The sequence below is a fragment of the Marinomonas rhizomae genome, assembly GCF_024397855.1.
GTDB classification, from domain to species: domain Bacteria; phylum Pseudomonadota; class Gammaproteobacteria; order Pseudomonadales; family Marinomonadaceae; genus Marinomonas; species Marinomonas rhizomae_A.
This window is the reverse complement of the sequence record NZ_CP073343.1, coordinates 1,326,446-1,557,131: the sequence shown is the minus strand read 5'-3', so window position 1 is coordinate 1,557,131 and position 230,686 is coordinate 1,326,446. Positions and strand designations below refer to the sequence as shown.

217 protein-coding genes and 1 pseudogene (2 of these 218 cut by a window edge) are annotated in these 230,686 nt (G+C 42.8%); 95 read left to right on the top strand and 123 right to left on the bottom strand.

Features of this window, described 5'->3' with window-relative positions; translation table 11 throughout:
- Positions 1–307, bottom strand: partial view of a type I secretion system permease/ATPase gene (locus KDW99_RS07235; RefSeq protein WP_255828628.1) — the beginning only. It extends 1,982 nt beyond the left edge of the window; the window shows 307 of its 2,289 coding nt (coding positions 1–307); its start codon is at positions 305–307; its stop codon lies beyond the left edge, outside the window.
- A 145-nt stretch (positions 308–452) separates the two neighbouring features.
- On the opposite strand from KDW99_RS07235, the gene KDW99_RS07230 reads away from it, so the two are divergent.
- Complete coding sequence (locus KDW99_RS07230) at positions 453–824, top strand: hypothetical protein (protein ID WP_255828627.1); 372 nt, start codon at positions 453–455, stop codon at positions 822–824.
- Positions 825–865: 41 nt separating this feature from the next.
- Here the strand turns inward: KDW99_RS07230 and KDW99_RS07225 are convergent, their stop codons facing one another.
- The 5 genes from KDW99_RS07225 to KDW99_RS07205 form a co-directional block, all read right to left on the bottom strand.
- Positions 866–2,815, bottom strand: a complete 1,950-nt coding sequence (locus KDW99_RS07225; protein WP_255828626.1) for a bifunctional diguanylate cyclase/phosphodiesterase — start codon at positions 2,813–2,815, stop codon at positions 866–868.
- A gap of 10 nt (positions 2,816–2,825) precedes the next feature.
- On the bottom strand, positions 2,826–3,407 hold the full coding sequence (locus KDW99_RS07220) for a transglutaminase-like cysteine peptidase (protein WP_255828625.1): 582 nt from the start codon (positions 3,405–3,407) through the stop codon (positions 2,826–2,828).
- Positions 3,408–3,522: 115 nt separating this feature from the next.
- A complete protein-coding gene (locus KDW99_RS07215; RefSeq protein WP_255828624.1) occupies positions 3,523–3,816 on the bottom strand; it encodes a DUF1244 domain-containing protein in 294 nt (97 codons plus the stop codon).
- A gap of 41 nt (positions 3,817–3,857) precedes the next feature.
- Positions 3,858–4,457, bottom strand: a complete 600-nt coding sequence (locus tag KDW99_RS07210; protein ID WP_255828623.1) for a tRNA-uridine aminocarboxypropyltransferase — start codon at positions 4,455–4,457, stop codon at positions 3,858–3,860.
- A gap of 30 nt (positions 4,458–4,487) precedes the next feature.
- Positions 4,488–5,213, bottom strand: a complete 726-nt coding sequence (locus KDW99_RS07205; protein WP_255828622.1) for a pyridoxine 5'-phosphate synthase — start codon at positions 5,211–5,213, stop codon at positions 4,488–4,490.
- 474 nt (positions 5,214–5,687) lie between these two features.
- Between KDW99_RS07205 and KDW99_RS07200 the strand changes: the two genes are divergently transcribed.
- From KDW99_RS07200 to KDW99_RS07190, 3 genes are all read left to right on the top strand, one after another.
- Entirely contained in the window at positions 5,688–6,362 is a 675-nt protein-coding gene (locus KDW99_RS07200; protein ID WP_255828621.1) for a DNA-3-methyladenine glycosylase I, read from the top strand.
- Positions 6,363–6,395: 33 nt separating this feature from the next.
- Positions 6,396–7,037 (top strand): DsbA family oxidoreductase, encoded by a 642-nt coding sequence (locus KDW99_RS07195; RefSeq protein ID WP_255828620.1) that lies wholly within the window; start codon positions 6,396–6,398, stop codon positions 7,035–7,037.
- 176 nt (positions 7,038–7,213) lie between these two features.
- Positions 7,214–7,408: a (2Fe-2S)-binding protein gene (locus KDW99_RS07190; protein WP_255828619.1), complete on the top strand. Its 195-nt coding sequence runs from the start codon at positions 7,214–7,216 to the stop codon at positions 7,406–7,408.
- 13 nt (positions 7,409–7,421) lie between these two features.
- Here KDW99_RS07190 and bfr (KDW99_RS07185) read toward each other — a convergent pair whose 3' ends face one another.
- The 3 genes from bfr (KDW99_RS07185) to parC all read right to left on the bottom strand — a co-directional run bounded on the left by bfr (KDW99_RS07185) (position 7,422) and on the right by parC (position 10,789).
- Positions 7,422–7,886, bottom strand: coding sequence for a bacterioferritin (gene bfr / locus KDW99_RS07185; protein ID WP_255828618.1), 465 nt, complete (start codon positions 7,884–7,886; stop codon positions 7,422–7,424).
- An 11-nt stretch (positions 7,887–7,897) separates the two neighbouring features.
- Positions 7,898–8,371, bottom strand: coding sequence for a bacterioferritin (gene bfr / locus KDW99_RS07180; protein WP_255828617.1), 474 nt, complete (start codon positions 8,369–8,371; stop codon positions 7,898–7,900).
- A gap of 120 nt (positions 8,372–8,491) precedes the next feature.
- Positions 8,492–10,789 carry a DNA topoisomerase IV subunit A gene (gene parC / locus KDW99_RS07175; protein WP_255828616.1) on the bottom strand — a complete coding sequence of 766 codons (2,298 nt, stop codon included), beginning with the start codon at positions 10,787–10,789 and terminating at the stop codon, positions 8,492–8,494.
- A 181-nt stretch (positions 10,790–10,970) separates the two neighbouring features.
- Between parC and KDW99_RS07170 the strand changes: the two genes are divergently transcribed.
- Positions 10,971–11,702, top strand: a complete 732-nt coding sequence (locus KDW99_RS07170) for a hypothetical protein (protein ID WP_255828615.1) — start codon at positions 10,971–10,973, stop codon at positions 11,700–11,702.
- Between the two features lie 7 nt (positions 11,703–11,709).
- On the opposite strand, the gene KDW99_RS07165 is transcribed toward KDW99_RS07170, so the two are convergent.
- The 15 genes from KDW99_RS07165 to KDW99_RS07095 all read right to left on the bottom strand — a co-directional run bounded on the left by KDW99_RS07165 (position 11,710) and on the right by KDW99_RS07095 (position 26,856).
- On the bottom strand, positions 11,710–12,597 hold the full coding sequence (locus KDW99_RS07165) for a GNAT family N-acetyltransferase (RefSeq protein WP_255828614.1): 888 nt from the start codon (positions 12,595–12,597) through the stop codon (positions 11,710–11,712).
- A 359-nt stretch (positions 12,598–12,956) separates the two neighbouring features.
- Positions 12,957–13,835: an N-carbamoylputrescine amidase gene (gene aguB, locus KDW99_RS07160; protein ID WP_255828613.1), complete on the bottom strand. Its 879-nt coding sequence runs from the start codon at positions 13,833–13,835 to the stop codon at positions 12,957–12,959.
- A gap of 47 nt (positions 13,836–13,882) precedes the next feature.
- Positions 13,883–15,787 (bottom strand): biosynthetic arginine decarboxylase, encoded by a 1,905-nt coding sequence (gene speA / locus KDW99_RS07155; protein WP_255828612.1) that lies wholly within the window; start codon positions 15,785–15,787, stop codon positions 13,883–13,885.
- Between the two features lie 154 nt (positions 15,788–15,941).
- On the bottom strand, positions 15,942–16,901 hold the full coding sequence (gene lipA, locus KDW99_RS07150) for a lipoyl synthase (RefSeq protein ID WP_255828611.1): 960 nt from the start codon (positions 16,899–16,901) through the stop codon (positions 15,942–15,944).
- Position 16,902: 1 nt separating this feature from the next.
- On the bottom strand, positions 16,903–17,547 hold the full coding sequence (gene lipB, locus KDW99_RS07145) for a lipoyl(octanoyl) transferase LipB (protein ID WP_255828610.1): 645 nt from the start codon (positions 17,545–17,547) through the stop codon (positions 16,903–16,905).
- On the bottom strand, positions 17,548–17,853 hold the full coding sequence (locus KDW99_RS07140) for a YbeD family protein (RefSeq protein ID WP_255828609.1): 306 nt from the start codon (positions 17,851–17,853) through the stop codon (positions 17,548–17,550). It lies immediately after the preceding gene.
- Positions 17,854–17,882: 29 nt separating this feature from the next.
- A complete protein-coding gene (locus tag KDW99_RS07135) occupies positions 17,883–19,031 on the bottom strand; it encodes a D-alanyl-D-alanine carboxypeptidase family protein (RefSeq protein ID WP_255828608.1) in 1,149 nt (382 codons plus the stop codon).
- Between the two features lie 82 nt (positions 19,032–19,113).
- A complete protein-coding gene (locus tag KDW99_RS07130) occupies positions 19,114–20,049 on the bottom strand; it encodes a septal ring lytic transglycosylase RlpA family protein (protein WP_255828607.1) in 936 nt (311 codons plus the stop codon).
- A complete protein-coding gene (gene mltB, locus KDW99_RS07125) occupies positions 20,036–21,094 on the bottom strand; it encodes a lytic murein transglycosylase B (RefSeq protein ID WP_255828606.1) in 1,059 nt (352 codons plus the stop codon). The genes KDW99_RS07130 and mltB overlap by 14 nt, the downstream gene beginning before the upstream one ends.
- A complete protein-coding gene (gene rodA, locus KDW99_RS07120; protein WP_255828605.1) occupies positions 21,091–22,212 on the bottom strand; it encodes a rod shape-determining protein RodA in 1,122 nt (373 codons plus the stop codon). Before rodA ends, mltB begins: the two co-directional genes overlap by 4 nt.
- Positions 22,205–24,085: a penicillin-binding protein 2 gene (gene mrdA, locus KDW99_RS07115; protein WP_255828604.1), complete on the bottom strand. Its 1,881-nt coding sequence runs from the start codon at positions 24,083–24,085 to the stop codon at positions 22,205–22,207. The genes rodA and mrdA overlap by 8 nt, the downstream gene beginning before the upstream one ends.
- 9 nt (positions 24,086–24,094) lie before the next feature.
- Positions 24,095–24,562 carry a 23S rRNA (pseudouridine(1915)-N(3))-methyltransferase RlmH gene (rlmH, locus tag KDW99_RS07110; protein ID WP_012070537.1) on the bottom strand — a complete coding sequence of 156 codons (468 nt, stop codon included), beginning with the start codon at positions 24,560–24,562 and terminating at the stop codon, positions 24,095–24,097.
- An 11-nt stretch (positions 24,563–24,573) separates the two neighbouring features.
- Positions 24,574–24,927 (bottom strand): ribosome silencing factor, encoded by a 354-nt coding sequence (rsfS, locus tag KDW99_RS07105; RefSeq protein WP_113915820.1) that lies wholly within the window; start codon positions 24,925–24,927, stop codon positions 24,574–24,576.
- A 14-nt stretch (positions 24,928–24,941) separates the two neighbouring features.
- A complete protein-coding gene (gene nadD, locus KDW99_RS07100; protein WP_255828603.1) occupies positions 24,942–25,607 on the bottom strand; it encodes a nicotinate-nucleotide adenylyltransferase in 666 nt (221 codons plus the stop codon).
- Positions 25,597–26,856, bottom strand: coding sequence for a glutamate-5-semialdehyde dehydrogenase (locus KDW99_RS07095; protein WP_255828602.1), 1,260 nt, complete (start codon positions 26,854–26,856; stop codon positions 25,597–25,599). Before KDW99_RS07095 ends, nadD begins: the two co-directional genes overlap by 11 nt.
- A gap of 133 nt (positions 26,857–26,989) precedes the next feature.
- On the opposite strand from KDW99_RS07095, the gene tsaA reads away from it, so the two are divergent.
- A complete protein-coding gene (tsaA, locus tag KDW99_RS07090; protein WP_255828600.1) occupies positions 26,990–27,709 on the top strand; it encodes a tRNA (N6-threonylcarbamoyladenosine(37)-N6)-methyltransferase TrmO in 720 nt (239 codons plus the stop codon).
- Positions 27,710–27,720: 11 nt separating this feature from the next.
- Positions 27,721–27,969, top strand: a complete 249-nt coding sequence (locus tag KDW99_RS07085) for a hypothetical protein (protein WP_255828598.1) — start codon at positions 27,721–27,723, stop codon at positions 27,967–27,969.
- 134 nt (positions 27,970–28,103) lie between these two features.
- On the opposite strand, the gene rpsA is transcribed toward KDW99_RS07085, so the two are convergent.
- The 6 genes from rpsA to gyrA form a co-directional block, all read right to left on the bottom strand.
- Positions 28,104–29,786, bottom strand: a complete 1,683-nt coding sequence (gene rpsA, locus KDW99_RS07080; protein WP_113915815.1) for a 30S ribosomal protein S1 — start codon at positions 29,784–29,786, stop codon at positions 28,104–28,106.
- Between the two features lie 181 nt (positions 29,787–29,967).
- Complete coding sequence (gene cmk, locus KDW99_RS07075; protein WP_255828595.1) at positions 29,968–30,651, bottom strand: (d)CMP kinase; 684 nt, start codon at positions 30,649–30,651, stop codon at positions 29,968–29,970.
- Between the two features lie 19 nt (positions 30,652–30,670).
- Positions 30,671–32,917, bottom strand: coding sequence for a bifunctional prephenate dehydrogenase/3-phosphoshikimate 1-carboxyvinyltransferase (locus KDW99_RS07070; protein WP_255828594.1), 2,247 nt, complete (start codon positions 32,915–32,917; stop codon positions 30,671–30,673).
- Positions 32,918–32,939: 22 nt separating this feature from the next.
- Complete coding sequence (gene pheA, locus KDW99_RS07065) at positions 32,940–34,061, bottom strand: prephenate dehydratase (RefSeq protein ID WP_255828592.1); 1,122 nt, start codon at positions 34,059–34,061, stop codon at positions 32,940–32,942.
- 40 nt (positions 34,062–34,101) lie between these two features.
- Entirely contained in the window at positions 34,102–35,181 is a 1,080-nt protein-coding gene (gene serC / locus KDW99_RS07060) for a 3-phosphoserine/phosphohydroxythreonine transaminase (protein WP_255828591.1), read from the bottom strand.
- Positions 35,182–35,271: 90 nt separating this feature from the next.
- Complete coding sequence (gene gyrA / locus KDW99_RS07055) at positions 35,272–37,959, bottom strand: DNA gyrase subunit A (protein WP_255828590.1); 2,688 nt, start codon at positions 37,957–37,959, stop codon at positions 35,272–35,274.
- A 320-nt stretch (positions 37,960–38,279) separates the two neighbouring features.
- Between gyrA and ubiG the strand changes: the two genes are divergently transcribed.
- The 3 genes from ubiG (at position 38,280) to KDW99_RS07040 (ending at position 42,864) form a co-directional block, all read left to right on the top strand.
- A complete protein-coding gene (gene ubiG, locus KDW99_RS07050; protein ID WP_255828589.1) occupies positions 38,280–39,002 on the top strand; it encodes a bifunctional 2-polyprenyl-6-hydroxyphenol methylase/3-demethylubiquinol 3-O-methyltransferase UbiG in 723 nt (240 codons plus the stop codon).
- Positions 39,003–39,022: 20 nt separating this feature from the next.
- Positions 39,023–39,766 carry a YciK family oxidoreductase gene (locus KDW99_RS07045; RefSeq protein WP_255828588.1) on the top strand — a complete coding sequence of 248 codons (744 nt, stop codon included), beginning with the start codon at positions 39,023–39,025 and terminating at the stop codon, positions 39,764–39,766.
- 77 nt (positions 39,767–39,843) lie between these two features.
- A complete protein-coding gene (locus tag KDW99_RS07040; RefSeq protein ID WP_255828587.1) occupies positions 39,844–42,864 on the top strand; it encodes an insulinase family protein in 3,021 nt (1,006 codons plus the stop codon).
- A gap of 23 nt (positions 42,865–42,887) precedes the next feature.
- Here the strand turns inward: KDW99_RS07040 and KDW99_RS07035 are convergent, their stop codons facing one another.
- Positions 42,888–43,427 (bottom strand): hypothetical protein, encoded by a 540-nt coding sequence (locus KDW99_RS07035; protein ID WP_255828586.1) that lies wholly within the window; start codon positions 43,425–43,427, stop codon positions 42,888–42,890.
- A 103-nt stretch (positions 43,428–43,530) separates the two neighbouring features.
- Positions 43,531–44,733: an enoyl-ACP reductase FabV gene (gene fabV, locus KDW99_RS07030; RefSeq protein WP_255828585.1), complete on the bottom strand. Its 1,203-nt coding sequence runs from the start codon at positions 44,731–44,733 to the stop codon at positions 43,531–43,533.
- Between the two features lie 164 nt (positions 44,734–44,897).
- Here fabV and KDW99_RS07025 point away from each other — a divergent pair, with 164 nt between their 5' ends.
- Positions 44,898–46,130: a glycosyltransferase family 4 protein gene (locus KDW99_RS07025; RefSeq protein ID WP_255828584.1), complete on the top strand. Its 1,233-nt coding sequence runs from the start codon at positions 44,898–44,900 to the stop codon at positions 46,128–46,130.
- A 23-nt stretch (positions 46,131–46,153) separates the two neighbouring features.
- On the opposite strand, the gene KDW99_RS07020 is transcribed toward KDW99_RS07025, so the two are convergent.
- The 4 genes from KDW99_RS07020 to KDW99_RS07005 all read right to left on the bottom strand — a co-directional run bounded on the left by KDW99_RS07020 (position 46,154) and on the right by KDW99_RS07005 (position 49,485).
- Positions 46,154–46,348: a DUF1289 domain-containing protein gene (locus KDW99_RS07020; protein ID WP_114412798.1), complete on the bottom strand. Its 195-nt coding sequence runs from the start codon at positions 46,346–46,348 to the stop codon at positions 46,154–46,156.
- Positions 46,349–46,410: 62 nt separating this feature from the next.
- Positions 46,411–47,124, bottom strand: a complete 714-nt coding sequence (locus KDW99_RS07015; RefSeq protein ID WP_255828583.1) for a YebC/PmpR family DNA-binding transcriptional regulator — start codon at positions 47,122–47,124, stop codon at positions 46,411–46,413.
- Positions 47,125–47,303: 179 nt separating this feature from the next.
- Positions 47,304–48,470, bottom strand: a complete 1,167-nt coding sequence (locus KDW99_RS07010) for an aminotransferase-like domain-containing protein (protein ID WP_255828582.1) — start codon at positions 48,468–48,470, stop codon at positions 47,304–47,306.
- Between the two features lie 109 nt (positions 48,471–48,579).
- Entirely contained in the window at positions 48,580–49,485 is a 906-nt protein-coding gene (locus KDW99_RS07005; protein WP_255828581.1) for an acyltransferase, read from the bottom strand.
- Between the two features lie 240 nt (positions 49,486–49,725).
- Here KDW99_RS07005 and KDW99_RS07000 point away from each other — a divergent pair, with 240 nt between their 5' ends.
- Both KDW99_RS07000 and KDW99_RS06995 read left to right on the top strand, forming a co-directional pair.
- The gene (locus KDW99_RS07000) at positions 49,726–51,141 is read left to right on the top strand and encodes an ATP-binding protein (protein ID WP_255828580.1); all 1,416 of its coding nucleotides are present in this window, start codon (positions 49,726–49,728) and stop codon (positions 51,139–51,141) included.
- A 22-nt stretch (positions 51,142–51,163) separates the two neighbouring features.
- Positions 51,164–51,844: a response regulator gene (locus tag KDW99_RS06995; protein ID WP_255828579.1), complete on the top strand. Its 681-nt coding sequence runs from the start codon at positions 51,164–51,166 to the stop codon at positions 51,842–51,844.
- Between the two features lie 9 nt (positions 51,845–51,853).
- On the opposite strand, the gene KDW99_RS06990 is transcribed toward KDW99_RS06995, so the two are convergent.
- Positions 51,854–52,036 carry a hypothetical protein gene (locus KDW99_RS06990; RefSeq protein ID WP_255828578.1) on the bottom strand — a complete coding sequence of 61 codons (183 nt, stop codon included), beginning with the start codon at positions 52,034–52,036 and terminating at the stop codon, positions 51,854–51,856.
- On the opposite strand from KDW99_RS06990, the gene KDW99_RS06985 reads away from it, so the two are divergent.
- The 7 genes from KDW99_RS06985 (at position 51,957) to KDW99_RS06955 (ending at position 60,586) form a co-directional block, all read left to right on the top strand.
- Positions 51,957–52,817 (top strand): AEC family transporter, encoded by an 861-nt coding sequence (locus KDW99_RS06985; protein WP_370646896.1) that lies wholly within the window; start codon positions 51,957–51,959, stop codon positions 52,815–52,817. The two genes, KDW99_RS06990 and KDW99_RS06985, sit on opposite strands and share 80 nt — an antisense overlap.
- A gap of 46 nt (positions 52,818–52,863) precedes the next feature.
- A complete protein-coding gene (locus KDW99_RS06980; protein WP_255828575.1) occupies positions 52,864–54,945 on the top strand; it encodes a PAS domain-containing sensor histidine kinase in 2,082 nt (693 codons plus the stop codon).
- Position 54,946: 1 nt separating this feature from the next.
- Positions 54,947–56,320: a sigma-54-dependent transcriptional regulator gene (locus tag KDW99_RS06975; RefSeq protein WP_255828574.1), complete on the top strand. Its 1,374-nt coding sequence runs from the start codon at positions 54,947–54,949 to the stop codon at positions 56,318–56,320.
- A 133-nt stretch (positions 56,321–56,453) separates the two neighbouring features.
- Positions 56,454–57,341, top strand: a complete 888-nt coding sequence (locus KDW99_RS06970; protein ID WP_255828573.1) for an AraC family transcriptional regulator — start codon at positions 56,454–56,456, stop codon at positions 57,339–57,341.
- Positions 57,342–57,364: 23 nt separating this feature from the next.
- Entirely contained in the window at positions 57,365–57,901 is a 537-nt protein-coding gene (locus KDW99_RS06965) for a flavodoxin (protein ID WP_255828572.1), read from the top strand.
- A gap of 257 nt (positions 57,902–58,158) precedes the next feature.
- The gene (locus KDW99_RS06960; RefSeq protein ID WP_255828571.1) at positions 58,159–58,473 is read left to right on the top strand and encodes a DUF3301 domain-containing protein; all 315 of its coding nucleotides are present in this window, start codon (positions 58,159–58,161) and stop codon (positions 58,471–58,473) included.
- 226 nt (positions 58,474–58,699) lie between these two features.
- Positions 58,700–60,586 (top strand): methyl-accepting chemotaxis protein, encoded by a 1,887-nt coding sequence (locus KDW99_RS06955; protein WP_255828570.1) that lies wholly within the window; start codon positions 58,700–58,702, stop codon positions 60,584–60,586.
- Between the two features lie 104 nt (positions 60,587–60,690).
- Here KDW99_RS06955 and gltX read toward each other — a convergent pair whose 3' ends face one another.
- Positions 60,691–62,172: a glutamate--tRNA ligase gene (gene gltX / locus KDW99_RS06950; RefSeq protein WP_255828569.1), complete on the bottom strand. Its 1,482-nt coding sequence runs from the start codon at positions 62,170–62,172 to the stop codon at positions 60,691–60,693.
- Between the two features lie 102 nt (positions 62,173–62,274).
- Positions 62,275–63,066: a flap endonuclease Xni gene (xni, locus tag KDW99_RS06945; RefSeq protein WP_255828568.1), complete on the bottom strand. Its 792-nt coding sequence runs from the start codon at positions 63,064–63,066 to the stop codon at positions 62,275–62,277.
- A 116-nt stretch (positions 63,067–63,182) separates the two neighbouring features.
- Between xni and KDW99_RS06940 the strand changes: the two genes are divergently transcribed.
- Both KDW99_RS06940 and KDW99_RS06935 read left to right on the top strand, forming a co-directional pair.
- On the top strand, positions 63,183–64,439 hold the full coding sequence (locus tag KDW99_RS06940) for a hypothetical protein (protein WP_255828567.1): 1,257 nt from the start codon (positions 63,183–63,185) through the stop codon (positions 64,437–64,439).
- Between the two features lie 196 nt (positions 64,440–64,635).
- On the top strand, positions 64,636–65,964 hold the full coding sequence (locus tag KDW99_RS06935) for a TolC family outer membrane protein (RefSeq protein ID WP_255828566.1): 1,329 nt from the start codon (positions 64,636–64,638) through the stop codon (positions 65,962–65,964).
- 82 nt (positions 65,965–66,046) lie between these two features.
- On the opposite strand, the gene KDW99_RS06930 is transcribed toward KDW99_RS06935, so the two are convergent.
- Positions 66,047–67,345 carry a M18 family aminopeptidase gene (locus KDW99_RS06930; RefSeq protein ID WP_255828565.1) on the bottom strand — a complete coding sequence of 433 codons (1,299 nt, stop codon included), beginning with the start codon at positions 67,343–67,345 and terminating at the stop codon, positions 66,047–66,049.
- A gap of 123 nt (positions 67,346–67,468) precedes the next feature.
- On the opposite strand from KDW99_RS06930, the gene KDW99_RS06925 reads away from it, so the two are divergent.
- From KDW99_RS06925 to KDW99_RS06905, 5 genes are all read left to right on the top strand, one after another.
- Positions 67,469–69,517 (top strand): carboxy terminal-processing peptidase, encoded by a 2,049-nt coding sequence (locus tag KDW99_RS06925; RefSeq protein WP_255828564.1) that lies wholly within the window; start codon positions 67,469–67,471, stop codon positions 69,515–69,517.
- Positions 69,518–69,618: 101 nt separating this feature from the next.
- Positions 69,619–69,909, top strand: coding sequence for a LexA regulated protein (ybfE, locus tag KDW99_RS06920; protein WP_255828563.1), 291 nt, complete (start codon positions 69,619–69,621; stop codon positions 69,907–69,909).
- A gap of 70 nt (positions 69,910–69,979) precedes the next feature.
- Entirely contained in the window at positions 69,980–70,558 is a 579-nt protein-coding gene (locus tag KDW99_RS06915) for a thymidine kinase (RefSeq protein WP_255828562.1), read from the top strand.
- Positions 70,559–70,560: 2 nt separating this feature from the next.
- Positions 70,561–71,457: a recombination-associated protein RdgC gene (locus tag KDW99_RS06910; protein WP_255828561.1), complete on the top strand. Its 897-nt coding sequence runs from the start codon at positions 70,561–70,563 to the stop codon at positions 71,455–71,457.
- A gap of 353 nt (positions 71,458–71,810) precedes the next feature.
- Complete coding sequence (locus KDW99_RS06905; RefSeq protein ID WP_255828560.1) at positions 71,811–72,977, top strand: cation diffusion facilitator family transporter; 1,167 nt, start codon at positions 71,811–71,813, stop codon at positions 72,975–72,977.
- Between the two features lie 10 nt (positions 72,978–72,987).
- Here the strand turns inward: KDW99_RS06905 and KDW99_RS06900 are convergent, their stop codons facing one another.
- Positions 72,988–74,301 (bottom strand): DNA recombination protein RmuC, encoded by a 1,314-nt coding sequence (locus tag KDW99_RS06900; protein ID WP_255828559.1) that lies wholly within the window; start codon positions 74,299–74,301, stop codon positions 72,988–72,990.
- A gap of 195 nt (positions 74,302–74,496) precedes the next feature.
- Between KDW99_RS06900 and KDW99_RS06895 the strand changes: the two genes are divergently transcribed.
- From KDW99_RS06895 to KDW99_RS06885, 3 genes are read left to right on the top strand one after another with little or no spacing between them, the layout of a single operon-like run.
- Positions 74,497–75,114 (top strand): YigZ family protein, encoded by a 618-nt coding sequence (locus KDW99_RS06895; RefSeq protein WP_255828558.1) that lies wholly within the window; start codon positions 74,497–74,499, stop codon positions 75,112–75,114.
- A gap of 2 nt (positions 75,115–75,116) precedes the next feature.
- Positions 75,117–77,945 (top strand): RNA polymerase-associated protein RapA, encoded by a 2,829-nt coding sequence (gene rapA / locus KDW99_RS06890; protein WP_255828557.1) that lies wholly within the window; start codon positions 75,117–75,119, stop codon positions 77,943–77,945.
- Positions 77,946–77,951: 6 nt separating this feature from the next.
- The gene (locus tag KDW99_RS06885; RefSeq protein WP_255828556.1) at positions 77,952–78,602 is read left to right on the top strand and encodes an RluA family pseudouridine synthase; all 651 of its coding nucleotides are present in this window, start codon (positions 77,952–77,954) and stop codon (positions 78,600–78,602) included.
- 465 nt (positions 78,603–79,067) lie between these two features.
- Here KDW99_RS06885 and KDW99_RS06880 read toward each other — a convergent pair whose 3' ends face one another.
- Both KDW99_RS06880 and KDW99_RS06875 read right to left on the bottom strand, forming a co-directional pair.
- On the bottom strand, positions 79,068–79,370 hold the full coding sequence (locus KDW99_RS06880; RefSeq protein ID WP_255828555.1) for a HigA family addiction module antitoxin: 303 nt from the start codon (positions 79,368–79,370) through the stop codon (positions 79,068–79,070).
- 11 nt (positions 79,371–79,381) lie between these two features.
- The gene (locus KDW99_RS06875; protein ID WP_255828554.1) at positions 79,382–79,669 is read right to left on the bottom strand and encodes a type II toxin-antitoxin system RelE/ParE family toxin; all 288 of its coding nucleotides are present in this window, start codon (positions 79,667–79,669) and stop codon (positions 79,382–79,384) included.
- Between the two features lie 188 nt (positions 79,670–79,857).
- On the opposite strand from KDW99_RS06875, the gene KDW99_RS06870 reads away from it, so the two are divergent.
- On the top strand, positions 79,858–80,433 hold the full coding sequence (locus KDW99_RS06870) for a DUF6151 family protein (RefSeq protein ID WP_255828553.1): 576 nt from the start codon (positions 79,858–79,860) through the stop codon (positions 80,431–80,433).
- Positions 80,434–80,450: 17 nt separating this feature from the next.
- On the opposite strand, the gene KDW99_RS06865 is transcribed toward KDW99_RS06870, so the two are convergent.
- Together KDW99_RS06865 and KDW99_RS06860 are read right to left on the bottom strand one after the other, a co-directional pair.
- Positions 80,451–81,377 (bottom strand): histone deacetylase family protein, encoded by a 927-nt coding sequence (locus KDW99_RS06865; RefSeq protein ID WP_255828552.1) that lies wholly within the window; start codon positions 81,375–81,377, stop codon positions 80,451–80,453.
- A gap of 74 nt (positions 81,378–81,451) precedes the next feature.
- Positions 81,452–82,546, bottom strand: a complete 1,095-nt coding sequence (locus tag KDW99_RS06860) for an HD domain-containing phosphohydrolase (protein ID WP_255828551.1) — start codon at positions 82,544–82,546, stop codon at positions 81,452–81,454.
- 154 nt (positions 82,547–82,700) lie between these two features.
- On the opposite strand from KDW99_RS06860, the gene KDW99_RS06855 reads away from it, so the two are divergent.
- Positions 82,701–83,159: an EVE domain-containing protein gene (locus KDW99_RS06855; protein ID WP_255828550.1), complete on the top strand. Its 459-nt coding sequence runs from the start codon at positions 82,701–82,703 to the stop codon at positions 83,157–83,159.
- Between the two features lie 276 nt (positions 83,160–83,435).
- On the opposite strand, the gene KDW99_RS06850 is transcribed toward KDW99_RS06855, so the two are convergent.
- The gene (locus tag KDW99_RS06850) at positions 83,436–84,164 is read right to left on the bottom strand and encodes a hypothetical protein (protein ID WP_255828549.1); all 729 of its coding nucleotides are present in this window, start codon (positions 84,162–84,164) and stop codon (positions 83,436–83,438) included.
- A 193-nt stretch (positions 84,165–84,357) separates the two neighbouring features.
- Here KDW99_RS06850 and miaB point away from each other — a divergent pair, with 193 nt between their 5' ends.
- From miaB to lnt, 5 genes are read left to right on the top strand one after another with little or no spacing between them, the layout of a single operon-like run.
- On the top strand, positions 84,358–85,713 hold the full coding sequence (gene miaB, locus KDW99_RS06845) for a tRNA (N6-isopentenyl adenosine(37)-C2)-methylthiotransferase MiaB (RefSeq protein ID WP_255828548.1): 1,356 nt from the start codon (positions 84,358–84,360) through the stop codon (positions 85,711–85,713).
- Between the two features lie 29 nt (positions 85,714–85,742).
- Entirely contained in the window at positions 85,743–86,789 is a 1,047-nt protein-coding gene (locus tag KDW99_RS06840) for a PhoH family protein (protein ID WP_255828547.1), read from the top strand.
- Entirely contained in the window at positions 86,789–87,253 is a 465-nt protein-coding gene (gene ybeY / locus KDW99_RS06835) for an rRNA maturation RNase YbeY (protein WP_255828546.1), read from the top strand. The genes KDW99_RS06840 and ybeY overlap by 1 nt, the downstream gene beginning before the upstream one ends.
- A 12-nt stretch (positions 87,254–87,265) precedes the next feature.
- A complete protein-coding gene (locus tag KDW99_RS06830; protein WP_255828545.1) occupies positions 87,266–88,132 on the top strand; it encodes an HlyC/CorC family transporter in 867 nt (288 codons plus the stop codon).
- Positions 88,133–88,190: 58 nt separating this feature from the next.
- The gene (gene lnt, locus KDW99_RS06825; protein ID WP_255828544.1) at positions 88,191–89,705 is read left to right on the top strand and encodes an apolipoprotein N-acyltransferase; all 1,515 of its coding nucleotides are present in this window, start codon (positions 88,191–88,193) and stop codon (positions 89,703–89,705) included.
- Between the two features lie 202 nt (positions 89,706–89,907).
- On the opposite strand, the gene KDW99_RS06820 is transcribed toward lnt, so the two are convergent.
- Complete coding sequence (locus KDW99_RS06820) at positions 89,908–90,354, bottom strand: hypothetical protein (RefSeq protein ID WP_255828543.1); 447 nt, start codon at positions 90,352–90,354, stop codon at positions 89,908–89,910.
- A 176-nt stretch (positions 90,355–90,530) separates the two neighbouring features.
- Between KDW99_RS06820 and leuS the strand changes: the two genes are divergently transcribed.
- The 6 genes from leuS (at position 90,531) to KDW99_RS06790 (ending at position 98,933) form a co-directional block, all read left to right on the top strand.
- Positions 90,531–92,978 (top strand): leucine--tRNA ligase, encoded by a 2,448-nt coding sequence (gene leuS / locus KDW99_RS06815; protein ID WP_255828542.1) that lies wholly within the window; start codon positions 90,531–90,533, stop codon positions 92,976–92,978.
- Positions 92,979–93,042: 64 nt separating this feature from the next.
- Positions 93,043–93,558, top strand: a complete 516-nt coding sequence (locus tag KDW99_RS06810; protein WP_255828541.1) for an LPS-assembly lipoprotein LptE — start codon at positions 93,043–93,045, stop codon at positions 93,556–93,558.
- Between the two features lie 168 nt (positions 93,559–93,726).
- Positions 93,727–94,758 carry a DNA polymerase III subunit delta gene (gene holA, locus KDW99_RS06805; protein WP_255828540.1) on the top strand — a complete coding sequence of 344 codons (1,032 nt, stop codon included), beginning with the start codon at positions 93,727–93,729 and terminating at the stop codon, positions 94,756–94,758.
- A gap of 39 nt (positions 94,759–94,797) precedes the next feature.
- Positions 94,798–95,454, top strand: a complete 657-nt coding sequence (locus KDW99_RS06800) for a TIGR02466 family protein (RefSeq protein WP_255828539.1) — start codon at positions 94,798–94,800, stop codon at positions 95,452–95,454.
- 228 nt (positions 95,455–95,682) lie between these two features.
- Positions 95,683–96,291, top strand: a complete 609-nt coding sequence (locus KDW99_RS06795) for a flavin reductase family protein (protein ID WP_255828538.1) — start codon at positions 95,683–95,685, stop codon at positions 96,289–96,291.
- 26 nt (positions 96,292–96,317) lie between these two features.
- On the top strand, positions 96,318–98,933 hold the full coding sequence (locus tag KDW99_RS06790) for a cyclic nucleotide-binding domain-containing protein (RefSeq protein WP_255828537.1): 2,616 nt from the start codon (positions 96,318–96,320) through the stop codon (positions 98,931–98,933).
- Between the two features lie 384 nt (positions 98,934–99,317).
- On the opposite strand, the gene KDW99_RS06785 is transcribed toward KDW99_RS06790, so the two are convergent.
- The 3 genes from KDW99_RS06785 to KDW99_RS06775 are packed head-to-tail and all read right to left on the bottom strand — an operon-like array spanning position 99,318 to position 101,706.
- On the bottom strand, positions 99,318–99,821 hold the full coding sequence (locus KDW99_RS06785; protein ID WP_255828536.1) for a GNAT family N-acetyltransferase: 504 nt from the start codon (positions 99,819–99,821) through the stop codon (positions 99,318–99,320).
- Positions 99,822–99,828: 7 nt separating this feature from the next.
- Positions 99,829–100,845 carry a DUF2333 family protein gene (locus KDW99_RS06780; RefSeq protein WP_255828535.1) on the bottom strand — a complete coding sequence of 339 codons (1,017 nt, stop codon included), beginning with the start codon at positions 100,843–100,845 and terminating at the stop codon, positions 99,829–99,831.
- Between the two features lie 12 nt (positions 100,846–100,857).
- Positions 100,858–101,706, bottom strand: coding sequence for a hypothetical protein (locus tag KDW99_RS06775; protein ID WP_255828534.1), 849 nt, complete (start codon positions 101,704–101,706; stop codon positions 100,858–100,860).
- A 110-nt stretch (positions 101,707–101,816) separates the two neighbouring features.
- Here KDW99_RS06775 and dsbD point away from each other — a divergent pair, with 110 nt between their 5' ends.
- The 9 genes from dsbD to purD all read left to right on the top strand — a co-directional run bounded on the left by dsbD (position 101,817) and on the right by purD (position 112,733).
- The gene (dsbD, locus tag KDW99_RS06770; RefSeq protein ID WP_255828533.1) at positions 101,817–103,637 is read left to right on the top strand and encodes a protein-disulfide reductase DsbD; all 1,821 of its coding nucleotides are present in this window, start codon (positions 101,817–101,819) and stop codon (positions 103,635–103,637) included.
- A 270-nt stretch (positions 103,638–103,907) separates the two neighbouring features.
- Entirely contained in the window at positions 103,908–104,354 is a 447-nt protein-coding gene (accB, locus tag KDW99_RS06765; RefSeq protein ID WP_255828532.1) for an acetyl-CoA carboxylase biotin carboxyl carrier protein, read from the top strand.
- A 20-nt stretch (positions 104,355–104,374) separates the two neighbouring features.
- Positions 104,375–105,715, top strand: coding sequence for an acetyl-CoA carboxylase biotin carboxylase subunit (accC, locus tag KDW99_RS06760; RefSeq protein WP_255828531.1), 1,341 nt, complete (start codon positions 104,375–104,377; stop codon positions 105,713–105,715).
- Between the two features lie 120 nt (positions 105,716–105,835).
- Positions 105,836–106,726 (top strand): 50S ribosomal protein L11 methyltransferase, encoded by an 891-nt coding sequence (gene prmA / locus KDW99_RS06755; protein WP_255828530.1) that lies wholly within the window; start codon positions 105,836–105,838, stop codon positions 106,724–106,726.
- Between the two features lie 84 nt (positions 106,727–106,810).
- Positions 106,811–108,145, top strand: a complete 1,335-nt coding sequence (locus tag KDW99_RS06750; RefSeq protein WP_255828529.1) for a DUF3426 domain-containing protein — start codon at positions 106,811–106,813, stop codon at positions 108,143–108,145.
- 156 nt (positions 108,146–108,301) lie between these two features.
- On the top strand, positions 108,302–109,270 hold the full coding sequence (gene dusB, locus KDW99_RS06745; protein ID WP_255828528.1) for a tRNA dihydrouridine synthase DusB: 969 nt from the start codon (positions 108,302–108,304) through the stop codon (positions 109,268–109,270).
- Positions 109,271–109,387: 117 nt separating this feature from the next.
- Positions 109,388–109,666, top strand: a complete 279-nt coding sequence (fis, locus tag KDW99_RS06740) for a DNA-binding transcriptional regulator Fis (protein ID WP_012070668.1) — start codon at positions 109,388–109,390, stop codon at positions 109,664–109,666.
- 87 nt (positions 109,667–109,753) lie between these two features.
- The gene (purH, locus tag KDW99_RS06735; protein WP_255828527.1) at positions 109,754–111,331 is read left to right on the top strand and encodes a bifunctional phosphoribosylaminoimidazolecarboxamide formyltransferase/IMP cyclohydrolase; all 1,578 of its coding nucleotides are present in this window, start codon (positions 109,754–109,756) and stop codon (positions 111,329–111,331) included.
- Between the two features lie 115 nt (positions 111,332–111,446).
- Positions 111,447–112,733, top strand: coding sequence for a phosphoribosylamine--glycine ligase (gene purD / locus KDW99_RS06730; protein ID WP_255828526.1), 1,287 nt, complete (start codon positions 111,447–111,449; stop codon positions 112,731–112,733).
- A gap of 91 nt (positions 112,734–112,824) precedes the next feature.
- On the opposite strand, the gene KDW99_RS06725 is transcribed toward purD, so the two are convergent.
- The gene (locus KDW99_RS06725) at positions 112,825–113,076 is read right to left on the bottom strand and encodes a hypothetical protein (RefSeq protein ID WP_255828525.1); all 252 of its coding nucleotides are present in this window, start codon (positions 113,074–113,076) and stop codon (positions 112,825–112,827) included.
- 58 nt (positions 113,077–113,134) lie between these two features.
- Here KDW99_RS06725 and KDW99_RS06720 point away from each other — a divergent pair, with 58 nt between their 5' ends.
- The 7 genes from KDW99_RS06720 (at position 113,135) to KDW99_RS06690 (ending at position 121,597) form a co-directional block, all read left to right on the top strand.
- Positions 113,135–115,432, top strand: a complete 2,298-nt coding sequence (locus KDW99_RS06720; protein ID WP_255828524.1) for a 7TMR-DISM family protein — start codon at positions 113,135–113,137, stop codon at positions 115,430–115,432.
- Positions 115,433–115,476: 44 nt separating this feature from the next.
- On the top strand, positions 115,477–115,818 hold the full coding sequence (locus KDW99_RS06715) for a histidine triad nucleotide-binding protein (protein WP_255828523.1): 342 nt from the start codon (positions 115,477–115,479) through the stop codon (positions 115,816–115,818).
- A 14-nt stretch (positions 115,819–115,832) separates the two neighbouring features.
- Entirely contained in the window at positions 115,833–116,465 is a 633-nt protein-coding gene (coq7, locus tag KDW99_RS06710) for a 2-polyprenyl-3-methyl-6-methoxy-1,4-benzoquinone monooxygenase (protein ID WP_255828522.1), read from the top strand.
- A 2-nt stretch (positions 116,466–116,467) separates the two neighbouring features.
- Positions 116,468–117,109 carry a pyridoxamine 5'-phosphate oxidase gene (gene pdxH / locus KDW99_RS06705; RefSeq protein ID WP_255828521.1) on the top strand — a complete coding sequence of 214 codons (642 nt, stop codon included), beginning with the start codon at positions 116,468–116,470 and terminating at the stop codon, positions 117,107–117,109.
- A 367-nt stretch (positions 117,110–117,476) separates the two neighbouring features.
- A complete protein-coding gene (locus KDW99_RS06700; protein WP_255828520.1) occupies positions 117,477–119,639 on the top strand; it encodes a TonB-dependent siderophore receptor in 2,163 nt (720 codons plus the stop codon).
- Positions 119,640–119,967: 328 nt separating this feature from the next.
- The gene (gene trhP / locus KDW99_RS06695; protein WP_255828519.1) at positions 119,968–121,329 is read left to right on the top strand and encodes a prephenate-dependent tRNA uridine(34) hydroxylase TrhP; all 1,362 of its coding nucleotides are present in this window, start codon (positions 119,968–119,970) and stop codon (positions 121,327–121,329) included.
- Positions 121,330–121,339: 10 nt separating this feature from the next.
- Entirely contained in the window at positions 121,340–121,597 is a 258-nt protein-coding gene (locus KDW99_RS06690; RefSeq protein WP_255828518.1) for a YfhL family 4Fe-4S dicluster ferredoxin, read from the top strand.
- Between the two features lie 24 nt (positions 121,598–121,621).
- Here the strand turns inward: KDW99_RS06690 and trxC are convergent, their stop codons facing one another.
- From trxC to KDW99_RS06660, 6 genes are all read right to left on the bottom strand, one after another.
- Positions 121,622–122,068: a thioredoxin TrxC gene (gene trxC / locus KDW99_RS06685; RefSeq protein ID WP_255828517.1), complete on the bottom strand. Its 447-nt coding sequence runs from the start codon at positions 122,066–122,068 to the stop codon at positions 121,622–121,624.
- Positions 122,069–122,219: 151 nt separating this feature from the next.
- The gene (locus tag KDW99_RS06680) at positions 122,220–122,909 is read right to left on the bottom strand and encodes a hypothetical protein (RefSeq protein ID WP_255828516.1); all 690 of its coding nucleotides are present in this window, start codon (positions 122,907–122,909) and stop codon (positions 122,220–122,222) included.
- 401 nt (positions 122,910–123,310) lie between these two features.
- Positions 123,311–123,715 (bottom strand): GFA family protein, encoded by a 405-nt coding sequence (locus tag KDW99_RS06675; RefSeq protein WP_255828515.1) that lies wholly within the window; start codon positions 123,713–123,715, stop codon positions 123,311–123,313.
- Between the two features lie 128 nt (positions 123,716–123,843).
- Positions 123,844–124,179: an AzlD domain-containing protein gene (locus KDW99_RS06670; RefSeq protein WP_255828514.1), complete on the bottom strand. Its 336-nt coding sequence runs from the start codon at positions 124,177–124,179 to the stop codon at positions 123,844–123,846.
- A gap of 2 nt (positions 124,180–124,181) precedes the next feature.
- Positions 124,182–124,904 (bottom strand): AzlC family ABC transporter permease, encoded by a 723-nt coding sequence (locus KDW99_RS06665; RefSeq protein WP_255828513.1) that lies wholly within the window; start codon positions 124,902–124,904, stop codon positions 124,182–124,184.
- Entirely contained in the window at positions 124,901–125,461 is a 561-nt protein-coding gene (locus tag KDW99_RS06660) for a helix-turn-helix domain-containing protein (protein WP_255828512.1), read from the bottom strand. Before KDW99_RS06660 ends, KDW99_RS06665 begins: the two co-directional genes overlap by 4 nt.
- A gap of 283 nt (positions 125,462–125,744) precedes the next feature.
- Here KDW99_RS06660 and KDW99_RS06655 point away from each other — a divergent pair, with 283 nt between their 5' ends.
- Positions 125,745–126,305: a hypothetical protein gene (locus KDW99_RS06655; RefSeq protein ID WP_255828511.1), complete on the top strand. Its 561-nt coding sequence runs from the start codon at positions 125,745–125,747 to the stop codon at positions 126,303–126,305.
- Positions 126,306–126,549: 244 nt separating this feature from the next.
- On the opposite strand, the gene KDW99_RS06650 is transcribed toward KDW99_RS06655, so the two are convergent.
- The 26 genes from KDW99_RS06650 to arfB all read right to left on the bottom strand — a co-directional run bounded on the left by KDW99_RS06650 (position 126,550) and on the right by arfB (position 150,348).
- Positions 126,550–126,870 carry a hypothetical protein gene (locus KDW99_RS06650; RefSeq protein ID WP_255828510.1) on the bottom strand — a complete coding sequence of 107 codons (321 nt, stop codon included), beginning with the start codon at positions 126,868–126,870 and terminating at the stop codon, positions 126,550–126,552.
- An 871-nt stretch (positions 126,871–127,741) separates the two neighbouring features.
- On the bottom strand, positions 127,742–128,422 hold the full coding sequence (locus KDW99_RS06645; RefSeq protein ID WP_255828509.1) for a hypothetical protein: 681 nt from the start codon (positions 128,420–128,422) through the stop codon (positions 127,742–127,744).
- 114 nt (positions 128,423–128,536) lie between these two features.
- The gene (locus KDW99_RS06640; protein WP_255828508.1) at positions 128,537–129,301 is read right to left on the bottom strand and encodes a hypothetical protein; all 765 of its coding nucleotides are present in this window, start codon (positions 129,299–129,301) and stop codon (positions 128,537–128,539) included.
- Positions 129,302–129,797: 496 nt separating this feature from the next.
- Positions 129,798–130,301, bottom strand: a complete 504-nt coding sequence (locus KDW99_RS06635) for a GNAT family N-acetyltransferase (RefSeq protein WP_255828506.1) — start codon at positions 130,299–130,301, stop codon at positions 129,798–129,800.
- Positions 130,302–130,399: 98 nt separating this feature from the next.
- Entirely contained in the window at positions 130,400–130,870 is a 471-nt protein-coding gene (gene dfrA / locus KDW99_RS06630) for a trimethoprim-resistant dihydrofolate reductase DfrA (RefSeq protein ID WP_255828505.1), read from the bottom strand.
- A gap of 86 nt (positions 130,871–130,956) precedes the next feature.
- Complete coding sequence (locus KDW99_RS06625) at positions 130,957–131,790, bottom strand: hypothetical protein (RefSeq protein ID WP_255828504.1); 834 nt, start codon at positions 131,788–131,790, stop codon at positions 130,957–130,959.
- Positions 131,791–131,868: 78 nt separating this feature from the next.
- Positions 131,869–132,291: a hypothetical protein gene (locus KDW99_RS06620; RefSeq protein WP_255828503.1), complete on the bottom strand. Its 423-nt coding sequence runs from the start codon at positions 132,289–132,291 to the stop codon at positions 131,869–131,871.
- A 124-nt stretch (positions 132,292–132,415) separates the two neighbouring features.
- The gene (locus tag KDW99_RS06615) at positions 132,416–132,841 is read right to left on the bottom strand and encodes a hypothetical protein (RefSeq protein WP_255828502.1); all 426 of its coding nucleotides are present in this window, start codon (positions 132,839–132,841) and stop codon (positions 132,416–132,418) included.
- A protein-coding gene (locus KDW99_RS06610) for an IS3 family transposase (protein ID WP_370646783.1) occupies positions 132,826–133,982 on the bottom strand; the annotation gives its coding sequence in 2 pieces (ribosomal slippage) (positions 132,826–133,734 and positions 133,737–133,982; 1,155 coding nt in all). Before KDW99_RS06610 ends, KDW99_RS06615 begins: the two co-directional genes overlap by 16 nt.
- Positions 133,983–134,024: 42 nt before the next feature.
- A complete protein-coding gene (locus KDW99_RS06605) occupies positions 134,025–134,567 on the bottom strand; it encodes a hypothetical protein (RefSeq protein WP_255828501.1) in 543 nt (180 codons plus the stop codon).
- A gap of 815 nt (positions 134,568–135,382) precedes the next feature.
- A complete protein-coding gene (locus KDW99_RS06600) occupies positions 135,383–135,892 on the bottom strand; it encodes a GNAT family N-acetyltransferase (RefSeq protein WP_255828500.1) in 510 nt (169 codons plus the stop codon).
- 693 nt (positions 135,893–136,585) lie between these two features.
- Entirely contained in the window at positions 136,586–138,253 is a 1,668-nt protein-coding gene (locus tag KDW99_RS06595) for an amino acid ABC transporter ATP-binding/permease protein (protein ID WP_255828499.1), read from the bottom strand.
- A complete protein-coding gene (cydD, locus tag KDW99_RS06590) occupies positions 138,213–139,988 on the bottom strand; it encodes a thiol reductant ABC exporter subunit CydD (protein WP_255828498.1) in 1,776 nt (591 codons plus the stop codon). The genes KDW99_RS06595 and cydD overlap by 41 nt, the downstream gene beginning before the upstream one ends.
- Before the next feature lie 5 nt (positions 139,989–139,993).
- Entirely contained in the window at positions 139,994–140,104 is a 111-nt protein-coding gene (gene cydX / locus KDW99_RS06585; RefSeq protein ID WP_110573853.1) for a cytochrome bd-I oxidase subunit CydX, read from the bottom strand.
- A 61-nt stretch (positions 140,105–140,165) separates the two neighbouring features.
- Positions 140,166–141,302, bottom strand: coding sequence for a cytochrome d ubiquinol oxidase subunit II (gene cydB / locus KDW99_RS06580; protein WP_255828497.1), 1,137 nt, complete (start codon positions 141,300–141,302; stop codon positions 140,166–140,168).
- 1 nt (position 141,303) lies between these two features.
- Positions 141,304–142,878 (bottom strand): cytochrome ubiquinol oxidase subunit I, encoded by a 1,575-nt coding sequence (locus KDW99_RS06575; RefSeq protein ID WP_255828496.1) that lies wholly within the window; start codon positions 142,876–142,878, stop codon positions 141,304–141,306.
- A 313-nt stretch (positions 142,879–143,191) separates the two neighbouring features.
- Positions 143,192–144,979 carry a lysophospholipid acyltransferase family protein gene (locus KDW99_RS06570; protein WP_255828495.1) on the bottom strand — a complete coding sequence of 596 codons (1,788 nt, stop codon included), beginning with the start codon at positions 144,977–144,979 and terminating at the stop codon, positions 143,192–143,194.
- Positions 144,980–144,981: 2 nt separating this feature from the next.
- Positions 144,982–145,434 (bottom strand): hypothetical protein, encoded by a 453-nt coding sequence (locus tag KDW99_RS06565; RefSeq protein WP_255828494.1) that lies wholly within the window; start codon positions 145,432–145,434, stop codon positions 144,982–144,984.
- Between the two features lie 23 nt (positions 145,435–145,457).
- Positions 145,458–145,901, bottom strand: a complete 444-nt coding sequence (locus KDW99_RS06560; protein ID WP_255828493.1) for a YHS domain-containing (seleno)protein — start codon at positions 145,899–145,901, stop codon at positions 145,458–145,460.
- A 19-nt stretch (positions 145,902–145,920) separates the two neighbouring features.
- The gene (locus KDW99_RS06555) at positions 145,921–146,706 is read right to left on the bottom strand and encodes an NRDE family protein (RefSeq protein WP_255828492.1); all 786 of its coding nucleotides are present in this window, start codon (positions 146,704–146,706) and stop codon (positions 145,921–145,923) included.
- A complete protein-coding gene (locus KDW99_RS06550; protein WP_255828491.1) occupies positions 146,706–147,263 on the bottom strand; it encodes a hypothetical protein in 558 nt (185 codons plus the stop codon). The genes KDW99_RS06555 and KDW99_RS06550 overlap by 1 nt, the downstream gene beginning before the upstream one ends.
- A 29-nt stretch (positions 147,264–147,292) precedes the next feature.
- Positions 147,293–148,426, bottom strand: a complete 1,134-nt coding sequence (locus KDW99_RS06545; RefSeq protein WP_255828490.1) for a D-alanine--D-alanine ligase — start codon at positions 148,424–148,426, stop codon at positions 147,293–147,295.
- The gene (locus KDW99_RS06540) at positions 148,423–149,004 is read right to left on the bottom strand and encodes a DedA family protein (protein WP_255828489.1); all 582 of its coding nucleotides are present in this window, start codon (positions 149,002–149,004) and stop codon (positions 148,423–148,425) included. The genes KDW99_RS06545 and KDW99_RS06540 overlap by 4 nt, the downstream gene beginning before the upstream one ends.
- Positions 149,005–149,194: 190 nt before the next feature.
- Positions 149,195–149,398, bottom strand: a complete 204-nt coding sequence (locus KDW99_RS06535) for a DUF1289 domain-containing protein (protein ID WP_255828488.1) — start codon at positions 149,396–149,398, stop codon at positions 149,195–149,197.
- A 19-nt stretch (positions 149,399–149,417) separates the two neighbouring features.
- Positions 149,418–149,891, bottom strand: coding sequence for a GNAT family N-acetyltransferase (locus KDW99_RS06530; RefSeq protein ID WP_255828487.1), 474 nt, complete (start codon positions 149,889–149,891; stop codon positions 149,418–149,420).
- Positions 149,892–149,934: 43 nt separating this feature from the next.
- Positions 149,935–150,348 (bottom strand): alternative ribosome rescue aminoacyl-tRNA hydrolase ArfB, encoded by a 414-nt coding sequence (arfB, locus tag KDW99_RS06525; RefSeq protein ID WP_255828486.1) that lies wholly within the window; start codon positions 150,346–150,348, stop codon positions 149,935–149,937.
- A gap of 141 nt (positions 150,349–150,489) precedes the next feature.
- On the opposite strand from arfB, the gene hisA reads away from it, so the two are divergent.
- The gene (gene hisA / locus KDW99_RS06520) at positions 150,490–151,251 is read left to right on the top strand and encodes a phosphoribosylformimino-5-aminoimidazole carboxamide ribotide isomerase (RefSeq protein ID WP_255828485.1); all 762 of its coding nucleotides are present in this window, start codon (positions 150,490–150,492) and stop codon (positions 151,249–151,251) included.
- A 193-nt stretch (positions 151,252–151,444) separates the two neighbouring features.
- Positions 151,445–152,245 carry a hypothetical protein gene (locus KDW99_RS06515; RefSeq protein ID WP_255828484.1) on the top strand — a complete coding sequence of 267 codons (801 nt, stop codon included), beginning with the start codon at positions 151,445–151,447 and terminating at the stop codon, positions 152,243–152,245.
- A gap of 65 nt (positions 152,246–152,310) precedes the next feature.
- On the opposite strand, the gene KDW99_RS06510 is transcribed toward KDW99_RS06515, so the two are convergent.
- Positions 152,311–152,778: a hypothetical protein gene (locus tag KDW99_RS06510; RefSeq protein WP_255828483.1), complete on the bottom strand. Its 468-nt coding sequence runs from the start codon at positions 152,776–152,778 to the stop codon at positions 152,311–152,313.
- 163 nt (positions 152,779–152,941) lie between these two features.
- On the opposite strand from KDW99_RS06510, the gene KDW99_RS06505 reads away from it, so the two are divergent.
- Positions 152,942–154,294 (top strand): sigma-54 interaction domain-containing protein, encoded by a 1,353-nt coding sequence (locus KDW99_RS06505; protein WP_255828482.1) that lies wholly within the window; start codon positions 152,942–152,944, stop codon positions 154,292–154,294.
- Positions 154,295–154,362: 68 nt separating this feature from the next.
- Here the strand turns inward: KDW99_RS06505 and KDW99_RS06500 are convergent, their stop codons facing one another.
- Positions 154,363–154,635: a hypothetical protein gene (locus KDW99_RS06500; protein ID WP_114411813.1), complete on the bottom strand. Its 273-nt coding sequence runs from the start codon at positions 154,633–154,635 to the stop codon at positions 154,363–154,365.
- 441 nt (positions 154,636–155,076) lie between these two features.
- On the opposite strand from KDW99_RS06500, the gene aguA reads away from it, so the two are divergent.
- From aguA to KDW99_RS06480, 4 genes are all read left to right on the top strand, one after another.
- A complete protein-coding gene (aguA, locus tag KDW99_RS06495; protein WP_255828481.1) occupies positions 155,077–156,177 on the top strand; it encodes an agmatine deiminase in 1,101 nt (366 codons plus the stop codon).
- Between the two features lie 304 nt (positions 156,178–156,481).
- A complete protein-coding gene (gene rsgA / locus KDW99_RS06490; RefSeq protein WP_255828480.1) occupies positions 156,482–157,459 on the top strand; it encodes a GTPase RsgA in 978 nt (325 codons plus the stop codon).
- Positions 157,460–157,649: 190 nt separating this feature from the next.
- Entirely contained in the window at positions 157,650–158,177 is a 528-nt protein-coding gene (gene hemG / locus KDW99_RS06485; protein WP_255828479.1) for a menaquinone-dependent protoporphyrinogen IX dehydrogenase, read from the top strand.
- Between the two features lie 96 nt (positions 158,178–158,273).
- Positions 158,274–160,139, top strand: a complete 1,866-nt coding sequence (locus tag KDW99_RS06480; protein ID WP_255828478.1) for a cation:proton antiporter domain-containing protein — start codon at positions 158,274–158,276, stop codon at positions 160,137–160,139.
- Here KDW99_RS06480 and KDW99_RS06475 read toward each other — a convergent pair.
- Positions 160,136–160,612 carry a Fis family transcriptional regulator gene (locus KDW99_RS06475; RefSeq protein WP_255828476.1) on the bottom strand — a complete coding sequence of 159 codons (477 nt, stop codon included), beginning with the start codon at positions 160,610–160,612 and terminating at the stop codon, positions 160,136–160,138. The two genes, KDW99_RS06480 and KDW99_RS06475, sit on opposite strands and share 4 nt — an antisense overlap.
- 150 nt (positions 160,613–160,762) lie before the next feature.
- Between KDW99_RS06475 and argC the strand changes: the two genes are divergently transcribed.
- Together argC and KDW99_RS06465 are read left to right on the top strand one after the other, a co-directional pair.
- The gene (argC, locus tag KDW99_RS06470) at positions 160,763–161,701 is read left to right on the top strand and encodes an N-acetyl-gamma-glutamyl-phosphate reductase (RefSeq protein WP_255828475.1); all 939 of its coding nucleotides are present in this window, start codon (positions 160,763–160,765) and stop codon (positions 161,699–161,701) included.
- Positions 161,702–161,759: 58 nt separating this feature from the next.
- Positions 161,760–163,196 carry an SLC13 family permease gene (locus tag KDW99_RS06465; RefSeq protein ID WP_255828474.1) on the top strand — a complete coding sequence of 479 codons (1,437 nt, stop codon included), beginning with the start codon at positions 161,760–161,762 and terminating at the stop codon, positions 163,194–163,196.
- On the opposite strand, the gene KDW99_RS06460 is transcribed toward KDW99_RS06465, so the two are convergent.
- A complete protein-coding gene (locus tag KDW99_RS06460; RefSeq protein ID WP_255828473.1) occupies positions 163,197–164,012 on the bottom strand; it encodes a TauD/TfdA dioxygenase family protein in 816 nt (271 codons plus the stop codon).
- 170 nt (positions 164,013–164,182) lie between these two features.
- Here KDW99_RS06460 and KDW99_RS06455 point away from each other — a divergent pair, with 170 nt between their 5' ends.
- Positions 164,183–165,796, top strand: coding sequence for an NAD(P)/FAD-dependent oxidoreductase (locus tag KDW99_RS06455; RefSeq protein WP_255828472.1), 1,614 nt, complete (start codon positions 164,183–164,185; stop codon positions 165,794–165,796).
- A 70-nt stretch (positions 165,797–165,866) separates the two neighbouring features.
- Here the strand turns inward: KDW99_RS06455 and KDW99_RS06450 are convergent, their stop codons facing one another.
- Positions 165,867–167,255: an MATE family efflux transporter gene (locus KDW99_RS06450; RefSeq protein ID WP_255828471.1), complete on the bottom strand. Its 1,389-nt coding sequence runs from the start codon at positions 167,253–167,255 to the stop codon at positions 165,867–165,869.
- A 215-nt stretch (positions 167,256–167,470) separates the two neighbouring features.
- On the opposite strand from KDW99_RS06450, the gene KDW99_RS06445 reads away from it, so the two are divergent.
- The gene (locus tag KDW99_RS06445; RefSeq protein ID WP_255828470.1) at positions 167,471–168,268 is read left to right on the top strand and encodes a transglutaminase family protein; all 798 of its coding nucleotides are present in this window, start codon (positions 167,471–167,473) and stop codon (positions 168,266–168,268) included.
- Between the two features lie 36 nt (positions 168,269–168,304).
- On the opposite strand, the gene KDW99_RS06440 is transcribed toward KDW99_RS06445, so the two are convergent.
- Positions 168,305–168,988, bottom strand: coding sequence for a hypothetical protein (locus tag KDW99_RS06440; RefSeq protein ID WP_255828469.1), 684 nt, complete (start codon positions 168,986–168,988; stop codon positions 168,305–168,307).
- Between the two features lie 187 nt (positions 168,989–169,175).
- Here KDW99_RS06440 and KDW99_RS06435 point away from each other — a divergent pair, with 187 nt between their 5' ends.
- Complete coding sequence (locus tag KDW99_RS06435; protein ID WP_255828468.1) at positions 169,176–170,528, top strand: YdgA family protein; 1,353 nt, start codon at positions 169,176–169,178, stop codon at positions 170,526–170,528.
- A 101-nt stretch (positions 170,529–170,629) separates the two neighbouring features.
- Here the strand turns inward: KDW99_RS06435 and KDW99_RS06430 are convergent, their stop codons facing one another.
- Complete coding sequence (locus KDW99_RS06430) at positions 170,630–171,361, bottom strand: SPOR domain-containing protein (RefSeq protein ID WP_255828467.1); 732 nt, start codon at positions 171,359–171,361, stop codon at positions 170,630–170,632.
- A gap of 67 nt (positions 171,362–171,428) precedes the next feature.
- Positions 171,429–171,863 (bottom strand): YqaA family protein, encoded by a 435-nt coding sequence (locus KDW99_RS06425; protein WP_255828466.1) that lies wholly within the window; start codon positions 171,861–171,863, stop codon positions 171,429–171,431.
- A 215-nt stretch (positions 171,864–172,078) separates the two neighbouring features.
- Here KDW99_RS06425 and KDW99_RS06420 point away from each other — a divergent pair, with 215 nt between their 5' ends.
- The 4 genes from KDW99_RS06420 (at position 172,079) to glgX (ending at position 181,480) form a co-directional block, all read left to right on the top strand.
- Positions 172,079–173,695 carry a methyl-accepting chemotaxis protein gene (locus KDW99_RS06420; protein WP_255828465.1) on the top strand — a complete coding sequence of 539 codons (1,617 nt, stop codon included), beginning with the start codon at positions 172,079–172,081 and terminating at the stop codon, positions 173,693–173,695.
- A 329-nt stretch (positions 173,696–174,024) separates the two neighbouring features.
- Positions 174,025–177,150: a glycoside hydrolase family 15 protein gene (locus KDW99_RS06415; RefSeq protein ID WP_255828464.1), complete on the top strand. Its 3,126-nt coding sequence runs from the start codon at positions 174,025–174,027 to the stop codon at positions 177,148–177,150.
- A 26-nt stretch (positions 177,151–177,176) separates the two neighbouring features.
- Positions 177,177–179,372 (top strand): 1,4-alpha-glucan branching protein GlgB, encoded by a 2,196-nt coding sequence (gene glgB, locus KDW99_RS06410; protein ID WP_255828463.1) that lies wholly within the window; start codon positions 177,177–177,179, stop codon positions 179,370–179,372.
- A 68-nt stretch (positions 179,373–179,440) separates the two neighbouring features.
- Positions 179,441–181,480: a glycogen debranching protein GlgX gene (gene glgX / locus KDW99_RS06405; RefSeq protein WP_255828462.1), complete on the top strand. Its 2,040-nt coding sequence runs from the start codon at positions 179,441–179,443 to the stop codon at positions 181,478–181,480.
- On the opposite strand, the gene KDW99_RS06400 is transcribed toward glgX, so the two are convergent.
- Complete coding sequence (locus tag KDW99_RS06400; protein WP_255828461.1) at positions 181,477–183,264, bottom strand: ABC transporter transmembrane domain-containing protein; 1,788 nt, start codon at positions 183,262–183,264, stop codon at positions 181,477–181,479. The two genes, glgX and KDW99_RS06400, sit on opposite strands and share 4 nt — an antisense overlap.
- A 107-nt stretch (positions 183,265–183,371) precedes the next feature.
- Complete coding sequence (locus tag KDW99_RS06395) at positions 183,372–184,928, bottom strand: methyl-accepting chemotaxis protein (RefSeq protein ID WP_255828460.1); 1,557 nt, start codon at positions 184,926–184,928, stop codon at positions 183,372–183,374.
- 349 nt (positions 184,929–185,277) lie between these two features.
- Here KDW99_RS06395 and KDW99_RS06390 point away from each other — a divergent pair, with 349 nt between their 5' ends.
- The 5 genes from KDW99_RS06390 to KDW99_RS06370 all read left to right on the top strand — a co-directional run bounded on the left by KDW99_RS06390 (position 185,278) and on the right by KDW99_RS06370 (position 192,299).
- Entirely contained in the window at positions 185,278–185,928 is a 651-nt protein-coding gene (locus KDW99_RS06390; RefSeq protein ID WP_255828459.1) for a 2OG-Fe dioxygenase family protein, read from the top strand.
- 411 nt (positions 185,929–186,339) lie between these two features.
- On the top strand, positions 186,340–187,608 hold the full coding sequence (locus KDW99_RS06385) for a response regulator (RefSeq protein WP_255828458.1): 1,269 nt from the start codon (positions 186,340–186,342) through the stop codon (positions 187,606–187,608).
- Positions 187,609–187,954: 346 nt separating this feature from the next.
- Positions 187,955–189,220, top strand: a complete 1,266-nt coding sequence (locus tag KDW99_RS06380) for a response regulator (RefSeq protein ID WP_255828457.1) — start codon at positions 187,955–187,957, stop codon at positions 189,218–189,220.
- Between the two features lie 92 nt (positions 189,221–189,312).
- Positions 189,313–190,320, top strand: coding sequence for a serine/threonine protein kinase (locus KDW99_RS06375; RefSeq protein ID WP_255828456.1), 1,008 nt, complete (start codon positions 189,313–189,315; stop codon positions 190,318–190,320).
- Entirely contained in the window at positions 190,317–192,299 is a 1,983-nt protein-coding gene (locus tag KDW99_RS06370; protein WP_255828455.1) for a RecQ family ATP-dependent DNA helicase, read from the top strand. Before KDW99_RS06375 ends, KDW99_RS06370 begins: the two co-directional genes overlap by 4 nt.
- On the opposite strand, the gene KDW99_RS06365 is transcribed toward KDW99_RS06370, so the two are convergent.
- From KDW99_RS06365 to KDW99_RS06350, 4 genes are all read right to left on the bottom strand, one after another.
- Positions 192,274–192,675, bottom strand: coding sequence for a VOC family protein (locus KDW99_RS06365; protein WP_255828454.1), 402 nt, complete (start codon positions 192,673–192,675; stop codon positions 192,274–192,276). The two genes, KDW99_RS06370 and KDW99_RS06365, sit on opposite strands and share 26 nt — an antisense overlap.
- A 108-nt stretch (positions 192,676–192,783) precedes the next feature.
- A complete protein-coding gene (locus KDW99_RS06360) occupies positions 192,784–193,098 on the bottom strand; it encodes a GIY-YIG nuclease family protein (RefSeq protein WP_255828453.1) in 315 nt (104 codons plus the stop codon).
- A gap of 22 nt (positions 193,099–193,120) precedes the next feature.
- Positions 193,121–193,729 (bottom strand): LysE family translocator, encoded by a 609-nt coding sequence (locus tag KDW99_RS06355; RefSeq protein ID WP_255828452.1) that lies wholly within the window; start codon positions 193,727–193,729, stop codon positions 193,121–193,123.
- On the bottom strand, positions 193,726–193,932 hold the full coding sequence (locus KDW99_RS06350) for a hypothetical protein (RefSeq protein WP_255828451.1): 207 nt from the start codon (positions 193,930–193,932) through the stop codon (positions 193,726–193,728). Before KDW99_RS06350 ends, KDW99_RS06355 begins: the two co-directional genes overlap by 4 nt.
- A 236-nt stretch (positions 193,933–194,168) precedes the next feature.
- Between KDW99_RS06350 and KDW99_RS06345 the strand changes: the two genes are divergently transcribed.
- The 4 genes from KDW99_RS06345 to KDW99_RS06330 all read left to right on the top strand — a co-directional run bounded on the left by KDW99_RS06345 (position 194,169) and on the right by KDW99_RS06330 (position 201,517).
- The gene (locus tag KDW99_RS06345; RefSeq protein ID WP_255828450.1) at positions 194,169–195,578 is read left to right on the top strand and encodes an aminotransferase-like domain-containing protein; all 1,410 of its coding nucleotides are present in this window, start codon (positions 194,169–194,171) and stop codon (positions 195,576–195,578) included.
- A gap of 199 nt (positions 195,579–195,777) precedes the next feature.
- Positions 195,778–197,157, top strand: a complete 1,380-nt coding sequence (locus tag KDW99_RS06340) for a TolC family protein (protein ID WP_255828449.1) — start codon at positions 195,778–195,780, stop codon at positions 197,155–197,157.
- The gene (locus KDW99_RS06335; RefSeq protein ID WP_255828448.1) at positions 197,154–198,320 is read left to right on the top strand and encodes an efflux RND transporter periplasmic adaptor subunit; all 1,167 of its coding nucleotides are present in this window, start codon (positions 197,154–197,156) and stop codon (positions 198,318–198,320) included. The genes KDW99_RS06340 and KDW99_RS06335 overlap by 4 nt, the downstream gene beginning before the upstream one ends.
- Entirely contained in the window at positions 198,320–201,517 is a 3,198-nt protein-coding gene (locus KDW99_RS06330) for an efflux RND transporter permease subunit (RefSeq protein ID WP_255828447.1), read from the top strand. Before KDW99_RS06335 ends, KDW99_RS06330 begins: the two co-directional genes overlap by 1 nt.
- Before the next feature lie 63 nt (positions 201,518–201,580).
- On the opposite strand, the gene zigA is transcribed toward KDW99_RS06330, so the two are convergent.
- Positions 201,581–202,792 (bottom strand): zinc metallochaperone GTPase ZigA, encoded by a 1,212-nt coding sequence (zigA, locus tag KDW99_RS06325; RefSeq protein WP_255828446.1) that lies wholly within the window; start codon positions 202,790–202,792, stop codon positions 201,581–201,583.
- A 184-nt stretch (positions 202,793–202,976) separates the two neighbouring features.
- On the bottom strand, positions 202,977–203,837 hold the full coding sequence (locus tag KDW99_RS06320) for a delta-class carbonic anhydrase (protein ID WP_255828445.1): 861 nt from the start codon (positions 203,835–203,837) through the stop codon (positions 202,977–202,979).
- A gap of 285 nt (positions 203,838–204,122) precedes the next feature.
- Between KDW99_RS06320 and KDW99_RS06315 the strand changes: the two genes are divergently transcribed.
- Positions 204,123–204,593, top strand: a complete 471-nt coding sequence (locus tag KDW99_RS06315) for an Lrp/AsnC family transcriptional regulator (protein ID WP_255828444.1) — start codon at positions 204,123–204,125, stop codon at positions 204,591–204,593.
- Positions 204,554–206,329, top strand: coding sequence for an aminotransferase class V-fold PLP-dependent enzyme (locus KDW99_RS06310; protein WP_255828443.1), 1,776 nt, complete (start codon positions 204,554–204,556; stop codon positions 206,327–206,329). Before KDW99_RS06315 ends, KDW99_RS06310 begins: the two co-directional genes overlap by 40 nt.
- A gap of 59 nt (positions 206,330–206,388) precedes the next feature.
- On the opposite strand, the gene KDW99_RS06305 is transcribed toward KDW99_RS06310, so the two are convergent.
- The 3 genes and pseudogenes from KDW99_RS06305 to KDW99_RS06295 form a co-directional block, all read right to left on the bottom strand.
- Positions 206,389–206,856 carry an MOSC domain-containing protein gene (locus KDW99_RS06305; protein WP_255828442.1) on the bottom strand — a complete coding sequence of 156 codons (468 nt, stop codon included), beginning with the start codon at positions 206,854–206,856 and terminating at the stop codon, positions 206,389–206,391.
- 124 nt (positions 206,857–206,980) lie between these two features.
- Positions 206,981–207,433: a VOC family protein gene (locus tag KDW99_RS06300; RefSeq protein WP_255829264.1), complete on the bottom strand. Its 453-nt coding sequence runs from the start codon at positions 207,431–207,433 to the stop codon at positions 206,981–206,983.
- Positions 207,434–207,439: 6 nt separating this feature from the next.
- Positions 207,440–207,631, bottom strand: a pseudogene (locus KDW99_RS06295) (DUF6500 family protein); the annotation flags it as partial.
- A 155-nt stretch (positions 207,632–207,786) separates the two neighbouring features.
- Between KDW99_RS06295 and KDW99_RS06290 the strand changes: the two are divergent.
- The 4 genes from KDW99_RS06290 to bluB all read left to right on the top strand — a co-directional run bounded on the left by KDW99_RS06290 (position 207,787) and on the right by bluB (position 211,194).
- Entirely contained in the window at positions 207,787–208,047 is a 261-nt protein-coding gene (locus tag KDW99_RS06290) for a DUF4212 domain-containing protein (RefSeq protein WP_114411667.1), read from the top strand.
- Between the two features lie 5 nt (positions 208,048–208,052).
- Positions 208,053–209,819: a sodium:solute symporter family protein gene (locus KDW99_RS06285; RefSeq protein WP_114411666.1), complete on the top strand. Its 1,767-nt coding sequence runs from the start codon at positions 208,053–208,055 to the stop codon at positions 209,817–209,819.
- Positions 209,820–209,919: 100 nt separating this feature from the next.
- On the top strand, positions 209,920–210,447 hold the full coding sequence (locus KDW99_RS06280; RefSeq protein ID WP_114411665.1) for a hypothetical protein: 528 nt from the start codon (positions 209,920–209,922) through the stop codon (positions 210,445–210,447).
- Between the two features lie 90 nt (positions 210,448–210,537).
- Complete coding sequence (gene bluB, locus KDW99_RS06275; RefSeq protein ID WP_114411664.1) at positions 210,538–211,194, top strand: 5,6-dimethylbenzimidazole synthase; 657 nt, start codon at positions 210,538–210,540, stop codon at positions 211,192–211,194.
- Positions 211,195–211,256: 62 nt separating this feature from the next.
- Here the strand turns inward: bluB and KDW99_RS06270 are convergent, their stop codons facing one another.
- Positions 211,257–212,492, bottom strand: coding sequence for an aminotransferase class V-fold PLP-dependent enzyme (locus KDW99_RS06270; protein WP_255828441.1), 1,236 nt, complete (start codon positions 212,490–212,492; stop codon positions 211,257–211,259).
- 203 nt (positions 212,493–212,695) lie between these two features.
- Between KDW99_RS06270 and KDW99_RS06265 the strand changes: the two genes are divergently transcribed.
- Both KDW99_RS06265 and KDW99_RS06260 read left to right on the top strand, forming a co-directional pair.
- Positions 212,696–213,169 (top strand): Lrp/AsnC family transcriptional regulator, encoded by a 474-nt coding sequence (locus tag KDW99_RS06265; RefSeq protein ID WP_255828440.1) that lies wholly within the window; start codon positions 212,696–212,698, stop codon positions 213,167–213,169.
- Between the two features lie 173 nt (positions 213,170–213,342).
- Positions 213,343–213,546, top strand: a complete 204-nt coding sequence (locus KDW99_RS06260; protein ID WP_255828439.1) for an RSP_7527 family protein — start codon at positions 213,343–213,345, stop codon at positions 213,544–213,546.
- A 268-nt stretch (positions 213,547–213,814) separates the two neighbouring features.
- On the opposite strand, the gene KDW99_RS06255 is transcribed toward KDW99_RS06260, so the two are convergent.
- Positions 213,815–214,657, bottom strand: coding sequence for a DUF6279 family lipoprotein (locus tag KDW99_RS06255; RefSeq protein ID WP_255828438.1), 843 nt, complete (start codon positions 214,655–214,657; stop codon positions 213,815–213,817).
- A 189-nt stretch (positions 214,658–214,846) separates the two neighbouring features.
- Here KDW99_RS06255 and KDW99_RS06250 point away from each other — a divergent pair, with 189 nt between their 5' ends.
- Positions 214,847–215,314 carry a GNAT family N-acetyltransferase gene (locus KDW99_RS06250; protein WP_255828437.1) on the top strand — a complete coding sequence of 156 codons (468 nt, stop codon included), beginning with the start codon at positions 214,847–214,849 and terminating at the stop codon, positions 215,312–215,314.
- On the opposite strand, the gene KDW99_RS06245 is transcribed toward KDW99_RS06250, so the two are convergent.
- The 5 genes from KDW99_RS06245 to KDW99_RS06225 form a co-directional block, all read right to left on the bottom strand.
- Positions 215,289–215,909, bottom strand: coding sequence for a uracil-DNA glycosylase family protein (locus tag KDW99_RS06245; protein WP_255828436.1), 621 nt, complete (start codon positions 215,907–215,909; stop codon positions 215,289–215,291). The genes KDW99_RS06250 and KDW99_RS06245 overlap by 26 nt on opposite strands.
- Positions 215,910–215,971: 62 nt before the next feature.
- Positions 215,972–216,760: a hypothetical protein gene (locus KDW99_RS06240; protein ID WP_255828435.1), complete on the bottom strand. Its 789-nt coding sequence runs from the start codon at positions 216,758–216,760 to the stop codon at positions 215,972–215,974.
- A gap of 223 nt (positions 216,761–216,983) precedes the next feature.
- A complete protein-coding gene (locus tag KDW99_RS06235; protein ID WP_255828434.1) occupies positions 216,984–217,466 on the bottom strand; it encodes an FKBP-type peptidyl-prolyl cis-trans isomerase in 483 nt (160 codons plus the stop codon).
- 263 nt (positions 217,467–217,729) lie between these two features.
- On the bottom strand, positions 217,730–218,170 hold the full coding sequence (locus KDW99_RS06230; protein WP_255828433.1) for a GNAT family N-acetyltransferase: 441 nt from the start codon (positions 218,168–218,170) through the stop codon (positions 217,730–217,732).
- 44 nt (positions 218,171–218,214) lie between these two features.
- Complete coding sequence (locus tag KDW99_RS06225) at positions 218,215–218,577, bottom strand: DOPA 4,5-dioxygenase family protein (RefSeq protein ID WP_255828432.1); 363 nt, start codon at positions 218,575–218,577, stop codon at positions 218,215–218,217.
- Positions 218,578–218,833: 256 nt separating this feature from the next.
- On the opposite strand from KDW99_RS06225, the gene KDW99_RS06220 reads away from it, so the two are divergent.
- On the top strand, positions 218,834–222,292 hold the full coding sequence (locus KDW99_RS06220; protein ID WP_255828431.1) for a hybrid sensor histidine kinase/response regulator: 3,459 nt from the start codon (positions 218,834–218,836) through the stop codon (positions 222,290–222,292).
- 13 nt (positions 222,293–222,305) lie between these two features.
- Here KDW99_RS06220 and KDW99_RS06215 read toward each other — a convergent pair whose 3' ends face one another.
- The 14 genes from KDW99_RS06215 to cobT all read right to left on the bottom strand — a co-directional run.
- Complete coding sequence (locus KDW99_RS06215) at positions 222,306–222,935, bottom strand: TetR/AcrR family transcriptional regulator (RefSeq protein ID WP_255828430.1); 630 nt, start codon at positions 222,933–222,935, stop codon at positions 222,306–222,308.
- Positions 222,936–223,078: 143 nt separating this feature from the next.
- A complete protein-coding gene (locus KDW99_RS06210; RefSeq protein WP_255828429.1) occupies positions 223,079–223,447 on the bottom strand; it encodes a DUF2750 domain-containing protein in 369 nt (122 codons plus the stop codon).
- Positions 223,448–223,471: 24 nt separating this feature from the next.
- Positions 223,472–224,161: a pseudouridine synthase gene (locus KDW99_RS06205; RefSeq protein WP_255828428.1), complete on the bottom strand. Its 690-nt coding sequence runs from the start codon at positions 224,159–224,161 to the stop codon at positions 223,472–223,474.
- Positions 224,162–224,191: 30 nt separating this feature from the next.
- Complete coding sequence (locus KDW99_RS06200) at positions 224,192–224,722, bottom strand: GNAT family N-acetyltransferase (protein ID WP_255828427.1); 531 nt, start codon at positions 224,720–224,722, stop codon at positions 224,192–224,194.
- Between the two features lie 137 nt (positions 224,723–224,859).
- Complete coding sequence (locus tag KDW99_RS06195; RefSeq protein ID WP_255828426.1) at positions 224,860–225,480, bottom strand: YitT family protein; 621 nt, start codon at positions 225,478–225,480, stop codon at positions 224,860–224,862.
- 135 nt (positions 225,481–225,615) lie between these two features.
- On the bottom strand, positions 225,616–225,900 hold the full coding sequence (locus KDW99_RS06190) for a S24/S26 family peptidase (RefSeq protein WP_255828425.1): 285 nt from the start codon (positions 225,898–225,900) through the stop codon (positions 225,616–225,618).
- Between the two features lie 21 nt (positions 225,901–225,921).
- Positions 225,922–226,059: a hypothetical protein gene (locus KDW99_RS06185; RefSeq protein ID WP_255828424.1), complete on the bottom strand. Its 138-nt coding sequence runs from the start codon at positions 226,057–226,059 to the stop codon at positions 225,922–225,924.
- Positions 226,049–226,270 (bottom strand): hypothetical protein, encoded by a 222-nt coding sequence (locus KDW99_RS06180; RefSeq protein ID WP_255828423.1) that lies wholly within the window; start codon positions 226,268–226,270, stop codon positions 226,049–226,051. Before KDW99_RS06180 ends, KDW99_RS06185 begins: the two co-directional genes overlap by 11 nt.
- A gap of 29 nt (positions 226,271–226,299) precedes the next feature.
- The gene (locus tag KDW99_RS06175; protein WP_255828422.1) at positions 226,300–226,743 is read right to left on the bottom strand and encodes a tetratricopeptide repeat protein; all 444 of its coding nucleotides are present in this window, start codon (positions 226,741–226,743) and stop codon (positions 226,300–226,302) included.
- A 180-nt stretch (positions 226,744–226,923) separates the two neighbouring features.
- On the bottom strand, positions 226,924–227,562 hold the full coding sequence (cobO, locus tag KDW99_RS06170; RefSeq protein ID WP_255828421.1) for a cob(I)yrinic acid a,c-diamide adenosyltransferase: 639 nt from the start codon (positions 227,560–227,562) through the stop codon (positions 226,924–226,926).
- Between the two features lie 18 nt (positions 227,563–227,580).
- Positions 227,581–228,192, bottom strand: coding sequence for a trimeric intracellular cation channel family protein (locus KDW99_RS06165; RefSeq protein ID WP_255828420.1), 612 nt, complete (start codon positions 228,190–228,192; stop codon positions 227,581–227,583).
- 68 nt (positions 228,193–228,260) lie between these two features.
- A complete protein-coding gene (locus tag KDW99_RS06160) occupies positions 228,261–228,854 on the bottom strand; it encodes a histidine phosphatase family protein (protein ID WP_255828419.1) in 594 nt (197 codons plus the stop codon).
- Positions 228,851–229,636, bottom strand: a complete 786-nt coding sequence (locus tag KDW99_RS06155; RefSeq protein WP_255828418.1) for an adenosylcobinamide-GDP ribazoletransferase — start codon at positions 229,634–229,636, stop codon at positions 228,851–228,853. The genes KDW99_RS06160 and KDW99_RS06155 overlap by 4 nt, the downstream gene beginning before the upstream one ends.
- A gap of 37 nt (positions 229,637–229,673) precedes the next feature.
- Positions 229,674–230,686, bottom strand: the 3' portion of a protein-coding gene (gene cobT / locus KDW99_RS06150; protein WP_255828417.1) for a nicotinate-nucleotide--dimethylbenzimidazole phosphoribosyltransferase. 49 nt of this gene lie beyond the right edge of the window; 1,013 of the gene's 1,062 nt are visible here — the last part of the coding sequence; its start codon lies beyond the right edge, outside the window; its stop codon occupies positions 229,674–229,676.

Sequence of the window (230,686 nt, the reverse complement as noted above, 5' to 3'; positions counted from 1 at the left end):
TAGCGGCTCGTTGGAAAAGTTCTGGCGTCATCGCATTGTCGGTAATAGGTAAACCAGCCGCAATACCATCAGCAGTATAAGGATTATGAAAGTATTTACTTAGCAAGACTAAGCTGTCCAACAGCGGATTTGGGTACTCTAAAGACGCGCCTTGTGTATTCCACTGATCTACATTCTCTTTAGAACTCTCTTTATTTTTTACGTCCGCCTCTCCTTCGTCTGATTCATTAGTGATTTCATTCTCTTCATACGAATCATTTTCTAAAGGTTGCGAAGAGTTCTGTTCTGAACGACCAGAGTCAGACATACTCTATATTCTCCTAAAACTACCGAAAATCTGTTTTTTTATAAACAAATAGGCTATTAATTATGGTCTAGAATAGTGTTTATTAAGTAATATGTGAAGCGAACTTATCGCCTTAGTACAAATTGAAACACAGAAGGAAATCAACATGCTATACGCAAAAGTCAATGACAATGGTGTAATTATTGATGTAGCCACATCTCAATCAGATGAGTACAAACTACTGGTTGCACCAAATGATCCGACAGTTGCTAGCATATTAGAAAAAAAATTCACAACAGCAAGTGCCAGTACACAAGAAATACTTTCTAGTTCTGATGGTGAAATGATGCGGATATTAGAAGACCTAGTCGATCTTCTAACCGAAAAGCGCCTGATACAATTTACCGAACTGCCTCTAGCGGCGCAGAAAAAATTGCTTGGCAGAAAATGGGTGCGTGGCGTACATAGCAACCATGACGAAGGCTTGATGACAGACAATGATCTTGTCGAAGGAGACGGCGAAGACACTTTAATATAATAACACCGTTGTTTTTCAAACAAGATAAGTATCAATAACGCCTACATATCTTGTGCACGTCCAATTAGGAAGCCTTGACCACCCAACACATCAAAACGCTTAAGCGCAATCAATTGTTTCTCGCTCTCCACACCTGTCGCAATGACTTCAATGTTTAAGCTATTAAACATCTTACATAAGGTGTGCATAAAGAATGACTCAGACTCCTTGCCCGCCGCCATTCGCGTATAAGAGGAATCTACTTTTACGTAGTCAGGCATTAGCGTTTGTAAGTATTGAAAGGCTGAAAATTGCTTGCCTACATTATCAATCCCAAATAAAACATTCTGCGTTTTCAACATCTGCGCCAATTCATTAGCCTGAGCCTCTTCCATCAAAACACTTTGCTCTGAGATCTCAAACATCAGTTTTCTTTTAACATCGGCGCTAAGAAGGCTTAAGGCTTTATTCAGCCAGTCTACAAAGGCTGGCTTAGCGTATGAAGAAGCCGAAAGGTTTACCGTTAATGGAACCGTAAGCTGTCTCGATTTTATATGCTCGATTACTCGGCTAATGATAACTTGGTCAATTTGACTGCCTAAATCGAACTGCTCAGCCAAACCGATAAAATACCCAGCATGATACTCTTTACCTGCATGCTCCAAGCCCATAAAGACCTCTTCATGAAGCACAACTGAAGGTTCATCCAAAGTGGTAATTCTTTGCTTCTTGAGCTTAAACGATTTGCGCAAGATGGCGGACTCTAATATGTCTTTCCAAGCCGTTCGGCTAATAGCCATATTTCGACCCATGTTAAGATCAAACACCTTGCTGACATTGACACCTTCTCGTTTTGCCTCACGCAGAGCGGCATCCGCTTGAGACATTGCATTTGAACGCTCTGCCGATCCATCAATGGTCACCCCACCAATATTTGCGACCCCAGCAGAGTAACTTATGCTAGCCGTATTCAAATCCATCAGCTCAACCATGATATCGTCAACCACTTTGCTTAGCTGCCTATGATCAAAATTAGGAATAAGTAAAACAAAGTCCGCACCAGATAAGCGCGCTAAGGTAGAAAAAGAGGAAAGCGTAGACACTTTTTGGGTTAAAATGTCAGCAGCAGACTGAATAAACATATCCGCAGATTCATAACCACGTTCATTATTTAATTTCCCAAGGTCGGCCAAACTGATCAACACCAAACCATCGATGCCGCGCTCTTGCTCTGCAAAGTGGGATTTCATCTGACTATCAAAAAAGTGTCGGTTACCTAACCCACTGACAGGATCTTTAAAAGCTTTAGCTTGCAACCACTGGGCTGTCTCAACTTCCGAAGCGAACTCTTTTTCTAATTTCTCTGCCATGCGGTTCATAGATAAAACAACCGACTTAAGCTCTCGTGTCTTAGGCACGGCAATAGTTTTAATAAAACGACGCTGTTGAATCGCTTCAGCTTGTTTTTCAAGCTCAGCCAAAGGACGGAATAAATAGCGCAAAGCAAAACTACCAACAACAAGTGTTATCGCACCAATCACGAAAAAGGAGATCAGCAAATCACGCGAAGCCAACCAAAGTTGGTTATAGCCATAGCCAGCACTGCCGGTTATGTAGACTTGCCCAAGCTCACTCCAACCATTTGAAATAATCGCTTTGGCGACTGGAACTTTAAAGTCGATCAGATCAATAAACCAGGTTGGTACACCATCTATTTTTGTCTCATTGGAGCGACTGATGTCTTTGTCTGTATCGTATACATGAATACGTACCTCAGAAAAATAGCCACTATCAAACACCGCGTTAATGCTACTTTCCACTGATGCATAGTCCTCCAGCGCCATAAAATCAGACACAGACATACTCAATGAGGTGGCTGAGTCTTGAGTCGTCGATTCCAGCTGTCCGACTAAATACCCTTTTGTCGTATCAAAATTGATCCCCATTACCACGGCGAGCATCAATGAGAATATGGCAATAATCGTCATCATTAATTGGCGGAACAGTGTCATCCAATTTCTCCTAATTTGTCATCGTATTAAAACGATCATTTAAATCTGTCCACAAGCTCAATCTTGATGAGCCACCTACCAATACACCGCGCCCTTTTTCTTTTGAAAGCCACAAATTCTCTGCGTTGAATGAATAAATAGGCAAAAGATCATTGCGCTTTGACGCGGGTTTTAATTCTTTATCAAGATTATCAAGCAAGACAGGGATGGAAGTTGGTTTATGATAATACGCCAATACCATATGATGCTGGTTAAGCTTTAAGGCTTTTACATACACAAGTCGTAGCTTTTCATCCGGTACACCAAGTTCTCGAAGCGTGAAATATTTGGCAATAGTAAAATCTTCACAATCTCCGGCTTGCATACCTAAAAATTCAATAGGTGTTGCCCAATAGTCTTCCTTCCCCCACAAAGTCATGTCATCGACAAACTCCATCTGGTTAAAAAAGCTATTTACTTGAGTGAGTTGATCAACAATAGGTAAAGATCGGGAGTCATCGATCAGTTTTCGCCATGCTAAAATACGTTTTTCTGCACTTGCCCCATAAACTGAGCCCGCTTGCTTCGCTAGTCTTCTATATTTATCAGACACATCAGCGTACAGCCAAAAGTGTGGCAAAAAGCACATAATCAGAAGCACACAAGCAAGGCGCTTGGTGCTTCTTAAGTGTGAAAGAAACGAACTGAATCGTTTTTTCACTATAACGTTACTTGTCAGATTTAGGCTTTGCATTAAAAGCAGCTAACTGCTCTGCAGTGGCTTCTGGCTGATACTTGGCTTTCCAAGTGTCATAAGGTTCGCCATATACATACTCACGTGCTTCATCGTAATCCACTTTTACGCCCTGCTGCTCTGCCTCTGCCATATACCATTTACTTAAACAGTTACGACAAAAACCAGCCAAGTTCATCAGGTCAATATTTTGCACCGACTTATTATCATCAAGATGCTTTAAAAGACGACGCAATACCGCTGCTTCAATTTCAGTTTGTTTGCTCATAATAATTTCTAGTCTCTCTTTTTCTCATAACGGAATAACTATTAATCAAGGTGTCGGTGACTCAAAGGCTGCCTGCGCCACTGCCATTCTTGAGCAGCCACCATAAACTCTCGTAGTGGCTGCATATTTTCACCAGTAACTTGCTCTATCGCATAAGCACAAGCTTCCAGAGTCGATAAGGATTCTGCACTGGGTGACTTGCGAATACGATATTGCCCTTCTGGCGGCTGCGAAAAGCACACGGCACCAAAAGCATGCAATAAGGGCTCTGTAAAATATAGCTTCTTGGCTTTACGCCAAGTAGCATCAAGTAAAATCAACCCCTCAATTTCAGAAGCCGTGTCAGCGCATATAGATTCAATAGACTCAGCAGAATCCGATGGAAACACTAAACGCCATTTGGCCGGATCTATTTGGCTAAAAACCTGTATCATCGCATCATGATTGGCTGTCGAAATACATTCCACCGAAGACAAGCCTAAAGACAACAATGATACAGTGTTCTTTGCATGTTGCGCTTCTTTCGGATCTTGTAGAACCAAGATTTTTAATCGTGTAGAAAGCGCTGGTATCCACTGACAAATACACAGATCAGCCAAAAAGAGACAATCATCACAGCGTGTTCTTTTTGAACTTTGCATAATCAAGTTTCTTACTTAGCCGCTAACTTCTCAAGCCAATTTTTCAAGATACGCTTTGACCACGTTGTTCCAGCCTAGATCCAATGCTTCAACCGTCAATGCATGGCCGATTGATACTTCCATGATTCGACCTTGCTCACATAAAGCCTTAACATTGTTTAAATCTAAATCGTGGCCAGCATTCACTTCTAAACCCACATCTAATGCGGCTTGTGCGGCTTGCTGATAGGTTTCCAGTACCTCATCAAATCCTTCTTTACCAAACGCATTGGCATAGGCTTCTGTATAAAGTTCTACACGATCAGCACCTACCTCTTTCGCTAACGCCATGTTTTCAGGATCTGGGTCCATAAACAAAACAACACGTATACCTTTTGCTTTGAGTTTAGCAATAACGGGACGCAATGCATCTTGGTCACGGGCGATGTTCCAGCCATGGTCGGACGTTAGTTGATTTGGGTCATCAGGCACTAACGTGCATTGATCCGGCTCCACTTCTAAAACTACGTCTAAGAACTGCCCATCAGGAAAACCTTCAACATTTAACTCAGCACCAGGAAAACGCTTTAATAGTGCCTTCAAATCATGGGCATCTTGATAAGTTGCATGACGCTGATCAGGTCTTGGGTGAATGGTAATACCAAACGCACCCAGCTCAAGCGTACGCTCCGCCATATCAATCAAATTTGGGTAATCTCTTCCACGAGAATTTCGAAGTAAACCAATTTTATTCAGATTAACGCTTAAGTGTGTCATTCAACTTCTCTCGACAGGGTCATTTATTGGCATTATAGGACAAACACATAGCGTCCATCACTAAAATACCAAACAAGTTATCTGCTCAGCCATTATCTAGGGAAGGTGCGAACAAGTCCTCTTGTCTCAGCATGTGGATAAAAGCCTGTTATTCGAGGCGAGTAGCGAATGTGAATAGTGGTTCTATTTTCGAGGTGCTCAACAAAGAATACAGGCTTTTAGGACATGCCCTCGGCAATTGCTCCTGCATTGCCCTTATTACCTACATCCATGTAGGCATGCGGGTCTTTCAGAGTTTACTATTAAAAGTAACAGACCACATATCGTTGCGACTCTTTGAAAGGTACCTACATTCCTTCAGAGTCGCGCCTTATTTGACGATTTCTCTGAAAGACTGAGGCTTAGTAGACTTATTCGCACCTTCCCTAGAGCAAGGCTTATGATAAACTGGGCGCCACAAAATAGGAGTCCAATATGAATTACGAACTCTTTCAATCCATTTATGAACGCGCAGCCCTTCGCCATGGTGGAAAAAAACACCTAGACGCTATGCTCTCTGTTCCACTTAGTGCGGCGCAACTAAGCAAACACAGTGACGATAGATGGCTTGCAGCCTTCTCTCAGAAAGTCTTTCAATCTGGCATCAATTGGCAAGTAGTTCGCAACAAATGGCCCGGTTTCGAAACGGTCTTTTTCGGCTTCGACATTGAAAAAATGCTACTTATCCATGACGAAATGTGGGAAGAAAAAGCCAAAGACGTACGTATTATTCGTAATTTCGGCAAAGTAATGACGATTCGAGAAAATGCATTAATGATCAGTGAGTGTCAGGCAACTCATGGCTCATTCGCTAACTTTGTTGCCAACTGGCCAAATGACGACATCATTGGTTTATGGGCTTATTTAAAAAAACATGGCGCTCGTCTTGGTGGTAACACTGGCCCTTACACGTTAAGAGCAATGGGCAAAGACACCTTCATGCTCACAAGAGATGTAGAGGGCTATTTACGCCAACATGAGATCATTACTACAGGACGAGATACTCAGTCCGCGTGGAAAGCCGCGCAAGCAGCATTTAATCACTGGCAAAAAGAAAGCGGACGTTCTTATACCGAAATCAGCCAATGCATTGCGCTAAGCGTCAATTAAACACTTTAACTTTATTATTCTTTAGGAGAACACATGGCCGACCTGCGTATCGACATTATTTCAGATGTCGTTTGCCCTTGGTGCTATTTGGGCTACTCACGCCTCAAACAAGCAATTGAACAATTGGGAGATGATTACCGCATCGATATTCGCTGGCAGCCCTTTGAGCTGCATCCCGATATGCCGTTAGAAGGTGCTGATAGAGAAACGTATCTAGGTGAGCGCTTTGGCAGCCCAGAAAAACTAAATGAAGCCACACATGCCATTCAACAAGTCGGTATTGAAGCGGGTATTCAATTCAATTTTTCGGAAAAAGATCGCATCCCTAACTCCAAGCTTGCCCACCAATATGTGCTTGCTGCGAGTAAATCAGGATTAGCTACACCATTTGTCTTAGCGGCTTTCCACGCTTATTTCACAGACGGGAAAGACATAGGATCAAATAGTATTCTTGAAGAAGTAGCGGTTAACATTGGCATGAAAAAAGCTGATATAGAATACGCACTCAGCGCTGAAGCGAAAACTCTTACTGAGAAGAAGCTACAACACCTACGCAGCTTGGATATCCATTCTGTGCCTACTTATGTCATCAATGATAAATACATGGTTCATGGCGCTCACGACCCTGAATCTTTCCTCAAAGTGCTGACCGACATCGCTGAAAAAGAGCTATAATCCAATAGTGCTGATAAGGTTAAACCCGCTATTTAGCCTTATCAGCACGGCCAATCTACAAACCTCTAATAAAAACTATCAAACCGCACAAATAGATAAATTTTTACCTATTGATAATCATTCACATTAAAAATAGAATCTCATAATTAGAATATTAGTGAGAGTGATTTTCATTTATGTACGTTTGTATTTGTAACCGAGTATCAGACAAAGAAATCAAAGCGTCCATTCAAGATGGTGCGACGACAATGCGCGAGCTATATAAAGAGCACAGCATTGGTAGTCAGTGCGGAAAATGCTGTCAGTGCGCAAAAAAACTACTGAACAGTGAGTTAATCAAAATTGCTGAAACCCAAGTTCAAGTAGCTTAATTGCGGCATTGAATTACATTTGAGATTGCAGGTAATTTTCAATGCCAGAACTGGCAATTAGGTGTTGCTGAGTTTCAAGCCAATCAATTTGCTCTTCTTGCTCTTCTAATATTTTTTCCAGCGTATCACGACTCATAAAGTCTTTTTTCTGCTCACACAAGTCAATTGCTGCCTTAAGTGCTGGCAAAGTATCCAATTCAAACTCTAAGTTAGCCGAAATCATTTCTTCGCTATTTTCACCAATGCGCAGGCGACCAAGGTCTTGCAGGTTCGGCAAACCTTCTAAAAACAAAACGCGCTCAATCAAACGATCTGCATTCTTCATTTTTTGAATGGAAGTTTTGTAATCTGCTTTATCAAGCGCGCTAAAACCAAAATCTTTAAACATGCGAGCATGAAGAAAATATTGGTTAATACCAACCAATTCATTGGCCAATACTTTATTAAGGTTGGTAACTACGTCACGATCCCCTTTCATAGCACTTCTCCTTAGTTACCCATCTGCGATTGGTAATAGTTCTGCATGCCAATTTTTTCCATCAGACCAAGCTGTTTTTCCAACCAATAAACATGATCTTCTTCAGTGTCGAACAACAATTTTTCAAGGGTCTCACGTGTTTGATAATCGCCTTCAGATTCACACACAGCAATCGCTTCGCGAACACAAGTAACCACTTCTAGCTCTAGAGTTAAATCATTGCTCATCATAGAGTGCACATCAGAGCCAATTAATAAGTCACGACGTTTTGTCATGCATGGCACGCCTTCCAAAAACAAAATTCGCTTAATAAGCCAATCTGAGTGCTGTGTTTCCTCTTCCATTTCATGATTAAGACGCTCATAAAGCTTGCTCAAGCCCCAATCTTCATACATACGTGAATGAATGAAATACTGATCGATTGCTGCCAACTCATTCGCTAACAAAGTATTCAAACTATCAATTACTTTTTTACTACCTTTCATATTCTTCTCCTCTTATTTCAAGTAAGTCCATTTCACATGACAAATGCAGTACAGAAAACTTGATTCATAAAAAAACGAAAGTCTAGGGCATAACCCTAGACTCTAGCATTAGTTTAGTTTTTAAAACAAATCTTGGCTTGGTGGATCATCCGCTTTAGCCACCTTACCTTCACCTACTTTGACTTCAAGACTATCTATACGCTGAAGCCCTCTCGGTAGCTTCAAGCCTCGACGACCACGTTCACCTAGATATTCTTCAAGATCTTTTTCCGTAAAGGAAATAAAGCGTTTTCCAGCATACGCCGTCAAGAGATCATTTGGCTGAACACACGCCAACGCAATAACTAACTCTTCTCTATCAGCAGCACGAGCACTTGGAATACTCAGCATTTTATTACCTTTACCTTTCGCCATCTGCGGTAGCGAAACAACATCAAACGCTAACATACGACCTTCATTAGAGATAGCAACAACACGACCTAATGTCGGATCTTGAACCAAAACCGGCGCCATTACTTGAGCACCTTTTGGTAATGACAAGGTCGCTTTACCCGCTTTATTTTTAGCGTATAGATCTTTTAGCTGTGCAACAAAACCATAACCCGCATCACTTGCTATCAGGTAATGAGCCTCTTCGCTATCCAACACAGCAGAGACAATAGTGGCGTCTTTTTCCAATGAAATACGACCAGTAATTGGCTCACCTTGTCCACGAGCAGAAGGTAAGGTATGCGCTTTAATCGAATAGGTTCGTCCATTAGATGCAAGCAAAACAAGTGTCTGGTTCGAACGCCCTTTGGTACTAACCAAGAACTCGTCGCCAGATTTGTAGCTCAAACCATTCACATCAATATCATGGCCTTTAGCAGCACGGATCCAGCCTTGCTTAGATATAACTACCGTAATGGGATCATTAGACAGCAAATCTTCTTCACTAAAAGCTTGAGCCTCTTTGCGAGCCACAATGGGTGTACGACGATCATCACCAAAATCATCAATCGCTTCTTGAATCTCTTCAGTAATGAGTTTTTTCAACTTACGATCAGAAGACAATAGCGCTTCTAATTGCTTACGCTCTTTTTCCAACTCGTCTTGCTCGCCCTTGATACGCATTTCTTCAAGCTTGGCAAGATGACGTAATTTTAACTCTAAGATAGATTCGGCTTGCGTGTCACTCAAACCAAATCGAGCTATCAGCTCTACTTTGGGTTTTTCTTCCGTACGAATGATTTCAATGACTTCATCGATATTTAAGTAGGCAATTAACAAACCTTCTAAAATATGCAAACGGTTATTCACTTTATCAAGGCGGAACTGCAAACGACGACGAACCACATCGATACGAAAGCGCAACCATTCAGATAAAAAGTTCTTTAGGGGCTTAACTTGAGGCAAACCGTCCAAGCCAATCACGTTCATATTAACGCGATAGGACTTTTCAAGATCGGTCGTTGCAAAAAGATGCGTCATAACCGAGTCAATATCGACACGATTTGATTTCGGAACAATCACTAATCGAGTCGGATTTTCATGGTCTGATTCATCTCGTAAATCCACCACCATAGGCAATTTTTTCGCCTGCATCTGCGCAGCAATTTGCTCTAGTATCTTGCTACCGGATACCTGGTGAGGCAATTCGTTAACGACAATTTCGCCTTCTTCTATTGTAAAACGTGCTCGCGCTTTAATCTGCCCTTTGCCGGTTTCATACAATTTAACTATGTCACTTTTTGGCGTTATTATTTCACCACCCGTTGGAAAGTCAGGGCCCTGAACATAATTAAGCAGATCATCTAATTCTGCGTTTGGATTATTAAGCAGGTGAATACAAGCACCGCCAATTTCACGCAAATTATGTGGCGGAATATCCGTTGCCATACCAACGGCAATACCCGTCGTACCATTCAACAATAAGTTAGGCAGACGAGATGGCAAAACAGATGGCTCTTGCAATGTACCGTCAAAATTAGGTGTCCAATCCACCGTGCCTTGGCTAACTTCTCTTAACAAGACATCGGCGTATTTTGACAAACGAGATTCGGTGTAACGCATAGCCGCGAAAGATTTAGGGTCATCTGGCGCACCCCAGTTACCTTGACCATCAACAAGCGGATAACGGTATGAGAAAGGCTGAGCCATCAACACCATAGCTTCATAACACGCACTGTCACCATGAGGATGGAATTTACCTAGCACATCACCCACAGTACGAGCCGATTTTTTATATTTGGCGGTGGCCTTCAACCCCAACTCGCTCATCGCGTAGATAATACGACGCTGAACTGGCTTCAAACCGTCACCGATATGCGGCAAGGCTCGATCCAAAATAACGTACATGGAGTAATTCAAGTACGCTTTTTCTGTGTAGTCTTTTAATGAAAGGGTTTCATTCGACTCGAAATTTGACAACTCACTCAAGGAATTTTTCCTTCTATAATCGTTTGCATGGACAAATTATCAGCGCATGCGGATTTCATAAACTAATATGGGCTCAACTATAAAGAAACATCCCAACTTACTGCAACACTCATCGTAAGATTATCATGGAAAGGTCGCTATTCTCGTGTTTCAATACGTTCGATAATTAAAAAGGTACGTGATGGTGAACTTATCTGATCAAAATACACTCGACCCAATAAACTATAGCCTTGGGGAGTCCAGTAAACGTTTAATCATTCATCAACAAGATGATCTTTTTATTGCGCATGAACACCTGTTTCAGAACGACACACCAACCCGTTTCTATCACCATCAGGCTGATACCTTCCTCTTTCTAATTAGAGGAGAATTATACTTACAACAAAGCGCGCAGCAAAATTGTGAACAAGAAACAGTCCTCAAGCAACATCAGGGAGTTTGGCTAGCTGCGCAAACGGTAAACAGCGTCACCTTGCTTACCCCAACAGTCGAGCTGTGTTTAATTAGACTCATAAACAAAGGTCAAACAGAGTTAAGCGACTCGCTTAAAAAAATATCTTCGGGCACAGTAGATTCAACATTAGGAAGAAGCCAAATTAAAACATGGCCACTTTGGGATGGGGAAGCAGGACAAATTGCGTTAGAACTCTATCCACCTCAATTCAAAGAAACACTTTATTATCAAAAATCAGCCACTCAATATCTGCTACCATTAAATGGCAAGGCATTTATTTCTAATAACAAAAGAGAATCTAAAGCCTGCCCTATTTACGGTAAAGTCATTGCCTCAAAAGAGCCTAGAGCAATTTTAAATCCAAGCGCCGAAAGCATAACTATATTGTCTGTTATGACAACCCAAAATACCAAAGGGCGAATATTACTGCTTACAAAGCCCAACTCTGAAGCTCTCTAAAACACTTTCAACGCAGTACTAATGCTGTCAATATATGGTCTTCCCATTGACCATTAATTTTCAAATAATCCCTTGCAACACCTTCTTTATCAAAGCCTAGCTTCTTCAACACAGCTGCACTTCGGGCATTTCTTGGCATATAACTCGCCTGAATACGATCAATATGTTGCTCCTTATGAAGGTAATCTATTCCAGCTTGCAAAACTTCCAGCATAATCCCCTTACCTTGCTCGCTTTCTCGCAAACTATAGCCAAGGTTGCATGCCTGAAAGACGCCACGAATAATGTTTGAGTAATTTGTATAGGCGAGCATTCTATCTTCGTTAGGTGATAGAAAACAAAGGACAACCCCTCTATCTTCTAAAAAGTCTCGGCGCATTTCTCGAACACGCAATTGACACGTTTCAAGGGAATAATAACCATCGTTTCTAAGAGGCTCCCATGGGGCAAGAAAGGCTTTTTCTTGATTGATATAATCATGCAAAAGTGAGGCTTGTGATTCGTCTAATATTTTCAATACGCCCCTTTCGGTAACAATCCGAGGGAAACGTGAAGCATGTATACCTTGATCAGAGTACTTAAATGACATGTCCTTCATCACTTCGAACAATTTTAAGGAATATTCTTCGTACCAAAAACTTTCACCAATGGATAAAGTTCTACGCTGCATATCATGGTTCAACCAATCCTCGGCCGCTTGCTGCGTTTGCCAATAAGTCATCAGCAGATCCATTTCTCCCGAACCGTATTCAGCACCAAGGTAGCCAGGTTGGCCTTGCGCTAATTCGAGCATTTTTTCAGCCATAATGCGGTAGGTTAAGTCATTCAACATTAGTTTACTAGACAACATGATCGCAAAATAAGGTAATTTTGTAGGGGAACTAAATACGTTCATCGACTCTCTAAAATAAATAGGTGGATCTTTTAACTAGCCGCAGAAGCATAATATGCTCGCATCTATTTAAAGTTCAGGCCAGAGTTAAAATCTCATACTATAGTTAATACCTAAGTTCTGGACAGATCTATACTGACGAGGATGTGCTTCTACTTAGCCTTGTAATCAAAGCACTTAATTCGCTTTACATTGCCGTCAGGGTGTTAAAAACACAAGCCTTGCACTATTTTATACGCTAACTTTAGGCTTCCAAAAGCCAAGTGCAAATAGATCTACCTTGTTGATATTCCCCCTTTGTATCAATAAGGATAAGGAAAGCTTTGTGCCCGCTTTATGCGGGCACTTTTTTGCTTTTAACCTTACTTTCCCCAAGTAATACCGGCACCAGCAGTAATCGCTTGATATCGATCCGGACGGCGATCACGAAACAAACCAAATGATTGACGCGCTTTACGAATTGCCTCTAAATCATACTCAGAATACAAGATAGTACTTTCGTCTCGACCAGCCACACACTTCATAGCACCCATTTCATCAGTCATAAAAGAAGAGCCATAGAACTGGATAAAGCTATTTTCACCTTCTTCTCGTCCAATACGGTTTGCAGCAATAACTGGCACCATATTCGCGGCAGAATGCCCTTGCATGGTCCGCTGCCAATGGTCCTTAGAATCCCATTCCGGATAAGGCGGTTCAGAGCCAATTGCTGTAGGGTAAAAAATAAGTTCTGCCCCTTTTAGTGCTAGTTCACGAGCTAACTCTGGAAACCACTGATCCCAACAGATACCACAGCCAATTCGACCAAACTGCGTATCCCAAACTTTCACACCAGTATTACCTGGTGTGAAGTAATACTTTTCTTGGTAGCCAGGGCCATCTGGAATGTGCGTTTTACGATACAAATCCATGACATCACCATTGGCATCAATCATTACCAAAGAGTTATAGAAAACATTACCATCGCGTTCAAAAAAGCTAATAGGCAAGACCACACCTAGCTCTTTCGCAAGCTTACTCATAGTCTGAATTGCCAAACAATCGCTTACAGGTTGCGCCCAGTCGAAATAAGCAGGCTTTTGATCAATACAAAAGTATGGCCCCATAAACAATTCTTGTAACAAAATAATATTAGCCTGATTTGCAGCGGCTTCTCTTACTTGTGCCACCGCATTATCTAAGTTTGCTTGAAAGTCTGTACTGACCGACATTTGAACGCAGGCCACTTTTACATTACTCATACTAAACTATCTCCAAAATAGGTTGTGTTGCTATCACGCTGGTTCAGTTATACCTGAGTCAGGTACGTCGTACCTTCAAGTACTTTTTTATAGGTTGCTAGTAAAGTAACTTGTTCTTCTTGACTAAGTGGGCTTGCCGCTACTTTATCTTGATAACCCTTCATCAACTCATGCTCATTATAACTAACGTACTTAAGCACATCCTTAACGCTGTCGCCTTTTAATATATGGTCAATTCTGAAGCCATCATCCGTTAAATAAACATCCACGGAACAAGTGTCACCAAATAAGTTATGCAAATCACCTAGAGTTTCTTGATAAGCACCAACCAAGAAAAAGCCCATTAAGTAGTCTTCACCTTTTGGCGGCGGCGGAGGTAACGGTAGAGAAGATTCAATACCTTGACCATCAACATAGCTATACAAACAACCATCAGAGTCACAGGTAACATCTTGGATTTTACCTCTAAAAGAAGGCGCCTGATCCAATCCCTGCAAAGGCAACACAGGGAACAATTGATCGATCCCCCACGCATCAGGCATAGACTGAAATACGGATAAATTAACAAACAACTTTTCAGCTAAACGCTCGTTAAGTTCATCAATTACCGCACGATGGCCTCTATTTCGATTGTCCAAGCGAGGTAATAAGTTTCGGCATGCTGATAAAAATAGGTTTTCTGCTTGTGCTCTTTGTGACAGATTAAGCTGACCATGATTATACAAGGCCAAACTATCATTAAAGTCATCGAGCAAATCATGATAAATCTCGACCAAAGATCGACTATCTTCTTGGCTCTCACGTTTTAAACTTTGGTAAGATGCCCAAAGACGCTGCAACTCTAGCTCACTATTTTCTGCTGGCTCCTCAATCGGTAAAAGCTCAGCGCCGTGAGAAAAAACATCTGCAATCATCATCGCATGATGTGCCGTCACAGCTCGACCAGATTCCGAAATCAAATTAGGGTGAGGAAGTTCGTATTGCTCACACACATTATGGAAGGCAAACACGACATTATTAGCATACTCACCAATACTGTAGTTTGCTGAAAAGTCATTTTGGCAGCGTGTACCTTCATAATCGACTCCCAAACCACCACCAACATCAACCCACTCCACCTTTACGCCCATCTGATGAAGTTCAGCGTAATAACGAGCACACTCTTTCAGGCTGTTCTGAATATCGCGAATCCGCGTTATTTGTGAACCTAAATGGAAGTGGATCAACTCAAGACAATGCAACAAATCTAATTCACGTAAACGATCAATTGCACGTAACAATTGGGATGTAGTCAGGCCAAATTTAGATTTTTCTCCACCACTGTTACCCCAATGGGTTGTACAAGTAGATGCCAAGCGAATACGGATACCGATACGCGGTTGAACACCGATCTTATCGGCTTCTTCTAAAATCCAATCAAGCTCATGCATCTTCTCAACAACAATAAAGACTTGATGTCCCATTTTTTCGGCCATGAGCGCAAGATGAATAAACTCACGATCTTTATAGCCATTACAAACAATAATGCCATCAGCGTTTTTATGCATAGCCAAAACAGCCATCAATTCTGGCTTACTACCGGCTTCCAAACCAACAGTGGCAGCATTGTCAGGCTGACATGCTGCAATTTCTTCGACCACTCGACGCTGTTGGTTTACCTTAATAGGGTAAACAATGGCATATTTCGATTGATAGTTGTAATAATCAATAGCTTGCTGAAACGAGTTGGTAATTTTTTCAATGCGTGAGTGAAGAATATTGGGAAAACGCACAAGACAAGGATAAGGAATACCTTGCTGTTTGAGTGCTACTGAAAGCTCAGTCAAATCAATACTATTTTCCCTATCAGGTAACGCAATAACACGTCCTTTGTCATTGATTGAAAAAAAATCACTACTCCAATGGCTGACATTATATAGTTCCATCGAATCTTTAATTGACCAAGGCTTCATATCATCTCCCAAAATCTAAATAACCGAACACCTGCACTACTTTCATTAAAAGTACGCCATAATGAAAATCAGGTATATTTTTTTCCTTCGCCCAAATAAAAAAAGCGGGGCTAAGAAACATCTTAACTCCGCTTCAATCTAACTAACGAACAAATTAAGAAACGTGCTCGCCATGTGCTTGCTTATCTGCGTGGTAAGACGAGCGAACCAAAGGCCCACACGCCGCATGCTTAAAGCCTAACTCTTTTGCAACTTCTTCATAGCGTGCAAATTCTTCTGGCGGAACAAAACGCGCCATTGGGAAATGATGCTTAGAAGGCTGCAAATATTGACCAATCGTCAACATATCAACATTGTGAGCTCGCAAGTCTTTCAGAACTTCAACAATCTCTTCAAATGTCTCACCCATACCAACCATCAAACCAGATTTAGTTGGCACATCAGGACAACGATCTTTAAAATTCTTCAAAAGATCTAATGACCATTGGTAATCAGATCCAGGTCTTACTTGGCGATATAAACGCGGAATGGATTCCAAATTATGGTTAAAGACATCTGGTGGTGCAATTGAAAGTGTATCAATAGCCACTTCCATACGACCACGAAAGTCTGGTACCAATGTTTCGATTTCAATATTTGGACTTTCTGCTCGCGTCTCTGTAATGCAATCCACAAAGTGCTGAGCACCACCATCACGAAGATCATCACGATCTACGGAAGTAATAACCACATATTTAAGCTTCATATCACGTATAGCGGCAGCCAACTCTTTTGGCTCATCAGCGCTAAGTGGATTTGGGCGACCATGTGCAACATCACAGAAAGGGCAACGACGAGTACAAATTTCACCCATAATCATAAAAGTGGCAGTACCATTGCTGAAACATTCACCTAGATTTGGGCAATTAGCCTCTTCACAAACCGAAGCCAACTTATGTTCACGCAAAGTTGCTTTGATGCGAGCAATTTCTGGTGAAGCTGGCATACGAACACGAAGCCAATCAGGCTTACGCGGAATCTCTTCAGTAGGAACTATTTTAACGGGAATACGCGCCATTTTATCGGCACCGCGTAGCTTTTCCCCTTGAACAACGCGTTTGCGTTCTGCTGTCATTCTATTTCCACCCTTGTTGGATAGCTGGATAACTGTATCCGAGCTGCTCAGCCAGCTGATTCGCCAACTGAACCTTTACATTCGATAAAGTAACGTCTTCATTAAGACGTTTCATATCAACCATTTGTAAGCCTTGATAGCCACATGGGTTAATACGATTAAATGGGGTGAGGTCCATATCAACGTTTAAGGCAAGCCCATGAAATGAACAGCCCCTACGCACACGCAATCCCAGTGATGCAATTTTTTGCTCATTCACGTAGACACCAGGCGCATCAGGCTTTGGATATGCTTCAATTGAGCTCGACGCAAGAGCACCAACAACTGAATTTTCTAGCACACTAACCAAATCACGAACGCCTATTCCGAGACGCTTTAAATCAACCATTACATAAGCAACAAGTTGCCCCGGCCCATGATACGTGACCTGACCACCACGGTCGACCTGAATAACAGGAATATCGCCTGGAGCTAAAAGATGCTCTTCTTTACCCGCTTGACCTTGCGTAAATAAGGAAGGGTGTTCTAACAACCAAATCTCATCAGCATCGTCTTTTGAACGAGTTTGAGTAAATTGCTTCATCCGCTCCCATGTTTCAGCGTAGTCAACCACACCCAAATCACGGCAAATTAAGTCTAGCTGCATTTACATGACCATCTTAACGGCTTCAATCGACATTAAGTCACGGTGTAAAGCCGATAGCTGATCTTCACTTTGAGCCACAATACGAAAACTAAAACTAATAAAGCGCCCTTTACTAGAGCGGTTAATATTCTCTGCTGCGACATCCATCTCTGGAGCATGAACCAGCAATCGCTCTGTTATCTCGGTATGAATACCCTCGACGTCGAGTGAAACCACTTTGATAACGTAGTTGTCACAAGGAAACTCTATTTTAGGTGCATCGACTGCATTCTCAGCTTGATCACCGTTTTTTGTAATTAGTGCCATTAATTTAATCTACCACTCGCTATTAGCGCTTAAAACAAGTTCATAAAGAAGAGTTTAATTTTATCAAACATTCGCTTGAAGAAACCACCTTCTTCTACTGCCTCTAGTGCAACTACTGAGCGCTCTATTAAGACATTACCCTCAGTGCCAACCACAATTTTACCCAATACATCGCCTACAGCAATTGGTGCCATAATTTCTTTCTGCATATCAAGTGTAGCTGGAATAGACGCACCTTGTTGACGAGGCATAGTAACCAAAACATCTTCGGCAAAACCTACTTTTACGTTAGGCTGGCTACCACCCCAAACACGAGCATTATTCACCACCTGACCACGGCTATATAGCTTACGTGTTTCATAGTATCTGAAACCGTAATCCAACAATTTTTGAGATTCAACGGCACGGGCATTATCTGATTTCGTTCCCATAACAACCGTAATTAAGCGGGTACCATTGCGAACAGCAGAAGCAGCCAAACAGAAGCCAGCGGCCTCAGTGTGACCAGTTTTCATACCATCAACCGTTTTATCGCGCCACAACAATTTATTACGGTTTGGCTGACGGATATTGTTGTAGGTAAACTCTTTTTCCGCATACATACTGTAGTTTTCTGGGAACTGTATAATAGTCGCACGTGCCAATTTTGCTATATCGTGGGCGCTAGAATAATGATCCTCTGCTGGAAAACCGGTTGCATTCACGAAATGCGAATTTTTCATTCCAAGAAGTTGAGCATGTTGATTCATCAAGTCAGCAAAAGCAGACTCACTGCCAGCAATATGCTCTGCGGCGGCAACACTTGCATCATTACCAGATTGAATAATAATACCGCGCATTAGGTCTTCTAACTTAACTTGTGTTCCTTCTCGAATAAACATACGAGAACCTTCCATTCTCCATGCTTTTTCGCTCACATTAACCATATCATCCATTGATAAATTTCCGCGAGCCAACTCATATTCAACAATATAAGCCGTCATTAATTTCGTTAGGCTTGCCGGAGGCAAAGCCTGATCAGCATTATGCTCAACCAAAATATCGCCAGTATATGCATCCATAAGAATGTAACTACTCGCTGACAATTGTGGCGGCGTTGGGATTAATGAAGGAGCAGCAAAAACGGAGCTGCTCACGAAACAAAATACAACTGATAAAGTAACTAGGAGTTTTTTCATACTCAAAAATATCGTCTTCTAAAAAAATGTTAACAAATGATACTAGAGCCCTTTAAGAATCTCTAGCCCAAACAAATCGTACCTAGGGTACTAAAGCAACTCTCACAGGGCTGCCGAAACCTTCTTGTTGTAACCTTTGCTGCCATTGAGCCAATTCCCCTGCATCAGCAAAAGGACCAACCAAAACTTTAAATAGACCATCATCTTGTTTATTAATAACAACGTTTACCGTCGTATCATATGCCTCAAAAAGACGTTGTTTAAGCTTGTCTGCAGATTCCTCAGAGCTAAAAGCTCCAATTTGCAGATGAGAAAAAACCAACTCTGATGGAACACTTTTTGTTTCTATAGTGGAAATAGGCGATGCCTTATCAGGTAAGGCTTCAGGCGGATTCACCGTCTTTTTAACTGCGACTTTAGGTGGATTATACGACTGCCCTTGGGCAGGGGTAATTGCCTCAATTCGAACCCGCGCCAATCCTTTTTTATGATAATCAAGTCGTGCGGCAGCCGCGTAGGAAAGATCGATTAAACGATCACCATGAAACGGCCCTCTATCATTCACTCTAACAATAACAGCACGCTGATTATCAAGGTTCGTCACTTTCAGATAGGTAGGTAACGGCAGCGATTTATGAGCAGCAGAAAAACTGTACATGTCATATGTTTCCCCATTTGAGGTCTTATGCCCATGAAATTTTTTACCATACCAAGACGCAGTTCCCTCTGCCTCGTAACCTTGTGCTGAATCCATTACCCAATATTTTTTTCCCCACACTTCGTAAGGACTTTTGTTACCACCACGACTTTTAGGCTCCCATTTCGGAACAAGATCCGGAAGGTGATCTACCTTGATATCACCAGTAGGTGCATGATCTTGTAAAATAGAATAGCGACCGCCACCCGATGCTTTTTCATAATCCACATCATCTTTTCCTAAAACATGACGCGTACTCATACACCCATTCAATACCAGCAAACTCAGGCCAGCAACAAACAGCATGTTAATTACTTTCATAGGTTCCTATACTCTCAGCGAGCTCCAATACAGACATGGCATATCGCCTACTTGGGTTGTAATCCATAATGGTGAAAAAGTTTTCATACGCGAGCCAATAAGAAACCTCTTCCGGACTTGTTCGTAAGCCTATCAAGCCTGTTTTCTGAGGTATAAATGGCTGTGTTGGAAGTACATTTAGCGCAGACCATTCGGTCATTTCCGTACTTGCCACCCTGCCACGGTTGATGAAATCCACCATTGAATCTGGATCGGTAACATAAGCCATTACAAACCAAGGTTGTCGAGGCTGCCAACCATGATGCTTAAGGTAATTTGCAACACTGCCAATCGCATCAGGCTCAGATCCCCACAAATCGATATGTCCGTTTTTGTCATAATCTATTGCCAATTTTTGATAGTTGCTGGGCATAAACTGCACCATCCCCATCGCCCCACTATATGACCCTTTTGTGTCGCCAATGTTCCAACCTTCTTTGCGAGCAAGCAATAAATAGGCTTCTAACTCGCTTTGGAAGTATTCTTTTCTTCGTGGGTAATCAAATGCTAATGTGGTAAGGGAGGTAAAAACGTCTTTTGACCCAGTAATACGGCCGTAATAGGTTTCAACACCTATCAGAGCCACTATGATATTAGGCTCTACGCCAAACTCTTGCTCTGCTTTTCGCAGCCACTTTGCATTGCGTTTTGCAAACTCTCGACCGTGCTTTGCCCTTTCTTCATTCACAAAACGGGTTTTATACTCATAATAAGGCGTAATGACTTCAGGCTGGTTATCTGATTTTTCAATCACTTTAGGACGCACTTTTATATGAGAAAAAGCCAACTCGAGGCGCCCTTTGTCATAAGCATGCTCTCTAACCAGCTTATTAATAAATACTTGAACCTCTGGATTCCCAGCATAGGAATCTGCCCATTCTTTGGGCATATCTTCAAGTAGAGACTCACTGACTCCCGAATTTGAAGGTAATGTAGAATGATCCATACCACTACACGCAGTTAGACCAAGCGCTAGAAACAACAAAGTAGCTTGCTTAATCATCATCTTGCTCTTTTATGTGTTTGTATTGACATTAAAATCCCAAATGTCGCCATGATGGTAATAATAGAGGTGCCACCATAACTGACAAGTGGTAAGGGTACCCCAACCACAGGAAGAATACCTGACACCATCCCAATATTTACAAACATGTACACAAAAAAAGTCAGTGTTAAACTACCCGCTAATAATCGCGCATAGTTATCTTCTGCATACGCCGCTATGTATAGGCCCCGGGCAATCACAAGAAAATAAGCTAAAATCAGTACACCGCAGCCCAGCATGCCAAATTCCTCAGCAAGAACCGCAATAATAAAGTCAGTATGGCTTTCAGGAAGAAAATCTAGCTGAGCCTGCGTCCCCTGTAAAAAACCTTTTCCATAAAGTCCACCTGAACCGATTGCCGTTTTAGATTGAATGATATTCCAGCCAGACCCAAGCGGATCGCTCTCAGGGTTTAAAAAAGTCAGTACTCGTTGGCGTTGATAATCATGCATAAATTGCCATAATGTGTAAGCAGCGGCAGGAGCTAATGCTGTCGCGCCCAATATGTAGCGCCATCCCAACCCTGCAAGAAATAAAACAAAAACACCCGATACTGCAACTAGTAGAGCTGTTCCCAAATCAGGTTGCTTGGCAATCATCAAAACAGGTAAAACAATTAATCCAAGAACAGCCAATATTTGCTTAAAATTGGGAGGTAACTGTTTATCGGAAAAATACCAAGCAATCATCATGGGCATAACAATTTTCATTATTTCTGAAGGCTGAAAGCGCAAACCTCCTGGCAGAGCCAACCAACGCTGTGCCCCTTTAGCTCCAACACCAAACAACAGTACGCAGACCAGCAAAACGGAAATAAAAATAAACAACGCAGGTGAAGCTCGTCGCATATATTTCGGGGGTAATTGAGCTAAAGCTACACAAATCATCAAGCCTATAACCAATCGAAATACCTGCCGCTCGACCATGGCTACATTCTGCCCTGAGGCTGAGTACAGAATAAAAAGCCCTCCACAGATCAGTAACAACAAAGCCCCCATCAACAAAACATCAACGTGAACCAGTTTCCACAAACGAGCATTGGTAAAAGACAGCGCTCTGCGATAAAAGCTATCAGTCATTTTTATCACCTTTCAAATAGTCATAACGCGCCGGATAATCATCATGCAAATAAGCGTCAAATAATGCTTTCGTTAAATCCGCGGGTTTCGAACTACTACCACCGTTTTCAAAAATGGCAAACACTGAAATCTTCGGATTTCCAGCAGGTGCAAAGCCTATAAATAACGCATGGTCATGCAAACGTTTTTCAAGGGAATCTGCATCGTATTCTTGGTCTTCTTGCAGACTAAATACTTGCCCGGTCCCTGTTTTCCCTGCGATTTCATAATCCGTTCCTTGCAAACGCCTTGCGGTACCATGCGAGTCGGTTATTACTTTACGCATAGCATCAATCATACGTCCCCAATTACGCTGATCCTTCAAAACAATATCGTGCTCATCCCCAAGACCATCTGGAAATTCAATGATTTTGTCTCCCACAAGTTGCGTCATACGAGGGTAAAAATAATGCCCTTTACTGGCTAAAGCAGAGGTAGCCGAAGCTATTTGCAGAGGTGTCGCCACCATAAAGCCCTGCCCGATACCTACATTGACTGAATCGCCAGGGTACCATGGCTCCTTGTATTTGGCTTTTTTCCATTCATTAGAAGGCAACAAGCCATGACTCTCACCATTCAAATCGAGCAAGGTTGTCTGACCAAACCCAAAACGCGTCAAAAAATTATGGATAGGAGTAATTCCCATTTTATTAGCCAGTTGATAATAATAGGTATCAACAGACTCAATAATAGAACGCTCTAAATTAATCCAACCATGCCCTGTCCGTTTCCAGTCTCGGTAGCGACGCCCGTCTGGATTTATTTGATAATAGCCTTTCGCAAAATACCGTTCAGTCCATGACGAAAACCCATACTCTAAACCAGCAAGCCCCATAAAAGGCTTAATCGTTGACGCTGGAGGATAACCTCCACGCAAAGCACGGTTAAAAAGAGGGAGTTTTTTGGATTGGCGTAATTTGGCATAATCATCAATAGAAATCCCGCGCACAAACAGGTTAGGATCATAACCAGGCTTAGAAACCAGGGCGAGAATCCCACCTGTTGTGGGATCAATTGCGACAACCGCGCCAGTATAATCACCCAAAAGATCGTAGGCATATTGCTGTAGTCTGGCGTCTAAATATAAGTGGAGATCTTTACCCGGCGTTGGATTTTGTCGCTCAAGTTCCGACATAATGCGTCCACGAGCATTCACCTCAACCTTGCTAAGACCAGCTTCTCCAAATAAGGTTTTTTCGTAATAGCCTTCTACACCTGTCTTACCGATAAATAAAGCGCCTTGATAAGCCAACTTATCGACTGTTTCTAAGTCTTTTGAGGTAATCCGGCCAACATAACCAATGGCATGAGCAAATGCCTCACCATAAGGGTAATAGCGCGTTAATTGCGCTTCTACCTGAACACCGTCGAGTTTATACAAATCGACAGAGACCTTGGCCCACTCTTCATCGGTCAATTGAGATTTTAAAGTAAGGGATTGATAAGGGCGGCGATACTCTTTTCGTCTTTCATCAAAATCTTCCCACTCATCATCACTAATATCGATAATGCCGGAAAGCATTTGCTTTAACTTCGGAAAACTTTCTACCCGTTCAGGTATCACAGTTAAACTGTGAATAGGACGATTATCAGCCAACACCAATCCGTTACGATCGTATATCAAACCTCTAGGCGGCGGTTCTGTAACCAGCATAACACGGTTATCATTTGCCTTGGTTTGATATAACTCATGCTCAATAACCTGCAAATAAAACAGTCGAGCCATCAACACAATAGCCATCAGCAAAACAAAAATAGCGGCAGCAAAAACACGCTGCTGTGTCAGTCGCTGTTCTTGACGATAATTGCGGAAGTTTTGATGTCGACGGCTCACTTCATCACCTTATCTATGATACGGATGATTGTTCATGAGCGTCCAAGCACGATAAATTTGCTCAGCCAAAATAACTCTCACCATAGGATGCGGTAATGTCAGACGAGATAAAGACCAAGTTTGATCCGCTCGAGCGGTACACCTTGGATCAAGACCATCAGGACCTCCCACCAACAAGCTCACATTATAGCCATCCATTCGCCACTGCTCGGTCTGATCTGCCAACTGATCGGTAGACCACTCTTTACCAAGAACTTCCATTGCAATTACTTTATCTCCAGAAGGTATAGCTTCGAGCATACTATCTCCTTCCTTACGAATAGCTTTTGGTATATCAGTGTTTTTTCCACGAGGAGACATTGGAATTTCGACAAGCTCTAATGCAAAATCTTTTGGCAAGCGTTTAGCATACTCATCGTAACCCTCAGTCACCCACTTTGGCATTTTATTACCAACAGCAATCAAACGAACACGCATTTAAAAGAGCCTTACATTTGTTCTGGCTTAATATCCCACAACTTCTCAAGATCATAAAAAGCTCGAGCTTCTTCTGTCATTACATGCACAACAACATCATGTAAATCAACCAACACCCAATCACTCCCCATACCACGACCTTCTGAACCCAATGGCTGAAGACCTTGACCTTTTAAATGTTCAAATACATTTTGACCCAAAGCATTAACATGACGCTTTGAAGTACCGGTACAGATCACCATGTAATCCATCATGTCTGTATGATTTCCTACATTCAATACTGTGATCTTATCACCTTTCACATCTTCCAATGCTTCAACAGCAAAAGCCAAAATTTGATCTGCTGTGAGGTTAAGCTGACTCATATAATTACGTTACCCTATCGATATAATTGATGTTGTTCTATATAGTTTTGGACTGGTTCTGGCAACAAATAAGCAATAGACTCGTTTTTACGAGCCAACGCCCTAATCATGCTAGAGGATATCCCCAAAGGAGTGAGAGTCTCGAACCAGACCCGCCCTGAGGGCGCGCATTGTAACTCATGCGACGATGCGGCACGATAGTTTTCGCAAAAACCGCTCAATTCAGAGATCAAGTCAGGCTCCCAACCAGGTCGCGACACAACCAACAAGTGAGCGTACTGGATTATCTGCTGCCAATTATGCCAAGTTGGAAGGGATAAAAAGCTGTCCATTCCTAGCACCATAATGAGTGATTCATCTGGACCTATTTCGCTCCGAAGATCTCGCAACGTATCGATACTATAACTTGGACCTTCCCTATCAATCTCACGAGAATCGACACTCAATCGAGCATCACCAGATACTGCAAGCTTAGCCATTTCAAGTCGTTGCTGAGGCAAGACACTTGGTCGATCTTTATGCACAGGCTGAAAACAAGGTATTAACCTCAAAGCGGAGTAGTGGTAGCGATCTAAAATCTCAACCGCTGTTCTTAAGTGGCCATTATGAACAGGATCAAATGTCCCACCCATAATAGCCAACCCAGAAGTCTTTACATTATCCTTAACTCTAATTGTCACGAGTATGACCATCGCCAAGTACGACATACTTCTGACTGGTCAACCCCAACAATCCTACAGGACCACGAGCATGAATTTTGTCAGTAGAAATACCAATTTCAGCTCCAAAACCATATTCAAAACCATCAGCAAAAGATGTTGAAGCATTCACCATCACTGACGAAGAATCCACTTCCGTCATGAACGCTCGTGTTTTTGTATAGTTCTGCGAAACAATTGCGTCCGTATGATGAGAACCATATTTATTGATGTGTGCAATCGCCTCATCCATATCAGACACAATCTTAATAGATAACTTAGGGGCCAAATACTCTGTATACCAATCTTCTTCTGATGCAGCTTCAATGACAGAGCTAATAGCACGAGCTTGCTCACAACCTACCAGAGACACACCTTTTTCCTGCAGAGCAGCCACTAACTTAGGCAAAATATCCCCAGCAATTGCAGAATGAACCAGCAATGACTCCATTGCATTACACACACCGTAGCGGCGGGTTTTAGCGTTCATGGCAATAGCATAAGCCTTTTCAAGATCCGCCTCACTATCAATATAGACATGACAATTACCATCAAGGTGTTTGATTACAGGAACCCGCGCATCCTGACTAATGCGCTCAATCAAACCTTTGCCACCACGAGGGACAATAACATCAACGAACTCAGGCATAGAAATTAACATGCCAACCGCTTCACGATCTGTCGTATTAAGAACTTGCACTGCATGCTCTGGCAAACCAGCAGCGATGACACCTGCCGTTACAGCCTCAGCAATAGCTTGATTGGAATAAAATGCCTCTGAGCCGCCACGTAAAATAGTGGCGTTACCAGATTTCAAACAGAGACTTGCCGCATCGATGGTCACATTTGGACGAGACTCATAAATAATGCCAATCACCCCTAAAGGCACGCGCATCTGGCCTCGCTGAATACCTGACGGCAAATACACCATATCTGATATTTCACCGATTGGATCAGGCAAAGACGCCACCTGCTTTAAACCCTCAATCATGCCGTCAATTCGGGCATCATCAAGCAACAAACGATCTAGTAAAGCTGAATCCAAGCCTTTAACTCGGCCATTTTCCATATCCTTAGCGTTTTCAGATATCAATCGAGGTCGAGCATTTTCCAAAGCGTCTGCCATAGCAAACAGTGCCATATTTTTTTGCTTCGTAGATGCTTTCGCAAGAAGACGAGAAGCCGCCCTAGCTTGCTGACCAATTTGATTCATATAAGATTCTAAAGACATTTTTAATCTCTAATAAAAGTAAAGAAGAACAAATAATAGATCGTCAAATAAACCGCGACCTATTTCATCAAGACAGTATACTATCACAATATTTTTATTCATTTAGCTCAGATTGTCACGAAAGGATCTTACATTGTCGCCACTCAATTCTTTTACGCTTAACACCATCGGCATAGTGCATTCGTGTTACAAGGAAAAATTCGGCATACCACGACAACCAGGACTGGTCACAGAAGCCACTGCACGCCTAGAGCTCATCCCTCCTTATAGCAGACTAGATATTCTCGATGGACTTGATGGTTTCTCTCATATCTGGATCCAGTTTGTTTTTCACGCTTGCATGTCTGAGAACTGGAAAGCAAAAATACGACCACCACGCCTAGGTGGAAAAGAAAAAGTAGGCGTATTTGCCACACGTTCAACTCATAGGCCTAATCCGATAGGACTGTCAGTAGTGAAGATTGGACGCATCTACCAAGAAGACAAAAAAACATTCATTGATTTACATGGCGCAGATTTGCTAGATGGTACCCCCGTTCTTGATATAAAACCTTACCTACCTTATGCAGACAGCATCACGGAAGCAAAAGGAGGATTTGCGCCAACATCTGCAGAAGCGCAAATAAAGCCCGTATTGTTTTCAGAACTGGCAAAGTCTCAATGCGAAAACTACGAAAATTTGCACAAAAGAGAAATAACAACTTTAATTAAACAAGTTGTTGGACAAGACCCCAGACCTTCCTATTTATCAGAACAGCTTGATCGAGAGCATGGAATCACGCTTTGGGACATCAATATAAAGTGGTGTGCAAGAAACGATCACTTTGAAATACTTCGGATCGAAAGCAAATAAGAGAGTGGGAGATGAATAAAAAGCAGTTTTTAAATACTTACAAAAAAATTGACTCACTCAACCAAGAGAGAACAGAAAACACTCAAAACCAAGCACTTTATCGCTCAAAACACGACGAACGTCTAATAAAAGACTTCCATTACGCCAAATTCCAAAAAAACCTCCATAACGCCCAGCAAAGTAAAGCGCTCAAAGAGCTGCTAGAGAAAGAGAATTGGAACGAAGAAGACACCGAAAAACTGCTTAACTCTCTGCGATAAAAAACATACACCAAGTCTATACCCATGGTTATCCACATGTTCTGTGTATAGTTTTTCTGTCAATAAATTCAAGAAAATAAGACCAAAAAAAAGCGGACCTAAGTCCGCTTTTTATGACAACTATTAATCCAAACTTAGTTTTGGTTTTCTAGTTGTGCTTTGATCAAATCACCGATAGTGGTTGGACCATTAGTTTCTGCTTGTTGCTTCTCAGAATGAGATTTCAACGCAGCTTTCTCTTCAGTAGCATCTTTCTGCTTGATAGAAAGAGTGATAGTACGTGCTTTACGATCAACGTTAATGATCGCAGCTTCTACTTTATCACCTTCTTTCAATGCAGTAGTTGCATCTTCGATACGCTCGCGGCTGATTTCAGATACTTTCAAAGTAGCTTCAACGCCTTCAGCAAGAACAACTACAGCACCTTTCGCATCAACTTCAGAGACAGTACCGTTAACGATAGTGCCTTTGTCATTTTCAGCAACGAAAGCTAGGAACGGATCTTCTTCTAGTTGTTTAACACCTAGAGAAATACGCTCACGCTCAGCATCGATAGACAATACAACTGTTTCTAGCATATCGCCTTTCTTGTATTGACGTACTGCATCTTCACCAGTTTCGTCCCAAGATAGGTCAGATAGGTGAACAAGACCGTCAATACCGCCGTCAAGACCAATGAACACACCAAAGTCAGTGATAGACTTGATTGCGCCAGAGATTTTGTCGCCTTTATTGAAAGATGTAGCGAATTCTTCCCATGGGTTCATTGTGCACTGCTTGATACCCAAAGAAATACGACGACGCTCTTCGTCAATATCAAGAACCATAACTTCAACTTCATCACCAATCTGAACAACTTTAGATGGGTGAATGTTTTTGTTAGTCCAATCCATTTCTGAAACGTGCACTAGACCTTCTACGCCTTCTTCAAGTTCAGCGAAGCAACCGTAATCAGTCAAGTTAGTAACTTTAGCAGTTACCTTAGTGTTTTCTGGGTAACGGGCTTTGATAGCAACCCATGGATCTTCACCCAACTGCTTAAGACCTAGAGACACACGGTTACGCTCGCGGTCGAATTTAAGAACTTTAACATCGATTTCATCGCCAACAGCAATGATTTCGCTTGGGTGCTTAATGCGTTTCCAAGCCATGTCAGTGATGTGTAGAAGACCATCAACACCACCAAGATCAACGAAAGCACCGTAGTCAGTAAGGTTCTTAACGATACCTTTAACTTCTTGACCCTCTTCAAGAGAAGCAAGCAATGTTTCGCGTTCAGCGCTGTTAGTCGCTTCCATAACGGCACGACGAGAAACAACAACGTTGTTACGTTTTTGATCAAGCTTGATAAGTTTGAACTCTAGATCCACACCTTCCAAATGAGATGTATCGCGAATTGGGCGAACATCTACTAAAGAGCCTGGCAAGAAAGCACGGATATTAGCGATATCAACTGTGAAGCCACCTTTGACTTTACCATTGATAACACCGTGAACAATGGCGTTTTCTTCGTAAGCTTTTTCAAGAACAGACCAAGTTTCTGCACGTTTAGCTTTTTCACGAGACAATTTAGTCTCACCGAAACCATCTTCAACAGCATCAAGAGCAACTTTAACTTCGTCACCGATGTTTAAGTTAAACTCACCACTATCCGTTAGGAACTGAGAACGAGGAATTACGCCTTCAGATTTAAGACCTGCATGAACAGTTACCCACTCGCTGTCAATATCAACAACGATACCAGTAACAATTGAGCCTGGCGCCATTTCGACGGTTAAAAGGCTTTCTTCAAACAGTTCTGCGAAGCTTTGAGTCATTGTATTTCCTATATAGTCGGCCCATATAAAGAACTAGGCCATATCCACATTGCCAGCAAATGTGGGTCAATTTTTTTGGATGATGCGATAAAAGCTTGCTGGCACCTTTATCGACTTGAATAACATTTGATCTATTCTAGCACATTCTAGATGTAAAAAAGTAGACGCAAAAAAGAACAGATTATACAAGACCAGCTTTTGCCGTTTCAGCAAAAATCATCTCGACAACCTGTTCTATCGTCAAATCTGTACTATCTATAACTAACGCGCCTGCTGCAGGCACAAGAGGAGCAATGGCTCTATTAGCATCACGCTCGTCTCGCTCCTTAATCGTTTTTACAAGTTCTGCTAGATTAACAGCTTCACCTTTTTGCTGCAATTGCTGCGAACGACGCTTAGCACGCTCTTCAGCCGACGCCGTTAAAAATATTTTAATCTGCGCCGAAGGAAACACCACGGTCCCCATATCACGACCATCCGCTACCAAACCAGGCGCCTGCGAAAAAGCGCGCTGACGCAACAACAAGCCTTCACGAACTTCCGGAATGGCCGCCAATTTAGACGCGCAATTTCCTACTTCTTCAGTTCGAATAGCCTGAGTGACAATTTCGCCCTCTAGAATAATTTCAACTTTACCTTCTTCTGACTGCACAAACTGTATATCTAAATGCTCAGCCAAGACTTTTAACGTCTCAACATCATCAGAAGACATACCGTGATGCGACACAGCAAGTGCAAGCAGTCGATATAAAGCACCACTATCAAGTATGTGCCATCCCAGCTTTTCTGCGATTAATTGACTTACAGTGCCTTTACCTGCACCACTTGGACCATCAATCGTAATAACTGGGCCTTGGTTGATCATAACTATTCCTCTTAAAAAACTATTGTGCAACAGTGCAGTGAAAACCTAACTGCACAGCAACACTCTCCAACTCGTTAAATTCTTCTAATAATTTTTGACAATCATTCACTTTTGTAACCGACTGGCTTCGCGCCCCCAATGCCAACATGGCAAGCGCCAATTTATCATCACCAGCACAATCCAACTCACCACCAGACGGGAGACCACCCTTAATAAGCAAATCACCATTTTCGTAAACACAAGCAATTTTCATATGCTTAAGTGCATCTACTAAGGCCAATACCCTGTCTTCACAATAGTAAGGCAGAGAGCCAACACCCTGGATACAACTTTCACCCTTTGCATAAGCCGCAGCAACACATAACAAAGGTAACTCATCTCTGAACTGGTAACTCTGCTCTTGGGTCAAAGCGAACGAATTAAGCTCAGCAAAGCCAGCCTGAAGCCCACCGTCATACAAACCAAACTCACCCAACTCAGGAATAGAAACATCTGCACCTATCGACTTTAGAAACGATAGAAATGCAAATGACACAAAATCCAAGCCAGCATTTTCAATAAATAATTCAGAACCGGGTAACAAGTTCGCTAATAACACCAACCAAGCCGCCTCATATTCATCACCAGACAATACAATATTCGTACCAACTAGAGGCGCTGAAACAACTTTAAAACCGCCCTCATGATCCAGGATAGTCACACCAAAATGACGCAACAACGCCTCACAATGAGACAATTGTGTCGATTCAGTCGCAATTGAGCCACCATCGGACGAATACAATGCCGCTAAGAAAGCCGACATACGCAAACGCTCAGTACCTACTTTTAAATCAAGACAAGCACTAGACGAGCCTCTTGGCACAAGACTAACAGGCAAACAATCAGCCACGTCAGAGACCACATCCCCTCCCATTTTGCGCACCAAAGAAAACAAGTCACTCATCGATTGATTAAGTAACTTCTCTTCAGCGACAACAGAGACTGGAAATGACTGCCCAGCTAAAACAGGCAACAGCAAATACAAACTTTCTCTTGATTGATGCACGTTGATTGGCGCAATTGGCGCCTTTAACCCACGAAGCCCAACACCATGAACACGCAAATAATCAGCGGATGCCTCTTCAATCACCACACCCATATCCCGAAAAGCCTGCATGGTAATACGCACATCACCAGTCAGATCGACGTTCTTTATTTCACTCACCCCTTCAGAAAGCGCGGCTATTGTAATCACTTTATGTGACAAAGATTTGTCACCCAATAAAGAAATATCACCTTTAATTGCAGAAGCGGGCAAGACTGAAACAGATACAGGACGAACTTCTTTTGCAGAACCAATTGTACGCTGCTCCAACAATCGAAGAAAATGATCTCGCGCAGACTTAGCACGAGTAAAAACACCAAACATGCTGGCACCATCACCTTGCTCTATTGCAGCTCGCATATCAGCAAGACGATCCGTAAAGTGATCTAATGTAGCTAGGGTGGCATCTTTATTGGCCATAAAGACATCACGCCACATCACAGGATCACTTGAAGCAATCCGAGTAAAGTCACGAAAACCACCAGCAGCAAATTTAAATATATCCTGACTACGCTCCCCGTTAGCAAGCGCATCAACCAAAGTATAAGCAAGCAGGTGCGGCAAATGACTCGAAGAAGCCAGCACGTGGTCGTGATGATCAACATCCATACTCACAACATCCGCCCCAACAGCACGCCAGAGACGATGAAGACGATCAAGCAAAACAGGATTACTGTCTGGTAATGGCGTTACTATCGCCATGTGCTTTTCAAAAAGCAGTGAATTAGATGCAAGCACACCACTTTTTTCAGCACCCGCAATAGGATGACCAGGAATAAAATTAGCAGGTACATAGCCGAAAACGCGACGAACCGCTTCAACCACACTCCCTTTGGTGGAACCCACATCAGTAACCAACGTACTTTCAGACAAGAAAGGCTTAAGATCCGTTAATACAGACTCCATCGCCCTCACAGGAGTAGCAAGAACAATCACGTCCATTTTAGAAACAAACTCAGCGGACATCTCAGCAGGGCAATCAATAACCCCCGTTGAAACACCTAACGCCAACTCTCCTTCTCGACGATCAATAGCATATAACGTGGCTAAACCACGCTCTTTTAACGCCTTAGCAAATGACCCACCTATCATGCCAAGACCGATGATCATGACATTGCCAAATTTCTTTTTTCCTTGTGGCGCCTTATCAACAGACACCTGAAAATCACTTTCACCAGTCAAAACACATCACTCTTATAAATTACTAAAGCACAGCCACAGGATAGGAACCCAACACCTTCACTTCCGATGCGCGCTCACGCAACTCATCTATCACGGCGCGACACTCATCATCCAAATGATGGCCAACAAAGTCGATATAGAATATATAACCCCAACGACTCATTAACGAAGGACGAGTTTCTAAACGCGTCATATCAACACCATGACGCTCGAAAGCCTCAAGCAACCGATACAAAGCACCTGGTTCATTTTTCGCACTAATTAACAGTGATGTTTTATCTTTACCACTTGGCGGCACATCCTGATTACCAACAATCAAAAAGCGCGTTGTATTGTCCGGGCGATCTTCGATATTGGCAGAGACCTTCAACAAACTATACAATTCACAAGCAACCTCACCGGCTATTGCCGCAATTGCTCGACCGCTGCGGCCCGCCTCTGCAGCTAAACGAGCTGCTTCCGCATTTGAGCTCACAGCAACACGCTCTACATGTGGCCAATAACGATCCAACCAAGCACGACATTGCGCCAAAGACTGCTGATGTGAATATATATGCGTCACATCATCAGAGTTGATATTCGGACTCACTAATAGATGGTGGTGAATACGCTCTTCAACCTCTCCACATATTTTTAAACGTGAATCACGGAAACTGTCTAACGTATGATTAACAACACCTTCTGTCGAATTCTCAACCGGCACAACACCATAATTAGCCGCGCCAGATTCAACTTCGCGAAACACTTCATCAATAGCTGCCATTGGGGCACTAACGATAGATTTACCAAAGTGTTTTAATGCTGCCTGCTGTGTAAAAGTACCTTCGGGACCTAAGAATGCGATACGCATTGGCTTTTCGAGCGCTAAGCATGAAGACATGACTTGACGAAAGATTTTGGCCATCTCTTCGTTACCTAATGGCCCTTCGTTACGCTCCATCACTCTGCGTAAAACTTGAGCCTCACGCTCAGGACGATAGAAGACAACCGCGTCTCCACCCTGTTCAGCCAACTTAACTTCAGCCACTTTTTGAGCGCAAGCTGCGCGCTCGTTTATCAACAGTTGTATTTGCGAATCAATAGAATCAATACGATCACGCAACAAAGGCAGAGTATCTGGTACCGCTTGTTTAGAATTTGACATGCTATTTATTATCCGTAGAGGTTGTTGTCTCTAAAAAGTATTACCCGTGACGCTTTTCGAAGCCACGCATAAAATCAATCAAAGCCTCAATACCTTCCATAGGCATTGCGTTATATATGCTCGCCCGCATGCCGCCCACAGAACGATGGCCAGCTAAAGTACGTAAGCCAGCCGCTTCGGACTCTTGCAAGAAAAGAGATTCAAGAGACTCATCCGCCAAAATAAACGGCACATTCATACGAGAGCGATAGACAGGATCAACAGGATTTGAATAAAAATCACTCGAGTCAATGTAGTCGTAAAGCGCCTGCGCCTTACGAATATTAATGGCTTCAATCGCCTCAACACCACCTTGCTCCTCCAACCATTCAAAGACCAAATCAGCCAAATAAATAGCAAAGGTTGGTGGTGTATTAATCATAGAATCATTCGCCGCCAAATTGGCAAAATTCCAAATCGATGGTAATTCATCACTACTACGAGCAAGCAAATCCTTACGAATAATGCAGATAACCACACCAGCAGGGCCAACATTTTTCTGCGCGCCCGCGTAAATCAATCCATACTTACTCACATCAATTTTGCGAGACAAAATCGTTGAAGATAAATCCGCAACGATAGGCAGACTAGTTTTTGGCAGATCAGAGAACTCAACACCGCCAATCGTCTCGTTCGGGCAAAGATGTAAATAGGCTGCAGTCTCATCCAACTTTAAAGAAGAAAAATCAGGAACCGTACTGTAATTCTGCTCTTTTGAAGACCCCACCACATTTACATTAGTGTATCTTTTAGCCTCTTTAATCGCCTTTGAAGACCAAGCACCAGTATCCAAAAAGCAAGCAGAATCAAAACCATTCACCAAGTTTGCAGGAATTTGAGCAAATAATGTAGATGCGCCACCTTGAACAAACAGAATTTCATAGTCATCGCCAATATTCATCAAGCGCGCCAAACGCGCCTTAGCCGAGGCAAGAATGGACATGAACTCAGAACTACGATGACTCATTTCCATTACAGAAACACCAGCACCATGCCAATCCAGCATTTCCGCCTGTGCTTTTTTCAAAACCGCTTCAGGAAGCGCTGCTGGACCAGAACAAAAATTATATACTCGGCTCATCCTGCTTATTTACCTCTAGTATTTTCAGGAACTACTTTACAAGAACGATCTACAACAAAAGCGACGCACCTAGGTGCGTCGCTTTATTTTCTATTCCGTATCGTCTTCAAGGACATCAGGAGATTCGTCGCCTTCACTCGGCGGCTGATCGACAATGGCACCATCAGCCTCATCAATCTCAATATCTTCTTCATCATTTTCAACAACACGTTCAATGCCAACCAAATGCTCATCGTTGGTCAAACGAATCAAAGTAACACCTTGAGTATTCCGACCTTGACATGACACTTCTGTCACGCGAGTACGAACCAAGGTACCTTGATCGGTAATCAGAATAATCTCATCCGTTTCGTCAACCTGAGCAGCACCAACAACAGGGCCGTTACGCTCAGACACTTGAATACCGATAACACCTTGACCACCACGACCATACACTGGGAAGTCTTCTACCAAAGTTCGCTTGCCGTAACCATTTTCACAAGCCATCAATACAGCAGAACCATCCTGAGGAACGATAAGCGATACAACCTTAGCGTCTTCATTTAAGCGAATACCACGAACACCTGCCGCAGTACGACCCATTGCACGAACATCAGACTCTTTAAAGCGAATAGTTTTACCAGAAGAAGAAACCAACATAATATCGTTTTCGCCATTGGTAACAGACACGCCAACCAACTCATCTGTTTCATCTAAGCTAAGGGCAATCAAACCAGTCGAGCGAGGACGAGCAAAATGCTGCATCGCGGTCTTCTTAACCGTTCCGTTTGCTGTCGCCATAAAGATATAGCTACTTGCTTCAACGATAGCATCATCCGCAACATCATCTTCCGATTCTGCATCAGCTTCAATCGCCTCCACAACCGGCAAAGGCAATAGTGCGGAGATAAATTCACCTTCTCTCAGCGGCAACAAGTTAACAATAGGACGACCTTTTGCACTTCGGCTAGCCACTGGAATTTCAAACACTCGTAACCAGTAAACCTTACCAAGATTACTGAACAACATGATGGTGTCATGACTGCTAGTAACCAATAGATGATCAATGTGATCTTCGTCTTTCATGCTCGCAGAAGATTTGCCACGACCACCACGACGTTGCGCTTGATACTCAACCAATGGCTGAGATTTCGCATAGCCTGTATTTGAAATCGTCACAACCATTGGCGCTTCATCGATCAAATCTGCAATCGTCAAATCCTGACGAGACGTTAAGATCTCAGTACGACGAGCATCACCGAAAGTGTCTCGAACTTCTTCTAGCTCTTCACGAATCACTTCCATCAAACGATCTGGGTTAGATAGAATATTTAACAACTCACCAATTAAATCGATAAGAGACTTATACTCACCCAATAATTTATCGTGTTCCAAACCAGTTAAACGATGTAGACGTAAGTCCAAAATCGCTTGAGCCTGATCTGGTGACAAATGATAAGCACCATCAACAAAACCGTAACCCGCCTCAAGATCATCAGGGCGACATGCATCTGCACCCGCACGCTCAAGCATGGCAACCACATTACCCGGCTCCCAAGACTCGCTAACAATTTTCTCTTTTGCTTCTGCAGACGTTGGCGATGTACGAATTAGCTCAATCACGCGATCAATGTTTGCTAGTGAAACCGCCAAACCTTCAAGAATGTGACCACGCTCACGCGCTTTACGAAGTTCGTAAATAGTACGACGAGTAACCACTTCACGGCGATGTTTAACAAAGCATTCAAGAATTTGTTTGATATTAAGTAACTGAGGGCGACCATCAACCAAGGCCACCATATTAATACCAAATACAGACTGCAATTGAGTTTGTGTGAAAATATTATTCACCACAACATCCGGGTTTTCACCGCGACGCAACTCTATAACGATACGCATACCGTCTTTGTCAGATTCATCTCGCAGCTCACTGATGCCTTCCAGTTTTTTCTCTTTCACTAGCTCAGCGATTTTCTCAATCACTTTCGCTTTGTTTAACTGATAAGGAATTTCAGTGAACACAATGGATTGGCGATTGCCTTTTTCCATATCTTCGAAATGGTGACGGGCACGCATGTAAATACGACCACGACCCGTTTTGTAAGCTTCAATAATACCAGCGCGACCATTAATAAACGCCCCTGTTGGGAAGTCTGGTCCAGGTATATGATCGATCAGTTCATCAATGGTTATGTCAGCGTTATCAATAACCGCAAGACAGCCATCAATAACCTCACCGAGATTATGAGGAGGGATATTAGTCGCCATACCTACCGCAATACCCGCTGAACCGTTAACTAACAGCCCAGGAACACGCGCAGGCAATACTTCTGGCATGAATTCCGTTCCATCGTAGTTAGGCACGAAGTCGACGGTTTCTTTCTCTAAATCCATCAATAGATGATGAGAAATTTTCGCCATTCGGATTTCGGTATAACGCATTGCGGCAGCGCTGTCACCATCGACAGAACCGAAGTTACCTTGTCCATCGACCAAGGTATAACGCATTGAGAAAGGCTGCGCCATACGAACAATCGTATCGTATACAGCAGAATCACCATGTGGGTGATATTTACCGATTACATCACCGACGATACGCGCCGATTTTTTGTACGGTTTATTCCAATCATTTTTAAGTTCATTCATCGCAAATAGAACGCGACGGTGAACAGGCTTTAACCCGTCTCGCACATCAGGTAATGCTCGACCTACAATTACACTCATTGCGTAATCTAGGTAGGATCCCTTAAGTTCATTTTCGATACTGACGGGAATAATTTCTTTGGCTAATTCACCCATAGATACAATCGATCCTTATGCCTCGGAGTCAAAAAGACTCCCTAATATCTTTTTATAAGCGCCGCATTGTACCATAAGGAAATAAATAACACCCCTTCAAGGAGCATGTTTTGTTGTTCTATATTGCAATTACAGAAACAGCCTACTGAACAGTCTCATCGGACAAAGTAAGTTTGCTATTGGTCACCCCTTTAGTTGGCGCTATACTAGAAAAAGTGCACTTTAGTTCAAGCTCACAAGAGACGGCAATAAAACATATTACGCAGTTCAATACATCGAGCTCACTGCCTTTAGCAACATTAAAGATGGATACAAAAAAAATGACCAACACCCGACAAAACAACGTAGACCTAAATGAAGTTGCAAAATTTGAAGCGCTAGCAAGCCGCTGGTGGGATACTGAGAACGAATTTAAACCTCTACACGATATCAATCCGCTACGCACCAACTATATAAATGAACGAGCTGACGGCCTAGAAGGCAAAAAAGTCATCGATGTCGGTTGTGGCGGTGGCATACTGTCAGAAGCCATGGCAAAACTTGGTGCAAACGTCAAAGGTATCGACATGGGTGACGCCCCACTTGCTGTCGCAAAATTGCATAAAGAAGAATCCAAGCTCGACATTGATTATGAAAAAATCACGGCAGAAGAAATAGCACAACGAGAAGCTGGCCAATACGATATTGTCACCTGCCTTGAAATGTTAGAACACGTGCCGGACCCATCATCAGTTATCAAAGCCTGTATGACACTAGTAAAGCCTGGCGGCCACGTATTCTTTTCTACGATCAACAGAAACCCTAAAGCATATCTTTTTGCTATCGTTGGCGCCGAATACATTTTAAAAATGCTGCCGAAGGGAACGCATGACTACGCCAAATTCATTCAGCCAGCAGAGTTGAATAACTACGCAAGATTGGCTGGTTTAGAAGTGTCACATATGACAGGTTTGACCTATAACCCTTTCACCAAAGTGTACAAATTGAACGACGAAGACGTGTCTGTTAATTACATGATGCACACTCAAAAAATCGAAGCCTAAATAAGGCATAAGGAGGAGATATGCTGGATTATCAAGCCCCAAGCCAACTACTTAAAGATAAGGTAATCCTAGTTACTGGAGCAGGCGATGGAATAGGCAAAGCGGCCGCCATCACCTACGCCAAACACGGCGCAACCATCATCCTTTTAGGCCGCACCACAAAAAAACTGGAAGCCGTTTACGATTACATCGAAAAGCAGCATTACCCGCAAGCAGCTATCGTACCTCTAAATCTTGATGGTGCTGCAGAACACGACTACATAGAGCTTGCTAACACCATAGAAAGCGAATTTGGACATCTCGACGGCATTCTACACAACGCCAGCCTTCTAGGTGATCGAGCACCGATAGCAACCTACGATCCAACGCTATTCGAGCAAGTCATGCGAGTTAATGTCACCAGCCAACTCATGCTTAACCAAGCCCTACTACCTCTACTTCAGAAAGCTGAAAATGCGTCTATTATTTTCACCACTTCTGGGGTTGGAAGAAAGGCCAAGGCTAACTGGGGCGCCTATGCCGTATCAAAATTCGCAACAGAAGCCATGATGCAGCTTTTTTCCAGCGAGTTAGCAGAACTATCCCCTAGCATTAGAACGAACGCGATCAACCCAGGCGCAACAAGAACAAATATGCGAGCAAACGCGTACCCAGACGAAGACCCAAATACACTCCCTACCGCTGACGATATTATGCCGATCTACCTATATTTAATGGGCAAAGACAGCCTTGCAGTCAACGGCCAATCACTGGATGCTCAATAGAGCTAACAAACATCAAAAGCAATGGGCGAAAAATAAGCCCATTGCATCCCACCACATGCTTCAGTTAGTCTGAAGGCATGATCAACATAAGAAAAACAGTCATCACTCATTGTGTTTTACTTGCTGCACTTGCATCTTTTTCGATACAAGCGGATACCCATTACCCAACCGAAAACAACACACAACAAGAAATCCCCCCCCCTATGAATCAAGGCAACACATCACTTCAAGAAGCACTAGAAAACAACCAAGCAGCACAGTTACAAGCGAACAACAGCGCACCAGAAACGCCAGTTAATCAAATCATCAACATACCCAACAAAAGCCTCACGGATAAAAATGACTATCACTTCATAACATTACCCAATAACTTAAAAGTATTATTAGTAAGTGACCCTCAAGCCGAACGATTTGCCGCTTCATTATCTGTCAATGTCGGTAACTTTCAGGACCCAGAAAACCAACAGGGACTCGCCCACTTTTTAGAACACATGCTTTTTCTTGGCACTAAAAAGTACCCAGAAGCTGGCAACTACCAGTCCTATATCAATAACCATGGCGGCTCTCACAACGCTTACACAAGCACAGATACAACCAATTTCTACTTTGACATCAAACCCACTGCATACGAAGGTGCACTGGATAGATTTTCACAATTTTTTACTTCGCCACTTTTTAGCGAATCACTCACTCAAAGAGAAAAGAATGCAGTCGATTCGGAATACAAAGCCAAACTGAAAGATGAAAGCAGACGAAACAATCAGGCATTGAAAACACTACTAAATCCTGAGCATCCATACAGCCACTTTACTGTTGGCAGTCTAGACACACTCAAAGACCGGCCAAACAACCCACTAAGAAAGCAATTACTCAAGCTCTACGAGGAAAACTATTTTAGCGAAAACATGGCACTAGTGATGGTAGCCAACCTACCCTACAATCAAATAGCAATACTTGCTCGCCAGTACTTTTCAGATATTCCAAGCAAAACACCTAAACCAGAACAGCACTACCCAGCAATAATGTTAAAGAACAAACCGCAAATACAGTTCGTGCGCTCATTAATTGATAACAGCACATTGAGTTTTTATTACCAAATAGACGCCCAAAGCAAAAACTATAAAACTCAACCAACACGCTATCTATCTTACATTCTAGGCAATGAAAACAAAGGATCACTATACGCTTCACTTAAATCCGAAGGGTTAATTAATGGCATATCCGCAAGCACAAGCGCAGATTACGGTGATAATGCACTTTTTAGCGTCAGAATATCTCTGACCGATGAAGGCCTAAGAAAAATAGACACGGTAGCGAAACATTTTTTCGCCACTGTTAGCACCTTAAAATCCGCTCCAGTCAACCCAATGTATCTACAAGAGGGACTAAAACTTAGCCGCCTCATGTTTAACAACCAAAGCTACGTTAACCCCCAAAACCTAGCCAGATCACTATCTGCAAAAATGTTAAAAACGCCACCCGAAAATATTTTGAGTTGTTACCGACTAGAATACGCTGCAGACGAAAGCCAAGTCCGTCATCTTTTGAAACAACTATCAGATGAAAACCTTTTAGTGCAAATAACATCAAATAACGAATTCCCCGAAAGCTGGGCAAAGAAAAAGCCAATTTGGCAAACAGAACCTTGGTATCAGAGCCGTTATAGCAACAATTATTTCAGTCAATTATTTTTAGACATTATCAACCAATCAGCGCAGAGCACAAAAGTCACCCTACCCGAAAAAAACACCTTCATCCCCGAGTCAGTAAGCTTAATCAATGAAAGTGACACCACCCCCTCCATTATTTTTCAAAAAGAGGGCTTCACCTACTGGAACAAATCCGATTCAAGTTTTGGCAAACCCACCGCAATGAATTTCTTAGGGATACGCTTTGCCAATGCGGCTGACACGCCAAAACACACCCTACTCAATAAATTATGGAGTCGTCTTTTTAATGACGGCGTGAGCGAGTCAACTTATGCGCCCTATATGGCGGGATTGGGCTATGCGTTTTACCCTCACGTAAATGGCGCAACAATGCGAACCAGCGGCTATTCAGATAAGCAAAGCGCCTATGTCACTTGGCTAATCGATCAACTATTTCTATTCCGTCCAACACCAGAACAATTTGAGCAAGCAAAAGCGCAACTAGCAAAAGATTTAAGCAACCAAAAAAGTCGACAAGCCTACAGCAACGCCAACAGTGCATTACGAACATTAATTACAAAAAATAGCTTCACCACAAAACAATTAGAAGACGCATTAACAACCATTACGCTAGAAGACCTTCAGGGATACACAAAAAAAGCACGAGAACATTTTGATATCGTTGGATACAGCACTGGCAACCTAACAAAAGAGCAAGCAAAAAAGCTTGCAGACTCTCTTTATCAACGCTTCAGAGGTCGACTCACTCCCAGTGAGCCAATAGAAATTGAAACTAAAACCCTCAGTGCACAAAAGAAATACCACTATCAGTTCGAATCAACGAGTAACGACAAAGTGGTTTTATATGCACTAATAGACACCAGTGCACAGCACTCAAAAAAAGCCATTACGCAAAAAGCCTACTTTTCGATACTCAAAAAATTAATCAGTAGCCCTTTTTATCAAGAGCTAAGAACCAATCAGCAGCTAGGCTACATTGTTGGCGCGCAGGACCTAAGCCTGCGTAATACCCCAATATTAGGACTTCTCGTGCAATCGCCCGACAAAGACACCCTAACAATCATTCGCTCTATAGAGGATTTTCTAAAAGAGCAACGTACTAGATTACCCAAGGTATCAGAAGAGGATTTTTTACAAGCTAAGAACGCCCTACTAAGCGACCTTAAAATGAGCGCAAAGAATTTAAGCGATAATGCACTAAATGAATGGCATCAAATTGCGAAGCCAGACCCTGACTTTTTAACGCGGAAAGAATGGATAAATAACGTAGAAAAAATTAATCGGGAGGACTTTATGACTTTTATCAACCACAAACTTCAATCAACAGATACAACAAAAATCATCATTCACAACAAAGCATTTCCACAAGAACTCATTGACCAACAAGATTGGAAAGAGACCTCACCTAGCCGCTCCCCTAATCTTTAAAATGGAATAATGACGAGAATAAATCACCCTCCGATCAGCTTCTCCAGCTTTTCCTGATCGGTTGCAGGAGCCCCTTTCGCACCGTTAGCCGCCGGCTCAACCCCTTTTCCAATGGGCGAAAAATCCCCAACATCAGGCTGAACTTTATCTTCAGACGTATCATCCGCTCTTACCTGATCACCAAAAATACCAATCTCCGGCATCATGCGAAGACGCTTAGCTTGAATATCTTCTGGTATATTTCCTGTAAACAACACAGTAAATGGCGCGTCTTCGGTTCGCTTATTTACTTCATCGTAAATCGCCTGTTCGCGCTCCGCGATGGCATTTTCTTCCAAATAAGACAGACCTTTACCATCAGCCGTAATAACAATATTTGGCCCTAAGGTCATCTTTGCCTTTTCTGCCGGGATAACCGCCACTTCTTCTTGAGAACTGACAACAATTTGATGCTCGGTATGAATAACCTGATTACCATAGATAATATCAACTGACTGACGCTCAATAGTCTGAGCATCTGCGCATAGCGATACTGCAAAAAGTAACCCAAATGAATATTTCATAACCACCCCAGAATAAGACTCCATTCACTATAAGAGATAAAAACACATAAAAAAAGGAGCCCAAGCAATACTTGAACTCCTTTTTTGTCTCTTTTAATTAAAACTAAAGAGTAATGACTTCAAAATCCGCTTCTGGATTTGCTTCAGCGTCGTAATCAACACCATCCACACCAAAACCAAACAACTTCAAAAACTCATCTTTATAAAGCTGGTAGTCTGTCTCAGCAAACAAGTTAGCATCATTTACCTGAGGCCAAAGCTCACGACAAGCTTGCTGTACGTCTTCACGCAATTCCCAATCATCCAAACGCAAACGATTTTTGTCGTCTGTCAATTCTGCTGGATTGTGGTTGTTGTACAAACGTTCAGAGAACATGCGATAAATCTGATCCATACAACCTTCATGAATGCCTTTTTCACGCATCACTTTGAAGACCATCGCCAAGTACAAAGGCATCACTGGAATAGCTGAAGACGCCTGAGTAACAACCGATTTCAATACGGCAACATTCGCACCACCGCCGATTTTAGCTAACTCAGAATCAATAGCTGCAGAGGCACGATCTAAATCTTCTTTCGCTTTACCAAGCGCACCATGCCAATAAATCGGCCAAGTGATATCAGAGCCAATGTAAGAGTAAGCTACGGTGCGAGCACCCTCTGCCAAAACACCTGCCTCTTGTAAAGCAGACATCCAAAGCTCCCAATCTTGACCACCCATTACGGTTGTAGTCGCTTCAATCTCTTCTTCTGTTGCTGGCTCAATTTCCGCTTCAATGATGACATCTTTATTCGTATCAATGGCAGTGGAGCGGTAAGGCTGACCAATAGGTTTAAGAACTGAACGAATAACTTCACCTGTTTCAGGCATTTTACGAACCGGAGATGCCAGTGAGTAAACCACCATGTCTACTTGACCAAGATCTTGCTTAATCAAATCAATAACGGTGTCACGCGCTTCGTTTGAAAAAGCGTCGCCATTGATGCTTTTAGAATACAAGCCTTCTTCTTTGGCCACTTTGTCGAATGCCGCAGAATTGTACCAACCTGCCGTACCGGTTTTTTTCTCAGTACCTGGTTTTTCGAAGAAAACACCAATTGTTGCGGCACCTGAACCGAACGCCGCAGCGATACGAGAAGACAAGCCATAGCCACTTGACGCACCGATTACGAGTACTTTTTTAGGACCGTTTTCAATCGCCCCTTTGCTTTTAGTAAAAGCGATTTGATCTCTTACGTTTTGCTCACAACCTACTGGATGCGTTGTTGTACAAATAAATCCGCGAATCTTTGGTTTTATGATCATAATATCTTCTCAACGTCATGTTTTGCTTACGTCTTGCCTGACAATCCCTTCAAATGAGGCAGACAAGACAAATCTACCTGCCATGATACAATAGCCGAACGAATATGTCCTGATTCTGCTAAAAATTCAGAACCAATAAACCATTGAAACCTTGAGAGAACACCGTGCACCTACTCGTCATCGGCTACGTCTGGCCAGAACCAAACTCTTCCGCTGCTGGCAGTAGAATGATGCAATTACTCAACTGCTTTCACAAAGAGCAATGGCAAATTTCTTTTGCGAGCCCCGCTCAGCAAACAGAACACATGGCTGACCTTTCCCTGCTGGGCATTGAAGCCGAGCATATTGAGCTCAATAGCGCATCATTTGATCACTATATTGCACACAAAAAGCCAGACATAGTGATATTTGATCGCTTCATGATGGAAGAACAATTTGGCTGGCGTGTAGAAAAGTTCAGTCCAGACTCATTACGAATCCTGAATACGGAAGACCTTCACTCACTAAGACAAGCCAGACACAATGCGCTGAAACAAAATCGAGACTTTGCAGTTGAAGACCTTTATAGCGATCATGGCATTCGAGAAATCGCCGCCATCCATCGCTGCGATTTAACCCTGATGATTTCTGAAGTAGAAGCAAAACTACTGGTCGATGAGTTCCACGTGCCAGAAACGCACGTATTACACCTCCCCTTTATGCTGCCAGAACCACAAAACACAGACAAATTACTGAGCTTCGAAGATCGCCAGCATTTTATTAGCATAGGCAACTTTCGTCACGCGCCAAATTGGGATGCCGTCCTACAATTAAAAACAGAGATATGGCCAAAAATCCGCAAACGCTTACCGAAAGCTGAGATGCATATTTACGGCGCTTATCCGCCACCAAAAGCCACACAGCTGCACAATGCAAAAGAGGGCTTTTTAGTGAAAGGCTGGGCTGAAGACGCTCAAGCCGTCATGCAACAATCGCGACTTTGCTTAGCGCCATTACGCTTTGGCGCAGGCATTAAAGGCAAATTAGTTGAAGCCATGCAAGTAGGTACTCCAAGCATAACCACCAGCATTGGTGCAGAATCTATGCATGGCGCATTCCCATGGAACGGGGTGATAACCGACGACATAGAAACCTTTGCTGATGCCGCTGCCTCCCTCTATGAGGACAAAGAAAGCTGGTTACTGATGCAAAAAAATGGCAATAAAATCCTACAAACTCGTTATCAAGCAGAAGAATGGGAGCCAAAATTAATCAATCGATTGAAGCTACACGTTCAGCTAAAGGACAGCCTGAGGAAAAAACACTTCTTGGGTTTAATGCTGCGACACCACAGCCTTAAAAGCACACAATACATGTCGCAATGGATAGAGCTGAAAAACAAAAATGAAGAGGGATAACACTAACAGCAGCAAAAAAAACGCTAGCCAGAAACAAAACTGCTTTTAGCCTCTCGCTCACGAACCTTCTTCATCACTGCCTGCTGAGAGGCTTTATTCATACTTCCCCACTGACTGATTTCTTTACCGGTACGATAACAGCCGACACAAACATCTTCATCATTGAGAAGACAGACATTAACGCAGGGAGATTTTAACTGAGGTTTTGGCTTGGTCATTTTTAATCAACATACATAAAAAAAGGCCTTAGTGAAAAATATCACTGAGGCCTCTCATTCTATTATTCAGCGTTATGATAAACACGCTGCACATCGTCTAGGTCATTCAACAGATCCAAGAAGCGATCAAACTGTTCCAACTCTTCACCTTGAATTTCTATAGTGTTTTGAGCAACAAACTGAATTTCATCTACTTCAAATTCAATGTCGCCAAGCGCATCCGTAATGGCCGTTTTCGCTTTACTGTAATCTGTATGAGGCGCAAACACTGTCACCTTACCGTCTTCTAGCTCGATATCGGTTACATCAACATCCGCCATCATTAAGGCTTCTAATACTGCTTCTTCATCCGTGCCAGCAAAAACAAAAATAGCACTGTGGTCAAACATGTGACTCACACTACCCTGCCCACCAATTTTGCACTTCACTTTGTTAAAGCAAGTACGCACATCACCAAAAGTACGGTTTGGGTTATCTGACAAACAATCCACGATAACCATCGTATTACCAGGACCAAAACCTTCGTAGCGAGCCGTATCAAAGTCTTCTCCACCGCCACCTTTCGCCTTATCAATCGCTTTGTCGATAACGTGCGTTGGCACCTGATCTTTTTTAGCTCGGTCAATCAGAGAACGTAGTGCCAAATTACCATTAGGGTCGATACCACCGGATTTTGCGCAAACATAAATCTCACGGCCGTATTTACTGTAAACCTTGGCTTTCTGGTCAGACGTTTTTGCCATGGACTCTTTGCGGTTTTGAAAGGCTCTGCCCATTACATATTCCTATTCTATACAGTCTTAAAAGTAAGATTCTAACGTGTAGCCCAAAAAGAAGGAACTGCTAGCCAAGCATAAATACAATAAAAAGCCAGCCTTAACACAACAAAAATGCCTTGAAGCAATAAACCTAGTCAATATAGACATAGCTAGTCACTCCAAGTGACTTCAGCAAACTAAGTAAGCTGCCTAATGACTTTAGCAAGCACCACAATGGCTTGTTGGATTTGCGCCGGAGAGACGCGCGCAAAACTCAACCGCAGGAACGAATCATCAAGCGGACTTTCACACGGAAAAAATGGCGTTCCAGGCAGCACCAATACCTTATCCTTCAATGCCTCAGTCAGTACTCGTTGCGATGAAACACCGTCGGGCAACTTTACCCAAAAGAACATACCACCAGCTGGAAGCGAAAATACAACAAGATCGCCAAGCTCTACACTTAAAGCTTGCGCCATCACATCTCGCTTTTCCTTATAGGCCTTTTGAAGCTTAATAACGTGATCCGGATATTGTCCAGACTTAAAGAACTGGGTAATCACGCTCTGACCAAGACGGTTGGTATGAAGATCAACGGCTTGCTTTACTTTAACCAAGTACAGAGAAAAAGCCTCACAGGAAACAATATAGCCAGTACGCAACCCCGGCCACAAAACCTTAGAAAAACTCCCCATGTACAACCAAGGCGCTTGCTTTATCAAGGTGGAAATTGGTGTAAGGTCGACATTGTCATAACAAAGATCACGGTATGGATCATCTTCTATGAGTAATATGTTTTTCTCATCAAGCAAGGCAGCAATCTCGTGCCGGCGCTGCAAGCTATAACAATGTCCCGCAGGATTTTGAAAATTAGGAATCAAATAAACCGCTTTCGGCTGATGTTGCTCAATCGCATCACGCAAAGCGGAGACAGACATCCCCTCCGCATCAGACAAAACATCTTGAACCTTTGCGCCTTGTAATTTAAATACCTGACAAGCGGCTAGATACGTTGGCTGTTCAGTTAGAATAGTCGAGCTTTCGTCTAAAATTAAACGACTAATAATATCCAAACCTTGCTGCGAGCCGTTGGTTACCAACACATTACCTATCGATGCATCAATACCCCGCTCTGCAACAATAGATAAAATACACTCTCGAAGCTCTTTTTCACCTTCGCTTGGGCCATACTGACGACTGTCAGTTAGCCGCTCCAACTCCGGGTAGGCAGGCATCAAGTTTTCATCAGGCAAACCACCCGCTAAAGATAGAATGTCAGGCTGTTGACTGTAATGCAGCAGCTCACGAACCAAAGAGGCTTCCATGTTTCGTGAGTGTGAAGTCAATAAATGAGAAATATCCATACCAAGCGCCTCGACAAATTAAATGCAGAGAAACAGGGTCAGATATTTTATTAAAAGTGAAAAGATACAATTCTTGATTAATTGAAGGATACAGAAAGAAATTTTCTATTTACAACCAATGATCTTTCGGCTCAGCTTGCAGCAAGCTTTCAAACTGCTGGTCTTTTTGCTGCCAAAGCACATTCACCCATTGCTGAAAGTACGCCCTATATTCCGCATCGTTTTGATAGTCTCCAAGCAAAGAATCATCAATAGGCATTACTCGGATATGCACTTTGATGTTAGACACTTTCCCGCAAAGGTAATCAAAAAAACTCGGAATTCCGTCTGAATAAACAATGGTGACATCTATTAACTGATGCAACTTGCCATCCATTGCATTTAGCGCAAACGACAAACCACCCGCTTTAGGCGTCAAGAGATGTTTATACTGACTGGATTGTTGATCATGCTTTTGAGGTGTAAAGCGAGTCCCTTCCAAAAAGTTCATAATAGACACAGGAAAGTACTGAAACTTATCGCACGCCCTTTTCGTCATCTCAATATCTTTTCCTTTGAGTTCAGGGCGTTTTTTTAGCAAAGCAGGACTGTAACGCTTCATGAAGGGAAACTCTAACGCCCACCAAGCCAGACCGATAAAAGGCACCCAAATCAGCTCACGCTTTAAAAAAAACTTAATAAAAGGAATGCGTCTGTTAAACAGGCGCTGCAAGATAAGAATATCCACCCAAGATTGATGATTTGCCGTCACCATATACCAATCATTCAATACAAAATCGTGCTTTCCCAACACAGAAATATCTGAGCCACCCAGGACCCGCTGGTTGATGTTATTCACTCCGATCCAAAATGTCGCGATATTATCCAATACAACATTTAAAACGGCGCGTGCCGATGCGAACGGCAAAATACATTTAACCAACGCCAATAACATGACTGGAGCAAAGCAAATCAAGGTATTAACGACAATAAGACTAAATGAAGTCAGACCTTTTAACACGAATAAAGCAGGCATACAGGAACCTAAAAGACAAAACCTATTCATGATACTAAAGGAAACTCTTTATTGGAAATCCTCATTATTTACACTCCAACTAAGTAGCCAGCTTTCACAATAAAAATGTATAGTAAACAGACGATTACAATGACCAATAATCCCGCTCGATATAGAAAGCATTGCGACGCCATATCGATCATCATTAATCCCTGTGAATGACACATAAACAGGATGCACCATAGGACTCTGAACTTCGCTATGCCAATGACCAAAGGGTTAAAAATTCGACATAAACTTTTTGCAGTTTTTGTTTTAAGTAATATTTTACTCATTGTTTCTATGTGGCAAGTATTTCAATGGAGTTTTGATAGAGGCTTTGTATCCTACGCTACGGAACGTGATCGCGATTTTCTAGAGCAAATGGCGAACAGAACAGCTAACCTCTACATTTACTATGATGATTGGTATTTTTTAGTCCAAGAAAGCCGAATGGAAAAAGAGTGGCATAAAGCGAAAGTGGATAACCTACGCGACTTGGTTCCACCACCTAGCACACCTAACTTAGATTTAATTTATCCCTCCCAGTATTACCGCCAACGTTTTCTATTATTTGACGCCAAAGAAAACCCAATAATAGGTAAAACGAGCTTTGCCGACGCAGAGACCCACGCTGTCACTGTAAATAAAAAAGTTGTCGGCTACGTTGGCTTACGCTCTATACGAGAGCTAGTACAAGACCAAACATTACGATTTGTTCGCCAACAAGGCGAAGCGTTTTTGCTCATATCCGCCTTCATGTTGGCAATAGCAGCACTATTAACATGGCCGCTTGCTCAATGGCTAAGTCGCCCTATCATTTCCATGCAAAAAGCCACGAAGAAACTGGCAGCAGGAAAATATGAAACTCGCATATCGGTAAAAGGTGGCGATGAATTAGCCAGCCTTAGCTGTGACTTTAATAACTTAGCTTGCACTCTAGAGCACACACGAGAAGCACGTAAACGCTGGGTTGCAGATACGGCTCATGAGTTAAGAACACCCGTCGCTATTCTGAGAGGAGAAATAGAAGCAATGCAGGATGGCATTATTAAAATGACGCCTGAAAGCCTCTCCTCCTTGCATCAAGAAACCCTTCATATTGCACGCCTAATTGATGACTTAAACCAATTATCAATGCATGATATGGGTAACTTGAGTTATGAAATGGAAGATATCTCTCTAAATGAGATTATTGAACAGACTGTTCAATCTATGACGCTTCCTTTTAATGAAGGCGGTTTAGAATTAGGGTTTGAATATTCTCAGAAAAACCCTATTGTTATGAATGGTGATTCAGATCGATTACATCAACTCTTTTCGAATCTGATGAATAACTCGCTAAAATACACAAATGCACCAGGGAAACTGACGGTTAAGCTCTCCAAAAAGAACAAAAAGGCTATTATTCTTTTTGAGGACACAGCCCCAGGTGTTAGCGATGATGATAAAAACAGAATTTTTGAGCAGTTCTTCCGTGTTGAAAATTCAAGAAACCGTGCAACTGGCGGGCGAGGTTTAGGTCTTGCTATTTGCGCAAGTATTGTGGATGGACATCAAGGCACAATCAGTGCTTATCACTCCCCAGATGGTGGCTTAGGAATAAAAGTAGAATTCCCTTTAAACTACTCTCGTTAAACGAACAGGAACGAATAATATTATGAGCAAAGTACTGATTATTGAAGACGAACCAAAACTAGCAGAACTCATGACAGCTTACTTAGAACAAGCAGGCTATGAACCGCATCACCTTGACCGTGGTGACATTGCTGTTAACTATATCAAAAACAACCAAGTTGATATCGTTCTGTTAGATCTAATGCTACCCGGTTTAGACGGTGTAGAAATCTGTAAACAAGTTCGTCAATTCAGCGGCGTACCCATCATCATGGTGACGGCAAAAGCCGAAGAAATCGATCGCTTGATTGGTTTGGAAATGGGCGCAGACGACTATGTATGTAAACCATTTAGCCCACGTGAGATTGTTGCTCGTGTAAAAGCCAACCTACGCCGTGTGGAGCTAGATCAAGCAGAATCGCCAAGAACAGACGGCTTCGACCTAGATGTAGATCGTCTGCGCGCGACTTACAAAGGCGATTTAATCGACTTAACAACCGTTGAGTTTCAATTACTTCAGTTGCTTATCAAGGAACCTGGTCGCGTTTTCGGCCGAGACCTTATCATGAAAAGCATCTATGCTGACAGCCGCGTAGTGAGTGATCGTACTATTGACAGCCATATCAAAAAATTGCGTAAAAAAATCTCTGCTGTGGCACCTGAATTAAACGTTATCCATTCTGTTTATGGCGCAGGCTATCGCTTCGAAAACAACGATCAGTAAAACCTTTCTCTAAGGAATGGCGTTGAACAATTTTTTGGATGTACTGGTATTTTCTTTCTCTATAACAATGCCAATATTTTTGATATTGGCATTAGGAGTAATTCTATACCGAATACGAATCATCAATGACAACTTCATTGATGTTGCATCCAAATTGGTGTTCAACGTTACACTTCCTGCTCTACTCTTCATTAGCATTTCCAAAAGCGATATTTCATCAAACACCGATTTATCATTAGTGTTATATGCAATGATAGCGGTCACAGTGACTTATATTGCACTAGAACTAGTATTGTCTATTTGGGAGTCGGATAAAGCACAACGCGCCGTTTTGGTTCAAGGCGCTTTCCGCTCAAATATGGGCATTATTGGTTTGGCCTATTGCGTAAATGCCTATGGAAATGATGTTTTTTCTGTAGCGTCAGTGTACCTAGGCGGCGTCACGATATTATTCAACATCCTCTCTGTCATTGGGCTTAGTCGAGCACTGGGAACAAATGCAAGCTTGATAGGCATTCTAAAGGGCATAGCAAAAAACCCTCTAATTATTGCCATCTTAGCAGCCTTTATTACAACACTAACGGGACTATCACTTCCTACAACGCTTTATAAAGCAGGTGATTATTTTGCACAAATGACACTACCGTTAGCATTGCTGTGTGCAGGTGCATCACTCAACTTTAAGTCTTTGAAGAAGGGTATGCTAGGTGCGATATTAGCATCCATTGGTAAGCTTATTTTCATCCCTTTCATACTGACATTTGGTGGCTATTTATTAGGCTACCGCGGCATGGAACTCGGCGTATTATTCCTAATGTCCTCAGCTCCAACCGCTTCAGCAAGCTATATTATGGTCAGGGCGATGAATGGCAACTCTACGTTGGCGGCAAACATCATCGTTATAACAACCATCGCATCCTTGATTACTACCAGTATTGGCGTTACTTTGTTACGCAGCTTGAATTTAATCTAAACCGATTAAGAGCTGGTAAATATATTAAAGGCTAGCGAGACTCTCTTTGATTTCACAATTCCGTAAACATCGTCTTTTTTTTATTACCTTCGGATGCTCCGTACTGACTCTATTATTCTTTGGCGTGAATACTATTGCCTATCAGGCGCTGATTATAGATAAGCATTCAGAAGGCCAAGACAAACTACTCGATTACGTAATTGAGTTACGCAGCGAATTAAAAAACTACCACATTCTTCCCTATGCGCTTGCTGATAACCCTAGCTTACTGGCTTTTATGAACAACCCTAAAGATCCAGTGTTAACAGCGCGATTACAGCGACATCTAGAAGATCTGACACATGTATCTAAAACGCAGGACTGGTTCATTTTGTCGGCACAAGGAGAGCTTTTAGTATCCAGTGAGCAATCACCTAATTTCGATTTAGACGACTACTTCAGCAAACAAGACTTGAGCAATGTGCTTAGAGAACAACAAGGAGAATACATCCTTGTCTCTGGCTACAATCCAAAGCAATACAAGTCAGCCCACCTAGTACTGGCTCCTGTGTATACAAAAGCTGGCTTAGCGGGTGCTGTTTCTGTACGAATTAACGTCAGTGATTTGATTGAACGATGGAATCTTCTCGATGATCTGGTGGTCATGACAGATCAGAACAGCCTTATATTTTTAGCCAGTAAATTAAATCGACTATTAGTGAGTAATTGGCTTGATGACCCAAAAGATGTGCAGTTTCTCAATAATACCCGCTCCAAAGTTTACCACCTGAACGATGAAAACTACCTTTTGCAAAATGTCACTTTAGATGATCTACAATGGCAAATTCATTACTTATCAAATTTAAAAGGCATCCATAAAAAAGCCCAAAATATCGCTTTCATTAGCCTTGGGATTTTTGCTCTGATTTTTCTTTTCTGGCTCTATCGACGAGAACGTTCTTTGAAAATAGCCTCAAAACTAGAGAACGAAATCCTCATTGCTAATAGTGCTCAGCGCCAGAGAGTCCTGATTGAAAATACTCACGTAGGGTTGATGCAGTTAACAAAACGCGGTGAAATATCCTTCGTCAACCCAATGGGGCAACGCTATTTCGGAGAAAGAACCAAACTTAACAGCCATTATTTATATGAATACTTACCTGATAGCCCAGAGAACCAAATCGCATTGGCTTTTATTAAATCCCTACAAACACAAGAAGTTTCGGGGAATCCATCCGAAGAGAATTTACTAGAACAAGAAGTTGTCCTGCAAAAAGAGAACGGCCAAGTTTTTCCAGCACTACTTTCAGTCTCTTCTTTAAAATGGAGTGATTCACAAGGTTACCTAGTGACGTTACTCGATATTAGTAAACGAAAAAAGGCAGAGCTAAACTTACTAGAGGCAAACACCCGCTTGGAAGAGCGAGTACTGGAACGAACGAAAGCATTAGAAGCGGCGCAAAAAGAACTATTGAGAACGGAAAAACTTGCCGCCATAGGACAAATGTCCACTGCCATTGCTCATGAGTTAAATCAACCACTAACCGGTATAAGAACATTAGCCTACACCGCAGAGCTGTTACTTAAACGTCAGGACTCAGAGCAAGCATTAAAAACGCTCATCGACCTAGAGTCTCTTGTTGTAAGAATGCAAAAACTGACCAGTGAGCTAAAGGTACTTGCCTACCGAAGACCAGAACAGCTTGCCTCCACCTCGATAAAGAGCTCCGTAGAGCGAGCTATTGAAAGCCTTGGAGAGGACATCGCAAACGTTCAGTGGGAAATTGAATTTAATGATTTAGACACTGTCATTGCTGAACCAACTCGGTTAGAGCGCATATTTTCTAATTTGATCAGTAACTCAATTCAAGCTTGTGTCGAACTAAAAATCACACCAAACATTACAATATTCTTAGAAACACATGGCGATAAAATAACCATAAACTACCAAGACAATGGTCCAGGTATAGAAAGCGCTCAGCTGACACACATATTTGAACCTTTTTTCACAACAAAACCGATCGGAAAAGGCTTAGGACTGGGTCTTGCGATTAGTGCAAACCTAGCAAAAGACATGAATGGCGTTCTAAAAGCAAGTCATGACCATGACTCAAGACTCGTATTCAGCTTAACACTGTTAAAGGCCTAATATGGAAAACAGTAATACCAGCAATCACATTGAAATTTGGCTTCTTGACGACGACGATATTGTTCGTTCGACCACGGCCCAATGGTTACGATTATCAAACTATGAAGTGAGAGAATTTCAAGAAGCTCAGGAGCTGATAGATCAGTTTAGCGTTGGATTGCCTTGTATTATTGTCAGTGATATCCGTATGACGCCAATCGATGGTTTAACGCTAATGAGCGACTGTCTATCAAAAGAACATGAACTGCCATTTATTCTGATAACGGGACATGGAGATGTCGACACCGCCGTCAATGCTTTACGCGATGGCGCGTTTGATTTTCTCGAAAAGCCCTTCGATCCAAACAGATTACTGCAAACGGTCGAAAAAGCCATTCAACTAAGAGCGGTTCAACTCCAGCATGCCAATCAATCTCAGTACCTTGGTGACTTACATGGGCTAGAAGAAACCATTATTGGTAAAAACGAACAAATCGTCCGTGTCAGACAACAGATTCGAACCTTTGCAAGCATGGACACTCATGTCATCGTGTATGGAAAAACAGGCTGCGGCAAAGAATTAGTCGCAAAGGCACTACATGACTGTAGCCCTAGAGGCTCCAGCCCCTTTGTTGCTATAAACTGTGCCGCTATTCCTGCTGAACTTTTTGAAAGTGAGCTGTTCGGTCACGAAGCTGGCGCGTTCACTAGCGCTAACAAACAAAGAATTGGTAAGCTCGAACACGCCAGTGGCGGAACCTTATTTCTCGATGAAATAGAAAGCATGCCTCTGGCGATGCAAATAAAGCTATTGCGTGTATTACAGGAAAACCAACTTGAACGCGTTGGTAGCAACAATACGATTCAATTAGATTTAAGGGTAGTAGCCGCTGCAAAAAGTGATCTACAAACTCTCGAAAACTTCAGACAAGACTTATTCTTCCGGCTGAATGTCTCGCAAATACATCTCCCAGATTTGCGTAACAGAAGTTCTGACATTCCACTACTCTTTGAACATTTCTGCCGTATCGCAGTTAAAGAACGAGGTGGTGATTTAAGACAGCTTAGCCCTATTGACCATGAGACACTGACGCTATATGGCTGGCCTGGTAATGTTCGCGAACTTAGAAACGTCGCACTACGTTATGCTCTCGAACCCAATACGAGCGTTGCAAAAATCTTAGCTGGCTACCAAGCTCAAGATGACATAGATACCATCACACCACTTCCTCTTAGCGTTAAGGTGCAAGAGTTTGAACGCAGTTTAATTGAAGCCAGCATTCGACAACAAAAAGGCAACATCCAGCTTGTCCTAGAGCAACTTCAGCTACCACGACGAACACTAAATCAAAAGATGCAAAAGTACGGACTTAATAGAACCGACTATCTAGATTAACCCCTTCCGTCAACACATCAGATAAAAATATCAAAAAAGTGATTCTCATATAAAAAAATTAATGAGAATCACTTGCATCAAAGCGCAAAAACAACTTTAATGATAACCATTATCAAAATGAAGGCGACATACGATGCAATTAAATATGCGTGATGTGTATGACACAGCAGGAAATATTAAAGAAGAATTAGCCGCTCACCTGTCTGGCCATAAAAAACTGCTCGCCTTACTTCCAAACCTAGAATTGCTTAACCAACATTTGTTTAGCAATGACGACATTTCAATCTATGAAGACGCAAAACCTGGGATCTACTTTTCTTTCTTAGGGACAGGGCCAATAAAAACAGCAAAAGACATAAACTCTGTACAAATATCTTATAGCCCACAAAACGTAAGCGGCAATCTACTAATGAAACAAGGTGATGAACATAGCCTAATCCAAGCTCGTATTAGCCCCGCACACCTGGCCGCCGTACTTGGCGAAACGGAAGATCAAATTATTCAACATTTTAGGACTATGCGAGATAAATTGGGTAATGAGAATGGAATCATCCAACTTCCTGTCACAGAAAGAACCCTATCAGCGATGGCGTTAATACTGGCGCACAAAGGTCATTCCATCAGCCTTGCTGGACACCTTTATTCGGTCATATTTACACTAATCGAACAATTACAAATGCTTAGTCACTTATCACAATGCGAAGATTGCCAGAGCAAACTTTTCCACGCACAAAACCTAATAGAAACACCGGAGCACGAAACATTAAATATCAAGCGTCTAGCTCAACAGGTTGGACTGAATACCGAAGCTCTCGCCATTGGCTTTCACCTTATCGTTGAGCAATCCATTGAGCATTACTGCACTCGCAGCCGAATTAAATCTGCGGCAGCTCAACTAAGACAAGATCCTAGCGCTAAGTCACATATTGTTGCTCAAAGCGGTTTTTCTGAAGATCAGTTCGAAGCCGCATTTGTTCAACACTTTGGTGTCAGTAGTCACCAGTATGGACAAATCCACTAAATGTTAAAAAGTTAAGGCATAACATGGCTCAATCAACAATTGCCCTTATTTACGGCACAGATACAAATAATACAGAAGAAGTTGGGCATAAGATTGCCAAACAATGGGAAGAGCTTGGTGAACAAGTAGATATATTCAATATCAAGGATATTGAGCTTAGCCAACTAGAGCAGTATCCCATGCTTATTTTAGGCATACCGACTTGGGATTTTGGAGGTATTCAATCCGACTGGGAAGACATTGGAGACAGTTTAGCCACACTCGATCTTGAAGATACTGTTATTGCTCTATACGGACTAGGCGACCAGTTCGGCTATGGCGACTACTTTATCGACGCGGTAGGTTGGCTGTATGAAAAACTTCTACCAACCAACACCAACTTTATTGGTCAATGGTCCACAGAAGGCTATGAATTTGAAGCCTCTAGGGCCTGCATTGAAAACAAAGAATCCTTCGTCGGTTTGGCAATCGATGAAGATCAACAGTTTGAACTCACTGATCAACGCATTGAGCAGTGGGTCATCCAACTTTACGCTGAGAGAGCAGTAGAAGCCGCCTAAATTATCGCCTGACTGGCCATTTGATTAAAACTAACGACTAAAATTTGGTTACCCACACATTCGCTGCCCCGAATGCCCAAATTTTGTTTTACTCAATGAGATAATTTTACGACTTGCTCTATATAGCGTGAAGCCCCGTGGCTACCTCTCCTTTCTCTCCTGCTTGGAGGTAGCCACGTATTTCTTCCCATAAACTATTTTCTTCTAGCCACTATTCGTTATGATGTTAAAACTTCATTAAAATTTAGTTGGCACTCATGAACTTACAACTTTCAGACATTGTTATCCTGCTGTTAATTTCTGCCGTAATTTACGCTTGGTGGAGAAATACATCCATACGAGAGCAGGCTCTAATAAGTGCAAAAAAACACTGCGAATCGCTAAACTTGCAACTACTGGAAGACAGTGTTGGCGGTGATGAGTGGAAACCCACTTGGCATCATGGAACAATCAAAATCAAAAGAACGTACAAATTTGAATTCAGTTCTAGTGGGATTGCCCGCTACCCAGGCAAAATCTACTATCTTGGCAATCAAAAAATCAAAGTGTGGCTCAGCCCCCATGATTTTTAATTGATACGCACTTTGAAATGCAGCAAATAAACAAAACACAACACTTTTATACAAGATAAATTCATATTTTTATGTCAATTAATTGCAAATAAGGCCATAGTAGAAATAGAATGATTAGGTAAACATTTGTAATGCTTTAATAGACAAACCTGTGAATGTTGAAGTGCCAATGACACTCACCAAATGTCTATTTGTTCAATCTATAATAAAAAATGCAGGATATAATATGTTGGCAAACCTTAGTTTTCGTACCAAGTTACTCTCATTATTGATTGCGGCTATTCTTGGATTCGTTGTTGTAACTGCTGTTGCTTTACAAGGATTGAATGTTCAAGAAACCTCATCTTCAAAATTTGATCGTCTGACCACAGTAGATAAAGATCTTGCCTCATTAGTCATTACCTTAATGGAAGAATACGAGACCCTATCTGGTATTGATAATAGCTCTTACGAAAGTTTTCTAGAGCAACTAAACACTAACCACGAAAATTTCATGGTTACTCTAGAAAAAGACATGAACATTCTTAAAGATCCAGAAGCGAAGAAAAACATCAGCAACATCACCTCTTCCCTAGCAAGTTACAGTGATATTTTAAAGCTGCTCGTCAACCAAAGACAAAAAGTAGGCTTTAATGGCTCTTCTGGCTTAAAAGGTACAATATCTCAGTTAGGTGAAAAGGTAACAGAAGAAATTTCTTTCCTAAGCTTGGTAAAACAAGAATTCTTGCCAGTTCGTGAAGCTGAAAAAAACTTCATTTTTGAACCTGTTCCTGCAAATAAAACAGCTTTCATGGAACGCTATGAGAAATTCTACAAGCGTGTTACCAATTTTGGTCTTGAAGAACGTTTCGGTGAAGTAATTAATCAGTATTTCGCCGCGGTTCAAAATTTCGACAAAGAAAACCAACAACTAAAAAGCTTGCAGTCGCAGTTTTTGGAAAGCAAAGCAAACTTTGCTCAAACACGCCTAGCTGCCGTTGAGTACATGGAAAAAGCCGTACTAGAAGCTCGCCAACAAGCTTCGGCCAGCTCACAACAAGCTAGCATCAGCGTTATCATTGTAAGCATTGTAGTCGCTATCATTGCCGCTCTAATGATGATGGGCATTGGTAGTAGTGTAAAAAGCACCCTAAACCAAATCATTAAAGACCTAGGTAAAGTGAAAAGCGGTGACCTGACCGCTCGCTTACATGTAAACAAAAAGCGTAACGATGAATTCGACTCTTTATGTAGCTCTGTAAACGAAATGACGACAGGCTTGGGCTCAGTTATTGGTGATGTTGTAGACACTACCCAAGGCGTTAATAACATGGTTACTGAACTCAATACGTCTGTAACTAACATCGCACAGAGCAACCGCTCAGTAAGTGAGCAAACAAACTCTCTAGCGGCCGCTACAGAGGAAATCTCTACTACTATTTCTAGTATCTCCAGCACAACGGAGGACCTAAGTAGCCAATCTCAACATACTTATGAGTCAGCTAAAGTTGGCGCAGAAACCATTAAAGGTGCTCTATCAAACCTTTCAAGCACAATTAGTGTGGTTAACAAAACAAGTGAGCAACTTAACGAGCTCGGCCAATTGTCTAAAGATATAGATAACGTTATCGGTATGATCAATGACCTAGCAAACCAGACTAACCTTCTTGCACTAAATGCCGCGATTGAAGCAGCGCGTGCTGGTGAAGCTGGTCGTGGCTTCTCGGTTGTTGCCGATGAAGTTCGTTCACTTGCTGAAAAAACAGTCGATGCAACGGCTAAAATCACCGATATCGTTAGTACGATTCAGTCTTCTACACAAACGGCAATCGAGACTATGCACAGTGGCCAAGAAAGCTTGCATTCGATTGAAGAGTTCAGTGAGAAAGCAGAATTGGCAATTCGTGAAATTGAACGGAATGCCCAGACAAGTTCGGCATCTTCTATTGATATGGCGCGCTCTATTCAAGAAGTGGCGAAAACGGCTGTACACATGAGTGAAGAGATGGACAAAATTGCACAGCAACTTCAAAGCGATAATAGCTATATTAATAGCATTGAAGGCAATACCCGCGACATTCACAGTCAGGTTAGTAGCTTAGATAACAAAACAAGTATGTTCACTACTCGTTAATCTAAACAAGAAAACGCCCGACATAAAAAAACCGACTTTGATAGTCGGTTTTTTTTGGATCATTTTTTTGCCACTTTGTTAATTAGCAAAAAAATACACTGCCCTTATAGATCAGCGTATTCTTTTTCCCAGCGTTTCGCTTCTTTCTTAGAAGGACCACCTAATACATTCACGGCCGTGCGCATACGAGCTCGAGAAATATCAGACCCTAGAATCGCCATTGAATCAAAAACAGAGACAGACGCTGTCGTTCCAGAAATAGCAACAAATAATGGTGCAAAAAAGTCTTTTGGCTTCTCTTCCATTGCTTGAGCTAATGTTTTCATTTCATTAAAGATTTCGTCTTTTTCCCACTTACTCAATGCTTCTAAACGCCATAATGCGAACTGCATTGCCTTACGAAGTGTGTCTTGTTCCATTTTAATAGAAGAGAAATCTTCCTTAGTAATTGGCAACATGCCTTTTAAGAAAAAACCTGCCACATCAGCCACATCTGAAAAGGTTTCAACGCGAGGAATAACCAGCGGTAAAATCTTCATCAAATATTCAGGGTTAAGTGCCCATTCAACGTATTTTTGTGCAAAGGTTTCCGCGGTCAAATTCTCACGAATCCACATGCCATTTAGCCAGCTCAATTTTTCAACATCAAAAACTGGGCCACCCAAAGAAACACGCTGAATATCAAAATGCTCAATCATTTCGTCTAACGAGAACTTTTCACGCTCATCGGGCATGGACCAGCCCATGCGACCCAAGTAGTTGATTACCGCTTCTGACATATAACCCATACGTTGATAATATAAAATACTCGTTGGGTTTTTACGTTTTGATAATTTAGACTTATCAGGATTACGCAGCAAAGGCATATGACATAAAGTCGGCATGTCCCAGCCAAAGTATTGATACAACAAAATATGCTTAGGCGCAGAGTTAATCCATTCTTCACCGCGAATAACATGGGTAATTTTCATTAGATGATCATCAACCACATTGGCCAAATGGTAAGTAGGCATACCATCTGCTTTTAACAATACTTGCATATCTACTTGAGACCAATCGATTTCGATTGTGCCTCTAAGCATATCCTGAACAACACATGTGCCCTCTTCAGGAATTTTCATGCGAATAACATAAGGAACACCGGCATCTAACTTTGCCTGTACTTCTTCTGCTGTCAGGTTAAGAGCGCGACCATCATACTTTTGTGGCAAGCCTTGCTCTTTTTGCTCATTACGCATTTGATCCAACTCTTCAGTGGTTTCGAACGCATAAAAGGCATGCCCTTTATCAATCAATTCTTGAGCATATTGGCCGTAAATATCGCCTCTTTCACTTTGGCGGTATGGACCATATTCACCACCAACATCTGGACCTTCTGCCCAATCTAGACCTAACCAGCGTAGCGCATCTAAAATCATTTTTTCAGATTCTGGCGTACTACGAGTTTGGTCAGTGTCTTCAATACGTAAAATAAACTTGCCGCCCATTTTACGTGCGAAAGCCATGTTAAATAGTGCAATATAAGCTGTGCCTACATGCGGATCACCAGTTGGAGACGGTGCAATACGTGTTCTTACCTCTGACATAAAAATCTCGTTTATTAGTTGTCTGAAATGCCGCTATTATAAGCGTCTCATAGGATATGAGTAAGGGGTTAAACTGAACTTTTCTTCTTAGAAGTTAGATATTCACTCAACTTTACTTTTGATATACCTAAGCTGTGAAAGTCGAACGCCAACTTCCACATCTATTTTCAAAGCGACCAATGAGCGAGACAACAAGCACTGCTCATACCCGTCTGCCAACATTGATTGAATACGCTCTGAAAAAGTCGGTAGATTGGCATAAATCTCTTCGATTGTTGGAAACGAACTAATAATACTTAACGCCGTTTTCGGTCCAATCCCCTTAACACCAGGAATTCGGTTAGTTGTATCCCCGACTAAAGCCCAATAATCGGTCAGCTGCTCAGGCTCGACTCCATATTTTCCTGGCACCCATATTTTGTCATAACCCAACTTAGCAAAATAATCATATTGAAGAATTCGATCATCCCCTAGCAACTGTGTAAAACCCTTATCTGTTGAAACAATATAAGATTTAACATCCCTACTCGCCGCCTTAACCGCTAACGTCGCAATAAGATCATCAGCCTCCCAACCATCTATCCTTAAACAGGGTAAATGATTGAAGCGAAATACCTTTGCAAAATCAGGCAATGAGTCGAGTAACGTGTCATCCATAGGAACTCGACCTAACTTATATTCTGGAAAAACTCGGTGGCGCCACGTTTTGCCATTTGAATCAAACACAACAACAGCGTAAGAGGGAGAAAATTGATCAGTGAGCTTTGCTAAGGCTTCAACAGCAATACTTTGAGTCCGTTCAATGCGACGAGTGGAATCTTGCTCTGATTCGAGTGCGGCATAGAGTCGTCGAATCAAATTCAATCCGTCAATAATTAGTAATTTTTTATCCACTCCAAACCCTTATTTTTGCTACATTGTTTGACGTTTACTTGAATTGAATAGGTTACCATGTGAGGAGATTCATCACGACAACCTGCGTACTGTTATAACCAAAAAAGGATTCTGTTATGAACAAACAACCAGCCTATTTTTGCCTTAGTCTTCTTTTAGGAGCAACCGCTCACAGCGCTTTTGCTACTCCTTTAAACGCTGTAATCGGTTTAGATAACAGCCAAATCGTGGAGACTAGTCAGCAATTAAGTCTTACTCCAAACACAGGCTCACTGCTACCGCTACAAGATAATTTCGCCCCCATCACTAACTTAGAAAACAACATTAATGCCAACTGGTTTGACTTAATAAACAAAAAAGTCAGAGTAGAGCACAAACAAAGAGATTTAAATTATACTGGCACTCTCGCCAGAATCGAACAAAACACTCGTTCTTTTGTGCTAAGTAGCAAAGAATTCTCGATGACATTACCAATGGATGATTTCTACTTAATTCCGCTAGAAAATTCAAATACTGCAAACGCAAAGCCTGAAGATCAAGCAGACACCAATAAAGCCGCACCTTACAAGGTTAGCTATCAAACTAATGAGCTTTCGTGGACCCCACAACTGAGCTTGATATTCGATAACGATAAGGTGTCTGTTTCCCAGCAAGCGCTTATCCACAACAATTCAAGCTCAACGATTCAAATTCAAGACAGTCTACTTCACTATTCCCGAAGCGCTGCTCCTCAAATGTTCAAAGCAGAACGTAGCTCACTTGCAATGAGCGCCGATAGACCAGACGTAAACTATCAGGATAATGAAGTAAGCTACTCTCTTGGTGGCGCTGTATTATCAATTGCACCATACTCAAACACCTTAATTCCGTTACCAAGCAGCGACAGTAAAATTGATAGCCAAACACATAAAGCCAAGCTTTATACTTATGGAAGCAACTCGGGGAAAATCGACTTAAACTTCTATAACAACCTAAGTTTTTCATTGCAGAAAAATGGACTTCCAGGCGAATATAAGACGTTTTGGAAAAGAGGAGACCTTCTTATTCCTGGCAATACCGTTCGCTTAGATACCGTTCGTGAAGGTCGTTCAGTGAATGTTACAACCAATAAAAGCCAAGACCTAACAGGCTATTTAACCTTGGTTAGCGCCTCTTCTCAAAAACTTCCTAACACTCAAGCTTGGGAAGCGACCATTGAAAACCACTCAAACACACCACAGAAGTATTCAATAGAACAAAGCACTAATGGCGTTGTGGAAGTATTAGAAGGCAGTGACGTGGTTCCAATAAATGCAAATAGCGTAATCATTGCAGGGGAAATAAAAGCAAATTCGAAAAAAACGATTTCTTATAAAGTAGATGTAAAAAACTAAAACGGAAGAATGTGAAAAATATAGACTAAAAAGCAGCCTTGCTTGCATCAATTTTTCACATTCAAAGTCTATTTAAAATATTTCGTTATGATATGGTCAATAGTCATAATAGATATAGCAAGAAAGGCACTGCCGAAAGCAAGAAACTTGAGGTACTATTATAACTATATTTCATAATACGAGCCCACAGAGATCTATGAAAAAGCATATTATACCATCACTTATCGCTGCAGCCGTTCTAAGTAGTACAGCTGCCCATGCTGAAAGCATTTACGAAGTATACAAACTTGCAAAACAACATGACCCAAGTTTACGAGCTGCCGCTGCGACCTATCAAGCGCAAAAAGAAGGTGTAATCGTTACTAAAGGTAATCTATATCCTAGTATCAGCTTCAACGGTAACCTTGGATATGATAAAACAGATACGCCTTCAGCTGACTTTGACAGCACATCAAATAGCCTATCATTAAATTTAGATTACCCAATTTACTCACCTGCTCTTAACTATGGAGTTGATGCGGTAGAGCTACAATCTGAAAGTGCTGGCATTAGTTACAACAACGCTGAAGAAGACCTAGCCCTTAAAACGTTAACTGAATACTTCAACCTATTGATTGCACAATCTACGCTGCAAACTACAGAAGCCTTAGTTAAAAGTACTGCAAGTCAGCTAGATCGTGCGAAAAAACAATACGAAGTGGGCTTAGCCTCTATTACAGACTTACAAGATGCCCAAGCAGAATATGACTCTGTTCGAGTAACAGAGCTAAGTGCGCGTTCACAAGTATCTTATGCGCAGAAAGCACTTTATCAAAGAACAGGACAAGAAATTAAAGTCATTCCTCAACTGGCTAAAGACTATCCTATTCGTCTAGATCCTAACATGACAGTGAACTCTTTAATTGCTAAAGCACGCATAGACAACAAAGACTTAAAAATCCTAAATCTGTCTGTTAAGAGCGCTGAAAACAATATAAACATTCAAAAAGCCAGCGGCCGTACCCCGGTCGTAAAAATCACAGGCTCTTTATCAAGACAGGACACTGACTACGGCAACGGCGCGCCAGCAAGTATGCAGGATGGCGTGACAAATAACGCTTCTGTTGCACTGGGCGTTAGTATCCCTCTATACAGTGGTGGAGCAATTAACGCTTCCGTTAGACAAGCAACATCACAAGCAGAATCAGCAACGGAGCAAAGAGCTAGCTCGCTACAAGCTATTGAGCTTAACATCCGCAGCCTGTATCTAGACCTGCAAACGGCAGTAGCTCAAATAGATGCTCAGCAACAACTGATTCGCTCACGCACAAGCGCATTAGAAGCTACAAAAGCTGGATACGATGTTGGTACACGTAACCTTGTTGAGCTATTGGATGCCCAGTCTAACCTCTTCGATGCTCAGAACACTTACGAACAGTATCGATACAACTTCGTGGTGAAAAAACTGAACCTATTAGAAGCAACTGGTGACCTTACAGAAGACAAGATCAAAGAGCTGGACAAATGGTTAGTCGCTAAAAACTAATCTAGCCTTTGTAGTGACCAATAAAAAGCCGTAAAACACTGTTTTACGGCTTTTTTATTTCCCAGCGAATAGTCAGATTAACTTAGCGGGCTATTAACTTTTCTCGCTTGGTGAAACGAGCTAGAACTTTATACAAGCCAAAGGCATCTCGGCTGCCTGCTAATTCACGAATCGAGTGCATACCAAAAGTCGGCAAACCGATATCAATCGTTGGCACACCAATTTCGCCAGACGTAATTGGCCCTATCGTACTACCGCAGGCCATATCACTTCGCACAACAAAACACTGAACTTCGTAATTCTCTTCGGATGCAATATCACGATAAATACTGGCTGTTTCGCTATTGGTTGCATAACGTTGATTAGCATTTACTTTAATAACCGCACCTTTATTAATAGAAGGCGCATGGTTCTTATCGTGCTTATGAGCATAGTTAGGGTGCAAAGCATGAGCATTATCAGCAGACACCAACATAGAGCGCTGAATTGATTGAACATATTGCTCTGGGTCTGGTGTTAAACGATGCAATACATCTTCTAAAAATGGACCATTTGCACCACAAGCGGACAAGCTACCAATCTCTTCATGATCAGTACAGATAAGCAAGCTAGGGCGCTGTTGATCGGAATCCAGCAAAGCACGCAAGCCAACAAAACAACTTAGCAAGTTATCTAATCGAGCTGAACAGATGTACTCTTTGTGCAAACCAACGAGAGCAGCGGGTTGTGTATCGTACAAACTCAGCTCAAAATCCAGTACCGTATCAATGGTCAAATCAGCATACTGCTTCTTAAGTTGAAATTTTAACAACTCATGCAGATCAAACTCATTTTCTGCACCACACAAGATTGGCAAAATTTCTTCTTGAGGGTTCACTGAAAACCCTTCATTTGCTTGGCGATTCAAATGGATGGCCAAATTAGGCACCACGGCAATAGGGTCTTTAAAGTCCACCAAACGGCTCACAATGTCGCCTTCTTGTGTTTTCAGTGTGATACGACCCGCAATGGATAAATCTCGGTCCAACCAAGTGTGGAGCAAAACACCACCGTATACTTCAACACCCAGCTGATGATAACCAAAGCGATCAACTTGCGCATTGGGTTTCAATTTCAAACAAGGGCTGTCAGTATGACCTCCTATCATGCGCCACCCACTTTGGCTAACATTAAGCTGTGGCATTGTAAAAGCGATTAAAGAGGACTCATTGCGCGTGACAAAATACTTTCCGCCCTCTTCTATCACCCAATCATCTTCTTCTACTAGCTCAGCAAAACCCTCAGCTAGCAAGGCGCTGCGCATACTAGCGGTGGCATGAAAAGGGGTCGGAGAAGATTGCAAAAATGACAGTAAAGAGTCGTTAAAATTTGAAAATTCCATAATGTCCTATAAGCAGAATGCTTTAAAAAAGTGACTTTTTAACACTTTGGCTAGCCTTACAGCCCAGTGTCTAATATGATTTTACCAATGACGTATAAAATAGACAGAGAGAGCCCATACCGGATGAACTATAAACGCCTTTTGCTTTGCCTTTTAACCGGCTATACCTTTGCCTCAACACCCGCGTCTGCTTATCAGGAGCTGCAGCCTCCTCATGAATACGACAAAGTATCAAAAGAACTCGTTGAGATGCTTGAAGGCATTCATTATAACAGACCTCACATTGATGATGCCATTTCCGAGAAAGCCTTCGATTACTATATTGATGCCCTAGACCCGAGCAAAAGTTTTTTCCTACAAAGCGACATAGACAAACTATCGCAATATAGAGATAGCTTTGACGACGCATTGAGAGACGGCGACACTACCGTTGCCTACACTATTTACAACCTTTACCTTAAACGCTTAGAAAAACGACTTCTAAACCTGCAAGATCATTTGCCAGAGATGGTTAAAGCTTTCAATTATGAAATTGATGAAACGCTTAACGTAGACCCAGACACCCAAAAATGGGCAACAACCGAAGCTGAGCTCGATGACTACTGGCGCAAGCGCCTTAAAAATCGCGCGCTGACCATGAAGCTTAATGGTGAAAGCGAAGAAAAAATCATCTCAACTCTCGAGCGCAGCTACAAAAATCAAATTAAACGAGTTGATCAAACCAACGCAGTCGATGTATTTCAAACCTTCGCAAACTCAATCACCGCGGCACTGGACCCTCATACCAGTTACTTTGCTCCACGTGCATCAGAAGCCTTTAATATTAATATGAGTTTATCTCTAGAAGGCATTGGTGCGGTTTTGCAAATGGATGACGACTATACAAAAGTTGTGCGCTTGGTGCCTGGCGGCCCGGCCGCTACTCAAAGTGAGCTTGCCCCTAACGACCGAATTATTGCAGTAGGCCAAGAAGGCAAACCTATGATCGATGTTGTTGGTATGCGCCTTGACGATGTTGTCGACATGATCCGTGGCGAAAGAGACACTACCGTAGTATTGGAAGTAACCCCTAGCAAAGGCGACACTCAGACAAGCAAACGTATTAGCATTGTGCGCAAAAAAGTGAAACTTGAAGACCAATCGGCTAAAAAAGAAATCGTTGAAGTGGAGCGTGATGGCCAAAAATACAAAGTTGGCGTAATTACCTTACCAACTTTTTATTCTGATTTTGCCGCCATCCAAGCTGGCGACAAAAACTATAAAAGCTCTACTCGCGATACAAAAAAACTTATAGAAGAACTTCGTAAAGAAGACATTTCAGCACTGATTCTTGATTTAAGAAATAACGGTGGTGGCTCACTTCAAGAAGCCAATGCTCTAGCTGGATTGTTTATTCCATCTGGTCCAACCGTACAAATTCGCGATCAAAGCGGACGCGTAACACCATTAGGCGACTCTGATCCGGCGATTGTTTACAGCGGCCCAATGGCCGTGTTAGTAAACCGCATGAGCGCATCCGCTTCTGAAATCGTAGCGGGCGCGTTACAAGATTACGGACGCGCCTTAATTCTTGGCGATCAAACTTTTGGTAAAGGCACCGTCCAAGTATTACAAGACATGGACAAGGGCCAACTAAAAGTGACTCAGGCTAAATTCTATCGAGTCTCTGGTGAAAGTACCCAGCATAAAGGCGTTATGCCAGACATCGCCTTCCCTTCTTTGGTCGATAAAAAAACCATCGGAGAAAGTGCACTAGATAACCCTTTACCTTGGGATAAAATCCACGAGACTCGCTACCCAATTTATTGGAATATGCCAGCTTACTTACCTATTTTAGAACCACGCCATGAGGCCAGAATGGCCAAAGACCCTAATTTCATTGCAATCAATGGACAAATTGAAGAGTTCAAAAAGCAAGCTGAGACCTATAAAACCATCTCTTTGAGCGAAAGCACACGCATACAACAAAGAGAAGACAACAAAAAAAGCGAGCTAGAGCGTGAAAATACTCGACGCAAAGCACTAGGACTCGAACTACTCACATCGGTTGATGATATAAAGCCTATCGAAGAAGACACTTACGCAAAAGAAGCGTCTGAAATTCTATTAGACTTTATAGCCACCAACCAGATGGCCGAAAAACAAGCTGAGAACAAAACAGCGCAAAACTAGAAAATAAAATAAGAAGAACGAAAAACGGTAGTTTACTGTTTTTCGTTCTTCTTTTTTATACATCACCTCAATCATTAATCCATTGATACGAACATTACACCATGGCAAAAGCGTCATCCGACCGGAATACAATCGACCTATTTGGCAAAGCCCCTGGCCGTCCTCGCACCCAACCTCTTACTCGAAAAGACCAGCTCAAAATTAATAAACGAGCGCAGCGAGAAAAAGAAAAAGCCCAAGGACTAAAACGCTTAGAGCTCATTATCGAACAAGACCTTATCGACAAATTGGATAAACTCTGCGAGATGAATGGATTAAAACGTGCTGAATGGCTAACTCAGCAAATTAACAAAAGCCTAGATAAAACCAAAAACACAAGATCCAAAAAATAAGGTCATTCACGATAGTGATTTGCTATACTAGCCAGCCATTTTAAACAGCAAACAGAAAAACAGACTCGATATGGCCAAACTGTATTTTTATTACTCCGCGATGAACGCAGGAAAATCCACCGTTTTACTGCAATCTGCTCACAACTACCAAGAGCGAGGCATGCGGGTTTTACTTCTTACAGCATCGATAGATGACCGATTTGAAACAGGGCAAATCGCTTCTCGTATTGGCATATCTGCAGAAGCTTGCTTGTTTGATAACGACACCAACCTTGTTGCGTTAATTCAAAATGAAATCAATCAGCAAAGATTAAGCTGTATATTGATTGATGAAGCGCAATTCTTAACCAAAGAACAAGTTTATGCGTTATCTGAAATTGTCGATAAACAGCACATTCCTGTGCTCGCTTTTGGCATACGCACCGATTTTCAAGGAGAGCTGTTCGAAGGCAGCCAAGCCTTACTGGCTTGGTCTGATAAGTTAATTGAATTGAAAACCGTATGTCATTGTGGCAGCAAAGCCACCATGGTCATTCGACTTAATGAACAAGGAACCCCTGTTAAAGAAGGCGCGCAAGTAGAAATAGGCGGTAACGACCGCTACTTGTCCGTCTGCCGAAAACACTTTAAAGAAGCCGTGAGAGACTAATTATGTGGTTCAAGAACGCCCAGATATTCCAACTAAAAGATACCGAATCACTAGATACCAATGAACTCATCGACAAAATTCCTGAGTTCCCATTAAAAGAGTGCGGATCTCAAGAAGAGTTCTCTTTCGGCTGGCTTCCACTTATTCGTAACAGCGAACAATGGAGCTTAGCAAGTGACCGTTGTTTGCTATTCCGTGCAGGTAAAGAAGAAAAAGTTTTGCCTTCTGCCGTGGTACGGGAAGAACTGGAAGCCAAAGTAGCTGAAATCGAATTGATTGAAGGTCGCAAAGTAGGTCGTAAAGAAAAATCCGACATGAAAGACGAATTGGTTTTTACTCTTCGTCCGAAAGCCTTTTCTAAGCGCACAGACATCTGGGCATACATTGATTTGCAAGCCAAAATACTGGTTCTCAACAGCACAAACGCCAGCATGACAGAACAGTTGTTTAAGCACTTGCAAACGACGCTTGGCAGCTTCCCAATGACGCCTTTGCAAGCACAGGTTTCACCGTCATCACTGATGACGGATTGGCTAGTAAAAAATGAAGTGCCAGCTAGCCTAGAAACCGGTGACGAATGTGAAATCCAAGACGCGTCTGAAGACAAAGCAACAATTCGCTTTAAGTCTCTAGAGCCTTTATCTGAAGACGTTACACGTCATTTGCAGCAAGGCATGGCAGTGAAAAACCTAGGCCTACGTTGGACAGATAAACTAAGCTTCGTACTTCATGACGACCTAACATTACGCAAAATTAAATTTGATGACGCATTAAAAGAAGCGGCTTTTAATGACTCTCAAGGCGGCGGCCTTTCTGATATGGACGCCAACTTCTCCCTAATGTCATTAACCATGAGAGAGTTTTTCAGTTCTTATTGCTTATGGTTTGAAATTAATTAGAACCCCGTCTTTTCTCAGCTCCCCAACCTTTTCCACAGATATCGTGGATAAGCTTGGGGAGAACATTGGGTAAGCTAGACTACATGGCGCTCTTGCTACAAAGATCCAAAATGCACCAATTTAAACACGCATAATCTGTCCCAATTAATGAAGCTAAATACAAAAAAAATATCAATTAACTCCAATATTAATTCCTACTTAATCTCAAACAGTTAATAGAAACTTAAGATAAATTAAGTAAGATGAATGATGTTAAGGCCCCTTTGCACTAATTCGCGAACACAGCAGTCGTGCAAAGGTCTCGTTAAACAAACGTCGTATTAACAAACCCTACAACAGGTCAAAAAAGCCTCATGACAAAACTGAAGCAAGAACAGGACATAGCGATAAAGGTTACCCTTGTCGGAGCCTTTTGGGACGCACTACTCGGTTTAGCCAAAATAGTAGCGGGGTATTTTTCGCAATCCCAAGCCCTAATAGCAGATGGTATTCACTCATTATCCGACTTAGTTACCGATGTCTTTGTCTATTTTGCATCGGCTAACTCACGTCAAGGACCAGATGAAAATCACCCTTACGGCCACCTTCGTTTTGAAACCCTAACAACCGTCTTTCTTGGTATGGTGCTTATTGTTGTTGCCTTTGGCATTGGCTATGAAGCCCTCAGCGCAGAACAATCACAAGCCCAGTTAACTTGGTACGGTCTGGCGGCTTTAGTGGCGACCATCGCTGTCAAAGAAGCTATTTTCCATTACACCAAAAAAGCTGGCGACAAAATTGGCAGCAAAATGTTGATCGCCAATGCATGGCACAGCCGCAGCGACGCCCTTTCTTCTGTCGCTGTTTTGATTGGTCTAGTCGGTGTTTACTTTGGGTATGGCTGGGCAGATATGGTCGCATCGATTGTCGTTGCCCTATTAATCGGCAAAATGGCCATCAGTATGGTGTGGGAAAACCTTGCGGAACTGGTAGACACAGCACCCGATCCAAAGCTCATTGCGCAAATCAAAGACACCGCCAACAGCCTAAAACATGTTATGGCGCCTCATGATGTTCGAGCTCGCTCTATGGCAGGAAAAATTTACCTAGATATGCATATCCATGTACCAAGCCATGCGAGCGTCAGTGAAGGACATTACCTTGGAGATCTAGTGGCTTACACCATCAAACAAGCGCACTCTCAAGTAGAGGATGTGATGGTACACATTGATACTGATGAAACGATTCAAACAGACAGTTTCACCCACAAGTCTGGAAAGCCGCCACACTTAAAACTACCAGCACGCCATCAAATATTGGCAGATTTGGGCTTTTTACTACGTCAGCATTCAGGCTATGTGGATATCCCTAACTCTCGCCTGCACTATTTAAACAACAAACTTGATTTAGAAATCATTGCTAACTCGGCCAACACTCCCGAAGGTGCCGACCTAGCGCAACTGACAGCAAGAATTTTGCAGGAGCTACAAACAACAAGCTATATCAACAAAGCCACCGTGCTTTGGGCTTTTCAAGAATAAATAGAGAAGACTAATTACTAGGCTCGTCCGTGAGAGTATCGTCATTAAGATACTCCACTGGCAATGCCTTGCTCGTCTTCGCCCCCATCATTTTCAACTTCTCCGCCCTTGCAACCAGATTCCCCCGCCCTGCGGTTAACTTCTTCAAGGCTGAATCGTGAGTACGGCTCACCGCTTCCAGTTTGCTACCTATGTCATCCATATCTTGCACAAAGCCTGAAAACTTGTCGTACATTGCACCGGCCTGACGAGCGATTTCAATGGCATTTTGACTCTGTTTTTCGTTACGCCAAATATTTTGTATCGTTCGTAAGGTTGCCAACAAGTTAGACGGCCCGACGATAATAATATTGTGCTCAAAGGCTTCGCTGAACAACCCATTGTCGCCCTGTAACGCCAAACCAAACGCCGCCTCAATTGGGATAAACAACAACACAAAATCCAGTGACGTCACGCCCGGCAGGTCATGGTAATTCTTGGCGCTTAGCTCTTTCATATGGCGTCGTACTGCATCTAAATGCTGCTTTAACGCTCTATTTCGGTCTTCATCAGTTTCCGCTTCCATATAAGCCAAATAACTAATCAGCACCATTTTAGAATCAACAATGATCTGCTTACCTTCAGGAAGATGAATTACCACGTCTGGCTGCAAACGTCGGCCCTCTTCCGTTTGATAAGAGGCTTGAGTCTGGTATTCACGGCCCTTTTCTAGTCCTGAGCGCTCTAAAATACGCTCTAGAATCACTTCCCCCCAACCACCTTGCAGCTTGTTTTGACCTTTTAAAGCATGGGTTAAGCTCACCGCATCATCACTGATTTTCTGATTCAGTAACTGCAATCCTTTAATCTCTTTCACCAAAGAAAACCGTTCACGAGCTTCTTCCTGATAACTCTTTTCTACGCTTTCCTGAAACTTTTGGATCTGCGAGCCAAGCGGCGTTAGCAAAGAACCTAACTGACGTTCATTCTCTTTCGCTAATTGTTGCCCCTGCTGACTCATAATCTCGTGAGCCATTTGCTTAAATTCGGTTTCGTTTTGCTTTTTTTGCTCACGGTAAAACGCTTCTTTTTCTTGCCAGACATTTTGTGCAGCAGCAAATTGTTGCTCCAAAGTCAGCGACTCTTTCTCCAAATAATGAATCTGATCTTTCGATTGCTCCAAAAGACGCTGTAATTCCTCATTTTGTAGCTGCATTTTTTCTTGTGTATGCTGCCACTGACGGCGCATAGCCTGTACAATACCGCCAGCAATACCAGATAGAAGAATCGCGCCGATACAAAAGCCCGATAACACCCAAACTGATTGCGAAAGCCAATCTGTCATATAAATTTAAACTCGCTATTTTAAATGTCTGTTTTTAACAAAGTGAGGCATTTGCATGACGTCACAAGCAAAGGCAAGACGAGGCAAAAATAGACGAAAAAGCGGAGTTTATAAATTATAAATGAGCATTTTGAGTCTATTTTTAACACTGTATTGGCGCGCGCAGCAGTCATGCTAAGGTCTCGATAAGTTTACATGGATTACTACCTAAGCCCAACACACACGCAACGCTTTGATCTAGAAATAAAAAATAGCCAGTTCATCACTACCGTGTGCCGTACCAATGGACGAGATGCGGCAAAGGCTTTTATCGAAGAAATGCGCCAGCGTTATCCTGATGCTAACCATCATTGTTGGGCATTTATCGCAGGTGTGCCGAATAATGCGCATTTATGGGATCAAAGTGACGATGGCGAGCCGAAAGGCACGGCAGGTAAACCCATGTTAAATGTGTTACAGCATTCCGATTTTGGGGAAACTACCGTCGTCGTGACGCGCTTTTTTGGTGGTGTAAAACTCGGTGCTGGCGGCTTAGTCAGAGCCTATAGCCAAGCCGTGCAAGAAGCGCTTTCGCAAACAGAATATGAAAATGTGTATCCACGCAGCCCCGTTCAGCTAAAAATCGCCTACCCTTTATTGGGAAGGGTTGAATATTGGCTAGAGCAGAGCGATATAGAAATAACCAACAAAACTTACAGTGACAGCATCGTTATTGACCTTGCTGTTATAGAACGTACTTGGCCTGACCATAAAGTCACATTGACGGATTTATGCCAAGGTAGCTTAACTTTAATTGAACCGGACAACGCATAACTATGTACCAAACTGGACAAAGATGGAGTAGCCGCAACGAGCCTGATCTCGGCGTAGGCATGATAGTAGACACGCAAAACAAGTCTTTCACCTTACATTTCCCAGATGCGGAAGCGGATCGTCAATACTCAAATGACCAGACCAGTCTTGTTCGACGCACGTTAACCGTCGGCGATCAACTGCATTTCCAAGATGAAACCTTCACCGTCTTGGAAGTAGAAGAAATTGACGATCTGATCGAATACCGTATCAGCGAAGACGATGATTGGTTAGAAGAGTCCATCATTCAATTCCCACGTAACGACAAGAACGAACTCGACTCCTTATTGGCACTGTCGCCCGCTCGTCGCATGTGGTTCGACCTACGTCGTCATACGCTTGAACACCAAGCAGCCAATGCCGCATCGCCAGTACGCGGTTTAATGGGCTTGAAAGCGGAACTTCTGCCTCATCAGATCTACCTTGCCCATGACATTGCCAACCGTCCAAAAGCGCGAGCACTGTTGTGTGACGAAGTAGGGATGGGTAAAACGCTAGAAGCAGGTCTGATCTTGCATCAACGCCTACTAAACGGTCTCTGTAAACGTGTTCTGATTTTGACACCAACCAACCTGCAGCATCAGTGGTTGATTGAAATGCTACGCCGTTTCCACCAACCATTTTCACTAATCAATGAGTCCGTTTACGAAGACTTCATGGACGGTGACGACAACCCATTTGAGCAACAACCATTTGTTATCTCACCAATCGATTGGGCGAGCCAACACCCAAAAGCCACTCAACACATGCTTGATGCAGAGTGGGACATGGTCATTGTCGACGAAGTCCATCACCTTGCTTGGCACCCAGAAACACCGAGTGTTGGTTATCAAGTAGTCGCACGCTTAGCGGCTAAGACAGAATCTCTATTGCTATTGAGTGCAACACCAGAACAAACTGGCGAACGTGAGCACTTCTCTCGTTTACAGCTTTTGGACGCCGATCATTACCATGATTTCGAGCATTATCAAGCGCAACAACACGCCTTCAAGCAAGCCGCTGAACTCGCTGAATCTTTGCTACCATTCAGCCAAGAAGACAGCGCACCAGAGCCGTTGGATTGGAATACAGCGTTTGGTTCTTATCTAAAAGAAGTTAGCGCTAAAGAATGGTTCCAAGCACTCACAAGCAAATCAGGTGCAGAGCAAACTGAAGCCGCAAAAGAAGCCATTAGCTGGCTAATCGACCGTCATGGCACGGGACGAGAAATGTTCCGTAACACCCGAGCAGCAGTTGGCGGCTTCCCTGACCGTTATTTGCATTCTTACCCTTTAGACAACAATGAACACTTCGAGTCTGCCAACCACCATGTGCAACCAGAAACTGACGTTGCTGATGGACTATGGGAAAAAGACCCACGCTGGGGTTGGTTAAAAGAATTTCTAGAATGCCAAGCAGACAAAGTACTGGTCATTTGTCACAGTGCAGATATGGCGCAATGGCTCAACGACCAACTGACTTTCGCTGGTTTCCAAAGTGCTGACTTCCATGAACAAATGCCACTTATCCACCGAGATCGTGCAGCGGCTTATTTCGCAGACGAAGACGGTGCGCAAATTTTGGTATGTTCTGAAATCGGCAGTGAAGGCCGTAACTTCCAGTTCAGCCATCACATCGTCATGTACGATCTGCCAGAACACCCTGATTTACTTGAACAGCGCATTGGTCGTCTTGATCGTCTTGGACAACTAAATGACGTACAAATCCATGTGCCATACATCAAACAAAGCGTACAAGAGCGCCTATTTAACTGGTATCACCACGCTCTAAACGCATTCTGCCGCACTACCGGTTCTGGTGACAAAGTGGAAGAAGCCTTTGGTGACAGCTTGCATGCTTATTTACACGGCCAAGACGACGACACAGATCTTCTTAAAGAAGCCAACATCTACCATGAAGCCCTGTTAAAGCAAATGGAAGAAGGCCGTAATCGCCTGCTAGAAATGAGTTCATGCCGTCCGGAACAAGCTCGTGCGTTAATCGATCAGATTAACAACCAAGCGACAAAAGGACTGCACCATTATATTGAGCAAGTCACTCACGCCTTTAACATCTATGCAGACTGCATGAATGATGAACCTGATCGTGCGGCTTGGTTCTTGCGCCCTTCTACCGACATGATGCTAGAAGCTCTACCAGGCATCGAAGAAGAAGGCAAAATGCTCATGCTTGATCGCCGTCAAGCGAGCCAACGTGAAGACGTGGCGTTCGCAACATGGGAACACCCTCTGATCACCATGCTTATGGATGAAGTCCAAGGCTTTGACTCTGGCAAGCTTACTTCGGCTATCTTGCCAATCGCGGCACTGCCAGAAGGCACGGTATTGGTGGAAAGTATGTTCGTCATCGAAGCGACTGCTCACCCACGTTTGAAATTGACGCAATCACTGCCAATGACACCAATGTGGCAATTGTCTGACTCAAACGGTAAATTCCTCCATCAGCAATTTACCGCCGATAAATGGGCAGAAAAACTGAAAGGCGTGCCAAACCGAGTCGCGGAACAATGGGTTGCCGCCTTACGCAAAAACCTTATTGAAGTACTGCAAGCGCACCAGTTGAATGCTCAAGACCAAGCGCGCCCGATCGTTCACGCAGCGAAAACGTCTTACCAACACCGTTGCCAAAATGAAATCGAACGTTTAGTGGAATTGAAAGCCTTCAACGACACCATTCGTGACGAAGACATAGAACGTCTGGAAACCAACATGCAAGAAGGTTTGACGCGTATCGACGAGCATCAAATCCGCTTGGATGCGATTCGCATCATCTTAACGACCAAGCCGGAATAACATCCTGTGCAGGATGCCGTGCCGAGTCTAGAACTATCTCGCTTAGAGATACTGTACGAAGATGAATGGTTTGCCGTCATAAATAAACCTGCTAATTGCTTATCTGTGCCCGGTCGCGGCCCAGATAAGCTCGACTCTATCTTGCATAGAGCAGAATGTTTATTTGGCGAAGCCTTTGCTATTCACCGCTTAGACGAAGCCACCTCAGGCCTAATCCTTGTGGCGAAAACTCACGAATGTCAAAAACGCATGTACGCGCATTTTCGTGAGAGAGAAGTCAAAAAAGAATATCGTGCGTTACTACGCGGTCATCTTTTAGGCGACAAAGGCGAAGTGCGAAAACCACTGCGCTGTGACTGGCCAAACCGACCCAGACAAATCATCTGTACAGACGAATGGAGTAAAGACTCCATTACCTACTGGGAAAAAATGGCCTACGAGTCGAACACTACCCGTGTTCGACTCGTACCATTTACTGGTCGCTCTCACCAACTTCGCGTCCACATGCAAAGCCTCGGGCACTCAATAATTGGTGATGAATTCTACGACCCAGCATTTCAGAACGACCCTAGGTTGTTACTGCATGCTTATCGATTAGAGTTTCGGCATCCCTTTACAAACGCCTGGGTGGCGTTCGTCGCGGCTTGTCCTTTTTAACTGCAAAACCTTCTTTATTCCCTCCCCTTATGTCTTCCAAGGGGAGGGTTAGGGAGGGGTTATTTCTTTGGTTTTTTAAAGTATATTTGCTTCCTCTCAATGACTCTTAGCTGCAGCTTTCTTCCGCTCTACTGAGCGGGTTACTTTTTGCTAGCGCCCAAACGTCTCATTCATTTTGTTTAATACAGGTTTATCAAGACGATGTAGATCGTAAGGCATAGATTGTTTTATTCGGTGGGAGATAGATCATCAAACAATGACTCTGAAACGCCATAAAGTCGCGCAACTTCGTCGCGTCGAACTGACTGCATAGTGAATTAAGTGATGAAAGCCAAAGATCGTAGGTCTGATGAGGCGAGGAACGAGGCGTGATCTGACGCTGAAAGCGAAGCTTTCATTCTTTAGGCCGAGACTTCTCATAAAATTTCACATGACATAGCCCATTAACTGGGTAATATAAAAACTTCACCTGAATACGGCAACCAAAGGCTTAACCTGTTTCGCCTCTTCTTGATAGCGGTTTCGTGTATCCCAAAGGTCGACGGCGTGTTGAATGTTTAACCAAAACTCTGGTGTATTGCCAAAGGCAGCTGCCAGCTTTATTGCGATTGGTGCGGTTAACACGCCACCGTTAATAAGGCTGCTTACGGTATTACGATGTACTCCCATAGCATCAGCCAGTGCTTTGGAGGTAATGTTCATCGGCTCAAGAAACTCAATTTTGAGCATCTCGCCAACGCTAACTGGGCGACGCTTTGTTTTACGCATATGTTGGTACCTCAATATTTGTGCGGGTCAAGGTAGGTGTTTAGAGCTATTCCTTGGTTCCACTGAAAAATTAAGCGATATTGTTTATTAATTCGTATCGAACACCAGCCTTGAAGATTACCGTCTAAATGCTCAAATCGATTACCTGGAGGAACCCGTAAATCAGACTCTGTCAGTGCCGCATCTAAAATTTCCAACTTTCTATAGAGAGCATTTTCAATATTCTTAGGTATCAACCTGTGACGCTGATCTTCTTCGTAAAATAATTCTAACCATTTATGTTTAAATTCTAATGACATTCGCACTTCCTTGCTGTGCATTAATATACAAATCATATCGCACAGCATTGCTATGCACAACTACTCAAAATTAGTTTCGTAAGGCTAAAGAACTCACACCTAATTAAACAAGTCTGCCCCTTTATAACACCCAAAACACTGCTACACTCTGAATGATGCTCTTCAATCAAGTAAGGAGGCTTAGTCCAATGCTTGAAGTAAATTTGAAATGTGCTTGCGAAACCGTTAAAGGAAAAACCTCTGCCATCAGTTCAAAAATGGGTAATAGGATTATTTGTTGCTGTGATGACTGCCAAGCATTTGCTCAGTTTCTAGGGCAGGAAGAAAAGATGTTAGATCAATATGGCGGGACAGATATATTTCAAATCCCTGTTTCTTTTCTCAAGATTACCGAAGGAAAGTCAGAAGTCGCCTGCGTTAGGCTTAGCCCCAAAGGCATGTATCGCTGGTATACCAAATGCTGTAACACACCAATCGGCAATACGTTTGGCGCCGGTGGTCCATTTATTGGGGTAATTCATAACTTCATGGACAATGCGCAAACACGTGATGTTGATCTAGGCAAAAGCAAAGGCCACATTCTGAGCAAGTTTGCCAAGGCGCCCGTTCCCGAGAATCTTAAAGGGTCATCATTGAGTATTAACATTAGAATAGTGGCGAAAATCCTATCATGGAAACTGAAAGGCCTAAATCAGCCCTCTGAATTTTTCAATCACAATGGAGAGCCAACCTGTAAACCTCATGTCCTTGACAAAAAAAGCTAAGAACTCCTAAAAAATACCTACAATACATATTTCTTCCAAACCAAATTCGCAGCTTGATGCAACAAGCTATGTCGCCATGCGACTTTTTCTTCTTGTCTATCGTAGCCTCCACCAATGACGCAGGCGGTAGGAAGTTTGAGCGCTACGCAAGTTTCGATGACGTATTTATCTCTTTCTAATATGCCTTGGTCAGTTAGATTGACGTAGCCAAGTCGGTCGTCTTGATGAACGTCGACTCCCGCATCGTAGAAAATAAAATCTGGCTGATGTTCAGCAAGTATCGCAGGTAAGGTGTTTTGTAGAATGGATAAGTATTCGTGGTCGTTGGCGCCTTTAGGGATAGCAATATTAATGCCTCCGGCTTGTTTCTTTTGCGGGTAGTTTTCTTCGCAGTGCCAAGAAACAGGAATAATGTCTGTTTTGTCTTTGAAGAAGGCGATGGTGCCATCACCTTGGTGAACATCACAGTCTAGGATAAGTATTTTCTTTGCCCTACCCGATTCGATCATAGCGAGTGCGGCAACAGCGAGATCATTGAATATACAAAAACCTGAACCATGGGAAGGATGCGCATGATGTGTGCCACCAGCAAGGTGACAAGCCAAGCCATGTTCGAACGCGAGTTCGCTAGTGAGTATAGTGCCAGAAACAGCGCGTAATGTTCGTTCAACTAGCCATTCAGACCAAGGTAAACCAATGTCCTTTTCTTCTTGCTTACTCAACTCACCACGAATAAAACGCTGCACATACTCTTTATGATGGGCCGACATGAGTAAGGTAAGCGACAATGGTTCAGGGGAATATTCATTCTCCGCCGTTAAAATCCCTTGCTCCCTTAAAGATTCGGCCAGCAAGCCAAACTTACGCATAGGAAAACGATGCCCAGACGGAAATGGAATACTGTAATGAGGATGGAAAACGAGCGGTAGCAAATCGGCATTCATAAAACAGATAACTTATCTCTTTAAAAAGAGCATCATGCTATCAAGGGCCGCTTGGGGTACGCTACTTTCTTTTACTATTTGCTTTTGGCAACGAGCACTTTTCGAATGGCGGCATTAAAAGAATCGATTAGATGTGGTGGAAAACCTTTGCCACTTTCAAAGTTGACCATTTGCACGGCACGCATGGCACTTTTATTGTAGTCACTACCAGATTTCCCCCAAACGATATCAATAAACATAACAGCCATAGATAAGATAAACGCACCTTGCGGGATTAAGGAGCCAACCAAACCCTCAGAAAAACCCGTTCCATCAAAACGTTCTTTATGCGCTTTCACCATGTCGACAGCCTCTCCCCAACCCTCATGCTTGGAGAGCAGTTTAGCCCCAACTAACGGGTGATTTTGTTCTGCCAGCAGTTTTGATTCATCGTCTTTGCAATTCAAAATAACCGCCATCCCCATGTTATGCATATAAGCGGCCGCACTCAGTTGAGCAGGATCGACCGGGGTTTTGCACTCAACATTAATCAATTGGCAAAGCTTGAGAATACGATCGCCACGCTCTGATGAATAACCCAACAAGCGGTGAAGCTTTTGGCTAAATCCAATAAATAAATCTATGTCGTTTTTTTGCTCTTCTGTGTATTCAACTTTGACAATGACAGACGTGGCTACAGGCTCTTCTTTCTCTTCCTCTGTTTGATTACATTGTCGAAGCAAAGCCGCGGCCATTTCTGGGCGTTTGCCATCCTCTTCTTCGGCATATATTTCATCTAAACCAAGCTGCAATTGATCACGCAGGGCAACTTCTGCAACATGGGACTGATAAATTTGCTCAAGCAAACTGTAGACTTTTTCAATCACCACAATAATGAGTTCACCTAAAAAAGGGTGATATTGAATGTATCCACCACGCATGCCATCGACAATTTCCTCTAGCTTGTGAAGCACACCAACTAATGGATCAAGAAAGCAAACAGAACAATTTCCTTTCATGCTGTGCAAAGAACGAAAGAGTTTGTCTAATTTATCAAATGAAAAGCCATCACCTTCGATACTATTAATGGTTTCTTCGATCTCTTGCTGTGCTTCAACATAGCATTCGAGTAAGTCATCCTTGATTTCTTTTTCCAACGCTGAAAACGCTTTACACGCAAAGTGGCTCATTTTTATCTTCCATTGCAAGGAACAAACTACCTATCGAGATGCCTATTTAAGTCTGCTCAAAAAACGGGCAATTTATAGCATCGCTTTCCTATTGTAGTTAGAATAATTGTAAGCGTGCACATAGAGTATGTTTCATTATGCAAACGAGGTATTTATGCCAAATTACTGGCTTATGAAATCTGAACCAGATGCGTTTTCCATCGACGATTTAAAACACTTAAAGCGCTCGTCTTGGGATGGCGTAAGAAATTACCAAGCCCGAAATTTCATGAAAGAGATGGACGAAGGTGACTTAGTATTTTTTTATCACTCGAGCTGCACTCCAGCAGGCATCGTTGGAACAACCAAAGTCTGTAAAAGTGCTTATCCAGACCACACCAGTTGGGACAAAAATAGCGCATACTTTGATGCTAAATCAACACCAGATGATCCTCGCTGGTTTATGGTCGATGTGGAATTCGTTGAAAAATGGTCATCCATTTTGACGTTAGCAGAATTAAAGAAAAGCCCTGCACTGGTCGATATGCTATTAACAAAGAAAGGCAGTCGCCTTTCTGTTATGCCAATTACTCAAAGCGAATGGGAATACATCACTACAATGTTAAAGAAATAACAACGTCATTTTTTAGGGATTTATTACATCCCATTCAAAGTCTATACCCACAGTAGGTTTGTGGAACAATTTAAAATGATGGTGCAAAACACTGCAATAGTGCAAGCTTCCCCTATTGCAACCAATACAACCTGAGATGGCAGAGAAAAAAACCGCCGAGTGAAAGCCACAATTGTCCAAACGTTTAAAGCAAGTTAAGCGTAGCCGCTTCCTAGGTGGACAATTTGGAGCGTCGATCAAATGAACGAAGCGCAAAAAACCAAGCCGTAAATTATATTAATGGAACTCCCGCTCACGTTGTTTTAAAGAAACAGCGTAATCAAAATAATACAAAGCGACAACACCCAAATAATCGTAATCTTTCCCGGTTCTTGCAATGATGCCCACACTACCCATCTGAAGATATTTTTTTGGCTGGAAATACGTTTCAAGACGCCAGCCAATTTCGTCCACATTGTACTTTTCTCTGAATAAAGAGGTACGTAGATCTTCATTGAAATAATAGCTAATACCGATACGAGAGCTGGTCACATTACTTAATGTGGTATCTGATGATATGTAGTTTGTCGTCACTGAAACTGGACCAACAAACAATTCACCTAAAAACTGCCCTATTACATCGCGCTCCGTATCTTGAGCTTCATCCATAGGCTCCATCTCAGTCACACCAAGCCCCAGACCTAAGCGCCCGTATTCATTGCTTAAAAACCAATTAGAAGAGAATTCAGATTGTGCGAAGCTGTTTTTTGAAGACCCAGTAATCAGATAGTTGCTGTTTAGCAGCAACTGAGTTGATAAATAATCGTTGATCGGAATATTCACTTTAAAGTCAATGTTCATCAGTGACTTTTCGTCTAACAAGCCATAACCAAGCCCAAAAGCAAAGTTTGTCATATCGCTTGTTGCCATAACAACCTCTTCCCCATCTCCTGACAGGTCACTCTCTGCATAAAGGTGGCTATTTAGCAGCAACGACAATAAAAGAACACGCGAAAATTGGCTCAAAATACATCCATACTAAAATTTGAATTATATTGCTATTGTGACTGGTCTTTTACAAAAGCTCCAGTAGCAAAAAATGTGACTATTTTCACATAAAATGAAGGGAATTCAGAACACCTCTGGGATTCGGAAGCAAAGCCCAATATAATAGCGCCAAAGTCGGTTAGACGAACTCATTTTTAGGTTAATACGTTACATGGCAAAAAAACTTTTTATCCAGACTCATGGCTGTCAAATGAACGAATACGATTCATCTCGTATGGCAGATTTACTTGGCGAAAGTCATGAAATGGAACTCACAGACAACGCAGACGAAGCTGATGTTCTGCTTCTAAATACTTGTTCTATACGCGAAAAAGCACAAGACAAGGTCTATCACCAATTAGGCCGTTGGAAAAAGCTTAAGCAAAAGAACCCAAACCTTGTTATCGGTGTGGGTGGTTGCGTAGCGAGCCAAGAAGGCGATGCTATCCGTAAACGCGCCAAGCATGTCGATATGATTTTTGGACCTCAGACTCTGCATAAATTACCTGATATGGTGAACGCAGCCGGAAAACATATTCCGATAACGGACGTGACATTCCCTGAAATTGAAAAATTTGATCATTTGCCAGCGCCTCGCGTTGAAGGTGCTGAAGCCTTTGTTTCCATCATGGAAGGCTGTAGTAAATACTGTACATTCTGTGTTGTGCCTTACACTCGTGGCGAAGAAGTGAGTCGTCCTTTTGACAGTATTTTAAAAGAAGTAGTACAACTGGCCGAACAAGGCGTTCGTGAAATCCATTTATTAGGACAGAATGTCAACGCATATCGTGGTGAAACAGTAGAGGGTGATGAAGCAGACCTTGCTGATATTATTCACGCTGTGGCACAAATCGATGGTGTAGAACGTATTCGTTTCACTACATCGCATCCTGTTGAATTTACCGATAGCTTGATCGAAGCCTTCCGCAATGAACCTAAGCTAGTAAGCCATTTACACTTACCAGTACAAAGTGGCGCGGACAATATTCTGAGTGCCATGAAGCGGGGTCATGATCGTCAATATTACATTGATAAAATCAACCGCATTAAAGCAGCGCGCCCTGGAATCAGCCTATCCTCTGACTTTATCATTGGCTTCCCAGGCGAAACGGATGACGACTTTGTCGATACAATGAATTTAATTCAAGAAATCGGCTTTGATCACTCGTTCAGTTTTGTATACAGTCAAAGACCTGGCACCCCGGCTTCTAATTTAGAAGACGATACGCCAGAAGACGTTAAAAAAGAGCGTCTTGCTATTTTACAACGCCGTATCAGCCAGCAAGCCTATGACATTAGCTTGTCTATGGTCGGTGAGGTACAGCGTATTTTGATCAGTGGCTATTCGCCTCGTGATCCTGGGCAACTTCAAGGTCGAACAGAAAACAATCGGATTGTAAACTTCCGTGCGTTCGATCCACAATTGATTGGTAAATTCGCAGATGTTGTTATCACAGATGCTTACCCTAACTCCCTATTGGGTGAATTGGTCAGCTCTGAACTTGATTCTGACTTTATATTACAATAAAAGCGCACTTCAATAATCAAAGGTAAATCTTGGAAATCACACAGACAACTCAGCAAATCCGTTTAGTTCCTGCCGAAGCCGATGCTTTGGTTGGACTATGCGGTCAACTCGACGAGAACATCAAGTTAATCGAAAAACGACTTGATGTTTCTATTAAATACCGCGGCGAACTATTCGACATTTCTGGTGAAGACTCTGAACATGTAGCAGCCACAAAAACGCTACTAGAGAACCTTTATCGCGAAGCTTTGGCGAATACAAACATCACCCCAGAAACGATTCACCTTTACCTGCAAGAGTCTGCGATTGAATCGCTCACTAGCAGTAAAAGAGAGAAAGGCGATCAGTTGGTGATTAAAACGCGTAAGGCATTTATCAAGCCAAAAGGCAAAAACCAACAAGGTTACGTTAAGCTGATTCGCAAACACGATATCAACTTTGGCATCGGTCCAGCTGGCACAGGTAAAACCTACTTGGCAGTAGCTTGTGCGGTTGAAGCACTCGAAGCCGACCGTGTTGAACGTATTATGTTGGTTCGTCCAGCGGTGGAAGCCGGTGAAAAACTGGGGTTCTTGCCAGGTGATTTATCACAAAAAATCGACCCTTACTTGCGCCCTCTTTATGATGCCTTGTACGAAATGCTTGGTTTCGAATTGGTCGATAAACTGATTGAGAAAAATGTCATCGAAATCGCACCACTTGCTTTCATGCGTGGCCGTACCTTGAATAACGCCTTCATCATTCTTGATGAAAGCCAAAACACCACACGCGAGCAAATGAAAATGTTTCTAACGCGCATTGGTTTTGGCTCAACCGCAGTGATCACAGGCGATACCACACAGGTCGATTTACCTCGTGGCACAACCTCAGGTTTGGCGCAAGCGATGCACGTTCTGAAAGACGTAAATGGCATTAGTGTGACTCAGTTCGCCTCGTCCGATGTTGTGCGTCACCCACTGGTTCAACGTATTGTTGAAGCCTATGACAAGTTTGACGTAGAAGTCGAAGCAGAAAAAAAAGCGCGTACTGAAGCTCGCTTAATCGCTCAGACAGAACAGTCTGCAGGTAGCCAATAATGGCGTACTTAGAACTTGATCTACAAATCGCGACAGAAGATACGGCGAATCTGCCAAGCGAAGCAGATTTTAAGCGTTGGGTCGAAAAGGCCCTTCCAGACTCTGATGAAGAATTTGAAGTAACCATCCGTATTGTCGATGAAGAAGAAAGCCACGCTCTCAATCATGAGTATCGTGGTAAAGACAAACCTACCAACGTCCTATCTTTCCCATTCGAGGCACCTCCTGGGTTAGAACTTCCATTATTAGGCGACTTGGTCATCTGCACTCAAATTGTGGCAAAAGAAGCCGCAGAGCAAGATAAAGAGTTGTTCCATCATTGGGCACATATGACTATTCATGGCATCTTGCATTTACGCGGCTATGATCATATAAATGATGATGAAGCAGATGAAATGGAATCGATAGAAACCGAGCTATTAGCATCTCTATCTATTTCCGATCCTTATTTGATTAAAGAGTGAGTTAACACCCCAATGAGTGACGACCGATCGAGTTTATCCAACGATCAACAAAAATCTTGGTTTGAACGTTTAACCCAAGCATTCAACGATGAACCACGCAGCCGTGGCGACATCGTTAAACTTCTAGAAGCCGCAGTGAAATCCGATGTTATTGATCGTGATGCTTTCACTATCGTAGAAGGCGCACTAGAAGTTTCAGAAGTTCAAGCACGTGACATCATGATTCCACCGTCTCAAATGGTGGTCATTAAGTCCGAAGATGACCCTAAAACGTCAATCCGCAAAATAATAGACTCTTCTCACTCACGATTCCCTGTCGTTGGCGAAGACTCCGATGAAATTCTCGGTGTGCTACTCGCCAAAGATTTATTACCTCTTCTATTTAAAGAAACCGTTGTGACAATAGAGGATATTTTAGCGCGCCTACGACCTGCTAACTTTATCCCTGAAAGTAAACGCCTCAACGTATTACTGAATGACTTTCGTACCAAGCGCTATCACATGGCATTAGTGCTAGACGAATATGGCAGCGTTTCTGGCTTAGTAACGATTGAAGACGTACTGGAACAGATTGTTGGTGAAATTGAAGACGAAACCGACAAACTTGACGAGGAAGGCATTCAAGTCACCACTGAACCTGGCGTGTATCTTGTACCTGCATTGTGTCCAGTTGAGGACTTCAATGAGTTCTTTAAAGTTGAACTCAACGAAGAAGAATTCGACACTATCGGCGGAATACTAGTACAACAATTTGGCCACGTTCCATTACGTGATGAAGAGCTTTTCTTCAACGACTTCCATTTCCGTGTAGTGAAGTCTGATGGACGCCGAGTTAAAACCATTCAAGTCACCAAACCAACCATCAACACACAAGATTAATATGACCCTATCTCACCCCGACTTAACCCATACCAAGACGGGGTGGGAGCCGCTCTTGGTGGCTCAACTATCCAAACTCCCTCCTCTAGTTATTGGCCTTATCGGCGTTATTGCTGGCGCATTAGGCGTCACCAGTTTCTCTCCTTTTCATTTTTGGCCAGGCTATTTTATTAGCTTAACCGTATTTAGCTTGCTCGTTTTTACCAGCACAACAGCCAAGTCCGCCTGCTGGCGTGGCACCTCTGTGGCGTTAGGCTTTTTTGGTGCAGGTGTTTCTTGGGTATATGTCAGCATTGCCGAATACGGACAAGTTGGTAGTATCATTGCTGGACTCATTACTTTCGCCTTTGTTGCTGTACTCTGCGTTTTTTGGGCGTTATCAGCATGGGGGGCGTGGAAACTCTCTCAACGTTTCCCAAAAATACCTACCAGCCTATGGGTTACAGTCAGCTTATTGCTTGGTGAATTTGCCAGAAGTACGCTGTTTACTGGGTTTCCTTGGTTATTACCTGGTTATGCGATTGAAAACACCTGGTTATTTGAGCTTTTACCTATTGGTGGCATTTGGCTAACCAGTGCGTGTGTTGTACTAACCTCAAGCGTGCTTGCCAGTCTGCTATTAAGACGAAGCAATCAGCTTGCGCTGATTTTCGTATTGTCGGTTATCTGGTTAGGTTCGGCCTATTTAAACTATTCCCCTGTCTCTTGGGTAAGCCAAACAGGCACCTTAAAAACCACGTTAGTACAAGGCAACGTAAAACAAGATGAAAAATGGCTCGCTGAGACCGCAGGCAAATCTCTCGCCTATTACCAACAGGCAACGATAGAACACTTAGGCAGTGAGTTAGTCGTCTGGCCTGAAACGGCTGTCACCTATACTTACCCTAGAATAAAGCCTTATTTTACTAGCTTTAGTAAAGAGCTAGAAAAAACGAATACCACGCTAATTACTGGCATCCCTGATCTCAGTGAAGACAAGAAGAATTACTACAATGCGATCTGGGCGACAGGAAATGGCTTTGGTCTTTACTACAAACGCCGACTGGTTCCCTTTGGTGAATACATTCCGTTTGCAGAATACATAGGCCCGATTTTAGATGTGTTCGGTATGCCCATGTCGAGCTTTAAATCCGGCGATGACAATCAGCCTGTACTGCAAGTCGGCGAATGGGGCATCGCTCCATTTATTTGCTATGAGATTGTTTATGCAGAGCAAGTAAGACGCATGGTAAGAGACAGTGACTTTCTAATCACCATTAGTAATGATGGTTGGTTTGGTACATCTTTCGGTCCTTGGCAACATTTGCAAATCGCCCAGTTTAGAGCAAAAGAAGCGGGTCGCTATGTTATTCGTGCGACCAATACTGGTGTGACAGCGTTTATTAATGAAAAAGGCGAAGTGGTCGCGCAAGCACCGCAGTTTAAAAGAACAACACTGACAGCGGAGGCCAAAGCCTTTACTGGTAACACACCTTATGTGCAATGGGGTTATTGGCCCACGCTTTGGTTACTAGGGATTTGTATGGTGTTTACTTATTTAAGCGGCTTAGCTCTAAAACGTAAAAACAGATAACCAATAAAGAAATGAACCTTGGAATTCGATTCACGCTGACGCGTTGAGCTTGCGAAACAGGCGCAAGTTCTTTCTATTTTAAGAACCGAATACCAAGGCTCATGCTATGCTTTACCACGCAGGACACCTACAGAGATGTAGGTGGTAGAGTCGAGTCAGGAACAGAGACCGAGCGTGGGAACAATGAACAATGAACAATGAATTACTCAGTTTTATTAGCCTGATCATCATGAGTCGACATCAAACCATAATGACAAATTTCACAGGGCGCTAATACCTGCTTGGTTTCGATCACATTATCATGGCCACAGGACATACAATGATAACTTCCTGGCTCAACCACTGTTCCGACCACATGACACTCTTCTAGTGGTACAGGGTTATTATTGGCGTGATTAATCAACCACAACAACGCCGTATCTTCTTTCTCATCAAGCTCTTCCACCAATTCATGACTTTCTTCAAGCACATACTGCCAATTTGCATCAACCCATGCTTCGGTGTAACCCATTTTATCATGCCAGTAGGCCGTCATCAGAGCGACGTCTTCTAAAAACCAATCCTTTGCTCCAAGCAATGTTTTACGGGCTTCTTCAACAAGATTGGAATCTATTGTGCTTTTTGACGAATCTTTTTTCATAGATTTCATAACTCCTCCTAGATGCACCTTCTAATTAGGGCTCCATCTCTATAAAATAGCGGATATTTTCAGACTCTGTTGGCTATTGCATCATTATCTTGAGCTATGCCGCTATAATGGCTTCTTTATATTAAAGAGAATACAGGTCTACCAACCTTTCGTCGATCACGGGATAAGAATACATCATGCAAGAACAATATAATCCGCAGCAAATCGAACAAGCTGCTCAATCTTTTTGGGACGAAAACAAAGTCTTCAAAGCCGTCGCTGATTCCAACAAAGAGAAGTTCTACTGTCTTTCGATGTTCCCTTACCCAAGTGGTCGCCTACACATGGGTCACGTTCGTAACTACACAATCGGCGATGTTATTTCTCGCTACCAGCGCATGCAAGGCAAAAACGTACTACAGCCAATGGGTTGGGATGCTTTCGGCCTGCCTGCCGAAAACGCAGCAATCAAACACAAAACCGCTCCGGCAAAATGGACGACTGAAAACATTGCCTACATGAAAGGCCAACTTAAAGAACTTGGTTTCGGTTATGACTGGGATCGTGAAATCGCTACTTGTACACCAGAGTACTACAAGTGGGAACAATGGTTCTTCACTCAATTGGTCGAAAAAGGCTTAGCATACAAGAAAACCGCTGCGGTTAACTGGTGTCCGCATGATCAAACTGTATTAGCCAACGAGCAAGTAGAAGATGGCGGTTGCTGGCGCTGTGGTACAACCGTAGAGAAGAAAGAGATCTCACAATGGTTTATCCGTATCACAGATTACGCAGAAGAGTTATTAAACGATCTTGATCAATTGGATGGCTGGCCAGAAAAAGTAAAAGCCATGCAACGTAACTGGATCGGTCGTTCAGAAGGTCTAGAGTTCAGCTTTGCTGTAGAAGGCAAAGACGAGCGTCTATCGGTTTACACGACGCGTCCAGATACTATCATGGGGGTAACCTACGTTGCCGTAGCGACTCAGCACCCACTTTCTTTGGAAGCTGCCGAAAAAAATGCCGATCTAGCTAACTTCATTGCTGAAAGTAAACTAATGTCGACAACTGAAGCCGATATGGCCACCGTTGAGAAAAAAGGCATGGACACTGGTTTCAAGGCGGTTCACCCAATAACTGGCGATATTGTTCCCGTCTTCGCAGCGAACTTTGTCTTAATGGAATACGGCTCAGGCGCTGTAATGTCGGTGCCAGCTCACGATCAACGCGATTTTGAATTCGCGAAAAAATACGACCTAGCCATCAAACAAGTTGTTCAGCCTGCTGGCGACGAAGTCGTTGATCTAGAAAAAGCCGCTTTCACTGAGAAAGGCGTGCTTTGCAACTCTGGCGAATTCGACGGTCTGGCATTCAAAGAAGCATTCGATGCGATTGCTGCTTGGATGGTAAAACACGAATTAGGCGAAGTAAAAGTGAACTACCGTCTACGCGATTGGGGTGTTAGCCGTCAACGCTACTGGGGTACACCAATCCCGACCATCAACCTAAAAGACGGCTCTGTTGTTCCAGTTCCAGCGGATCAACTTCCTGTTGAGCTGCCTACAGATGTAGTCATGGACGGTGTTAACTCTCCAATCAAAAATAACCCTGATTTTTCTGCCATTATGTTTAATGGTGAAGAAGCGGAACGTGAAACCGATACCTTCGATACATTCATGGAATCGTCATGGTACTTTGCACGTTACTGCTGCCCAGATTCTACTGATGCCATGCTGACAGAAGAAGCGAACTACTGGCTTCCGGTTGACCAATACGTTGGTGGCGTTGAGCACGCTATCCTTCACTTATTGTACTCACGCTTCTTCCATAAGTTGCTTCGCGATGCCGGTCTTGTTAACTCTGATGAACCATTCAAACGTCTTTTGACGCAAGGCATGGTAAACAAAGACGGCACCAAGATGTCTAAGTCCAAAGGCAATACAGTAGACCCTCAAGAAATGATTGAGAAATACGGCGCTGACACCGTTCGTCTGTTTATGATGTTCAGTGCGCCACCAGAGCAATCACTAGAATGGAACGATGCAGGTGTGGATGGTGCTTCACGCTTCCTACGTCGTTTATGGGCGTTATCTTACCGCCATACCAACGCTGGAAAAGCGGGCGAGCTTAAGGTTGCTGAATTGAATGGCGCTCAAAAAGCCTTACGTCGTAAAACTCATGAAACGATTCAGAAAGTATCGGACGATATTGAACGCCGTCAAACATTCAATACCGCGATCGCGGCAGTGATGGAACTTTGCAACGAGATCAGTAAATTCGAAGACACATCTGAATTAGGTCTTGCCGTCGTTCAGGAAGCACTAGAAGCGGCAACATTATTGCTGTCTCCTATCGTACCTCACATAGCTCATCAGCTATGGGCTGAACTTGGCCACAACGGCAACATCGTTAATACACCTTGGCCAACGCTAGACGAAGACGCTTTGATCAAAGACGAGCTTACTATTGTTGTTCAATTACTTGGTAAAAAGCGTGCTGAATTGACGGTTTCTGCTAGCGCAGATAACAAAACGATTGAAGCCGAAGCCCTTGCGCACCCAAGTGTTGCCAAATTCCTTGAAGGCAAGACCGTGCGTAAAGTAATTGTGGTTCCAGGTCGCTTGGTCAACATCGTTGCCAACTAATTGAGGCGTACAAAGGGATGGTTACACCATCCCTTTTCCTTCACACAAAATAGAGATCACGGATATGATAGTCGCATTAACACAAACTACTCGTCTCGTTTTATTAGCGCTACTAACCATGAGCATTGTCGCCTGTGGGTTCCATTTACGTGGACAAGTCGATATTCCAGCCAAACTAAAAGTTTTAACATTAACATCTAACAGTGGTTCTGAAGCTTTTGATCGATCACTCCGCATTGCGCTTACAAGAGCTGGTGTTAAGATTATTAATGAAGCAGATGCTACAATCGAGACATATAATCTTAAAATTAATCCTATAACTTCTGCTGACACTGAATTAGCTCGTAATGCGTCTAATGATATATCACAAATACAACGTCGTTTAACAAGTCATTACTTTATTCGCCAAACCGACGGCAGAGCCATTTATGGGCCAAGAACCATCAGTACAACAAAAATACTGACAAATCAGGATGCAGAAGAAAGCGCCAAGCTTTCCTACAACCAAGACCAAACCGAAAGTATGAATGAAGAGCTAGCCAATCAATTAACATATGACCTTGGTTATGCTCCATTATAACTCTCATCACTTTTAGGCAAACAATGAGGCCTTTGCACGATGTCACGAGCGAAGCCAAGACGAGGCAAAAACAAACGAAAAAGCGGAATCTATGGGTTATAAATGAGCATTTTGAGTTTGTTTTTAACAAAGTATTAGAGAGCACAGTAATAGTGCCAAGGTCTCAGAATGAAAGTCAGAGCTGACCAACTACCAGCACAGCTAAAAAAAAGCTTAGCGCCTATTTATATTATTTCTGGTGACGAAGTCTTATTGTGCCAAGAAGCAGCAGACACTATTCGCAAAGCCGCCCAGCAACATAATATTGACGAGCGCTTACGCTTCGTGGCTGATGCTCAGTTTGATTGGCAAGATGTTATTAACGAAAACCAAAGCTTATCTTTGTTTTCATCTCGCCGTCTGTTTGATATTCAAATAGATAAAATGGGCGAAAAGCACAGCAAGGCACTGGCACAATTAGGCCAGTCACTGAGCGAAGACAACATCATCTTGCTCACCTTGCCTAAAATTGACGCTCGAACTCAAAAAGCAAAGTGGTTCACTCAGCTTGAATCACAAGGTGTGTTTGTACAAATCTGGCCAATAGACGCGAATCGATTACCTGCTTGGGTACAACAAAGAGCTCAAGCATTAGATTTATCACTGACTCGTGATGCTGCCAGCATGATTTGTGAACGTGGAGAAGGTAACCTACTAGCGCTTTCTCAAGAATTAGAAAAACTCGCTCTAATGCATGGGCAAGGCGTACAGATTGATGCCGAAAAAGTCGCTGAATCTGTCGCTGATAGTAGTCGCTATTCTATTTATGACTTAAGCGATCGACTATTAATGGGTAAAACTAAAGAAGCCATGCACTGTCTACATCAATTATTAGGCGAAGGCGTCGAGCCCAACATTATCCTTTGGCTATTCAATAGAGAAATTCAAGCCTTGGCTAACTTACTACAAGGCATGCAATCTTCCAGCTTTAAACAAGCCTGCCAAAGTGAAAAAATATGGGATAAGCGAGTCCCTTTTTACGAAAGCGCCATGTCACGTCACAATAAAGTGACTCTGCCTTACATGCAAAATTATCTAGCGCTTATTGATAAAAGCATCAAGGGGTTAGAAGGTCCAGATAACGAAACAGGCTTTCGTAACCTAGTAATGATGTTTTGTGGTTACAAACCTGTTGTGACCGAATTAGACATTCCCGCATAACCTTTCACATCCTTGTTCACCTTTTTGTAGGCATACAACATGACAAACAGCGCAATCATCGAAGAAATAAACGTTTGGACAACACCACTGTTTGTCACCCAAATGCCCGACCATGATTTTTTAAAAGAGGCACTTTTAGCTGCGGTGTATCAACTAAAAGCAGCTCAAAGCACTGCGATTGAAAGCCGTATAGCACCATCTGCAAAACACGCTCTACACGAAAGCACATTGGATTTTCTGGATCTTGCTGACGCCAACATCATGGAAGCCAAACGCACTTTTGAAGAGCTGATTCTAGAAATTGCTGGATCCGTGAACCAAGCTTTTTGGCCTGAAGATATGGAAGCTGACGCCCATATTATTGAGTCTTGGTATCATGTCACACAAAAAGGCGGCTACCATGATGCACACTCTCACCCAAATTGCTCTTGGTGCGGTATTTACTATTTAGAACCCGGCGATGCCCATATTGAAGGCAATGGTGGTCTCAATCGTTTTTATGATCCAAGAGTCAATGCGGAACATTATGCCGATCCAGGCACGGCATATCTAGGAGGTCATGGTGTTTGGGATTTCACCCCCAAAGATGGACAAGTAATCATTTTTCCATCCTATTTGAAGCATTCCGCTTTGCCCTATTTCGGCGATAAAAATCGAGTGGTCATTGCTTTTAATGCCATCATTGAAGCCTACTAATCTAAAGACCTAAAAAAAACAAACAACACTCCTACCAATTAAGAGCCTTCTGCCTTCTAGTTTTTACTTTCTGGAATTCATAACATATTGAGTTGGCTCTTATAATCGCTTCACCTATCCTGAACGGCCTTTTTACAATAAATTTCATAAGTTTCCATTCAAAGATTCACAATGGATTGGTATTTGTAGTAATTTAACAAGTAATGTTTCATAACGACGGGGAAGTCTATGCGTTTCCAGTTTGATCAACTAAGCGGCAATCAGCGCTATCATCTGATCACTCAGACAATTACACCACGCCCGATTGCGTGGATCATGACCAAAAATGAAAACGAGAGCTTCAACCTCGCCCCATTCTCTTACTTTGCTCCTATCTCTTCTGATCCTGCCCTATTAATGGTCTCAATTGGCAACAAAACGACGGATGTCGCCAAAGACACTAAACACAACCTAGTGAGAGAAAAGGAATGTGTTTTGCATGTTCCGAATGGGGATCTGGTTAATGCAGTAAATCAAAGTGCTGCGACATTATCGTATGGTGAATCTGAACTACCTACAACCGGTTTGTCACTTACCGATTTCACCGCCACTTTACCCAGAATTAAAGAAGCAAAAGTCGCTCTGCACTGCAAATTGTTCGACATGCATACATTAGGCAATGCATCGTTCAATGCCATTTATTTGGAAATAACAGACTTATACGTTGATGAAGATCTTGTTACTGAAGAAAACGCTCGAATCTACATCAATAACGAAAAACTCAACCCTCTTGCACGACTAGGTGGCGATGACTACGCACTTTTAGGCGAGACAGTAACGATAACTCGTCCAAACTAGGGCAATACCAGATTTGAGGTAAAAAAATGGACATTACAAAACACATAAATGCATTTCCTTTTATGGCAGACATTGATGCCGAGCTAGCCACTTCCTTAACGGATCTAGCGGCTGTAAAAACGCTCAAAGCTGGCGACATCCTAGCAAAACAATTTGAGATTGGTCAGAATATCTATTTTCTTCTAGAAGGCGAAGTGGCCATTTCGGTTCCACTGCAAGATACTGGTAAATCTTATAATGTCGGTATGATAAGCAACCTTCTTTCTCCTATTGGCTGGTCTGCTTTTCGCCACCCTTCTCGCTATGCAACTACATTCACAGCAACCAAGTCTTCCAAGTTGCTCTATTGGCCCATTCTTGAGTTACAAAAAATTCTTGATGCCAATCTGTCTTTCGCCAATCAATTTCTACAATTTGTTTACCAAGAATCCTTACCCGTTCTCACCAATGTACAAAATCAAACGCACCCTTTCTTTTCCAATGAATCATTGGCTTTTGAAGAAACACGCCCATTAATCGACTCCGAAACGCAAGTTCATGCACTAAAAGATGCTATCAGTCTATTAAACTACGCACCGTTTTGTGAAACTTTCACCCAAGCGGAAATACACGCTTTAGCCAAAAAATCGTCGATTTTATTGGCGCATCAAGGTGACATTTTAAGCCAACAAGATCAGCCTGCTAATGGCTTATACATTCTAATTAAAGGCAAAGTTGTCATTAGTTATCAAACGGACTCTGGCGATATTATTACCACTCGCACCATCTCTCGAACTGGAACCGTTTTGGCTTGGGCAACCCAAAATAAAGAAATGAAAAACCGCACTTCCATCATCTCCTCTAGAGACAGCAGCATTCTCTTTATCAAGCGGGATGATTTATTAGAAATATTCGAAGATAACCCAAAATTTTCGATCAAATACCTATACCGCCTTATTTGGCTGATTGGTGCTCATTTATTAGCCGCGAGAATGCGCTATCTTTCACAAATCGCCAACGATGAAGTGCTAGCTGTAAGCAACGTAATCGACCAAAACGCGGCACTATTACCCGTTAGCTCTCCTCTGTATAAAGTCAGCGAATTGCTCAAAAGTGCCATTACCACAGATGAAGCATTTGGTGTTCTTTACAAATGCCTGCATTTTGGCTGCGTGTTAGAAAGAACCATTTCTGGTATGTGTTTGGATATTCTGAAAGACTTACAGCGTGAAAATGCATTTTATCGTCATCTACAAAATGTCTATGACACCATCAACAGCTTACCAAAAGACACACCAGCACTAGATGCTAGACGTTTAAGTACCGAGCTTTTTAAGCAAGCCTTCCAACAAGTACCTTATGTCGTAAAAGGACTGGAAAACCTACCTAAAAAAACTGGCTCTCTGTTTATTTACAATCACTTATTAGGTTCACCGACTAACCGTTTACCAAACGGATTCCGCTTCTCTATGGATGCGCAATTTATTAGCTCAATGATCATTGACAAACAATACGGTATTTCAGGGCAACGTGTTGTTCGCCGTAGTAAAGAGAGTGAATTCTGGCGTGATGATTTTTACGGGCGATTTGGAAATATCTTCATTAATAGCTGGGAGGACCTAGCAAAAGATACTCCTGAGTACGATGAATTTATCAAAAACTCCCAAGACACTTTGAATAAGAACTTCCCGCTAATGATTTCACCTGAAGGACAAAGTTTTAGCACGCAGCAATCTCCAGGTGCCTTCTTACCTCACGCCTTTGAACTCGCTGGCTCCATGGGAACTGAAGAGCCTTGGATTGTGCCGATTGTGGTAGCAAACTTTGATAAACGCGCCGATCACAACCTGTATACAGTCATCATCAAACCGGCATTTAAACTGTCCAGCAGAGTAGATTACACGGATAAGAAAGCCTTAGCGCAATTTTTAGCGGCTTACCAAGAAGAATACAAGGGTTATGTTAACGAAGCGGTTGAGCTATCACGAGAAATTCGTCAATACCCAATATTCAGTGGTAAAAACGGCTATCTCTCTAATGTAATGAGCTTGAATCAAATCGATGTAGAGTTCGAATCGGATGTTCGTGAACTCGAGTTCCACCTAGCCTATCAAGAATACAAAGAGCAGCCAGTGGCATTTTATGGCTCCTCTACTGTTAGATTATGGCATGATTTCACTCATAACTTCCGTGACAAAAACGCTATTAACTTAGGGTTTCGTGGTGCAACATTAGAAGCTTGTGTCTACTACTTTGAACGTATCATCCTGCCACATAAGCCACGCTCTATGGTTATTTATGCTGGTGACAATGATATTGGCAACCACTGTGATAGCAACAAAGTAGTCGATCTATATATTGAATTACTCCAAAAAATAGATCGCCACCTGCCTGGCACTCCGGTCACTTTAATCAGCATCAAATGCAGCCCAACTCGCTCGAAAATGCGGGCAACCATAGAACAAACCAACAAACAATTAATACGTCTCGCTAAAACGCGGCCGAATACTCAGTACGTTGACTTATTCTCAACTTTACTGGACAAGCAAGGAGAGATAAAAGAAAACCTATTTGAAGGTGATAGGCTCCACTTACTTCCAAAAGCCTATGATATCTGGACCAAAAAATTGCTGGAAACAGAAAGCTTTATTTTTCAAAAATAAAGCTTTTCATTAGACAAAGATATTAATAACCCGTTTGTTGTTCGTTTTGTCAGACAAAACGAACAACAAACTTTAGAGAGTACATTGCAATCCCCACTTGCACAGCTGCAGCTTTGGTTTCTATTTTTGTAGGATGCCAATTATATGACGTTATAGAATTTCAGAACTACTTGGAAATATTGCAACCTATATCTTACGATATAAGCGGCGTAGGGGAATAATCGAATTTCCACGCGATAAATCAGGAGCTAAAGTTCTTTTTTTGGTGACTTTTATGTCGCTAGACAAAGTTACTCGCTCAACTTTCTCCTAAATTAAAGAGGGGAATAAAACATGAAGTACTAAGGAGCTGAACTTAAGGAGGAACTCGATAAAACCAAACAGCTAAAACTCTCTTCCCAACAAAAACACGTCTTCTTTAATCTGTTCATTCTGGGCAATATTCGGCAGCAATCCCCATTGCTCAAACCCCTGACGAGTGAAGAAGCTTTGGCTGTCGAGGTTGCTGGCGTAGATGTAGGCGATAAGGTGAGTAAAACCAAGTGTTGATCGGTTGGTTTCTAGGTATTGAAGTAGTTGTGTACCAATGCCTTTTCCTTGGCTATCTGGGGAGACGTAAACACTGATTTCACAGGCGGAATCGAAAGAGGGCAAGCCATAGAAGGGTTCGACTGAGCACCAAGCGATGACGTTGCCCTGTTCTTCTAAGACTAACATTGGATGCTTGTCAGTGACGCTTTCTAGCCAGTCAATAACATCGATCAAGCCAATGTTATCTTGTCGATGCCCAGTGGTGGAGAAAAGATCGCAGTGTTGAAAGACGTCTAATATTGCAGGGGCGTCGTCTAGTTCGGCTAGACGAATCCCCTTGCTGTAACTGGTTGACATGAATACGCTAGCCTTGTTCGAGCAAACGACGTAAGTCAATAATGGCGGTGTTAGCACGTGCAATGTAGGACGCCATAACCAAGGAATGGTTTGCCAATACACCAAAGCCACTACCATTTAAGATAAACGGTGACCAAATACTTGATTGGGTTGCTTCCAATTCACGAATGATTTGACGCAAGCTTACCAATGCATTTTTGTCTTGTAAGGTATAAATAAAATCCACTTCTACGGCTTTTAGCATGTGAATTAGTGCCCAGCTTGTACCGCGTGCTTCGTAGAAAACATCGTCGACTTTTGACCAAGGTGTACGCACGTAACGGGTATTTTCGTCTGATTCCAACTGTGGTTTATCTTCAATGACACTTGCTGATAGACGCTGAGACAAGCTACCAAGACGAGTGCTGACATCTGACAACCAGTCTGAAAGGTTATCAGCACGGGCGTAAAATTGTGCTTTGTTGTTTGATTGACCCGCTAAACGATCAAGGTATTCCATTAACTCTTTATTGCCTCGACGATATTCACTTTCACTAGACGGTAAAGCCCAGCTTTTGTTGTCGAAGTTAAATTGTGGCTCGGCGATTTTCAAGTTCACGTCTTCTGTGGACTGAGACTGGGAGCGGCTAAATTCTTTGCGGAAGGCTCTGGCTAAATCACGAGATTGTACAAGCACACCAAATTCCCAGGCCGGCATGTTGTCCATAAATACGCCAGGCGGCATTACGTCGTTACTAATAAATCCACCCGGTTTATCCAGTAAAGTCTCCATAATGGTGTGCAGTGTGCTGGCTGTTGTGTAACCTGGCACCAGCTTTTTACTGTTATTTAGGTAACCACGCTCTGTGGCTTTTTCTTTTGCGGTGGCAACCACATCAAACTGATCTGGTTCATTACTCCAATACATGCCCAAAAAGCTCAACAATACAGCGGCAATGAGCACAGCCACTGCGGCGACTTTTCCGACACTTGAGAAATTAAAGCTTGGCTTTAGACCTTGTAACTTATTTGCTAACCACGACATTGTTGACCTACCTTAATCTTGTTGTAATTCGACCATGTAATCAGCACGATGATAGGTCATCGCACGTACACGAAATTCGGGAACACGGCTGTTAATAATTTGATAAATCAAACGTGCTTCTTTGTCATTTGGCCAGTAAATGGCAAGTGGCCGATCTGTTTTCGCCACTTCTTCTATAATAGGCTGAATCTTTGCGATTATCTCATCTTCGCTCAAACTAAAAAGTGTTTCTGGCAATAAAAACTGATCTTCTTTTAATGATTTTGGCTCTTCCGATACAAGTTCTTTTGTATTCCTCAATTCTGATTTCGCTTTCGACACTCTCGCGGCCTGTTCTCGTCTGGTTTTTAAGTCACTCACTCGCGAGGACATTTCTACAATGGCAGGATCTTCAGGATTCACAGAACGAGCAGAATCCAAATAACGTTCTGCTTGTTTATAATTGCGGTCTTTTGCCGCTTGCCATGCCCACTGAGTGTAGACATCAACAATGGCGGTTATACCTTGTATGGCTTTAAAATTACCAGGATCACGACCTAGAGCAGCTTGAAAGTATAAGTTGGCGTTGTCATCCACTGGCGTTAAAAGTCGCTGAGCAGACAATGCTGTTTCACCCTGTTCAATTAAGCGTTGAGTCAAGCGTTCAAAAGCTGTTGGGGCTTTTACTGCTTTCGGTGACGATTTCTTTGTTGGTGTGGATTGTTCAACATCTACCGTTTTGTCAGCAACAGCGTTTTCTGGTGCTGCTTTTGACTCTACCACTTCTTCAACAGGCTGACTTTTCTCTGTTGTTCTGACATTTTCCTGACAGCCTGTCAGGAAAATCGCAACAATTAGAAAAGAAACTAGGTTTTTACTCAATTTGCCCCCTTGCAATTGGCAACTTAAAGGTGGATTGGTAGTCTACACCTTATACTCAACGTGGTGAAATATGGATTTACACTACACGTACAACTTGATTGAAGATATTTATGCGCCTATTCGTTCTACTGTTCTTATTGACTCTGCAAAACGTTTCTTACGCTTTCACTTTCGGTCCCACATCAAGACTTTCAGAACCAGATTTTTTACCCGTCGACCAAGCATTTCAGCTGTCTGTTTCGGCCCCTAAAGAAGGTAAGTTAACGGCAACATGGCAAATCAATGACGGCTACTATTTATACCAAGAACAGTTCGCTTTGTCTGGTGAACACTCCGATAAACTGCATTTCTCCCCATTTCCTGCCGGCACCCCCAAACACGACCCTTATTATGGTGAAGTAATCATTTATCGAGATCAATTCACTGTGCCGATTTATTACGACATCAAACTGGCGCCAGGCACGCAGGTGAATGCCGTTCTCTCTTATCAAGGTTGTGCCGATAAAGGTTTGTGTTACGCACCGCAAAAAATGCCCATTCAATTTACAGTTCCATCACTATCACCAGCAGTAGAAAAGCAGCTAGCAGAATCTCAAACCAAAACAAAAAATGCTCAAATTACTTATTCAAGCATTGCCCCTTCTGAAGCACAGTCAGTTAGCCAGCAACTTAATTCGAATAATCTGTGGGCTACCATTATAGCGGTGTTTGGCTTGGGGTTACTCTTGTCGCTCACTCCATGTGTGTTACCTATGGTACCTATTGTGAGTGCTATTGTAGTGGGTACTCGCAACTCAAGATTAGGTGCGTTTTATTACAGCACGGTTTACGTACTGGCTATGGCATTAACCTACGCCGCTATTGGCGGACTCGTTGGTATTTTTGGCACTCAGCTCAATCTACAGGCTCAGTTACAAAACCCTTTATTGTTAATTGGCAGCGCGGCAATCTTTGTGTTACTGGCTTTCGCTATGTTTGGTGTTTATGAAATAAGACTACCCAGTTCATGGCAGCAACGCCTTCAGTTACCAAATAATCAAACAGATTCGGCGTGGAAATCTACGATTAGTATTTTTATCGCGGGGGTTTTATCAACGCTGATTGTGTCACCTTGCGTCTCTGCACCGCTTGCTGGCGCCTTGCTTTATATAAGCAGTCAGGGCAATGCGTGGTTTGGTGCAATGATGTTATTTGTTATGGCAATTGGGATGGGGGTTCCACTTTTACTGGTGGGATTGTTTGGCCCTAAAATCTTACCCAAAAATGGTGAATGGCTTCACGACATCAAGGTATTAATGGGCTTTGGTTTGCTCGCGATGGCGATATGGCTGGTCACTCGCTGGTTGCCAATAAGCACTCATTTGTATCTATGGAGTATTCTAGCGCTGGCAATAAGCGCCTATTTCATTCATCGGGCCTACCGAGTTGCTTCGCACCCAGTTCGTTGGCTCTTGGTATTGATCTTTTTTCTTATTGGCAGCATTGAATTTATCGGTGGCACAATAAATAGCAGCAACCCGCTACAACCCTTGAAAAAATTATCATCATCCGCAGCAATAGTAGAAGAACCAGTGCTATTTGATGCCACTATTACGAATTTAAATGAGCTTGATGCAATTATTGCCAATGGAGATTCTCGACCGATTGTTTTGGACCTTTATGCAGATTGGTGCATCAGCTGTAAGATTTTAGAAGATATGTTTGCTTCACCAGACGTATTACCACTACTCAACAAGGTTCAGTTAATTCGGGTTGATGTCACTGAAAATTCAGCAAATAACCAAGCATTGATGCAGAGGTTCAACTTATTTGGACCGCCATCGCTGATATTCTTAGATAAAAAAGGCGCAGAACGCACGGAATTGACCTTAATGGGAGAACCGTCAAAGTCATCACTAGTAGATCGTTTAAACCTTGCTATTAGTCTGTAAATTAGACAAAAACACAGCAAGTTTACATCGGATCAAAAAACAACCAACACAAACATTTTTATGTTTTTTTGCCGCATAACTGGACAATATCACGCTTTTTATCGATAATTTCCAGTTACAAGCTTTTACAATTCTTATTTTTATAAAAGCTCTGTTTGTTGGATAAGGCAAGCAGTAAACAAATTTATAAAAGAGACCGTTAAAAAGTCCCTATATAGTCAGTGACGACATAAAGCACTGAAACACCAACACAGACAGAAGAGAGTAATTATGGACATTCGTAAAATCAAAAAGCTAATCGAACTTTTAGAAGAATCTAACGTCTACGAGATTGAAATCAAAGAAGGCGAAGAGGCTGTTCGTATTAGTCGTGGTGGTGCTCCAGTTCAAGCACCTATGATGGCCGCTCCAATGATGTCAGCACCTGCTGCTGCCCCAGCTACCGCTCCTACTGCAGCTCCTGAAGCACCTGCTGCTATCGCAGGTCACACTGTAAACTCTCCAATGGTCGGCACTTATTACAAGTCTTCTGCGCCAGGTGCTAAGCCTTTCATCGAAGTAGGCCAAAAAGTTAACGTTGGCGATACTATCTGTATCGTTGAAGCAATGAAAATGATGAACCAAATTGAAGCAGATAAGTCTGGTACAATTGGCGTGATCCTTGTTGAAGACGGCGAGCCAGTTGAATTCGACCAGCCTCTTATTACTATCATTTAATCCAACGCAAAGGTTTCATCATGCTCGATAAGGTATTGATTGCTAACCGAGGCGAAATCGCGCTACGTATTTTACGTGCGTGTAAAGAGCTCGGTATCAAAACCGTTGCGGTTCACTCTAAGATTGACCGTGACTTATTACATGTGCGCCTTGCAGACGAGTCTATCTGCATAGGACCAAATCCATCAGCTCAAAGTTATTTGAATATCCCAGCTATCATCAGCGCTGCGGAATTAACAGATACCTCAGCTATTCACCCAGGCTACGGTTTCCTTGCAGAAAATGCGGATTTCGCAGAGCAAGTTGAGCGCTCTGGTTTTGCCTTCATCGGCCCTAAAGCTGAAACCATCCGCCTAATGGGTGACAAAGTTTCAGCAATCAAAGCGATGAAAGAAGCCGGTGTACCAACCGTTCCAGGCTCAAACGGTCCAGTACCTTCTGATCCTGAAGAGTGCATCCGTGTTGCTAATGAGATCGGTTTTCCGGTTATCGTAAAAGCAGCGGCTGGCGGTGGTGGTCGTGGTATGCGCGTTGTTCATAACGAAGGCAGCCTACTAAAATCCATCAGCATCACGCAATCTGAAGCAGGTTCTTACTTCGGTGACAGCACGGTTTACATGGAAAAATTCCTACAAAACCCTCGTCACGTCGAAGTACAAGTATTGGCTGACGGTCAAGGCAATGCTGTCCACCTTTACGATCGCGATTGCTCTTTGCAACGTCGCCATCAAAAAGTACTGGAAGAAGCGCCAGCACCGATGCTAAACGAAGAATCTCGTCAAGCATGTTTAAAAGCGTGTGTTGATGCTTGTATCAAGATCAACTACCGCGGTGCAGGTACGTTCGAATTCCTATACGAAGACGGCAATTTCTACTTCATCGAAATGAACACGCGCGTTCAAGTAGAACATCCAGTTACTGAAATGGTAACGGGCGTAGACATCGTTAAAGAACAACTTCGTATTGCTAGCGGCTTGCCTTTATCTTTTAAACAAGAAGACATCAAGCTTAACGGCCACGCAGTTGAGTCTCGTATCAACGCAGAAGACTCTAAAACCTTCATGCCTTGCCCAGGTAAAGTGGAATACTTCCATGCTCCAGGCGGTATGGGTGTTCGTGTCGATTCTCATTTGTACAGCGGCTACACAGTACCACCAACGTATGATTCAATGATTGCTAAAATCATTTGTCATGCCCCTGATCGTACAGCTGCACTAAAACGCCTTTCTGGCGCTCTAGATGAAACATTCATCGATGGTATTAAAACCAATATAGAGCTTCAAAAAGACCTAGTAAATGATTCAAATTTCATTGCTGGTGGCGTTAACATCCATTATTTGGAGAAAAAACTGGGTCTATAAAGACTGCAGTTTTGCCCCTAGTGATGTCATAAATCACTAGGGGCAATCATTTTCCTCTCGCCTCTCGCTCCAAGCTTCGCTATTCTATTCCTGTTTGTTTTATTTGTTGGACTCCACTTTATGCCTTGGCTTCAAATTCGTATCCATACCACGCCCGATCACGTCCCAGCTTTTGAAGACACTCTTCTTGACTGTGGCGCCATGGTTGTCACTTTTGAAGACGTTCATGACGATCCTGTATACGAACCAGATCTAAACACCACGCCATTGTGGAAAAATACCAAGGTGACAGGCTTGTTTGAAGCTGACGCTGATATTGAACACATTCGCCCGGTGATTGAGCATAAAGCCGAATCCCTTGGTGAAACCGACATCGACATGAAAATAGAGATTGTCGAAGATAAAGACTGGGAAAGAGAATGGATGGACAACTACCATCCAATCCAATTTGGCGAACGTCTTTGGGTTTGCCCAAGCTGGCGCGAAGTTCCCGATCCAAATGCGGTTACGCTGATGTTAGATCCAGGCTTGGCATTTGGTACAGGTACTCACCCTACTACTGCTTTATGCCTACAATGGCTAGACAGCATTGATTGCAAAGACAAAACTATTATCGACTATGGCTGTGGTTCAGGCATTCTTGGCATAGCAGGCTTGCTACTTGGTGCAAATAACATGGTGGGTATCGATATTGACCCACAAGCTGTTCAGGCAACCGAAGCCAATGCCGAGCGCAATCAAATAGACCCAAGCCGATTAGAAGTAAAACTGCCGCCATACGAATCTGACTTACAAGCCGACATCGTAGTGGCAAATATTCTTGCTGGACCACTTGCTCACCTCGCTCCTACTATTTCTGCTCTGGTGAAAAGTGGTGGCCAACTGGCTCTATCAGGCATTCTCGCCAACCAAGCCCAAGAAGTGGTTGAGGCGTATCAAGAATGGTTTACAATTGACTCCATAACCGAAAAAGAAGAATGGGTTCGTATTGTCGGCACGAAGCACGCATAATACTTAACGTTATATAAAGAGACCTTTGCACGACATCACCAACCAAAGGTCTCGCACAGTTTTTAGACAGGAAGATGACACCTTATGGCCAATAGCCTAATCACCCGCTGCCCAAAATGTTCAACCGCATTTAGAGTCAGTGATGAAGTATTAAGCATGGCCAAGGGAAAAGTCAGATGTGGCCAATGCTTCCACATATTTAATGCCAGTGATGCCGTTAAAAACAAAGCAAAATCTGCAACCCCTGCAGAAAAACCAAAACAAGAAAGCATCGATCCTATCGTCGAAGCAGTCAAAACTAAAACGCAAACAGATTCCACAAGTCAGCTCACCACAACTCAAAACAATACCGCCCATAAAGCGACAGATAACCTTATCGACAATAGGCTTGCCCCAGCGGAAGACGTTGTAAATCCCGATTGGCTACATACTTTATTTGATGACGACGACCTACAACCACCAGGTCAAAATACAGCGAGGTCAAAAGCTGCCCCAAAAAGCCCTGAAGATTCGGAAGCAGTAGAAACTCAATCGATAGAAATAAGCACGGCCTACCAAGAATCTGCTCGCAAGCAAGAACAGGCGAAAGCCCAAGCCAAAAAAGCAGAAACAAAAAGGCAAGATGAACCTGCCCCTTGGGAAGTTGAACTTGCTGAAGTGGAAGCCGCGCTTAAAGCAACACCACAACCATCCGTTACAACAAGCAAACCTATACCAAAAGCGGCACCAGCGCGTCAGACTTCCGCTGAAGAGGAGCCCAGCCCAGAACCGGACTACATGGTTGCCCTACACTCTTTGGCACAAACAGCCGCTGAACAAACTCGTCCATCAGACATTAAGAGTCAGCACACTATTCTTGAACAACTGTCTGCTCAACAGAGTTTGGCGCCATTGATGGGCGAAAGCGAACCTAAGTCGCAAAAGAAAAACAATCATACTTTGCTATGGTTCTTTGCCTCTTTATTAGGCATCGCTTTGCTAACGGCACAAGTGGCAACGCATTTTTTTGAAGAAGGTAGCCGCTCCTCTAATTTTAGGGCCATATACAAAACTATATGTTCTTACACAGGCTGCGCTCTACCGAGATTCGAGGATATTAGCGCCATCACTATTCAACATGTGCGCATACAAAGCCACCCATCTATACCAAATACACTTTTGGTAAATGCCATTATCACCAATACCAGCGATTTTTCTCAGCCCATGCCAAAAATCGCCCTAGAATTTTTCGACTTAAATGGCTTACCAGTCGCTGCGCGACTCTTCTCTCCAAGTGATTATCTGCATAAAGACTTTCTTGATATTACCTATATGCCACCAAACACACCGATTCATTTGGTCATTCCAATACAAGACCCAGGCGCTCGAGCGGTCACTCATCAGTTGAGAGCCTTTCCTACAGACACTCGCTCTTACTAGTTTTTCACTGTTTTAGTGCAAAGGTTAAAAAAAGAACAAAAAATAGTCAGTTTTTAGCCTGTCAAGACTTCAAAAACAACGATTGCATAGGTATTATTCACGCCCGCTCGACGCTGTCGACGATCTTTAACATTCAATCCAGTATTCAGGAACATCATGGCATTTGCTATTGGCCCATATTGCGTTGACAAACCCGTTATCCTAGCTCCTATGGCTGGTGTAACAGATTTGCCTTTTCGCCGCCTTTGCCATGATCAAGGTGCAGGCTTAGTCGTATCAGAAATGGTCACTTCTGATGTTCGCCTGTGGAACTCGACAAAAAGCCGCCATCGTTTAATTCATGATGCGGAAGTCTCGCCGAGATCCGTTCAAATTGCTGGTGGTGACCCTCAAATGATGGCTGAAGCCGCTCAACAAAATGTTGAGCTAGGCGCACAGATCATTGATATAAACATGGGATGCCCTGCTAAAAAAGTATGCAACAAAGCAGCAGGCTCAGCATTACTTAAAGATGAAGCACTTGTTCGAGAAATACTGGAGACTGTTGTAAATAGTGTTTCTGTTCCGGTCACTCTAAAAATCCGTACTGGATGGAGTCTTGATCAGAAAAATGGTCTTGCGATTGCAAAATTGGCAGAAGATATTGGCATTCAAGCACTAGCGATTCATGGACGAACACGGGAATGCAAATTCCAAGGACAAGTAGAATACGACACGATTGCAGAGATTAAGCATCACTTAACTATCCCTATTTTTGCTAATGGGGATATAAAAGACGCGCAGTCAGCAAAGTTCGTGAAAGATTACACCAAGGCGGATGGCATTATGATTGGCCGAGCCGCCCAAGGAAGACCGTGGATTTTTCGCGAAATAAACCACTATTTAGAAACAAATGAATTGTTAGCACCTCCATCTTTATCTGAGGTGAGACAGCTTGTTATTAACCACGTGAACGCCTTACACCAGTTTTATGGTGATTATTTAGGCGTGCGTATTGCTCGTAAGCACGTTGGTTGGTACCTGCAAACGTTAGCGGATAAAACACAATTTCGCAGCCTGTTTAACCGTATTGATAATACGCAAGAACAGCTTGATAAATTGCAAGAGTTCTTTGTTTGCCAATAGGCAAACGAACCTTACACTTAATGCACTGAGAATCAAAAAGAAGACTTAGATCACTCTTCTCAATGACTATTAGCGCGCATTAATAAATGGTTAGCTTTAAAAATAGAAGGTCATTCTGTGGTAGAACAAACTCATACTCATACGTTTCAAGCCGCTTCTTCAGAGCAGTCACAAACCCTACGTGACAATGTTGAAAAAGCCCTACAAAACTATTTCGCTCATCTTGATGGGCAGCCAATAACAGACTTATACCAGTTAGTCTTAGCTGAGGTTGAGGCGCCTTTGCTAGAGTCTGTGATGAGCTACACAAAGGATAACCAAACCAAAGCATCCACCATCCTTGGGTTAAACCGAGGCACACTTCGCAAGAAGTTGAAGCAATACGGCATGCTATAAGCACAAAGAAAAAAGGGCGAATTCGCCCTTTTTTTCGTCTTACCTTCCCCTTGTTTATTTAGTGTTAAATTAATTGCGAGAACCATGATGGCAAATCAAAATACAGTAACTCCAATCAAACGAGCGTTAATCAGTGTTTCCGACAAAACAGGCATTGTCGAATTCGCACGCGAATTGACTGCTCAAGGCGTTGAAATTCTTTCAACTGGTGGTACTTACCGTCTTTTATTGGACAGCAACGTTAAAGCAACTGAAGTGTCTGACTACACTGGCTTCCCAGAAATGATGGATGGCCGTGTAAAAACTCTACATCCAAAAGTACACGGCGGTATTCTTGGTCGTCGCGACATTGATGGCGCCATCATGAAAGAGCATGGTATCGAAGAAATCGATATGGTGGTTGTTAACCTTTACCCATTCGAAGCAACCATCGAACGTCCTGATTGCGATTTGCCAATGGCGATTGAAAATATCGATATCGGTGGTCCAACTATGGTTCGCTCTGCAGCGAAAAACCATAAAGACGTTGCTATCGTGGTTTCCCCAGCTAATTATGAAGGCATCTTGGCATCACTTAAAGCCGATGGCGGTTTGACTTTCGAACAGCGTTTTGATCTTGCTGTTAAAGCCTTCGAGCACACATCACACTACGATGGCGCTATCGCGAATTTCCTAGGTAAAAAAGTAGCAGGCGGAAGCGAAGATTTCGCTCGCACCTTTAACCTACAATTCAACAAACAAGAAGAAATGCGCTACGGTGAGAATCCACACCAAAAAGCGGCTTTCTACGTTGAAGCAAACCCTAAAGAAGCATCCATCAGCACGGCAAAACAAATCCAAGGTAAAGCGCTGTCTTACAACAACATCGCTGATACCGATGCCGCTCTTGAGTGCGTAAAAAGCTTTGATAAGCCTGCATGCGTTATCGTAAAACACGCTAACCCTTGTGGTGTTGCAACAGCAGCAACGCAATTTGAAGCTTACGATCTAGCTTTCCAAACGGATCCAACGTCTGCCTTTGGCGGCATCATTGCGTTTAACCAAGAACTTGATGCAAAAACAGCACAAGCCATTGTTGATCGCCAATTCGTTGAAGTAATCATCGCACCAAGCGTCAGCAAAGAAGCGTCTGACATTGTGGCGGCTAAGCAAAACGTTCGCTTACTTGAGTGTGGCCAATGGTCAAAAGATAAGCCTGCTGCACTAGATTACAAACGTGTTAACGGTGGCTTGTTGGTTCAAGACCGTGACGATGGCAACATCACTTTGGCTGATTTAAAAGTTGTTTCTAAGCGCCAACCTAGCGAAGCTGAGTTAAAAGATCTATTGTTCGCTTGGAAAGTGGCCAAGTTCGTTAAATCTAATGCCATTGTTTACGCGAAAGCAGAACAAACCATTGGTGTCGGCGCAGGCCAAATGAGCCGCGTTTACAGCGCGAAAATCGCTGGTATTAAAGCCGCTGATGAAAGCTTAGAAGTAGTTGGCTCTGTTATGGCATCTGATGCATTCTTCCCATTCCGTGATGGTATAGATGCTGCCGCTCAAGCTGGCATTACAGCCGTTATTCAGCCTGGCGGCTCTATGCGTGATGAAGAAGTCATTGCTGCAGCTGACGAAGCTGGCATGGCGATGGTCTTCACTGGTATGCGTCACTTCCGTCATTAAAAGCGCGTCACTAAGACATCGTCATTAATAAACCGTGGTTTATTAAGCCAACGTTTTATTAGTTTGTTGTCAGAGGCTTCTTCGGCCTCTGACTCGCAATACAAAGGATTAGATAATGAAAGTTCTTATTATTGGTAACGGCGGTCGTGAACATGCTCTAGCATGGAAAACCGCAGAATCTAGCCAAGTAGAAAAAGTGTTCGTTGCTCCTGGTAATGCAGGCTCCGCAACCGAAAACAAAGTTGAAAACGTTAACATCGGCGTAACCGACATTGCTGATCTTGTTGCTTTCGCGAAAAAAGAAAACATTGACCTAACCATTGTTGGCCCAGAAGCGCCATTGGTTATTGGTGTGGTGGACGCGTTTGAAAAAGAAGGTTTGGCTATCTTTGGCCCAACGGCGGCCGCAGCACAACTAGAAGGCTCTAAAGCCTTCACTAAAGACTTTTTAGCTCGCCATAATATCCCAACAGCGGCTTACGGTAACTTCACAGAAATTGAACCTGCTGTTGCTTACATCAAACAGCAAGGTGCCCCGATTGTGGTCAAAGCTGATGGCTTGGCAGCAGGTAAAGGCGTTATCTTGGCACAAACCGAAGCCGAAGCGATAGAAGCCGTTGAAGATATGCTACAAGGCAATTCTTTTGGCGATGCGGGTAGCCGCGTTGTTATCGAAGAATTCCTAGTTGGCGAAGAAGCCAGCTTTATTTGCATGGTAGACGGTGAAACCGTTTTACCAATGGCCACCAGCCAAGATCACAAAGCACGTGATAATGGCGACCAAGGCCCGAATACTGGTGGCATGGGGGCTTACTCTCCTGCTCCTGTTGTTACACCAGAAATTCATGATCGCATTATGAACGAAGTTATTATGCCAACCGTAAAAGGCATGAATGCTGAAGGCAACCGTTACCGTGGTTTCTTGTACGCAGGCGTAATGATCGCACCAGATGGCACACCAAAAACACTTGAATACAACTGTCGTTTTGGTGATCCAGAAACACAACCTATCATGATGCGTTTACGTTCAGACTTGGCACAAATGTGTTTGGCTGCAGTGAATGGCAAATTAGATACCGTTGAAGCAGACTGGGACCCTCGCGCAAGCTTAGGTGTTGTTCTGGCGGCTGGCGGTTACCCTGCGGATTACCCGAAAGGTGATGTGATTTCTGGATTGGATACGGTACTTCCTGAAGGGCAAAAAGTCTTTCAAGCTGGCACGGCATTAAAAGACGGCCAGACAGTCACTAATGGCGGTCGTGTGCTTTGCGCTGTTGCTCTTGGTGATACAGTTGCACAAGCACAAGCGGCTGCATACGACGTTGTAAACACATTGTCTTGGGACAAAGTGTATTTCCGTACTGACATTGGTCACCGCGCTATTGCTCGCGAACAGAAGTAATCACACTGTTAGCTAGCAAAAGAGCAATCAGATAAAAAAAGGCCTCACGTGAGGCCTTTTTCATATTTCAATCTTGGAGAATGGTTAGAATTTATTTTTTTAGCTGTGACTCTTTTTTATCTAACCAAGCTTTGAACAAGCGCCCTAATTCCAAAACTAATAAACCAAAGATAACACCCGCAACCCAATCCAAACCAAGAACAAAACCTAGCGCCGCAATCATTCCATAGCCGTACATTAGATTAGTGCGTGTTGCCGGCTTTGTTTGTCTTGCAAACCAAGTGACGCCTAGAAGCAATATGCTAAACCAAACATAATACTCTACTAAAATTGGATATAGCATTTGATCCCCTATCTAGTTAATAATGATAGCCTTTACACAATACAGTCAGGCTAGCGTTTTGCTTTATCGATTAATTTTACTGCTTTTCCTCAGCATCTCCAACTTCGCTTGGGGCTCGAACACTATTGCCATCATCGACGACACAAATAGTGTGTTTAATATTGGCAAAAGTGGCTCTTATTTTATCGATGAAAAGCAAAACCTATCATTAGATACCATTGCATCTGACCAATACGCAAAACAATTCCGACCAATCAATCGTGATTACTTACAATTTGGATTAGTAAAAGGCAACATCTGGATTAAAACAGACATTGCCATACGAACCACCAGTAGCACACCTATTCTGCTAGAAGTCGCCTCTCCTAGACTTCAATACTTAGACATATTCTTGCCAAACCTATACGAAAATCAAGTACAAGCAGAACTTGGTGGCGCACGACCTTATAACAACAAGAAAATAAAAACACCCAACTATGTATTCTCCATTCCGGCTAACTCCCCACCGGTTTTCACCCTATATATAAAACTCGCATCTCATTTGCCTATTAATGCGCAAATTGAGCTAAAAACACTGTCTCAATTAAGCCAAGACACACAAACCGATCTAACCTTTACAGGCATTATCATTGGCATATTACTCACCCTGTTCGTGTGTAATCTGTTCTTTTTTGTCAAAACATCCCACTCGATGTATTTAATCTACTGCGTATTGCTTATTAGCATTGCCGTTTTACACCTTACTCTTCATGATCAAGTGTCTCAGTTTTTCCCAAACGTCACGAATATCCAAGAAAGGATCTACAATCTAGCTTCGCTATCTTGCTTATGTGCCATCGTATTCTTTTCTCGGCTCTACCTAGACACCAAAGATCATCTCCCCAGAATGGACAAACTACTTATTTCAGTAGGCTCTATTAATGCGATATTTATCATTCTATTTACCGTTTCTCCTGAGAAAGTAAATATTCTGATACTTTCTGCCCTAGCTGTCAGCACCCTTATTCTATTAACCGTGCACGCCATTACCGCCTTCATCAAGAACATCCCTTTTTCAACATATTACCTTGTGGCTCGATTAACGCTGCTGTTCGGTTACTTTGCATGGATTATGTCGGTCTATGGCATCATCCCAAGCATTGCATTATTTAAATGGGGTTTAACACTCACCATCATCATCGAATCAATGATTCATTTCACTGGCATGATTGCGCAAACTACGCCGCTATTACAAAGACAGGTACGAAAAGGCAAACACTCACAAACCGAGATAGCCAGCCTTTTACCCGATATATCTAGTCGCCTACGCCGTCAAATCAATATCCTTGGTGGAGGTCTGTCTCATCTTGAGCAAGCGGCAACCTCAAACGATGCCAAACTGCTTATTACGAGCAGCTTAACGGCAAATAACAACCTAAAAAACCTAATGGAACGCATTGATCTACTAAGCGACATAAAAGAAAATGCAATACCTGACCAGCCACACCCCATTCTACTTAATCAATTAATAGACAATGCCTACAACAATTTTCAGCGCTTAGATCAAGACAATACGTTAATAGAGCTCAACACCTACAAAACCAATCAGGTTGAAATTTTACAAAATGCGCCAATTTTGCAGCATTTGATAGAAAGCCTTGCACAGGAATTCAAACATTTTACTGACCAACCCCTAACTCTAAACATCACACGCCACGAAATGAATAGAGATGGCATCACTGTATTAGAACTAAGCTGCTATCCTCTTCCCACACGAATCAGTACAACGGCAGCAAACTTTGACCTTGGCATGCACTACATTACCCTCCTCTGCCAACACTTAGAGGGTGAATTACACATATCCGAGAGTGGTCGTACACGAAGCATTAACATCCAACTGCCTATTCGCACACACATTCGCCCGTTGAATAACGACATCAGCCAACAACATCATTTTGATATCATATTATTTGGTCAAGAAGACAACGAACTGCAAAAAGCGCTAACGATTTTGCAAAATCACACCAATAAAATTGAACACTTCACGACACTAGAAAGCTTATTGGATTATTTAGAATTACCGGCAAAAAGAGAGTCTGGCTCTATTATTTTGGTCTTCGATAATGGCGGTCATATCCCTCATATAACGCAACAAAGATTACTACCCTTAATGCGCAGTGAAGATCAGTGCCTACTGATTAGCAACAATGTTAAAATGTCGCTAGATTATGCTAAAAAACTTGGTTTTGATGAATTACTGGCTGGTTCCGAATTAGAGGATCACCTAGAACAAAGGATATCTCGTCTTATACAAAAAGGAGACAGACTAAAGAACACATCTTTGTCACGGATCAATCCTTTGCGCAAGACGACTTGAAGCAAAACCACTACACTTGAATAATACAAATGAAAGGAGATGATATGGACTGTTTATTTTGCAAGATAGTAAAAGGGGACATTCCGGCAACCGTTTTATTTGAAGACGATGATGTTATTGCCTTTGATGACATAATGCCTAAAGCGCCCACCCATTTCCTTGTCATCCCGAAACGTCATATTAGTACATTAAATGACCTGACTGATGAAGATGCACCAGTGGTTGGCAAGCTACAAACGACCGCAGCCAAAATAGCAAAACAGAAAGGTATCAGCGACGCAGGCTATCGGGTGGTCATGAACTGCAACGAAATGGGTGGACAAACTGTTTACCATATCCACATGCATGTACTCGGTGGCCGCGCAATGACATGGCCTCCAGGTTAATAAGGGGAAATATAATGATCTCTTTCCTAGACAAGGCCGTATTACAGTTTGATCGCGCCTTACAGACGCTTGTGCCAAGTGCGGCAAACGCCAATCGACCTTCTCCTGCGGATACACTAGAAGAAGCCGAACTGGATAAAAGCGAACGCAAGCATTCATCTGGGCTAATGCGCATAAACCATACAGGTGAAGTATGCGCACAGGCACTCTATGCAGGACAAGCCACTACAGCAAAACTTGCCAAGGTTCGCCAAGAAATGGAACACGCTGCAGACGAAGAAATCGACCATCTCGTTTGGTGTGAGCAACGTCTTTATGACTTAGGCAGTAGACCAAGTATTTTGAACCCATTGTTCTATGGGGCATCGTTTATGATTGGTGCTGGTGCAGGCCTGATTAGCGACAAACTCAGCCTAGGGTTTGTGGCAGCAACAGAGGACCAAGTTTGCATTCATCTTGAAAAACACATGGCCACCTTGCCAACACAAGATGAAAAAAGCAAAGCGGTGTTAACGCAAATGCACATAGACGAAGCCAAACATAAAGCAATGGCGCTGGAAGCAGGCGGATACGAATTTCCACAACCTATTATGGCCATCATGACTCAAGTATCCAAAGTTATGACATCGACCACTTACCGGATTTAATCATGAACAGAGATCTGCATTCTATTCGTCGTGACTACCAATTCGACGACCTTTTGGAAGAACAGGCTGGTAATAACCCACTGGATTTGTTTGACGTTTGGCTAGAGAAAGCTATTGAGTCCTGCCCTGATGACCCAACTGCAATGATATTAAGCACCGTTGGATTAGATGGTTGGCCACATTCTCGTGTAGTGTTATTGAAACAACGCAATGACACAGGGTTTTCTTTTTTCACAAACTACGACAGTGAAAAAGCCCAGCAATTGGCGCAAAACAACAAAGCCAGTATGACCTTTTTTTGGCCTGCTCTATCTCGCCAAGTTCGTATAGAAGGCACCATAGAAAAAGTATCTCGAGAAACCTCAGAAACCTACTTTGCAAGTCGTCCACGAGGAAGCCAGCTGGCAGCCAGAACGTCTAGACAAAGCGCAGTCATCCCTAGCCGTGACGCACTGCAAAAGGCATTTGATGCTGAAGAACAAGCGTTCAACAATCAAGAAGTTCCCTGCCCTGAAAACTGGGGCGGCTATGTGCTAAAGCCCCGTTTCATTGAGTTCTGGCAAGGACGACCAAGCCGACTTCATGACCGTATTTGTTATACCCAAAAAGATAACGATTGGATAAGAACTCGAAAAGCACCTTAATGATTAGCTATATTAGTTTCGACCTAACCTAATAGTTCTACTCAAAAGATAGAGAGTTATCCGCTTTGATAAATGTGCTGAATCATAAAATCAAAAGGTAACTCTCTACATTGTGTTAAGTATAAGCCCCCATCATTAGACTCAAAACAGGTTTGCTCAATATTACAGAAGAACTGTGTGACATATAAAAGCCAGTAAAGTAATGAGCAACCCTTATTAGAATACTGTTTCAGTATCTATAATATCCCCATTAACTTAATTACCGTGCTAAACGATTTATAAAACTCCTTCACCCCCCATCCCCATTTGAAAACGACTATCATAAGCACTACTATACGCAACTCACTCACTGACACTTGGTTTACCTATGACCTTAAGAACCACCTTAATGATGATGCAAGCATGCGGAGCGCTTGTTTTTTCTACTGTGATTTTTGCCGAAAATACCGCAAATGACATCACACAAGACAGTTATCTCAATGATGGAGATAACAACGTTAAGGATGGATCCAACATAGAACTTCAGACTCTTCAGGTACAAGGCCGCGCACTGTCTTACTACAAGGAAGATGAAGCAGCACTTGCTACTCGCACCGCCACGCCGATTGATGAAACGCCTCAGTCTGTTCAAGTGGTGACAGAATCCTTGATTGAAGACCAAGCCGCACGACAAATCACAGATTTGTATCGCTCAATATCTGGCATGTCGCAAAACAACGTATCCACTGTAACCTTACGCGGCTTTAGCCAAGACGAAGTCTTGTACGACGGCCTTAAAGGCGACCCATTTGGTGACTTCTCTATTCCTCAACTGTTTACCATTGAGCAAATACAAGTCCTCAAAGGCCCATCTGGCGCAATCTACGGCGCGGGTGAACCTGGCGGTGTCGTAAACTATGTGACGAAAAAACCGACGTATGAACAGAAAAACACCCTCAAAATCAGCGCGGGTAATAAAGACTTCCTAAGTGGTAGCATCGAATCCTCTGGCCCAGCCAATGAAGACGCCTCGCAACGCTACCGTGTTGGAATCTACTCCGACGGTCAAGATTCCTACCGAAACAATGTGGAAGAAGAAAACCAGATTATTGACCTTGGTTATGCTTGGGACATCGATGAAAACAACACTCTTACCGTTCAATACACAGACATTCATCAATACATTTCTGGAGCGCGTTTACGAGGTATTCCGACTGATGACAATGGTAATTTCTTAGCGGATACTTCTTGGAACAATAACGAAAAAGGTGATTACCAAGAGCTCGATGCACAAGTCTTTCAGACTCGCCTAGACCACAGCATCAACTCATGGCTGGACAGCAACCTCTCAGTTCGTTACTTCGAAAACACCGAAGCCCAGAAATATCATGAAATAAACAAACTGATAGATAGCAATAGCGATGGCGCTGCAGATACCACGCAACGACAATATCGTGACCAAGTCCGTACTCGCAAAGGCATTACGCTTGCAGGTAATTTAATCGCCGAATTAGGCGATCATACTCTGCTAGTCGGAAGCGACTATTTCCACCAGAAAAATAGCTTTCTATACAGCTATGCAAACAAAGCCGATGGCGTTTCCAATCTTAGCCTAACTAACCCTATCTACGGACAAGATGATGTTAATAGCTACACCATGCACTTAAAAACCGATGAAACCACAACAACGGATCAAATTGGTTTGTATGTTCAAGATCAATGGAAAGTAACCAATCAACTAGACTTACTCGCTGGCGCTCGCATTGACCGCTTTGAAGAAGAATACCAAGACCACACATCCAACAACGTCAAGCAAGACTACAACGACACAGGCTACTCCAGCCGAGTTGGTGCGACGTATAAAATCAATGACAACTGGAAACCTTATACGTCGTTCTCTACCGGATTCGTTCCACAAGACGCCGCAGACCAACAAAAATCAGCCGATGGCCGCTTATTTGACCCAGAAAAAAGCCAACAAATCGAAGTCGGTGTTCGCAGTTATTGGTTTAACAACCGTTTAAACGTAAACCTAGCGGCTTACCACATCACCCGTGAAAACATCCTGCAAGAAGACCCAAATGATAGCAACTTGCTGGTTTCATTTGGTAAAGTTCGCAGTCAAGGAGTTGAGCTAGATATCATGGCAGACATAACCCCTCGCTGGGTAGCCAATCTAAGTTACGCTTACAATGACGCCATCGTAAAAGAAGCCAACGACGGTATTCAATACGCCGACGGAGATCGTTTTTCTAACGCGCCTTATCACCAACTCGGTTTGTGGACACGATACGACTTCCCTAGCATAAACTCCTCTATTGCCTTTGGAGCCGATTTCGTTAGCGACCAGATAAACAGACAGGGTCAAACCGTAAAACCTTACACCGTCTACGACATGTCATGGCAGACACGATGGCAAGATTGGCGATTCCAGCTAAACATCAAAAACTTGCTTGATAAAGAATACGCTGTCAGCGGCTTCACCGAAAAAATTGGTTCATTCGTCGGTGAACGTCGTCGCGTTTACCTTTCTGCCGCGTACGATTTTTAATCAACAAAAGTGAGGAAATAAAGCCCGCCAAACCCTCCCCCACTAAAAGGCTGGGAGGTAGTGAATTTGCGACAAAGTAACAACCCCATCCTAACCTTCCCCTTAATAAGGGGAAGGGACTGGAACATGCCCTTAGCTCCTCCCCCTGCCAAGGGGGAGGTTGGGAGGGGGTTTTGCTCGTTTGATTAGTCGCCAAACACCTCATTCCAGATAGGCATTTTGACCTAGATCAAGCAGGTCTTAATTAGACGATTAATCCCGCCCTCAGAGCTTGAGTTCAATTAACACGCAGGTAAACTCCGCCCGTTTTGATCGATCGGTGAACCTCATGTCTCAAGAAAAAATCCTCATGCCAGAATTGCTCTCCCCAGCAGGTTCGTTAAAAAACCTACGTTATGCCTTCGCCTATGGCGCAGATGCTGTTTACGCAGGGCAACCGCGCTACTCTTTAAGAGTACGCAATAACGAGTTTGATTTAGAAAAGCTGGGCATTGGTATTAATGAAGCCCATGAACTGGGTAAAAAGCTGTATGTTGTCAGCAATATCGCGCCCCATAACGCGAAACTGAAAACCTACTTACAAGACCTAGCGCCAGTTATTGACCTCAAACCAGACGCGCTCATCATGTCTGATCCAGGCTTAATAATGATGGTTCGCGAAGCCTTTCCCGATCAAGCCATTCATCTGTCCGTACAAGCCAACGCGGTCAATTGGGCCACGGTGAAATTCTGGCAACAACAAGGTATTTCTCGCGTCATTTTATCTCGTGAATTGTCTCTTGATGAGATCGAAGAAATTCGCTTGAAAGTACCCGACATGGAGTTGGAAGTCTTCGTTCATGGTGCGTTGTGTATGGCCTACTCTGGCCGCTGCCTGTTATCGGGTTACATGAACAAACGCGACCCAAACCAAGGCGCTTGCACTAATGCCTGCCGATGGGAATACAACGCCCACGAAGCAACACAAGACGAAACAGGTCAGATCATTGCCAGCAGTGCAGCTTCAGTGCAAATCCAAGAACCAACAGATCAGCTATTTTTGTTACAAGAACGCGGTCGTCCAGACGAATATATGCCTGCGTTTGAAGACGAACATGGCACTTACATCATGAACTCTAAAGATTTACGCGCCATTCAACACGTTGAACGACTCGTAAAAATGGGCGTACATTCTCTAAAAGTGGAAGGTCGTACAAAGTCTTTTTATTACTGCGCCAGAACGGCACAAATCTATCGCAAAGCCATTAATGACGCCGTCGCAGGTCGCCCTTTTGATGCCAGTCTCATGAGCAGCTTAGATAACCTAGCAAACCGTGGTTACACAGATGGCTTCTTGCAACGCCATCGTCATGTGGACCTACAAAACTATGAAACAGGTAATTCCATCAGTGACAAACAGCAGTTTGTCGGTGAAGTCATTGCAACCAACGAAGACTCACTCACTATTGAAGTGAAGAACCGCTTCAGTGTTGGCGACTCATTGGAACTGATGACACCAAAAGGCAATGTCACTTTTGCATTAAGCGAACTAAATGACAAACAAGGTCGCCCTATCGACGTAGCAAAAGGCAGTGGTCATGTGGTGTCTATTCCTTGCCCGCCAGGTATTGATGCTTCCATGGGGATCCTAATGAGAAACCTATCGGAAGGACAAACCACCCGCCAGCCTCACGCCAGCGCGACGGCATAGAGACAAAGCAATGGCACTATTAATCAATGATCGATGCATAAACTGCGACATGTGCGAACCAGAATGTCCGAACGACGCCATCACCATGGGCGCCAAGATTTATGTCATTGATCCAGATAAATGCACAGAGTGCGTTGGTCACTACGACCAACCCACCTGTGTCGCCGTCTGCCCTATCGACTGCGTTAAACCCGATCCAAACAGACGCGAAACAGAAGAAGTGCTATACGAAAAGTTTGTAGAAATGTATTTTGACACCAGTGTTTAATACCTAACTAATATCAAACATATGTTAGATAGCAGGCAAGTTCTGCGCTAACCATTGTTGAAACTGTGCTTTTGGCAAAGCGCCAGATAAACGAGCCACTTCTTTGCCATGATGGAAGATCATCAAAGTCGGAATAGAACGAATATTATAACCACCAGCCGTCGTTTGGTTCTGCTCAGTATCTAACTTCAAGAAACAAGCTTTTGTCGACATCTCGCTGGCTACTTGCTCGAAAATAGGCGCGAATTGCTGACATGGTCCGCACCAAGATGCCCAAAAATCGACAACCACAGGTAAGTCATTGTCTGTGATATAACGTTTAAAATTATTATCACCGCCCATAATTGGACTGATAGAGAGAACAGGCTTTTTACACTTGCCACAAAGAGGCTTATTACCCAGCTTGTCTTTCGGCACACGGTTCTTTGTTCTGCAGCTTTGACAAACGATTTGGATCGGTGAATTGGTCATTTTGAGCCTCGTGATTACGTGCTTTCATTCATAAACAGAACGAGATTAAATCGAAATATGGCGTGTTTACCAACCTTGAAAAATAAAAAAGCGAATCATTTGATCCGCTTTTTGTCGTCTTAACTCACTCGATTCAACTCACGCCACTAAGTTATTCTTCTACATCCGCATGAGATTCGGCTTCAAAGCTTTCCACCTGCTCGAAGTTCTCCATCCAGAAATAGGAACTTACCAAGCTAAACTGGCGTGTTGTACCTTCGTCTGCAACTTGCTTAAGCTGCCAAACAAGACCCGGCGCTTCTGGGAAGTGTGTGCCTTTGATTTGGTCTTCGTATAAACGATTAATCAGCGCATCATCGCCTTGCCCATTCGCCAATAAACGCACAATGGATGAATGCAACGATTCATCAAATATCGCCATATCTTCTGCATGAGCCGCGGTTACTGTCAGCGCAAGCTCAACACCAGTAGGGTTCGCAAATATGCCATTAAAAGCTTCACGCAATAAACCATACGCATTAAAGAAACGCTCATGTAGCAGACAGTCGGCATACTCTTCCCATGAACGATCATCCACCATATCGTGGCTGACTTGGTCTATTTTGCCTTCTGCCAACTCTGGAAATAAATGCGTCATTACAGCCTTGGCGGCGTCCGCAGGCCCAAGGTCATTGAGTGACATCATGCACATCTCGCGCAGCTCTGCCGCATCCATCTTCTCTACGTCATCCTCGAAATCCATAATGCTCAAAAGAGCACGATAATCTTCGTCAGACCACGCGTTTGGAATCTTGCTAATTTTCTTAAAGGAATCGATTTGAACGGTAAACTTAGCTTGCATCGAGCACTCCTATTTGAACGCTAACATTGCAGGAAATAACACTGGTAGGCTTTGTAAGTAGCCAATATTGATCTTAATAAAGAAACAGACCGAGCAACCAATGTACAGGGAGTGGAAGCAAGATGCTATCTATCGGAAAAAATGTTTTGAGCAGTTATTACACCTGAATCAAAGTAGTAAAAAATCAGTATCCATGCGAACGACTGAGCTAAAGGCTTACAAAGCCATTTAGAATCGAGAAAGTCAGAAAATAAAAAAATTCACAAGAACGAGCAAAACCAGAGGAATGTTTTTTTACTCTCTAGGTCGTTGCTGTAGAAGTTGGACAAAAGGGAGTAAAAGCCACCCAAAGCAAACTGGAATTTAGCCTAATCAGACCAAATTCCAGACCTAATAAACGCTTAATACCCTTTAGATGGCGGAGCTTCCAAGTGCTGAGGAAGCCCATCGGTTAATTCTAACCAAGGCTGCTTAGAAGACACCCAAAAGTGCATATCTGGTTTAAACAGTGTTGAATCATCCATACTGCCGACCGTCAACCCAATAACACCAGCAGAAGCTCGTCGAGAAAACACACTTGAACCACAATGTGAACAAGACCCTCGTTCAAGCGTTTCAGAAGAATAATAGGTATTTATCGACCCAGTGATAGACACATCATCAATACGCATTAACACGCGTGCATTAAAAGCCGCACCGATAGCTTTTTGACATTCATGACAATGACACACTCGCTGATTCAACGGCTCCGCTGTTGTCTCATATCGAACCGCCTGACACAGGCAACCACCTTTAAACGTAATCATTTTATAATCCTTCTTCGTATTAGACTAACTTTGATAACGCAACTCTATTTCCATACCAATAAAAATTAAAGCTAATTTCGAAGGTATTATGCAGAACTTAGTATGACTGTCACTCATTGAACGACGAACTAAAACACCAAGGTCACCATTCCAAATGCCACGACCCCAAATAAAATAGGCAATCCCATGGATCGCGTTCGCGTCCAAACACCGTAAGTAACCAGTATCCCGACGCCAGTCGCGAACCAAGACAAGGAACCAGAATGCGTCGGCACTAAAGAAGTGCCAAACATCGCTGCGATCATGGTTGGCCCCAAAATGGTTAACCAAGTTGGCATTGAGCCAACGCCGTCCTCCGTTTGTCTTTTCGCCAAGCTTCGCTTCATCCAAACATAGGGTAAAAGACGAATTAAATAGGTACCAATGGCAATGCTAGCAAGCGCCAGCCACATAGACATTTCCATACTTATCGCTCTCCCATATCGCGCTGATTTTTCAATGCATAAAACAAAGCTGCACCACACAAAGCCGCTAACGGAATAGCGACATTGGGGTAACCTAACACTTTCAAAATAACAGCACTAACGGCAGACAAAGCGATCGTTAATGTCCACAAGCGATTATTACAGCGCGGCACAATTAAAACGAAAAACAGAGCTGGTAGTGCAAATGGCAAAACCTCATTGATTAATGGCCAACGTTGCGTCAACTCTCCACCCGCAATAGCTCCGAGTGCGGTTCCTGCAATCCAGCTTAACCAGGCTAACACCGCTGCGCCTGTGTACCAACCGATACGCGCCTGATCTGGAAGCAAAGGTAAACGAGCATGAGCCAGCGCAAAGATTTGATCGGTCAAACCATGCATTAGTGGCAACCACTTTTTATCTTGGTTTAAGTAAGGAGAGAGATTTGGCCCATAAACAACATGTCGAGCGTTGATTAGCAGTGTCATGATGACCACAAACCATAACGGCGCGCCAGAAGCCGCCATAGCGACAAAGAGAAACTGTGACGCGCCTGCATAAATAAAGGCTGAAATCAGGATAGTCTCTAACACACTAAAACCCGACTGAACGGAAATCAGACCAAACGAAATTGCCACAGGAATGTAACCGCCTAGCAGTGGAATCGCGTCTTTTACACCTTGTTTCCAAGGCGTTCCTGCAAGAGTTTGAGTTGCTGTATTCATGACTGTACCTCCTGTATGGCATCGTCCTGTTTAGTATCAGACTGTTTCGCATAGGTAATGACCATCATTAACGTCGCCCATGAGTCATCAGTTTGATAACAGTGCGGAACATCGGCCGCAAACGTATGCGCCTTGCCAATCTCTAATTCGTGCAGATCATTACTTTCACCCGCCAACAATTTTCCGCTGATCAAGGTAACGGTTTCCGTCGTGCCAGCAATATGCGGCTCTGACTGCTTAACCGTATTTGGTGCACAAGACATCCAATACACATCGACCCGTGGATTCCCCTCACTTTGATCGATCAACCTAACCTGCACACCGTTTTCACCCAGTGGCGACTCCACACTGGCAATAAGATCACCAAAAGGAGCATCCAGTTGAACCGCCAAACGCCAAATGGTTTCTATCGTTGGATTGCCCTCACCCTGCTCAATACGAGACAAATTAGACTTCGCCAGCCCAGCATCCAGCGCCAACTGAGACAAAGACAGCCCCTTTGCCATACGCAACGTTTGTATAGTTCGACCTAACGAACCGAGAATAGGTTTATTCATAGTGCATCTCAAATTGTTCTTTATATAGAACGTTCTATATAAAGAACGGATGGATGTCAATGAAATTATGGGAAATGGAGTGGGTTGAGGGGTGGAAACGAGCTCATCAGCTAATGCTGTCATGAGTAATTAGCGTTAGCTTAGTTCTGAGAATGGGAAGAGATGGCCTTGATTGACAAGTGCTTAATCCAATGTGACCATACTCTTCAATTGTTTTAAGGTAATGTAGATCAGAATCTTAATTTAGCGCCTGCTTAAGCGGACAAAAATAGTTGATTTTAATGTGGAGCAAGGCGAGCCAAGCCAAACTTTATTTTTCCTATTGACGCGCCTGTTATATGCTATGGCACCAAATCCTAAACATGGAAATTTAGACTTGAGCATACAAACTAAAATTAAACAATTTATTCAAAGGTACAACGCCACAATTTTTGTTATTACTAAGTTGTTTTTTTTAATTTGGACTGTATCGTTAGCAGGTGCATTGGATCAGCTTAAATCACAACTAGCTCAGAAATATTATGACCACCTAGCAGTTTATATTATTTTCTGGATATTAATAACTTGCGCTGGCTTGCTTTTCATTGAATTTTGGAAGGTTAAAAATTTAAAAGAAATAGAAGTAATTTTAGAAAAAATACATCTTGGGGTTGTATACCCACTAATGTTTATTCACTTATTTATGATACTTATAATTGTATTATTTGTTGTAAGATATGACACTGCGGCACTCGTATTGATGGGATCAATAATTGTTTTTTGTGGCCTAGGTCTAAGTTGGTGGAACCACTTTAAAAAAATTAAAGTAATAGACAGTGTGAAGAGCAGTTTCACCACCAATTAGCAAATAATGCTGCATTCTGCGGCAAATTTGGAACACAGCGGAAAACCACTCTGACAACATGCCTTTGTTATATGCTACGTTTGTATATTTCAACCCAACGAGCCAAGAACATGTTCATTCATAGTACATTTCAGATTGTTCTTTATATAGAGCAATCTATGTAAAAAAACGGATGGATGTCAATAGAATTGTGGGAATGGGAGTTAGCTACAAGGAATGGCTCCACGTCTGTTAGTAGAGTATTTTACAACCTAGCTTTTACCATCTCTGTGATCGTGTATGCAAAAAATGCTAAAAATAATGAATTTAAAATAATCATAACTTGTAAAAATGCATGAACTATTTTCGACTCCTTATTTTTAGTTAATTTTAAACACATATCCATGCAAGTAGAACCAATACTATATGCGACCAATAACATTGAGATCCAATAAACAACACCTATTAATTGTGAATCTAATTTCTCTTTTGATATATTTAATATTGCACACACGCTTAACCAGCCCAACCATTTAAACCATAGCTCAGTCAATTGAAAGCTGACTGACTTATTAAATATTTCCATTATCTATAAACTCACCTATAAAAAACTTAAAAGAACACACATCTTACTTTGATCTAAAAATCATTATCACTAAGCAATGAGTAGTTATTTTATACTGAAATAATCTCTTAATTTCCACCAGAGAAAAGTGCAATATTAACTTATACTTTCCAGAAGATAATCACAAATCATAATTTTCTTTCTGAATAAATAAAAATCCGTAACGGAGTAAGCGTCACAAATTAACATAAAATTTTTTATCTACTACTTCAAGGTTCATAATTAAATAATGATCTACCTACCTGTACTGTCAAAAGCTCTCTAGATAGCGATACAATTTAGGTGTTAATATTTATAAATTTAACAAAGTTTTCACAGTCAATTTCATAACGACCTGTAAAAATAAAAAAATAATTAATTTTATATTTTGCCACTTTAAAAATTCCTAAAGTTTAGACTTCAAAACCATATAATACCTTATAAGTATGTATTTTTCATCTAACCCTAAATTACGAGATTACACATTATAAGGTTTAATTTTACTCTGACCCTAATTCTTACATTATAAGGTTTAATTTTACTCTGACCCTAATTCTTAAAAAATGATCAAGTGACAAGGAGGTATCACAAATAAGGTCCATTCCTGAGCAGATAAAATTCCAATCTCTTCCATCATTCAATTTCAGTGAGCGCTTAGCATAGTCAGAGAAAGACTTTTCTTCCTTTGGGCTCTTGGCAAGTCGCCCATTAACAAGATCACGAAAGAAATCCACATGATCATATAGTGCTTTTGCTTTGAGACTATGCACGTACACTCCTTGAAATTTAACACCTTACAGCAGGGGCTGTAGCACGCTGAGCGAAAGTCCCTCTGGCTGGCCTTGTTCAATGATTACCTACGCATGCCCATAGACGGGCTGCTGGGTTCTTTACTTTGTATCATTTTTTCAGCGCGCTGTTCTGCTAAATTCAGGGACTGACTTAATTCTTTGATGTCATCAAACACAACCATGGACTTAATTCCATCCTTATCGATTGATATAGCCATTCCGCCGCATGTACCACCAGTGCTTGAAGCCAGTTTGTCTATGTAATATTTAAACTCGGATTCATTAACTCCAATTTGAGTGTTGCTGCTATCAACATACTTAGAGCTAAAGTCTTTATTCCCTAAAACAACACAGTCTTTGTTGTTTTTATAAAGATCGATATATGGACAGAACGCAAGTGTTGATGCCCCATTATCATACCTTGCCGCATATGATAAAAAGTGACACTTTTTCGAAATTGCTTGAAACTCTACGTCGTCTGCATCAAGAAGCTTACGTAGATCTTTTTTACTCTTTTTTTCGAACTCTCCCGGAATCCCTGATGAATCTCTCTTAAATTCAACAATTATATTTTTTCCTCCAATGGAGGTGAGGAGATCTCCTATTAGACGTTCTCCAGATGTAACTTGTTGGTATAGATCTATAGAAACTGAGGCAAGATCGCCTTTACTTGCATTCCTAAATAGATACCCTAAAGAGAAAATAAAAGAGCTAATATATACATTTTCATATGTTGGACGCATGTAATTTCCTTGCTTAGATCATTGAACGCCGTTTTAAGCGGCTAAAAATAGTTAGCTACAATTTGTGAGGTACGAAAAAAGCCAACTGTTTTTTGTCCGGCTTGAAAACTCTTGTTAGCTCACAGCAGATATTTGTGAACTCAAGTTATTTAATGGAGAGAATTCTTTTAAGAATGATTCATTAAAGTACGATACAAGCTCTTTCGCAGAACTATACATTTCTCGTGCTTTTTCAATTGAACAGCTCTCTTGCCAACTTGCAGTTACTGTTGGCACTGATTTTGAAATTTCACTAGCTAGATCTTTCGTAAAAGATTCAGAAACATTTTCGGTCCTGCCATGAGCAAGAGCATTTCTAGCATTAAAAAGTTGCGTAAATTGTTGTAAAAACTTATCGCGTTTAGATCGCTCTACGTTAGAAGCCTCTAATAAAGCCTTTAACTTATTTTTAGTTGATAACTTATACTTTTTATCTAATTCGTAAAATGACAAAGCTCGATTGAAATCAAGTTCAAACTCTTCACGCTTTGCCTTTCTTAAAGAGGAAGTTAGTGATTTTATAATTATTTCCGCTTGATTTTTGTAGCCTAGATTTTCAGCTAAATTAACATGAAGAGATAGGTCATTTTTTGGTAGTTCCCTGAGCTTCTTATCAATTTCTAAAGGATTATTATCATCTAAAAATGAATTAGCTCTGGATTCATAATCACATATTTTTTCACAAAGGTAATTTAAATAACTTTCCACCATAAATGCAGTTAAAGCAACACTAGTTAAGCCCGCGAATATATCCCCAAAATTATCAGCTTGTAACGTACTTTCTACTGATGCTGAAAAATATGCGTGAGCATAAACTGTACCTTCCGATTGTCCCGACAAAATTTGGACTCCAGTGTAATTAAGTGAGCTAACAATTAAGGGTTATACGGCAGCGTAGCTGCGGTTATAACCCACTGTTGAACGGCTGCGTTGTCTATATAGGGGATTTGCTTTTTTCATGGTAGGACTTCCCTGTTAAATAAATCGCTAAACACCAAAGACTGTTTGGAGGGTTCCTCTTCAGATGGCCTTTGATCGCCGCTATGTTGATTATTTATTTGTTCTTTTGTAGCGTGATTTCATCAGCAAGGCAAGCCATTCCCTCAGGCTTTATGACATGACCCGCTTTCAACGGTGCTCCTATATCACAAAAAGCGGTCATACTTCCGTTATCAAGCCTTACAAAAAAACAGCATTATTAATACTCAATCCCGATTACGCGGCTTTATGGAGTGTCTTAGATATTGGGGTCAGATGAAAATAAATTTTCAAGACGCTTGATATTGTTCAGCACGGTAAAATTTCATAATTCCTCAAGTCATATTAGCGAACGCTATTAAGAACTCATTACCAGATATCTATGAACCACTTTATCACCCAAAGCCAGCTCAGAACTTAACTCGCCGCCATTCGCAATAATCGTATTGGCCGATGCGGAGTTATCTTTATAGCAGTGAATATGAACAGCACTTACGTCCATAGCATTAAGCTTTGCTATCGACAGCTTCATTAACAACTTACCCAAACCTTTGCCTCGATAAGACGGACGAATGCCTAGCCCAATATGACCACCACACTCTTCTATAGCGTTATTTAGGTAATGACGTAAATTAGTCACACCAAGCAACTGATCGCCTTCAACCAGCCACAAGGTTGTACTTGGCACAAAACCGTCAGGTAGATTTATACCCAAGGAAAAATCAGACAACTTAACTAAAAGTGCATCAAAATCTTGATGATCAAAACCCATAGGAAAAGGGTAACGAACTTCATCACCCAACTCTTCGATGTACTCGTTATAACTTTGGATACATTTTGAAGATGGTAAGACTAAATCCATTTTGTCTCCAGTTTGATGTGGAATGCTGGGATTCTTAGAGTTGTTTGGGACGGATAAAACTCTATCTCCAAAACTGCCACCGCTTCTTATGGCTAAATCTACTTTTGCCAAATGCGATACGTATAATCTAAGTTTGAACTAAATCGTTGTTTGAATACTTCACTATAGCCATCAGGAACTTGAGGAAAAAACACATCACCGTCAATATCTGTATGGACTGTCGATATGTGCAATGTATCAGCACGATGGATAAGTGCTTTATAAATTTCTCCGCCGCCAGACACGAATGCATGGTCGGTAACATTTTTCAGTGTAGATAATGCATTATCAATTGATGAAAAATAGAATACATCTTTATCGTCTGATTTTAACTCAGAGCGAGTAATTACCGCATACTTTCTATTTGGGAGCTTCCCCATAGACTCAAAAGTCTTTCTACCAACAATTAACCATTGATTATATGTCATAGCTTTAAACAGCAACTGCTCACCTTTAACAGACCAAGGTATATCTAAGCCTGAGCCTATTACACCATTTTCAGATACTGCTGCGATTAACGATAATTTCATACGACTCCAGTGAGGGTTAACGCTCGGCACACGTGCCGATTTGAAGCCGCAGCGCGGCGGAAAAGCGGTCACCGTGCCGCAGCTTGTTAGGCATTTGTTACTTTGTTTCGTGGGATAAATCGCAGCTCTATATTTGCAGGGCATTTTTCTACTCTACGCTTCCAGAACCTCTCTACTCTCGCAAGCTCCGATTCTTCAAAGTAGTAAACAACAGCAATAATTAACTTAAAGTTAGATTCAAAAAATTTGTCTGCTACAACTGCGTTATACAAAAGCCTGTCGATCATGCCAAAACCATGACTTAAGCTTCTGATTGCTTTTACTTCAAGAAATGTAGCCTTGCCACTTAGCATCTGTAGAAATGCATCAAACTGCGCTTCAGTACCCCCAATACCAACATTCTCGTCAGCTTTAACATTAAATTCCGATGAGATAGATTTAATAACAGCCTTCTCAATATCTCTCAGCTCCTCTCGAAAACGTCTGTGTTCTTCTTGTCGAGATTCACTCTCGTCCTTTTCGCTAGAATTATTAACAGCAGCGCTAGTATTTCTAGTTGAATTCGGGAGAGTTTGATCGTCAGGTGTTGAGTCATCACCGAGGGATTCCTTAACTTCCTTATCTAGTCTCTTCTCCTGCTCCTCCGGGGTTAATGTTCTTAAGAATGATTTGTCATCCTTAAAGTCCCCCGGGGCGTACAACTTACCATGGTGCTTAGTGACCAGTTTATAGAACGTAATCAAAACCATGATAGGAAACGCAACAATAAAAAATATCAGAGGCCATCTTTCTGCCACTGTCAATTTTTCGGCTGCGGAGTCAAGGAGCAGGCTCGCGAAGCCATAAATAAGTGATATAAATAGAGCAATAATTCCTAGCGGGTTTCTCGCAAAATCCTTTGCGCCTTTTAAAAAATCCATGAACTCTCCGATTTAAATGAGTGCCAACGCCAAAATCAGCCGCCGCATACGCGGTCGGCTGAATTTTCTTGTTAGCTGCTATGGCCAGCCTAAAAATCCTTTTTTGCCATTTGCACAATATCTATCTTTCATTATCTTATTGCACTTGGCACTCCACACTTTACCACTACCACATAGATGCTCCTTTCTGTCGCAGCCATTGCTAGTATTGTTATTTTGATATTGCCATTTATTTCCCCCTTTATGGACGGGAGTATGACCAATATAGCACGGGTAATTATTTGCAAGAGAACCCCCCTCTTTTTCTAGCTCCTCACCCATGTCTTTACATACTCCCTTACAGTCCCCGTCTTTATCTTCAGCAGATTCATAAAGAGTCAAAAGCTCTTTCGTTATATAACTAACATCCACCTCTCCAGATGACTCTGCAAAGCCATATTCAACTAGTGCCTGCTTAGTGTCCTCTTTTGCTTGTTCTACATCTTTATCAGTAATACTCATAGTTTTCTCCATTTTTACTTTAGGTGATCCTTCACTACAAACTACGAAGGGGTGGTACAGCTAACGCCCGCATTTGCGGCTGGTTTGGAGCGCAGCAGAAAACAAGACCGACAACATGCGTTTGTTAGCCTCTGAAATATGGCAGCGAAAAACTTCTGGCTTGAAGGCCAATTCTTTTTGACAGCGCAATGTTCATAATATGCGGCCTTCTATTCCCAATCTTGCGTCCACTGGGAAGCTCCAAAGAAAACCCTTCTGCTTTATTTCTTTTAATCGAAGGCACTTTCATTTCAATTTCATCTGGAAAAAATAAAAGAGGTAAATCTGAAAGCATATCAAAACATTTTTTTATTTCGTCGGAACTAAAATTATTGCATTCGCTACTATTTAATCCCGAATACTTAACAAGTACGCTACTCAGAGCGCTCGAAACAAAGTATGTATTAATCAAGTGATATGGGATGTTTCTATTTAAAGAGAACCCCGTTTTCATTCCATGGAAGTCATCATGAATTAGTGGATCATGAATCGCCACTAGTTCAGTAGACACTTCTCAGTCATCTTTTCGAACAGTTTCTCATACTCAACAGGTGACAACATATCATTAGCGCTATGGCGTCTGACAGGGTTATAAAACATTTCTATATAATTAAAAATGTCTTGTTTGGCTTCGCCCCTTGTCGAGTAAATCTTTCGCTTCACTCGCTCTCTCTTTAAAAGCTGGAAAAAGCTTTCAGCAACAGCATTATCATGACAGTTCCCACGTCGACTCATGCTGGCTTGTAAATTGTGATCGTCCAAAAATCTATGCCACTCATAGCTCGTAAACTGACTGCCTTGGTCTGAATGGATTATTACCCTTTGCTTTGATTTTCTTCTCCACACAGCCATCATCAGTGCATCAAGAACAAGTTCCTTCACCATTCTTGGTCCCATGCTCCAGCCTATTATTCGACGGGAATAGAGATCAAGCACGACAGATAAATATAGCCAGCCTTCGTGAGTTCGGATATAGGTGATATCTGTAACCCACGCTGTATTCGGGCTTTCTGGATTAAACTGTCTTTCAAGCACATTGTTGGCTATTGTATGTGTTTCTCCTGACCGAGCTCTAGGCTTTCGGTAACCCACCTGAGCCTTAAGGCCTGCTCTTCGCATCAGATAATGCACTCGATTAATACCACAAGATTCATTCAAGGATCTCAGGTCTTGATAGATCTTTCGATAACCGTAGACACAACCCGATTCCAGCCAAAGTTGTTTAACAAGACCTGTTAGCCGTTCATTTTCCTTAGCAAGTTTTGATTTTGGCTCTTTCAACCAAACGTAATAGCCACTGGGATGAACATCGAAGAGATTACACAGTCGCCTTACTGAAAAATCGGCACAGTGGTCCCTGATAAAGGCGTATCTTAGTCTGGGTGGCTTGCGAAGTACGCCGCGGCTTTTTTTAACAGGTCGCGCTCTTCCGTCACTCGCTTGAGTTCTTTCCGAAGACGAAGGATCTCGCTCGACTCAGCAGAAGCCTCTGCAAACGATTCTGCCTCAGGGCCATATCGTTTAATCCAAGCGTATAAACTGTGAGTGGTGGTGCCTAAGCGATTAGCGACTTCAGCAACACTAAAGCCTGCTTCAGTCACTTGCTTAACCGCTTCAATTTTGAATTGTTCTGGGTAACGTGTTTTGCTCATAAATACCTCTCAATTAGATCATTTTATCTAACTAAAAGGTGTCTAGCTAATTAGTGGCGATTCATCAGCCCCTAATGTGCCTCCAGGGAGAACACCCTCTATATAGTATCCAACAACCAAGTTAGCATCCCATGATGATGAAAATGGCCTCACCCTTCTATGCTTATGCTTTATCTCATTTATTATTTTTGAGACATGGGCTCGATAAGATGAAGTTAGATCTTTAAATTCTCTTGATGCCTTAGTAAATTTTTCATCCTTATGTAGCACCGACTTTAAGATAGATTGGCAGGCCTCAATGAAATTTGCAGAAAAGAATATAAGATTAAATATATCTACTCTGTAGTCCTCGAGATTGTCAGGTGTATAGGCGTGGCTCTCCTTTCTCTTTAAAGCATCACTACTCAATCTTTCCAGCAACCTCTTCGCGCTATCAATCACTTCTAAAAATGAGAAATAGAAAACATCCGCAGGATGATTCAGGCCTAACTCACTGTGTCCAGAATTTGAACATTCCATGTTTTTGAGCAGTGAAATGACTTCCGGATAATATCCAGTTTTTTTGCTTGGTATCTGGAACTTCACTATAACTCCTTGAGTGGCTAACATTTTATTAATACGCATGCGTGTTTACACATATTTAAAACTTTCTTAACATCACTATAAGTCACTGACTATAAAGCCATTAATAGAGATACCAACAAAAGCTTAAACTGTAAAAACGAGCATGCGTGTTATTTCATTTATCCACAGCGCGTTATTTCTGTTGCGGATATTCTTATCCATTGATACTAAAAGACTTTCTTATTTTCTACCAGTACAAAACGCGTACAACTAGTTTATTTAAAATAGCTAAACGCGCAAGAAAGTACACTATAAAAAAATAAACTGTATATACAGACAGAAAACACAGTTTTTTATTCGCTCTGGGTCCATTGTTTGTCGAGCAGAAAACGCGACCCACAATGAAAGCTTCGCTTTCAACGGCACTCTTATATTACATAAAGCGATCGTGCCTCCATCATCGCACCCTACGATTAACTATACAAAACTCAGTTCGACGCGACGAAGTTGCGCGACTTTATGGAGTTTCAGGGTCAGTTAAAAATAACTTCTCTCAAACCTGCAAAAACAATCTATGCCTTACGATAAAAGTCGTGTTGCTAAACCTAATCTTAAACAACATAAATGAGACGTTTGGGCGATAGCCCGACAAAGAGACCTTTTGGTTACTTTTGTGGCTCTGGACAAAAGTTACCCGCTCAGCAGAGCGGAAAAAAGGTCGGGAATACAAAGCGTTTGAATGGAGCATAAATTCCACGTCGGGCTAAAGAAGCGGCCTACGATTACTACGAGGAAGTCAGTTCGACGCTACGAAGTTGCGCGTCAACCTGTGATTATTATGCCGTATGTGCCTCTAGGCTATAGTTGTCCAGCCCTTCGCAATTATAAAGGTCTACGTTTTTCTCTGGCGTCATGCCAAGTTTCTTTAGAACAGCTTTAGAAGCAACATTATCGACCATTGAAACCCCATAAAGCTTTTCGTGTTGAGTGTTAGCGAAAAACCAAATTGCCAACGCTCTTGCTGCTTCAGTGACAAAGCCCTTCCCTTCAAACTCTTTGGTGATACCGAACCGAATATCTACATAATTTGGGTTTGGAGCGTATTCAGCACCAACAAAACCTAGCTTGATGTGAGGATTATCTTTAAAACAAATAATAAAAGTACCGAAACCATTATTTTCCCAATGAGTAATGCGCTTATCTAAGTACGCTTTCTGTTGGGTTTGTGAATATGGCGCTTCATTTGGAAGGTACTTAGTTTGTTTTGGGCACGAGAGTATTTCAGAAATGACGTCCCGATCATTTTGGTTTGGTTTAAGCAGAATTAATCGTTCAGTTTCTATCATTGTCCCTTTCCAATACATGGCATTTTAATAGTACGAATGTTCGATTATCTCTAGGCGATGAGTCACTCTCAATGAATACTAAAAGACTTCCTTACTCCCTACCAGCACCAACGCGAAATACTGTGATTATTTTCAAATGACATTGAAAACACAAAACAAATCGTATATCAGAAATTCCGCGTCGGGCTGAAGCCGCGACCTACCCAAGACCATAAGAGCTTGATTCCCGCCTTCGCGGGAATGACTTGTCTAAGCCGTTTGTTATTGGGTTTGGTTCTCGCACTGTTAGTCTTGAGTTAACCAAAGAATTAAGTTCACTGCAACAGAGTAACTCCCGACGATTAGCTAGGATGAAGTCAGTTCGACGCGACGAAGTTGCGCGACCTTATGGAGTTTCAGAGTCATTGTTTGAGGATCTATCTCCCAGCAAATAAAAAATCTATGCCTTACGATAAAAGTCGTCTCGCTAAACGCAACATAAACATAGTGAATGAGACGTTTGGGCGATAGCCCGATAAAGAGACCTTTTGGTTACTTTTATGGATCTGGATAAAAGTTACCCGCTCAGCAGAGCGGAAAAAAGGTCGGGTATACAAAGCGTTTGAATGGAACATGAATTCCGCGTCGGGCTGAAGCCACGACCTACCTAAGCCCATAAGAGATTGATTCCCGCCTTCGCGGGAATGACTGGGTTTAAAGCTCGATGACTCTTGAGTCATCCCCAATGCGACTGCCAACATGACTGACGAGGATTAAGATGTCTGGTTTGTAGTCGTTCTCTAATGAATGACAAATGGTTTCGATGGTGGCTTTGTCGAGTCCGTCGAATGGTTCGTCTAGCAGTAAGACTGGAGATTGTCTTAGCAGCAAACGCGCTAAGGCGAGGCGTTTACGCTGTCCGCCTGATAGGTTGCGGCCTTGGGAGCTGAGTAAGGTTTCCAGTCCGTTCGGTAGGCTTTTGGCCCATTCGTCTAGTGCAACAGCTTCTAATACTGCCCAAAGTTCGTCTTCGCTGGCATTGGGTTTACCAAGCAGTAAGTTCGCGGCGATGCTTTGTTGGAAAACGTACGGCGATTGTGGCAAGTAGCTTAGTTGCGCTTGATAATTCTGGTTGCTGTAAATTTGATGTTTTTCATTATTAATAAAGGCGTCGCCAGAGGATAAACAATCGCCAGCGATGGAAGCGAGTAAGGTGGATTTTCCTGAGCCACTTGCACCTCGGATCCAAACAAATTCACCATGGTTTACTTTAATATCAGTAACTTGGCTGCCCAAACCACTAGGAGCATGATAGCCGCGCCATTGTTTAAACAAGAGTTGCTCGATCTGTAGGATCGGCTTTTCGGACATTGGCTCAGCATCTTGGTGAAGCTGGTTAAGTCTGCGTAAGCCAACTTGCGACTGGCCTTGGGCGACGAAGGATTGCACCAAAGGCAAGACCAGTTCATTTACGGCTAACAAGGCTAAAGCAAAGCCGACAACCCAAGTGCCCTGCACGCCGTCTATTAAGGTCCAGCGTTGGGTTTCTGGGGTAAAGACACTGAGTAAATAGAAGCTGCTGGCGATGAGCAAGATGGTCACACCATAAGACAATAATCGCCCAAGGCTCACGGCTTGTTGAATACGGATTTCGGTTCTGCGTTGGCGTTCATCCAGTTGATCAAGGCGCTGTGCGTAGTCTTCCCAGTGGCCACGAATGGTTAAGGTAATCAGTGCCGAAAAAAAGCTAACAAAACGACTACGGCGATGTACGCCAAGTATTTGCCCAACATGTACGGCATGGCTGGCGAAGTGCCCACAAATATAAGGCACCACCAAGACATGTAACACTGCGGCAATCAATAACGGCCACAACAAAGCAGGCAAAATGAAATAGGCAAAAATCGCCACGCCAACATAAGCCAATACAGCGTACACCCAAGGTAAAAACACCACCAATGGCCAGCGAATAATTTGATCCAAGTCGCTAACTAGGCGCTGTAGCAAGTCGCCTCGGCTTTGTTGATGAAGGTTCGCAGCATCTTTGGCAACGCGCTGATCCCACACCCAAAGGCGCAAAGTGCGCAGTAACCCCAACAGGTGATTATGCGCTGTGACTTGTTCGCCATAGCGGCCTGCGGTTCTTAGGATCGCAAGCCCTCGAACAATGGCGCCGGGTGTTAAGTAGTTAAAGACCAATGCACCGCCCAACGCCGTTGCCAAGCCTGCCGCGGAGATGAACCAACCAGAAAGCCCCAACAAGCCAACGCCCGCTAAAGTCGCAGCCACGCCAGTCAACATTGGAATAACAAAGCCCCAAGGGTTAGCTAATAAAAGTTGTTTAAGCGAGAGCTTGGCGGTTTTCTTTGCGTGACTGCTCATACAAACCTCCTTTTGTTAGTGCCCAATGTTTGTCAGCCCATGCAATCGGATGTGTATCATGGCTGACGATCAATAAGGTTTTACCTTGGGATGCGGTTTTAAGTGTGTCGAGTACCGCTTGTGCTGTGTCATTATCCAAGCCAGAGCAAGGCTCGTCGAGTAACCATAAATCGGCTTTTGATAATAAGGCTCTGGCAATAGAAAGACGCTGCATTTGCCCGCCAGAAAGCCCTGCTCCTAATTCGGTTAGTTTGGTATCTAACCCATCGGGAAGCAGCTGTATAAATTCGTCGCACTGGCTTTTTATGAGCGCTGTTTGTATCTCTTCTTCATTTGGTAGCTCTGCGCCCTCTTTGCCACCCAGCCCTAAGAGTAAATTACGACGAATGCTGCCGTTTACCCATTCTGGTGTTTGTGGCAACCAAACCAGTTTGGCTCGCCAAGAGGCCAAATTTAATTCTGAGAATGGCTGACCATTGATCAAGCACTGCCCATCAAAGCCTTCTTCAAAACCTAGTAACAAATGCAATAGACTGGATTTACCCACACCCGATTCACCACTCAGCCAAACTCGTTCGCCCTGGGCAATATTGGCCGTAATTGGCGCGAGACGATAACGCCCCTCTTCCTGCCAGCTCAAGTCTTTGAATTGAATGGATTTCAACGTATTTAAAACAGCTAATCCAGTGTTCTCTTGGTGTGAAGTGGATGCATGCACTGGTGTTTGTAAAATATCTAACAAATCCGTCGCGGCGGCTTCGGCTTTTTGTTTGGCGTGGTAATCGTTGCCAAGCTGTCGAAGCGGTAAATAAAATTCTGGCGCAAGCAGTAAAAGAAACATAGCTTGCGTCAAGGTAACGGGGGAGCTGCCCACTTGCCATGGTAAGACTTCTAATAAGCCTAGCCCCAAGTATAAGGCAATCATGGCAATGGATAATGAGGCGAAAAGTTCTAACGTAGCCGTTGATAAAAACGCTAATACCAAAACCCCCATGGTTGTCTTTTGGTATGAAGTAGCACTGTCGGACAAACGCTCGCGTGCTTCGCCAGTTCTGTTAAGGCGTTTGAGTTCTGATAAGCCTTGGCTTAAGTCCATGAACTGATTGGATAACATGGCCAAGACATTGAATTGACGACGGTTGGCTTGCGCGGCTTTATGACCCACAAAGATCATGAAGATAATGACCAAAGGCGCGGTCATCATGAAAACAAAGAAGGCGATCCAAGAAATAGAAACGACTGACAGTAGGATCACGCAAGGGATTAGGGTCACCATAAACACTTGTGGTTTATAGCGACTAAAAAAATCGTCTAACGCATCTACTTGTTCATAAACACGAGTAGAAAGCGCCGCATCTTCTTCTATTCTTAGGCGCGCTGGCCCAAGATTTGTCAGATGCGACACCAATTTACGTCGCAAGCCGTAACGAATATCGCGGCTTGCGCTGGTGCAAATACGTTCTCGGCCAAAGTTCGCCAAGGCACGTAGTAATAGAGCAAATAACCCCAAGACTAAAAGAGACAAGGAAAAAGACTGGTGTAGCGCCATGTCTGAAAACACATTCGCTAACGCCCAAGCTTGCAACACCAAAGACACTGCAAACAACACACCAAAGCCTTGAGCAATTCGATACTTTGATGATTGCTGACTGGCTAGTTCATCTAGAAATACACCTTCAGATGTTTTCACTCGGCCAGCTCGACGCGCCTTTTTTGTTTCCTTGTGCTGTTTCATTGAGTTTACTTCTGCTCCTCTTCACCTTCGTAGCCGCTAAATTCTAACCATACGGCATTAACAATACCGAACGAACAGGCTAACAATACGCCTAGAACCCAAGCAAAATACCACATAACTTATTCCTCTTATTGCTAGAAGACAGAGCCCAAAGCGCTCTATCTTCTATATCAATGACTAGTAAAGTGAATGATTGTTTTCTTCGATGTGTTTCTTAGTCAGACGACCATACATCACAAAGTAGTTCCATAACGTGTAAGCCAGAACAATCGGTACGAAGATACAAGCCACCACAAACATAATCATCATGGTGTTTTCACTAGACGTCGCATCCCACATAGTCAAACTCATGTTTGGAAAACTTGAAGACGGCATCAAGAATGGGAACATTGACCCACCAGCTGTCACGATAATGCCAGCAATGCCCAGTGATGAACTCAAGAAAGACAAAGCGCCTTTTCTCATCACGGCAGTCAGTGCTGCGAACAACATACCTGCAATACCGATAAGCGGAGCCAACATAAGTGCAGGCACTTTGTCATAGTTAGCCAACCAAGCGCCAGCTTGAACTTCTGCTGTTTTCATCAAAGGTGTTACAACTGCATTGCCATCAACAGCGCTGGTCAAAACATAACCATCAATACCGTAAGCCAACCACACACCCGCTAAGATGAACAACACAGCGGCCAAGGCACCTGTGACTGCAGTGATACGACTGGCTTTTTCAAGTAGCGCATCATCTGTCTTCATTTGTAACCAAGCACCGCCTTGCGTCATTAGCATTAGCAAGCTGACCAAACCACAAAGAATCGCAAATGGGTTTAGCAGAGCAAAGAAAGAACCGGTGTAAGTGGCACGCATATATTGATCAAATTCGAACGGCACGCCTTGCAATAAGTTACCAAACGCTACACCGAAAATAATTGGCGGAACAGCTGAACCAAAAGTGATTCCCCAGTCCCAGCTTGTACGCCATTTGGTATTTTCTAGTTTTGAACGGTAGTCAAAGCCAATTGGGCGAAAGAATAGCGCGGCCAAAACCAACAACATTGCAAAGTAGAAACCAGAGAAGGCTGTCGCATACACCACAGGCCAAGCGGCAAATAACGCACCGCCAGCTGTAATAAACCAAACTTGGTTGCCGTCCCAGTGAGGGGCAATCGAGTTGATCATGATACGGCGTTCAGAATCCGTACCACCGATCACTTTAAGCAGACTGCCTACGCCCATATCAAAGCCATCAGTCACAGCGAAACCAATCAGTAAGACACCGATCAATACCCACCAAATCACTTTTAATAATTCGTAATCCATCTTATACCTCCTGCTTTAGCTGAGCCGTTTCTTGTTCAAGTGCGTAACGCCCAGTATGCAAACTAGAAGGGCCTTGTTTCGCAAAGCGAATCATCAAGTACATCTCAGCAATTAGGAACGCTGTGTAAAGAAGTCCGAAGCCTGCAAGGCTGATCCAGATCTCTGTTGCTGTTAGGCTAGAGACCGCAACATGAACCGGTAATATTTCACCAATAGCCCAAGGCTGACGACCGTATTCCGCAACAAACCAACCTGCTTCATTGGCAATCCAAGGAAGTGGCAAACAAATTACGATAAATTTCAGGAACAAAGGACTTTGACCAATGCGACGACGCGCGTTTTGGTAAAAAGCCGCAGCGAAGACAAACAGCATTAGGAAACCACAGCCGACCATGATGCGGAAGGCAAAGAACAATGGCGCAACTTGCGGAATAGAGTATTCAACCGCTTGATCGATCTCTTCAGATGTCACTTTGTTCATGTCTTCGTTGAATGCTGTTACCAATAAACCGTAACCAAGATCGTCTTTTACTTTCTCGAAGTTTTCTTTTACTAGCGGATCCGTTGAACCGCTGCGTAACTTCTCAAGCAACTGGTTGGCATAAATACCATTGATAATACGTTGGCGGTTATGCTCTTTCAGCTCTTTGATGCCCGTTACTTCTTTATCTAGAGAGCGTGTTGCGATCAAGCCCATTAGCCCAGGAATTTTGATAGCAAATTCGGTTTCTTCAAGCTCTTGATTCGGGAAGCCGATTAAGGTGAAGTCTGCTGGTGCTTCTTGTGTTTCCCACTCCGCTTCAACCGCTGCTAATTTCACTTTTTGCACTTCGCCTAGCTCATAACCTGATTCGTCACCTAAAAGGATAACGCTCAAGATAGACGCTAAACCAAACGCAGACGCGATGGCAAAAGAGCGACGAGCAAACGCAAGGTCACGGCCTTTCAATAAGTAGTAGCTTGAAATAACCAGAACAAACATCGCCCCTGTTGTATAGCCAGCCGATACAGTGTGAACAAATTTCACCTGCGCCACTGGATTTAATATCAAAGCACCAAAGTCGACGAGTTCCATACGCATGGTTTCGTAGTTGAACTCTGACCCTACTGGGTTTTGCATCCAGCCATTGGCGATCAAGATCCACAAAGCCGACAAGTTAGAACCTAGCGCTACGCCCCAAGTCACCATTAAATGTTTCACTTTACTGAGGCGATCCCAGCCAAAGAAAAATAAACCAACCAATGTCGACTCAAGGAAGAAAGCCATCAAGCCTTCAATGGCCAAAGGGGCACCAAAAATATCGCCAACGTAATGAGAGTAGTAAGACCAGTTAGTCCCGAACTGGAACTCCATTGTCAAACCCGTTGTTACACCTAGCGCAAAGTTAATACCAAAAAGTTTACCCCAAAACTTCACCATGTCTTTGTAGACTTGCTTACCGGTAATTACATAGACAGACTCCATGATTGCCAATAAGAAAGCCATCCCTAGTGTTAAAGGGACAAACAAATAGTGGTACAGAGCAGTGAAAGCAAACTGAAATCGCGATAAATCCACTACAGCTTCGTTAATCATATAGCTTCAACCCATTCATTTGATTGAGAAAAAAAGACGATCGTAGACACTTATTTGATTGAGTGTTCTTGTTATCCAACGCCCACCGAAGCCTCAAAACATTTCAAGGCTTACTATAAGGCCAGATTATGAGTGCTGTTTTGATTTGAAACATTGCGTTAGATCAAGATAAAGAGAGTGAAAGGAATAAGTAGTAAAAAAGATTGTTTGAAGAGGTGATGAAAGGGTTCTAAAACATGAAGATAAAAAACCAAACATGATCATGGAGGCTGTGACGCATTTCGTTCAGCCACCATGATTGCTATCTCTTGGGCTATTTTTTCAAGACTGTTTCTAAGTATCGCTTAGCGTCCTCTTGTCCCATGTATTTTGCCAAAATAGACAAAGGCACCTCTTTTAAATTCACCACGATCAAGCCGTCCAGTGAGTTGTGAAACGCTGGGTCGACATTAAAGCACACTAGCTTACCGTTCATTTTTAAGTACTGACGAATCAATACGGGCAAACCTTTTCCTTGTTCCATTCGCGATAAGACTTTAGAAAGCAATGTGACACTCGCCAAGGAAGACAACAAATTAGGCTGCCAAAATACCGACCCGCTGTTGCGCAGTGGCGTCGATGGCATCACCAAGCTGGCTTTTTCTTTATCGTAATAATGAATCGACAAGGTTGCGGCGATCAATTGACGCGCCGTATGGCTGTATTCATTACTGATGCTGACAGGGCCAAATAAATGCGTATATTTTGGATTTCGAGAAGCAAAGGTAGCAATCCCCTTCCATAGCAAGAGCAGCGAATTTAAATTCTTTTGATACTTGGCTGCGACAACCGAACGCCCCATCTCAATGCTGTGATCTAGGCTATCGATAAACGCTTGGTCATAGTTAAACAAGCTGCGTGAGTACAACCCTTTTAAGCCATGCGCTTCAATAAGCTTATCCACTAACCCCATTCGATAAGCCCCGACGACTTCTTTATTGCCATGATGCCAAACAAACAATTGATGATAATAAAGGTCGTATTCATCCACGTCACAGGCCAAACCACTACCCTCGCCCACCGCGCGGAAGTTTTCTTCACGGATACGGCCAATGTCTTGCATCAGCAAGGGGATCGATTGCGTTGGTGCGCAATAAACACGGAACTCGCCTTGTTGTAACAACAGCATCTCGTCTGGCAGACTGGCAATTTCTTCGTCTAGGAGACTTAGATCAATCGGCGCGATAATAGGTAAATCGGCACTATCATGTTGAACAACCAATTCATGAGCATGTTGAGGGCTCATTAAATAGGTATTCAAACGTAAGTAGCGGACAAGATCTTGATTGCTTTCAAACTGGCTCACTTCCGCAAACGGTATGGCACTGCCGATAGAAATCTCAATGACTGAGGATTCTTTATTAAGTAGCTCTCGGCCCAACATAGCGGTTCGTAGCAAAGGATGGATACGACCGGCTTGATAAAACAACTCGCTATTTTTGCCATTAATAAAAATCGGCACCGTCGTCGCTTCGCTGCGCTTTAAGAAATTAGCGACCGACTGACTCCATTCAATGTCGGCTAATGCTCGTTTTTCTATCGACTTTTCTGCTGACTGATCATTAGATTTTTTCGGATAAGTGGACACTTCCCCTGCAGGAAAAACAATCAACACACCGCCCTCAGCCAAATGGCGATGAGCATCTCGAATCGCCTTGCCATTGGTACGTTGCGCCAATTTACCGCCAAAAACATCCACGCCAATAAATAAGTCACTGATTTCTGGCAAACGCTTAAGTAACTCATTGGCCAGTACTTTTACATCACTGCGAACGCGTCCAACTAGGTCCGCCAAGACCACACCTTCAATCGCGCCAAGAGGATGGTTGGCAACAATGACCACAGGCCCATTTTGGGGAATATCCTCAGCAGCACCTTTGGCAATGGAATAATCAATGTTCAACGCTTCAAGGGTATAACGCATAAATTCAAAGCTGGTCTGGCTGCTGGGCCTTTGTTGATACAAGCGATCTAATTTAGCGAGTCCTGTCGCCCATTCAAGAACGGATTCTCCAACGCCAAATGGCGTGATTCTTTTTAAACGAAAAGGACTGGCTAACATAATCAGACTCCGCTATTGATAATTTTGTTTAGGATGCCTTGTGGATTTTTAAGATCCCGAAGCGATAAAAACACCGCACATAACCAAACCAAACACGCCATGATAAATAGCAAACCACCGTCATTGCCGACGACTTCACCGACTGCGTTAAACTCAGGCATCACCACGCCAAGCGGAGTAAATAGGTGAAAAATAATCGCACCAGTCATTATCCCCAGCGCCATCAAAGCCCCCAAGCCATGCCAACGAGTAAAGAGTAAAACAGCAGCAATCAGTTCGGCCACACCAATAATGTAACCACCGTAATGACCGAAGAATTCCAAACCAGACCAAGCCCCCAACACGCCAAAGATATGGTCGGTTTCGTAGGAACCAGTGAATTTAAAAAACAGCGACTGCACAAACACAAAGGCGATAAACACCGTTGGTACATATTTCACAATTTGCTTATTCATTTTATTGACCTTATTTATAAGTATTATTTTTTACCGATCAGGCTTGGCCAATTGGCATCCGCTTGTTTGATGTGCAACGCAGGATCTTGATCCCACTTGCGTTTAATGTTGTCGTCATAATTCAGATACAGCTTGCCATCGACCACGGCCCAATCTTTTGGATCAGAAGAGGCGAAGTCGTTCTTGGCAGACACAGCCCAAGCGCAATAGCCACCATATTGCGGAGCGTATTTTTCAGGTTCAGCTTTGAACATATCCAGATGCTGTTGCGAGGCAAAATACCAATCAGCGCCTTTATATTCAGTGACGAACTTGGCACTGCCTTCGGCCGGTTTTTGGTCCGTAAAGTAAGCAACCGTGTCATAGCCGCTAAGTGCTTTATTACTAAAATAGCCGGTGTAAATTTCATCTTGCGCAAACGCCAGACTGCTCATAAACAAGGCTAAAAACATCATTAAACGTGTCATAACAACTCCTAAATTTTGATTAATAAGAACCACTAACGAGGGAAACCTTTTCGTGAAAACACGTGTCTTGAGAACGATTGCTTTGAAAACCATTGTCTTGAAAACAATAGCTCTGAGACGCCAACGCTTGTGGCGTTAAATTCGAGCAAGGCGATCCGGCTACATAGCTCATTTGAAAATTGTCTTTTGTGACCTGAATCCGAGTAAAACTCACGGTTTGAGCGTCTTCTCTGTGCATACAAACCGAAAAATGAGACTGTTCTGGATGGTGCTGAGAATGAAACAACAGCAAATCGTCAGCGCTTGCGACGGTGAGTTCCTCATAGATGGATTGTCGATAGGTCGTAACTGTTTCTAGTTCCACTGCAGACGAAAAATGCGGTGATATGGCGTAATCAATAGCGACGCGTTCACCATCCCATTGGAATTCCCGCACCTTTTCACAGCCAAATTCAAAGGCTAATAAAGTAAAAGGTGCAAACTGCTGAAGATCCAACAGGGCAAACTGCAGCTCAACTTGACTGATACTTGTCGTACTGGATAAATGCTTTAATAATTGCCCACGACTAACCAGCTCACCGGCGGGATTTTTGCCTTGATAATTATTCAGCAAACAAAGCGACAACCCTTGCTCATTTAAACTAATCCAACTGCCTTTGCCGACAGGGTCCACTGGCATCAACACCTGAACACCCTGCTGTAAAAAGAACTGAGGTGGCAACGCTGGCGCACGTGCTTTTTGTTCGTCACGATTGAAAAACAATTGATAACCTGACTCATCAATCCACCAAGAAACCGAGCACATTATGATTGCCCTCGTAAAAACGTTGCGGTGGCGGGTGCAATGCCAAAATCTTCATCAATGCTTTTATTCATTAAACTGGCGGCCACCTTCACCATGGCAAAATGATGATTCGCATGCAGCGCCGCAAAGGTAATTTCACGCTCTAAGGTCGACGACATAAGGCAAGCTTGCGTATGCGAAACAGAGACTTCGGTCAAAACATTCACGTTTTTCTTAAGCTCTTTTTCCGATAAGCCAGTAAGCCAGTTTGTCAGCTCGTCGATTTCAACTAAGGCAACAGAGCGCGATGTTTCCACCCTATGACCACGACGACGTTGGTTATAATCAATCACTATTCCCGCTTGATAAACGGCATTAAAGACATCTAACCAATGACGAAAATGCTCACCAATAGAACTGTTCACCACAGGCTTCATCGACGCTTGATAAGCGTCATCGTCGAGCATCTGTAAGCAACGAGACGCCTGAGCAAACACCTCAAGACAACCTTGCACCGTTGGCACATAGGTCGCTGCGGGGAAGTCACTGACTTGTTTTTTTTTCAATACCGATTGCATAGGTTTTCCTTACAAGAACGTCTCTTAATTTAATCAGTAGCCGGATAGTGCTGAATAAGTGCTTTTTCTTCTCGCCAGGCTTTTAACAAAGCTCGAATCGTCGGCGATTTAAAACCACGCTTTTTCTGCAAGGCGCCTATCTCGAACAAAATTCGATACTGCTTTAGCAAGGTGCTGAAAATTTCGGATAACCTGGTATTGCGGTCCCAAATATGTGTGGCTTCACTGCTGGCACCATTCATTTCTAAAATAGAAAAGTTTTCACCTGCCATAAAAGACTCAATATCAGCAAACTTGATGTCTAAACGGCCGTAGTAGTAGCCATCCACATCTTTTAAGATCTCATCCAATTTGCGCGTTAATGCTTGCGTGATGTATTGATTGCCATTACGAAAAATCGAGCCACGGCTGTGACTGCCAGCAAACGCGAGAGGATATTCCTCACCGTCTGCGGGAATCCAATCCAGCTTTTGTGTATGACGTGGGAAATACAAATGCGCTAACTGACCGGCTCGCGGGCAACGCTCAATCAGCTGTCTTAAACTGTGCGTGCCGTCACCGACAACACTGGGGGTGTATTTCAAGGTGATGGAAATAATCTCGCCCTGTTCCTGCCCTGGATAACGCACATAGAAGACACCTGCTTCCGCTTGATATGGCGCTTTACGTTGCAGTAGAAACTGAGCGGAGATAGGAAACGTTTGAATATAGTCATGAAGTTGCGCTGTGGATTTCAGTAGCTTGACACCAACACCACGACACCCTAAATCTGGCTTAGCCACAATGGGAAATGACAACTGCGCGACGTCCATTGCTTGCTGTGCGTCTTCTAATTGAACAGCAACGCTCTCTTGGTTTTTCGTCAGGGTAATAAAAGGCTCAATCCATTGCTTGGCTACTGGGCCAGCCAAATTCAATATGTCTGTTTTGGACTCGCCCACCATGCCGCTCAACTTGATGCTAGGATTGGCAATTAAAGGCAAACAAACATCGCCGTGACGCACACCAAGTAACAGACTCTGCACGACCACTGGCGCGTAAAAAAACCAGCTTGGCATGAATTCATAAGGTGAAATACTCGCTTCCTCTTCAACTTGGAGCAGCGGCATTCCAGCATTAATTCTATTTGGCGCAATGAACTGCCCCTCAACCATGGCACTCATGACATACCTCGCGTAAACGATTTATTAAGAAAACGATTCATTAAAAACAACAGACCAAATGCCACAGGAATAAGTAGCCATTTCAGCTCTGAAACTTGCATAAAAACACTGCTACCTATTTGGTAAATTAGTGTGAACACCACCAGCGTCCAAATAGAAGTAGCAAGCAGAACAGCACTAAAAAAGACAGGTAACGGAATGACGAGAAAACCACTTAAGGTAAAACCAATGGTTCTTAAGCCGGGAATAAAACGAATTAAGAAAAGGTTCAAAAAAGCACGCTGGGTCAGCTTTTGTCTCACGACTTTAAACGAAGAATTGGTTAAGGCTCGATAGCGTAACCATCTGACTTTTCGGGCGTAACGCCCCAAGACATACAAGCCCAAATCCCCCGTCGCGATGCCAATAAAAATCGACATTAATGCAAGTGAAGAAGGCAAGTCCCCATGGGCAGACAAGGTCGCCGCTGTTGCGATGGCAAGGTCTTCGAGTAAATAAGACAAGAGCACAATGCCAACACACAACAAGGTCAGCGACGCTGTTCCCGATGTTAGCCATACTTGTAATTCTGCAATCAAGGTAAGTTACCTACCTATATCATCTAAAAACTTGGAAAGGTCCAAGCGCTCATATTCTGTTTCTGAAGATTAGACGTGGGCAGATATCACTTTCTTACACAAATATTTGAAAAATTAATTTAAAGCAGAACTGAATGCGCCAAATAAGGTAAAGGCGAGGAAGTAAATATTGAAAATTGCTGAGGGAATATTAAGGATGTAGGAAGTCGTGCTTCTTTTTTCGTATTGAGCAATTAGCCAAAACCTCTAATTTCTGACTTTGTGTCGATTTTTGCCAATCCATGATTTCAGTAATGGTTCGATAACAGCCCACACAAACGTCGTCACCATCAAGGCAGCACTGACGAATACAAGGGCTTTTTATATTGGGATCGGTTTTATGTGTTTCTGACATAATTTGCAGACCACTACTTTTAGACAATGTTCTTAGACATATTATAGCCAGTCACCACAAAACCTATTTTTTCGTACAAGGCAAAGGCGCGTTTATTGTGGTAAGCCACTCTGAGCTTAATCTGATGAATGCCGTCATTTTTAAGTCGTTCTTCAAGTTCACTCATGGCATGTCTACCAAATTGTTTACTGCGATGAGGCTCATTAATATAAAAATCGCAAATAAACGCCGTTTGGTCTTCAGCATTGATTGAGTACCAAAGATAACCAATCAACGTGTTTTGCTGGTTAATGCTTGTCTCAATACAGAGCAATACTTGGCTATCACTGTCGACACCCGTAGGGAAGCTTTTTGACAGATCTTGTTCTGCTAATACAAGGGCATCAGTGATAGAACGCCCATAATTTAAGGCAATTTCTTGACTGTAATCTTCGATAAAATATTCACTAAATGCGGGAAATTCTGCTTGGCGCATTTTTCGTAGCATAATCATGTTTCTCTCTCCCTAAAATAATACGGCTGGGGGTAATGGATGGCTAATCCCAATTACTACGGCGCAAACTTTTGATTTGGCCTTTTTGCTTTTTCTTATCAATCCGTTTTTTCTGCGAAGAGCGTGATGGTTTGGTCGGTCTACGCGCTTTTTGCACACGTACCGCTTCAAGAATCAGCTCTTTCAGTCTTGCCAGTGCATCTTCTCGGTTTAACTCTTGGGTTCGATGTTGCTGTGCCTTAAGCACAATGTCGCCGTCTTTGGTAAGACGAGAATCGCTTAATGCTAACAAACGCTCTTTATAAAATTCAGGCAAAGAAGAGCTGGCGACATTGAATCTAAGATGGATGGCAGAAGAGACTTTATTGACGTTTTGACCGCCTGCGCCTTGCGCTCGGATAGCGGTTAATTCAATTTCGTGGTCTGGGATCGCCACGGCGAGGGTAATTTGTAGCATGATGGCAGCTTTATGTTTCTTTCTATTGAAATGGCCGACGATTATAACAGGCTTAAGAAGTGTTTGCTTTGGTGCATCGTTTATCAGTACATTATCGGTTACAATCGCCGTTTCATTTTCAGACTAGATAGGAGTTTTTTTGTGACCCAATTCCGTCCTTGTATCGATCTACACCAAGGCAAGGTTAAGCAAATTGTTGGTGGAAGTCTAAATGACACAGGTGCCACAGAGAACTTTATCAGCGAATACAATGCTGAACATTACGCAAATATGTATCGTGAGCATGGCCTAGTTGGTGGTCATGTTATTGCTTTAGGTAAGGGCAACCAAGAAGAAGCACTTAGCGCCCTTCGCGCTTACCCTGATGGTTTGCAATTTGGCGGCGGTGTTAACAGTAGCAATGCTGAAGGTTACTTAAAAGCAGGAGCTTCTCACGTTATTGTAACGTCTTATTTATTCGAAAATGGTGAATTCTCTTGGGATCGCTTAGATAAAATAAAACGAGAAACAGGTACTGATCGTTTAGTGCTTGATTTAAGTTGCCGTCGTACACAAGATGGTTGGTATATTGCAACTGATCGCTGGCAAACCATTACATCGACTCAAGTTAACCAAGAAAATCTAATTGAACTAGCAAACCACTGCGATGAATTTTTGATTCATGCAGCTGATGTTGAAGGCTTGCAAGCTGGTATTGATGAAGAATTGGTTCAACTGCTTGGCCAAGGTTGCCCAGTTGCAGTTACTTACGCTGGCGGCGCTCGTTCTTTGTCGGACTTAAAACGCGTTCATGAATTGTCTAATGGCTTAGTGGATTTAACTATAGGTAGTGCGCTGGATATTTTTGGCGGCAAAGGCGTCACGTTAGATGAATGCATTTTGTGGAACCAGTCACAAAAATAATGTAAAGAGAGGCTTGCCGTGGCTTGTCTCTCGCCTTCGCTGTATATGATGTTCACCCAAGTCTTTTAGAGCTTCTATTTGCACTTTTAAATAGAATACTCGCATGAGTAACGGGTACTTCAGCTCGACATACAATCCGCCATACCGCATACTTGGCGACTTAATTATTCGCTTATAATCTCAGGATTAATCAATGTCTACATTTCGTACCGGCCTTTTACTTGCGACACTTTTTTTAAGTGCCTGCTCGATGCCAATTTTTAAAGACTTACAAAACAGTAAAATTGAGACAACGCCAGCTCAAAATACCGTAAATACAGAGCAAGAAGCCGCCCCTAGCAAAACACCTGCTGGCGAAACCGCAACGGTAGAAACCAGCGTTATTACTGAAACTAGCAATAACAACGCTGCGAAAGCAAACATTACTAAAAGCAACGCAGACTTAGTTGAACAACTTAATGCTCAAAAAAAGTTAGCTAATGCTAACCTTACAGAACTAAAAAATAGAACAGGAAACGCCCCTGACTTACCTAAAATAGTCGCTAATGACAAAATGAGCGAAAAGGAATTAAACACGGGCATTCAACTACTTCGTTCATATGTTAGTAAGACCAATACAGCGCTTGCTATGTTGAATTCACGTGTAAGTGACAGAGAAAAAGTGGCGATGAATGGCGATTTAATCCGAATTTTTCTAACAGAAGCCACCATTACTCATGATAAGGCGACATTTAAAGCGCAACCTCTTGTTGGCCAATGGGTCCGTGGCGAGAGTCGAGTCATCCGCTTAAAAGACAATATTTTGTTTGAAAACCCAAAATCAGAAGACTTGCATATTACTTTCTCGGAAACTTACCAGCTTGTTGTTAATGGTCAGGTCATCTCTACCGTTAATCCAAAAAGAGAAAAAAATAACGCAAGCTTTAATGTGATTACATCAGACAATCATGGCACTATTGTCGGCAAATTGGACTATAGAATGGTAGATAAGTGATAATCTAATTATCATTTAACCACTATGTTTTATAAATAAAAAAAGAGCGCATGCTCTTTTTTTATTTAGCTCAGCTCTGCCGCTTTTCTACGTTTATGTGCGTTATCTAAGACCATCTGTATACAAGCTAAATAATCAACAACCATATTTACCAACAACAGGTTATCTAATTTCTTAACTAACTTACCAATACGTTTTACTACCTGCCAGTTAACCGACATAACACGACTTGCGACATGTTTGTCTGCTGCATTTAGAGCCGATAAATACGCGGTGGCGATATAGCCTGGCTCTGGATTCATTGTGCCAGTGTCTTCTGGTAGTCTTCCCATCCCATGCAACAAGCGTTCAGCCAAACGTCTATATAAAGACGATACCTTTTTAAACACATGTTTATCCATAGTATTCCCAACTCGCCCATATAGTGCCGAGTTAGCAACAAAGCCATCAAAACACATAGAAAGCATGTCACATAAGACGCATGAGTCCCTATCTGGATAAGGCATACCCTCTGAACTATTGTGGTTAAGCATGCTTGTCTCCTTTCAAAAAAGGGTGAACTTTGTGCAAATAAGGATAATTAACCCCGTGTTTAATGCAAAGTTACTTTAAAAGACTAGGAGCGACTTATCTTCCTATGATTCCATGACCCATATAAATTTTAGGATCAATCTTCTGTTCTATCTAGGGAAAATAATGATGTCTTCACCAAAGCTATTTATGCATGTTCAAGATCCATTATTAGCTTCAAATTTGCTATCTTTAAATGGCGTTCGACAATACGAGTTAAACATCAGTCATCAAGATGAAAACTGGCTGGATCAACTGTCCACCACAAAATCTGATGTTGCTCTTATTGAAGTCAGTTCATTACAGGATGTTGCCTTAAAAGCGCTTATTAATAGCCCTGTCTTGTATCAGACTGAATTCTTATTTTTCAGCAAAGGCGAACCTGACCCAATACTGGATTCGCTAATGCAGAAAGGCGCCGGATTTCACTATCGCGCCCCTTACAATCTAAAACTGATTGAATCTTCGTTAGAAGAAGTCTTTTATGACCTAAACCGATCTCACGAAAACACTCACACCCAAACCAGCTATTTGGATCAATTTGGATTATTGGTCGGCTCTTCAACGGCGATGCACTCTCTTTATCGTACCATTCGAAAAGTAGCTGCAACTAAAGCCAACGCTTTTATTATGGGCGAAAGTGGCACTGGTAAAGAGCTTATCGCCAATACATTACATGTTTTCAGTCAACGCGCCGAAGGCCCTTTTGTCGCTATCAACTGTGGAGCACTTAGCCCCGAATTGATTGACAGTGAACTATTCGGTCATGTTAAAGGTGCATTTACCGGAGCACATAAAGATCACCAAGGCGTTTTCGAGCAAGCAGAAGGCGGTACTCTGTTTTTAGATGAAATCACCGAGATGCCGTATGAGCAACAAGTAAAACTATTAAGAGTGCTTGAAAGCGGTGAATACAAGCCTGTTGGCTCTCAACAAGTAAAAATCGCTAACGTACGCATTGTTGCAGCCACAAACCGCACATTAAGTGACGCCATTCGAGACGAGGTTTTCCGCGAAGACCTCTATTTTCGTTTAGCTCAATTTCCTATCATGGTTCCTACGTTACGTGCCCGTGAAGGTGATGCCTGTGGCCTTGCTCAGCACTTTTTGGCTTACCGAAACGCTCAAGATGGTCAGCAAAAACACTTTTCAGAACAAAGCCTAGAAAAGATCAACCATTACACTTGGCCAGGCAATGTGCGTGAATTAAAACACGCTGTAGAGCGAGCTTACATTCTGTCAGACTCTATTATTCACCCAGAACACCTTGTTACCAATGATCTTAGCGATCAAACCGAAACCAGCACCACAGCAGGTATTCCTACTGGCATGCGTTTAGATGACATCGAAAAAATTGCCATCTTAAAAACACTCAAAAACAATGACGGCAATAAAACCGATACAGCCAATCAACTTGGCATCAGTATCAAAACTCTCTATAACAAATTGGATAAATACGACCAAACTGATTTTTTATAAAGCAATAAAAGTCATATTTAAAAAATGTTAGAAAAAAGGCCGATCACTCGGCCTTTTTTCTGTTCATTTTAGCAATCAGTGTCTTTGGCGTTCATGCCTTCTTTTGCTTCTTCACACTTATCTTCAATGGCGTTACCTGTATCGGTCATAGTGTCTTCAATTGAGTTGCCAGCGTTGTTCAGTGCATCACCAGCATCATCCATAGTTTGCTCAACAGCATCACCAGCATTGGACATTGCGTCTTCTACTTTGTTGTCATCAGAGCTCTGATCACATGCAGCCAATGTACCAGCAGTAACAAGAACCAAAGCAGTATTTAGTAGAGTGCGTTTAATATTCATAATGGTAACCTCCATTTAGTTTTTAAAAGTTTGGGAGCAATAATTGCGGTCTATGCCTGCAGCCCAAATAATCAACTCAACAACCTAAAAAAGAGAACTTATGTTCGTGTTGTTGATTTCACTTAGAGTATTGCGAAGCGCGTGCCAACTTTTTCAAAAAATCCATAAGATACTGATAAATAAAGACTTTATCGGAAAACATTTAATCAGAGACAATCTCTACTAAGCTGCTAACAAGTAGTTTTTACAAAATTACTCGGTAACTGTTTCCGTCGAGTAATTGTAAAGACGCAAAAAATATGATCTAGCGACCATTTTTGTCGATTAAATAAACCACTCATTTGGTGAAATACACAAAAAGTCTCTTGAATGTTTGTATGTCTGCCATAAAATTGGCCAAAACCTTTGCTTTACTTATAAGCGACTATTAAGGACACGTTAATGAGCACCACGCTAAACACCTCACCAAAATTAGATGGTTTTCGTATGCCTGCAGAGCACGAACCGCAAGATCAAGTCTGGATGGCTTGGCCAACCCGCGAAGACAACTGGCGAGAAAAAGGCAAGCACGCTCAAGCAGAGTTTGTTGCGGTGGCAACAGCGATTGCGCAATCAACCAATGTCACTTTTATTGTCGATGCTAAGCATTATGAACAAGCTCGAACCGCCTTACCTGATCAAATCCGAGTCATTGAAATCCCCTCTGACGATTGTTGGATGCGTGACATAGGTGCCACTTATGTTGTTAACGATCTTGGCGAACGACGTGCCAATAGTTGGCAGTTTAATGCTTGGGGTGGAGAACTGGACGGCCTATATGATTCTTGGGAACAAGATAATGCGGTTGCCGAAAAAATGGCGATGGTTACTGGTGACCCAGTTTACCAAGTCCCCTTAATTCTTGAAGGTGGCTCTATTCATGTCGATGGCGAAGGCACCTTATTTACAACGGAAGAATGCCTACTTCATCCAAGCCGTAATCCGCATCTAGGCAAAAACGACATTGAAGACCTCTTAAAGGCTTACTTGAATGTCGAAAAAATTATTTGGTTAAAAGATGGGCTTTATAACGATGAAACCAACGGTCACGTTGATAACATCATGCATGTTATTCGCCCGGGCGTTGTCGCATTAACCGATTGTGATGACTCAGATGACCCACAATACGCCATCAGTAAAGCCGCATTGAAAGTCCTAAGCGAAACGATTGATGCCAAAGGTCGAGCACTAGAGATCATTAAACTGCCATTGCCAGGGCCGCTTTTTGTATCTGAAGACGAGGCTCAAAATCTACTCGAAAGCGATTCAATGAATCGACAAGCTGGAGAACGCCTCGCCGCTTCCTACGCCAACTTCTTAATTACGAACAAAAGTATTATATTTCCAACATTCGGTGTAAAAACCGATGAGCAAGCGAGAGAGATTCTACAAAAAGCCTTTCCCGAGTTTACAGTAACAGGTGTTTACGCCAGAAACATATTATTGGGTGGAGGAAACATTCACTGCATTACTCAGCAAGTGCCGATAAAGTGTGCTGTATAAAGCGTTTTAATATCGTTAAAATATTGAATAGAGTTACCATTTGATAACAAATATCTTGTTGCTATTTCCGTATAAAAGCATCAAATATAAACCTTTTTTATGACAGTGATATTTCTGTTTGTAGTGCACTCACACTGTGCTAACCTCGTGCATTAACGCCTTGTAAAAACGGTCTATAACGCATTGGTGTTTTATGTATTTTCTGGCTAGAACATAAACAAAAGATGTTGCTTATGTTCGGTTGTACTAATTGAAGCGTTTTGCTTCTTATTTACGATGGCGTATTTCGCTTGGGGTAATATTAATGGATTCCACGTTTACTTTATTGGACTTAGGCTGGCAGGCTTACTTTCAACAACAGTTATCATTGGATGATTTAGAATCTAACCGTATTGCTCGTATCTGCTCTCAAAAAGATAGCTATTACGAGCTTGTCAGTGAGTCTGGTTTCTTTAACTTAGAAAGTGATTCAGATATGCCAAGCATGGCTGTCGGCGACTGGGTTGTTACCGATACTGAATATAATTTTTTACGCCTTTTAGAACCAAGCTCTGTATTTGAAAACATCGCTTCAAATATAGACACTGTGTTTTTAATGTGTGCATTAAACCAAGATTTCAATTTGGCGTTGATTAAACGTTATTTAGAACTGACTCACGATGCTCAAGCTGACGCTGTTGTTATTTTGACAAAAGCCGATACCTGTAGTGATGCGGCAGAAAAACGTGCCCAAGTAGAAAAGCTTGATCCGTTACTTATTGTAGAGACGGTTAATGCTTTAGACGCTGGCAGCCTACAATGTTTATCGCCCTTGCTTAAGAAAGGTAAAACCATTGCCTTACTTGGCGCAGTTGGTTCAGGTAAATCCGCATTGATAAAGACATTGATGCAAACCACAGCCGAAGGCAAAGCACAAAGAAACATTGGCGACTCTGGCGCATTAAAGATTATGCCATCCGGTGCTATTTTGCTTGATACCGAGGGCATGCGTGAATTACAGCTTGCTGAATTTGATAGCAGTGCGATAGCAAACTTTGCCGACATCATTGCATTGGAAAAAGAATGTCGTTTCAGCGATTGCCATCACCAAGGCGAGCCTGGGTGCGCCATCAAAGGCGCCGTTGAGGCGAATCGTTTAGATGAGCAACGTGTGGCTGACTTTATGCTGCTTCGTAATGAAGATAGCGATGATGATCAAGTGACTAAATCTAAACCGCAAGAAAAGTTCTATCGCAGCGCACAATCCGATATACGCGCTCGAAAACACAGTTCTGCTGAGTAAAATTTAGAGCAAGCTAACACTAGCAAAACAGAAAGCGGACTATGTTTGATAGTCCGCTTTTTTATTGTAAAAAAACTTCCAAAAACAATAACCACGCCCTCCGCCCTTTACAGCAAGCCACTGAGTGTTTATAACAACCGCTCTATTCGTTTTTACTCCACTCTAACAGAGGCAGCTTTTCTGAATCTCCATGTCTAATATTTTAATGATTTATTCAACTACAGACGGTCACACGAAAAAGATAAGCCTGACAATACAAGACGTTATCGAGAGCCAAGGCCATATCGTGACTCTTTTACCAGTAGAAGAGGCAACGGCTGAAAGCCTAGCCAAACATGACAAGGTAGTCATTGGTGCCAGCATTCGCTACGGCAAACACCAGAAAGTTGTGATCGACTTTATCGAACAAAATAAAACTCAACTTGAAAGTAAGCCAAATGCTTTTTACACCGTGAACCTTGTGGCTCGTAAACCTGAGAAGTGCCAACCAGATACCAATCCGTACATTATTAAACTGTTGGCGCAACTTGATTGGAAGCCTAGTGTACAAGGTGTTTTTGCAGGGAAATTAAATTATCCGCAATACGGCTTTATCGATCGTAATATGATCCGCTTTATTATGTGGATGACCAAAGGACCGACCGATCCAAAAACCAATATGGAATTTACCAACTGGAATAGCGTGAACCTGTTTGCCCAATCCGTAAGCGATATGTAATACACCGATGGGGAACCATCTATAGTAAAGCGACAACACTGAACCACACTAAATTGCCAACTTATTCTATTTAGCGATTAGAAAAGGAAAAATGAAATGACTGATACGCTGTTGCTAACCTTTATTTTTTTGGTTGCAGGGGTCATTTCTGTTCCTATTGCATCACGGCTTGGACTGGGTTCTGTATTGGGTTATCTGCTCGCTGGGATTATTATCAGCCCAATACTAACATTATTAAAAGTCGACATTATTTCCATCCAACACTTTGCCGAGCTAGGTGTGGTGATGATGCTGTTTCTTGTTGGATTAGAACTAAACCCGAAAAAGCTCTGGGCACTAAAGTCCAAATTAATCGGCTTAGGGGGCGGACAGGTTGTGTTAACCGCCCTTTTAATTATGGCTATAGGAATGTTGCTAAACCAAGAATGGCGCACTAGCTTGGCCATTGGTTTGGTGCTAGCACTTTCTTCAACCGCCATCGTGATTCAAACCTTAACGGAAAAAGGTTTGATGACATCCGACGGTGGTCAATCGTCTTTTGCCGTGCTGCTCGCTCAAGACATTGTGGTGATTCCGATGTTGGCGTTTATCCCTCTACTTGCCACGCCTGAGTTAATTGAATCGCTCAATCATGCTGCGGATATTACTCAGGCTGGAAGCCACTCAGCAACACTAGTTGACAAATTAGATGCATGGCAAACCGCCTTAGTGACCATAGGCGCAATCGCCACCGTGGTTTTAGGAGGGAGCTTCTTAGTGACTCCCATCTTTCGCTTTATTTCAGTCGCAGAATTGAGAGAGTTATTTACCGCGACCGCACTCATGTTTGTCATCGGCACCACGCTACTGATGTCTTTGGTTGGCTTGTCTCCTGCTTTGGGGGCGTTCTTAGCTGGTGTCGTTCTGGCCAATTCGCCTTATCGCCATGAATTAGAAAGCGATATCGCGCCATTTAAAGGATTATTGCTCGGACTCTTCTTTATGACTGTCGGCGCAGGCATCAACTTCGCCCTATTGTTTAACAACTTTCTCTCTATCCTTGGCTTAACCATCGGATTAATCCTCCTAAAAGCCACGACGCTTTTCATATTAGGACGGATTTTCAATATTCGTGGGTCAAACAAATGGCTATTTGCACTAAGTCTTGCGCAAGCTGGGGAATTTGGTTTTGTACTGCTGTCATTTACCGTCAGCAATGCGGTGATATCGCAAGAGATTGCCGACCTTCTGCTACTGGTGGTGGCGTTATCTATGCTGCTAACCCCAGTGTTATTTATTATCTATGACCGCGTGATCGCTCCCCGTTATGCCACCGACCAATCTGCAAGTGCACACGACGATCTGCCTGAAGATAACAAAATCATCATTGCCGGTTCAGGGCGAATGGGAAGCACGATAGATAACCTTTTACGCCTAGCTGGATACCATTCAACGGTTATTGATTTCAGCGTAAAACGTCTTAGAGCGCTAGAACGCTTTGGTGTAAAAAACTACTTTGGTGATGCGACTCGTCCGGATTTACTTAAAGCAGCGGGTATAGATGACGCTTCACTGCTGATTATCGCCATTGATAATCCAGAGCAAACCACCAAACTTGTCAAATATGTCAAAGAACATCACCCTGAACTGCATGTTATCGCGCGCGCATTCGACAATAACCACGTATACGATTTATGGGCCTCTGGATGCCGAGATATTATTCGAGAAAACTACGACAGTAGTCTACGTATGGGACGCTCTGCCTTTGAAGCACTGGGTATTTCTCACCATAAAGCGGAACAGATGATCGACGTGTTTAACCAGCACGATAAAGTGTCTATGGTCGAAGTAGCAGACGCTCATCAGATAGGCGTGCCTTTCCATGAAAACAGCGTCTTTATCGATCGCCTCAAAGCGTACCTTGAAGAGAAAAACCCACAGCTTCAAAAAGCCATGAAAGACATTCAAGATCAGGCCGATTAATGCAACGTCACGCTAGGTTGCAACTTAGCGAGTCGTTCATTCCATTTACCAGCATGGGAGCGCTCGCAAGCTTCTTCGCTATCAAAGCTCACCTGCTGACGAAGCTTGTTTAATGTGATTTTTGCAGCGCTTAACTCTTGATGAATAAGCGTATAAAAGTACTCGTCTTGCTTGGCTTCAATGGCTTTAGACAAAGACAAGTCCGTTTCGAACACACAAACGATTTTGAGTGAATTAGGAAACGCATTGTAATTAACAACATGCGTTAACCAAACAAAACCTTCCACAGAACCCAAAGCGGTTTCGCACACGTTAGTTAACGCTTCCCGAAGAGCATTATCAATTTTCTTATCGGACTTCTTCATAAAAACACATAGCTGGTTAAAGAGGCAGAAAGTGTAACCTGTTGCAGAATTACAACCAACCGTCTCCAGTTGTTCAATCATATGGGATAAAAATGCTTTTTTGGGCATTAAGCGTTTCTATCAACTATTCAGCCGAACCCCGATGCATTACACTATTTGGCATTATCTAAAACATCTTTCAAACATCTGATAAAAGCAGAAACTCATAAAAGCGCCTGCTTTTACTTTGATGCAAGACACCTAGTAAGGAATCACGCTGTGAAAAAAGTATTTATTGATGGCGAAACAGGCACTACTGGCCTTCAAGTAAAAGATCGTCTAATTAAGCATCCCGGCATTGAAATTATCAGTATCGACCCAGATAAAAAACGCGATATTGAAGAAAAACGTCGCTTGATGAAAAAAGCGGATGTGACTGTACTTTGCCTACCTGATGATGCCGCCAAAGACAGCGTTGTTTTAGCCAAAGAAGAAGGCTGCCGCATTTTAGACGCCAGCTCGGTTCACCGTGTTGCCGATGGTTGGGTATATGGTTTGCCTGAACTAGACGTCACTCAGCGCGATAAAATCAAAGAAGCACAGTTTGTATCTAACCCTGGTTGTTATCCAACAGGTGCTATCTTGTTGCTGAAGCCTTTGATTGAAGCCGGATTACTGTCTGCTTCTTATGATTATTCAATCAATGCAGTATCAGGTTACAGTGGCGGCGGTAACGCGCTCATTGATCGCTATGAAAGCACCAACAACGCGCCCATTTATGGGGCTTATGGCTTAAGTTTTAATCATAAACATTTAGCAGAAACGAAAAAATGGTCTGGCTTGGATAACGCACCGATTTTCGTCCCAAGTGTGGGTAACTTTCGCCAAGGCATGTTGACGTTTTTACCGATCAACTTAAAAGGCGACGTCACCATGGAACAATTGCAAGCTAAGTTGGCCGAAGTGTATGCCAATGACATGTTTGTTACCGTTAATGGCTTTAATATGATTGCCGATAACGCTGCCCCATTCTTGACACCTCATGGTCTTGAAGACACCAACCAAATCGAGCTGTCCGTTCTAAGTGAACCTGGTAATAAGTCAGGTATACTGGTTGCAAAACTGGATAACCTTGGCAAAGGTGCATCTGGCGCTGCCGTACAAAACCTAAACATTATGTTAGGTTTTGACGAAGCAACCGCCGTGAATCTTCGCTAGTCTCCTTATCCCACCTTCTCTGTAAAAAGAAGGTGGGATTTGTGCTTTAGAGCATCCAATGAATAATAAAAATAATTCCCCACATGTTGCTGAAACAACACCAACGCCCTCATTGACATCCCCAAGCAAACCTAGCTGGCCGCTTTATTTGATTTTAGCGATGACATTGGCCATTGGGGCTATTTCATACCAATTTCTTACGCTTCCCCAATCGTTAACTGCTGGGCTATTGTTCATTTGCATCGCTTTCTGGGCAACATCTTTGGTGCCTGCTTATTGGCCAGCTTTAGGCTTATTTGCTTTTGCGACAGCAACACAGCTAGCGCCCACACAAGTGATATTCGCCGGGTTTCAGTCATCTACATTTTGGTTATTGTTCAGCGGTATGGTGTTTGGCGCAGCGATTAATCATACGGGAATCAGTTCTCGCGTAACTCGATTACTAATGCTTATTTTGGGCAATAGCTACCAGGGCACCATAATAAAAATTGCTTTGTTTGCGATGGCGTTGGCCTTTTTGATCCCCTCTGGTGTGAGTCGTATCGTACTCATTATCCCGATCATTGCCTCCTTAGCCGATCACTTTGGCTATGACCAAAACTCCAATGGTCGAAAAGGTATGTTATTAGCTGGGGCATTTGGAACCTTCTTACCAGCCTTTGCTATCCTGCCAGCAAATGCGCCTAACATGCTGCTCTCTGGTATGACGGAAGCCCTGTATAACGCGCCTTTTTCTTATGGCGAATATCTACTTCTGCATTTTCCTGTCTTGGGGTTTGGTAAGTTAGTCATGACCATTGGCGTTATCTTGTGGCTTTTTCCAGACAAAGCACCAAACCAAGCGATACAAGCAACCATAGAAAAATCCGCCATGACGAAAGTAGAAACGCGCTTATTAATTGTGCTTTGTGTTTGCTTTGCTTTCTGGTTTACCGACTCGCTGCATCATATTTCTGCAGGTTGGATTGGGCTTATTACTGCACTCGTTTGTCTATGGCCAAACCTTGGTTTAACCGCAAAGAATAGCATCGACAAAGATATCCAGTACGGTACTTTGTTATTCGCTGCAGGGATTATCGGTTTAAGTGCCATCATTGCTTATTCTGGATTGGGTAATATCTTGGTGAACTATTTAACCGAGGTAATTCCTTTCAGCCAAGATTCACCTTTGATGAATTTAGGCTTGTTGACCTTTATTTCTACTTGCGTGTCAGTGGTGACAAATTTGGCTGGTGTACCCGCCATTATGACGCCAATGGCAGAGCATCTTGCTAACATTACTGGCTTGTCCAATAACGCTGTACTAATGACTCAAGTGCTGGCATTCTCCAACGTCTTGTTGCCTTATCAAGCGCCACCTTTGATTACCGCGATAGCGCTTGGTAATTTATCGATCAGCGCTGTCACAAAAGTATGTTTGGCGACCTTTGCGCTAACAAGTGTTTTATTACTACCATTAAACTTCCTCTGGTGGCATATTCTGGGAATGTTTTAACTAACCCCGAACCGTTACTCGATGCAGTTTTCTGGGTTGATCACCATAATCCGTCACTGCAAAGTGCTGAGTCACTCGGTTGTCCCAAATGGCAACCGAACCAGCTTGCCATTGAAATCGGACATGAAACTGAGCTTGTCGAGCAATAGCAAACAGTCGATCTAGCAAGGCTCGACTTTCCTTATCATCAAGACCAACAACCGAGCGCGTAAACTGCTCGTTGATAAACAAAACCGCTTCATTGGTCTCCGGATGACGAGTCACCATTGGACGAACGATAGGTGGATAAGCTTGAGATTTTTGTGCGACTCGACTTTTACCCGAATCATCTTGTTCGTCGTATCGACTGCCTTCGAACGCGTGCAATCCATGAATAGCGTCCATAGAATCTAGCATATTTCGATCTTCTTTCGATAAACTCGCAAACACCGCCGCCATGTTAGACCAAATCGTGTCACCACCTTCTTTTGGCACATACTGGGCATGCAATATTGAACATTTTGGTGGCGTTTCTTGCCATGTCATGTCCGTGTGCCAAAAACTTTCTCCCGGTGGGTTACCACGAGCGGTTTCAATAATGACGACTTGATCGTTTTCGGCCAAATGTGGGAAGAAAGGATGCGCAGGCTCTAGTTCACCAAACATTCGACCTAAGGCAAGATGCTGTTCTGGAGACAGACATTGATCACGAAAGAACAACACTTTATGGGTCAAAAATGCTTGATAAATGTCCCCAACAGTTTGTGACGTTAACGCGGACAAATCTATGCCATCAACTTGAGCGCCAAGCACGTCAGCCAAAGGGTGAACAATCATAATAAAATGTCCTCTCTCTATTATTTGAATAAAACTAATACGCTCTGCGATACTAAAAAAATTCACCGACTGTCTTGCCAATAAAGCAAGTTTTACCAGCTTTTTCAGCTAAAATATCGTACTATGCCCGTTAAATCACTCTTGACCCAGCATTCTAATTATTGATTCCTATGATACGACTTTCCAATATCCAACTTCCTCTTGATCACGACGCTAGCGCAGTAGAAAACGCGATTTTATCCATGCTTGATGTTTCAGCGGAGAAACTCGTTAGTTTTAACGTCTTTCGCCGCGGCTACGATGCGCGCAAAAAAACCAACATCATGCTGATCTACACCTTGGATGTTGAAACGACGTGCAACGATGACTTACTTAGCCAATTCGCGGATCACCAACAAGTCAAAGAAACACCCGACCTAGACTATCATCAAGTCGCACAAGCACCAGCAACACTAACCGAGCGCCCTATCGTCATTGGATTTGGCCCTTGTGGTTTATTAGCGGCTTTAGTTTTAGCGCAAATGGGCTACAAGCCAATCGTTCTAGAACGCGGTAAAGAAGTACGTGAACGCACCAAAGATACCTTTGGCTTTTGGCGTAAAAAAATTCTGAACACTGAATCCAACGTGCAGTTCGGTGAAGGCGGCGCGGGGACCTTCTCTGACGGTAAACTTTATAGTCAGGTTAAAGACCCTAAACAATACAGCCGTAAAGTACTAAACGAATTTGTGGCTGCTGGCGCGCCAGATGAAATCCTCTTCGTCAGCAAACCTCACATTGGTACCTTTAAGCTGGTTGCCATGGTCGAGAAAATGCGCGCACAAATTATTGAGCTGGGTGGCGAAATTCGTTTCAGCTGTCGCGTAGATGATTTGCACATTGAAGACGGCCAAGTCACTGGCGTTACACTTGCCGATGGCGAACAACTGCATTCTAAACACATCGCTATTGCTATTGGCCACAGTGCTCGTGACACCTTCGAGATGCTGCACAACAAAGGCGTATACATCGAAGCCAAACCCTTCTCGGTGGGCTTTCGTATCGAACACGAGCAATCCTCTATCGATAAAGCACGCTTTGGCCCAAATGCGGGTAACGAGATTCTGGGTGCGGCGGATTACAAACTGGTTCACCACTGTAAAAATGGTCGTTCCGTTTACAGCTTCTGCATGTGCCCTGGCGGCACCGTCGTTGCAGCTACATCAGAAGAAAATCGCGTAGTTACCAATGGTATGAGTCAATACTCTCGCAATGAGCGCAACGCCAACAGCGCCATTGTTGTGGGTATTGATCCATCCGATTACCCTGGTGGCCCGCTTGCAGGAATCGAATTCCAACGCAAGCTAGAAAGCCTTGCTTATGAATTGGGTGGCAGCAACTACGATGCGCCAGCACAAACCGTCGGTGCCTTTTTGCGTAACGAAACACCTGAAAAACTCGGTACAGTTGAGCCTTCTTTCAAACCGGGTATTAAACTTACTAACCTAGCCGATGCCTTGCCAGATTTTTGTATTGAAGCGATTCGCGAAGCCATTCCGGCTTTTAATAAGAAAATCCGAGGCTTTGCCTTCGACGACGCTCTACTTACTGGTGTAGAAACACGCACTTCGGCACCTATCAACATCAAACGCGAAAACGACAGCCTTGAAAGCATCAACACCAAAGGCTTATTCCCAGCGGGTGAAGGTGCAGGCTACGCAGGCGGCATCATGTCAGCGGCCATTGACGGCATCAAAATCGCCGAAGCCATGGCATTGAGCATTAACGCCAAAAGCGCTCAGTAATTTTTTGCAGACATAGATGGCTATGTTGGTAACCTTTCAGAACAAGAAGCACAATGAGCATTCCAAAGGCTCATTGTGCTTCTTTATAAAACAACCCAAGCCTGGTGTTTTGAGTTCGATTACGCTGACCTAATACAAAAACAGTCAGCAACAAAGCAAGAAACTCGGTGCTCGCAGCGGCATACCAAATTCCCCATTCGGAAAAGAAATACGGTAAAATGAAAATCAACGGCAGAGAAAAGACATAGGTTTTCATGATGCCAAGGATACCTGCTCTTTTCGCATCGCCAATGGCTTGAAAAAACATGCTAATCATCATTTGCGGGCCGACTAGGAAAAGCGCTAGTGTAGAAAGCGGTAAGATTCGAACAACCTCACTGATAACCGCCTGATCACTAACAAACAAGGCTCCCAAATCACTTCTAAAAACAAACGCAATAAGCTGTAACAGCAGGCAATAAACAAAGGCAACAGTCAAAGCAATTCGGATACTGGTATTTACTCTACCTAGCGAATTGGCTCCAAAGTTATTACCCACAATCGCCTGAAAAGCCATACTAAGCCCAAGTAGAGGCAAGAAAATAAACGTCATTAAACGCGTAACAATGCCATAAGCGCCCACTGTCGTTGCATAATTAGCAGCATCCCATATTTGTAAGTTGTATAAAATAGCCCCAGACGTTAATGCCAAGCCAATATAATTTAAACTCGATGGCGCACCTAAAGACAAAAATGTCAGCCAATGCTGTCGGGATTTTGAAAACAGAATCACCTGAAGGTTAAGCTCGTTTTTCTGAGATTTACGGTAGAAAAAAATGATAATCAAAGAAACAGCTTGTGCGAAGACAGTCCCATAAGCTGAACCTTCCACCCCCCAGTTCAGTCTAACAATCAGTAGGTAATTGAAAATCCCATTTAATAATACGGACAAAAGAGAAACTGATGCCATGAAAGAAACACGCCCTTCGCAGCGTAAACTATCGCCATTGATGGCCAAAATAAAGATCAGAGGGGAGCAAAAAACCAAGATGGATATGTAGCGATAACTCATATCGGCAATCAAATTGGAGCCATTGCTGACAGCATCTGTCAATGCGTGTCCACCTAGCAGAAATAACCCAATCAACACCAAACAAACCAATAAAGACAAGCTAATTGCTTGAGAAAAAACGTCTACGGCACTGGAGCTATTTCCCGCACCCAACTGCCGTGCCATCAAACTGGCAAAACCATTCGATACGAGCGTTGATAAAGCAACAATCAGAATAAAAGCAGGAAACATAGAAGTAACCGCAGTCAGAGCATCCGCACCTACAAACAAACCGAGAAAGTATGCATCTACCAGCGCAAACGAACCGTTCACCATCATAATTAAAATAATCGGCGCGGCCGTTTTTAGAAAAACAAACGATAAAGGCTTATTTAGAAACGTATTGTTTTTATGTGATTCTGTCGTCATTAGAAATATGTCCCGCTATATCACCACAAGCAAAAGGTATTTAGAGTATGAGCTACCATCATAGGCTATGAGGATATTATTCTAAGCAAGAAACGAACGGGAGCTTTTATCGTGAGAAGTATCAAAAATAGCAATTTCTGTTACTTAAGCTCTATGGCTGATCCCTCTCATAGCTGCTAATGTAGTAACCACATTCCCTATTCATGAGTTGTTTTATGTGGCTAGAAGCATCCAGTACTCTTGAGTTCAACATTGAAACACCTTCTCCTTTTGTGCTTATGTTGCGCCCCCGTAGTGGTATGCAACAATGGATCGCACGAGAAGAATATGTCTTGTCTCCAAGTGTGCAGGCGGTAGAGTTTACTGATTCATTTGGTAACTTATGTCAGCGATTAGTTGCCCCTGCAGGGCATTTTTCAATACGAATTTCTGTGGTGATAGAAACCGCTAATGCATCAGATTCTGCCCCTGGCGCGCCCTTTGTCGACATTCAACAGTTACCAGACGAAACCTTACCTTTCTTGCACCCCAGCCGCTATTGCGACTCAGATCATTTTACTGATATGGCCTCATCCATCGTTACTGGTTTAACGCCAGGTTATGACCAATGCAGCGCTATCGTCGATTATATCCGCCAAAATATTCAGTACACACCAGGTGAAGGTGAACAAAACCTGAGTGCCTCTGAATTAAATGAATTAGGCCGTGGTGTTTGTCGAGATATGGCGCATTTAGGCATTGCTTGTTGTCGGGCTCTTGCCATTCCTGCACGCATGGTAGTCGGTTATCTCGAAGGCTTAGAGCCGATGGATTTGCATGCGTGGTTCGAAGCCTACGTTGGCAATCGTTGGTACACATTCGATCCGACGCAGGCCGATTTAGAAGGTGGTCGTGTTGCTATTGCCTTTGGGCGAGACGCTGCGGATGTTGCCATCTACACCCAGTTTGGCCCACCAGTAGAACTGCTCAATCTCGATGTTAAAGTCCAAGAAACCCAAGGTCCAACGCGATAACACAGAATTTTTCATGAAGCGAAACAATGAATCAAGCTATTTAGCAATCTCAAATTGAATAACAGCATCACCTTGATTGATAACTCGATTCACGCCCAATGACTCGGCCGCAGGTACTAATCCATTTAAGGTTCCAGTAATAAAAAAGTAGTCTTTATTACCGTAGCCTCGCTGAATACATTGAAGCATCCCTTTTTTCACAATGTCTTTCTTTGCCTCAACCAACTGATCTAATTCTGCTGAGAAGCTATAACTTTGATTACCACCTTCAAAGACCAACTCGCCAGTGACTGGTTTTTTTGAAACGAAAACACCGTAGTTAAAGTAAAAGTCGCATGCGGAATGGTTGCTTGGATGTATCTCTGCACGAATTAATTCAACGGCTGCAAAAGGAGCCAGTCCAGCGACTAACTCATTGACTTCATCGGTTTTACTTGGCACTGTCAATTGAAAGCACACCTCTAGCTCAGTACCACGACATTCTTGCTGTGAAATGGAGTCGCTAAAGTTAGCAAATACTTGAAAATCAAAAATAGGCGAAAGAATGATCACGCCATCTTTATTGACAATTTTCCAACCAGCAATGGCGGCGCCCTTCTCGACTAGCTCAGCGATCAAAGCGTCTTGCGCTGAACAAACAGCGTCGAAAGTCTCGGTTAACGATAATAACGGCTCATGCTGGAATCCTTTTACTACCTGAGAATACTCTTCGAAAACCATAGTCTAATAACCCTTAAAAAAATAATAACCGGAACATAAATAAAAACCTCATCATATACCAACTTAAACCAAACCTAACCAGAATGGTATAAGAGCCAATGCAAATGCTTCATCTTAATTTTGTTTCATTATCATTTAATCTGTATCATGAGCCCACTTTAACCCATCCCATGAAAAGGAACTTCCAGTGAAAAAAATACTTGCCGTGCTCGTTTTCACGCTTGTTGCTGCATGCTTAGTTGCCCCTAAATTTATTGCACCCAAGCATCAAGAAAAAATCGTAGAACTGATATCAAATATCAATAAAGCGCCAGGTTACACAGCAAATATTGAGTCTACCAATTCAGTCTGGTTCGGCTCTGAAAATAAAGTACTTGTTACCTTTGACGCGACTCAATTCGATCCTACCATTCAGGATGGGGCTATTGAAGCTGAGATCACTATTGATACGCACTATGGTCCTTTGTTGTTTTCAAGCCAAGGTTTGTTTGGTTTGTATAAAACTGATATTCGTTTTGCTGGTGATAATCTGCGTGACTACGTTGATTGGGATGAAGATCAGCCTTTCTATGAGCTTTCTGTTCTTGGCGGCTTTACTGATAATTTCAAAATCGCGGATACAATTCCTGAGTTTACTAACCCAGCCGATACGGTTCAATTCAGTGGTTATGCTGGCCAAGGTCAAATGTCAGACCAAGGATTCATCTACCAAGGCAATTTAAATCAAATGGATGTGGTAGACGGCTACACACCAATTAAAGCGGAAGGGTTTTCGATTTCTATTGAGCTAAATGCAGATCTCGCTTCCATTATGCAAGGTGGTTTTTACGACAGTACAACTGACCTAAGCCTTGAAAAGCTTAATGTAGGTGGAGACACGGAATTTTCAGGTCTCAACATTGAAGCGACTTCTAGTTTGGATCAAGAAACTCAGTTAGGAAATATTCAAGTAGCCTATCTAATTAAAAATGCCATGATTGGAACCTTCACCGCGAGTGACCTTTCTTTTGTCACTGAGCTAACAAAACTCAGTAACAAGTTCTTTATGGATTACAAAAAGTTCTCTGATGATGTGCTAGCAGAATCGCCTACTTCTGACACTTCCAGCGACGCGCTGTTTGCCTTTATGCAAAACAATATTGGTGAGTTATTGGCCGCGAAACCTGAATTCAACATCACAGACTTCAGCGGTACTTTTCCTAAAGGTAGCTTTAATGCGACACTGACAAGTAAACTCGCTGATATTGAAACACCAACCATTGATGAGTTATTAATTCCTGAGTTTTGGCTATACAACGCTGTTGTGACAGCTAATATCGAAGCGGATGAGCCTTTAATTCGTGACTTCGCAGAGCAATTTATTGCCAGCAAAATGCGTGCTCCAGTGACGGCCCCTGAAGTAAAACAACAAGCATTAATGATCATTAACAGCTTTGTTCAACAAGGCTTGATTCAGCTTGATGATGACAAATATAAAAGCGAAATTACCATCGAAGATGGCCAAGGCAAGATCTACGATTCGGCCTTTCCTTTAATGTAAGTTACGTATTTAAAAATAGCCAAATTACAAACTAAAAAGGCGCGTCTTAAATTCTGTGCAAACAGAAATAAGACGCGCCTTTTTTAGTCTATTAAAGCAATTTAGTTACTAGCGAAAGTCTCGCCATTATATTGAGTCACTAAACAGTCTTTGCCTTTTTCCTTGAGCATTTTACAAAAGTCAGAACTGAAGGATTTATTCAAAAATGGACCCACTTTAAGCTGATACATAGTGCGTCCATTTACTTCCTTTTGGTTAACCAAGGGCACTAAACCATCAAAATACGTTGGGTAGCTTTTCAACAATACATTCCAACCACGAATGGCTTCATCACGATTAGCATAAGAAGCGACTTGAACACCATAGTCTTGTTGTTTTGCAGTTGCTTGTGGATCAGACATGGTAGGTGAAGACATAGCTGGGGCAGCAACAACCGGAGGTGCCGCTTTATTCATCTCTATGTTTTCTTCTGCGCTAACAGCCATAGAGTCTGAATTATCAGTTTGTCCCTCAATAGGCGCTTGCATAACTGCTGGTGCGACATTCACTGCAGCCATACTTTCGTCAGCTATCAAGTTATTCTCCACCCTATCATCTGACATTGATTCAGGTGCGACAGGCGATGCCTTGCCTTGTTTTAGTGCCGCCACTTCCGCTTCTAGCTCATCAATACGATCTAACTTCGATTGCACTGCTTGCCATTGCTCATCATGAGTACGAACTTTGGTTTGCAAATCTTCGTAGGTCATAAAGGTATTTTTATCACCAACCGATGAACAAGCAGCTAATGATAATCCAGCCATCACCACAATCAGTTTTTTGGACATTCCCATTCTTTTATTCTCCATGTACATCATTAAATCTTACGGCTCACTATTAAACACCGATTTAGGCGGCTCTCTATGAAGCAAATAGCAAGTACTGTCCCCACAAAATTAAGGCATAACGAGCTGCTTTGCCAATCAAAACCAAAGGTAAAAAATACCAAATAGGTGTGCGTAACACTCCTGATACTAAAGCAATCCCGTCGCCGACAACAGGTAACCAAGTAAATAATAAGCTCCAGACGCCGTATTTATTAAAAAAACGCTCTGCTTTTTGTCGCGTTTTAGGGGTCACTGGAAACCATTTTTTGTGCTCAAAACGCACCAAATATAAGCCCAGAAACCAATTTGTTAAACCACCAAGCGTATTCCCCAAACTTGCCCAAAGCCATAGATAGAATACTGACAAATTGACGTCATTTGCATAGTAAAGCAACAAGCCTTCCGACCCCAAAGGCAAGACAGTAGCAGACAAAAAAGAAACCAAAAATATGAACAAATAATCTAACACTGTTTCTCTCTATCTACTTTTATTAAGTTACTCGTTAAATACAAAAACATTGATTCAGCTCAATTTTATCTACTAGGCAATGTATAAAAAAACACTTACTCTAGAGAGTATGGCCATTTTCTATATACATCAGCTATTTAAATAGCTCCATGTACTAATTCTCAAAAGTCTCGTGTCGAAAGACTAATAACCAATCCCAATATAACGGAGCTGGCATGCTGGATCGCATTAACGATATAAAAATTCGCTACAAGTTATGGGCTATTATCGGACTTATGTCCATGGGAACAGCGGCCCTGATTCTAGTCTCTCTTTCTTCGCTATTTAACAGCCACGTAGACGCTCGAAAAGATAGAACGCAAGATATTTTAGATATCGTCAACACCACACTATCTCCTATTTATAGAAAACAAACCAATGGTGAAATAACCGCTGAAGAAGCCAAACAACAAGCTATTTCACTACTGTCTGAATTCCGTTATGGTGATCAACAGAGCCTATGGATCATCAATAAAAACAGTCGAGCTTTACTCAATTCTCCAGCGACTTATCGTAGCAGCACATCGCCCTCTTCGCTCATTGATGAACTAAACAAAGCGCAGGCATCGACTTCTAAAAAGAATTATCAAACTATCGAATTTGAGTATCAAGGTAATGATGGCAAAGTTCATCGAATGATTGCCAGCGCATCTACATTCAGCCCTTGGAACCTGACCATTATCGCTACCGCGTCTATGGATGCCGTGATCAGCTTCTTCTTAAAAGCGCTAATAGATTATGCCATTGTTGTGGGTCTATTGACCGTATTGGTCGGCGGGACCGCTTTGTATATTATCCATTTGGTAACAAGTCGTGTGACCTCTCTATGCAAAACAATGACATCCGTACAACACTCAGGCGATCTTACACAGCGTGTTGAGTTTACTGGTCAAGACGAAATGGGCGAAATGGCACGAGCATTTAACAGTATGATGAATGACTTTCAGTCCATCGTGCGCAATGTTAGCCATTCCAGCGAGACCTTAGACAGCATCGTTGGCCAAACGAATAATTCGACCACTAAAACAGCTCAAGGTGTCGCCAGACAATTATCCAACACAGGCAAAGCAACAGAGCTGATGCAAAGTGTAATGACCTCGGTTGAAGATACCCTTGCCATTGCCGAACAAGCCAATAACACAACACAAGAGCTTGGCCAACATTCCAAACAAGGCCTTGGCGTCATGGATAAAGCCAATCAAGATATTCAGCAACTTTCTATTGAAGTTGGCGATGCCGCGAAACAGATTCAACAATTGCGCGAAGACGTGACTCATATTAATGATCGATTAGGCATCATTGCCGAAGTGGCAGATCAAACAAACCTGCTAGCACTAAACGCAGCCATTGAAGCAGCCCGTGCTGGCGAACAAGGTCGAGGCTTTGCGGTTGTTGCTGACGAAGTTCGTCAACTTGCCCAGCGCTCACAACTTGCAGCCACAGAAATTGGCGGTTTAATCGATCAATTGACTCAGCAAACACTAAATACTGTTGAAGTGATGGAGTCCGCCAGAAGTACAGCGAACCAAGGTGCTGAACAAACTTCACAGGCAGGACAAGCCTTTACTCAAATAGCTAATGGCGTACTTTCTATTTCTAAGTTGAACAGCAGTATTAGCAAAGCCGCTGATCGACAATTTGAGTCTTCACAAACCGTCAATAAGACACTCGAAAGCATTGCAAGCATTTGTGAAGAAACCAATCACAATTCCACAGACATTCAAACATCGGTAAACAATCTACAAGATTGCGCCAGCCAATTACGTCAATTGGTTCACCAGTACAGTACTTAATTTTTTTACTATATAGAAAGAGGTGATGACCTTAAAAAATCATGACCTCTTTTTCTTTCTTCTAAAACTTATCCTTGCGTCATAAAACATTAAACAACGCACCTTAAACTGCATTTAAGCTCGATTTTATGCTCAAACATTGTGCATAAATGCCTGACTTGATTGAAATCTCGACATTTAAAAAAATTAAGTGAAAAAGAAGCTTCTTTACTGCTTTAACTTCTTGGTGAGTCACATTATGTTTGGGTATAGTGGTTTTAGACTTAATTAGTACTATAGTACGAACTGAGCTTTAGGCCTAAACAACAGAGTTTTATAAAGGATCGAACATGGCGTCTGATACGCAAGATAAGCTAGATTCTCTTTATCAACATATCCAAGCGGTCATACTAACCCGCCAGCACCCAGTAACAGGGCTTTTTCCTGCTAGCACAAGCATTAATAACCACGGTAACTACACCGATGCTTGGGTGCGAGATAATGTCTACAGTATTCAAGCCGTTTGGGCCCTACATCTGGCCTACAAGCGAGCGTCCAATCCACAAAAACGTGCCAATGAACTTGAGTTCGCCTGCATAAAAATGATGCGCGGCTTACTGTTCGCTATGATGCGCCAATCCCATAAAGTGGAAGCCTTCAAGCACAGCCTAGACCCAAAAGACGCACTGCACGCCAAATACGATACAAAAACCGGTTTAGAAGCCGTCGCTGATGATGCTTGGGGCCATTTACAGATTGATGCCACCAGCTTTTATTTGCTGATGTTGGCTCAAATGACCAAAGCGGGCAGCAAGCTGATTTTTTCTCGAGATGAATTCAACTTCATCCAAAACCTTATTTATTATATCTCTCGTACGTATCGCACCCCAGATTATGGTATTTGGGAGCGTGGTAATAAGGTAAATAATGGCAAGGCTGAAATAAACGCCAGCTCTGTAGGTATGGCAAAAGCCGCCATGGAAGCCATGGATGGATTAAATTTATTTGGTGAAGAAGGCCCTGAATGGGCGGTCGTGCATTCCTTTGCGGATGCGGTTGCTCGAGCTGGATCGGTATTACAATCCTTATTACCTAAAGAATCTCGCTCCAAAGAAGTCGACAGCGCCATTCTTAGTATCATTGGCTTCCCTGCCTTTGCAGTGAACGATGAAAAATTAACACGTCGCACACGTAAAGAAATCATTAGCAAACTGGGTGGCGAATATGGCTGTAAGCGCTTTCTTTTAGATGGTCACCAATCTGAACTGGAAGACCAGAGTCGAATTTATTACGAATACGATGAGCTGATTAACTTTGAACACATAGAGTCCGAATGGCCGCTATTTTTCACTTATCTTTATATCGACCGCTTATTTGCCCGAGACTGGGAAAGTGCCAACTTCTACCGCCATAAACTCGAATCGTTGATGGTCGAAAAAGACGGTCAAATGCTGTTGCCAGAACTCTATTATGTGCCGCAAGAAAATATTCTCGCGGAGAAAGAAAAACCGGGCTCTCAAAAACGTGTGCCTAACGACAATCTACCTTTGGTTTGGGCGCAAAGTCTGTTTTTAGTCGGCAAAATGCTCGATGAAGAGCTCATAACGACTGACGATCTAGATCCACTTGGTTTGCATCGTATTCAGCACAGACCAAACAAAGTCACCACTTCGATGGTTATCTTGGCACAAAATGACAAGGTCAAACAAAAACTTATAAATGCTGGCTGTCTTTGCCAAACCTTAGAGGACATTGCACCACTTAAAGCCATCAGTGCTGACCAATTGGTTCAAACCTACCGTCATCTTGGCGCCTCTGAAACATTGGGTCTAAAAGGTCGCCCAAATCGAGCTTTAAATAGCTTGGCTACCTCTCAGGCGTTTAGCATCAATGACGAAAGTTATTTGTGTTTATCTTGGATTCAAAACGAAGACAAAGACTACAGAAAAATTGACCCTAGCCTATTCCAAGCACACATTCGTAACGAATTAAAAACCATCGCTGACCATTGGTACTATCAAGCGAATGCCGTTTTCAGCATACTTATTGATGAAGCCATGAGCGAAATGAAAGGCAGTGACGAATTATTTGAATTTATTCGCTTATTGCAAAAACGGGAACATGAAGAATTCCGCGTCATTCCTCAATCAGCTAAAAATGCCTTCAAGTCAGGTAATAGACGCGCCATTATCATTAGCTCGCTTGACCATAAACAGTTAGAAACAAATTTCCCTGTTCACGATACACTTTGGCCTTTAGCTGACAAACCAAAGCCCTACGATGTTGCTGCTATAAATACAGCCGAAACCGATGATTTGCTTGCTCGCCTAGTAGATCAACCAAGCTTAGACGAAGCGGTCGATTGCTTGATGGAGCTTGGGGGACGCCGTGCATTGATGAACACCATACCAGATTCAACGCCCGCCATTACCGCTTATAAAGTATTGAACAGTGTCTATCTGCAAGCACTAATTTCAGAGAACTGGCGCCCAGCTCGACAGATGTATTCTCTCATTTTGAAACCATCAACCGATCTAGCAACCTATATTGCCGACATTACGGTTCGACAGCGTTTATTAGTCATTGGTGAAACACCCGAAACAGAAGTCGATATTCATTCGCCTCTGCACCAAGATGCCATTTTGGACATGCTTAGAAGTGTTTCCTCTTCGCCAATCGGCTTGGTCATTTGCCACGAGTTAATAGCGATTGCAGGCACTTTAATTAAAGTACATCCGGAGTTTTTCTCTGGCGTGCGTACTATTCGTGTTCATAACTTGGCCATGCTTTGCGCTCGACAGTTTGATCCTGAAGACGACGCGCCAGTTTTTGACACATTATCTAAGGTCTCCCCTAGCGAGCTTTACGAAGCACTCACTCAAGTGTTACAACAGAAGCACGATGAGTACGCCCATGTGGCGAACAACATGCGCTATCACAACAGTACTGATGCACAAAGCAAGATGAAAGACGTCGACTGGTTTGACTGGCGTTCTGAGCAAGGTATGATCACTAAGCTACCTGAGTCTATGTTATTGCAGTTATGGGGAAGCTTAAGCCATGCAAATACCATTGTATTTGGTGATTCGCAGAGCAATACCGCGTTAGATTGTAAACGCGCTCTTAGCTCAATGACACCAGGCGAAGATACCTTTGCTCTGCTGATCGAGACCTTAACATCAGACATTCATCCTAGCTGGTACAAGAGCCTAATTTTTGAGGGCTTATATGCCTTCATACAGTTTTGCCAGCAACATAAAAACTGCAAATTTGAGCAAGAAATCAACTTGCCCGTGTTAGTTACTCAAGCCGCTTTGGATCATGCTAAGCAACATCAAGCAGAACATCCAGAAGACAGTAGAGCAGAAGCGGCATTGGATGAATTTGCACAAATAACACCAAACAAAGTAAACCAATATTTGCGTTGGGCAGTGAGCAAACTTCACAGTCATCAGCACCAACACTCATCGAGTTAACACGCTCACTCTTGCTGGAGAAGTGAATGGATTTAATAAAAAACGCCCTAATTAATGATGTGCTGAGTGCACATTGTTCAGACCCATTTGGCTGTTTAGGACTACAAGTATCTCCTTCTAAAAAAGGTTTATCGTTACTGGTTTGGCAACCAGAAGCCATTTCTATTCGTGTATTAGCCATAGACTCAGATAAAGAACTCGCCACAATGAGCGAGACCAATGACAAAGGCCTGTTTCACGCTGAATGGCCAAAAGAAAATACGCGCTTTCATTATCGCCTTGAAATTACTTATAAAGACAAAAGCACGTATACAATGGTTGATCCCTATCAATTTCCTAATACGACTTTTGTCGACCCTGAGCACCATCAAGCGAGTCAATACAAAAGCCAAGGAGCGATTCGTGCTGCTGCCAAGGTAAATGATCAACTCACTATTCAAGGCACACGCTTTGCCGTTTATGCACCAGCCGCTCGTTCCATCTCTGTGGTTGGCGACTTTAATGCTTGGGATGGTCGTATTCATCCTATGTCGAGTAATGGTGATGGCATTTGGCGATTGTTTATTCCAGATGTTAATCACGGTGCTCGTTATAAGTTCGAGATTCGCGCGAAATCCGGCGACATTCTTCCTCATCGTAGCGATCCCTACGCGCAGCGTATTGAACAATATCCGTCCTTTGCCAGCGTAACCTGCTTTGATAATAAGCACGCTTGGCAAGATGACACTTGGGTTAAACGCCCTATCGAAGACATTTATGAAAAACCCATGAGCATTTATGAATTGCACATCGGCTCATGGCGTCGCAAAGGGGATAATCAGCCGCTAACCTATCTGGAAATAAAAGATCAGCTGGTTCCATATATCCAAGAAATGGGCTACACGCACGTTGAGTTATTGCCTATTACCGAATATCCATTCGATGGATCTTGGGGTTATCAGCCTGTTGGTTTGTATGCGGTAACCTCTCGATTCGGTACGCCTGAAGATTTCAAAGCCCTCGTGGATGCGCTTCACCAAGCCAATATCGGCGTGATTATGGATTGGGTTCCAGCACATTTCCCTGCAGACAGTCATGGCTTGGCGAACTTCGATGGTTCCAAGCAATATGAATACCCAGATCCTAAAAAAGGCTGGCATCCAGAATGGAATTCGTTGATCTACGATTTTGGTAAAGAACACGTTGTAAATTACCTAATCAGTAATGCCGTTTATTGGCTAGAAGAATTCCATATCGATGGATTGCGCGTTGATGCCGTGGCCTCTATGTTGTATCTGGATTATTCCCGTGAAGACGGCGAATGGATTCCCAACAAAGACGGCGGCAATCACAACTACGAAGCCATTGATTTCTTACGCCGTTTAAACGAAACCGTGTATCTGAATCATCCGCGCTGCTTTACTGTCGCGGAAGAATCTACTGCGTTTCCAGGCGTATCTAAACCAACTTACATGAATGGTCTGGGCTTTGGTTTCAAATGGAACATGGGCTGGATGAATGATTCTCTGGATTACATAAAAAAAGACCCAATTTATCGCCAACATCATCAAGGCGAGCTTAGTTTTAGCATGGTTTATGCTTTTGATGAGCAATTTGTACTACCAATTTCTCACGATGAAGTGGTACACGGTAAAGGCTCAATGATCACAAAAATGCCTGGGGATGCTTGGCAGAAATTCGCCAATCTGCGCGCATTTTCGGCTTACATGTATTTCCATCCAGGTAAGAAGCTGAACTTTATGGGCAACGAGTTTGCTCAAGGTCAAGAGTGGAGTCATGAGCGCTCTTTGGATTGGCACTTGTTAGACACGGATTACCATAAGGCCCAGCAATCTCTGTCCAAAGACTTAAACCATCTATATAAAAACGAAGCGAGTTTGCAGTTTGATCATTCTTATCTAGGCTTTGAATGGATCAGCTACGACGACAGCGCCAACAGCATCTTAGCCTTTGCCCGCAAAGCAAAAAACAGTGATGAACACACTGTGGCTGTGATTAACTTCACCCCAACCCCCCATGGCAACTACCGTATTGGTGTGCCCAAATCAGGCCGCTACCAAGTCGTCATGGATACGGATGAGACAAGCTACACTGGCAGTGGCTTCGCTAAAAGCAAAGAATACGATACACAGGCTATTGTCAGTCATGGCCGCGACCAAAGCATTGAGCTGCAAGTGCCACCACTGGCTGGTGTTTTGTTAAAATGGCTAAGCGAGTCTTAGCCTTAAGTTCAAACCTAAATATCAGCACAAGCAAAGCAACAGTTCGACCACAGCATCTAGAGGTATTCATGAACCAAACGCAACACGTTTCCAATGGCTCCCCTTTTCCTCTAGGTGCTACCGTCACCAAAGACGGTGTTAACTTTGCCGTGGTTGCTGAAGATGCCATCCAGTTAAATTTGTGTTTGTTTGATAACGAAGGCAATGAACAGGAGCCAATACCTTTTATTAATAAAAATAAAGGGATTTGGTATATGGAAGTGCTCGGTTTAACAGAAGGCCAGCATTACGGATTACGGGCAGAAGGCGAATTCAAACCTGAACTGAAACAACTCTACAATAAGCAAAAGCTGCTGATTGACCCTTATGCAAAAGAACTAAGCGCCAAACTGGTTTGGCACGAAGATCAAGCCGCGATCACCAAAGAAGGCCAAGCACACCAAACCGATTCCGCATATTGTGTGCCTAAATCGATTGTTCGCACTATCGAAGCAAAGTCAGGTCGTCCTGAAAGAATAAAAGTCACCCCTTCAAGTCGTGCTTTATATGAATTGCACGTTAAAGGCTTCAGTAAAAACCTGCCCATTGAACGCGAGCTGCAAGGTACTTATCTTGGTGTTATATCTTCCGCTGGCATTGAACATTTAAAAAGCCTAAACATCACCACAATCCAGTTAATGCCTTGCTTCAGTTTCATGACAGAACGTCATTTAGAGCAATTAGAACTCAACAATTATTGGGGTTATAACCCGATTAGCTTTTTTGCAGTAGAGCCCTCTTACGCCATAAAAGACGCGATTGTTGAGTTTCAACAAATGGTAGATGGATTACGCCAAGCAGGTTTTGAAGTGATTTTAGACGTGGTGTATAACCACACTGCTGAAAGTGAAGTAGACCAATCCAGCGTGTGTTACCGAGGCTTAGACAATGCACGCTACTATCGCCACCAAGATGGCCAATATTTGAATTACACGGGCTGTGGTAACTGTATCGATACCTATAGCCCCACCAGCATTCGTCTTATCTGCGACAGTATGCGTTATTGGGTCGATGTCATGGGTGTAGATGGTTTTCGCTTTGATCTAGGTGTCGATCTTGGTCGAACTGATCACGATTTCACGGCAAAAGCACCGTTATTACAAGCCATTCTCCAAGATCCTGTTTTAAGCGAAACCTGCCTTGTCATGGAACCTTGGGATATTGGTCCAAACGGCTATCAAGTCGGGCAATTTCCCAGAGGCTTTCTCGAATGCAACGACCAATACCGAGATACCATTCGTCGTTTCTGGCGCGGTGATGGCGCTCAAGTACCTGAATTCGCAACTCGCCTTATGGGATCAAGAGATTTTTTCCATAAAGGGCAAAAGAGCGCACTTAATTCGGTTAACTACATCACTTATCATGATGGTTACACTATGAAAGACTTGGTGTCTTATCATCAGCGTCACAATCTCGCCAACATGGAAGAAAATCGAGATGGCCATGGTGACAATATTAGCCAAAACTTTGGTGCCGAAGGCGAAACAGACGACCAAGAGATTCAACAGAAACGCTTAAATCAGCAATTATGTTTTATCGCGACGTTATTATTAAGCCAAGGTACACCGCACATTTTGGGTGGTGACGAACTGTCCCATAGCCAACAAGGCAACAACAACGCCTACTGCCAAGACAACGACATTACTTGGCAAACTTGGCAAGACATAGATACGGCAACAAGCCATGCAAGAACAGCAATCCAAGACACCATAGCAACACTGATGGCATTACGTAAAAGCTATCCGGTTTTGGCTGAAATTCGCTTAGAAGACGACCCACTCTATCAACACACAACATCGGATAAAATCCATTGGCTAAACGAACATAGCGAACCAATGTCAATCGAAAACTGGGCGGATGACAGCCGACATTTTATTGCATTAACGCTCACACCCGCGGATCTTTCTAACAGCTTTTGGATTGTTTTTTACAGCAGCGACGCACCACTGAGCGTTCCATTACCAACAGGCAATGACGAGGTTGAAACGCTTTACCAAACGCCTGGTCTATCCATCAAAAACAGTGCTCTCCATTGCGCTTACCGAGGTGTTTTTGTGGGTAAGTTTTAATCAGCCCGAACGTCGTCATTTTGATTAAACTGCAAATCCGCCAATCGCTTATACAAGGCACAGGTTGCAAGTAATTCACTGTGCGTGCCTTGGGCGATTATTTCCCCTTGCTCCATCACAATAATTCGATCTGCATTCAACACAGTTGCCAAGCGGTGAGCAATCACCAAGGTGGTTCTTCCCTTCATAAGTGGTTCTAGAGCCGCTTGAACCTTGTTTTCACTTTCCGCATCTAGAGCGCTGGTTGCTTCGTCTAACAACAAAATCGGAGCGTCTTTTAATATCGCCCGAGCAATGGCTACACGTTGCCTTTGGCCACCAGACAAACGCACGCCGTCTTCCCCTAAACGCGTCTCATAGCCTTTGTCTAAACGAGTAATAAATTCATGGGCATTGGCTTGTTCTGCGGAATGTTGAATCGATTCCTTGCTGGCGTTGCGATTGGCATAGCCCAAGTTATCGTAAACGGTTTGGTCGAAAAGAACCGTCTCTTGTGGCACCAAGGCAAAGCGCTGACGTAAATCCTCTAAGGAATACGCTTTAATGTTCTCGCCAGCCAAGTAAATACCGCCTTCTTGAGGATCATAAAAGCGCAGAAGCAATTCAAATAGAGTCGACTTACCCGCACCTGATGGCCCAACTAGAGCCAACATCTCGCCTTGTTTAATGGAAAACGACAAATTCTTTAACGCCGCATAATCCGGTCTTGTTGGGTAACGAAATTCGACATTTTTAAACTGAATGATTGCTTCGCCTTGACGGATCTTAGCCATATCCTGAGAAGAAAATTCGCTAGATCCACTGACCACTGCACTTTTAGCGCTGAGCAATTCCATTATACGCTCTGCCGCACCCGCAGCCCGTTGCAGCTCGCCCATAACCTCGGAAATAGCACCAACGGCACCAGCAACAATAATGGAGTAAAATAAGAAACTCGCCAGATCACCAGCACTGATGGCACCAGAGATGACATCTTTTCCGCCAAACCACAGCATCACGCCAATGCCACTCATGGAAAGCAAAATAACCATTAAAGTGAGCCAAGAACGTTGTTGAATACGTTTCACACTCACATCAAAGGCTCGATCAACCGTGGCTGAAAAACGCTGAGCATCATGTTTTTCATGAGTGAAAGCTTGTACCACTTTTATATGGCGCAGTGCTTGTGATAAATAGCGCCCGACATTGGCCACTTCATCTTGGCTATCACGTGAGAGTCGGCGTACTCGTCGTCCAAAATACACCACAGGAACAATGACAAAAGGCACACAAGTCAGCAAAATAAGCGTGAGTTTAAAATGCATCACCAATAAGAATAAGATCCCACCTATCAGCATCAAACTGCTGCGCAAAGCAATCGATAAAGAAGAGCCAATCACACTCTGCAAAAGTGTGGTATCGGAGGTAATACGGGATTGAATTTCACTTGGAGAATTGTCTTCAAAAAAGGAAGGAGACAAGGTAAGCAGGTGAGCAAAAACGGCTTGACGAATATCCGCCACCACGCGCTCACCTATCCATGACACCAGATAAAAGCGACAAAAGCTGCCAATACCCAATAAAAACACCAAACCGATAAAAATAATCAGGGCGTGAGTTAAACCCGCTTCCGATCCAGAAGCCAAGCCTTGATCAATAAGGAATTGTACACCCTTACCCAAGCTCAACATGGTACCAGCGGTAACGACCAAGGCAATCAAGGCCATTACCATCTGGCGTCGATATGGACGCAAAAAAGGCAGGAGTGTTTTTATTCCGCTATCAACTTTTTCCGACTTGTTCATCTGTCAAAACCACCACAAAGTAATAATGACCGTCACTATAGCGTATCTGAGCTATCGCAACTGGGTAAATACCGAGTAGAGATGGCTCATTGCTAAACACTTTTTAATCAGGCGCCCGATTTGAACCCCATACGGAAACCACCCCAATGCTTACCATTGACAAAAATAGGCACGGAAAGATCATGAAGAATTTCTCCCGTATCACGCTTATAGGTTTGCAATAAAAAGCTTTCTGTATGCGCACCGCAACGACTGCCAGTAGCATCATTAAAAATACGTTTGCTGCGATTGTTTACCAAATCTTTTTCGTAATCTCCCGTTAATGGCTGACTAAACTTTTTGTTATGGGTTGGAAAATAGCCATTCACATCTACAGCACCGGCAAACATCACCTGCTCATGCTTTTCCAATATGGCTTCTTGAATAGCAGGAAACGCTCGATCACTAAAGGCATCGTAAGACGTACTGTATTTCTGTGGATTGGTGTTATTGATTGGTTGGTAGTCTTTAGAAAAAACAACTTGCTCTGTTAACTCGCCTTTTTGAATGGCTTCTTCGAAAAGTTGCCCTATGGATTGAGCTGCCGTTTTAGCCACCATCAGTAATTCAGAAAAGAATAATGATTGATCAACCTTATCAAGTTCTCTAAAGACGATTTCAGCTCCATTACTCAAACCCGATGCCTCTTTGGACAATTTATCACTACGCTGAGAAATGTCTTGCAAAGCACCACTAATTCGCGAAATTGAACCATTAATCTGAGTACTGGCTGTACCAAGCTCTTCTCCGGCACTCTCTACTTCTGACAGAACCCCTGAGGCATGCTGAACCTCTTCTGTTAACGAAATAAAACGCTGAGTTTCTCCTAATAAGGTACTAGAAAGAGACTCAGTAAGACTTTTCAATGATGACATTTCATTATTGGTGAGTTCACTGTTACGACGAACATCGGCCAAAAGGCTAGAAATTTGCTCTGAGGCATCGGCGCTTTTGGCCGCTAATGCACGCACTTCATCTGCTACTACTGCAAAACCTCGCCCTTGTTCACCGGCACGAGCCGCTTCAATGGCAGCATTTAACGCTAATAGATTAGTTTGCTCAGACACCCCCTTAATAACCGCTGTGATAGTGTCAATGTCATCAGCACTTTTGGTTAACAAGGCCAATTGCTCACTGGCGGCTTGTACTTTTCCCGTTAGTTCATGAATCTGATCGGCACTTTGTGACAAAGCCGTTTGAGCAGTACGACTCGATTTAGCCGTATCGCTCATCGTATGAGCTAGCTGACCTAAGTTGGTCGACAATGTCATCCCCGTGTTAGATAGCGTTTCTACTGCCTGAGATATCTGCTCGCTATCGTCTCGAGTAAGGTGAATGTCCTTACTAAGTGTATCAACAAAGTGAGACACCTCTGCCGCCCCCATTGCCATCTTAGAGGTAGCCCGTGTGACAGTTTCACTGACTTCAGAAAAGGTTTTATCGTCCTTAATATCAGAGTCTTGCGAAATACTTATCGGTGTTTTGCGAATACATTTTGGGATAATCAGAAAAGCGCATAACAAAATGCCAATACCAACATAAGACACAGGCACTGAGCCTTGCACATAGCCAACGATAAAAAGTATGAGAAGCCCAAACACACCACATAACTGGAAATACACCATCGCCTTTTCCTTCCTTTTAATTATTATTTTTTTCCAGTGTTAAGTTATGTAAGCAGAAGGTCAACACAAAACGAAGCGCATAAGACTAAAGTCTCACAGAAAAAAACAACAATACTTGCTATCGGCCAAGAGCGATCATCAGAAGTAAGTTTTCAAAAAATTAGATTGGCAATGCTAAAAAAAAACAAAAACCTAGATTAGATATCTTAACTTTTGTTTTTTAGACACATAAAAAGCAGAAAAATTCTCCGACAATCCAACTACACTAGAAAGTGAGCTCACGAAGCACAACAAAAACAAGAAAGCCGTTGCGCACAACCTGCCAACGTATGAATTGAGGATAAATATCATGATCACTAACAAGTTTAAGACAGAGTCCTTTTACCTGGAATTAGGGCAACTAACACCAGATAGTGTGAACCACCTTGCCCCTTCTTTTGATCATTTACCTGCCAACCCTTACGCGGATGGCGAATTCCGCTTACGTCGCTATTCTCGCTTTACCTTTGAGCAAGGAAAACTAAACCGCCTACCTTCCAAGGACTTCGTACAAGATGAAAACATCAACCATTTTCAAGGCAATGTCGTCCGACACTATGAAGAAGTTGATGACCACATAGTGTTAGATCCTGCCTTTATTGAATTGTTTGAGCATTTCCAAAACATGGCCAGTGTGGCAGATGGCACAACAATCGAGGTGCACCAGCTGCGCATTTTTGCAGACCATAAAAGTGCAGAAGTTGCACCTGAAGGTGTACATCAAGACGGTTTTGATCGCATCGGAATATACGTAATGCAGCGTCATAATATCGAAGGGGGGAATATTAATATTCACTTAGACAAAAATAGCCCTGCTCTAATGAGTCATGACTTTGATAAAGGTGAATTTGTCGTTCTAAACGATCGTAAGTTTTTCCACAGCGCTCAACCAATTACACCCACTAATGATGACCAAGGATACATGGACATATTTGTGCTCACAGCGAATTTACTACATTAGAAATAACATTCGTTCGTAAAAGCCTCATCAATGACACACGACCAAGAGCTCACATTGAAACTCAAGCTAGGCCTGTCTTAAAACGTTAAGGTGTAAAAAGTCTCTCTTCGATTTTTTACACCTACACTGTCTTATTTTTTTAGAAACACTTCACACCAAGAAATACACTATTCGCCTATTTCTAAATAACATAATCATACTTATTGAAGCCCTTTCGATATGTAAAAACGATGATTAATTAACATTCTGTAACAAATATTAATTTCCAAAAAACCACTGATATAAAAGAGAAAAAAAACTATCACTTACAGATGATAACTTTAAATAACGATTCCAATAAGTTTTTAATTTCTCAAATGATATAAATTAGAAATTAAATTTTATAAACACTTATTAAAGTCAGGTATCGCTTTGACAGATGTAATCGCCCTTGGCATTGAAAATACGACCGATGTACCTAAAAAAGTGACCGATCGATCAAAGAAACGCGTATTGATTATCGAAGATCTTGGTGAAATGCGCATCATGCTTAAGTCTTTTATGGTTTCTTTAGGATATTCGAATATCGATGTTGAGCCGTCTGGGCAGGCTGCGATCAAACGAGTACTAGAAGTATCCTATGATATTATTCTCTCAGATTACAACCTTGGTGGCAGTGTAAACGGTCAACAAATTTTAGAAACGTCTCGCAAGAACAACTCTCAAGATCAATCCAATATTTTTATAATGATCACCGCAGATACAGCTTATGAAAGTGTTGTCACTGTTCTGGAATATCAGCCGGACAGCTACCTTGTAAAGCCCTTCCCTCCAGCTGCTTTTTTTCGTCGATTTGAACGAGTTAAGAAACAAAAAAAAATCTTCGCGAGTATTAACCTTGCTCGTAAGAATAATGAATTTGAGAAGATGGAAGTACTCGCTAAAGAAGTCATGTCTCAACACCCTCAATTTGTTAACCAGTGTCTTAAGATAATTGGAGAGTCACTCTATGCTCGCGGTTTTTATAAAGAAGCTAAAAAACACTACATGTTAATTATTCATAAGAATAAGAATCTTGCATGGGCGTATTATGGAATAGCCTTGTGTGAGTTGAAACTTAGGACTGTCATTTCCGCTGTCAAAAAACTAGAAGAAACAATCAGTCTTAGCCGTCATTTTTTATCTGCTTATGACCTCCTAGCGGATGCTCTTGTACATTTAAAAAATCTTGAGGCAGCACAAGCCGTGATGACAAGTGTTTTAGAAGTATCACCACGCTCTTCAGATAGAATACTACGACTCGCTCAGATAAGCGCACAATTAAATGATTGGCCCAATGCTGAACAGTCTTTTGGACGATTAATTAGATTAACTAGAGAGAGCAATTCTGAAAAAGTTGAGCACTATTATGAGTATCTAAAATGCCTGACCAACATGATGGCAAATGACTCGGATAATTCAAAACAGCTGGCCGACAAATTCAAGCGCACTCTTGTTAGACTTCGCAATTTCAACAAGACAAACCCCGCGGTTGTATCAAACTCATTTCGCATAGAAATCCAGCAACATCTTGATCGTGATCATGTTGGCGAGGCCATTAAATCTTGGAAGCAATGGAATCGATTAATAGAGTTAGGGCAAGCATCACAGCTCACTGACGCTCAACAAACTACCCTAAAAAAACGCCTTGGATTGTTATAACTTTTTTACCAGCTAAACTCCCTTCGAGTTTACTCTCTTAGTCAGCTTGACAATCATTTTCAACAACACATTGCTAATTCGCTTACTAATCACTGTTTTTCTATCTTTACGAAAGCGCATAAAGTAAAGCAGTATCATTAACAACATATATTTAAAGTGAAACAACTTAAACTTACACTCTGTAACAAAAATAGAAGCCAAATAACTCTTTGCTATACAATAAAAAAATCATTTTTTTAGGTGTTTTTTTACATTAAACAACCTTCACGATGAGTTTTTTCGCGTTGCAAATGATATAAATGAATCTCTAAATATATTGAAACGAATCACTACTCGGATTGAACCTTTGACAGATGTAATCGCCCTTGGCGTTGAAAGTAAAACAGATATCCAACATGGCCTTATGGACATGTCTAAAAAACGCGTTTTGATCATTGAAGATCTTGGTGAAATGCGTCTAATGCTGAAATCGTTAATGACGTCATTGGGCTACTCCAATATTGATGTGGAGCAATCTGGACAATCCGCTCTCAAACGGATACTTGAAAGGCAATATGATGTCGTTTTATCAGATTACAACCTTGGTGGTAGTGTCGATGGTCAGCAAATTTTAGAAGCCTCACGCAAAAACTATTCTCAAGATTACTCCAACATTTTTATCATGATCACTGCTGATACAGCTTACGAAAGTGTTGTCAGTGCCTTAGAGTTTCAACCTGATAGCTATTTAGTTAAACCGTTTCCTCCAGCTGCCTTTTTCCGGCGATTCGAGCGAGTCCAAAAACAAAAAAAAATCTTTGAAAGCATTAACAACGCTCGAAAAGCAAATGATTTCGAAACAATGGAAGCGCAAGCAAGAAACATAATGGCGCAATACCCTCACTTTGCTAGCCAATGTTTAAAAATTATTGGGGAGTCTCTCTATGCTCGAGGCCATTATAAAGAAGCTAAAAAACATTACATGCTTGTGATCCAGCAAAACAAACAACTTGCTTGGGCTCATTTTGGAATCGCACTGTGTGAATTTAAACTTGGCGCTATGGTGGCTGCTGCCGCCAAATTAGAACAAACCATTAATTCGAGCCGCCACTTTATGTCGGCCTATGATTTACTGAGCGATGCCTATGAAGAGTTAGGAAACTTAGAAGACGCTCAGGCAACCATGATAAACGCATTAAAGGTTTCCCCACGCTCCTCTGACCGAGTGATTCGCTTGGCAGAAATTAGCATGCAACTGCAAGATTGGGAAACGGCTGAAAATGCCTATTCCAGAGTCATTCGTTTAACTAAAAAAACCAGCTATGAAAAGGCAGAGTTCTACTATGAATACCTGACATGCCTAACCAATTTAATGATCAGCGGCTCTGAAAGCTCCCGTTTGGCCGATAAATTCAAACGCACACTGATTCGCTTGCGCTCTTTTGGTAAAGATAATCCAGCCGCAATATCTAACTCTTTTCGCATAGAAATAAAACAACACCTTGCTCGTAACCATACAGGTGAAGCCATTAAATCTTGGCATCAATGGAGCCATCTGATCAAAACAGGGCAAGCCTCTCCTCTTACCGAAGCTCAAAAACACACACTAAAAAAACACCTCGGCTTGCTATAATCCCCTCACACCGTTATCGTCACCCGCATATTTGTGTTGGTGCTATTAACAGACACGCCCTATTTATATTATTTACGATCAGAGCATCCCTTATGACGGCTACTCACGCCTTTTCGTCCCTTATTCCTGATGTCATTTTAGATGCGGTAGAGTCCACTGGCTTATGGAGCGACTCTCGCATTTACCCGTTAAACAGTTATGAGAATAGGGTTTATCAAATTGGTATCGAAGACGCCTCACCTGTTATAGCAAAGTTTTACCGCCCTGAACGCTGGAACGAAGCGCAGATTAGAGAAGAGCACCAAACACTATTAAAGCTCAAAGCCGCAGGCGTTCCAGTTGTGGCGCCGTTAGAATTTAATGGAGAGAGTTTACTTAGCCACAAAGGCATGTATTTTTGCTTGTCTCCAAGATTGGTTGGACAGCATCCAGAAGCAGACAATCTAGATCAGCTTTATCAAATTGGCGAACTTATTGGCCGTCTACACCAAAGTCTGCAAACAGACGCTTTTAAAGATCGCATCAGTGTCTCCCCATTATCGCAAATGGACGATGCTGCGAATCAAATTTTGACCGGTCGTACTTTATTTGGACAAGCGGAACTTGCCAAAGCATTACAGCTACCCGAAAAACTCAAGCCTATTTATCAAAAGCAAATCACAACACTAAGAGAAAAGTGCGAGGCCAGCATAAAGCGCTATTGGCCTTCTCAGCTGCGCCCAATACACGGCGACTGCCATCGCAGTAACTTAATGCTGCAAGATGGACAATTCCACCTATTAGATTTTGATGACTGTCAGAATGGCGTTGCCGTTCAAGATTTGTGGTTACATATCACACAAACTGAAAACCCCAGACAACAGTTAAGTGAAATAATTGAAGGCTATGAAACCTATTTGCCTTTTGAAACGCGCGAATTGGATTTGGTCGATGTATTCAAATGCGTGCGAGTTATTAATTACGCTGCGTGGCTGCAAAGCCGTTGGCATGATCCCGCTTTCACTAAAGCCTTTGCTTGGTTTGGCAGTGAAGATTACTGGATGAATCACCTAAACGAATTAAAGAACTGCGAATTAGAATGGGGACAAATTTCACGATGACACCTTCAAATATAGCACCAATAGAACACTCGCTACATTCTTTGTTCGATTTCAACGAATTCCGTGAAGGTCAAAAACAAACCATTGAACAACTCCTTCGAGGTCACTCTTCTCTTGCGGTTTTTCCAACAGGTTCTGGTAAATCATTGTGTTACCAATTTACCGCCACTCAGCTGCCCAATTTGACACTAGTCATCTCACCGTTGATTGCCTTAATGCATGACCAACTAGCCTTTTTAACCGAAAAAGGCATTCCTGCCGCGTGTTTAGATTCCAGCCAGAGCAAGGACGAAAGCCAAGCGGTTATGTCTGGCGTGCAAAGTGGCGCTATCAAGATTTTAATGATCTCGGTAGAACGCTTTAAAAATGAACGTTTTCGTCGTTTTATCAAGCGTGTTCCCATTTCCATGTTAGTCGTAGACGAGGCACATTGTATTTCCGAATGGGGCCATAATTTCAGGCCTGATTATCTAAAACTGCCCTCTTACCAACAAGAACTGGCCATCCCATTAGTCTTACTGTTAACCGCCACGGCAACACGTCGAGTTCAGCGAGACATGGCACAGAAGTTTGCAATTTATCCTGAACATATTGTGCAAACTGGCTTTTATCGACACAATTTAGACATTGATCTTATACCCGTTCAAAGCCATCAAAAACTAAACGCCTTAAAAAACATACTCAACGAAACCCAAGGCGCGAGTATTGTTTATGTGACTCAGCAGAAAACAGCCGAAGATGTCGCTCGTGCTTTACAAGCCGATGGTTATTCTGCTGAAGCTTATCATGCTGGATTGAGTAGTGATGTCCGCAGCGCTATCCAAGCCCGTTTCATGAATGACAAAGCCACGGTTAGCAAGACACGTATTATCGTTGCGACCATTGCGTTTGGCATGGGCATCGACAAGTCCGATATTCGTTTAGTCGTGCACTTTGATCTTCCTAAATCCATTGAAAACTACAGCCAAGAAATTGGCCGTGCGGGGCGTGACAACCAACCAAGCCGATGCGTCTTACTTGCTAACTTAGAAGGCTTAAGTACCTTAGAAAACTTTGTTTACGGAGATACACCAGAACCTCAGAACATAAATAATTTACTTCGCACTATTACTGAGGAAACCGTTGCAGACGAATGGGAAACACAGTTATACGGATTATCTAACCATACAAACATTCGCTCATTGCCGTTAAAAACGTTATTGGTACAGCTTGAATTATTGGACGCCATCACGCCAAAATACAGTTTTTACGCGGATGTAAAAATAAAATGGGAAGGCGATAGAGTCGCTTTTGCTAGCCAGATTCCAGCTGAATGGCAAGCCGCCTATCAAGCACTGCTAAAAAGCATCCAGTATAAAAAAATCTGGGGCACACCTGATTTTGACAAACTGTTTAATGAAGCAGGGTTATCTCGGGGAGACGTGCTACAAGTCTTGGAATTCGCAGCGGACCACAATGTTCTGACACTTGAAAGTAAAGGATTAACCGAAGTCTACCAAGTCCATACAGAACACTTTCATCACCAGACATTAGCCAGCCAATTGCATGAGTATGTGGAAGAAAAACAAAACGCTGAGATTGAACGAATTGCGACCATGATTCGTTTTTTTCAATTGGATCGTTGTTTGAATCATAACTTAGCGCGCTATTTTGGTGATCAAAACGCACCTGAGCGCTGCGGGCATTGCTCAGTTTGTCGCGGAAACATTCTCGAATTATCGCAACAAACAAGCATAAATAACGACGTAGAATGGCTGGGTAGTTTAGCTGAATACGTTCGAGAATTTTCTCAACATGTTGGAAGTAAAAGCCCAGCAACACAAATCACAGCCGTATTGATAACACGCTTTTTAACAGGTTTAACACAACCTATTTTCACAAAAATCAAAGCCCGACAACTTAGCAGTTTTGGTAAGTTTGAAGAACGAAGTTATGAATCAATACTGGAAGGCGTTACTCAGCTTCTTGCTCGTCGTTAGAAAGCGGCTCTTCGTAGACACTGACTTCAATGAGATTATTATCAGGATCATTGAAATAGACAGATTGGATAGGCCCCAGTGCTCCAGATTTGGTAACAGGGCCTTCTAGGATAGTCACCTTGCAACCTTTCAAGTGATCAATCACTTCATCCATGTTCCAGTCGGTAATCAGGCATAAATCGCCAGCCCCTTCCATAGCATGATTACGAAGCTCTTGACCCAGCAATTGAAGATTGATCTTTTGCTCGCCAAAGCGCATTGCTTTGCGTCCGTTAGCAAAAGTAACAGGCTCCATTTTTAGCACGGTTTCGTAAAAAGACACGGCCTTGTCTATATTTGCTACCGTCAAAACGATGTGATCAAAATGACTTATCATAGCTCCTTGCCTCCTAGTGCAAGCCGTCACAGAATATACGACATGCTACGAATGATCGACCGGAAAGACAAGCTTATATTGTGCCTGATAGACTCGCTTTTTTCGCACTCAATGGCTAAGTGACGTAAGATCTAACCCGCCTTCTATTAGACTTAGTTTTTGACGCCGATTTAATTTTTTCACTTTATGCTCCAGTACTAATGCGTCACTCTTTGAACCGACAGCTTGTTGCCACACTAATTCAAGTGGCCCTTTGCCTTTCAGATAACGAGCGCCTCGCTTGTTGGCACCAGAATGTTCTTTGAAACGTCTATCTACATCGGTACTAATGCCAGTATAAAGGGTATTTAAGCGAGTCTTTATCATATAAAGACTCCACTCCAGATTTTTAGAAACACCTTGCTCTTCCCGTTTATCTGTCACTTTATATTCCTCTCATGAGCGCTCAATTGCCAATAATAAGCAATAACGTCGAGGCCGTGGCAATTCCCATACAATAGTTAAATATTCGCTGACGCTTTTGATCGGTTAACCAACGGCGAATACTCACACCAGCCCATGCCCAAATAGAAATGGCCGGAAACCCCATCGCTGCAAACAAAACAATCATCCAAACACCAGACTGGACATACAAATCACCCGCAATAGCAAAAGAGCTAACACAGCCAATCGCCATCATCCACGCCTTCGGATTAACGTATTGAAAAAGCAAAGCTTGCCACCAATTCATTGGGGCAGAAGATGATTTTTTAGCGTCCAAGTTACCCACTGGCGCACTACCAATTTTCCATGCTAACCAAAGCAAGTAAGCACAGCCGACCCATTTTAATACATTGTACAAAGGCGGATACAAGGTAAATAATGCACCAAGGCCAAGCAATGTTGAAAACAGCAAACTGGCAACTCCCAGAACAATCCCCAGCATGTGCGGTAACGTTCGACGAAAACCAAACTGGGCACCAGAAGCCAACAACATAATATTATTAGGACCTGGTGTCACGGAAGTCACAAAAGCAAACAGGGCAAGCGCTAAAAAAAATGACACATCTATCATGATATCCGCCCTTTATTTTTAATATAAAACAGCACATCTCGTAGAAACCCCATGATGCCAGCCTTTGCTAATTCCATCTCTTTAATCTCTGCTGTCATACCTATGTCACTTATCTGCTGAGCGGTGATAGACGCTAATTTTCTACGTGTTTTGAAACGCTCTACACTTTTTTGAATACAAGCAAATACGCCGACAACTAACATATCCTTCTCCCTTTAAGTCGCACAAATCAGAATTTCATAGTGCTATGTGTATGAGTAACTACTTTAAAAGAAGGAAGAAATACAATACAGATCCAATAAATCACATATTGAAACATACAGTTCGTCATTTCGTTCCACTGTATGGTTCAATAACTCCCAATCTGTATGGTCATAAGTGACACGTCTACACCTTATAATCGATACAGATATCACCAACGTTTTTAAGGAAGGATGCTATGACACTTTATCAACAGCTTGCCAATCGCTTACGAGAGCACATACAGCATGACTTCTATAAGTCTGGCGATAAACTGCCATCAGTACGTCAACTATCCCAAGAACATGGTGTCAGTATCTCCACCGTACAAGAAGCGTATCGACAGCTTGAACAAGAGTTACTGGTAGAAGCTCGACCGAAATCTGGCTACTTTGTTTGCTCACGAAAAAAAGACAATCTGCCAAGCATTTCAAGGCCACCGCAGCGTCCACTAGAAGTTTCCCAATGGGAAGAAGTGCTCAACATGTTAATGAATCGCAGTGGCAATAAAGGTGTGCAGTTGCAACATGCCATGCCGGATATGAAAGCAACCACCTTAAAACCCTTACTCAAAACCTTGTCTGATCTCTCCAAACAAAAACCTGAACTCGGCCTTGGTTATGCCGATATCCGAGGGACAGAAGAATTACGCTCGCAACTTTGTCGCCTAGCGGTCGCATCAGGTTGTCAGCTACACCCTGACGATTTAGTCGTCACCTCAGGTTGCCAAGAGGCACTATCGGTTTGCTTACGAGCTGTCACAGAGCCTGGCGATATTATTGCCATCGAGTCTCCAAGTTTCTATGGTTCCATGCAAGCGATCAAAGCGGCTACCCTTAAAGCGATGGAGATTCCAACTCACCCTGAAACGGGTATCAGTCTTGAAGCCCTAGAATTAGCGCTTGATCAATGGCCAATCAAAGCCATTTTTGTTACGCCAACCTGTAATAACCCAATGGGCTACACCATGCCAGAGGACAAAAAAGAACAGCTTTATCGGCTCGCACAAAGCTATGATATTGCCATCATAGAAGACGATATCTACGGGGATATTTCGTATCAATTTCCACGCCCTAAAAGCATAAAATCTTTTGATACTGATGGGCGAGTTTTATTGTGCTCATCTTTTTCTAAAACCATTGCGCCGGGAATGCGAGTTGGCTGGATTGCACCCGGCCGCTATCGTGATAAGGTGACTCACATTAAGTACGTCAGTAGCTCCATGTGCCCTGTTTTTCCACAGCTAGCCATCGCCAAATTTATTCGCTTAGGTGGCTATGCCAAACACATCCGTAAAATGAGGCAAGACTACGAACAACAACGCGACCATCTACTTCATGTCATCAAAACCTACTTACCTAGCGATACAAGGGTAAGCTACCCTGCTGGCAGTTTCATTTTATGGGTAGAGCTACACCCTAGCATTGACAGCATGAAGCTCGTCGAACGATGCCGTGAAGAAGGCGTAGGCTTTGCGCCTGGTCCACTATTCTCTGCCACAGGCAAATATCGCAACTGCTTTCGACTCAACTTCAGTGAACAAAGTATGGAAAAACGCGAATGGGCAATCAAAACCTTGGCAAAAATACTGAAGCAATTCAAAGATTAAACTAAGTCTATCGCCATCAACCTCATGGCAAGCTGAATAGCCGGATGAGGAATGTAAATAAACGAAAAGAAGGTTAAAAGCACTAACCAATGACGGGATAATTAGGTAAAAATACCGTATTGACTGTAAGGCAATATTACAAAATTTTTTTAAAGGCCACGATGGCCTTAATAGATAGACACCCATTAGGATTAAATGAATGCAAAACAGGCCTTTACGATACTTAGGGCTCTTCTTTCTTTGCCTGAGCCTCGCTGCATGTAGCGCGACAGAAAGCCGCAAAAATTTTGCCAATCTTGCAAAACAAGAACTAAATAAAGTCAGTAGTGAAAAAGTATCGCAATGGGATACGTTAGACACTGTAGCGCCTGCCAGCCATTTAACCGATCTGATTCAAGATCCAGTATTAGATGAATTAATCCAACAAGCCCTTACAGCGAACCCAAACTTACAAAGTACCCTACTCACTCTACAATCTAGCTTATGGGAACTAAAAAGCACCCAAGGTAACCAACTTCCCACAGTGGATGCCAGCGTCTCTTCGAAAAAAGCCAAAGAATCAGATACAAATTACAGTGCCGATATCAGTGTTAGTTGGCAATTGGATGTTTGGGGGACACTAGCCAATACAGAACAAGCCGCCAGCAAAACCTTAGCCAGCGACGAAGCACTTTATCAAGCTAGCCGAGACACTCTAGTGGCAAACGTGATGAAAGCCTGGTTATCATTAACCGCCAAGCAACACGCCATTAATATCGAGCAACAAAGGCTTGCGCTACTAGAAGCCAATGAAAAACGCATCATAAAACGTTTTAAAAACGGGCTAGACAACCTTGAAAAAATGGATGAAGCACGAACTTCTACCTCGCAATCAAGAGCCAATCTTGCGCAATTCAAAGAAGACTTCGAAGTCAACAAACGTGAGTTGCAGCTCCTACTCGGCACCGCAGAACCATTAAACCTATCACCTAACACAGATTACCCGAAAGTCAGCCTAACCCTTGACGAATTGCCAAACCAAAGCCTACAACGCAGACCTGATTTAAAATCAGCTTATCTAAATATTGAAGCTGCGGACCTAAATACCACAGTGGCTTATAAAAACATGCTGCCATCAATCAGCTTGAGCGCGGCTTTAAGCCAATCAGCAGACTCACCTCGCATGGCATTATTTACTTCGCCAGTTTGGTCATTAGTGGCACAGTTAACTCAGCCGCTTTACCAAGGCGGTAAACTCAAGGCCGCCAGAGAAGTTGCTAAGCTGAATACAGCCAAAGCTTATCAAGCTTATCGCAATACTTTACTAACCGCGGTCAATGAAGTGGAAAACGCCATAGGACAAGAAAAAGTCTTACAGCAACAAGTCAGCCATATCAGAGAAGCGCTTGCCAGCTCTCGCAGTAACCTTGCCCAGTATGAAAAAAAATATCGCAGCGGACTGGTGCAACTCAGTGATTTAATTGCCGCACAAAAAACCACTTTTGACCTAGAAGCCCAACTTGATGGGCTAATTTACAATCACTTATCGAATCGAATCACTTTAGGCGTGGCGTTAGGCCTTGGAGTCCAGCAACAATGAAAACCTCTTCACAATGGATACTACTTATCCTCTCTTTGCTTGTCGCAGTCGCTGCTTATTTTTATATAGACAACGCCCTAAACAAAAAAGCGTATGACATTGGTCGACCGCTGCCTGAGAAGAAAGAAGAAGCTCTAGACGTGAGCGTTATTTCGGTTATCGCCTCCAGCCATAAAGCCACTATCCAGGCTTCTGGCATTGCCAACCCAAGATACAAATTAACTCTGAACAGCAAAGTCAGTGGCGAAGTGATCAAAGTATCAGATCAATTAGAAGCAGGACAACGTGTAAAAAAAGGCGACCGACTCGTCAGTTTAAACAACAAAGAGCTCAACAGCGCGGTCGCCAATGCCAGGAAAAACTTAGCCAGTGCTGAGCTAGCACTAAAAGAAGAAATGCGCCAAGGCGATCAAGCCCGAGCTGAATGGAAAGCCGCAGGGTTTAAAGGCGATCCAGATTCTGATCTGGTATTACGAGTTCCTCAACTGGCCAGCGCGAAAGCGGAAGTAGACTCAGCAAAAGCCGCATTATTGGAAGCCCAAGACAATCTAAAACATACTGAAATCGTCGCCCCATTTGATGCACTAGTAATCAGTCGCAGTATTTCACCCGGCTCTTACTTAAGCTCAGGCGGCGAAGTGGCTACTTTATACAGCACAGACCGAGCCGAAATCACCATTAATCTTGCCAGTACCGATTGGCAAAAGTTGCCTGACATGAAAACGCTACTTAACCGTCGCACCTCCGTGATTATCCATAGCATAGATTCCAATGACCAATGGCAAGGCCGCGTCATCGGTATAGATCAACACATTGATACCACCACCAGAATGCGCAGTTTAATTGTCGGTGTTGATTCACCACTGGATCAAACACCACCGCTCTTCCCCGGATCATTTGTCACCACACAATTAGAAGGCAAAGCCATTGATAATTTATGGAAACTGCCAAGCACAGCCTTAAGTCAGAAAAGTGAAATTTGGTACGTGAATGACGAAAAACGCCTTGATGCTTTTGATACCACGCCGTTTTTCGTTGATTCCCAATCCATCTACATTTTGGTGCCTGAAACTCTTAGAAACCGAGCCTATCAAGTCATTAAAAAGCCATTTAGTAGCTATTTAAAAAACACTCTTGTTAATCCGTCAGAGCAGTCTCAATAATGAATCCACCAGATCAACCAAAAGGTATTATTCCGTGGTTTGCAGGCAACCCTGTAGCCGCCAACCTATTAATGCTGCTTGTTATTTCCCTCGGTGTTATCAACATGGGATCACTAAATAAAAAAAGCTTTCCGACACTTCCTCCCAACGGCATAGACATTAATGTCAGCTACGACAGTGGTTCGGCCAAAGAAAGCGAAGAAGGCATTGCCATTCCCATCGAACAAAAACTGCAAGGCGTAGAAGGCATCAAGAACATCATGTCGACGTCTTCAGCGAGCGGTGCAAAAGTCAGCATTGAAGTCAAAGACGGTTACGATCTTGACAATGTGTTTTCGGACATCAAAGACAAAGTCGGCGAGATCAATTCCTTTCCGAGTGAGGCAGACCGAGCCGTAATCACCAAGGACACACGTTCCGAGCTGGCTATTATTATTCAACTTTATGGTGATGCAGACAGACGCACCCTACAAAAGCTGGCAGATGAGCTAAAAACCGACTTGCTTTCCGATGAGCAAATTAACTCTGTGGGTATTTCTGGCACGTTAAATCCCATCATGTTAATTGACGTCGACAAAAACAAACTCGAAGCTTACGGCTTGACCTTGTCGAATCTAAGCGCTGCGATAACGGCCGAATCAGCAACATCGCGAGTCGCAGCGTTAAGTAACAAAGATGTTTACTTGAAAATCAGCGCCGCAGAACAAGCCTATTTCAAACAGCAATTTAGCAATATCATCATCAAGACCAACGCCACGGGCGGTAATATCAAACTGGGTGATATCGCGGCCATTAGAGACACTTTTGACGATGATGAGTTTGTGTTGTCGCGTTTTAATCAAAAAGACAGCCTGTCGATTCGTGTCAATACCACGGGTAACGACGACATCATCAATACAGTGGAAGCCACCAAAAAAGTGGTGGATAAATGGAAACAAAGCGACCGTTTGCCGTCTCAAGTGCAACTCACTACTTGGAATGATCGCAGTGAATCTATCAACCAACGTTTAGACTTGATGATCAAAAATGCCCTGACTGGCGTGTTATTGGTATTTGTATTACTGGCGATTTTCCTCAATATCACTGTGGCATTCTGGGTCGCCATGGGCTTGCCTTTCATTTTTTTCGGCACTATTTTTGCCATGGGAACCAGCAGCATTGACCTCACTTTGAACATGATCACTACTTTCGGCTTTATCCTTGCGTTAGGAATTGTGGTCGATGACGCTGTGGTGGTTGGAGAAAGTATTTATGCCACCCGAGCCAGAGATGGAGACACATTAGGCAATACCATTAAAGGCACCATGGAAGTGGCTGTGCCAACGTTATTTGGTGTGTTTACTACTGTGGCGGCATTCTGGGCTTTGTCCAATATCGATGGACGACTCGGACAGATTTATTCCCAATTCGCCATCGTTGTAGCCATCTGCTTGGTACTCTCTGTGATCGAGTCGAAAATCATTTTACCGGCGCACTTGTCTCACCTAAATACTCGAAAATCCAAGCCAAATAATATCTTGTCTTCTTTTTGGGCAATCATTCAAGGTGGCGCGGATAAAGGCTTACAGTTTTTCAGCGACAAACTCTACCGACCAGCCATAGACTTTGCATTACAGCAACGCTACGCAATGTGTGTTGCTTTCGTTACCTTATTTGCTTTGGTTATGTCGATGCCATTTACGGGCGACATTCGCATGAGTTTCTTCCCTCGTATTCCGGGAGATTCAGTACGTACCACTTTAACTATGCAGAGTGATAGCAGCTACGGAGAAACGCAAAAGGCGCTCTTGATTATCGAACAAAAAGCCTATCAAGCCGATAAAGAACTCATTCAAGAAGCGAAGAAAAAAGGCAAAATCCCCGCTGATACATCACCGCAAGCAACAGGTATCAAACATATACAAACAGCGTCAAATGGCGATCAAGCCGGTAACTTTCGCGTCGAACTGGTCAGTGGTTCGCCTTATTACAATTCAAGACAATTCACCAGTAAATGGCAGGACATTTCAGCACAAGTCGAAGGCGTAAAAAGCTTACGTATTCGCTATGGTCAAGACACGGTAGATGCTCTGTATGTAGAGCTAACCAGTAGTAATTCCAGTGCACTAGACGGCGCAATAGAAACCTTGATTGAAAAATTAAACGCTGTACCAGCCGTAACCGGTGTGGAAAAGTTTGATACTCCTCCTGAAGCCCGTTTAGCGCTTGATCTAACAGAACAAGGGCGTTTATTGGGGCTCGACACCAAGGATCTCGCCAGCCAAGTGGCACAAAATTTCGATGGCACCGTGGTGCAAAAATACCAACGAGATAACGACGAGATTGAAGTTCGTTTAGGCTTCCCTAAAGATCAACAAGAATCTCCCGCGGCGGTGATGGACACCAAAATCGCTCTCGAAAATGGTTCAAGAATTCCACTTTCGACCGTGGCACGCTTAACGAAAACAGAAGTTCAGACCGACATTATCCGTATTGATGGTAAGCGCTCTTATTATCTTTCAGCCGAAGTAGACAAAGACGTCATGTCCTCTACAGAAGTGGTCGACTATCTGCAAAGCGCCATCATGCCTAATTTGCAAAAGCAATTTTCCAGTGTGAATTTTAATTTTTCAGGCGAGGCTCAAGAACAAGAAGAAACAGAATCGTCTTTGGCTAAAATGTTTATGCTGGCACTACTGATCATTTATGCCTTGCTAGCCATTCCGTTAAAATCTTACAGCCAGCCAATCATTATCATGATGGCGATTCCATTTGGCATCATTGGTGCTCTTTTAGGCCACTGGATAAATGATCTCGCCTTAAGCATTTTCTCGCTCAATGGCATCTTGGCTCTGAGTGGCGTGGTGGTAAACGACAGTTTGTTGCTGGTTTCACGATTCAACGACATTCGCAAAGACACAGTGCATGTAAAACAAGCTATTCGCCAAGCTTGCCAAAGCCGTTTACGCGCGGTTTTGCTAACGTCTTTCACCACTTTTGCGGGACTCATTCCAATTTTGTGGGAAACCTCAAGGCAAGCTCAAGCATTGATTCCAGCAGCGGTTTCACTTGGTTACGGCATTATGTTCGCCACCGTTATTACACTAATTTTGATCCCTGTTTTATTGATGATCAAAGAAGATATTCATCTGCTCATTGATCGATTAAAAAATAAGACTGTAGAAGTGTTAGAGCCGATTAGCGAAAACAAAGAATAGTAAAAAAAGACTCCCTGTCTTATTAAGATAGGGAGTCTTTGCGTTTATTAATGAAATACGGTCCTAAGCAACTTCATCCCACTCAGGAAATGGATCTGGTAGAGTAGACCATGCATTTTTTCCTGCCAGTAGTTCTTGTTCGCTTAGCAAGCAGCTATCTAAGGCTTCAATGACCGCCTCTTTATTTAGGTTCTGACCTATAAAAACCAGTTCCTGACGCATATCACCAAAGGGTTCAACCCATTGATTGGCTATCGATTCAAGGTATTCTGGATCTTGTGGCCATTTGTCTTTGGGAACCGCCTTCCAAAACATGCCTGCAAAACCATAATGTGCAATACCACCCGCCTGACTCCATTGCCCAGCAAACTCGGGGCGAGTTGCTAACCAAAAGAATCCTTTCGAACGCAACAGCTTTCCATAAGCTTCTGTTCCATGAAGAAAGTCAAAAAATCGCTGGGGATGAAAAGGTCGTCGAGCCAAATAGGAAAAACTGCCAATGCCATACTCTTCTGTTTCGGGTACATGCTCACCACGCATTTCTTTTAGCCAGCCAGCTGCTTGCTGTGCCTTTTCAAAGCTAAATTTACCTGTGCCTAGCAAGCGCTTAGGCTCTATTTTGCCTTGATGAATGGGGATGATTTCCGCTTCTGTATTGAAACTACGCAGGATGGATTCTAATTGTCGCAATTCTGCTTCGCTCACTAAGTCGGTTTTACTGATCAAAATAATGTCGGCAAACTCGACTTGATCAATCAACAAATCCGCCACGCTACGTTCATCTTCCTCACCAAGCGACTCACCCGTTTCCTGCAATGAGGTAGCCGCTTCATAATCCTTCATGAAATTTACCGCATCAACAACCGTAACCATGGTATCAAGACGTGAAATATCCGATAAACTCACGCCATCCTCATCCGCAAAAGTAAAGGTTTCTGCAACAGGTAAAGGTTCAGAAATACCGGTTGATTCAATCACTAAGTAATCAAAGCTATTGGCCTCGGCAAGCTTTCGAACCTCTATTAATAAGTCTTCTCGGAGCGTACAACAGATGCAGCCATTGCTCATTTCTACTAACTTTTCTTCACTACGGTTCAACGACACTTCTTGTTTAATCGTCGCCGCATCAATGTTGATTTCACTCATATCATTCACAATCACCGCGACTCTTAAACCATCGCGATTATTTAGTATATGGCTTAATACCGTCGTCTTTCCTGCACCTAAAAAACCAGATAACACCGTCACCAGCAATTTACTCTGCATACTATCCATGAATCTCTCCCACAAGAATCTACTGAAATGTTATGATATAACATTTCAGTAGATTGAGATAGATGCATTTTTAATGGAACATTCACAATAAAATAATGAACTAAGAAATAGACTTAAAACAGCCCTCCATTAGAGGGCTTACATAGAGGATCCGAGCGATACACAGGAATAGACAATAAGCCGTTCAATCAGCTGTATTTGAAAGTAAATCAGGGTTGGTTATTAAATTTCTCACACCGTGTGCGTGATCTTCTTGGTAGACATTTTGACTATCGCACCAGTCTCCTACAGATTGAATATCAACCTTAGCTACTTTGGGCCGAACATTCCATGTAACTTGAAAGGGTGAGGCTTTTGTATTGTAACTAGGACCTGTCGTTGACCCTGCATAAGTGACAGGGTCACCAGTATTATTGGGAACCCCAGTTGCTTGATACAAACTATTTCGAACATCGTGGGCTGTCAAAGCATTAAATTTCAGTGCCTGATCATCATTGACCACAACGTACACTTGAGCTTCTACTCGCAACTGAGGCATAGCTTCACCCTTGACGACACAAGCAGCTAAAGTCGGCCCAGGTTCAACCTTAGCACTGGAATACACATAGTGCGCCTCAATAGTATCACCAGGGTAAAGCTCACTATGTTTGCCTTTGCAGATAGCACCACCCTTAACTGGCTTCAGCTCTTCCAGAGTAAGCTGACCAGAATAAAGATAACCCGTTTGAAACCCTAGGCCGTCACCATTACCAGCATACTGAGTAAAATCTCCGCCCTTGTGTTCAGCATTTTTGTGAAAATGAATATTGCATAGGTTCATCTTGTTCGATGCTGGTGCTTGCGCGAAAGTTTGAAGATTGCGCCCGAAAAGCTTATCTATATCCCTTGGAGATTGTGGCCCAACATCTCGTCCTATTGTGCTTTCTTGTAGTGCTTGGCGCTGCTTCAAAATAAAGCCATCTGGCACTGCACCTTTATTCGCTGCAAAGACAGCACCTGAAACTAAAGTTAGACCGATACCGCGAACAACATTAACCGCTTTCATAAATATCCTTAAATAGAAAATCCCTAATACATTTTTAACGCAGCGTTGAGACTACAAAGCCCAGAGAACATTCAATCCAAGCCTTTCATTGCTAATTTTTTGCACTTAACACCGCCTTAATTTACTTTCTCCTTAAATAATTCGAATTTATACGATATTTTTTCGCACCAAATAAAAAACGAAATTCCACTATCCAACACGACAAAAGGATGAGATTGCGAATAACAAGAAAAAACACGACAATAAGAAATATATTTCTAAAAATTAAATAAAAAAGAGAACAAAATGCACTTAGATGACATAGATTTGCAACTGCTTGCCTTAATTCAAAGTGATGATAGTATTTCCACAGAGTCTATGGCTCAGCAAGTTAGCTTATCCAAAACCCCTTGCTGGCGACGCGTTCAAAAGCTAGAAAACGCCGGTTTTATCAAACGCCGTGTCGCGCTGTTAGACGCAGACAAACTTGGCCTTGGCGTATCCGTTTTTGTACAAGTGAAAACCAACCAACACGATGCAAGTTGGGCTGAAGAATTTGCCCGCGTCGTGGCAGAATTTCCTGAGGTAGTTGAGTTTTACCGCATGGCGGGAGAATACGATTACTTATTACGAGTGCTGGTGAAAGACATTCCAGCGTATGACAAATTTTATAAACGATTAATTAGTGCCACCGCATTAACAGACGTCACTTCTAACTTCGCCATGGAACAGATCAAGTGGACAACGCAGTTGCCCTTGCCCAACCCAACGGAGTAAATGGCAGTAGATTGATTAATGCGGCAAGCCAAAATAAGGAAACACCCATGCCTATTGCTGCCGCAGAAAGAAGCGTAATACCAAAGACTAAAGAACGGACTGATGCAGAGCTTCTACTTGCCCGCATTCGCGAAGGCGTCATAGGCAGGGACACGCAAATAGACACACCATTTGGCAAAAGAACACTCACCTACGCAGACTACACAGCATCGGGTCGCAGTCTCGATTTTATCGAAGAAGCCATTCGCAATCATGTGTTGCCGCTTTACGCCAACACACATACAGAAGCCAACGCCACCGGCCAACAAACTACTGCATTTCGTGAACAAGCCCGCCAGCAAATCCGAGAAGCCGTTAACGCATCAATAGACGACTTGGTGATATTCTGCGGCAGCGGTGCCACCAGTGCGATTAACACCTTAATTAGCCAATTAGGCTTACGCCAACTTAATACCGAAGAAAAAGCCCAAACGACGGTCTTCATTGGGCCTTACGAACATCACTCCAACGAACTGCCTTGGCGCGAATTAGGTATTGAAGTGATTAGAATTCCTGAATCAAAAGACGGCGGCGTATGCTTGGTCACCCTAGAAAATCAATTACAGGCGAATCAAGGTAAACGTCTGATTGGTAGCTTCAGTGCTGCTTCTAACGTAACTGGTACTTTATGCGATCAAGATGCCATCACAACCTTGTTGCATCGTTATAGCGCGCTGGCTTTTTGGGATTTTGCGGCCGCTGCGCCTTACGTCAGATTGGATATGAACCCAAACTCAGACCCCGCTCTTGCCAAGGATGCGATATTTTTCTCTACTCACAAATTTATCGGCGGCCCTGGCACACCAGGCGTTCTAGTCGTTAAAAAGGCCATCATCACCAATCAAACACCGAGCCATATAGGCGGTGGCACAGTGTCTTTTGTGACACCGGAAGATCATACATTCTTGCCTGTTGGCGAGCGCAGAGAAGAAGGCGGCACGCCAAGCATCATAGAATCGATTCGTGCTGGATTAGTTTTCCAACTCAAACAAGCGGTTGGCGAAAAAATCATCGAAGCGCGTGAACACGAACTCGTGCAACTAATCGATAAGCATTGGCACCAACATCCAAGTATCGAACGCCTTGGTCACGCAGAAGCAGAACGCTTATCGATCACCGCATTTCGTATCAAAACCGAACTGGGTTATTTACATCATGGCTTTGTCACAGCCCTATTAAATGACCTATTTGGCATTCAAGTTCGCGGCGGTTGTTCCTGTGCTGGACCTTATGGCCACCAGCTTTTGAGCATAAACAAGAGGGAATCTGAGCGCATTCAATTAGCATTGAGACAAGGTGAAAAACTCGTAAAACCGGGTTGGGTTCGCTTCAATTTGAATTATTTCTTAGACGATGCAGAAGCGATGTTTATTTTGGACGCTATCAACTTTGTCGCCAAACACGGCACCACGCTGTTGCCTTACTACGCTTATGATCAAACTACGGATTTATGGCGCTTCCAAGGACAATCCAACACGCCTAAGTCCCTTAACGAGTTATTGTTCTCGCAAACAAAAGTGCAACAACCAACAGCAGAACACAACACAAGTTCAACTGAAGATAGAGCTACTTATTTAACGAAAGCAAAAGAGATAGTCAAAGACTGCATGGCTGGAAAATACACCAAGCAACCACAGCCTTTTAATAAAGAGTTTAGTGATATTAAACGCTTCGTGTTGGCTGAGGATTTTGTCTAACTAGTACGGACTAGATATAGATATAAAAAGATCCAGATAAAGGACTATTTAGCATTTTCCTATTTAGTGCTTTTCTGGATCAAATTAAATTGCATGCCTGTTCTTAATATTCCAGTACTTAAAACATTAGCTCTTAAACCACCACGATGTAGCCAAGCTCTAACCACTTGCGGTGATGATATAGAATCGTTGGCAAGGGATTTGCCTAACGAGCCACAAGGTTCACACAGTTCGACACCATAAAAGCGCACATCACCAATAGAGAATTCTTGCCCAACTAACTGATTCAGTCGTACACCTTGGGTCACTATGTTTCTTCTGGTCGCTGAAAGGCCAATATTTTGTGCGAAGTTAGCATTAAAGGCAGCTATTTCTTCACTTTCGACAAAAGTAATATTTGGACCATCAGTGCCTTTCTTACCGTAGTATCGGTCGCCAACTATGCCTTTACCAGCATCCACTTTGACGGCATCAATCCCTATCTGTGATTGTTTCGATTTTTTCGACACGAAAATTGCTTGAATCACCCTTTGTCTCCTAAGACATGTCTGTCACTGGTCGATTATGACATACACAATGATTAAAAACCTTCCCCAAAAGATCGGTTATTAAGAAGGTTACTCTTCTTGAATGAGGCTATGTGCTATAGATTTAATTGAGCCACTCCAATCCATCATAAGGTTTGACTTTTAATGAATCCAGACGCGAAGCAAGAGAACCAGAATGCAATTCTAATTTATGACCGTCTGGGTCTTCAATATACAAGGAATCGCCTTCGCTACTGTTTGATTGCCACTGTCTCACAGCCTTAAACGCCTCTTTTTGTTTAACACTAAGCATGACTGCTGAATCATAAGTAAACGCAAAATGTGTGTAATCCTGACTGGGTTTTGCTTTACCTAAAGATAAACAAAGCCAACAATTCCCGTAGGACAAATAAGCACCAGTATTCCAACACACCTCGCCTTGAAACCCTAACAGGTCACAATAAAACTCAATGGATACATCAAGATTAGACACACTCAAGGTCAGATGATTGAGCCCTTTATCTTGTTGTAACGCTGGCAATTGAATAGCCGAGCAATCATCGAGAGATGCCACCATGGCGTAAATTTTGGTGGCTTTTTCAAAGTGATTCAATTGCTGTTCTTCGATCCACCAGCGCGCAACGGTCATCAAGGTAATGGGATCATCGTTTTTATTCGCAAAAAACGCATAAAAAGACACCTGAACACCATCGCCTTTTTGTTTGATTTTCTCAGCACAAACCGAAAGAATCTTTTGTTTAATCTTAGTATTCACGTCTCTTAATCCCTTTTAGAAAGAAATCTTGCAAGTATCACGCATCAACATATATCGATTGAAAAATACACTATGCGACTAAAGTCTGACTTCTTATCTATCGACTGCCTGCTAAATTAACAGGGCGTATAAAAATAATTATAAGGAGATCTACCATGTCAGATCATAATATTAATGCAGAAAAATACTGGCAAGCAAACCTAAGGCTGATACTAGGCAGCTTGGTGGTTTGGGCGCTAGCCTCTTATGGCTGCGCTATCCTACTTCGTCCCATGCTCTCAGGCATTATGATCGGAGGTGCTGATTTAGGCTTCTGGTTCGCTCAGCAAGGTTCCATTCTTGTATTCATCGCTTTGACCTTCCACTACGCGTGGAAAATGAACAAGCTTGATGAAGAATTTGGCCTTCAGGAGTAAGTCGCATGGATCAGTTTACTATCAATTTACTTTTCGTCGGTGGTTCCTTTGCGCTTTACTTCGGTATTGCCTTCTGGGCTCGCGCTGGTTCAACAAAAGAATTCTATGTAGCCGGTGGTGGTGTTCATCCCGTACTAAACGGTATGGCAACAGCAGCAGACTGGATGTCAGCAGCGTCCTTCATTTCTATGGCGGGCTTGATCGCGGCTGGTGGTTACGCTAACTCAACCTATTTAATGGGTTGGACTGGTGGTTACGTATTGCTTGCTATGCTTCTAGCACCTTACTTACGTAAGTTCGGTAAATTTACCGTGCCAGATTTCATTGGTGATCGTTTCTACAGCAGCACCGCTCGTTTGGTTGCCGTGGCTTGTTTGATCATTGCTTCTGTTACTTACGTTATCGGTCAAATGACTGGTGCGGGTGTCGCTTTCTCTCGCTTCTTAGAAGTCGATAACAACACTGGCCTTATCATCGCTGCGATTGTTGTATTCTTCTATGCGGTATTAGGTGGTATGAAAGGTATCACTTACACTCAAGTTGCACAGTATGTTGTATTGATCATAGCCTACACTATCCCAGCTGTTTTCATCTCCTTACAGCTGACTGATACGTTTATTCCTGCTATCGGCCTTTTCTCTAACCATACAGAATCTGGTATACCATTGTTGCAAAAACTGGATGAAGTAGTGCGAGAACTGGGCTTCCAAGATTACACTGCGGACGTAGATAACAAACTAAACATGGTTCTGTTCACACTGTCATTGATGATAGGTACCGCAGGTCTACCACACGTTATCATTCGTTTCTTCACCGTTCCTAAAGTAGCTGACGCTCGTTGGTCTGCTGGTTGGGCACTAGTATTCATTGCTTTGTTATACCTAACAGCACCAGCTGTTGCGTCTATGGCTCGCTTGAATCTATTGACCACTATCTATCCTTCTGGCCCAACAGAAGCCCCTATCGAGTACGCAGAGCGTCCTGATTGGGTACAAACTTGGGAAACAACAGGTTTAATTAAGTTTGAAGATAAAAACGGTGACGGTCGAGTTCAATTCTACAACGATGTGCCTGCATTCCAAGAAGAAGCGACAGCACGTGGTTGGGAAGGCAATGAGCTTGTGGTTAACCGAGACATTCTTGTATTGGCAAACCCAGAAATTGCGAACCTTCCAGGTTGGGTAATTGGTTTGATCGCTGCAGGTGGTCTAGCAGCAGCCCTTTCAACGGCAGCTGGTTTGCTCTTAGCCATTTCGTCCGCGGTGAGTCATGACTTAATAAAAGGCTCCATAAATCCAGACATAAGCGATAAGGGGGAACTACTGGTTGCTAGGATATCGATGTTTGTCGCCATCATAGTCGCCACCTATCTCGGTATGAATCCACCCGGATTCGCCGCGCAGGTAGTAGCATTGGCATTCGGTATTGCCGCAGCCTCTATCTTCCCTGCTTTGATGATGGGTATATTCTCTAAACGAGTAAACAGCACTGGTGCGGTTGCAGGTATGCTAGCTGGCTTGATTGCTACCTTGGTTTATATCTTCCTATTCCTTGGCTGGTTCTTCATTCCAGGTACGGCGTCTTTTGCCAACACGCCAGATAATTGGTTGTTCGGTATTTCACCATTGTCATTTGGTGCTATTGGTGCGGTCATTAACTTTGTGGTTGCATTCACTGTGTCTTCAATGACACCTCCGCCACCAAAAGAAATTCAAGACCTTGTTGAAAGCGTTCGTTACCCTCAAGGTGCTGGCGGTGCAGTTGACCACTAAGGTTTAACAAAAGCACTCCCTATCAAGTGGGCCTCACTTCTTTGTGAGGCCCACTTTCCCTATAATAAGAATCCATACAAAATCAAAAAAGAGAGCACTTATGTTTTGGGAACTCATAGCTACTGTTTTTGCCGGTATTGGCGGCGCAGGTATTGCCCTTTTGTTAAGGAAGATAACCAAACAAACCGCTCCGAAATGGTTGGTTCCTGTGTTTGCAGGTGTTGCCATGCTTGGTTTTCAAATCCAAGGCGAATACGACTGGTACGATCACCAAACTAGCCTGTTACCAGAGGGTGTTGTCGTTGTAAAAACCGTTCAAGAAGAAGCCCCATGGCGTCCTTGGAGCTACGTATTTCCACAAACTCTTCGTTTTATTGCTGCTGACGTAGAGAACTCTGCAAAAAATAAAATTGATCCGAATCTTGTTCTCGTCGACCTATACTTTTTTGAACGTCGCCACATGGCGAAACGCGTTCCACAAATAGTCGATTGTGTTCAAGGTGCCAGAACCGACTTTACTCAATCATTTAGTGCGTCATCAAGCTCAAAAAGCCAATCCACTTCAACGTGGTATCCACTTGAAAGCGATGATTTATTACTAAAAGCGGTTTGCAGTGATCAAGCCTAAAAAAGTCTCTTTAACCTAAGTTTTCCTCATTAGCATAAAACACGATAACGTCTCATAATATCGATTTACCCAATAGCGAAAGTCGATATTATGAACATCACTCCAGCAGAACGCGACGCGGTTTACAAAACCATTTTTTCCCGCCGAGATGTGCGACGAGAATTCAAACCCGATCCTATTCCAAATGATGTTTTAGAACGCGTTTTACTGGCTGCGCACCATGCACCGAGTGTCGGTTTTATGCAGCCTTGGGACTTCATTCTTGTCTCTAAGCCAGAATCCAAAACACAAATTAAAAAGGGGTTTCTAAAAGCACACGCAGAAGCCGCCGAGCTATTTGAAGGCGAACGCAAAGAGCAATACAAGAGTTTCAAACTAGAAGGCATTGAAGAAGCACCATTGGGTATTTGCGTGACTTGTGATCGCAGCAGAACAGGGTCTGTCGTACTAGGACGCACAGCCAAGCCAGAAATGGATTTATTCAGCTCTGTGTGCGCGGTACAAAACCTATGGCTAGCCGCGAGAGCAGAAAACCTAGGTGTTGGCTGGGTCAGTATTGTTCATGACAAGGCGATACGCGACACGCTCAACATTCCTGAATCCATCGATATCATTGCCTATTTATGCGTGGGCTATGTCGAAGAATTTCATGATACACCCGATCTTGAAAGAGCAGGCTGGCTGCCAAGGCGAGACGTCAGCTCGGCCGTTCATTACGACTCTTGGCCAGATCCAAAGAGCGAATAAGACAAATTAAAAAATAGAGACAAGACAGATGGTTCGTCTGCCTTGTCGCTATAAAAATACGACTAAAAGAGCGCCCTATCTAAAGCCTCAATCAACTGATCCATTTCTTCGTCATTGGTATAATGCACAAATGACAAACGAACCACGCCCGTATTTGCATCCACTCCCATAGCCTCCAACAAACGCACTGCGTAAAAGTGCCCTGCGCCACAAATTATGCCCTGATCTACTAGCTTCTGCGCCAACTCCTGAGGCGTTTGCCCTTTAGGAATAATAGATACCGTTGCGGCTTTCTTGGCAGGATCGGCCGTTCCAAGTAAGGTCAATTTAGGATGTTGGTCAACAAAATTAAGCAACCTAGCCAATAAGACTTGCTCAGCATCATGCAACAAATCTCGCACACGCTGGGCTTTTTCAGTAATAGAATCCGTCGCATCAAAGTGATGATCGTGCAAAACATCAAAATAATCCAACACTCCGCGGCTCGCTGCCACTTGGGCATGATCAGGCCCAGCTGGCACAAACCATTTTTGACGATAAGCTTTGTTAAAATAATGCGCTTGATTACCCAATTCATCCGCCATAGCATCGCGAATAATCATGACACCAAGATGTGTTCCGTAGGCTTTATAAAGCGAGAACAAGTAAATGTCAGCGCCAAGTGAATCCACATCTGGCAAGCCATGACCCGCAAAGGACACACCATCCACCACAGTCGCAACACCCGCCGCCTTTGCTCGTGCGCAGATCTCGGCTACTGGATTAACTTCTGCCACAACATTTGAACAATGAGTAAAAGCCAAAAGCTTGGTTCGCTCAGTAAAAAGTGTTTCTAAATCCTTTATATCTAACGATCCTGTCTGCGCATCCACTCGCCACTCTTTAATCACGATGCCACGCGATTCCAGCGCACGCCAAACACCAATATTTGCTTCATGATCTTGATTGGTCACTATGATTTCATCTCCAACTTTTAGAAGCTTGCCGAAGGCTTGCGCCAAGACATAGGTATTCTGAGAAGTCGAAGGCCCAAGGTGCACTTCACTAGCCTTCACATTTAAATAAGACGCTAAACGTTCATGAGCTAAATCCATCTGAGCACCGGCTTTTTGTGCCGCAGGATGAAGATGATACGGCTGTAGTTTGGTTTCTCGATAATATTGGTCTAAATGGTCAATGACTGCCTGACAAGCATAAGACCCGCCTGCATTATCAAAAAAGGCCTGCCCCGCTAAAGAAGGTTCCTTAAACGCTGGGAATTGAGAACGTGCAAACGCCAAATCTAATTTAGGTGTCATAATTTTATCTCCATACCGAAAGCAATCTACAGCCTGTCATCAACAACAAACTAATCTAGTGAGGCCTTTGCACGAAGTAACGAGTACACCAGTCATGCAAGGTCTCATAGGAAAAGTATAGAGAATATGCCACACAAGTTGTTTGCTATTTAAAGGGAGAATAACTAACGTAATACAAGATTTTTGTTTAAATTGAGCACTTTATGAAAGAAATCACCCTAGACCGTACCGACTACAAAATAATCCAAGCATTAGAAAAAGACGGTCGCCTTAGTAACACTCAGTTAGCTGAGACAATTAACCTCTCACAATCACAGTGTTTAAGACGCTTACGCCAACTAGAAGAAATGGACATTATTAGTGGTTACCGAGCGCAGGTAAATTACCAAAAACTCGGCTATAGCGTGATGGCTTGGACATTAGTCACTGTCAGCAAAGACGCTCCCAATGCACGGGATAATGTGATGCGTTTTCTGCAACAACAAAGCGCTGCGATTAACGTTCATGGTGTTACTGGAGATGTCGATTTAATGGTAGAAATCTGTGCTAAAGACATGGTGCAATTCACCGATTTAGTGGTCAAGCAACTTTATGCCCATGCCGACGTTGTAAGCACCAAATCCTATATACGTTTAGACACAGCAAAGCAAAATGGTAGCCCTCTTGATAAGACATAAAAGTCTTTTAAAAATCTCAACTTAAGACGTTTATTGTCCGATTGATTAGTTTTTTTCAGGTATTAGTGTATTTTTTATCGTTTGTCTTATTTCCCCATAGTTTCTACTATATAAGCATCAAAACGGAATAAGTTTTGACGCTTTTTGAAACAACCATGAACGAGGAATACATCATGAAAAACACTAAATCTGTTGCCGAATTACTAGAAACTGTAAATACTTCTTTTCTTACTGATGCTGAAAAATACGAAGCAATTGCTCGTGCTGAACGTGCTGAATACATCGTTGCGGGTATCTCTTCTGCTGTTCAAGCCGTTAAAAATGTAGCAATCAAATTGAAATCAGCGTTCGTATCTTCTTCTGCACAACACGCTTAATCGTTAAACACACTTAAAAGTTATTGGGTAAGCGTCTGTTCCCAAAACAGATATTTTGGCTTACTCCAACAGGCTTGTAAGGAAATGGCGCTAGAATAAAAACATAAAGCGCTTCCTGTTCCTACCTACGAAATCTATTTGAATCGCCTAAATTTCATTCGTAATTATTTTCACCACTTTGTTTTTACAAAAACGTTCTACATGAATTTTCTAACTTCATTTTTTAGCAGTAAAAACAATTCAATAAAACCAACAGATACAAGATAAACTAATCTGATATCAAATCGCTAATTAACCCAATCCATTCTTCAAACTGGACGTCTAACCGTCTTTTCTGATCTTGAGAAAGGGTCAGGTTTAGTTCCGCCAGCATTTGAGCATACAAGCGTGCATTGTGGTCTAAATCCTGTTGGTATTGAGCAATTTTATATTGATCTGGATTACTGATAAGAAGAGTAAGTCGCTGCGTAAAATCAGACCTATTCCGATTGGCAAAAATGTCTCTTACCGTATTTTGAAGGGTCGTTTGATAGACCGTCCGTTCAGTAGAGGTTGGAATAAGCTGTCGTGCGTACTTTTTAATGATATTGAGCTGCTGTCGATCTAACTTACCAAGATTATCTTCCACCGATTCGGTTAGTCGCTCTTCTCTGCGACTTAGTCGTTCCTCTTCGGTTCGTTCATCAAAGTCGACCTGCTTTTCTAGCCTCTTTTTCTTCCAAGTAGACAAAATTCCAGCGATTTGATCTTGAGAAAGTTGTTGAGCAATACTGGCCACCTCAGGGGCAATTTTGGCTCGAAAACGATGAAGATGCTGTCTTGCTTCATCAAATTCATTCAACCATTGGTCTTGATTGAGAGGCCCAATATCTAATTTTATTTTTAGATTCTGGAGTTGTGCCTGATACTTTTTAAGTTCAGTAGAGCGATGCCAGCTTTGCCATGAGGCGATCTGGTCATCCAACACGGCTTTTTGATCAGACGACAAATCAACATAGTCACCCACATACCAATAAAGTAACCAATCAATATTGTTGTACACAAAGGATGACGAGCAGGCGCTCAAAAGAAAGCTGAACAATAACACTAAGGGAAATTTGGCCTTCTGCATACATGATCCCTTAACCTATTCAGTTTTGTTTTATATTTACTGCTTACGGGCTTGTGAATGAAATGGATCACTCTATAAAAGATAGACTATGGACTATCAGATGACACTTTTTTTATCATGTTCATGATGCGACTTTCTAGGCATAATATCGAACAAATACAATTGAATAGATGTGAATAGGAAAAAGAAATGACCACTTGGCACTGTCAAACTTTTAACGAGCTATCCACGCAGACGCTGTATGACCTACTCAAGCTGCGTAGTGACGTATTCGTGGTGGAGCAAAACTGTATTTTTCCTGATATGGATGATCTGGATAAGCTCCCCAAAACTCGCCACTTGTTTGCCCTACGAGACGATAAAATAGTCGCCTACGCTCGATTACTTGCCGAAGGCGTCTCTTATTCAGGTTATAGCAGTATTGGTCGAGTAGTTGTCGCGCAAGAAAGCCGCAAAGATAAGTTAGGTCACGTGCTAATGACGAATGCGATTAAAGAAATCCTTAACCTTTGGCCAGACAGTCCGATTAAAATTGGCGCACAATCTCATCTTGAACGCTTTTATCTATCCCACGGTTTTATCACAGTATCCGAACCTTACATGGAAGATGGCATAGAGCATTATCATATGATTAGAGAGGCGGAAATAAACCTTTAATCCGTGCTTTCAGCTCTGGCAAGACTTCAATTTCAAACCAAGGGTTTTGCTTGAGCCAGCGATTGTTCCTAGGACTTGGGTGAGGCAATACTAATTTGCCTTGCTCTAACCAATATTGCCATTGTTTAACTTGCTTCGTGACATTATCAGACTGACCTAAATGATAGGCTTGCGCATAAGCACCCAAGACAATCGTTAATTCAATATTCTTCAGCTGATTAAGCACAACTTCTCGCCATTTTATCGAGCATTCAGGGCGTGGCGGTAAATCGCCTGATTTCTTTCCTACTGACGATCCACTCTTATGAACACTGTTGCCGGGAAAGCAAAAACCCATTGGAACAATAGCGACTTTCTGCTCATCGTAAAATTCATCAACAGATAAGCCGAGCCATTCACGTAATCGTTCGCCACTGAGATCATCAAATGGCCGACCAATATCATGCGTCTTTTGCCCGGGCGCTTGCCCAGCAATTAATAATTTAGCGTTTGGGTGAATTTGCAGAATCGGTTTTGGAGGATAAGGCAGAACCTCAGCGCAATGTTGACAAGCAAGAACCGCTTCTTTTAGTACAAGAAATGCATCATGCGACATAGAAATTACCTCATAAAAAAAGGGCACTGCTCGTTCGCAGTGCCCTTCTGCTTGAGAGACTATTACATGTTGTTTAAGTAAGCCTCGATAAACTGACCTTGGTTTGGTGCTTTAGGTGCAGTTTTAAAATTCAACACTTGGTCATTAATTCGTAGTTTAAGCTCATCGGTAAAGTCACAACGAATGGCTTTAAATTCTTTCGCCGTTTCTTTAAAAGCAGGTTTTGTCGCACATTGATCCGCAATTTTTGATGACACTTGCGCGCAATAAGCCGCGATTGCATAAGAGCCTAAGTCATTATCAGAAATGGTAGTCCAATCCACCTTGGTCGGAATGTCGGTACCGCACTGCTTAGCCACATTGTCATCGGCTTCTTGTATCTTAGTTTTTTGATACGCTAGATGTTTCTCACGATTAAACATGGCTAATTTTTCTTGTATGCCTTGCTTTGATTGCTGGTCATAAAGTGCAGAGATCACCTGAACCGTATCGGCTTGCGCTTCATCTTTTTTGCCAAGATAAATGCCATCTTTAGCATCAGGTAAATGCAAGGTATAAGAACAACAGCCATAGTTATTGGCGATATAAATCAATGACCTTTTTGAGCCATCATAAGTGTATTTTAATCTCTGATCATCGCCCTGCTTATTTACTTCGGTTAGAAATACCACGCCATCAATTTCATGGTTCACGCCCGTTACTTTCACTAAAGCCTGCTGGTTGTCAGTCGTAGGAGCAATGACAACATTTACGCCATCGCCAGAAGTTAGCTCCATTGGATATTTTGCCAAGTCCAACGCAAAAACAGAATGGCTTAAAAGCAGCAAAAACACAGATAACGTCTTTTTCATTTTAAATCCCTTTTAGAATACAGAGCATAAACAAGCAGCAAAATTGCCACCCTATAAGTTTGGGCGATATTTAAACACTAATCATTCTGCCTTTCTAGAGACGTAATCAAGTCGGAATGTCGTAGAGGTTATTTTGAAATTATTCAATGCACAAAAAAGCGGCTTCTGACACTTAAGTCAGAAACCGCTTTTTTTTGAGAAAAGTACTAAGTGCTATTAGTGCTTAGTGTTCGTGACCACCAGCGCCGTGAACATGCCCATGCTCTAGTTCTTCAGCCAAGGCTTCACGAACTTCAATGATTTCAACATCAAAATTCAATGTTTTACCAGCCAAAGGATGGTTACCATCAAGCATAACGCCATCTTCTTCTACTGCGATAACCGTTACTGGCTGTTGACCGCCTGGTGTTTGTGCCATGAACTGCATGCCAACTTGAATTTCATCAACGCCTTGGAAGTTTTCACTAGGTACTTTTTGAATAAGTTCTTCGTGAACCGCACCGTAGCCATCTTCAGGAGTAACAGACACAGCAAGCTTATCGCCAGCCGCTTTGCCTTGAAGTGCTTTGTCTAGACCATCAATGATGTTTTGAGCACCACTTAGAAACACTAATGGCTCTTGACCAACAGAGGAGTCTAGTTCTTGACCTTGTTCGTCAGTCAATGTGTAGTGCATGCTAACAACGGCGTTTTCTGTGATTTGCATTGTATTCTCCTAATGAACATATAATAAATAATGGGGGAACGAGCGCTTGATACAAGCAAACCTTACATTTCAACAATAAGCGTTACACCGCCACAACACGAACCCAAACAATAGTTTGTGGCATTATGATAACGTTCCATAAGCTCAATAACTACCGTATAACCCTAGAAGTTTGGTGCGTTCGACGATTTTTAAAGGGATGTTTGACAAAAAATTTAAAAAAAATGCAAAAAAAGCCAAGCTGATCAAATTTGAAACACGATTTAATCAACAAGCTCCCCTTGAAATTGAAAGACAGATTGAGTTTTAGCAACGGAAAAACCGAGCGCGGTATAAAACTTTTTCGCGCCATCACGAGTATCATTGGTACGCACTCGTAAAACGATCTTCTCATTTAAAGCCCACTCTTTTGCTTTTTCGACCAAAGCGCGCCCTGCACCCTTTAACCGCACCTGATCCGATACAGACAAACCAAGAATTTCAATAAAGTCTGCTGAAGCGGCTAGAAAAGCATGCTGAGCATGTAACCAACCGATCAATTGACCATTGAATTCGGCCACCCAAACTTTGTCATTGCTAGATAAAAGTAGTCGCTCAAGACGCTTTATTGCACGTTCTTCTGATACCGTATTTTGATAACCTAATGCTGAAGCGACATCAGCAATGGCTTTAGCATCATTTGATATGGCTAATCGAATTTCCATTGTTTCTCTCAACTCCATTGTCGTTACCCATTTTCTTCAAAACACTATTCACTAGGCGGTATGAACTGAGAGATATCAAGTTCATACGATTTCCCTAACCAGCTAACACCTTGAGTATGATCAACATATTCATTGCCTGTTAGTGGGTGAACAAATACATCCAATGACTGACGATGTAACATCAACCACGGAATGACCTTACCAAAGCTTTCCGCTGCGAATGAAAGCTGACAACTCCAAACTGGGTGCGGCCCTACTAGCTTTTGATGAAAACGTCCAACACGAATGTCGAACAGCTCACTAGCTTGTTCAGCCACTTTTTTGGCCAATTCAACGCCCGCGTCATCGCAGTAATAAAGATGCGCATGAAACGCTTTAATATCTTGATCTAATGGTTGTTGCTTCATGGTACCGTCCAATGCTTATAAGTAATCAATTCAATGCAATAAGTTTAGCACCTGCCCCCCCTCAGCTTGGCTATCGCATCGAGAAAACTGCATTTCAGGATAAGAAATAATCACCACTTTGTCTAAAGACATGATTTACACGACCTTAGTCGTAGAGGATTGTTTTATTGGCTGTGTTACATTTATATAAAAATAAGACTTCATGTCTTAGACAAACAATAATGACGTATCAGCCTATGTTCAGGTAATTTATTAAATGACTGTTTTCTGGATTCTGTTAGCCATTCTTTATGTTCTTGGTCTGTTCTGGATTGCTATCTGGGGGGATAAAGAAAGCCCTACCGCGAAAAAGCTGACTCGACATCCGCTGGTCTACAGTTTGTCATTGGCTATTTACTGCACCGCTTGGACGTTTTACGGTTCGATTGGTGAGGCTTCTCGTTCTGGCTGGAGCTACTTCCCTATTTTGCTTGGTCCTATTTTGCTCTACCTGTTTGCCTTTCCCATATTAAGAAAGATGATTACAGTCAGTCGTAAGCAAAATATCACCTCCATTGCTGATTTTATTTCTTCCCGATACGGCAAACGTCCGATGACCGCACCCTTGGTCATACTCATTAGCATGCTCGCGGTGATCCCTTATATCGCCCTACAGCTTAAAGCGATTGGCTCAAATTTCGCACTTTTTGTTAATCAGGATGAATCTTCTACCAGCCTTGTTGTATTCGTGGCGACCATTCTCATGGGTGTTTTTGCCATGTTATTCGGTACCCGAAAAGTCGAAGTCACTGAATACCGTTCCGGTATGATGCTGGCCATCGGAGCGGAATCCTTGTTTAAACTGATCGCTATTGTGGCTGTTGGTATCGTTGCGGTTCTCATGACTCATGAGTTTGATATAAGCAAGCTCAGCGAGAATGTCGATTTTACGGTATGGAATCCTGAACAGTTTTTATCCTTCACATTTATCATGCAAACCTTCATGTCAGCGGCAGCGGTGATTTGCTTACCCCGCCAGTTCCATGTCACCGTGGTTGACCATCAAGACAATCGACAATCTAATATGGCGCGGTGGTTATTCCCTTTATACTTACTGATCTTTGCCGTCATTATTCCACCAATAGCCATCGCAGGTCAGAGCCTTTTCTCGGCAGACATCAATCCCGATACCTATGTCATTCAGTTCGCCTTGGTATCTGACAACCTTCCACTGCAAATGCTAATTTTCCTAGGCGGAATGTCAGCAACTACCGCCATGATTATTATCGCCACCTTCGCCCTGAGCATTATGATCAGCAATGATGTCATCTTACCGCTGATGTTGGCGCGTGCCAGTGCCCAACAGCAAGCCCTGCCCTTGTATCGACGTCGAATATTAATGATTCGTCGCTTTGCTATGCTAGGAATATTGCTGCTATCGTTTTTGTATTATCAAAAAATGGCTAATGCTGAATCATTAGCAAACACAGGAATATTGGCTTTCTCTCTGGTGCTACAGCTTATGCCCGCGGTGCTTGGCGGTCTGTATTGGAAACGTGCCCATGCTCATGGAGTCTATACCGGCTTAACCTTTGGCTTCTTGTGCTGGGTATTATTGATGATGCTACCACTCACAGGCAATGTGGATTGGAACTTAGAAAATGCTCAATCTCGTTCAGAACTGATTAGCTATGGCGCGTTCATCAGTTTATTGGCCAACATTTTTGGTTATGTAGCGGGGTCTTTATTATCGACAGAACGTTTAATTGACAGAATTCAAGCCACCGCGTTTGTCAGCCCGACAACAGAGCTAGAAAAAGGCTTTTTCAAACCCAAAAGCAAAGCCACGAACAGTGATTTTTTTGTCTTACTGGAAACCTTTTTAGGCAAGCAAAAGAGCCAGCAAGTCCTATCGAGTTTTGAACAGGATTACAGTCAAACCATTCCACCGAACGCGTCACCAAATCGTCTGTTTGTCGATTACTGCGAACGAATTCTAGGTGGCGTACTAGGCGGCTCTTCAGCACGTACTATCATCAATTCCATCTTGGTTGATAAACAAATCAAGGTAGAGGAAATGGTGACCTATTTAGATGAAACCACCCAAGCTATCCAATTCAGCCAAAATTTATTGTTCGTTTCTATGGATAATTTAGATCAAGGCATCAGCGTAGTCGATAAAGACCTTCGAATCGTTGCGTGGAACAAAACCTACCTTGCACTTTACCCTTATCCAGAAGGAATGTTGACTGTTGGACTGCCAGTGGAAGAGCTCATCCGCTTTAACGCTGAGCGCGGTGAATGTGGCGTAGGTGACATAGAAGAACTGGTTAATAAACGTTTAGAGCACCTTAAAAAAGGCAGCACGCACAGATTCTTACGTCGTCGAGCCAGTGGACGAGTCATCGAAATGGTCGGCAACCCGCTGCCTGATGGCGGCTTTGTCACCAGCTTCACTGACGTCACCGAACACATAGAAAGCCAGCAGGCCTTAAAAGAAGCCAACATAGACTTAGAAAAACGTGTCGAAGCTCGTACCGTTGAAGTACAAGGCGTTAACCATGAACTGATGCAAGAGATAGAGCGTCGTAATCTGGCTGAAAAAGCCCTGATCAGTGCCAAAGCCGAAGCCGAGCAAGCGAACGCCTCTAAGACAGAGTTCCTTGCCCTAGCCAGCCACGATATTTTGCAGCCACTGAACGCCGCTAAGCTGTATATGGGGATATTGCAATCCACAGAGCTGCCAGACAACACCAACCAAGTCATTGAACAATTATCCGACTCGCTGGAATCGACCGAAGCGCTAATCTCCACCTTACTTGAAATTGCTCGCCTCGACCAAGGTGCCATTCAGCCCAAATTGGTGGACTGTAACCTGCAAGATATTCTCGCTCCGATAGTGGCAGAATTTGGCGTTATCGCAGACAGTAAAAACATTCGTTTAACCACACACTTACGGCCTTTTAGAGTCCACACGGACCCTATCTACTTACGCCGAATCATTCAAAACTTTGTCTCTAATGCAGTGAAGTACACACAAAAAGGGCGAGTATTGCTCAGTGTTAGACCACGTTCTGGTGTGGTGTATTTACAAGTTTGGGATACTGGTGTTGGCATACCTGCCACTGAACAAAAGAAAATATTTAATGACTTCTATCGCTGGGAAAATAACCAAGAGCCAGGCATGGGACTGGGGCTAGGATTGGTTCGTCGTATGCAAAAACAGCTAGGTTTAGGCACAGAAATACACTCAACTCCCGGTAAAGGCAGCTGCTTTAGCATTGGTATTCCTTTGGCTCAAAGTAATCACGTCATTGATTTACCGCCCTCTCAAGCCACGACAACACTGCAAGAAAAACGCGCGCATTGCTATGTTTGGTGTATTGACGATGAAAAGAATAATCTCACTGCCATGAATACACTATTAACTCATTGGCAATGTGACTGTCGAACCTTCAACCGATTTAATGACGCCTTAGATGCAGAAGGAGAAGCGGAGTTACTCTTAGTGGATTATCACCTTGATGATAATCAAGATGGCTTATCTTTAATTAAAACGCTGCGAGCTCGTGCAGGAAAAACGATTCCTGCCGTCTTGATCACCGCCCTACGCGACCCTAAATTGGTTGAGCAATGCAAACAGCAAAACATTACCTACATGGCAAAACCAGCAAAGCCCGCAAAATTACGGGCTTTGGTTCAACACATTCATCAATTAAGAGAAGATGCGAAGTAACAGAGATTAGAGATTAATTCGTTGTAGGCAGACTTAAACCACAACCTGCGAGAATAATACCACTCACCGTATCACCGATGCGCTGTAAGTCCTCTTCTTTCAAAGATTCAATACCGCTTAAAGCCAGCACTTGCGCTTCAAAATCCGCGTAGTGCTGAGTAGTTGCCCAAATCATGTAGATGACACTAGAAGGGTCACATTGACGCATTTTCCCAGCATCCATCCAGGATTGCAGCAAGGCAACACGAGATTTAAACCATGGCTGCAACTCTTCTTTTAGATAATCACCAATGTGCAGCGCTCCGCCGATCACTTCCATGGCGAATAATCGTGACGCTACGCCTTTCTCAAAGCTTTGCTTAAGTTTGAAACGAATAAAACTATCCAACACAACAGCGGGATCATCGTCACTAGTCGCTTTGTCAAACAAGTCATTCCAGCCCATTAACGTTTGATCAAGCACCAGTTTGTACAAGTTCGCTTTGGATTGAAAATAATAAATAATATTTGGTTTAGGCAAGCCAGCTCGCTCAGCAATATGCTGAAGGCTAGCGCCATTATAGCCTTTTAAACCGAATTCAATTTCGGCGGCTTCTAAAATTTTAACAAAGACTTCTTCGCGGTGATTTTGACGTTTGCTCATGGGGGAGTTGAGTCCTTATTTGTATTTTTGCGAACAGTACTGAAGCAAGCCCCCCTCCCAACGTCCCTTGGCAGAAGGAGCAGCAAGCTAGTTTTATTCCCGCCCCTTGTGTCTTTTAAGGTTAGGGTGGGATTATTTTTCTTTTAAGCCAGTAAATCCGTTAACTCTTGTGCTGTCGACAACTTACCTTCGTCTTCAATATTCGGGAAAACAGCAACCGTAATATTGTCAGCTATCAGACTTGGTAGCCATTCGTTTTTAAAGGTATCAAGAGACACTGACACTGGCTCGCAGTCGTCCCAATCTTCAATCGCCCACTGGCTAGCAAATTCTGCATCTGGCCAAACCATCACGCAATCGCCATCGTCCGTTTCGACCATGACAAAACCTTCTTCGTTACTTAAGCTCCACACTTGCTCTGTGGCCTTTGCTTGCTCAACAAAATACGCTAAACGTTCGTTGTCAGGCGCAACTAACAGTTGAACGCGTTCTTCCATCGATAATTCTTTCATTTTCAATCTCTCTTAAAACTCTGTTTAAAAGTAAAGCACTTCGTCTGCGGTTAATTCACGAAACTCACCGGCCGATATGTCCGCATCCAGTGACAAAGGACCAATTTGATCGCGATGAAGTTCTTCCACTTTGTTGCCTACGGCTGCCAGCATGCGTTTTACCTGATGGTATTTACCTTCTTGAATCGTCAGGTAAATATCACAATCGCTAATACGCTCAGCAACGGCTGGTAATGTTGGCTGTGATTCGCCATGCAACATCACGCCGGCTTCCAACAGCTTCAAATCTTCATCGCTGATTGGATCTGCTAGCATCATACGATAGCGTTTGTTACAAGCATTACGTGGTGAAGTAATTCGGTGTAACCATTGGCCATCAGTCGTTAGCAACAGCAAACCGGTTGTATCTTTGTCTAGACGACCAACAATTTTCAACTCTTGCCCTAAATGAGAAGGCAAAAGATCCAATACCGTTGGATGATCTGGATCTTGGGTCGCACACACATAACCTGCTGGTTTGTGTAGTAAATAGTACCCCTCAGATGGCCATGCCAAAAGGGTATCATCTAGACAAATCTGATCCCCTTCTTGTACGGTGTAATTGGCTTTTTTAACTACTTCACCGTTTACAGTAACACGGCCTTTTGATGCTGCAATTTTTGCAGCTTTACGTGCCAACTCGGTCACGTGGGATAAATAAAAATCAAGTCTCAAGGGGATCGCCTATGGCTTTGTAAATTAAATTTAAGAGAATACTTCATGGGTGGTTTCAATTTCTTTGTAGAAGAACGTCGCGTTATGCAGCATACCGTTTGCGCTACGAGTGTAACCAGGCACCTCACCAAACGGAATATAGCCCATATTAACATACATGTCGTGAGCAATATCATCGCTTCTGACTTCAAGTATGAGCAGCTGTCGCTGCATGGATGCCGCCACGCGTTCAACACCTTGCATCAGCTTACCACCCAAGCCATGCTCTCTCGCTTGCGTATGCACCATGAGTTTTTCCACATCACAACGATGCAATGCATTGGCTTTTGGTGACATGGCAATTTGCACACTACCAACGACTTTATCGTCTTCACGGACTAATAAAACTTGGCGGGCATTAGCCTGCAAATCATCATTAATAAACAACCAATAAGCTTTCGCTTCAGACTCACTCATTGGCGGTAAAAAACCAATAGGCGCACCTGAATCAACAGCATCACATAATAACTCAACAAGATCATCTAAGTAGGGATTAAGGTTGTCTACTTTAAGTAATTCCAAACTCTTTTCCTCAGTCTTTTGATTGTCGTAATAATACCTGAGCCGGACTCGGTTAGGAAACGCCAACACGGTTTAAGCGAATGGAAGCCATAAAAAAGGCGACCGAAGCCGCCTTTCCCAAACATCTTCTGTGTAATTTAAACATTACCCATATAGCGGCCTGGCTTATGGTTGACGGCGATGATCATATTTAATGCAACCGCACCAACAACCGAGATAAGAATTAGCGTGTAATCAACAACAAATACTGACAGTAGTACAATCATGCAATCAACTGCCATCTGGAATTTCCCCATGGAAATACCGTATTTTTCAGCCAAATAGCGTGCCAAAATATTTAGCCCGCCCAGGCTCGCGTTATGTCGAAATAGCATTAAAAATCCCACGCCCATCAAAAAACCACCAGCTATACTGGCGTACAGCGGATTAACTTCATTGAAGTTGACTAACATCGGAGTCACATCAGCAAAAACAGACAAGCAAAATACAGAAAGAAAAGTCTTAATAGTGAATTCCCAACCAAAGTGCATAATCGCTAAAGCGTAAAATGGCAGGTTGATTAAGAAAAATGCCTGACCAAAAGTCAAAGGCGTCGCATACTTCATTAGAAAAGCCAATCCAGCAGAGCCTCCGGTTAACAGACCAGCATGAGTATAAAGATTCACACCCAATGCGATGATCATGGTACCAAGAATGACAGCTTGAATATCTTCAAGGCGGGTATGTTTTTTCACTTGTGGTATTTCTGCAGTCGACATGAATTTCTCTTTAGCTAAATCAATTGTAGGTAGTAATGGAAGAAGATTTTAGAGAAAATTCAGCCTAATACCAACATCAGGACCGAAAGCAATTTTTGGTTTATTTGATAAAGTGTCTAGTTTTATGTACACCCGTTAAGCGGCGCAAATCCGATGCATAACCTTGCCCACAACACGTCTTGGTGACACCCAACCAATTCTTTCGGATTGAAGGGCTTTATTACTTTCCCCACCTAGCCACAACTGACCATCTGGAGCGATATGCAATACTTTTTTGATGATAAGACCGTATAACGCATGATCAACAACAATAAGATGGCCAACTTTAAGCTTCTTATGCCAACGACTGGTAAAAACAAAATCGCCGTCATGTAAGCTTGGGGCCATACTCTCGCCCTTTACCTTAATTAAATGAAGCATAATCACTCCTTTATTTAACTATTACCAATAACGATTACCCAATGGACGCTTTAGCGTTTTTACTGGCTTATCAGGTTCTTTAGAAGTAACAACACATAAAGCTTGTGCCGTTTTAAAACCGATCACCTTATCTAATATTGTCATAAAATTATGCATCATGGCTGACCCTCTCTCGCTCCAGTTGTTTACGACGACGTAGTAACCGCTTGTAAACAAATCCACCGACAACAATACCGCTCACCGCCAACACGGCTAAAACGTGGATTAAGTCACTCGCCCAGTAGGTATGATTCTGTCCAGAATACGCCTGAAAAATTTGGCTAATAAGAAGCAAAACGCCAGATAGCATAGCTGCAATAGCCAGTTTCATATCATTACCCCCTCCTTCATAAACGGAGATTAATGCCGAACCATGTTTACTGGCATGGACACGGCGTTAGACAGTGAGTGCATCAAAGCTCGACTTTGCGCAGATACTTCCTTGCTGTAACTCTGCGCGAACAATTCCCACTCAAAACGAATATGTGTCGCGGTTCGTGTGATAAGCGAACGCTGATCTTCATCCATATCAGCTCTATTAAGAATGGTTTGGAGAAAATTGACCGCACACTCAAATTGAGTATTAGCGGAAATAAAGTCACCTAAGGCGGTATAAGATTCAGCAATATTCAAAAAGCTTACCGCCGCGGCCGCAACGGCTGATTCGGCATCCAGATAGAAATCTTCATCGAATGAACGCTCTGCCTCCATTAATGCCTGTCGGTTCAAATCAACAGCATCTGTAAAAGCATGATTTGAATAAGCTCGGTTTGCCTGTCTAGTTAAACGCTCCCAGTCCTGCATTGTCTTCTCCACGATTTGTTATGACACATAATAAATTTAATGAGAATCATTATCGTAAAAGAATTAAAATAAATCCAGTCATATTGAGAATTAATCTCATTTAATTCTTAGAGTTCATACCTGAAGGGCAAAATACAGTTTTGAAGGGAACAGAAAGAAAAAAGAAGCTCGCAAGGCGAGCTACCATTCAATGCCCACTTGGGCTTTAACACCATTCGCAAAAGCATGGCGCTCATTGCCAATTTTACTATGTGTATCAACGCTATCTAACAAAACTCGTGGTGCAGTTCGACCTGTCATCATCACATTTTGGTGAGCAGGACGAGCAGCCAACGCAGCGATCAAATCGTCTTCATTTAAATAACCATATTTGTACATATAAGTAATTTCGTCCAACAAAACAAAATGCACACTCGAATCAGACAATACACCCTTTGCCAAAGCCCAAGCCTGCTCTGCGGCTTCTTTCTCTAGTTCTGGATTGCGTGTTTCCCACGTAAAACCATGTCCCATCACATGAAAATCAACCAATGGATGAGAACCAAAGAACAATTGCTCGCCCGTCGCCTTACGTCCTTTTATAAACTGAATCACTGCACTTTTCTGCCCATGCCCTAAAGCACGTGCCATAGTACCAAAGGCGCTAGAGCTTTTACCTTTGCCATTACCTGTTAACAAAATAGTTACGCCACGCTCTTCCGTCGCAGCAGCAATGCGCTGATCCACAACCGCCTTCTTTTTCAACAAACGCGCTTCATTCTTTTGCGCTTGTTCTGCTTTTTGCTCATTACTTTCTTGTGCTGGGGAAAGGTCTTTCATAATGTATCTCTTTTAAAACTATTTTTTGTACAACAGCCAACTCGGGTAATACAAATCTTTATGTATCGCAAACACCCTTAGTATAAAGACTAAAGCCACAGCGTAAATCGAGTTAAAATCATGTGTCGGAACGTTTTTTTCAAGTAGCACCAACAATAAAGCCCCTAAAAAAGCTGGTGTAGCATAAAACTCTCGTCCTAACACTAATGGCGGGCGGTGACTCAAAATATCACGAATAATGCCGCCAGCCACACCCGTAATAATTCCCATGGTGATAGCGATGGTTGGCGGAAACCCTAGGTTCAACACTTTATCTGTCGCCACAACGGTAAAAAGCGCCAAACCAAATGAGTCCGCATAATGGAAAACCGTTTGTCTATCTTCAATAAATCGCACAGTAAAAAACGCCAAGGCAGAAGACAAAAACGCCACCCATAAATAAGAGGTATCTTCTACCCAATAAACCGTTTCGACCGATAACACCGTATCTCGAATTGTACCGCCGCCTAAAGACGTTACCATACCAAGAAACACGACACTAAACAGATCCATGTCTTTTTTACCGGATGAAATAACCCCTGTTACTGCAAACGCAGCAATACCAAACATCCCCAAAAAATATAGCAACATTTTCTATTGATTCTCAATCGAACTTAAGACGATCTGGCGAATACCAAACCCAACATTAAAGGCACACACTACTGGCTGGATACCCAATCACCCGCACCTAAACGCTTTAACATGACAAAGTCACCCTGCACGGAAAACTCAGTCAAACTACTAAAGCCCACATCAATTCGATGACATTGATCCAAGGGCCATTGGCAAAGCATGCTAACAAACACTTTAATAACACCGGAATGAGCAACTAACACACAGTTATCCATAGGGAAATCTTTTACGGCTAGCCACCATTGCCATACACGGTCAGCTACCACTTGCAGTGATTCACCGTTATAAGGCGCAGAATGCACAATATCGTTAGCCCAAAGGTCTATTTCTTGTTTAGGAATATCTTGCCAACACAAACCTTCCCAATCACCAAAATCCAGCTCTTTTAACGCGTCCGTAACTTGCGACTTACCATCCGAAATATGTTCAGCTAATTTCGCCGCACGACTTAAGGGACTGTGAAAACAGACGTTTGACTCTTGATCAAATTCAATCGACAGAGCTTTCTTTAATGCCTCAGCACCCTCTTCCCACCCATCGGCAAGTGGCACATCCATGTCACCGTAACATAAACCTGTCTTAACCTCTGGTCTTGGGTGTCGAATCAAATACAGCTTCATGAATAAGACACCAACAAACACACAACAACAAAAACCTCACCTATTTGCTCACTAGCTCCCAATGCATCGCCATTAAAACCATCAATTTTTTTACGCAAATAAAGGCGGATCAAAAAAACCAAAACAGCCGACAAGACAAGGGTAAGAATCAAATAAAACAAGTTGAAGGCCAGAATGCCAATCAAAAAACAAGGCAACAAAGCCACCAGCCACTGACTAAAAGTTAATTTAGCAATCATGCTTGATGCTTTACTCTGCCCCATAGACACATAATCAAGAGTATTCATGAGTACAATAGGTATAAATCGAGCGATTACATGTACTACACACCAACCACTTAGCGTATAAAGAAAGCCCAAAAATGAGTCGGGAATAGCCTGTAACAGCTCACTCAAAAGCAGCCACTTTAATGTCAAAGAAAACCAAATAGACAAAGCGGCATAACTGCCAATACGCGAATCTTTCATGATCGACAAACGTTGCTCTTTGTCCCAGCCGCCCACCAAACCATCACAGCAGTCCATCAGACCATCTTCATGGAACCCGCCCGTTAATAACACCGCGGTTAATAACATAAGCAGCGCCTGCAAAGACGTCGACCAATCAAACCATAATGGCCAAGCACTCAGTAACCCAACCAGCAAACCAATCCATGGTAAAAAGCACACCGCTGGGATGTGCTCTATATCATCACTCCAATCCACTTTGAGAGGGATTCGAGTGTAGGTGACAAGACTGCGTTTAAAACCTTGCCAATATAGACCAACAATTACGCCTTTCATAATGGGTTATTTATACCTAATTTTCGTACAACTAAGGTTATTTAGAATCCGTCACGCCAGCGCTTTCAAAGCTCGCCATCTTATTCAAAAACACACAAGCACTGTTGATTAATGGGTAAGCCAAAATAGCACCCGAGCCCTCGCCCAAACGCAAGTCCAAAGACAAAATAGGCTCAGCATTCAAATGATCAAGTAGTAACTTGTGGGCTTTTTCATTCGATTGATGGGCAAAAATCGCATACTCGCGTACATCTGCCGCGACCTTCTGCGCAAACAACAAAGCCATCGAACAGATAAAGCCATCAACCACAAAGGCTGTTTGTCGCTGAGCCGATTGCAACATTGCACCCGCCATGGCCAAAATCTCAAAACCGCCGACTTGTTCTGCAAGCGTTTGAGCGCTCCAGTCAGACATCATTTGGCCAGTTTCTTGTTCCGCACGCTTCAATGATTGCTCAATAACCTGCGCTTTATGGGAAACCCCAGCATGATCCAATCCCGTACCGCGTCCAGCACTGTCTGCCGCATTCACACCAATTAACGCTGTCATCATGCAAGAGGACACACAAGTATTGCCAATGCCCATTTCACCGAACATCAACAAATTCACACCGTCATCAATAGCAAGGTTTGCCTCATCGACACCGGCTTGAATTGCTTGTGCTAACTCGTTCGTTGTCATCGCCGCTTGCTGACTAAAATCTTTAGACGCAAACGCCACTTTGCGATTGCCTAATAGCGGATGCGCTTCTAGCTCTGCGTTGACGCCCACATCCACAATGCGCAGTGGCACTTTATGCTGCTCGCAGAAAACACTTACCGCTGCGCCGCCCATCAAGAAATTCATCACCATTTGTGGCGTCACTTCTTGAGGAAACAAACTAATTCCCTGTGCGACAACACCGTGATCAGCAGCAAAGATGACCATCTTAGGTTTTGTCGTATCTGGCGTTAAGGTTTGCTGAATTTTACCAAGCTGAAAAGCAATGCTTTCCAACTCACCTAATGCGCCTAACGGTTTGGTTTTAGTGTCGATTTTCTGTTGTAATT

What these genes read in the sequence shown, in the direction of transcription:
- KDW99_RS06480 (WP_255828478.1), top strand. Translation starts at nt 158,274, where the DNA reads ATGACTGATACGCTGTTGCTAACCTTTATTTTTTTGGTTGCAGGGGTC.
- KDW99_RS06160 (WP_255828419.1), bottom strand. Translation starts at nt 228,854, where the DNA reads ATGAAGCTGTATTTGATTCGACACCCAAGACCAGAGGTTAAGACAGGT.
- KDW99_RS06595 (WP_255828499.1), bottom strand. Translation starts at nt 138,253, where the DNA reads ATGAGCAGTCACGCAAAGAAAACCGCCAAGCTCTCGCTTAAACAACTT.
- KDW99_RS06795 (WP_255828538.1), top strand. Translation starts at nt 95,683, where the DNA reads ATGCGTTTCCAGTTTGATCAACTAAGCGGCAATCAGCGCTATCATCTG.
- KDW99_RS07000 (WP_255828580.1), top strand. Translation starts at nt 49,726, where the DNA reads ATGCCAATGACCAAAGGGTTAAAAATTCGACATAAACTTTTTGCAGTT.
- KDW99_RS07215 (WP_255828624.1), bottom strand. Translation starts at nt 3,816, where the DNA reads ATGAGCAAACAAACTGAAATTGAAGCAGCGGTATTGCGTCGTCTTTTA.
- KDW99_RS06175 (WP_255828422.1), bottom strand. Translation starts at nt 226,743, where the DNA reads ATGCAGGACTGGGAGCGTTTAACTAGACAGGCAAACCGAGCTTATTCA.
- KDW99_RS06650 (WP_255828510.1), bottom strand. Translation starts at nt 126,870, where the DNA reads ATGGAAATATTTAATAAGTCAGTCAGCTTTCAATTGACTGAGCTATGG.
- fabV (WP_255828585.1), bottom strand. Translation starts at nt 44,733, where the DNA reads ATGATCATAAAACCAAAGATTCGCGGATTTATTTGTACAACAACGCAT.
- zigA (WP_255828446.1), bottom strand. Translation starts at nt 202,792, where the DNA reads ATGGATAGTATGCAGAGTAAATTGCTGGTGACGGTGTTATCTGGTTTT.
- rapA (WP_255828557.1), top strand. Translation starts at nt 75,117, where the DNA reads ATGTACCAAACTGGACAAAGATGGAGTAGCCGCAACGAGCCTGATCTC.
- KDW99_RS07225 (WP_255828626.1), bottom strand. Translation starts at nt 2,815, where the DNA reads ATGACACTGTTCCGCCAATTAATGATGACGATTATTGCCATATTCTCA.
- KDW99_RS06440 (WP_255828469.1), bottom strand. Translation starts at nt 168,988, where the DNA reads ATGGTTTTCGAAGAGTATTCTCAGGTAGTAAAAGGATTCCAGCATGAG.
- KDW99_RS06530 (WP_255828487.1), bottom strand. Translation starts at nt 149,891, where the DNA reads ATGATTATGCTACGAAAAATGCGCCAAGCAGAATTTCCCGCATTTAGT.
- rsgA (WP_255828480.1), top strand. Translation starts at nt 156,482, where the DNA reads ATGGATTCCACGTTTACTTTATTGGACTTAGGCTGGCAGGCTTACTTT.
- miaB (WP_255828548.1), top strand. Translation starts at nt 84,358, where the DNA reads ATGGCAAAAAAACTTTTTATCCAGACTCATGGCTGTCAAATGAACGAA.
- KDW99_RS07135 (WP_255828608.1), bottom strand. Translation starts at nt 19,031, where the DNA reads ATGAAAAAACTCCTAGTTACTTTATCAGTTGTATTTTGTTTCGTGAGC.
- KDW99_RS06335 (WP_255828448.1), top strand. Translation starts at nt 197,154, where the DNA reads ATGAAAACCTCTTCACAATGGATACTACTTATCCTCTCTTTGCTTGTC.
- aguB (WP_255828613.1), bottom strand. Translation starts at nt 13,835, where the DNA reads ATGAGTAATGTAAAAGTGGCCTGCGTTCAAATGTCGGTCAGTACAGAC.
- KDW99_RS06620 (WP_255828503.1), bottom strand. Translation starts at nt 132,291, where the DNA reads ATGAGTATTACTGATAAAGATGTAGAACAAGCAAAAGAGGACACTAAG.
- KDW99_RS07040 (WP_255828587.1), top strand. Translation starts at nt 39,844, where the DNA reads ATGATCAACATAAGAAAAACAGTCATCACTCATTGTGTTTTACTTGCT.
- KDW99_RS06320 (WP_255828445.1), bottom strand. Translation starts at nt 203,837, where the DNA reads ATGAAAGCGGTTAATGTTGTTCGCGGTATCGGTCTAACTTTAGTTTCA.
- KDW99_RS06570 (WP_255828495.1), bottom strand. Translation starts at nt 144,979, where the DNA reads ATGTTAGCCAGTCCTTTTCGTTTAAAAAGAATCACGCCATTTGGCGTT.
- arfB (WP_255828486.1), bottom strand. Translation starts at nt 150,348, where the DNA reads ATGCTACAAATTACCCTCGCCGTGGCGATCCCAGACCACGAAATTGAA.
- KDW99_RS06270 (WP_255828441.1), bottom strand. Translation starts at nt 212,492, where the DNA reads ATGACACCTAAATTAGATTTGGCGTTTGCACGTTCTCAATTCCCAGCG.
- KDW99_RS06535 (WP_255828488.1), bottom strand. Translation starts at nt 149,398, where the DNA reads ATGTCAGAAACACATAAAACCGATCCCAATATAAAAAGCCCTTGTATT.
- KDW99_RS07195 (WP_255828620.1), top strand. Translation starts at nt 6,396, where the DNA reads ATGGCCGACCTGCGTATCGACATTATTTCAGATGTCGTTTGCCCTTGG.
- KDW99_RS06660 (WP_255828512.1), bottom strand. Translation starts at nt 125,461, where the DNA reads ATGAATAAACCTATTCTCGGTTCGTTAGGTCGAACTATACAAACGTTG.
- prmA (WP_255828530.1), top strand. Translation starts at nt 105,836, where the DNA reads ATGCCTTGGCTTCAAATTCGTATCCATACCACGCCCGATCACGTCCCA.
- KDW99_RS07045 (WP_255828588.1), top strand. Translation starts at nt 39,023, where the DNA reads ATGCTGGATTATCAAGCCCCAAGCCAACTACTTAAAGATAAGGTAATC.
- KDW99_RS06245 (WP_255828436.1), bottom strand. Translation starts at nt 215,909, where the DNA reads ATGTCGCATGATGCATTTCTTGTACTAAAAGAAGCGGTTCTTGCTTGT.
- KDW99_RS06390 (WP_255828459.1), top strand. Translation starts at nt 185,278, where the DNA reads ATGATCACTAACAAGTTTAAGACAGAGTCCTTTTACCTGGAATTAGGG.
- KDW99_RS06715 (WP_255828523.1), top strand. Translation starts at nt 115,477, where the DNA reads ATGGACTGTTTATTTTGCAAGATAGTAAAAGGGGACATTCCGGCAACC.
- pheA (WP_255828592.1), bottom strand. Translation starts at nt 34,061, where the DNA reads ATGTCAAATTCTAAACAAGCGGTACCAGATACTCTGCCTTTGTTGCGT.
- KDW99_RS06180 (WP_255828423.1), bottom strand. Translation starts at nt 226,270, where the DNA reads ATGAAACTGGCTATTGCAGCTATGCTATCTGGCGTTTTGCTTCTTATT.
- KDW99_RS06290 (WP_114411667.1), top strand. Translation starts at nt 207,787, where the DNA reads ATGTCAGATCATAATATTAATGCAGAAAAATACTGGCAAGCAAACCTA.
- lipB (WP_255828610.1), bottom strand. Translation starts at nt 17,547, where the DNA reads ATGCAGCTAGACTTAATTTGCCGTGATTTGGGTGTGGTTGACTACGCT.
- KDW99_RS06830 (WP_255828545.1), top strand. Translation starts at nt 87,266, where the DNA reads ATGAGTGACGACCGATCGAGTTTATCCAACGATCAACAAAAATCTTGG.
- KDW99_RS06875 (WP_255828554.1), bottom strand. Translation starts at nt 79,669, where the DNA reads ATGTCATTAGAATTTAAACATAAATGGTTAGAATTATTTTACGAAGAA.
- bfr (WP_255828618.1), bottom strand. Translation starts at nt 7,886, where the DNA reads ATGAAAGGGGATCGTGACGTAGTTACCAACCTTAATAAAGTATTGGCC.
- gltX (WP_255828569.1), bottom strand. Translation starts at nt 62,172, where the DNA reads ATGTCAGAGGTAAGAACACGTATTGCACCGTCTCCAACTGGTGATCCG.
- KDW99_RS06240 (WP_255828435.1), bottom strand. Translation starts at nt 216,760, where the DNA reads ATGAAAAAGACGTTATCTGTGTTTTTGCTGCTTTTAAGCCATTCTGTT.
- KDW99_RS06155 (WP_255828418.1), bottom strand. Translation starts at nt 229,636, where the DNA reads ATGAAAGGCGTAATTGTTGGTCTATATTGGCAAGGTTTTAAACGCAGT.
- KDW99_RS06210 (WP_255828429.1), bottom strand. Translation starts at nt 223,447, where the DNA reads ATGAAAGAATTATCGATGGAAGAACGCGTTCAACTGTTAGTTGCGCCT.
- KDW99_RS07020 (WP_114412798.1), bottom strand. Translation starts at nt 46,348, where the DNA reads ATGACCAAGCCAAAACCTCAGTTAAAATCTCCCTGCGTTAATGTCTGT.
- aguA (WP_255828481.1), top strand. Translation starts at nt 155,077, where the DNA reads ATGAGCACCACGCTAAACACCTCACCAAAATTAGATGGTTTTCGTATG.
- KDW99_RS06565 (WP_255828494.1), bottom strand. Translation starts at nt 145,434, where the DNA reads ATGAATAAGCAAATTGTGAAATATGTACCAACGGTGTTTATCGCCTTT.
- accB (WP_255828532.1), top strand. Translation starts at nt 103,908, where the DNA reads ATGGACATTCGTAAAATCAAAAAGCTAATCGAACTTTTAGAAGAATCT.
- KDW99_RS06895 (WP_255828558.1), top strand. Translation starts at nt 74,497, where the DNA reads ATGGATTACTACCTAAGCCCAACACACACGCAACGCTTTGATCTAGAA.
- trhP (WP_255828519.1), top strand. Translation starts at nt 119,968, where the DNA reads ATGTCTCAAGAAAAAATCCTCATGCCAGAATTGCTCTCCCCAGCAGGT.
- KDW99_RS06555 (WP_255828492.1), bottom strand. Translation starts at nt 146,706, where the DNA reads ATGTGCTCGGTTTCTTGGTGGATTGATGAGTCAGGTTATCAATTGTTT.
- KDW99_RS07205 (WP_255828622.1), bottom strand. Translation starts at nt 5,213, where the DNA reads ATGACACACTTAAGCGTTAATCTGAATAAAATTGGTTTACTTCGAAAT.
- dsbD (WP_255828533.1), top strand. Translation starts at nt 101,817, where the DNA reads ATGCGCCTATTCGTTCTACTGTTCTTATTGACTCTGCAAAACGTTTCT.
- KDW99_RS07035 (WP_255828586.1), bottom strand. Translation starts at nt 43,427, where the DNA reads ATGAAATATTCATTTGGGTTACTTTTTGCAGTATCGCTATGCGCAGAT.
- KDW99_RS06750 (WP_255828529.1), top strand. Translation starts at nt 106,811, where the DNA reads ATGGCCAATAGCCTAATCACCCGCTGCCCAAAATGTTCAACCGCATTT.
- KDW99_RS06960 (WP_255828571.1), top strand. Translation starts at nt 58,159, where the DNA reads ATGAACTTACAACTTTCAGACATTGTTATCCTGCTGTTAATTTCTGCC.
- KDW99_RS07005 (WP_255828581.1), bottom strand. Translation starts at nt 49,485, where the DNA reads ATGCCTGCTTTATTCGTGTTAAAAGGTCTGACTTCATTTAGTCTTATT.
- KDW99_RS06635 (WP_255828506.1), bottom strand. Translation starts at nt 130,301, where the DNA reads ATGGATTTAGTCTTACCATCTTCAAAATGTATCCAAAGTTATAACGAG.
- KDW99_RS06575 (WP_255828496.1), bottom strand. Translation starts at nt 142,878, where the DNA reads ATGATTAACGAAGCTGTAGTGGATTTATCGCGATTTCAGTTTGCTTTC.
- KDW99_RS06260 (WP_255828439.1), top strand. Translation starts at nt 213,343, where the DNA reads ATGAAAAACACTAAATCTGTTGCCGAATTACTAGAAACTGTAAATACT.
- KDW99_RS06790 (WP_255828537.1), top strand. Translation starts at nt 96,318, where the DNA reads ATGGACATTACAAAACACATAAATGCATTTCCTTTTATGGCAGACATT.
- KDW99_RS06820 (WP_255828543.1), bottom strand. Translation starts at nt 90,354, where the DNA reads ATGAAATCTATGAAAAAAGATTCGTCAAAAAGCACAATAGATTCCAAT.
- KDW99_RS06280 (WP_114411665.1), top strand. Translation starts at nt 209,920, where the DNA reads ATGTTTTGGGAACTCATAGCTACTGTTTTTGCCGGTATTGGCGGCGCA.
- KDW99_RS06910 (WP_255828561.1), top strand. Translation starts at nt 70,561, where the DNA reads ATGTGGTTCAAGAACGCCCAGATATTCCAACTAAAAGATACCGAATCA.
- KDW99_RS06400 (WP_255828461.1), bottom strand. Translation starts at nt 183,264, where the DNA reads ATGAACAAGTCGGAAAAAGTTGATAGCGGAATAAAAACACTCCTGCCT.
- KDW99_RS06285 (WP_114411666.1), top strand. Translation starts at nt 208,053, where the DNA reads ATGGATCAGTTTACTATCAATTTACTTTTCGTCGGTGGTTCCTTTGCG.
- KDW99_RS06375 (WP_255828456.1), top strand. Translation starts at nt 189,313, where the DNA reads ATGACGGCTACTCACGCCTTTTCGTCCCTTATTCCTGATGTCATTTTA.
- KDW99_RS06915 (WP_255828562.1), top strand. Translation starts at nt 69,980, where the DNA reads ATGGCCAAACTGTATTTTTATTACTCCGCGATGAACGCAGGAAAATCC.
- ubiG (WP_255828589.1), top strand. Translation starts at nt 38,280, where the DNA reads ATGACCAACACCCGACAAAACAACGTAGACCTAAATGAAGTTGCAAAA.
- KDW99_RS06500 (WP_114411813.1), bottom strand. Translation starts at nt 154,635, where the DNA reads ATGAATATTAAACGCACTCTACTAAATACTGCTTTGGTTCTTGTTACT.
- cobO (WP_255828421.1), bottom strand. Translation starts at nt 227,562, where the DNA reads ATGAAAGACCTTTCCCCAGCACAAGAAAGTAATGAGCAAAAAGCAGAA.
- glgB (WP_255828463.1), top strand. Translation starts at nt 177,177, where the DNA reads ATGGATTTAATAAAAAACGCCCTAATTAATGATGTGCTGAGTGCACAT.
- purD (WP_255828526.1), top strand. Translation starts at nt 111,447, where the DNA reads ATGAAAGTTCTTATTATTGGTAACGGCGGTCGTGAACATGCTCTAGCA.
- KDW99_RS06925 (WP_255828564.1), top strand. Translation starts at nt 67,469, where the DNA reads ATGAACTATAAACGCCTTTTGCTTTGCCTTTTAACCGGCTATACCTTT.
- KDW99_RS06300 (WP_255829264.1), bottom strand. Translation starts at nt 207,433, where the DNA reads ATGGTGGCATCTCTCGATGATTGCTCGGCTATTCAATTGCCAGCGTTA.
- leuS (WP_255828542.1), top strand. Translation starts at nt 90,531, where the DNA reads ATGCAAGAACAATATAATCCGCAGCAAATCGAACAAGCTGCTCAATCT.
- bluB (WP_114411664.1), top strand. Translation starts at nt 210,538, where the DNA reads ATGAACATCACTCCAGCAGAACGCGACGCGGTTTACAAAACCATTTTT.
- cydD (WP_255828498.1), bottom strand. Translation starts at nt 139,988, where the DNA reads ATGAAACAGCACAAGGAAACAAAAAAGGCGCGTCGAGCTGGCCGAGTG.
- pdxH (WP_255828521.1), top strand. Translation starts at nt 116,468, where the DNA reads ATGAACAGAGATCTGCATTCTATTCGTCGTGACTACCAATTCGACGAC.
- KDW99_RS06220 (WP_255828431.1), top strand. Translation starts at nt 218,834, where the DNA reads ATGACTGTTTTCTGGATTCTGTTAGCCATTCTTTATGTTCTTGGTCTG.
- trxC (WP_255828517.1), bottom strand. Translation starts at nt 122,068, where the DNA reads ATGACCAATTCACCGATCCAAATCGTTTGTCAAAGCTGCAGAACAAAG.
- KDW99_RS07130 (WP_255828607.1), bottom strand. Translation starts at nt 20,049, where the DNA reads ATGAAAGTAATTAACATGCTGTTTGTTGCTGGCCTGAGTTTGCTGGTA.
- KDW99_RS07190 (WP_255828619.1), top strand. Translation starts at nt 7,214, where the DNA reads ATGTACGTTTGTATTTGTAACCGAGTATCAGACAAAGAAATCAAAGCG.
- KDW99_RS06365 (WP_255828454.1), bottom strand. Translation starts at nt 192,675, where the DNA reads ATGATAAGTCATTTTGATCACATCGTTTTGACGGTAGCAAATATAGAC.
- KDW99_RS06225 (WP_255828432.1), bottom strand. Translation starts at nt 218,577, where the DNA reads ATGAAGCAACAACCATTAGATCAAGATATTAAAGCGTTTCATGCGCAT.
- KDW99_RS07200 (WP_255828621.1), top strand. Translation starts at nt 5,688, where the DNA reads ATGAATTACGAACTCTTTCAATCCATTTATGAACGCGCAGCCCTTCGC.
- KDW99_RS07095 (WP_255828602.1), bottom strand. Translation starts at nt 26,856, where the DNA reads ATGTCTTTAGAATCTTATATGAATCAAATTGGTCAGCAAGCTAGGGCG.
- KDW99_RS06215 (WP_255828430.1), bottom strand. Translation starts at nt 222,935, where the DNA reads ATGAGCAAACGTCAAAATCACCGCGAAGAAGTCTTTGTTAAAATTTTA.
- KDW99_RS06550 (WP_255828491.1), bottom strand. Translation starts at nt 147,263, where the DNA reads ATGCAATCGGTATTGAAAAAAAAACAAGTCAGTGACTTCCCCGCAGCG.
- KDW99_RS06855 (WP_255828550.1), top strand. Translation starts at nt 82,701, where the DNA reads ATGCCAAATTACTGGCTTATGAAATCTGAACCAGATGCGTTTTCCATC.
- KDW99_RS06330 (WP_255828447.1), top strand. Translation starts at nt 198,320, where the DNA reads ATGAATCCACCAGATCAACCAAAAGGTATTATTCCGTGGTTTGCAGGC.
- KDW99_RS06250 (WP_255828437.1), top strand. Translation starts at nt 214,847, where the DNA reads ATGACCACTTGGCACTGTCAAACTTTTAACGAGCTATCCACGCAGACG.
- hemG (WP_255828479.1), top strand. Translation starts at nt 157,650, where the DNA reads ATGTCTAATATTTTAATGATTTATTCAACTACAGACGGTCACACGAAA.
- speA (WP_255828612.1), bottom strand. Translation starts at nt 15,787, where the DNA reads ATGAAGCCTTGGTCAATTAAAGATTCGATGGAACTATATAATGTCAGC.
- KDW99_RS06265 (WP_255828440.1), top strand. Translation starts at nt 212,696, where the DNA reads ATGAAAGAAATCACCCTAGACCGTACCGACTACAAAATAATCCAAGCA.
- KDW99_RS06505 (WP_255828482.1), top strand. Translation starts at nt 152,942, where the DNA reads ATGATGTCTTCACCAAAGCTATTTATGCATGTTCAAGATCCATTATTA.
- KDW99_RS06545 (WP_255828490.1), bottom strand. Translation starts at nt 148,426, where the DNA reads ATGAGTGCCATGGTTGAGGGGCAGTTCATTGCGCCAAATAGAATTAAT.
- KDW99_RS06970 (WP_255828573.1), top strand. Translation starts at nt 56,454, where the DNA reads ATGCAATTAAATATGCGTGATGTGTATGACACAGCAGGAAATATTAAA.
- KDW99_RS06965 (WP_255828572.1), top strand. Translation starts at nt 57,365, where the DNA reads ATGGCTCAATCAACAATTGCCCTTATTTACGGCACAGATACAAATAAT.
- KDW99_RS06345 (WP_255828450.1), top strand. Translation starts at nt 194,169, where the DNA reads ATGACACTTTATCAACAGCTTGCCAATCGCTTACGAGAGCACATACAG.
- KDW99_RS06165 (WP_255828420.1), bottom strand. Translation starts at nt 228,192, where the DNA reads ATGTTGCTATATTTTTTGGGGATGTTTGGTATTGCTGCGTTTGCAGTA.
- KDW99_RS06865 (WP_255828552.1), bottom strand. Translation starts at nt 81,377, where the DNA reads ATGAATGCCGATTTGCTACCGCTCGTTTTCCATCCTCATTACAGTATT.
- KDW99_RS07165 (WP_255828614.1), bottom strand. Translation starts at nt 12,597, where the DNA reads ATGAACGTATTTAGTTCCCCTACAAAATTACCTTATTTTGCGATCATG.
- KDW99_RS07015 (WP_255828583.1), bottom strand. Translation starts at nt 47,124, where the DNA reads ATGGGCAGAGCCTTTCAAAACCGCAAAGAGTCCATGGCAAAAACGTCT.
- ybeY (WP_255828546.1), top strand. Translation starts at nt 86,789, where the DNA reads ATGGCGTACTTAGAACTTGATCTACAAATCGCGACAGAAGATACGGCG.
- rsfS (WP_113915820.1), bottom strand. Translation starts at nt 24,927, where the DNA reads ATGAGTCAGCTTAACCTCACAGCAGATCAAATTTTGGCTTTTGCTGTT.
- coq7 (WP_255828522.1), top strand. Translation starts at nt 115,833, where the DNA reads ATGATCTCTTTCCTAGACAAGGCCGTATTACAGTTTGATCGCGCCTTA.
- KDW99_RS06510 (WP_255828483.1), bottom strand. Translation starts at nt 152,778, where the DNA reads ATGCTTAACCACAATAGTTCAGAGGGTATGCCTTATCCAGATAGGGAC.
- dusB (WP_255828528.1), top strand. Translation starts at nt 108,302, where the DNA reads ATGGCATTTGCTATTGGCCCATATTGCGTTGACAAACCCGTTATCCTA.
- KDW99_RS06725 (WP_255828525.1), bottom strand. Translation starts at nt 113,076, where the DNA reads ATGCTATATCCAATTTTAGTAGAGTATTATGTTTGGTTTAGCATATTG.
- KDW99_RS06665 (WP_255828513.1), bottom strand. Translation starts at nt 124,904, where the DNA reads ATGAATACAGCAACTCAAACTCTTGCAGGAACGCCTTGGAAACAAGGT.
- holA (WP_255828540.1), top strand. Translation starts at nt 93,727, where the DNA reads ATGAAAGTCAGAGCTGACCAACTACCAGCACAGCTAAAAAAAAGCTTA.
- KDW99_RS06860 (WP_255828551.1), bottom strand. Translation starts at nt 82,546, where the DNA reads ATGAGCCACTTTGCGTGTAAAGCGTTTTCAGCGTTGGAAAAAGAAATC.
- KDW99_RS06475 (WP_255828476.1), bottom strand. Translation starts at nt 160,612, where the DNA reads ATGCCCAAAAAAGCATTTTTATCCCATATGATTGAACAACTGGAGACG.
- ybfE (WP_255828563.1), top strand. Translation starts at nt 69,619, where the DNA reads ATGGCAAAAGCGTCATCCGACCGGAATACAATCGACCTATTTGGCAAA.
- KDW99_RS06940 (WP_255828567.1), top strand. Translation starts at nt 63,183, where the DNA reads ATGAACAAACAACCAGCCTATTTTTGCCTTAGTCTTCTTTTAGGAGCA.
- rpsA (WP_113915815.1), bottom strand. Translation starts at nt 29,786, where the DNA reads ATGACTCAAAGCTTCGCAGAACTGTTTGAAGAAAGCCTTTTAACCGTC.
- accC (WP_255828531.1), top strand. Translation starts at nt 104,375, where the DNA reads ATGCTCGATAAGGTATTGATTGCTAACCGAGGCGAAATCGCGCTACGT.
- KDW99_RS06395 (WP_255828460.1), bottom strand. Translation starts at nt 184,928, where the DNA reads ATGGTGTATTTCCAGTTATGTGGTGTGTTTGGGCTTCTCATACTTTTT.
- KDW99_RS06955 (WP_255828570.1), top strand. Translation starts at nt 58,700, where the DNA reads ATGTTGGCAAACCTTAGTTTTCGTACCAAGTTACTCTCATTATTGATT.
- KDW99_RS06455 (WP_255828472.1), top strand. Translation starts at nt 164,183, where the DNA reads ATGATACGACTTTCCAATATCCAACTTCCTCTTGATCACGACGCTAGC.
- KDW99_RS06870 (WP_255828553.1), top strand. Translation starts at nt 79,858, where the DNA reads ATGCTTGAAGTAAATTTGAAATGTGCTTGCGAAACCGTTAAAGGAAAA.
- KDW99_RS06420 (WP_255828465.1), top strand. Translation starts at nt 172,079, where the DNA reads ATGCTGGATCGCATTAACGATATAAAAATTCGCTACAAGTTATGGGCT.
- KDW99_RS06935 (WP_255828566.1), top strand. Translation starts at nt 64,636, where the DNA reads ATGAAAAAGCATATTATACCATCACTTATCGCTGCAGCCGTTCTAAGT.
- KDW99_RS06195 (WP_255828426.1), bottom strand. Translation starts at nt 225,480, where the DNA reads ATGTCGACTGCAGAAATACCACAAGTGAAAAAACATACCCGCCTTGAA.
- lipA (WP_255828611.1), bottom strand. Translation starts at nt 16,901, where the DNA reads ATGACAGCAGAACGCAAACGCGTTGTTCAAGGGGAAAAGCTACGCGGT.
- gyrA (WP_255828590.1), bottom strand. Translation starts at nt 37,959, where the DNA reads ATGGGTGAATTAGCCAAAGAAATTATTCCCGTCAGTATCGAAAATGAA.
- KDW99_RS06340 (WP_255828449.1), top strand. Translation starts at nt 195,778, where the DNA reads ATGCAAAACAGGCCTTTACGATACTTAGGGCTCTTCTTTCTTTGCCTG.
- KDW99_RS06450 (WP_255828471.1), bottom strand. Translation starts at nt 167,255, where the DNA reads ATGACGACAGAATCACATAAAAACAATACGTTTCTAAATAAGCCTTTA.
- KDW99_RS06560 (WP_255828493.1), bottom strand. Translation starts at nt 145,901, where the DNA reads ATGACACGTTTAATGATGTTTTTAGCCTTGTTTATGAGCAGTCTGGCG.
- KDW99_RS06975 (WP_255828574.1), top strand. Translation starts at nt 54,947, where the DNA reads ATGGAAAACAGTAATACCAGCAATCACATTGAAATTTGGCTTCTTGAC.
- cmk (WP_255828595.1), bottom strand. Translation starts at nt 30,651, where the DNA reads ATGATCAACCAAGGCCCAGTTATTACGATTGATGGTCCAAGTGGTGCA.
- KDW99_RS06600 (WP_255828500.1), bottom strand. Translation starts at nt 135,892, where the DNA reads ATGATAGAAACTGAACGATTAATTCTGCTTAAACCAAACCAAAATGAT.
- KDW99_RS06465 (WP_255828474.1), top strand. Translation starts at nt 161,760, where the DNA reads ATGAATAATAAAAATAATTCCCCACATGTTGCTGAAACAACACCAACG.
- KDW99_RS06235 (WP_255828434.1), bottom strand. Translation starts at nt 217,466, where the DNA reads ATGCAAATCACAGAAAACGCCGTTGTTAGCATGCACTACACATTGACT.
- KDW99_RS07170 (WP_255828615.1), top strand. Translation starts at nt 10,971, where the DNA reads ATGGTGAACTTATCTGATCAAAATACACTCGACCCAATAAACTATAGC.
- KDW99_RS06930 (WP_255828565.1), bottom strand. Translation starts at nt 67,345, where the DNA reads ATGGAATTTTCAAATTTTAACGACTCTTTACTGTCATTTTTGCAATCT.
- KDW99_RS06905 (WP_255828560.1), top strand. Translation starts at nt 71,811, where the DNA reads ATGACAAAACTGAAGCAAGAACAGGACATAGCGATAAAGGTTACCCTT.
- KDW99_RS06515 (WP_255828484.1), top strand. Translation starts at nt 151,445, where the DNA reads ATGTCTACATTTCGTACCGGCCTTTTACTTGCGACACTTTTTTTAAGT.
- dfrA (WP_255828505.1), bottom strand. Translation starts at nt 130,870, where the DNA reads ATGAAATTATCGTTAATCGCAGCAGTATCTGAAAATGGTGTAATAGGC.
- KDW99_RS06350 (WP_255828451.1), bottom strand. Translation starts at nt 193,932, where the DNA reads ATGTTAGTTGTCGGCGTATTTGCTTGTATTCAAAAAAGTGTAGAGCGT.
- KDW99_RS07140 (WP_255828609.1), bottom strand. Translation starts at nt 17,853, where the DNA reads ATGGCACTAATTACAAAAAACGGTGATCAAGCTGAGAATGCAGTCGAT.
- KDW99_RS06625 (WP_255828504.1), bottom strand. Translation starts at nt 131,790, where the DNA reads ATGGATTTTTTAAAAGGCGCAAAGGATTTTGCGAGAAACCCGCTAGGA.
- KDW99_RS06900 (WP_255828559.1), bottom strand. Translation starts at nt 74,301, where the DNA reads ATGACAGATTGGCTTTCGCAATCAGTTTGGGTGTTATCGGGCTTTTGT.
- KDW99_RS07210 (WP_255828623.1), bottom strand. Translation starts at nt 4,457, where the DNA reads ATGCAAAGTTCAAAAAGAACACGCTGTGATGATTGTCTCTTTTTGGCT.
- KDW99_RS07085 (WP_255828598.1), top strand. Translation starts at nt 27,721, where the DNA reads ATGAATAAAAAGCAGTTTTTAAATACTTACAAAAAAATTGACTCACTC.
- cydB (WP_255828497.1), bottom strand. Translation starts at nt 141,302, where the DNA reads ATGGATTACGAATTATTAAAAGTGATTTGGTGGGTATTGATCGGTGTC.
- cydX (WP_110573853.1), bottom strand. Translation starts at nt 140,104, where the DNA reads ATGTGGTATTTTGCTTGGGTTCTAGGCGTATTGTTAGCCTGTTCGTTC.
- rodA (WP_255828605.1), bottom strand. Translation starts at nt 22,212, where the DNA reads ATGACTGATAGCTTTTATCGCAGAGCGCTGTCTTTTACCAATGCTCGT.
- KDW99_RS06780 (WP_255828535.1), bottom strand. Translation starts at nt 100,845, where the DNA reads ATGTCGTGGTTAGCAAATAAGTTACAAGGTCTAAAGCCAAGCTTTAAT.
- KDW99_RS07010 (WP_255828582.1), bottom strand. Translation starts at nt 48,470, where the DNA reads ATGGATATTTCTCATTTATTGACTTCACACTCACGAAACATGGAAGCC.
- KDW99_RS06430 (WP_255828467.1), bottom strand. Translation starts at nt 171,361, where the DNA reads ATGGGAATGTCCAAAAAACTGATTGTGGTGATGGCTGGATTATCATTA.
- purH (WP_255828527.1), top strand. Translation starts at nt 109,754, where the DNA reads ATGGCAAATCAAAATACAGTAACTCCAATCAAACGAGCGTTAATCAGT.
- KDW99_RS06690 (WP_255828518.1), top strand. Translation starts at nt 121,340, where the DNA reads ATGGCACTATTAATCAATGATCGATGCATAAACTGCGACATGTGCGAA.
- KDW99_RS06670 (WP_255828514.1), bottom strand. Translation starts at nt 124,179, where the DNA reads ATGGAAATGTCTATGTGGCTGGCGCTTGCTAGCATTGCCATTGGTACC.
- KDW99_RS06995 (WP_255828579.1), top strand. Translation starts at nt 51,164, where the DNA reads ATGAGCAAAGTACTGATTATTGAAGACGAACCAAAACTAGCAGAACTC.
- KDW99_RS06990 (WP_255828578.1), bottom strand. Translation starts at nt 52,036, where the DNA reads ATGAAGAGTAGAGCAGGAAGTGTAACGTTGAACACCAATTTGGATGCA.
- KDW99_RS06370 (WP_255828455.1), top strand. Translation starts at nt 190,317, where the DNA reads ATGACACCTTCAAATATAGCACCAATAGAACACTCGCTACATTCTTTG.
- KDW99_RS06445 (WP_255828470.1), top strand. Translation starts at nt 167,471, where the DNA reads ATGTGGCTAGAAGCATCCAGTACTCTTGAGTTCAACATTGAAACACCT.
- KDW99_RS06190 (WP_255828425.1), bottom strand. Translation starts at nt 225,900, where the DNA reads ATGCTTCATTTAATTAAGGTAAAGGGCGAGAGTATGGCCCCAAGCTTA.
- KDW99_RS06810 (WP_255828541.1), top strand. Translation starts at nt 93,043, where the DNA reads ATGATAGTCGCATTAACACAAACTACTCGTCTCGTTTTATTAGCGCTA.
- KDW99_RS06675 (WP_255828515.1), bottom strand. Translation starts at nt 123,715, where the DNA reads ATGATTACGTTTAAAGGTGGTTGCCTGTGTCAGGCGGTTCGATATGAG.
- KDW99_RS06230 (WP_255828433.1), bottom strand. Translation starts at nt 218,170, where the DNA reads ATGGAAATTCGATTAGCCATATCAAATGATGCTAAAGCCATTGCTGAT.
- KDW99_RS06700 (WP_255828520.1), top strand. Translation starts at nt 117,477, where the DNA reads ATGACCTTAAGAACCACCTTAATGATGATGCAAGCATGCGGAGCGCTT.
- KDW99_RS06355 (WP_255828452.1), bottom strand. Translation starts at nt 193,729, where the DNA reads ATGATAGATGTGTCATTTTTTTTAGCGCTTGCCCTGTTTGCTTTTGTG.
- KDW99_RS06315 (WP_255828444.1), top strand. Translation starts at nt 204,123, where the DNA reads ATGCACTTAGATGACATAGATTTGCAACTGCTTGCCTTAATTCAAAGT.
- KDW99_RS06800 (WP_255828539.1), top strand. Translation starts at nt 94,798, where the DNA reads ATGACAAACAGCGCAATCATCGAAGAAATAAACGTTTGGACAACACCA.
- KDW99_RS06255 (WP_255828438.1), bottom strand. Translation starts at nt 214,657, where the DNA reads ATGCAGAAGGCCAAATTTCCCTTAGTGTTATTGTTCAGCTTTCTTTTG.
- rlmH (WP_012070537.1), bottom strand. Translation starts at nt 24,562, where the DNA reads ATGCGTGTTCGTTTGATTGCTGTTGGTAATAAAATGCCAAAGTGGGTG.
- serC (WP_255828591.1), bottom strand. Translation starts at nt 35,181, where the DNA reads ATGAGCCGAGTATATAATTTTTGTTCTGGTCCAGCAGCGCTTCCTGAA.
- KDW99_RS07230 (WP_255828627.1), top strand. Translation starts at nt 453, where the DNA reads ATGCTATACGCAAAAGTCAATGACAATGGTGTAATTATTGATGTAGCC.
- KDW99_RS06185 (WP_255828424.1), bottom strand. Translation starts at nt 226,059, where the DNA reads ATGATGCATAATTTTATGACAATATTAGATAAGGTGATCGGTTTTAAA.
- KDW99_RS06415 (WP_255828464.1), top strand. Translation starts at nt 174,025, where the DNA reads ATGGCGTCTGATACGCAAGATAAGCTAGATTCTCTTTATCAACATATC.
- KDW99_RS06785 (WP_255828536.1), bottom strand. Translation starts at nt 99,821, where the DNA reads ATGTCAACCAGTTACAGCAAGGGGATTCGTCTAGCCGAACTAGACGAC.
- KDW99_RS06880 (WP_255828555.1), bottom strand. Translation starts at nt 79,370, where the DNA reads ATGCGTAAAACAAAGCGTCGCCCAGTTAGCGTTGGCGAGATGCTCAAA.
- KDW99_RS06680 (WP_255828516.1), bottom strand. Translation starts at nt 122,909, where the DNA reads ATGCAAGCTAAGTTTACCGTTCAAATCGATTCCTTTAAGAAAATTAGC.
- KDW99_RS06460 (WP_255828473.1), bottom strand. Translation starts at nt 164,012, where the DNA reads ATGATTGTTCACCCTTTGGCTGACGTGCTTGGCGCTCAAGTTGATGGC.
- KDW99_RS06645 (WP_255828509.1), bottom strand. Translation starts at nt 128,422, where the DNA reads ATGCGTCCAACATATGAAAATGTATATATTAGCTCTTTTATTTTCTCT.
- bfr (WP_255828617.1), bottom strand. Translation starts at nt 8,371, where the DNA reads ATGAAAGGTAGTAAAAAAGTAATTGATAGTTTGAATACTTTGTTAGCG.
- mltB (WP_255828606.1), bottom strand. Translation starts at nt 21,094, where the DNA reads ATGATGATTAAGCAAGCTACTTTGTTGTTTCTAGCGCTTGGTCTAACT.
- glgX (WP_255828462.1), top strand. Translation starts at nt 179,441, where the DNA reads ATGAACCAAACGCAACACGTTTCCAATGGCTCCCCTTTTCCTCTAGGT.